The following is a 229,789-nucleotide window of genomic DNA, read 5'->3' as shown; positions in this document are numbered from 1 at the left end:
CACCAACCTTGATGACCGCAACACCACCGGCCAACTTGGCCACGCGCTCTTGCAGCTTCTCACGGTCGTAATCAGAAGACGTATCTTCGATTTGCTGACGGATCTGGGCAACACGGCCTTCGATCACGGTTGCATCACCCACGCCATCGATGATGGTGGTGTTCTCTTTGGTGATGACGATGCGCTTGGCACGACCCAGATCTTCCAGAGTCGCTTTTTCCAGCTCCATGCCCACTTCTTCAGAGATCACGGTACCACCGGTCAGTACGGCGATGTCCTGCAGCATGGCCTTGCGACGATCGCCAAAGCCCGGAGCCTTAACGGCTGCGACTTTCACGATACCGCGCATGGTGTTGACCACCAAGGTAGCCAGCGCTTCACCTTCAACATCTTCAGCAACGATCAACAGCGGCTTGCCAGCTTTGGCAACACCTTCCAGCACCGGCAGCATTTCGCGGATGTTGGATACTTTCTTGTCAACCAGCAGGATGAACGGGTCGTCCAGTTCAACGGAACCAGTCTCTTGCTTGTTGATGAAATAAGGGGACAGATAGCCGCGATCGAACTGCATGCCTTCTACCACAGCCAGTTCATCGTCCAGACCCTGGCCATCTTCAACAGTGATGACACCATCACGGCCGACTTTATCCATGGCTTCAGCAATCAACTTGCCTACTTTCTCGTCGGAGTTGGCAGAGATGGTGCCTACCTGAGCGATGGCGTTGCTGTCAGCGCAAGGCTGGGACAGCGCTTGCAGCTCGGCAACGGCAGCCACAACGGCTTTGTCGATACCGCGCTTCAGATCCATAGGGTTCATGCCAGCCGCGACGGCTTTCAGGCCTTCGTTGACGATGGCTTGAGCCAGAACGGTTGCAGTAGTAGTACCGTCACCGGCGGCATCGTTAGCCTTGGAAGCAACTTCCTTGACCATCTGGGCGCCCATGTTCTGGAACTTGTCTTCCAGCTCGATTTCGCGCGCAACGGAAACACCATCTTTAGTGATGGTCGGGGCGCCGAAGGACTTGTCCAGCACCACGTTGCGGCCTTTCGGGCCCAGGGTGACCTTGACCGCATCGGCCAGGATGTTTACGCCTTCCAGCATCTTGATGCGGGCTTCGTTACCAAACTTAACGTCTTTAGCTGCCATTTTTCTTCAATCCTTAAATCAATTCGGGGAAAAAGGAGGATGGATTACGCTTCGACAATCGCCAGGATGTCGGTTTCGGAGAGGATCAGTACATCCTGACCATCCAGCTTTTCGGTCTTTACGCCGTAGCCTTCGTTGAAGATAACCTTGTCACCCACCTTCACTGCCAGCGCTTTGACTTCGCCATTATCCAGGATGCGACCAGTCCCCACGGCAAGCACTTCACCACGGGTGGACTTCTGGGCCGCGGTACCCGTCAAAACGATACCACCGGCGGATTTGGCTTCAGCTTCGATGCGCTTGATGATGACGCGGTCGTGCAGCGGACGAATTTTCATCGATAACTCTCCCAAAATGAGTCTTATTGTTGCTTTGAGGAATGGCCGTTTCTGACCAAATTAGATATGGCACTGATGTGGGGCAAAGTAGCTAACCCTTCAAGGGCAAATACAAAAAAAATATTTTCACGTACTATGAAGCTCTTCGATTGTTCGCCCGTGTCCTCACCATGGATAAAAGCCGGATTCATCCCATCGCTGCCATGCCTGAATCCTCAAAGTCAGATACAGAGACTCGCCATTGACCCGCACTAACCCCATGCTGACAGCACCTATCCCTGTCGTACTGCGCCAGATGACGGGCCCAATGATCTTCGGCATCATCGCCATTCTGGCGTTCAACCTGGTCGATACCTTTTTTATCGGCATGCTGGGTACTCAGGCGCTGGCCGCCATCAGTTTTACCTTTCCGGTCACCTTTGTGGTCACCTCCCTCGCCATGGGATTGGGGGCCGGGCTATCTGCGGTGATCGGCCATACCCTGGGGCAAGGCAAGCACGATGAGGCCGCTCATCTTGCCACCGACAGTCTGTTTCTGGCGGTGATCATGGTGACCCTGCTCTCCGTGGGCGGCGCACTCACCATCAAACCGCTGTTTACCCTGCTGGGTGCCAGTGCCGAGCTTATCTCCCTTATCCATGACTACATGCTGATCTGGTATCTGACCGTGCCCATGCTGGTGTTGCCCATGGTGGGCAATGCCGCTATTCGCGCGACCGGGGATACCAAGACCCCTAGCGTGGTGATGGCGGTGGCCGGGTTGGTCAACGGCGTGCTGGATCCCTTGCTGATCTTCGGCATAGGCCCGTTTCCCGAATGGGGGATCCGCGGGGCGGCCATTGCTACCTCTATTTCCTGGTTGATGGCGATGCTGGTCAGCCTCTATATCTTGCGCCATCGAGAAGGTTTACTGCTGTGGCGCCTCTCTGCTCGACCCAGACTGTTTCAGCACTGGCGCTCACTGCTTCATGTCGCAGTACCGGCATCCTTTACCAATATGCTCAACCCCTTGGCCAATGCGGTGCTGATGACGTTTTTCGCCGGCCTTGGCACCGAAGTAGTGGCCGCCTACGGCGCGGCCTCGCGAGTCGAAGCGCTGCTGCTGATCGTGATGATGGCCCTTGCCTCCGTGCTTGCCCCTTTCATCTCGCAAAACTGCGGCGCAGGCAATCCAGCCCGCGCCAAGGCTGCACTACAAAGCTGTATGGGTTTTGCGTTGCTGTTCCAGCTCGCCATCTATGGCCTGACCTGGCTGCTTGCACCCTTTATTGCCAGGCTGTTTAGCGAGCAGCCACAGGTGGTGCGCTTGATCACTCTTTACCTGCATCTGGTGCCGATTGGTTACGGCTTTCAGGGGATGGTGATGCTGTTAGCTTCTGCGCTCAATGGCGTGCGGGCATCAAGTATCTCGTTCTTGTTCAACGGGCTACGACTGTTTGGTTTCCTGTTGCCAGGGGCATGGCTGGGGGCAAAACTGGGGGGAGAACAGGGGATCTATCTGGGAATATTGTTGGCCAATCTGGCGGCGGGCACCCTCGCCTGGTGGTATGCCCGACACCGCTTCGAGGCGCTGTGTCATCAGGGCCAACCCTGATCCGTTACAGCCCCGGTTCCATTCACTGATTACTCTTTGCGTTCGAATTCACCTTCAATGGTGGTGCCGCCCTGCTTGGGTTGCACCCGAGGTTCTTCAGATGAAGGCTGGCCAAACGGCGACTGCGCTCCCTGATTAAAACCCCCCATCTGCATCCGGAACGGGTTGCTGCCGATCAGCTTGTCGGCCAGCTTGTTGCGCAGCCAGGGTTGCAACAGCAACACACCCACGAAGTCAGTCACAAAGCCAGGAATGATCAGCAGCAAGCCGGCCAGCGCCAACATCATGCCACCCATCACCTCACGGCCTGGCATCTCGCCCATCTGCATCTTCTGTTGAGCGCTGAACAGGGTTTTGATCCCTTCATTACGTACCAGAGACGATCCCAGCACCGCGGTCAGGATGAGCAAGCCGACGGTCGGCAGTGCGCCAATCACGGAGCCGACCTCGATCATCACGGTGAGCTCCAATACCACCAGTCCCACCAACAACAGAAACAACTTGCCCATATCCACTCCAATACCAGTAAATTGAGAAACAGCGGGGCCCGTCAAACAGCAGTACATCGGTGACACTTCTGCAGCTTCATCCCCACTCTTTACCCTGAATAAATGGGGGCTATCCCCCTCTTTTCAAGCTCTTCAACTGACACCTACGTCATCAGCAATCTAAAAAATCAGCAGATTCTAAAAAAAGCTCTTAAAAAACATAACCATGTGCAGCTCGCAACATATGTATGCGTTCATCAAAGTAATTTGAAAATGACTCAAATTTAGTGATCTAGCTCTAATAACCGATACCTCAATTGGAGTAGTATATCGGCCAGTAATTCGGGGGCCGTGCTCCCAACTGCCCCACTCGATGTGTGGTGCTTCAGGATGAGCTGTGCGCAAGGAACTCGCGACCACTCGGTGAGGATTTTTTCCATTTTTCTGATTTCTGAGGCATTACAATGAGCGACATCAAGAACGTCCGCATTGAAGAAGACCTGCTGGGCACCAAAGAAGTTTCCAATGATTTTTACTACGGTGTGCATACCCTGCGCGCAGTCGAGAACTTCAAGATCAGCTCTCAGAAGATTTCTGACGTTCCCGAGTTTGTCCGCGGCATGGTATTGACCAAGAAAGCTGCGGCGTTGGCAAACGGCGAGCTGGGTACCATCCGTCCTGAAATTGCTGACAAGATCGTAGAAGCCTGCGACCTGATGCTCAGCACCGGCAAATGCTTCGACCAGTTCCCGGTCGACGTTTACCAGGGTGGTGCCGGCACCTCCGTCAACATGAACACCAACGAAGTACTGGCCAACATCGCCCTGGAAATCATGGGTCTGGAAAAAGGCAACTACGACGTTATCAACCCGAACGACCACGTTAACAAGTGCCAATCCACCAACGACGCCTACCCTACCGGTTTCCGCGTTGCCGTGGTGAACAGCACTGATGTGACCCTGCATGCACTGGAGCATCTGATCGCCGCATTCGATGCCAAGGCTGCTGAATTCAAAAACATCCTGAAGATGGGTCGTACCCAGCTGCAGGATGCAGTTCCGATGACCCTGGGTCAGGAATTCCATGCTTTTGCCGTTACCCTGCGTGAAGAGATCAAGTCCATCAAGCGTTGCCAGGAGCTGCTGCTGGAAGTGAACCTGGGCGCCACTGCCATTGGTACCGGTCTGAACACCCCGCCAGAGTACTCTGCCCTCGCCATCAAGCATCTGGCTGAGATCACTGGCCGTGCTTATGTACCGGCAGAAGATCTGATCGAAGCGACCTCCGACTGTGGCGCCTACGTCATGTTGCACGGCGCCATCAAGCGTCTGGCCATGAAGCTCTCCAAGATCTGTAATGACCTGCGTCTGCTCTCCTCCGGCCCGCGCACTGCACTGAAAGAGATCAACCTGCCGGAAATGCAGGCGGGTTCCTCCATCATGCCAGCCAAGGTCAACCCGGTTATTCCGGAAGTGGTCAACCAGTCCTGCTTCAAGGTGTTCGGTAACGACATCACTATCACTTTCGCCGCCGAAGCCGGTCAGCTGCAGCTGAACGTCATGGAGCCAGTGATTGGTCAGGCGATGTTCGAATCCCTGAGCCTGATGGAGAAAGCCTGTATCTCCCTGCGCGAGAAGTGCGTGGAAGGGATCACCGCTAACCCGGAAATCTGCATGAACCACGTACTGAACTCCATCGGTATCGTGACCTACCTGAACCCCTTCATCGGTCACCACGAAGGTGACATCGTCGGCAAGATCTGTGCCCAGACCGGCAAGAACGTCCGCGAAGTCGTTCTGGAGCGCGGCCTGCTGAGCGCCGAGCAACTGGACGAAATTCTCTCCATCGAGAACTTGATGAACCCGCAATACAAAGCCAAGCGTTTCACCCGCGAAGCCACCGTATAACGCGAGTATGGGCCGGGATCTTCCCGGCCCATTAAAGTCAGTTCCCGATTGGTCTTTATCCCCAGCCCGATCGGGAATTGGCTTTTTGCCAAATAAAAACCAAAAACTAAATAAATGGAGTTATCGCTATGATTTTAATCGAGTTACTTGTGGTGCTCGGCGCCATCTATCTGGGGGCGAGGATAGGCAGCATCGGCATCGGCTTTGCCGGTGGTCTGGGGGTTCTGGTACTGACCTGGGGTCTGGGCATGCCCATCCCGAGTGATCAACTGGTGAGCTACATCCCTTGGGATGTAATCATGATCATCATGTCTGTTATCTGCGCCATCGCCTGTATGCAGCTGGCTGGCGGGATGGACTATCTGGTCTCCCTGGCAGAGAAAGCACTGCGCAAAAACCCCAAATACATCACCTTCGCCGCACCGATCGTCACCTATCTGATGACCATGCTGGCTGGTACCGGCCATACTGCTTTTTCCACTCTGCCAGTTATCGCTGAAGTGGCTAAAGAGCAAGGGATCCGCCCATCCCGTCCGCTCTCCATCGCTGTTATCGCCTCCCAGATCGCCATCACAGCATCCCCGATTTCTGCTGCTGTGGTTGCCTTCTCCGGCATGCTGGAGCCGTTCGGTGTTGACTACCTGACCCTGCTGGCCATCTGCATCCCGTCCACCTTCCTGGCCTGTATCATAGGTGCCTTTGTCGCCAACATGCTGGGCAAGCCGCTGGAGCAAGACGAAGTCTACCTGGATCGCAAAGCCAGAGGCCTGATCAAGCTGCGTGGCACCACCAAGCTTGAGCTGAAGCCTTACGCCAAGGTTTCTGTGTGGATCTTTATTTCCGCCATCATTGCGGTTATGGCTTACGCCACCGCTATCTCCGGCAAAGTGGGCCTGATCGCCAACCCGCCGATCCCACGTGACGGTGCCATCATGGGCATCATGCTGGCCGCTGCCACCATCATGACTCTGGTGTGCAAACTGGACGCCACTCAAGTGACCAACATGCCGACCTTCAAGTCCGGTATGTCCGCCTGTATCTGCGTACTGGGTGTCGCCTGGCTGGGTAACGTCTTTGTGAAAGGCAACATGGATACCATCCAGCTGATCGCGGGCGACCTGCTGAACCAGTACTCCTGGCTGCTGGCCGTGGTGCTGTTCTTCGCCGCCATGCTGCTCTATTCACAAGGTGCCACCACCAAAGCCCTGATGCCTGCTGCACTGGCGCTGGGTGTCAGCCCGTTGACTGCGATTGCCTCTTTCGCAGCGGTGAGCGCCCTGTTCGTGCTGCCAACCTATCCAACCCTGCTGGCTGCGGTTGAAATGGATGACACTGGCTCCACCCGTATCGGCAAGGCGGTATTTAACCACCCCTTCTTTGTACCTGGTGTCGCTACCATTGCTTGCGCCGTCGCGCTGGGCTTCTTCTTCGGCGGCATCATGCTCTAATCGCATCGAGCCCCGAGCGCCAAACAAAAATCCCCGCCAAGTGGCGGGGATTTTTTTATCGCTGCACATAGAGCAGCTGACACTTCGGATGGCACTGCTAGATAGCTATCCAACCATCACAGTGATGATGCCTCAGTAGCCCTGTAAGCGCCTCTGGTGCATCCCATGGCTCATGCTCATCATCACATCCACCGCGCCATCAAGGTGCAGGATCCTGCGGATCAGACCGGATCCAGGGTATCCAGCGGCCAGCGTGGCACCGCCTTGACTGCCAGCGGTTCAAACACCCCCGCTTTCAATCGTTGCATACCTGCATACGCGATCATGGCGCCATTGTCGGTGCAGTATTCAGTACGCGGATAAAACACCTCGCCATGGAGGCCCTCCATCAGCTCTGCCAGCTGGGCGCGCAAGTGACGGTTGGCACTGACACCGCCGGCCACCACCAGACGTTTAAGGCCGGTCTCCTGCAAGGCACGACGACACTTGATCGACAGGGTGTCGACCACCGCATCTTCAAATGCACGGGCAATATCGGCACGGGTCTGCTCATCGTCACCGTTGGCGGCAATGGTATTCGCCGCAAAGGTCTTGAGCCCGGAGAAGCTCATATCAAGCCCGGGGCGATCCGTCATGGGCCGTGGAAACTTGAAGCTCCCGGTGGTGCCTTTTTCGGCCAGACGGGAGAGCAGCGGACCGCCCGGGTAGTCCAGCCCCATCAGCTTGGCGGTCTTGTCGAACGCTTCGCCAGCGGCATCGTCGATGGATTCCCCCAGCAACTGATAGCTGCCGATACCATCAACCCGCACCAACATGGAGTGGCCACCGGAAACCAGCAGCGCCACGAAGGGGAACGCGGGGGCCCGCTCTTCCAGCATCGGGGCCAACAGATGGCCTTCCATATGATGGACGGCGATCGCCGGCTTGTCCCACGCCATCGCCAGCGAGCGGCCAATGGTTGCCCCCACCAGAATGGCACCGACCAGGCCAGGACCCGCGGTATAGGCGATGCCGTCAATGTCATCTTTACCCAGTCCCGCCTCTTGCAATGCGGCCTGGATCAACGGGATCGTCTTGCGAACATGATCCCGGCTGGCGAGCTCGGGGACCACGCCACCGTAATCCGCATGCAGCTTGACCTGGCTGTATAACTGATGGGAAAGGATCCCTTTTTGATCATCGAAGATCGCGATCCCGGTTTCGTCACAGGATGTCTCTATGCCCAATACACGCATTGCTAAAAAATTTCACTGCTAAAATGAGACGGCTATGGTAACCTTCGCGGGTTTTTTAAACCAGAGCGATCTCTGCGGGTTTACTTTCATTCCCTGTCCAGAGTATAATTTCGCACCATTTTAAGTCATGCTGATCGATTGAAGGTCAGCTAACAATTTATCACTGAGGTGAAAGGCACATGCCAGTAATCAAAGTCCGTGAAAATGAGCCGTTTGACGTTGCTCTGCGTCGCTTCAAGCGTTCTTGCGAAAAGGCCGGTATCCTGTCCGAAGTTCGTAGCCGTGAGTTCTACGAGAAGCCGACTACCATTCGTAAGCGCGCTAAAGCGTCTGCTGTTAAGCGTCACGCCAAAAAGCTGTCTCGCGAAAACGCACGTCGTATCCGCCTGTACTAATCAGGAGTCAATGCCGTGTCTCTGAAGGATCAACTCAAGGATCAACAAAAACTCGCCATGCTTGCCAGAGATAAGGCTCGCTTGGGGACGATCCGTTTGTTGATGGCAGAAATCAAGCAACGTGAAGTTGATACCCGTATCGAGCTCAATGATGAGGATATCCTCGCTGTCGTGACCAAAATGGTCAAACAGCGCCGCGATTCCATCAGCCAGTTTGAAGCTGCCGATCGCCAGGATCTCGCCGACAAAGAGTCCGCCGAGATTGTTGTACTGCAGGAATTCCTGCCACAACAGCTGACCGCTGATCAAATTGCCGCACTGATTGAGCAAGCCATCACTGAAAGTGGTGCTGCCGTCATGGCTGATATGGGCAAAGTCATGGCTGTCTTGAAGCCGAAAATTCAGGGGCGTGCCGATGTCGGCGCCGTCAGTGCTCAGGTGAAAACCCGCTTGGCGTAACAGGCAACTCTCTTGTTTAGTAGAAGAAGCCGTGCTTCCCTTGGAATGCGCGGCTTTTTTATTTTTTCCGCAATGAATCAGGATGGTTATGGCAGGCAGGATCCCCCAATCCTTTATCGACGATCTGCTCGTTCGCACAGACATAGTCGAGCTGATCGACTCACGAGTGCGGCTGAAAAAAGCCGGTAAGAACTACCAGGCTTGCTGCCCTTTCCATAACGAAAAAAGCCCCTCATTTACCGTCAGCCAAGAGAAACAGTTCTATCACTGTTTCGGTTGTGGTGCCCACGGCAATGCCATCGGTTTTGTCATGGAGTATGACGGCCTCGAATTTCCAGATGCCATCGAAGAACTCGCCAGCACGCAAGGCATGCAGGTACCTCGCGAACAGAGCATTGGCGGCTCGGCCAATAGCCAGCCAGCCGTCAGCAAAGACCTCTTTGAGCTGATGAACCAGATCGCCCGCTTCTACGAGAGCAATCTCAAGAGCGCTCCCCATGCGGTGGAGTACCTCAAAGGTCGCGGTCTGACCGGTGAAGTGGTCAAACGATTCAACATTGGCTACGCCCCCAGTGACTGGGATCAGGTGCGCCGCCGCTTTGGCGCAAGCCGGGATCACGAACAGCTGCTCATCTCGGGCGGCATGCTGATCACCCGTGACAATGGCCCAGGTAGCTATGATCGCTTTCGCGACCGCATCATGTTCCCGATCCGCGACAAGCGCGGCCGGGTCATCGGTTTTGGTGGCAGGGTGCTGGGTGACGGCACCCCCAAGTACCTGAACTCGCCAGAAACCCCCATTTTCCATAAAGGGCGTGAGCTGTTTGGCCTCTATGAAGTGAAACAGGCACACAAGGATCCGCGCCGGATCCTGGTGGTGGAAGGCTACATGGATGTGGTGGCGCTCGGTCAGTACGACATCGACTATGCGGTGGCTGCGCTGGGCACTGCGACAACCAGCGACCATATCCACACCCTGTTTCGCACCACCGCCGAGGTGGTCTGCTGCTACGATGGCGATAAAGCCGGACGTGAAGCCGCCTGGCGAGCGCTGGATAACGCCCTCTCCCATCTGCAGGATGGCCGCGAGCTGAAATTCGTGTTCCTGCCGGATGGCGAGGATCCCGACTCGCTGGTACGCCAGATTGGCAAGGAGGGCTTTGAAGCCCTGCTCGATGAGGCCCAACCGTTCGCTGACTTCATGTTCGAACGTCTCGGACGGGATGCGGCTCTCAGCGGTGAGGCAGGCAAGTTCGAAGTGGCCAACAAGGCAGCTGAGCTTATTCGCCGGGTACCGGAAGGGTTTACCCGCGAAGGATTGATCACCCGCCTCTCCAGCATGATGCGCTGGGGCGAGAACAAGCAGCGTATCGCCGAGCTCTTTGCCCGCAACAGCCAGCCCAAAGCCGAGGTCAACAAACCCAATGCAGTCAAGCTGACGCCATTGCGTAGGGCGCTGGCGCTGATGGTGCAATATCCGGCCGTGACGGCTGAACTGCCCCCCATGCCAGAATTGGTCGGACTGCGCGTACAAGGGATCAAGTTCCTGCTGCAACTGCACCAGCAAATCCTGGCACAACCAGCCATCACCACAGGTATCTTGCTGGAACACTGGCGTGGCACCAAAGAGGGCGAGATCCTCGCTCAGCTGGCCATGCACGATCTGTTCGAAGAGGTCCGGCTTGACCAGGAACCTGATATTCTGGGCGAGTTACAGGATACCTTCGTCGGCTTCATCAACCAGTTTCTGAAACAAAGAATCGAAGAATTACAGGCCAAAGTGGCTCAGGAAGGACTAAGCTCCGATGAAACCCAAGAGTTGATGATGCTGATCAGAGAGGTACAAATTGAGAAAAGAAATGAGGGTGGGGCTTGATATTTGAGTGGTTAGCCCCAATATGGATAACGTTGCCCGAAACGACGGGATGAAAAGCAAAATTTTTATAACCGCCTGGCCCCGACAATACTGCGGGCAGGGGTTTCTCACGACCGACGCCGCAACCAGACATAGCATGTCTGGCGGTTTTCTATTAGAATTGGCTATTTGCGCAGCAGTACACCGTACGCGTAACCTAGCATCACCAACCGGATGAGTTCTATGGAGCAAACCCCGCAGTCTCAGCTTAAACTCCTCGTTGCCAAAGGTAAAGAACAGGGCTACCTGACCTATGCCGAGGTGAACGATCACCTCCCGCAAGACATTGTCGATTCAGACCAGATCGAAGACATCATCCAGATGATCAACGATATGGGCATTCAAGTGGTTGAAAACGCTCCGGATGCCGATGACCTTATCATGGCTGAAGGTGGTACCGCCGATGAGGACGCTGCCGAAGCAGCGGCCCAGGCACTGGCATCTGTTGAATCTGAGATTGGTCGTACGACCGATCCCGTCCGCATGTATATGCGGGAAATGGGTACCGTCGAACTGCTGACCCGTGAAGGCGAAATCGACATCGCCAAACGGATCGAAGACGGTATCAATCAGGTACAAAGCTCTGTGGCAGAGTACCCTGAAGCAATTACCTATCTGCTCGAACAGTACGACAAGTACGAAGCCGAGCAACTGCGTCTCTCTGACATCATCTCAGGCTTTATCGATCCTAACGAAACCGAAGATGTGGCGCCTACTGCCACCCATATCGGCTCTGAACTCAGCGAAGATGATCTGGCTGATGAGGACGAGGAAGAGGACGAAGATGAAGACGAGGATGGCGACAACTCGGATGATGAAGGTGACAGTGGCCCGGATCCGGAAGTCGCTCGCGAGAAGTTTGGCGAGCTGCGCGCCCAGTATGAGGTAACCCGCCTCTCCATTCAGAAGAATGGCCGTGCGCACGAAGATACCCAGGCTGCCATCGCTCAGCTGGCCGATGTGTTCCGTCAATTCCGCCTGATGCCCAAGCAGTTCGATCGCTTGGTCAACAACATGCGCGAAATGATGGAGCGCGTCCGCGTACAGGAACGTATCATCCTGAAACTCTGCGTTGAGCAGGCCAAGATGCCGAAGAAAACCTTCGTCGCTGCCTTCACCAACAACGAGTGTGATAGTGCCTGGTTTGAGTACCAGAAGCAGGCTGGTAAAGCCTGGTCTCCCCGTCTGGTCGAGATGGCTGAAGACGTACTGCGCGCCATCGGCAAACTGCAGCAGATCGAAGAAGAGACCGGTCTGTCGATTGCCCAGATCAAGGATATCAACCGTCGCATGAGCATCGGTGAGGCAAAAGCCCGCCGAGCGAAGAAAGAGATGGTTGAAGCCAACTTGCGTCTGGTTATCTCTATCGCCAAGAAGTACACCAACCGTGGTCTGCAGTTCCTGGATCTGATCCAGGAGGGCAACATCGGTCTGATGAAGGCGGTAGACAAGTTTGAATACCGTCGTGGCTACAAGTTCTCGACCTATGCCACCTGGTGGATCCGTCAGGCCATTACCCGCTCCATCGCGGATCAGGCTCGTACCATCCGTATCCCGGTACACATGATCGAGACCATCAACAAGCTCAACCGTATCTCCCGTCAGATGCTGCAGGAGATGGGTCGTGAACCGAACCCGGAAGAGCTGGCTATGCGCATGGGTATGCCGGAAGACAAGATCCGCAAGGTTCTGAAAATCGCCAAGGAGCCCATCTCCATGGAGACGCCGATCGGTGATGATGAAGATTCCCACTTGGGTGACTTCATCGAAGATACCACCCTTGCTCTGCCAGCGGATGCGGCGACCAGCGAAAGCCTGCGTAACGCCACTCGCGACGTGCTGGCTGGTCTTACTGCCCGTGAGGCCAAGGTACTGCGGATGCGCTTTGGTATCGACATGAACACTGACCACACCCTTGAGGAAGTGGGCAAGCAGTTCGATGTCACCCGTGAGCGTATTCGTCAGATTGAAGCCAAGGCACTGCGTAAACTGCGCCACCCGAGCCGCTCGGAAGTGCTGCGCAGCTTCCTGGACGAATAGTCCTGAGCCTGCCCTGTCAAAGCCCCGCCATGCGGGGCTTTATTTTATCCGCTATCGGCTCCTCTACCGGTTCAACACCATGTATCCAACTGCTTATTTAGTCGCCAAGTGGTTGATCTGCCTATAGACTGCCCTTTCCTCTTACCCTATAATCCTCGCCGCTAAATGCACAATTTGGCCCCTTAGCTCAGTTGGTCAGAGCAGTCGACTCATAATCGATTGGTCGTCGGTTCAAGTCCGCCAGGGGCCACCAAATTAGAAAAGGCCGCTCATCATGAGCGGCCTTTTTGCATCTGCCATCCGGGCAACTTCCATTGATGACGCCATAGAAAAGACCCGCCATTGGCGGGTCTGGGCAGGGTCCGGATCAGGCGCCTCAATCAGAGGGATCGCAAGGAGCCTAATGCTGAGCCTCAGGTTTGCTCGTTGCTGCTCTGGATGGATGAGCGACGCCCGATGGCAGGCAGCATCCGGGTGACCAGATTGCTGCGCTGACGCCAGGAGGTGAACACAATGGCCAGCAGGTGCAGGCCAATCAGCCCCTGCAACACCAATACACACCACTCATGCCACTCGTCAGCCCCCAGTTCAAAACCCATCTCGGTATTTTGAAACCAGCCGCTGCCAGCGGTGGCCAGCACCACCAGCCAGAGCGCCCACACAGCCAGCTTGCCGCTGCCGTGATGACCCGGTGCCGGAGGTTGCCGCTCACGCATCTCGCGCGCCTGCTGGCGAAAATCATCGCCACCGGGAATGAGGGCACCCAGACGGGCATGGCCCTTGGCAAACGAGATTCCCCACAGCAGCCGCAAGGTGATCAGGGCAATGGCACCGTAACCCAGCCACTCGTGCCACTGCTCCCCCGCTTCGTTAACCCAGAGGTTGCCGATGCAAACCGCAGCCACCCCCAGTGGGTCAGGCGAACCAGCGCATCCCAGCGAAAAGGCTCACCCTTTCTGCTTGGCATATTTGTGGTACTCCTTCTTCAGGTCGTTGACCTTGGCCAAATGTTCGCGCGCCTTAGCCTCATCACCCGCCTTGAGTGCGGCCAGGCTGGCGTCCAGCTCGGTCTGTACCTCGTTCATCCCTTCAAGGAACTTCTCTTTCTTGGCAGCCGGCATGTTCTTCTGTTTGGCTACGTCCAGCTGGGCCTTCATCTCGTTGATGTGCTTCTCCATGGTGGCAGCATCATCAGCCTTGACGGCCTGCTTGTAGTTGAAGCCAATCTTCTTCATCGGCTGCTCCAGATCTCCCGCCACGGCAGGCAGGGTCATCAGGCCAAACATCAGGGGCAGCAGCAGGGGGCGAACGGTTTTCAACATGGGATTTCCTTATTTATAACGACATGCTCGAATTGTTAGGGGTACTTATGAATCCAGACAGCAATTCATCAACAGCATAATGCCATGACTCATAGTGAAGAGTTTGTGAAAGATGCTGTTTTTTGTGGCAAATAGTGACAGGTATGCCGCGCTTGTTTGCACTTGGTAACTGATTGAACGCCGGTGATGCACGGCAAGATGATGGTTGATGCCGACTGACAGAGACAAAAAACCCCGCCGTAGCGGGGTCTGGATCAGCTGGCCAATGGCTTGCGTCAGTTACTCCTGTTCGCGAGCAATGGCGCGCCAGCCGATATCCTTGCGGTAGAAGACGCCATCCCACTTGATACGACCAGCGAGCTGATAGGCACGCTGCTGGGCTTCTGCAACCGTGTGGCCGAGGGCGGTAGCGCACAGCACGCGGCCACCCTGGGTCAGGCTGGTATCGCCCTCCAGTCGGGTACCGGCATGGAACACCTTCTCGCCAGCCACCTCATCCACCGGCAAGCCGCTGATGGGGTGATTGGTGCTGTAATCGCCGGGATAACCACCCGCTGCCAGTACCACGCCGATGGCGGCACGGGGATCATAGATGGCCTCTTTCTGATCCAGCTTGCCTGCGCAAGCGGCCAGGCAGAGCTCCACCAAATCAGACTGCATCCGCAGCATGATGGGCTGGGTCTCGGGATCGCCAAAGCGGCAGTTGAACTCGATCACCTTGGGGTTGCCTGCGCCGTCGATCATCAGACCGGCGTAGAGGAAGCCGGTGTAGACGTTGCCTTCGGCCGCCATGCCGCGCACGGTCGGCATGATCACCTGCTCCATCACCTTTTTATGCACGTCGGCAGTCACTACCGGTGCTGGCGAGTAAGCCCCCATGCCACCGGTGTTGAGGCCGGTATCGCCGTCGCCAACCCGCTTGTGATCCTGACTGGTCGCCATCGGCAGCACGTGCTCGCCGTCAACCATGACGATGAAGCTCGCCTCTTCGCCATCCAGAAACTCTTCTATCACCACTCGGGAGCCCGCTTCACCAAACGCATTGCCGGAGAGCATGTCGCGCACCGCGTCTTCCGCTTCCTGCAAGGTCATGGCGACAATCACCCCCTTGCCCGCCGCCAGACCATCGGCCTTGATGACGATGGGGGCGCCCTTCTCGCGCAGATAGGCAAGCGCAGGCTCCACCTCGGTGAAGTTCTGGTAGTCGGCAGTCGGAATAGCGTGACGGGCCAGGAAGTCCTTGGTGAAGGCCTTGGAGCCTTCCAGCTGGGCGGCGGCAGCAGTCGGGCCGAAGATGGGCTGACCGGCGGCGCGGAAAGCATCTACCACCCCTTTGACCAGCGGTGCTTCCGGCCCGACGATGGTGAGGCCAATGCGCTTCTCTTTGGCAAAGGCCAGCAGCCCTTCGATATCGGTCGCCTCGATGGCAACGTTCTCGACACCCGGCTCAAGCTGGGTGCCCGCATTGCCCGGTGCCACGAAGACGTGGCGTACCAGTGGGGAGTGTTTGGCCTTCCAGGCCAGGGCGTGTTCGCGGCCACCGTTACCAATGATCAGTACTTTCATCGTATCGCTCGCTTCTATTTGTGGTCACCAGGCGGCCTCTCGGGCCGTCAGCCAGTGGCAATAGTCAGTTGAAAAGAGACAACAAAAGGGCCGCCATCGGCAGCCCCTGACCCATCAATGACGGAAATGGCGCATGTTGGTGAACACCATGCACATGCCGTGCTCGTTGGCGGCGTCGATCACCTCCTGATCGCGCATCGAGCCACCCGGCTGGATCACGCAGGAGATACCGGCCTGCGCGGCAGCATCGATACCGTCGCGGAACGGGAAGAAGGCATCGGACGCCATCACGGAACCCGCCACGGTCAGCCCTTCATCCGCCGCCTTGATACCGGCGATTTTGGCGGAGTAGACGCGGCTCATCTGGCCGGCGCCGACGCCGATGGTCTGGCCATCTTTGGCGTAGACAATGGCGTTGGATTTGACGAACTTGGCCACTTTCCAGCAGAACAGCAGATCTTGCAGCTCGGCCTCGGTCGGCTGGCGCTTGCTGACCACGGTCAGGTCACCCAAGGTCACCATGCCGAGATCCCGCTCCTGTACCAGCAGGCCGCCATTGACGCGCTTGAGGTCAAACCCTTGCGCTGGAGCCGTCCACTGACCGCACTCCAGCAGACGCACGTTCTGCTTGGCAGCGACCGCGTCGCGGGCCTCCTGGCTGACGGTCGGGGCGATGATCACCTCAACAAACTGGCGGGCAACGATGGCTGCCGCAGTGGCGCCATCCAGCTCACGGTTGAAGGCGATGATGCCGCCGAAGGCCGAGGTGGGGTCGGTCTGGTAGGCGCGATCGTAGGCACTCAGCAGGTCGTCACCGATGGCCACACCGCAGGGGTTGGCATGCTTGACGATGACGCAGGCCGGTTCGCTGAACTCCTTCACACACTCCAGCGCCGCGTCGGTATCGGCGATGTTGTTGTAGGAGAGCGCCTTGCCCTGTAGCTGGGTGGCGCTGGAGACGGAACCCGGCGCGGCATGCTCTTCGGCGTAGAAGGCGGCAGCCTGATGGCTGTTTTCGCCGTAGCGCATATCCTGCTTCTTGATGAACTGGCTGTTGAAGGTGCGCGGGAAGCGGGACTCCTCGTCACCCTCCTTGTTGTCGCCATAGCTAGGCACCATGGTGCCGAAGTAATTGGCGATCATGCCGTCATAGGCGGCGGTGTGCTCGAAAGCAGCGATGGCCAGATCGAAACGGGTCGCCAGCTTCAGGCTGTTGCCGTTGGCATCCATCTCGCGAATAACCCGATCGTAGTCGGCAGCATTGACGACGATGGCGACATCTTTGTGGTTTTTAGCCGCAGAGCGCACCATGGTCGGGCCGCCGATGTCGATGTTCTCGACCGCATCAGCCAGGGTGCAGCCCACTTTGGCCACCGTTGCGGCGAAGGGGTAGAGGTTGACGACAACCATGTCGATGGGGGAGATAGCGTGCTGGGCCATGATGGCGTCATCCTGATCCCGACGGCCGAGGATGCCGCCATGAACCTTGGGATGCAGGGTCTTGACCCGGCCATCCATCATTTCAGGGAAACCCGTGTAGTCGGAGACCTCGGTCACCGGCAGACCCGCCTCGCCAAGCAGCTTGGCGGTACCACCCGTGGAGAGCAGGGCAACACCACGCTCGTTGAGTGCCTTGGCAAATTCCAGAATGCCCGTTTTGTCAGACACACTCAGCAGTGCACGGCGAATGGGTCGAGCTTGTTCCATCACACTATCGTCCTCAACATAACGGGGACCGTTCCATGGAAGGCAAGCGCACTTGGGTCGCACCAAACACAGAGAGTCCCCAAATAAATGGAAGTGGGGGATTTCGCAAACCACTCTCACCCAAATAGTCGTTCAAAGGCAAAGGTGTTTTAAGAAATGCCCGCTTGACGCAGCGCTCTGTTATGGGCGCGTATTCTACACAAAAAATGTGACCTGTGGTGGATTTTTTAAAACTGCAAAGCCTTATTTGGCGCGGCGTTAAACGTTTTCTACTTGATTTTCTCGAAACGTTTGCACTTTCAGTGTTTTATCGGAAAAAGGGCCGCAAGGAGACGTTTATCTGCCCCTTTTATGCCCTTGGCTGGCAATCCATTGGCAAAGGGGCGATAGTGGATTCCGGTTTTTATTGCGGCTATATCCAAGGGGAGAGAGAGCATGTATCGGATCGGTGAACTGGCCAAGGCGTGCGGGGTCAAAGCAGATACTCTGCGTTTTTACGAGAAGAACGGGCTTATCTCACCGGGGATCCGCAACCAATCCGGCTACCGCCTCTACAGCGAACAGGACAGGCGGCGGCTGGAGTTCATCATTCGCGCCAAGTCGGTGGGATTCTCGCTGGCCGACATCGGCGAGCTGCTCGATCTTGATACCAACAAAGCCAGGGTGACCTGTCAGGAGGTGAAAGCAGTAGCCGACACCAAGCTGGCCCAGGTGGAGCAGAAGATCATCGAGCTGACCCGCTTTCGCGACAACCTGCGCGAGCTCTCCAATATCTGCTGCGGCGGCCCCCGCTCGGCGGAACACTGCGCCATCCTCGAGACGCTGGAATCTGGCGCCCCGGCCCATCACGAGCATCACAGCCACGACCAGCATGACCAGGTTCACGGCTGACACGGTATGCCTGACCGAGCGAGCCTGACGCAGTGCGGCTGACTCTACGCGCCCGACTCATTGCTCCCGCGGCGATTTGGTGACAAAATCGCCGCGTTTTTAACCGGTGCTGACGCATCCGGTTGTCGGGCGCCCACCTGAACAGGCGCCTGCAGCGAAAACCGCCATCCTGTAACAAGAGTTAACATCCCAAGAGAAGACGAGGAGCCATCATGGCCAAAACTCGGGTCGACCAACCCGCCCTCCCCCGTGAGGAGCATGCGCAAGGGGGCAACTATGCCCATCAGCGTGGCGAGATAAAGGATAACCATCTGCACGCCTTGCTCTGTGATCCGCTGTTTCGCAGCCGGGTCGAGCGCAACAAGAAGGGCAAGGGGAGTTACCAGCGCAAGGCCAAATTTGGCAAGCGGTGGGAGCCCGGCCAACAGCAGATGATCAGCGTCTGCTGCTGAGCGGGTTTCTACCGACCACAAACAATCAGGGCGCCAATGGCGCCCTGATTGTTATCTCGAAACACGGTTCGCCAAAACTGGCTCACGACCTGTCGCGAGAAGCTGTCAGCAAGGTGAAGAGCAGCGCAGGAACCGGAGCGTATAGACATACGTGAGGATTCCGAGCAGTGCATGAACCTTGATCACGGCTTCGCAGCAAGATCGTGAACCCGTTTTCACTCATCCATAAAGAGTTCGAGCAGCACGTTGAGATAGCGATGGCCGAGGGAGGTGAGCTGCCAGCTATCCCCCAGATCTTCGATCAGCTCCTTGCTCTGGGCGATGGCGAGCACCGTCTCCACCCGCTCCAGCTCCAGACCTGTGTATGCCTCGAACTCCGCCTTGGGGGCCGGTTCGAACAGCCGGAAGCGATTCATAAAGTACTCGAGCGGCAGATCATCTGCAGTCACCTGCCACTGCTCGTCCAGATAGGGGCGACTCTTATCCAGATACCCTTTCGGATGCTTCACCTTGGCGGTGCGTAGGATCTGTTGGTTCGCGAGATCGGTCATCTTACCGTGGGCGCCGCAGCCAATCCCCAGATAGTCACCAAAGCGCCAGTAGTTAAGGTTGTGATGGCACTGGTAGCCCTCTTTGGCATAAGCCGAGATCTCGTATTGGCGATAACCGCTGGCGGTGAGTATGGCGTGGCCCTGTTCGTAGATATCCCACAGGGTGTCATCTTCCGGCAGCCGCGGCGGCTTGGAGGCAAACGCCGTGTTCGGCTCTATGGTGAGCTGATACCAGGAAAGATGCGGCGGTGCGCAGTCGATGGCCTGCTGCAGGTCATAGAGGGCATCATCCAGACTCTGATCCGGCAGACCGTGCATCAGATCGAGATTGAAGGTCGGCAGTTGGATGGCATGGGCCAGTGCAGCGGCTTTGCGCGCCTCTTCCGGGCCATGGATGCGGCCGAGACGGGTCAGCTTTTCCTGCTGGAAGCTCTGCACCCCGATGGAGATGCGGTTGATGCCAGCGCGCTTGAAACCGGCGAACTTGTCCGCTTCCACCGTGCCCGGGTTGGCCTCCATGGTGATCTCGCAATCTGCAGTGAGCGGTATGCGAGCCCGTACCCCATCCAGCAGGGTTTGCATCGCCTCTACCGTCAACAGGCTGGGGGTGCCACCGCCGATAAAGATCGAGGAGAGCGGCCGCCCCTGTGCCCACTTCAGATCCTGATCCAGATCTTCGAGCAGGGCGGCGACATATTCGAGGTGAGGCAGCTCTCCCTTCTGGGCGTGGGAGTTGAAGTCACAATAGGGGCACTTCTGGACGCACCAGGGCACATGAATATAGAGAGAGAGGGGCGGCAGTTGCAGCATGGGACTTCCAATAAAACGGGGGCTCAAGGCCCCCATTGTAGATGACAATACGCGATGGGCGAGGCTGGCAAAAACTCAGTGAGCGGCCAGCGCCGCTTTCAGTTTGGCCAGCGCCTGACCGCGGTGGCTGAGCTGGTTTTTCAGCTCGGCGGGCATCTGGGCAGCGGTGCAGTCGTGATCCGGCACGAAGAACACGGGGTCATAACCAAAGCCGTGTTGACCGTGCGGCTCATCGATGATCACCCCTTCCCAGCTTGCCTGACAGATGATGGGGGTGGGATCGTCGGCGTGACGCATATAGACCAGCACGCACCAGAAGCGGGCACTTTTGAGGTAATCCGGTGCACCCGCAAGCTCGCCCAGCAGCTTTTCAATATTATCCTTGTCGCTGGCATCCGGGCCGGCAAAACGGGCCGAGTAGACACCGGGACGACCGTGCAGCAGATCCACTTCCAGACCCGAGTCATCGGCAACGGCGGGCAGACCGGTAATGCGGGCAGCGTGGCGGGCCTTGATGATGGCATTCTCGACGAAGGTGGTGCCGGTCTCTTCGGCATCGGAGACTGCAAACTCGCTCTGCGGGATCACCTGGATCTTCATATCGGCCAGCATGGCGGCCAATTCCTTCACCTTTTTCTGGTTCCCTGTTGCCAGGACAAGCTTGTTCATCACGCACCTCCGCAAAAATAATCTGCGCATTCTATGCGGCGCAAGGGTTTAGTAAAAGCGCCAATTCGCGGCGCTAGCCTGACATGTGATGAAGGCCAAGCTCCTGTTAGCCGGTGCTGTTGAATGCATGTTTCCATAGCGGAATAACATAAGTGATAAAATACCATTTCAATTCATTACTGTGAGTCAGTAGACTCGCGCCCCAATCAAATTTCCCCCACGCCCCGAGGTGACTGATGCCATTGATTCTTTTACTTGTGCTACTGGTGCTGTTCAGTCCGCTGGCCATCGACATCTATCTGCCCGCCATTCCGCAAATGGCCGAGCAGTTGGGCGCCGAAGTGACCCTGATGCAGGGCACCATCACCTGGTTCCTGTTCAGCATGGGGCTGGGTCAGCTATTGGTCGGGCCGCTGGCCGATCGCTACGGTCGCAAGCCCATCGCCCTGGGTGGCGTGCTGCTCTATGGCCTGAGCGCACTGGCGGCCGGTTTTGCCGCCAGTCTCGGCGAGCTGATGCTGGCCCGGGTGCTGCAGGGCTTCGGCGCCTGCGCCACCTCGGTGGCCGCTTTCTCGGTGGTGCGTGACAGCTACGGCCCGAAAAAGAGCGGCCAGATGATCTCCTACCTCAATGGTGCCATCTGCTTTATTCCAGCACTGGCGCCCCTGCTCGGTGGCTGGCTCACCGCCAAGGCGGGCTGGTCAGCCAACTTCTGGTTTATGGCCGGTTATGCGGTCATCGTCGGCAGCTGGCTGATGTGGCGGATGCCGGAGACTCGCCCGAACGCAACACGCAGCGAAGGGGCACTGATCAGCTGGTCCCGCTACAGCCCGGTACTGCGCTCCCCCAGCTTTCTGTTCAACGCAGCGCTCTGCATGCTGGCGATGGCAGTGATCCTCGCCTATGTCACTGCTGCACCGGTGCAGCTGATGGTGAAACTGGGGCTGGATATGAGTGGCTTTAGCTACTGGTTTACCGCCAACGCCGCGCTCAACATTCTGGCTTGCTTCATGGCCCCCCGTTTTATCGCCAAGGTGGGGCCAAGACGCACCCTGCGCATCGGCCTGCTGGTATTGCTCCTCTCCGCCATCATACTGACCCTGGCGATGCACATCGAACATCCGCTGGCGATGATGGGGCCGGTGTTCCTCTCCAGCATCGGCTTTGCCATGATTTTGGGCTCTGCCGCCGGAATGGCGCTGGCACCGTTCGGCCACTGCGCCGGTACCGCCGCCGCCCTGCTCGGCCTGTTCCAGATGAGCGGATCCGGCGCGCTGGTTGGCCTGACCGGCTTACTAACGGCAGACCCGCTCAGCCAGCTGGCACTCCACATGTGGCTGCTGCTGCCGCCCCTGGTGATGCTGATGACCCGCCGCGGACGCAGCTTGTGTTTGCAATAAATCCTGTGCTCTGATGGGCACACTCAGGGGGCCAACGGCCCCCTTCTCTTTTGTATCGCCTATACAGCGTATGGCCATCCGGCAGCCAGCCGGTGATGGCAACCACACTCACTCGATATCAGCGGAGCACACCCGATGAGTCACTCTCTTAACGCAGCCCTGGTGGGCTATGGCTTTGCAGGCAAGACCTTCCACGCCCCCTTCCTATCCACCACGCCAGGCTTGTCCCTGAGCTGGGTGGTGAGCCGCGATGCAGCCAAGGTGCAGGCCGATCTGCCCGGCTGTCGGGTCGGGTCGCTGGAACAGGTGCTGGCCGATGACAGCGTCGATCTGGTGGTGATAGCTACCCCCAACGATACCCATGCCCCCTCGCCCGCCAGGCACTGCTGGCTGGCAAACATGTGGTGATCGACAAGCCGTTTGCACTGGACTTGGCCGAAGCGCAAGCGCTGGTCGAGCTGGCCGAAAAACAGCAGCGACTGCTCAGCATCTTCCACAACCGGCGCTGGGACGGGGATTTTCTCACCGTGCGCCGTCTGCTGGCAGAGGGCGCGCTGGGGCAGATCGCCCAGTTCGAATCCCACTTCGATCGCTATCGCCCCGAGGTGCGCCAGCGCTGGCGCGAAGCGGGTGGCCCGGGCTCCGGCCTCTGGTTCGATCTCGGCCCCCATGTGCTGGATCAAGCGTTGCAGCTGTTCGGTCAGCCGGACTGGCTGCAGGCGGATCTGGCAGAGCAGCGTTCCGGCGCGTTGGCGGACGACTACTTCCACGTGGTGCTGGGCTATGGTGCGCTGCGGGTCGTTTTACACGGCAGCTGTCTGGTCTCGGCCACCATGCCACGCTTCGTGATCCACGGTAGTGAAGGGTCGTTTATCAAGTTCGGTATGGATGTGCAGGAAGATCAGCTCAAGCAGGGCAAGCGGCCACCGGCAGCGGATTGGGGCGTGGATGGAGAGCCAGGTCAGCTCAGCCGCATTGTCGATGGTCAGTTGCAGCAGCAGAGCGTGGTCGGTGAGTCGGGAGATTATGGCGCTTACTATCGCGGCGTCTGCGCCGCCATCAAGGGCGAAGGGAGCAACCCGGTGCCAGCTGGCGAGGCACTGGCGGTAATGGCACTGCTGGATCTGGCCCGCCAGAGCCACCGTGAGGGAAAACGGCTGCCCTGTCAGAAGCTGTCTGACTAAAGCCTGTTTTCTCACAACTCAGCTGGGGGCAAAATTCAGCCAAAGTGCTAACCGGCAGCCATGAAATGGTGGTTTATTGGGCGTTTTTGCTGTCTTGACGGCATCTTATATTGATATTCGTCGTTGCAGTGGTGCTTTTCATCCACGGCACGAAAAAATGTCATTGTGATATCCGTTTTCATTGGTCACTAATGGGGCTATATTTCGCGCGCTCTCTGCCGCCCGGCCTCTTTTTTCAATACCGGGTCACAGCGGGCGCTGTGATGGTTGCACAGACCATCTCTCCATCTTTTTTTGAGGGTATGCACATGAACAAAGTACTGGTAGCCGGTATCCTGGGTCTGATGTTGACCGCTTGTGGTCAGAAAGAAGAGAAAGCTGCCGCTCCTGCTGCTGCTCCGGCCGCCGAAGTTGCTGCAACTGTAGAAAAAGCCGCTAGCGAAGCCACCTCTACCGTAGAGAAGGCCACCTCCGAAGCGACTGCAACCGTAGAAAAAGCTGCCGCTGACGTAGCTACCAAGGTTGAAGCTGCAGTGAGCGATGCCAAGGCTAAATAAGCCTGCACCTCATTCGAAGATGGGTCCGAAGGCAACTTCGGGCCCGTTTTTTTTATCTGTTGATCAGGACTCGGGATTAATGAGGGAGGTGAGGATGTGATCCTCCCAGCGGCCATTGATCATCAGATACGCTCGCGCGAACCCTTCCCGCTCGAAACCGAGCCGCTCCAGCAGCGCGCCGCTGCGCTGGTTCACAGGCATATAGCAGGCCATGATCCGGTGCAGGCCATGCTCCCGAAACAGATAGTCGATACCCGCAGATAGCACTTCCCGCATTATCCCCTGCCCCTGCTGCTGCTGGTCGATGGCGTAGCCCAGATGACACGCCTTGAAGACGCCCATCAGAATATTGCTGAAATTGCAGGTGGCAATCACCTGCTCACCTGTCGGATCCAGCGCCACCAGACTGACGCCAGTGCCGTTGAAGAACTGGCTGTAACTGTCCTGCAGCCGGGCATGCCAGTAAGAGAGGGTATAAAAGTGCTCGTCCCGCAGTGGCTCCCAAGGGGCGAGATGAGCGCGGTTACGCCGGTAGAAGTCGAGCATCATGGGGGCCTGATCCGGCGACAGTATGGTCAGGTGGGTACGGGCAGTCTTGATATGTGGCAGCACCATCATATCTCCCTCTGACTTAGCCACTCATCGCGCAACAGGCTGTAGTGAGCATGGTCCACAATCCGGTTGCCCAGCCGCTCGGCGCGCCGGGTCACCCCCTCCTGCTGCATGCAGAGCCGTTCACAGACGGCTCTGCTGGGCTCGTTATCGGTGGCGGCACTGATCTCCACCTTCTCCATCCCCATCTCCTCGAAAGCGTGATGGATCAGGGCCTGGCAGGCCCGGGTGATGATGCCGTTGCCCTGCCAGCGCTCCGCCAGCCAGTAACCGATAACCACCTTGCCAAGATCGTGATCGATGCTGTTGTAACCGATGACACCCACCACCTCCCCCTGATACTCGATGGCAGTGGTAAGCCCCTCGCCCCGGGCAAACTTCTCGATGGCACTGCGAATAAAGAGGGCGCTGTCGACGGGGCGCTGGATCAGCGGCGGCCAGGGCAGCCACTGGGAGAGGTACTCCCGGTTGTTATTGCAGAGGGCAAACAGTTCGCTCGCCATATCGGGCTGCAAGAAGAGCAGTGCAAGCTCATCGTCCAACTGCCATGAAAACATGAAATTCTCCTTTCAAATCAGTTATCCAATAGCGAACCAGCCACCCAATGTAGCCAATTGCTACTGCGGCTACCAACCCTTTTGCAGACCCATGCCAGCGGTAGATTCACTCTTCATTGCGCCAGCGTTTGGCCAGCGAACGAGCGGTGGCCAGCACAGCTTCCCGGGCCGGATTGGGCCGTTTTCCGCCGCGCCAGGCCATCATCACGTCCCAGTGATCCTGCGGCAAATTACGCACATCGAGCCTGACCAGTCGACCCACCTCCAGATCCCGCTTGATGGCCAGCTCCGGCATCAGGGTGATAAAACCGTGCTCCAGCGCCAGATCCCGCGCCGCACTAGCGGGCTGCACCGCATGCAGGGGGCTTGCCGCCCGCCGCAGTCGCCGCAACTGCTGGATAAAGGAATCACAACCGGGGCCCCACACCTGGGGTGCCAACCGCTGATCAGCGATATCCTGCAGGGTCAGACCCGGGCGCCCAGCCAGCGGATGCAGTGGCGATGCGATAGCAATGATGGGGGAACAACAGAGCAGCTCCATCTGCAGGCCTGCAACCGGCGGACACTTGAGCACAAAGCCGATATCGGTCACCCCGGTCAACAGCTCCTGCATGATGACCCCGGAGTGATCCGTGGTGCAGCGGATCTCGAACGCCTCGTCCACCAGCTCCATCAACAAGGAACCGAATACCACAGCGGTGAGGGAGGGTAGGCTGGCAAGACGGATGCAAGGCAAGGCTGGTGCCCCCTGCAGTGCCAGTCGCCCCTCATTCAGGGTGGCCAGTGCCGAACGGGCTGATGGCAGAAACTGCTCGCAAGCACGGGTCGGCGTCACCCCGCGCCGATGGCGCTGAAACAGCGGCGCCCCGAGACTGAGTTCGAGCTGGGCAATGCGTTGGCTGACCAGTGGCTGCGACCAGCTACGAATAGCCGCCGCCTGACTGAAACTGCCCAGCTCGGCGACATCTAGCAGCAGTTGCAGATCGTCCAGATCCATAGACATAAATAATCCTGATATGAAATATAGGTAGTTGTCGTCTACCACTATATCTAAACCCTCTCCAGAATGAAGGTATCTGTGAATGAGAGGGCGTTATGGTCGATAGGGCAAGGTTTTGGGGACGCTGGTTTCTGGCATTGGATACCACCCTGGTGATCCTGGGGTTCTTTGTGGTGATGCCGATGATCAGTCTGCGCTTCGTCGATCAGCTAGGCTGGGCGGCCGGTCTGGTGGGGCTGGCTCTTGGTCTGCGCCAGCTGACCCAGCAGGGGCTGGGGATCTTCGGCGGCTCGCTGGCTGACCGCTTCGGTGCCCGCCCGCTCATCGTCACCGGCATGCTGTTGCGGGCGGTGGGCTTCGCCACCCTGGCTTGGGCCGACAGCGGCGCCATGCTGATCTTCTCCTGTTTTCTCTCGGGCCTTGGCGGCTGCCTGTTCGACCCGCCACGGGCAGCGCTGGTGATCAAATTCACCCGCCCCCGTGAACGGAGCCGCTTTATCTCCCTGCTGATGATGCTCGAAAGCGCAGGAGCCGTGACCGGTGCGCTGCTTGGCAGTTGGCTGCTGCGCTTCGACTTCACCTATGTCTGCCTGCTGGGGGCCGGGCTCTTCACTTTGGCAGCCCTGTGCAACTGGACCCTGCTGCCTGCCTACCGCATCTCCGTCAAACCGACTCCGATGCGGGAAGGGCTCGGCAAGGTACTGGCGGATCGCGCCTTCTGTCGGCTGGTGCTGATCCTGAGCGGCTACTACATGCTGTGGGTGCAGGTGATGCTGATCTTCCCGATCCTGGTCAAGCAACTGGCTGGCACCACCACGGCGGTAGGCTGGATGTACAGCCTCGAAACAGCGCTGTCGCTGGCGCTGCTCTACCCCATCGCCCGTTTCAGCGAGCGGCGCTTCCGGCTGGAGAGCCGACTGATGGCCGGTATCCTGCTGATGACGGTGGGGATCGGGCTGGTCGCCTTTGTCAGCACCCTCTCCGGCATCTTCGTACTGCTGGCCTGCTTCTATCTGGGGATCATCATCTGTGAACCGGCTCGGGAGACCCTGATGACCAAACTCGCCAACCCCAATGCCCGTGGCAGCTACATGGGCTTCAGCCGCCTCGGGCTGGCGCTGGGAGGCATGACCGGCTATGTGGGCGGCGGCTCCCTCTATGACTTCTCGCTGCAACAGGGACAACCGGCCCTGCCCTGGCTGGTGCTGGGCACCATTGGCGTTGCCACCATGCTGCTGCTCGCCCGCTGCTTCTCCCGCCGCCCGGAACTGGCCATCAGAGCCGCCGCCTGACGAACCACCTTGCCTGCGGCAGCCCCTCTTGGCTGCCGTTCGCCATTTGGTGCAACCATGGCGTTAAAAAAGTTGCGCATTACAACCTTCATACTATATTAGTTGTCATGCACAACTAAAAAGGAAACCACGATATGGATCCCCGTCCCCTGCGCGCCCTGTCACGCGATCTGGTTCGTGAACTCGGCATGCTCTCCCAGCAGTGTGGCAATCTGGCCCTCACTCCCATCGAGGCTCACCTGCTGATCGAGCTGGAAAACGCCCCTGCCACCAACCAGCAGCTGGCGGAAAAACTGCACATCGACAAATCCAATGCCAGCCGCCCGCTGGCCCGCCTCGCCGAGCGGGAGCTGATCAGCTGGCACCCGCACCCCTTTGACGGGCGTAGCAAGGAGGCTCGCCTCACCGTACACGGCCAGGCCATGCTGTTGACCTTGCACCTGGAGATGGATGCAGCGATGGAGGAGATGCTGGCGCAGTTGAGCCTGCCCGAGCGGGAGCAGCTGTGGCAAGGGTTGCGGCTCTATCGCAGCGCCCTCTCTCGCGCCCGCCGCCAGCAGGGTTACCGCATCCGCCCCATCACGGCGGCGGACAATCCCCAGATCGCCATGGTGATCCGCGCCGTGTCGGCCGAATATGGCCTTACCGCCGACAAGGGCTATGGGGTCTCGGATCCCAATCTCGACACCCTTTCCCAAAGCTATCAGGGGGAGAAGAGCCGCTACTGGGTTATCGAAGGACCCGATGGCACCATTCTCGGCGGGGGCGGTATCGCACCGCTGGCGGGGGAAGAGGATCAGGTCTGCGAACTGCAGAAGATGTACTTTATGCCCGCCCTGCGCGGATTGGGCCTTGGCAAGCGCCTGGTCTTGCAGGCGATCGATGAGGCGCGGGCACTCGGCTATCAACGCTGCTATCTGGAGACCACAGAGGTGCTGCGCGAAGCCACCAGCCTCTATGAGTCACTGGGCTTTGCACACCTTCCCGGCCCCCTCGGCTGTACCGGCCACGGGGATTGCGAAATTTGCATGGTGCTGACGCTGGAGTAGCTCCCCTCATCCCCAACCCTTCTCCCGCAAGGGGAGAAGGGAGCAAAACACTTCCACTATCTTTTGGGCAGCCCTCACCCTAGCCCTCTGGGAGAGGGCTAGGGTGAGGGCTACTTGCTACTGGCAATATGCTGGACCATTGCCCACAGCGTCTCTCCTTAAACAGGCAAAACGGCACAAAAAAGAGACCCCGCCGAAGCGGGGTCTCTTATCATCAGCCAACAGGCAAACAAGCCATTATCAGTGCTCGCGAGTCTGGCGGAACTCCACGTCAGGGTGACGCTCCTGTGCCAGTCGCAGGTTAACCATGGTCGGCGCGATATAGGTGAGGTTATCACCGCCATCGAGGGCCAGGTTGACCTCGTTCTTGCGTTTGAACTCCTCGAACCTCTTGACGTCGGTCCCTTCCACCCAGCGGGCGGTGGAGACGTTGACCGCCTCGTACAGCGCTTCGACGTTGTATTCGCTCTTCAGACGCGATACCACCACGTCAAACTGCAGCACACCGACCGCGCCAACGATCAGATCGTTGCTGATCAGCGGACGGAACACCTGCACGGCGCCCTCTTCAGAGAGCTGAACCAGCCCCTTGAGCAGCTGCTTCTGCTTGAGCGGATCGCGCAGGCGGATGCGACGGAACAGCTCCGGGGCGAAGTTCGGAATACCGGTGAACTTGAGATCTTCACCCTGGGTGAAGGTGTCGCCGATCTGGATGGTGCCGTGGTTGTGCAGACCAATGATGTCACCGGCACAGGCTTCTACCGCCTGCTCGCGGTCACCGGCCATAAAGGTCACGGCGTCGGAGATGTTCACATCCTTGCCGATCCGCACGTGGCGCATCTTCATGCCCTTGCTGTAAGTACCTGACACAATACGCATAAAGGCGATACGGTCGCGGTGCTTCGGGTCCATGTTCGCCTGGATCTTGAATACGAAGCCGGAGAATTTCTCCTCGGTCGCGGCGACTTCACGGCTCTCGGCCTTGCGCGGCATCGGGGACGGTGCCCAGTCGGTCAGACCATCCAGCATGTGGTCGACACCGAAGTTGCCCAGTGCAGTACCGAAGAACACCGGGGTCATCTCGCCAGCGATAAAGGCCTCGTGATCGAACTCGGGAGAGGCGCCCTGCACCAGCTCCAGTTCGCCACGTAGCTGGGCGGCAAGGTCTTCACCGATGGCAGCGTCCAGCTCGGGGTTATGCAGCCCCTTGACTACCCGCTTCTCCTGGATGGTGTGGCCCTGACCAGTCTGATACAGATAGGTCTCGTCCTTGTAGAGGTGATAGACACCCTTGAAAGATTTACCACAGCTGATCGGCCAGGTAATGGGGGCGCACATGATCTTCAGCTCGCGCTCCACCTCGTCCATCACTTCCATCGGGTCGCGTACTTCGCGGTCCATCTTGTTCATGAAAGTGAGGATCGGGGTGTCACGCAGCCGGGTCACTTCCATCAGCTTGCGGGTCCGGTCTTCAACACCCTTGGCGGCGTCGATCACCATCAGGCAGCAATCCACGGCGGTGAGCGTACGGTAGGTATCTTCAGAGAAGTCCTCGTGACCCGGGGTGTCGAGCAGGTTGACCAGGCAGTTGGAGTAGGGGAACTGCATCACCGAGGTGGTGATGGAGATACCACGCTGCTTCTCCATCTCCATCCAGTCGGATTTGGCGTGCTGGCCCGAACCACGGCCCTTGACGGTACCGGCGCGCTGAATGGCCTGTCCGAACAGCAGGACTTTTTCGGTGATGGTGGTTTTACCCGCATCCGGGTGCGAAATGATCGCAAAAGTGCGTCTCTTGGAGACTTCACTCAGAAATTCAGCTGACATAATTCAACGTTCTTCTATTGAGCGGTAGCATCAGCCACCGTGGGAATAAATCCGGAATGCCGCTCACGGCACATGTATACGCAACGAAGCCACGCCAGCTGGCGTTTTGCCAACCTGGTGGAGAGAGGGAGGAGGGCTGCGTTACATGGGTCTTCTCGCCTGAGTCAAAGCAAAATTGCGCGACATTATACCCGCGCGAGTGAAAAATACCCAGCCCGTCAGTCGTCTGTTTCCACCCGGTTGCGCCCGGCCCCTTTCGCACGGTACAGCGCATTGTCTGCTCGCTGGATCAGGGCCGTGATGTCCCTGTCCTCTTGCCGCAGACAAGCACAGCCAATGCTGACTGTGACGGGGTGCGACAGCCCAGGCAAGGCTCGCTTGCCGACCACCTGTCTGATCCGCTCAGCTACGCCACGTGCATCCTCCAAACCGGTATCCGGCAGCAGGATCAAAAACTCCTCCCCGCCGGTACGCCCTAATACATCTCGGGGCCGTAACTGGCTCGCTGCGGCTTGCGAGAGCCATTGCAGAACCCGATCCCCCTGATGGTGACCGAGGGTATCGTTGATCCGCTTGAAGTGATCGATATCGAAGACCAGTAGGCTAAATGGTGAACCTTGCCGACGGGCAAGTTCAAACAGTGTATTCCCACGCCACAATACCCGTCGCCGGTTGTTGAGACCGGTCAGCTCATCGGTAAAGGCCAGCCGATGCATCCGACGGTTGCGATCCAGTAACCACCCCGTGGTCAGCAAGGCCAACCCGCCACACAGCAGCAGTACCGCCAGCAACCAGAAACGACGCTCTTTGGCTAGTGCCAGCTCCTGTTGCTGCAATAGCTGTTCAACCCGCAGTCGCTTGTTTTCACCCTCCTGACGGGCCAGCTCAAACTCGCCACGCACCCAGGAGGTGCTCTGGTCCTGCATTTCCTGTTCGAATACCCGCTTGAGGGCCACATAACGATGCAACTCAGCCAGCGCCTCACCGGTTTTTCCGATCCCCTCGAACGCCTGACTGCGCAACCATGTCACCTTGATCAAAAAACGCTGGTTATCCTCACGCAAGAGGGTCGGTTCAGCCATCGCGAGATGCCGAAGCGCATTGGCATATTCTCCCGCCATAATCCCCCCCTGAGCCATCAGCAAGTGCCAATAACTATGAAACAGGGGGTCAATGTCTGATTTAAACACCACACCGGCCTGCTCAAGCTGCATCATGGCCTCCTGGTATCTGGCTAGCCCCAGCAGCGCCTCAGCTCTATCCAGCTGTAATAATCCTTTTTCGACAGGAGTTAATTCATTGTGTTGCGCCGTCGCCTTATCCAGCTCATCAATGGCAGCTTGGAACTGCTCCATGCCGTTTGCCACCATCGCTTTCTGCCGATAAAGCTCGTAGAAAATATCGGGATCACTGCTTGGCTGTAACTGCATCTCCAACTCATCGAGCAAGCGATTGGCAGGCCCCAGCAGCCCCATACGACGGTAGGTCGCCGCAATTTCCAACTGCACTTTTCCATACCAACTTGAGAGGGCAAGGGCATCGTAGATATGCAACGAGCGCATCAGGTCTCTGAGTCCCTTGGCAGGAAGCCCTTGAAAGGAAAAAAGGGAACCTCTGTAGGACAAGGCAATTGCCTGTTGTTTGAGAGAACCGGCATCACGAGCCAACGTCAGTGCCAGATCATAATCCAGACGAGCCTTATCGTTCTCCCCGAGCAGTTGGTGAAACCAGCCACGGCAAAGGACAAAATCACTGCGGGCAAATAGATCACCTTGTGCAGTAGCTCGCTGAAGGTGTTCGTCAGCATAGAGCATCGCCTGACGATACTCCGCCGTCTCGTTTGCCGATTGAAGTCTGCAGGCCAAGCGAGCAATCCGCGTCTGTTGCGCCGGAGTGTAAGCGGACAAATCCTGCTTCAATCGCTGAACTCTCAAGCCCAATTCGCGATCAGAGAGATAAGTCTGCTCCAGCGTATTAAGCTCACTCTCCAACTGGATGGGTGAAACCGGTTCAGCCATAGTGTTCAATGCCAACAGCAATACACAACACGGATAAAGCTTCACATCAACCCTCCATCCACCCGCAGTAGAACCAGAATAAACCACCAAAGCAGTCACCAGGCACTATTTATATCCCAGCAGGCTGTTAATTGTGCTGAAAACGCCGCAGCAGCCGACCGCGCAGGCCGCAATCGAGCAGCCAACTGTTGTCAAAGACCCGCAACAGCACCTGTTTGGCGTGGCGGGACATGGCGACGGCGTGAAAACGGGTCTGGCGCTGACGATAGCGGTTCATCTGATCGAGCAGGGGATGGGGCAGGCTCTGGGCGATAAAGTCGAAGATGACCAGCACATCCGCCTTGGCAAAAGCGGGATCATCGAGCTTGGCCAGCGCCTTCTCAAGGCAGGGCACCAGGTCGGTACCGCCGTGAAAACTCATGGAGAGGAAGCGCTCCGCCTTGTCCAGACCGGTATCGGCGGTGATCTCGAGGGTCGCCACCTCGGTGGAGAAGAGCATCAGGTAGCAACCGCGCTTCTCGTCCATCGCCACCTTGAGCAGGGCCAGAAACAGCGCCTTGGCACACTCCTCGGGATATCCCCCCATGGAGCCGGAGGTATCGACACAGACGATAAAGGGGCCCCGTTGCTGCAACTGCTGGCCACCCTGTTCCGGGGTTCGCAGCATGATGCGCTGGCGCGGCAACGTCCCGCGCGAGTGAAAAATACCCAGCCCGCGTTCTAACGGCATGATGCCATGACGGCCTGACCGGATCGCCGTGTCGCCAGACGACCCGCCCCATGCAAGCGGGCAGACTTGTCGGCGCATCGACAGGGCGGGAATGAGTCGCCGTAAACGACTAGCTTGCCAATTCGACCCGGTCCCGCCCCTTCTCCTTGGCACGGTACATCGCCATATCCGCCCGGTGTACCAACCTGGATAACTCGCTATCCCGCAGGTCATATTGCGCACACCCAATGCTGACCCGGATCGGCATAGCGTCGGGCACACCATCAACTCGCAAGTTAGCCACCTGCAGCCTGATCCGCTCGGCCACTTCACCCGCTGCAGCAAGAGGCGCCCCCGGCAAGAGCACCATAAACTCCTCTCCCCCGTTGCGGCCCACCCGATCCTGGCCTCGCAATGAAGCTGATATGGTGCGTGCAACGTCTGTGAGCACCTTGTCACCCATCAGATGACCCAGTCGGTCGTTTACCCGTTTGAAGTGATCTATATCGACGATAAGCACGGAGAGATGATTGAGATGACCGCTCTTGGCACGCAAAAACAGCGCTTCGGCTTGCAACTGAACCTGACGGCGATTCTGGATACCGGTCAACTCATCCGTCAGAGTCAACTGACGCAAGGTGCGGCCACGCTGCAACTGATAGAGCAATACCAGCATCAGCATCCCGCCCCCGAACACAACCGCCATCATCCGCCATCGGCGTGCAGCCTCAAGCGCTGCCAACTCTTGCTGCTGCATTTTGCGCCGCACCTGCAGTCGCTCGTTTTCCTGCTTCTGTTGATCAAGGTCTTGCTCAAGGAGCATCTGCAACCGCCGATGCCCCTGCAGCTCCAGCTCAACTTGCTGATAGGTTTCGATATAACGCTCCAGCTTTTGCAAGCTGGCCTGGTAACGGCCCAACGACTTCAGCGCTGACGATTCAATGCGATAGGCTTTTGCCAGCATCTCCTGATGGGCCTCGGACGTCAGGGTCGGAATAGCCAATTCAATATAATCAACGGCCTGCTGATAACGCCCTTTTCGCTCCATGACCGCCCCCCGCAACAAGTTGCGCATGGCAAGCAGGATCGGTTCAACTTCATGGTCTGGCTGTGGCAGGTCTAGCCAATCCCCCTTGGCAAAGGCTTCGTCCACCCGTCCCAAGGCGAGCAGCGCATTGGCCCACCATAATCGCACTTCGCTTACCTCCATCCACAGCTGTTGTGCCATGAAATAGGACTCGGCAAGGGTCAGTAGCGCAATGGCCTTTTCATCGCGACCCGTTTTGGAATAGAGAATCCCCTGATAGACCCGCAGATCATTGAGCACCCCCTCATCGCCGCTATCACGATAGCTCTGCAACAACTCATCGAAGAGCACTTCAGCCTGAACGTAGCTCCCCATCCGCCGATAGGTGTTGGCAATCAGGGTCTGCTGACGCAGGCTCATGCGGGTCAAGCCCAGACCATCATAAAGCGCCTTGGCCTGCTTGAGATTATGCAGCGCTTCCAACATGTCTCCTTGTGAAGCGAGCATGGTACCGAGATAACTGCGGGCCTTGGCCTGTAACCGGAGATCACCCAGCTGGCTGGCCATCGACAAAGTGGCATCATAATCATCTTTGGCCTTGGCGATGTCACCAAGGCGCTGCCTGAACCAGCCACGACACAGCCGGAGCCCTGCTTCACTGTAAAGATTCTTGCGTCCCTTGATTATCCCCAGCTCACGCTCGGCAAACTGGATCCCCTGCAGATAGTCGCTGACATGATTGGCAGACCATGAGTCACACTGCAGTTGGGCGATCCTGCTCTGGATTGCGCTCGAATGCTGATCTTTTTGGCTGACCAGCTGAGCCACCCGCTGCCGATAATTTTCGCTATAGGAGAAATCCTCCTCCAGCGCCTGCAGCTCTTGCAAGAGCGCCGAGGGGGCAAGGGTATCCGCTCGCCCAATGGATGGAACCGTGATCAGCAGTAAACAGATGAAACAATGGAGAATACCCATCTTGGCGGTGTCTTTCTCAGTAAATCGCGGGGGCGCGATTATAGCCTCCCTAACTGGACTGTGACTGAATAACGTGACTCAGGTCACTGTGAGCAGTAGCTGTTCGTTGGGTGCCTGGCGGTGGTCACTGAGCAGAGACGATTGATATCGCGGGGGAATGGCATGCCCCCGACAATGGGGATTCAGTGCTGCTGCCAGCGCCGCAGCAGCCGGCCGCGCAGGCCGCAATCGAGCAGCCAGCTGTTGTCAAAAACCCGCAATAGCGCCTGCTTGGCGTGGCGGGACATGGCGACGGCGTGAAAACGGGTCTGACGCTGGCGATAGCGGTTCATCTGATCGAGCAGGGGATGAGGCAGGCTCTGGGCGATAAAGTCGGAGATGACCAGCACATCCGCCTTGGCAAAGGCGGGATCATCGAGCTTGGCCAGCGCTTTTTCCAGGCAGGGCACCAGGTCGGTACCGCCGTGAAAACTCATGGAGAGGAAGCGCTCCGCCTTGTCCAGCCCGGTATCCGCGGTGATCTCGAGGGTCGCCACCTCGGTGGAGAAGAGCATCAGGTAGCAGCCGCGCTTCTCATCCATCGCCACCTTGAGCAACGCCAGAAACAGCGCCTTGGCACACTCCTCGGGATAACCACCCATGGAACCGGAGGTATCGACGCAGACGATAAAGGGGCCCCGTTGCTGCAACTGCTGGCCACCCTGCTCCGGGGTGCGCAGCATGATGCGCTGACGCGGCAAGGTGCCACGTGACTGGTAGCTGAGCAGACGCCGCTCCAGATAGCGGCGATAGAACTCCAGCTCCAGCTCCGGCAGCCCCAGCATCACCGCCTCGCTTGGCAGTAACCTCATCAGATCGTTCGCCTGATGGATGCCCACCAGATCGTCCGGCACATCGTCGCTGGGGGCTGGCTCCAGCTCCAGCACCTGAACCGGCGGCACAGGTTGCTCCTGCGCCCGCCGCTCCCGCTCGCTGCGCCCGAGCAGACCGGCAATCTCCGCCAGCAAGGGCTCGCGCTGCAACATGCGGGCATACTGCTTGACCAGTACCAGACTGCGCTTGTGCCAGTGCCCCTGCGCCAGATCCCACAAACCACCGGCGGAGATCTGGTTGGGGTCAAGGGCATCGGCCAGGGTGCGGCTCGCCAGCAGCTGATCTTCAATCTCCTGACGCTGCTTCTCCCGCTCCGCCTCGGCGATCTGCTGCTGCAGTTGCAACAGGCTCCCCACCAGACTGGCGCGCCACTTGTCGATAAAGAGCTGGCGCAGCCCCTCGGTGGGGTGGGCCGTCAGCTGACGCACCAAGGATCGTGCCTCACCGGCGAAGGGGCTGTACTGCTCCAGCGACTCCAGCAGGCCGGGCAGGCGACCAATCAGCTCGGTCATCGGCAGTTGCCGGTGTGCCTGATAGAGCAGGTACTCCTGCTCCAGCGCCACCGGCACCGGCTTGTGACGGATCTCCTCACCAAGCTGCTCGCCCCAACTCTGCAGGCGCTTTTTCAGCAGCTTGCCCTGTAGCGGGGAGCGTTTGATAAATTCGGAAATCTTGGGTGAGGCCGCCAGCAGCGCCACCACCTCTCCCGCCAGCTCACCCTCTCCCATGAGAAGGCCCAGATCCAGCATGCCGATCTCAAGCATGAGCGCTCCTTACTCGTCCAGCCTTGGCAACCGCTCGCGCCACTGGGTCAGCTCGTTGCGCAGCAGTTCGAGATCCCGGTTCAGCACAAAGAAGCTGTCTTCCACCTGCTGCAGCCAGCGCAGGGCGATAAATAGGTGTTGCTGGTGACGTTCGAACAGGCTGCGCTGCTGTTTGAGCTCCTGCATCACCTTGCCGACCTGAACCAGCTGCTCGTCGAGCGACTGCAACCAGGGCGCCAGCACCACCTCGGGGATGGCGTTGCGCTCCATCAAAACCAGCGGGATCTGCTGGCGCTGGATATCGAGCACCTGCAGCCGCAGCTCATCGTCCAGCACCAGCTCGTAATGGCCCTCTTTCGGGTTGCCGAACTCATAACCCACCAGCGCCTCACCGGTGGGGCGCCAGTGGGAGAGCAGGGTACGATCGAACACCAGCGTGCTGGTGAGCCGCTCGGGATCGCTGCCATCCAGCGGTGCCGGAGTAAGCAAGTGAAAGTGCACCTGTTTACCAAAGGGTCTGGCATTGGCGAGCGGGATCTCGATGCCCCGAGCCCGGCGACCAAACCACTGCTTGCGCTGACGCGCTTTCGCGCAGAGCCGTTGAGCCACGCTCTGTTTCAGCTGTTTGAACTGATCCCTAAGGGCCAGCAGCTGGCGGGTCAGCGCCAGTTGCTGATAACCATAGAGACGGGAGAACTCGGTCATCATCTCCAGCAGGGCGGTGCGAGACTCCTCGTCATGCCAGAGGCAATCCTTGAACAGCAGCAGGTCGAGGGGGGCCACTTCGTCGCGGCCATTGAAGAAGGCGCTCGCCTTGATGAGTCGCACTGCCTTCTTCCAGCGACGATCCGACACATAGCAGCGGTGGGCCAGCTGGCTGTCGAGCTGCTGGCGCAATTGGTAGATGAGCTCGAAGCAGGCATCCGGCAGGCGAACCTGCTCGATCTGGCTCTGCCACTGCTCGTACTCACCCCCCCGGATCTGCAAGGATTCCGGCAGGTTCTGGTGGGCATGGCCATCACTGGCCAGCATGGCCTGAAAGTTGGCCTTCTCCTGCACCCGATCCATCCAGATCCGCACCAGCATCCGGTCGTAGAGCGCTTCCAGCCCGCTGTCCGGCGCTGGCAGCTCGTTGGAAGCAGTCACCAGCAAGCGCATCGGGATGGGGTGCTGGCTGTCGCCATTGCGAAACTGCCGCTCGTTGATAGCGGTGAGCAGGGTGTTGAGAATGGCGGGACCCGCCTTCCAGATCTCGTCGAGGAACACCACCTCAGCCTCCGGCAGATAGCCGGTGGTGAGGCGCAGGTATTTGCCATCCTCTTTCAGCGCCTGAATAGAGAGGGGGCCGAACACCTCCTCCGGCGTACTGAAACGGGTCATCAGGTATTCAAAGTGGCGGGCGTCGTGAAAGGCCAGCTTGAGGCGGCGGGCAATCAGGCTCTTGGCGATACCGGGTGGCCCCAGCAAGAAGACACTCTCACCACTGAGGGCAGCCAGCAGACCGAGGCGCAGGGCATCCTGCCGTTCGTAGAGTCCCTCACCGAGGGCGGCCAGCAGCCGGGGCAAGCGCTCCTGGATGGGAATAAGACGCGCAGGATTCTGGGCTTGAGCTAAAGACGACATAGAGACTGTTCCGAAGCTGGGCTGATGATGACCCCAAGGCGCGATATCCATTTGCTCGGCCTTGGGTTTTGTCTTGTTATGATGTTTATTCTGGTATCTCTTGCCGCAGAATACCCGACTCTGGCAGGAAAAAACGCAAGATCCCCACGATCCGCTGCCAGCGCTGTTTTGCTGACAACGCTTTGCAAAGGGGTGCAGCAAAAGCGGTTCGAGTGTACCCTTCGCAGCACTATTTTCTCCAACGCAGATCAAGAGTGAGTCGCCCCCGATGCAAGATCCCGTACGTCAGAGCATGTTGACCCGCATGGGTATTCAAAGCTGGCAGCTGCGTCGTCCGGCATTGCTGGGCGCAGCCACCGCGCCCGAGCTTGAGCAACATGTCGCTCAGCCCGGCCAGACGGCCCCGGCCATCAACGCCCCGCTGCCCACCGGTAAACTCTGGCTGCTAGCGCCCCGGCTGCCTGTCAACACGCTGTTGGCGGATATTTGCCAACTGCTCGGCATGACGCCCGACGAGGTCTCGCTACTGAGCGAGCTGCCGCCCGCCGAACTGCAAGCAGCGGACGCGTCTCCCCTGCTCTGGCTGACGGAGGCCAACCCCGAGCGGCCGGATGCGCTGATCTGCCCGCTCGCCCCCAGCGCCGCGCAAAAGCGCGCCCTGTGGCAACAGCTGCGCCAGCACCTTGCGGCCAGCGCGGCGTGATCTCGCATCATGCCGCCAAGTTCCACTGTGATGCCGCTCTTTTTACCTGATTTTACAAACGCCGCCCCTGCCAACCCTTGTGCCCACAATCCAGCCATCCGGAGCCCCCATGCCTGAGTTTCGTCCCCTGCTCGAGAGCGATTTCGACCTTGTCTATCCCATCGAGCAAGCCGCTCACAAGGAGCCATGGAGTCAGGCTAACCTGCTCTCCTGCTTCGGGCCTCGCTATCTCAACGGCTTGATGCTGGTCGACGGTCGCCCGGCGGGCTTCTATATCTCGGATCTGGTGGCCGGTGACAGCTCGCTGATGAACATCTGCGTGCATCCGGAGTTTCAGGGCAAGGGATTGGGACGGGCGCTGTTGCAGGCCTATCTGACTCGCAGCAAGCAAGCAGGGGCCGAGGCCTGGTTTCTCGAGGTGCGGGCGGGCAATAAAACCGCGATCTCCCTCTACGAGAACGCCGGCTTTGCCGAATATTGCCGCCGCGCTGACTACTACGGCACCGGCAATGATCGGGAAGATGCGGTACTGATGTCGCGACTGTTCGATTTCGGCTGATCCAGTCCCCCTCACCACACTAAACCGCCTTGCCCCGTTTCACTCCAGGGGCGCGTTATCCAGTGCGGGATCCTGCAACGCCAGGGTGGTGTGGAGTACCGCCTCGAACCCTGCGGCAGAGAGCGGCATATAGAAGCCCCGCTGCCAGGTTTTTCCCGGCATCCAGATCTGGTCGATATCCACCACTATCTTGATGGGTCTGAGGGGCTGGCCCGGCTGTTGAATATAGATGCCGGGCGGCGTGGCCACCTTGGGGAAGCGGCGCAAAATCTGCTCGCTGCCATCCCCCTTGCCCGGATTGAGCCGCACCTTCACCAGCTTGGCCAGCGGGCCAGCCATCTCCTCGCTCTGCCAGAATTTCTTCTCCAAATCGCCACAACGGCGGCACTTGGGAGCCTCCAGCACATAGAGCAGCGGATAGCCCAACGCCAACGCTTGTTGCTGTGCCTGATGATACCCCTCAGCCCCCTGATACCAGGGATTGGCAGGGGCCTTCGGCGCTTGGCCCACAAAAAACCAGGCCGCACCGCCCCCCACCACCATGAGCCCAACCGCAGCCAACGCCCCTTTCACCCACAGATTCATATCGTTACCCCTCCAGCACTCATCTGCAGTATCGGCCAGCCTGCGCAAAGGCATAGCTATTTGCATGCTTTGTGATCCAAGACAAACAGCGAACACTTGTAAGCTGTAATGTTGGAGTTTAAACTCTACCCCGATTTTTAGTGCCCTAACCGGCGTACAACTGTAATTAAAGGATGCTTGACTGATGCCGAAGCTTCATCTGGTTCGACTGATGCGTGAACGTATTACCCAGCTTGGTAACAAGGCGGCCCTGCGGGTTCAGCAAGATGGTCAATGGCGTGCCATCGGCTGGCGCACCCTGGGTCAGGCCATGGATTACTGCGCCCAGGCGCTGATCCGCTGTGGTCACCAGCCCACCGAAATGGTCGGTATCTACGCACGCAACATGCCAGAGTGGACCCAGGCTGATCTCGGCATCCTTGCCGCCCGTGGCATCAGCGTCCCCATCTATCCCACCAGTACCCTGGATCAGGTGCGCTATATCGTGCGTGACGCCAAGATTGGCATCCTGTTCGTCGGTGAACAGCCCCAGTTCGATCAGGCACTAACCCTGCTGCAGAACGGCGAAATCCGCCAGATCGTCGCCCTCGATGGCAACGTCAATCTGCGTGGCTGCCCGCAAGCGAGCTACTTTCAGGAATTTCTGGTCTCCGGCAACCACCAGCCCAGTGAACAACAACTGCGCGAGCGCGAGCAGCAGTACCGGATGGACGATCTGCTGACCCTGATCTACACCTCCGGCACCACCGGCGAGCCCAAAGGGGTCATGCTCGATTTCGCCAACATCGCCGCCTGTTTCGAGATGCACAACAGCCGCCTCGATTTGAACGAGCAGGATGTGTCGCTCTGCATGCTGCCACTGAGCCATGTATTTGAGCGAGTCTGGAGCTTCTACGTGCTTTACTGCGGCGGCGAGAACGTCTATATCCGCGATCCGCAGAAGGTGATGGAGGTGATTGACGAAGTGAAGCCGACCGTGATGTGCGCCGTCCCGCGCCTCTACGAGAAGGCCTACGCCATGATCCAGGCCAAGGTTGCCCAAGCGCCCGCACCCCGTCGCGCCCTGTTTGGCTGGGCTACCCGGGTCGGCAAACAGATGGTCGCCACTCGCCAGGCTGGCAAGTCAGCCTCTCCCCAGCTCTATGCCCAACTCTGGCTGGCGGAGCGACTGGTGTTTCGCAAGCTGCGCGCCCGTTTTGGCGGCCGCACCCGCTTCCTGCCGGTGGCAGGCGCCCGCTTGGCCGATGACGTGAACCTCTTCTTCCAGGCGATGGGGCTCAACCTCAAGTACGGCTACGGCATGACCGAGACTACAGCCACCGTCTGCTGCTACGAAGATCAGCAGTTCAAGCTCGGCTCCATCGGTACGGCACTGAACGGCATTGAAGTGAAACTGGGTGAGAACAACGAGCTGCTGGTGCGCTCGCCCACCGTGATGCGCGGCTACTACAACAAGCCGGACGCCACTGCCGAAGTGATGACCGAGGATGGCTTCCTGCGGACCGGCGATGCCGGTGAGCTCGACAGCCAGGGCAATATCTACTTCACCGAGCGCCTGAAAGAGCTGATGAAGACCTCCAACGGCAAGTACGTGGCGCCACAAGTGGTCGAGGGAGCTATCGGCAAGGATCGCTTTATCGAGCAGATCGCCATCATCGCCGATGCCCGCCACTTCGTCTCGGCACTGATCGTCCCCTGCTTCGAGTCGCTGGAAGAGTATGCCCGCTCCATCAACCTGCAGTACCAGTGCAAAAGTGACCTGCTGCGCAACTCCCGGGTGATGGAGTTCTTCGAAGCCCGTATCGCGGACCTGCAAAAAGAGCTGGCCAAGTTCGAGCAGGTGAAGAAGTTCACCCTGCTACCTAGCGCCTTCTCCATGGAGTTAGGGGAAATAACCCCCACCATGAAGCTGCGCCGCAAGATCATCGAGGCCAAATACCAGCGCGAAATCGAGGCCATGTATAACCACGCCTGATCACGCTCAGATTCCAAGCAATAAAAAAGCCGCTCATTCGAGCGGCTTTTTGCTTTTACAAGCCGGTGATCAGGCAGTTGTCTTGCTGGTCCCGAAGTAGTCAGCCAGGAAGTCGTCAAACGACAGGCTGTCGCTGCGCTCGCGTTCCCGTTGCTTGGCCAGCGAATCCTTCGCCTCACCGGCAAAGTAGGCCTCATCCCAGTACTGCAATTCAGCAGCCAGCAGCTCCTCGCGATAGCGGGTCGCCAGCTTGTCGCCATAGCAGCCGTTGTCTTTACCACTCTCCAGCAGCTCCTTGAGCATGCGGGCGGAGTAGGTGAGCTCGGGGTTGAGCAGCTTCTCGCGGTGCATCGCCAGCGTCTCGCGGTAGCGGTTGCGGCCGCAGCAGCGATCCAGCAGCTCGGCGACCTGAGCCAGCTCCTCGAACAGCTTGAGACCGTACTCTTTGAGGCCAATGGCATTGCCCTGCTCATCTTCAAGCGTTAGGCCGGGGCGACGTCCCTCCAGCACCACCTTGTTCTGGTTACGGCGGTTGCGAGCGATCTCCTCATCATTCTGCAGCGCGGACGGGCGCAGCAGGCACCAGACCAGGAACAGATCGAAGAAGCGGATTTGATCCGCATCGATGCCGAGCGGGGTGAAGGGGTTGACGTCCACGGTGCGCAGTTCGATGTATTCGATGCCGCGCTGATCGAGCGCATCGGACGGCTTCTCGCCGCTGCGCGGGGTGCGCTTGGGGCGGATCGGCGCGTACAGCTCGTTCTCCAGCTGCAGCACGTTGTCGTTGAGCTGGCGGTACTCGCCATCCACTTTGACCCCGATCTTGGCAAAGTCAGGGTTATGGGTGTTGATGGCGCGGCGCAGGCTGCTGACATAGGCCGGCAGATTGTCGTGGCTGATCTTGAGCCCCGCCTGAGCGCTGTTGGTGTAGCCGAGATCGGAGAGACGCAGTGCGGTGGCATAAGGCAGATAGAGGGTGCCCTTGCCGGTCTTCTCGAACGGCAGGTCGCTCTTGCGCCCTTTGAGGAAGGATTCGCAGATGGCTGGCGATGCACCAAACAGATAGGGCACCAGCCAGCCGAAGCGATAGACGTTGCGAATAAGCCCCATGTACTTGTCGGAGATAAAACGCTGGCTGCAGCAGCCGACACACTCCAGCTCCTGCCACTCGCTCCAGAAGCTGTCCGGCATCGAGAAGTTGAAGTGCACTCCGGCGATCACCTGCATCAGACTGCCGTAGCGGTTCTTCAAACCCTGACGGTAGAGGGTCTTCATTTTGCCGATGTTGGAGCTGCCGTATTGGGCCAGCCGGATGCTCTCCTCGCCACCGACGAAGCAGGGCATGGAGAGCGGCCAAATTCGCTCGTCCCCCAAGTGCTGCATCACATGGTGATGGATATCACCGAGCTGCTCCATCAGGCTATCGATGGAGTCGGTGGCCGGCGTAATGAACTCCAGCAGGCTCTCGGAGTAGTCGGTGGTGATATTGGGGTGAGTCAGGGCCGAGCCCAGCGCCCGGGGATGGTTATTCTGGGCGAGTTTGCCATCCGGGGTGATGCGCAGACATTCACGCTCGATCCCGCGCCGGATCCCCTTGAGTGCAGTCAAGCGCTCCGGTGACCCCAGAACGTTCAGCAACTCGGTGAGTGACAAGCTTGTAGTAGTCATATTCACGGCTCATGTGAGGCCGCCCCATCCGGGGCGGCTCTTGATTTTTATAAGGTGCCCGTTACGGCATCTGCAGCGGATAGATGGGAAGATGAAGCTCCTTCAGGGGTTTTTCAAGCTTTTGCTTGTCTCCCACCACCACGATCACCATGTCGGCCGGATTGAGCCAACGGGCGGCACTGGCCTTCAGCGCCTCGGGCGACACCGTCTTGATCAGGTTGTTCTGGGCCTGCACATAGTCCGGTTTCAGGTCATACATCACCATCTGCAGCAAGAAACCCGCCTTCTGGCCGAGGGTCTCGTAAGAGAGGGCATCCTGCTGGGAGACGGCGCTGCGCATATAGGCCAGCTCCACCGGGGTCGGGCCGGTCGCACGATAGCTATCCATCTCTTTGAGGAACTGGCGAATGGCATCGACGGTCGCATCGGATCGCACATTGGCGCCGGTGGCGAAGGTGCCCACCTCGCGGTTAGCGGAGAAGCCGGAGCTGGCGCCGTAGGTGTAGCCCTTGTCTTCCCGCAGGTTGAGGTTGATGCGGCTATTGAAGTTGCCACCCAGGTTGAAGTTCATCAGCCCGGCGGTGAAGTAATCCCCCGTGGTATCAAACGGCATGGCGCGACGGCCGATGCGGATCACCGACTGGGGCGCCCCCGGCTTGTCTACCAGATAGATGCCCGGCTTGGCCTGCTCGCCCTTGAGCTTGAGATCACCCAGCGCTGGCGTGGCACCTTTCCACTCGGTCAGGAAGCCAAGTTGCTCCTCAATCTGCTTCTGGCTCACATCACCGGTCACCACCACTTTGGCGTTGGTCGGGTTGTAGTAGGCCTGATAGAAGTGCTTCACATCCGCCAGGGTCAGCTTGGCCACATCAGCCAGTACCCCGTCAGCGGGTTGACCGAGGCGGTTCTGCTTGCCGTAGACCAGCTCGCGGAACGCCTGTCCGGCCAGCCACTCGGGCTGCTGTTGGGCCTGTTGCATTCCTTGCAGCAGTTGCGCCTTGACCCGCTCGAAGTCCGCCTCCCGCATACCCGGGCGCTCGAACACTTCGCGTGCCAGCGCCAGGGTCTGGGGCAACTTGTCCACCAGCGAGCTGATGGTGACGAGGTTGTTGTACTGGGCGCTGGAAACATTGATGGAAGATCCCAGCTTTTGCAGCTCGTCGCTGAGCTGGGCTTCGGTCAGACGTATCGACCCCTGTCCCAGCATGGCGGCGGTCAGATTGGCCAGCCCCAGTTGCCCCTTGTCCTCGGCACGAATGCCGCCCGGCAGAGCGATCATGATGGAGACCGCAGGGATCTCGTCACTTCGGGTGCCGATAATCTCGATGTTCTTGTCGAGCTTGCCGTGCCAGATGGCGGGCACCTTGACGCTCACCGCCTCACCGACCTTGGGCTGCACGCTGCGATCGAAATTGTCTTTTACCGGTCGTTCGGCCAGCGCTTCGTCATGCTTGCTGTAATCCGGCAGCTCGCGCTGGGCGGGGGTAAAGTTCGGGGTGGCGACCTGCCAATCCGTCTTGCCCTTGGGCACCACGCTCAGCACCACCGCAGGCTTGCCGGCGATAAACTTGTCGTAGGCGGCTTTCACCTGCTCCGGGGTCACCTTGCCGATGGCATCGAGGGTCTTGAACACATAGTTGGGATCCTGGGTAAACACCTGCCCCATGGCGAGCTGGCTCACCTTGCCGGAGACGCTGTCCAGACCCCAGATGGCGGAGGCGCGGTATTTGGCGATCGCCTTCTCCAGATCTTCCGGCTTGAGGCCGCGCTGGGCGAACTCGCCGATCACCTTGTCCACCTCCCCCTTGAGGGTCTTGAGGCTGCCATCCTGCGACGGATTGGGGTAGGCGTAGACGGTCAGGGTACAGGCCAGCTCTTCGCAGTAGTGGGACGCCCCCACATCAATCGCCTTGCCGGTTTTCACCAGCGACTGGTAGAGCATGGAGCTGGCGGAGCCGCCGAGCACATCGGCAAACATGTCGAGCGCCGGCTCCTGCGGGTCACCGAGGGATACGGTGGGGTAGCTGATATAGAGCAGCGGCAGGTGCACCTTGTCCTGCAGCGTCACATAGCGGGTCTCGGGCAGGATGACCGGCTTGGGAGCAGGCTCAGCCACATCCGGGCCGCGCGGGATGGCGCCAAAATACTGCTCAATCCAGCCGAGGGCCTGCTTGCTGTCAAAGTCGCCGCCCAGGGTCAGGGTGGCGTTGTTCGGGCCATACCAGCGCAGGAAGAACTGCTTGAGGTCGTTAACATCGACCCGGTCGAGATCTTCCACGTAGCCGATAGGCTGCCAGGAGTAGGGATGGGTGCGCGGATAGAGCGCCTCCCCCACCTTCTCGCTCACCAGCCCGTACGGCTGGTTATCGACCCGCTGGGCCCGCTCGTTCTTGACGGTAGCACGCTGGATCTCGAACTTCTTCTGGCTCACCGCATCGAGCAGGAAGCCCATCCGGTCCGCCTCCAGCCAGAGCACCTTCTCCAGCTGGTTGGCAGGCACGGTCTCGTAATAGTTGGTACGGTCCTTGTTGGTAGTGCCGTTCATGTCACCACCGGCCTCGTTGATGATCCGCATATGCTCCTGATCACCGACGTGTTTCGAGCCCTGGAACATCATGTGCTCGAAGAAGTGGGCAAAGCCGGACTTGCCGACCGTCTCGCGGGATGAGCCGACGTGATAGGTCACATCGAGGTGCACCAGTGGATCGGAACGATCGGGGGCCAGGATCACGGTCAGGCCGTTGTCCAGCTTGTACATCTGATAGGGGATGGCGAGCTTGCCCTCCTCCTTGCCCTGTTCGGAGATCAGGGTCGGTGCCGCCAGCACCGGCAGGGTAAAGCCCAGCAGAATCGTTAAAGGTATGACTTTGTTCACGGTAACCTCGTGAGTGACAAAAACAGGCTAGAAAATGTGACTGGCCAGCAGAAAAACCAGGGCATAACGGAACAATTTGCCGAGCCCGATCAGGATGAGAGAGCGCCAGAAGGAGAGGCGCAGCCAACCGGCCAGCAGACAGAGACCATCACCGACCACTGGCGTCCAGGCAAGCAGCAGACACCAGTGACCATGTTGTTTGAGCCAGCCTAAGGCTTTTTGTTCCCCACGGCCTTGAAAATCTTCCGGTTTCTTTTTGAAGGTGGCAAGCCAGCCGAACCACCAGGTGGTCATGGAGCCGAGGGTATTACCGAGTGTGGCCCACAGCAACAGGCTCGTCATGCTCCACTCCCCTTTGGCCGCCATGGCCCCCAGCAGCACTTCGGAGCTGCCGGGCAGCAGGGTGGCGGAGGTGAAGGCGCTCAGAAACAGCCACCCCAGCCCCATTTCCATCAACTCATTCATGATGCGCGTCCCCACCACACAGGCAAGAAAACGAGGCGCTCAGCAACAACCACACCATGCCCCATCTCCATCATCTCGCTCATCCGGGATAGCCGTCGGCCGCAGCCATCCGCAGCAGCAGCTTGCCGCGCACATGGCCCCCTTCGATGGCCTGATGGGCCAGCGCCCCCTCAGCCAGAGCGAACTCACCGGCGAGGGTGACCTTCACCTCCCCCTGACGCAGCAGCATCAACATCTGGCCCAACTGCTGCTGGTCTGGATGCACCAGCATGCCGACCACCTCGATACCCGCCGCGGCACCCGCATCCTGGATCAGCTGGGCGGTGATGGTGGGCACCGTCACCAGACGGCCACCCGACTTGACGCAGGCCAGCGCCGCCTTGCCGCTCTCGCCGCCCACCAGATCCAGCACCAGATCGACCTGACCGGCCTCTGCCACCACCTCTACTGGCCAGTTCGCGTCGTGGTAATCCACCATCCAGCGCGCCCCCAGCCCATGCAGGAAGCCATGGTTATCCTGGCTGGCGGTGACCACCACTTCGGCGCCATAGGCACTGGCAAACTGCACCGCCAGATGGCCGACGCCACCGGCACCGGCGAGGATCAATACCCGCTGACCACTCTGGAGGGCGCCATGCTCAAGCAATCCCTGCCAGGCGGTGAGACCGGCCAGCGGCAGCGCCGCCCCCTGCTGGAGGCTCACCCCGTCGAGCTTGACCAGCTCGCTTTCGCTTGCCACCACAGACTCCCCGTAGCCACCGGCGCTCAGGGGAAAACCGACCATACCGCACACCCGATCCCCTTCGACCAGCGAGGTCACACCGGGGCCCAGCTTCTCCACCACGCCGGAGACGTCATAGCCCGGCGTCCAGGGCAGCTTGTCCTTGTTCTGGGCCGCCGCCCAGCCGAGGCCGGCACGGGTCTTGGCATCAATGGGATTGACCCCCGCAAAGCAGATGCGCACCCGCACTTCGCCATCGGCAGGCACCTTATCGAGGGAAGGGTTGAGCTTGAGTACCGAGGGGTCACCGAATGCGGTAATCTGTAGTTGCGTCATTGCACAATCCATCCTGTTGATTGATCAAGGGTCAACAGAATAACAGTGAGGACACCATGGCTCGAATGTTTCTTATTCCTCTGTTGCTGGCGCTGGGGTGGTTGGCATTTTTGCTCTACTTCCGCATTCCCCTCAAAAAGGGGGCCAAGGGGTTTTACTGGATCATCGGCATCGGTGGCGGACTGGCCGCTTTCCTCAGCCTGATGATGGTGCTGACTCACTGAGTGCCACAGCCACTCGATAAAGCAAAAGGCCACCGCATTCCGGTGGCCTTCTCATTATCCGGGTTGCTGCTCCAGCGCCGGATTGAGGTAGTAGTGGCGATTGCCCCCCTGCCCCAGCACCCCTTGCGACAACAGATGGTGGAACACCCGATCCACCTCCTCCAGCGAGAGTGACAGCGCCTGCGCCACCGAGCGCTTGCTGCACTTGAGCTCACCACTCTCCAGCGCACCGCGCACCTGCGCCAGCATCTCGGGTGCTGGCTCGGGGGACATCATCGGCTCGGGCTGAGCCGCCAGCGCTTCCTGCGCCTCAAGACGGGCTTGATCCTGCTGCCAGCGCCACATCCGGCGAAAGCGATTCTCCTCGCCGATCAGGCTGACGAAGAAGGCACCGAACACATCGAGCAGCACCGAGAGGAAGCAGACCAGCAGGAACTGCACCTGACTGATGCTCATCCCCACCCCGTCCGCCAGGCTGCTCATCAGCCCCAACATGGAGGATTGTTCGTTGACCGGTTTGGCATCGCGCTGCTGGCGCAGCTCATCCTGCTGCAAGCGCAGCTTGGTGTTGGCGTGCTGCAGGGAGGAGACGCCGCTGGAGATACGCTCCAGCTCGATGTATTTGCGGGCTGCCTCCTCGTTGAGCTGGATCTGCCGCTCGATGCTGGCGATCTGCTCATCGAAACGGGCAAGCTCCCGCTCGTGGCGCGCCTGCTGGCTCAGTACCGTGTTGGTGGCACTGTTGATGCCACCGATACTGCCGCCGATGGAGATGGCCGCCAGCACGCTGTAGAACAGCAGCGACCAGAAAGCACCGCCCAGATCCCGCCGCGCCTTGCGCTCACCGTACTCGTACCAGACGTAAAATTTGCCCAGTTCGAAGATGATGGCCAGCCCGCCAAACAGCCACTTCATCAGCGGGTTGTCATCGATGGAGAGGAACAGCAGCAGGGAGAAGATGATGGAGGCCAGAATGGCCAGCCCGGTGAAACTGTATACCGTCGTCAGAGCAAACCACCCCTTGGGGTAGCGCAGTGCGGAGGAGTCCTGTGTGGTCATGATGAAGGGGTGTGCTGTGCAGGAAAAGTTGGCTGCCGATTATAGTCGCCAGACTCGCACAGAGAAGGGCAAATGACTGAATTCCTTCAGATTGACAACCAGCTGCCCAGAGTGCGACCAAAACGGACAAATCGGCAGCAGAAAACCGGTACAATCACCGACAGACCTAATCATATGGTGAGGTTATGTACGGTTCCGCTCGGGTTCAGCCCGACCGGCGTACACTGACCCGCAGTTGCAATTATTCGAGGCCATCATGAACAGAACAACCACTATGATACTGTCCCTGCTGCTCGCAAGCAGCGCGACCATCGCGGCGCCACAATCCCAGGAATCCCAAGGTTCTGAACTCTCGATCGACCAGATCAAATTTAATCTGGACTGGGATGACAAGCAGTTCGGCTGGTCACAGAGTGACTGCCTCGATTTGGGTGTGGGCGACAGCGTCCCCTCTGATTGCAAAACAACACGATTCAATCTGGAAGATGAAGAGAACCGCAACCAGCCACCCAGTACCAATCAGGCCCCAGCCAGCCAGCAGGGTGGCCAGTAATTCACAGGAGAACTCTTTCATGAAACTACTCACACCCCGCCCCACCATCAACCGCAGCTTGCTGTTGATCTCGCTGTTTATCGTGCACGGAGCCGCCGTTGCTGCCCCCCCAGCCAAAAACGGTGATGGTATCCGTATCTCCGGCGATGACATCAAGGTCAACCTCAACTGGGATGACAAAGAGTACGACTGGTGGCAAAACAACTGCCTGGATCTCGGCATCGGTGACAGCCGGCTCAAACTCAACTGCGACAAGATGGATGGCAAGTACCGGGATCACTACAACCGCAGTATCCACAGCGGCAATAACCCGGGGCAAGGTCACGACAAACACAAGGATAAGAACAAGAACAACGGCAAGAAGAACTGATGCTCCCCTTCTCCTCATCCTCATTCTGCAGGGGCCAGCAGCCCCTGCGCTCCTGTTGTTACCAGCTGTTGTTACCAGTAATTCTCCGCACTGATATTGCCCGGCGCCCGGCGTAGGTTTTTGGCTAACCCCAGCGCCAGCAAGGTCTGCTGGGTCTCTTTCACCATCTCCGGGTTGCCGCAGATCAGCACCTGACTCAGCTCGGGTGAAAAATCCAGCCCCACCCGCTCCTGCAGCTGACCGTTGGCGATGGCCGCCGGGATCCGCCCTGCCATCGCGTCCTGCCACGGCTCGCGACTGACGAAAGGCACGTAGCGAAAGCGCTCGCCATATTGCTCGGCAAAGCTGGCGATAAGTGGCTGATAACTAAGTTCTTCGCCTTTGCGCACCCCGTGTACCAGCACCAGATTCTCGAAACGCTCAAACGCCTCACCATCAGCCAACATAGAGAGAAAGGGGCCAATGGCGGTACCGGTCGAGAGCAGCCAGAGATCGCGCCCGGCTGGCACCTCATCCAGCGTCAGAAAGCCAGTCGCCAGCGACTGCACCAGCAGGGTATCGCCCGCTTGCAGCGAACCGAGAGAAGGGGTCAGCTCGCCGCTCGGGATCTCGACCAGATAGAACTCGTGGTATGGCGCAGAGGGGGGATTGACGAAGGAGTAGGCGCGCTGAATGCGCCGCTCGCCCTGCTCAAGGGCCAGCTTGGTAAATTGACCTGCTTGGTAGGGGGCAAGCTCTGCCGCTACACGCAGGGAAAACAGGGTAGGCGTCCACTCGATACGCTCAATGACCCGACCTTCAACCCAGGCAGCCATAAGGATCTCCTCCAACGGAACAGACCTTCACTCTACCCCCGGGCCCCAAAATAAAAAACCCGCGCAAGTGCGCGGGTTTTATCTGCAGCAGCGAATCGCTATTACAGAGCAACAACCTGGATCTGTACGGTTGCTTTAACGTCAGCGTGCAGCTGAACAACAACTTCGTACTCGCCGGTGTTACGCAGAACGTTGCCCATGCGGACCTCGCTCTTGGCAACAGCAACGCCGGCAGCAGTGATGGCATCAGCCACGTCACGGGTACCGATGGAACCGAACAGCTTGCCTTCGTCGCCAGATTTGGAGGCGATAACAACAGCAGCCAGTTCACCCAGCTTGGCAGCGCGCTCTTCAGCGGCAGCTTTACCGGCAGCCAGCTTGGCTTCCAGTTCAGCACGGCGAGCATCGAAAGTCTCGATGTTGGCCTTGGTAGCCATAACGGCTTTGCCTTGCGGGATCAGATAGTTACGGGCGTAGCCAGCTTTAACAGCGACTTGATCACCCAGACCGCCCAGTTTGGCGATTTTGTCGAGCAGGATAACTTGCATTACCTTTCCTCTAGAGAAGTTGAGTTAGGCTTAAGTGCCGGACCGATTCTTACTTGTTGTGCAGATCGGTGTACGGCAGCAGAGCCAGGTAACGAGCACGCTTGATGGCGCGTGCCAGCTGACGCTGATACTTGGCGCGAGTACCGGTGATACGGCTCGGTACGATCTTGCCAGATTCAGTGACGTAGTTTTTCAGAGTAACGATATCTTTGTAGTCGATCTCGGTAACGTTCTCGGCAGTGAAGCGGCAGAACTTACGACGACGGAAATAACGTGCCATGGCCTTTATCCTCTATTCAGTGATCCAGAATTACTCTTCGGAAGCAGCTTCAGTAGCTTCTTCACGGCGCTCGTCGTCACGACGGACGAAACGCTCTTCCTTGGCCTTGGCCATCGGAGAGACTTCAGTCACAGCGTGCTTGGTGCGCATGATCATGTTGCGGATAACGGCATCGTTGAAGCGGAAGTTGGTTTCCAGCTCATCGATAACGGCTTGCTCTGCTTCTACGTTCATCAGAACGTAGTGGGCTTTGTGCAGTTTGTCGATCGGGTAAGCCAACTGACGACGGCCCCAATCTTCCATGCGATGAATGGTGCCACCGGAGGTGGTGATAGCGCCGGTGTAACGCTCGATCATGCCTGGTACTTGCTCGCTCTGGTCCGGATGAACCATGAAGACGATTTCGTAATGACGCATTTTAGCTCCTTACGGATTAATTCAGCCTCCGCCCAGGTGCAGCCAGACCTCGGAGGCAAGGAACATAGTGGTGTTTAGTCGCTGCTTTTCTAGGGCGGCATATTGTACGAAATCACATCCCTCACTGCAACTGGCCGCAACAGATGTTTTTCCCTATGGGTGCAATACAAAACATCAATTGATAATTATTATCATTTAGATCTATTCTGACTCCATATCCTTATGGAGGGTGATGCCATGCAACCCGCACTGACCACGGCCATTCCGGCTCGAAAATTCAAACTGACTCTACTTGGGCCTGCCTTTATCGCCGCCATCGGTTATATCGATCCGGGCAACTTTGCCACCAATATTCAGGCGGGATCCACCTTCGGTTATCAGCTGCTATGGGTGGTGGTGTGGGCCAACCTGATGGCCATGGTGGTGCAGACCCTGTCAGCCAAGCTCGGCATCGTCACCGGCAAAAATCTGGCGGAGCATATCCGCGACCGGCTGCCGAAACCGGCGGTCTGGGCCTACTGGGTGCAGGCAGAGATCATCGCCATGGCCACCGATCTCGCAGAATTTATCGGCGCCGCAGTCGGCTTCAAGCTGCTGCTTGGCGTCACCCTGCTGGAGGGAGCCTGTATCACCGCCGTAGTGACCTGGGGGATCCTGATGCTGCAATCCCGCGGCCAGAAACCACTGGAGTTCGTGGTCGGCGGCCTGCTGCTGTTTGTCGCGGCGGCCTACATCGTCGAGCTGATCTTCTCTCGCCCCCATCTGCCGAGCCTGCTGGAGGGCGCCCTCTTCCCCGGTCTGCCCAACCGCGATGCCGTCTATCTGGCCGCCGGTGTGCTCGGCGCCACCGTGATGCCCCACGTCATCTACCTGCACTCGGCGCTGACCCAGCACACTCAGGATCAGGGCTCGGTCAGCCAACGGCTGCACTCCACCCGGATCGATGTGGCGATTGCCATGACCATCGCCGGCTTCGTCAATCTGGCGATGATGGCGATGGCAGCGGCCGCCTTCCATAGCTCGGGCCACCAGCAGGTCGCGGAGCTGGAGTCCGCCTACCAGACCCTGACACCTTTGCTGGGCCAGGCAGCAGCCACTCTGTTTGGCCTCTCGCTGGTCGCCTCCGGCATCAGTTCCACCGTGGTGGGAACGCTCGCTGGCCAGGTCATCATGCAAGGGTTCGTGCGTTTTACCATCCCGCTCTGGCTGCGCCGCGCCATTACCATGGCCCCCGCCTTTGTGGTGATCGCCATGGGTTTTAATACCACCGAGATCCTGGTACTGAGTCAGGTGATCCTGAGCTTTGGCATCGCGCTGGCCCTCATCCCGCTGTTGATGCTGACCGGCGATCGGGTACTGATGGGAGCACATCGCAACCATCCGATCACCCAGGCCATAGGTCGCCTGATCGTGGCGCTGGTGATTGGCCTCAACGCCTACCTGCTGGTCGGTATGCTCTAGCACCCGGCTATGACAAAGCCAGCTATGACAAAGAGAGGGGCTTATTAACTCTGGTTAATGAGCCCCTTGCCACTTTGGCGTATGCTGCCACCTTTCCCTTCTCTTCATATCGTTGCGGGAGCCTCGCCATGGAACATACCCGAGCCAGCTTCGTGCTGGGCCATCATCAGGAGCAAGCCAGCGTGGTCTGCTGCCAGCGCGGTGAGACCACGCTGCTGGTCACCGACCTCACCCCTTTTCATCCGCAGAGTCATCTCTGGCCCGATCAGCCGGGGGATGTGGGCTACGCTCGCTGGGAGGGTAGCGAAGCAGCCGTTGGCCCCTGCCGGATGGGGGCCATCAGCCCGGATGGCGAACTGTTCGTGGGCACCGAGATCCCGGTCAAACGAGGGGCCGACGGATGGAGCTTCGTGGTGGTGCATCCGCTGACCGGTGACCACCCACTGGCCGTCGGCAGCTTTGTCACGTTGCAGGTAGATAGGGATGCCCGCCACGCCCTGAGCCTGGGTCACACTGGCTGCCATCTGGCGGCGCTGGCGCTCAATCGGGTACTCATCCCCTACTGGCGCAAGGAAGTGGGTGAGCGTGATGCACTGGGCCAGCCCGACTTCGACCGCCTTGCCATCCAGAGTTCACGGGTCGAGCCCATGGGCTCCCAAGAGCAGTATCGCATCGGCAAAAGCCTGCGCAAGAAGGGGGTCAACAGCGAGGCGCTGCTGGCAGAGCTGACGCTGATTGAAGAGAAGATCAATCAGCAGCTGGCCGACTGGATCGCAGCCGGGGGCGAGATCCGCCGCAGCCGCACTGGCGAGGCGATCATCGACTCGCGCTACTGGCACTGCATGCTGGAAGGGAAAGAGGTGACCATCCCCTGTGGTGGCACCCATGTCGCCACCCTGGCCGAGCTCGGCCAAGTCAGGGTTCAGCTCAATCTGGTGGAAGAGGGCTTTGCCATGCTGACCCGGGTCACGCCAACCGGCGCCTGATCGCAGAGTTAACAGCTCAGAGCTGGCAACCAAGAGAAGTGCCGCAGAGAGGGAGTACCACCATGATGGCTCCTCCACTCATGCTCTGACCGGCCAGGGTGCTTCTCTTTTAACCACTCCCTGATTAGAATGCGCCTCCCACAGGAGGCATATCACATGAGTAGTACCCAACTGCGCACCACCCCGGATCGACTTCGCTATCTGGTTCTCTACGAAGGCATTGGGCTGGCCATGGTTGCCCCACTTATCAGCCAGCTGTTTGGTCAGGGCGTCGCCGAGGTCGGTTCACTGGCCATCTTCTTCTCCATCGTCGCCACCGCCTGGACCTACGGCTGGAACCTGTTGTTCGACAAGGGGTTGCTCAAACTGTGCGGGCGCACTAACAAGCGACCACTCGATCGTTTTCTCCATGCCTTGGGTTATGAAGCGAGCTTTATGATGCTCTCTCTCCCCTGCGTCATGTTCTGGCTCGAACTGGGGTTGTGGGATGCTCTGATGCTGGATCTCGGCTTCGTCGCCTTCTACCTGGTCTACATCATCGCCTTTACCTGGGCCTATGAGCGGATCTGGCCGCAGCCAACCATCCCACAGACGGCATGAGGTCACAGCCACAGCAAGGCTGACAGAAGGAACCGGAACAGTGAGAAATATCAGGAAGCACTAACCGGAAAGATGGGAAAACCCCATAAAAACAATGCCAGTCAGCAAGCTGACTGGCATTGGAACAAAACAGACTTTCGGGCTTACTTGACGGCGTCTTTCAGCGCCTTGCCAGCCACGAATGAAGGCACGTTGGCCGCAGCAATCTGGATCTCTTGACCAGTTTGCGGGTTACGACCGGTGCGGCCTGCGCGGTGGGAGACCTTGAAGGTGCCAAAACCGACCAGTTGCACAGCATCACCTTCTTTCAAGCTCTGGGTAATACCATTGATAATCTCTTCCAGAGCCACTTTAGCCTGAGCTTTGCTCAGGTCTGCTTTGGCGGCAATCGCATCTACAAGTTGAGCTTTGTTCATAACATTTCCTTTATGATCGGGCATTTAGCGCTGGCTCACTCTATGCAAAAAAAAACACTCAGGCAAAGGCTTTATCGAGTGGTGCACGCCAAACGCTGGGGTTTTCATCAAGATCTGCGAAAATAGTCACATTCCACACGCGAAAAACCCTCATCATGCCTGAAACCTGCAAGCACGATTAAACAATCTGCCGCCTATTTCTTCGTCACTTAACAATATCCCGGCCAGCCTATTGACGCTTGCCCAGATTTTCCCTAGTTATAGACAGTGTCACCGTTCGAACGGCTCGGAAGCCACATCAGTCGCCCGGCCTTTGTCCCATGGAGGGATTATGTTGACAAAACTGGAACAGACCAAGCAAGCGCTGGCAGGTAAACACAAAGCAATCGATGATTGGCTGGATGCAAGGCAAGCCTTGCTGGTCGATTACATGCGCCTGGCAGGGCTCACCCCGGCCCGCACCAAGCAGCGCAGCCTGCCCAAGACCGAACAGCTGCAGCAATTTTGCGACAGACTCGTCGACTATGTCAGCGCGGGTCATTTCGAAATCTACCACCATGTTGTCACTGCGTTCGAGCAAGCCAATGGCGAAACCCTTGAACTGGCAAAACGTATTTACCCCCATATCCGTACCAGCACCGAATTCGCCCTCGAGTTTAATGACAAGTACAGTGATGCCGATGAGGCTCAATTGCTGCTACTTGACGATGATCTCAACGAGTTGGGCCCAGTACTGGAAGATCGCTTTAAACAGGAAGATCGGCTGGTAAAGACGCTACATGTGGTGGAATCCTTGAGTGCCCAGCAAGCCTGAATCCCATTTTCGGATCAAGTTCAAGATACGGGCAACCAAGGTGGATTACACTCAGAGTAATGACCTCAACGTCTTTACTTATATTGCATACAGGAGATGAGCATGTCTGAGCGCCGCCGTTTTGCACGGATCCTCTACTTGACCATGTCAGAACTCACCCAAGGGGAAAAAAAGTGGCAAACTCAACTTGTCGATGTCTCTTTGCAGGGAGCCTTGTTGGTCCGCCCCGATGACTGGGAGAGCCGTGACAACAAGGAGTACCAGCTGAGTTTTGTCCTGAGCGGTAGCGATATCGAGATCAAGATGCAGGTTCAGCTTAACCATGAAGCCAGCAAGAAGCTGGGCTTCTACTGCCACCATATCGATATCGACAGCGCCACCCACCTCAAACGGATGATCGAACTCAACGTCGGCGATGAAACGCTGCTGCACCGCGAGTTGGAGCAACTGTTGAGCGAGCACCTGGAACAGAGCCAACCCTGATGGCTGCTACGTTTTGGTAAAAAGAGCGCCGCGGCGCTCTTTTTGTTGCAATGCTATTTGACCAACTTGATCAACGCTCAATACTCGCACCTGCCGTTACAGCGCTTCAAGCGCATCAGACAACTTCTTGACCGGCACCACTTCCATCCCCTCGATCGGATGCTTGGGGGCATTGGCGTGTGGCACTATGGCGCGACGGAAACCGTGCTTGGCCGCCTCCTGCAACCGCTCCTGGCCGGATGGCACCGGGCGAATTTCACCGGAAAGCCCCACCTCGCCGAACACCACCAGATCCTTGGGTAGCGCCTGATCCCGGAAGCTGGAAACCATCGCCAGCAGCAGCGCCAGATCCGCACTGGTCTCCTCGACCTTGACCCCGCCGACCACGTTGATGAACACATCCTGATCCGCCATCTGCAGACCGCCATGGCGGTGCAGCACCGCCAACAGCATGGCCAGCCGGTTGTGATCCATTCCCACTGCCACCCGACGCGGGTTGGATAGCTGGGAGTAGTCCACCAGCGCCTGCAACTCCACCAGCAGTGGCCGGGTTCCCTCCCAGATCACCATGACGATGGAACCGGGCGCCTGCTCCTGACCCCGGCTGAGGAAGATGGCGGAGGGGTTACTCACCTCCCGCATTCCCTGCTCGGTCATGGCAAACACCCCCAGCTCGTTGACCGCGCCGAAGCGGTTCTTGTGGGAACGCAGGGTCCGAAAACGGGAGTCATGGCCACCATCGAGCAGCACCGAGCAGTCGATACAATGTTCGAGCACCTTGGGGCCCGCCAGACTGCCATCCTTGGTCACATGGCCCACCATGAAGATGGCCACATGGTTCTGCTTGGCGTAGCGGGTCAGCAGCGCCGCCGCTTCACGCACCTGGGAGACAGAACCCGGTGAGGACTGCACATCCGCCACATGCATCACCTGGATGGAGTCGATCACCATGATCTGCGGTTGCTCCTGCTGGGCAATCAGGCAGATCTGCTCGACGCTGGTCTCGGAGAGCATCCGCAGCTTGTCGGTCGGCAGACCGAGGCGACTGGCTCGCATCGCAACCTGCTGGAGGGATTCCTCACCGGTGACATAGAGGGTTTTCATCCGCTCCGCCAGACCGCACATGGTCTGCAACAACAAGGTCGACTTGCCCGCCCCCGGGTTGCCGCCGATCAGAATGGCCGAGCCGGGCACCACACCGCCGCCGAGCACCCGGTCCAGCTCCTTGAAACCGGAGGAAAAGCGGGGGATCTCGGTGGTGGCGATCTCTGCCAATGTTTGAACCTTACTCCCAATCGCCCCGGCATAGCCGGTGTAGCGGGCACTCTTGCCTGCCGGGGTCACCGAGCCAAGCCGCACCTCGGTAATGGTGTTCCACTCCTTGCACTCGCTACACTGACCCTGCCAGCGTGTGAAGTCGGCACCACATTCAGAACAAACATAAGCAGTTTTATTTTTGGCCATTGATAACTCGGGGACAGGATGAATTCCTGCTTGATATACTTGTTTGCGACCGACATATCAAACCCAGAATCGGAAAAATGACTTTCCGTGGCAGGAACACATGGATTCAGAACACCAGCAACATCTGATTGAACAGCTCGTCCCCTTGTTGCGGGAGAAGGACTTCGAGGAGCTCTTCCACCGCATCACCCATGAAGAGAACAGCAATAGCCGTTTTCTGATCAAGATGGAGCTCAAACGCAAGTGCTCGCCCTGCCGCAGGGTCATTGATATGCGTGACGAACTGGAAGATGAGAGCCAGGTGCATGAGTTCGATGGCATCACCCACTTCATGCCCGCCGACGCGATCGGCCTGTTCCAGTCCCAATGCTATCTCTACCGCGATATCTATACCCTCGGTGTCTATGAGGCGCTGCAACAGTGGCAAAAACAGCGCCATCATACCCGCGCAGACGGTCAACTCTCGCCACCAGCCAGCCCTTTCCGGCAATATGATGTCAATACCATCGCCTTTGCCAGCTACTACGGCCGCCGTCAGGAGCGGATGCACTTTAGCTCGCCACTGCTGATCAAGATGCAGGATGGCGAGAAGCTGTTTGCCAAAAGTTCCGATCTCTCACTGGGGGGGATGAGAGTCTCTGTCCCCTACCTGCCCAATTACCATACCGGTGCTCAAGTGGAGGTCTTCTTCACCGGGCTGGAGCGAGACACCCCCAATCCGGTGCTGCACCAGTCGGTCGGCTACCAGATCCTGGGCGAAGAGAGTAAAGACGGAAAGTTCTGGCTACGGTTGGTACGCGCAGGCGAGCACGCAGCCTTTGATGCCTTTCTCGGCGAATTCATAGAAGCCAACAAGGCCCGTTATCGGGTCAGTGTCGATTACCTGCTCTCTGCCGCCATCATCAAGGGATACGAGCAGTTCTACCTGCCACGGATGACCGGCATGCCGCTGTTCTTCGGTACTGGTGACAGCCCTCACCTGGAGATCGCCCTGCGTACCGAGAACAACCAGCACCTGCTGGAGTACTGGCGGGACGAGAAGAACCGTGACGCTCTGGCCGGTTTGTTCAATGCTGATCGGATGAAGCGACTGTGCCCGGCGCCGGGCACCACCACCGAGACGATCATCTACTGCTTTACCCACACGGTACGCAGCCATATCTACTTCTTCTCGGCCACCGCTGAGGAGCTTCGCCAGAGTGGCCTCACTGCGCTCTTTTTCCAGGTGGGCTCCCGCCGTCCCAGCTGGCGCGTCTACAAATTCTCGCTAGAGGCGTGCGATCTGGTCGAGGCGGATGTCAGCCAGTTACAGGGGCAAGATAACCCGCAGCTGCAAGATATTCTGCTGCTCGAGCGACTCAAGCAGATCGGCTATTGCGGCTTGATACAAGATATCAGCCAGGAGTCCCAACGTGAGGAGTTCCATCAGGAGGCGGTCAATAACAATGCCAACGAGCTGCAGCGTTTTGGTCATGAACAGGGGGCTGTGCCGTTTGAAATCGAGACCCTGCACTATGTCCAGCTACGCAAGGAGTCCCGCTACATCCACAAGACCGCAGTCGCCATCCACCATAATGGCAAATCTTGGCTCGGCTGGACTCGGGACATCTCGACCCATGGCCTGCAGATCGAGCTGGAAGAGGCCTTCGTCGGTGAAAAAAACGATGTGGTGACCATAGCTCTGCCCCGCTTGCAGGAGCTATCCAAGAGCATGGATCTGCAGCACCTCTCCTACCGGTTGGTCAGCATCAACATGACCCGCACCGTATTGCACCTCTGTATTGAGGGGGATTCAGACCGCCACACCGGCCGCCAGTTCTTCAGCCTGCTGATCGAGAGCAACCAGAACAAGCTCAAGGCCGCGCAGGAGCAGCGGCGCTATCGCGGGCTGGCGCGGGCGCTGCGTAACATCTATACCCACCACCTGTTCAACTCGCCGGTCTACGTCAACAAGCTGAAAGGTGCGCCCAAACCAGCCTCCATCGGCAAATCGCTGCAACCACGCAGTCTGCAGCGGTTGCTACAGGCCTGTGCCGAGCTGCCGGAGCAGGAGAACCTCTACCCGCTGTTTCAGGGGGAGCTGCTCAAAGAGTTGCTGATGAACCCGCTGCGCGCCATCGAACGGGAGGACAAGCCGAGAGAGGATGAGGTCTATATTGCCAGCATCCAGACCAAGGCAGGGCTCCCCGTCTTCAACAGTCGGCTGGCCAGCAGCCTGGTCAGCGCGAAAGAGAAGCGTCAGTTTATCGAACTGGCACAGCGACAGGGGGAGTTCTACTCGGTATTGGTCGGCATCTCCCGTACCGGGCGGCCCGATACCAACTTCATCGCCAACGAGCTGGACTACATCGCCAAGTTTGCCATCCACAAAGCTAAAAAGCTGGAGGAGGAGCTATGGAGTGTAGTGGGGGTTGGCGAGCTGACCGACACCACTCAGGCCACCCTGTTCCGGCTCGGGATCACTGAGCCGTAAAACTGGCCTTGTTCTGCACAAAATAGGGCGCATGATGCGCCCTGTTTTTTGTCATGCGGCCTGTGGATCCAACAGCCACTCGAGGATTTGGGGGAAGTGATCCTCCTGCGCCTGCGGAGCAGTCAGCATATTGATGTGGTCATAATCGAGCCGGTTGCCGTTATCTCGCCCCAAACGGGTGTGGCGCGTGGCCGAGCCCATCTCGTCGCTGAAACGGCGCACATCGGTCGGATGACCCAATACCTTGTCGGCTCTGGCCGAGATCATCCAGAGCGGCGGCCAGTTGACCCGCGCTGCCGCCTCGTCATAGGCAAAGCCGTCGTGAGGATCCTGCCAGGGGCCGCACTTGACCCAGGGGATGGTCTCCTGCAGATAGCGCAGCGACTCGTCATCGGCACCGATCTTCAGATTGCGAGCCGCCAAAAAACCGCGGCGGCGAGCCAGCCAAGGGGCCAGCCGGTTCCAGATCAGATCCACCTTCAGCCAGCGCTCTGGATTGTGCACCGACACCCCGCGCTTGGTGCCAAAGAACAGCAAGCTGGCCACCTGCTCCGCCAGCTCGGGGAAGCGCACCAGGGTCGACGCCATGATAACGCCGCCCCAGGAGTGGGCTACCCAGTGCACCTTGAAGCCGCCATGACGCTCGGCAATCCAGCGGTGCAGAGCGGGCAGATCCTCAGTGATCAGCTCGTGCTGACCATGCTCCGCCTGCTCGGCGATGGCCGGAGTGCTGAGCCCTCGCCCCCGCAAATCAGCCACATAGACCTGATAGCCGTGGCGGGCCAAAAAGCAGGCCAGCCCCTTGCCCGACTCTGTGTAGAAGATCCGGCCATTTTCGATGGCACCGTGCACCATCAGGATCGGCTCGCCATGGACGGCGACCCGGGGTTTGATGTGGCGCACATGCAGTTGATGGCCGCCACAAGGGATAAACAGAGACTGCTGCAACAATTCCATTGTTATTGGTTTCCTCCTTGAAACACTGTCAGCGCTGGTCCCAGCGCAGCTCGCTGCAGGCCCGCGCCGCCAGCAGGCAGATCACCCCTTCCAGATCGTGATGATTGAGGGTGGCCGCCGCCTGTGCCCGCACCAGCGGTTTGGCGTGAATGGCGATGCCAAGGCCCGCCACCCCCATCATTTTGAGATCGTTGGCGCCATCGCCGATGGCCACGGTTTGGGCGGCAGCAATGCCATACTCCTGCGCCAGCTGCTGCAACACCTCGGCCTTGACGCTGGCATCGACGATGCGCCCGCTCACCTTGCCGGTCAGCTGCCCCCCTTCCACCGCCAGCTCGTTGGCGAAGATGGCATCAAGCCCCAGCGCCTGCTGTAGCTCGCCAGCAAAACGGGTAAAACCGCCGGAGGCGATGGCCACCTTCCAGCCCGCCCCTTTGAGGGTATCGACCATCAACTGCAAACCGGGCATCCACGGCATGTTGGCGGCCACCTCGTCGAGAATGGTGACCGGCGCCCCTGCCAGCAGGGCCACCCGGTTACGCAGGCTGTCGGAGAACTCCAGTTTGCCCTGCATGGCGGCCGCAGTTACCGCCGCTACCTGCTCCCCCACCCCGGCAAGGCGGGCAATTTCGTCGATGCACTCGATGCGGATCGCGGTGGAGTCCATGTCCATCACCAGCAGGCCGGGTTCACTCAGGGTCGGCAGCGCGGGCAGATGACAGAGATCGATCTCCCACTCACCACTCTTGAGCACGGCCACCAGATCGGGGGAGAAACGATCGCAGCCAAGCAGCAGCAGCAGCGGCACACCCGCCACCTCGGTGGGAGGATAAAGGCTGGCGGCCAGCCCCTGCTCTGCCAACAGTGGCGCCAGACGTGCCAGATGGGAGGTGCCCAGCCCCTTGCCAAACAGCACCAGCCAGCCGCCTGCCAGCGGGGTCTCTGTCGGTTGCAACGCATCTGCGTTGAGCTGCCAACAGGGGGAGCCGGACAACAACGCGGGCCAATCGGATAACAGCGGGGGGAGCCGGGACAACAACATAAGGGATACGCCTTCCTTGGTGATCAGGGAGTTAACAATGCTGGCCCAGAGTAGCGTATTGCTTTTTGTACAGGCAAGCGCCAAGATCCCGCCACTCCTTGTCACCATGAGGTTTCACGCTTGCAGCGTCATCTTCCCATCAAACGCGCTCTCAGCCTGGGTGCCGGTATCCTGCTCGGATGCTGGGTGCTCGGCGTGCTTATCCATATGCAGGGTGAAAGCCAGGCGTCGCTGCACAACGAAGCCCGCAGCCGGGCGCAGGCACTGGTCGCTTACGCCGCCCGCGACATGAAACGCTGGATCAAAGAAGATAAGAGCAGCGAGCTGGAGCGGCTGGCACGGGATCTGGCGGCGGAGCCGGAGATCCTTGATGCCACCCTCTATGACGGACGCGGCATTCCCCTCGCCCAGTCGGAGCAGGCGGTGCCACTGGAGAGCCTGCTGCCCATCGGCAGCGATAACAAGTCACTGCCGGAGCAGGGCAAGGGACGGATCCAGTTCGTGCAGGAAATTCGAGATGGTGAGCTGACCATCGGCTTCCTGCGCATCACCCTGGAAGAGCAGCAGATGCTGGCAAACAAGGACACCCGGCTCAAGGTGGTGCAGGAGAAACAGCGCCTGATGCTACTGGTCGCCCTGCTGGCTGGCCTGCTTATCTCCTACGGCATTCGCCGTAACTACATGCGGGTACGCAAGCACAAAAAAAAGCACAAACCGGCCGATCAGCCATAGACCGGGGGCAATCCCCCAGCCACCTCGTATATACCCATGAGGGTAGAACCAGCAGGAGCTCAGTATGATTGCCCCACCAATCCCTGTTGACGAAGAGAGTCGGCTGGCGCGGCTGCGGATCCTCGGGCTGCTCGATCGCGAGCCGATCGATCACCTGGATCGCCTGACCCGCCTCATCAGCCGCCATTTTGATCTGCCCGTGGTGCTGGTCTCCCTCACCGATGTGGATCGTCAGTGGTTTCTGGCCCGCACCGGCATCGCCCTGTGCGAGATTGGCCGGAATATCTCCTTCTGCGGCCACGCCATTTTGCAGCCCGACATCATGCAGGTGCCGGATGCCCGTCTCGACCCCCGCTTTGCCGACAACCCGCTGGTGATCGGGCCGCCCCACGTGGTCTTCTACGCTGGCCGCCCCCTGCGAGCGCTGGATGGGGTGGTGCTCGGCACCCTCTGTCTGGTGGATAGCAAGCCACGCCAGCTGGACGAAACCCAGTGTCAGGATCTCGATGATTTCGGTCTGTTGGTGGAGAACACCCTGCACGACCTTGAGCGGCGCCATCAGGTGCGCAGCCTCAGCAACGTACTGGAAGATCAGGAGCATCTCTTTACCCAGACTTTCAACCAGTCGGCAGTGGGCATGGCGCTCTCCTCACTGGAGGGGGTATGGCTCAAAGCCAATCCGGGTCTGCAACAGCTGCTCGGTTATCGCGAATCCGAGATGCTGGGCCGCACCTGGCAGACCATGACCCACCCCGAGGATCTGCCACGGGAACTGCCGCTGTTTCAGGCACTGCTCGATGGCCAGCGCCAGCACTACCGGCTGGAGAAACGGATGCTGCGCGCCGATGGCACCCTCTGCTGGGTACAGCTGAGCGTGACACTCTGTAAAAGCCGCACTGCCGCACCGCACCTGATCGCGGTGTTTGCCGATCTCACCGAGCGCAAGCTGGCCGAAGATAAGTTGATGCAACTGCAGCTGGGGCTAGCGATGCAGGTGCGGGATCGCACCCGCGAGCTATCGGCCACCGTCGAGCAGTTGCATATGGCGATGGCCGAGATAGAGCGCAACCGCGCCCGGCTGCGCTCTATCAGCGATGGCTTGCCGGTCACCATCAGTATGCTCTCGCCAGAGGGACGCTATCTGTTTGCCAACCAGGCTTACTGCCGCTATTTTGGGCTCAATCCCGAACGCATGCTGGAGATGAGCGCGCGGGAGGTGATCGGTGAAGCTGCCTACCTCAATGCCATGAACTATCTGGCTCGCGCACAGGCGGGGGAACAGGTGAGCTTCGAATACCGCTTCGAGCTGCCCATAGGCCCGCGTGACCTCAAGATCACCATGATCCCGAGTGTGGGCGACGAGCCGGGAGTCTATATCCTGGGTAGCGATATCACTCAGTTCAAGGCGCTGCAGAGCCAGCTTGAACATGACGCCAGCCACGACCCCCTCACCGCCCTGCCCAATCGGCGCGCCTTCATCCTGCGCCTGAGCCGTGAGCTGGAGCGGGCACACCATGACGGGGAGGCGCTCGGCCTGCTGTTTCTCGATCTGGATGGCTTCAAGGAGATCAACGACCAGCTGGGGCACCATGTAGGGGATGCCCTGCTGCACCGCTTCGCCAGCGTGCTCTGTGCCGAAGTGCGCCCCGGCGACATGGTGGCCCGCATCGCGGGCGACGAGTTCACCATCATACTGCCCGCCTTGCGCCACCCCGAGCAGGAGCTGCCAGCCCTCTGCCAACGGCTGCTGGACGCCATGGCTAAACCGTAGGATGTGGCTGGCCACCAGCTGCCGCTCGCTGGCAGCATCGGCGGGGCGCTCTGCCACTCAGGCCAGCACTGCCATATCGATGAGCTGCTGCACCGGGCCGATGCCGCCATGTATCGAGCCAAGATGGCGGGCAAGGGGCGCTTTGCCCTCGACCTCTGACCCTCTACTTCCTGGCTCAGAAATGCAAAACGGCGGCCCGAAGGCCGCCGTTTTCATTCAACTACCGGGGGATTACTTGTCGCCCAGCAGCACTGAGTCCAGTGCGATTTCGATCATGTCGTTGAAGGTCAGCTGACGCTCTTCGGAGGTGGTCTGCTCACCGGTACGGATATGGTCGGAAACGGTACAGATGGTCAGTGCCTTGGCACCGTACTCTGCAGCCACACCGTAGATACCGGCGGCCTCCATCTCGACACCCAGAATGCCGTATTTTTCCATCACGTCGAACATGGAAGGATCCGGGGTGTAGAACAGGTCTGCGGAGAAGAGGTTACCCACCCGCACCGGAGTACCCTTGTTCTTGGCAGCCTGTACCGCATTGGCGACCAGATCAAAGTCAGCGATAGCGGCGAAGTCATGGTCCTTGAAACGCAGACGGTTTACTTTGGAATCGGTGCAGGCACCCATGCCGATCACTACGTCACGCAGTTTTACGTCTTCACGCACAGCACCGCAGGAGCCTACGCGGATCAGGGTCTTCACACCGTAATCGGTGATCAGCTCTTTGGTGTAGATGGAGCAGGAAGGGATACCCATGCCGTGGCCCATGACGGAGATACGACGACCTTTGTAGGTGCCGGTAAAGCCGAGCATGCTGCGCACATCGCACACCTGCTCAACGTTCTCCAGGAAAGTTTCAGCGATGTACTTGGCGCGCAGGGGGTCGCCCGGCATCAGTACGGTATCAGCAAAGGCGCCATCTTTCGCATTGATATGAGGAGTTGCCATTCTCTTGATTCCTTCACACAGGTTGAGTTTTATTGTTTTATAAATTGCCCGCCGCCGAAGTGGCGGGCGGGTAAATTACAGGAAGCTGGTACCGTACTGCAACTTGGGCAGACCGTGGTACGCCGCGATGCTCTGACCGATATCGGCAAAGGTTTCGCGACGACCGACAGAGCCAGCCTTGACCGGCTTGCCAAAGAACAGCACCGGAATGTATTCACGGGTGTGGTCAGTACCACCCCAGGTCGGGTCACAGCCGTGGTCGGCAGTCAGCACCACCACGTCACCATCTTGCAGCAGATCGAACAGCTCCGGCAGGCGGGCGTCGAAATACTCCAGTGCATCAGCGTAACCCTTCACGTCGCGACGGTGACCATAGGAGGAGTCGAAGTCGACGAAGTTGGTGAAGACGATGGTGTTGTCACCGGCAGCGTTCACCTCTTCCAGAGTACGATCCCACAGCTCAACCAGACCTGTACCCTTCACCTGCTTGGTAATACCTTGATTGGCGTAGATGTCGGCGATCTTGCCGATGGAGACCACCTGACCACCCGCCTCTTTCATATAGTCGAGCACAGTCGGTGCTGGCGGCAGCACGGAGTAGTCGTGACGATTGCCGGTACGCTTGAAGTTGCCCTTGCCGCTGCCGACGAACGGACGCGCGATGACGCGGCCAATGTTGTAGGGCTCCAGCAGCTCGCGCACTATGTGGCACAACTCATAGAGCTTCTCGAGACCATAGGTCTCTTCGTGGCAGGCAATCTGGAACACCGAGTCAGCAGAGGTGTAGAGGATTGGCTTGCCGGTGCGCATGTGCTCTTCGCCCAAATCGTCCAGCACCTGGGTGCCGGAGGCGTGGCAGTTGCCCAGATAACCGGACAGACCCGCCTTCTCGACAATGGCGTCCAGCAGCTCCTGCGGGAAGCTGTTGGTGTGATCCTTGAAATAGCCCCACTCGAACAGCACGGGCACTCCGGCGATCTCCCAGTGGCCGGACGGGGTGTCCTTGCCGGAGGAGAGCTCCTGAGCAAAACCGTAGGCACCGACCACCTCGATATCTTTGTCCAGACCTGCCGGGAAGTAGCCGGAAGCCTGCTCCCCTGCGTGGCCGAGACCCAGCTTGTTGAGGTTGGGCAGCTTGAGGGCACCACGGCCTTCAAGCTCACCGGCTGCACACGCCTTGGCGATATGACCAAGGGTGTTAGCGCCCACATCTCCGAACTGTTCGGCATCGGCAGCAGCGCCAATACCGAAAGAGTCCATCATCAGAATAAAGGTACGTTTCATGGGTCTTCCCCTTGTTACAAATCAGCCAGAGTGATGCGGCGGTACACTTCAGGCAGTGCCTGTGGTCGCTCGCCACCAATTCGGACAGCCGCCTGCACCATGCTGGCAGCCTGAGCATATTGCTCTTCAGTCTGAGCGTGGATCAGCGCGATCGGCTTGTCAGCATCGACGCTTTGACCCAGGCGGATAAAGTCGGTCAGACCGACCGCATAATCCAGTTTGTCACCGGCAGCGCGGCGACCACCGCCCATCGCCACCACGGCCAGACCCAGTTCGCGGGTATCCATGGCGGTCACGAAACCGCTGTTGGCCGCGAAGACCGGGCGCACGATGGCAGCTTTGGGCAGGTAAGCATCATAGCGCTCCATGAAATCGGCCGGGCCACCGAGGCCAGTGACCATGCGACCGAAGATCTCGGCAGCCTTGCCGTTATCCAGCGCCGCCTGCAGCTTGCGACGGGCATCGCCGTCATCGCTGGCCAGACCGGCGGAGATCAGCATCTCGGCACTCAGGCTCATGGTCACTTCATGGATCCGCGGGTTGCGGTATTCACCGGTCAGGTAACGCACCGCTTCGCGTACTTCGACCCCGTTACCGGCGCTGGAGGCCAGCACCTGATTCATGTCGGTCAGCAGCGCAGAGGTGCGGCAACCGGCACCGTTGGCCACAGCGACAATGCTCTTGGCCAGCTCTTCGGAGGCTTCGAAGGTCGGCATAAAGGCGCCGGAGCCCACTTTCACATCCATCACCAGCGCTTCGAGCCCGGAGGCGAGCTTCTTGGAGAGGATGGAGCCGGTGATCATCGCGATGGATTCGACGGTGGCGGTGATGTCCCGTACTGCATAGATACGCTTATCAGCCGGGGCGAGATCGCCGGTCTGGCCGATGATGGCGACACCCGCCTCTTTCACCACTTTCAGGAAACGATCGTTGTCGACCGAGGTCTGGTAGCCGGGGATGGCATCGAGCTTGTCCAGGGTACCGCCGGTGTGGCCCAGACCACGACCGGAGATCATCGGCACGAAACCGCCGCAGGCGGCGACCATAGGGCCAAGCATCAGGGAAACCACATCACCGACGCCGCCGGTGGAGTGTTTGTCGACAATCGGGCCACCCAGATTGAGGTGGTCCCAATTCAGTACCATACCGGAGTCACGCATGGCGCAGGTCAGGGCAACCCGCTCATCCATGGTCATGTCTTTGAAGTAGACCGCCATCGCCAGCGCCGCGATCTGCCCCTCGCCGATGGTGTTGTTGGTAATGCCCTGAATGAAGAATTGAATTTCTTGGGTACTGAGCGCTTCACCGTTGCGCTTCTTGCGAATAATTTCTTGAGGCAAAAACATCTTTCATTCCCTCCGCCATTGCTGGCGTCAAACAAGCCTGAATCCTTGCCCGCGCACCTCATGGTGGGGGCTTAACAGGGCGGGAGTCCCCCGCCCTGTCATCAACTTATTAGTAACCGCTGGTGTTGGCCGGCTTGTCGCCGTGCCCCAGTGTTGCCAGCAAGCTGGCGAGCAGGCTGGATGCGCCGAAGCGGAAGGTGCGGGCGGATACCCAGTCGTTGCCGAGGATCTCTTCGGCCATGGCCAGGTACTGACCGGCAACGGCTGCGTCTTTCACGCCACCAGCAGGCTTGAAGCCGACTTTCGGATTCTTGGCCTTGATCACTTCCATCATGATACGCGCCGCTTCCGGGGTCGCATTGACCGGCACCTTGCCGGTGGAGGTCTTGATGAAGTCGGCACCGGCATCGATACAGATTTCGGAAGCGCGACGGATCAGCGCCTCTTCTTTCAGTTCGCCGGTCTCGATGATCACTTTCAGCAGCACCTTGGCGCCACAGGCTTCCTTACACGCTTTGACCAGATCAAAACCGATCTGTTCATTGCCCGCCATGAAGGCCCGGTATGGGAATACCACGTCCACTTCGTCGGCACCGTAGGCGACAGCGGCACGGGTTTCGGCCACGGCGATCTCGATGTCGTCGTTGCCGTGGGGGAAGTTGGTCACGGTCGCAATGCGCACGTCGGCAGCGCCGATGTCACGCAGGGTCTTGCGAGCGATAGGAATAAAACGGGGGTAGATGCAGACGGCAGCAGTCAGGCCAGCCGGTGACTTGGCCTTGCGGCACAGGTCGATCACTTTCTGATCGGTGTCGTCATCGTTCAGGGTGGTCAGGTCCATCAGGTTCAGGGCGCGCTGAGCGGCCACATTCAGATCAGTCATTCTATTCTCCAAAGTCTCGATTTAATCCAGATAACCGGCCACCGCCAAGCCATCCAGTGATGGATGCACAGGCAGTAATCCCCAGCTATACGGGAATGGAATTACAGTGCGAAGGCACCGGCACTATCGGATGCTATTCAAAGCATCCCGCAGGCACTGCGACTGTAAATAAGGCAAGAGCCCTGTCACTTTCTTACAAAAGTGCGGACTTGGTTCCATGAAGACTTGAGAAAGGCCGACAACATCTGACCCGAGTTCCCAATCAATTCCATTTGACCGCCAACACCCGATTGCATCGAGTATTAGTCATTGCCAGCACCCTGCTGGCAACGCCTATTTCAGCCGAGATACCCCCTGTTTGCAAGCCGGATTTACCAATTTCAGAGGTACCTCACATCTGGCAAATCAGGGACTAAAAAACCTTACGAAAAGAAGCGGGTCAGGATCCAGGAGTACGCAAGCCCCCCAGATAGACACCGATGATCCCCATCACTCCCGATAACACGGGTGGTGCCGGGATCGGTAATTTGAGGAAAGAAAACAACAAACCGACAATAAAGCCAGCCACAATCGCCAGTAATACTTCATTCATATAACCTCCGACCCGACTCATTTTATTATCAGTTTAGATAGGAAAACGGTTGTCACCGCCCCATACACCAACGCCACGGCAAATGCCGTGGCGTTGGTGTTTATAGTCTGTCAGGTCAGACAGCTATTACATGGCAGACAGTGCCAGGAAGAAGCCTGCGATAGTGGCAGACATCAGGTTGGACAAAGAGCCAGCCAATACGGCTTTCAGACCGAAACGGGCGATGGTGCCGCGGCGGTTCGGTGCCATGGACCCCAGACCACCCAGCAGGATGGCAACAGAGGAGAGGTTGGCAAAACCACACAGGGCAAAGGAGATGATCGCTTTGGTGTGGTCAGACATGGCCGCGCCATTGATCAGCAATTCATCTTTCAGGTATGGAGCAAAGTTCAGGTAAGCCACGAACTCGTTCACCACCACTTTCTGGCCGATGAAGGAACCAGCCACGACCGCTTCGTGCCAAGGCACACCGATCAGGAAGGCCAGCGGGGCGAAGAACCAGCCCAGCAGCAGTTCCAGAGAGAGCTCTGGCATACCAAACCAGCCACCGACACCGGAGAAAATACCGTTGACCATGGCGATCAGGCCGATGAAGGCCAGCAGCATTGCGCCAACGTTCAGGGCCAGTTGCATACCGGCAGAAGCACCCGCAGCAGCTGCGTCGATCACGTTGGCAGGCTTGTCATCCAGCTCGGCGTTGACAGAGTCGTCGTCATAGTTCGGGGTCTCTGTCTCGGGAACCAGCAACTTGGCGAACAGCAGACCACCCGGAGCGGCCATGAAGGAGGCTGCAATCAGGTATTCCATCTTGACGCCCATTGCGGCGTAACCAACCAGTACCGCACCGGCTACAGAAGCCAGACCACCACACATGACAGCGAACAGCTCGGAGTCAGTCATCTTGGCGATATAAGGACGAACCACCAGCGGGGCTTCAGTCTGACCGACGAAGATGTTGGCAGTTGCAGAGAGCGATTCGGTACGGGAGGTGCCCAGTACCTTCTGCAGTGAACCACCCAGCAACTTAATGACCACTTGCATGATGCCCAGGTAATAGAGCACAGCGATCAGCGAAGAGAAGAAGATGATGACGGGCAGGACACGGAAGGCAAAGATGAAACCACCGCCACCGAACACTTCAAACATCTTGTCGCTGACCAGACCACCAAACAGGAAGTCGATACCGAATTTACTGAAAGTCAGCACGCTGGAGACGCCATTAGAGACGGTAACCAGAATATCGCGGCCAACTGGAACATACAGTACAAACGCACCGAGACCGGCTTGCAGCGCAAAGGCGCCTGCCACTGTGCGCAGGTTGATTGCTTTGCGATTGCTGGAGAACAGTACCGCGATAAGGATGAGGGTGACCATCCCCACCAGACCCATGATTATACTCATTATTATCTTATCCTCTTATGTAGCACCTAGCTTGTTAGTGAAATGTGAACAACAGCCACTAACCAAGGGGTGCGCATTATACTAATTAATGCCCGATAAAATAGAATGCTGGTCACATTTTATCGTTATCAAAATGTCCAAGTGTCACAAAATTAGACAGCAAACGATTTTTACGCTCATTTTTTTTCCTGACAACTTAATCATGTGTTGCGAATTTGTTTCATGACAATTGATCGTGATGGAAAATATGTTGGGCAGTTTCAAATAACACCTTTGCAACATCCGTGGTGGATTCCGTCCGCAACGTCATCAATATTTCCGCTATTTTTGGTAAGGCTTCCGGAGTATTCCGCTCCTCCCGATCACCTTGCAACGGCATATCTGGCGAGTCGGTTTCCAGCACCAATGCCTCAAGCGGCATAGCCCGAAATACCTCGCGGGTTTTGTTCGCGCGCTCAAAGCTGATCACCCCGCCCACCCCGAGTCGAAAGCCCAGCTGCCAGAAGGCTTCCGCCTGCTGCAACGAACCGCTGAAGGCGTGGATCACCCCACCACGTGGCGGCTTGAAGCGGCGCAACAGCTTGGCCACAGTGTCATTGGCGCGCACCGAGTGGATCATCAAGGGCAACCCGGCATCGGCGGCCAGCCGGATCTGAGCCTCAAACAGTGCAAGCTGCCCCTCCTGCGGCACATGAGATCGCAGGTCCAGCCCACACTCGCCGATGGCTACCAGCCCGGCAGGTTGGCTCATCACCAGCGTTCGCAACCGTTCCATCACCCCCTCCCGCTGCTCGCCGGCATACCAGGGGTGAATGCCCAAGCCATAAAAGAGGCCATCATGCTGATCTGCCAGAGCCATCACACGAGTCCAGTTATCCTCTGCGATGGCAGGAATGATATACTCCGTCACCCCTAATGCCCGACAACGGGCCAGCAGTGCCTCCCTGTCCTGGTCGAACACCGGAAAGTCGAGATGGCAATGGGTATCTATCAGCTGCATATCACTCACACCTGTTTGCGGTATTTAATGGGTCATTGAACATGATGAACAACAGAAACAACGGCTTTACCCTGATTGAACTGGTGCTGGTGATCATAGTGCTGGGGATCCTGGCAGTCACCGCCCTGCCCCGCTTTATCAATATCAAGGATGATGCCCTGAAAAGCACGGTCTCGGCGACCGCAGGCAGCTTTGCCAGTGCAGTTCAGCTGGCTCATGCTGGGTGGGCGGTGAAAGTGAAGGGGGAGTCTATCGGGCTCTACAACTTGAGTAGCTTTGGCAAAGGCGATCTTGATATTAATCGCTATGGTTGGCCTGTAGGCACGAAAGAGGACTATAACCAAGCGCCAGATACAACATTTCCACCCGGCTCTAACGAAAACCAGATCTCTGTTAACAACGAAGATGACTGCAAGCTACTCTTCACTGGATTACTTGATACAGAGCAGACTGTTCCTGACTTAGACAATAACAACACTGAAACTGACTATAGTTCCGAACGTATTATTGCAGATGACCAAACTGAGATCGGAGGGTTAGAGCATCACAACTGCCGCTATATCCTGCGTGATTCTATCGGCCGCTTCCCAGAGCACCCCAACGGCCTTGGCTTCGAGTACAACAGTGTTACCGGTGCCGTGACCCGCAATTTTGATTGAGCTCAGCCTCTTCTGCGCAAGCTCGCTTTTTGGTTGAATCATCATCATAACGAACCGGCGTGCAGCAGCGCCGGTTCTCCTGGGTGAGCCCCCACTCCTCGCACCACGCGTCGTAACGGGCCAGCCAACGCAGCAATATCCCTTTCATCGTCACACCTCCGCCAACGGATTCGGTTCAAAAACCATCCTAATCAGAGTCGGCAAGGTGAGCAAGCCATCCCCATTATTCCGATCGGGCGAGATAAAAAGAGCCAGTCAGCATAGCTGACCGGCTCTTTAACATTCCCCGAAGAGATTACCCGATGAGCGACAGCTCATCCGCCTCACAGGCTCTTCAGCTTCTCTTCCGGCAGGGCCAACTCGTCATTGTGGTTGACGCCAACGCCGCGCTCCAGCACATGGCGGGCAATGGCGTGCGCCTCTTCCAGCGAGTGCATGCTGTAGGTGCCGCACTGATACTCGTTCAGCTCGGGGATTTTGGCCTGATCCTGCACGGTCAGCACGTCGCTCATGGCAGCCTGCCAGGCGGCGCCGACACGGGCTTCGTCCGGCGCGCCTATCAGGCTCATGTAGAAGCCGGTACGGCAGCCCATGGGGGAGATGTCGATGATCTCCACGCCGTTGCCGTTCAGGTGATCACGCATAAAACCAGCGAACAGGTGCTCCAGCGTATGGATACCGCGCTCGGAGAGGATCTCCTGGTTCGGTACGCAGAAACGCAGGTCAAACACGGTAATAGTGTCCTTGTTCGGGGTCTGCATGGTCTTGGCCACACGCACCGCTGGCGCTTCCATACGGGTGTGGTCAACGGTAAAACTGTCCAATAACGGCATTTCTGACTCCTGATTTGGTTACCAGAACCAGCCCCCACGGGAGAGCTGATCCTTGCATTGACGGTACTGGGCGCCGTAGCGCTGGGCGCGAGCCTCTACCTTGCGAGAGGTCTTCATCAACCACCCCTTGCTGCGATAGCTGCCACGCCGGTAGCCACCCCACCCTTCGTGATAGTTGAGGTACTGGCCATAGGCATCCCACTTGGAGGTACCATTGAGCCGCTGGGCTTTGTTAGTGTACCAACCCATAAAATCGATGGCGTCGGCAAAGTCATCGCGATCACTCCAGCTGTTGCCGGTTTCCCGCTGGTAATCAGCCCAGGTTTCATCTTTGACCTGAGCATAACCATAAGCCGAACTGGCCCGCCCGGTCGGGATGAAGAGGAAATACTGCATCGGCGGCTGGGCATCATGCACGTACGAGGACTCCTGATACATCATGGCCATCACCACATGGATCGGCGTCCCCCACTTCTCGTTCATCTTGAGCGCGGCCTTATGCCACTCCGGCTTCTCGCGAAAGATCTGGCACAGATTCTCCGGCTGAGCCGGTGGACGAGTACTACAGGCGGTCAGGCTAGCCAACATGCTGGCACCCACCAGAACGCGCATCCACCCCATCAAGTGAGGTCGCGCTTCGCGCCTCTGGTCAGGTAAGGAGATAGCCAAGGTCAGATCGCGTCTTCGTTCTCTTCGCCGGTACGGATACGAATGACACGCTCCACCTCGCAGACGAAGATCTTGCCATCACCAATCTTGCCGGTGCGAGCGGTATTCTGGATCGCTTCCAGACAGGCATCGAGATCCTCGTCCTGCACTACCAGCTCTACCTTCACTTTCGGCAAGAAGTCGACCATATATTCGGCGCCGCGATAGAGCTCGGTATGGCCCTTCTGGCGGCCGAAGCCTTTGACTTCGGATACGGTCATGCCGTTGATGCCGATCTCGGCCAGGGCCTCGCGCACATCGTCCAGCTTGAACGGTTTGATGATGGCTTCAATCTTCTTCATGGTGACTCCTTACCAGTTCTGTTTGCCGAACCCGGATGTAATGGGGTAACGGCGATCCTTACCAAAGTTGCGAGCCGTAATACGGGGCCCGACCGCCGCCTGACGGCGCTTGTATTCGTTGAGATCCACCAAGCGGATCACCTTGCGCACCACCGCTTCCTCGAAGCCTTCTGCCACCATGTCGGCGACCGAGGCATCCTCTTCCACATAGCGCTTGAGGATCGCATCGAGGATGTCGTAAGGGGGCAGACTGTCTTGATCCACCTGATCCGGCGCCAGCTCCGCTGAAGGAGGACGGTCGATGACCCGCTGCGGGATCACGTAGTCGACCGAGTTGCGATATTCGCACAATTTGAAGACCAGCGTCTTGGGCACATCTTTCAGCACGTCGAAACCACCCGCCATGTCACCGTACAGCGTGGCATAACCGACCGCCATTTCGCTCTTGTTGCCAGTGGTCAGCACGATGCGACGACGCTTGTTGGAGAGCGCCATCAACAGTACACCGCGGCAGCGCGCCTGCAGGTTCTCTTCGGTAGTATCGCGGGCGGTGCCTTCAAACAGCGGCGCCAGCTGGGTCATAAACCCTTCGAACATCGGCTCGATGGAGATGATGTTGAACTCCACCCCCATTCGCTCGGCCTGCTCTTTGGCATCTTCCACGCTCATCTGGGCGGTATAGCGGAACGGCATCATCACCGCCTGCACCTTGTCGGCACCGATGGCATCGGCCGCGATGGCGAGCGTCAGCGCCGAGTCGATCCCACCGGAGAGACCCAGCACCGCGCCGTGAAAGCCGTTCTTGGTGACATAGTCGCGCACTGCCAGCACCAGCGCCTGATAGGTCTCGGCCAATGGCTCCAGCGGCGCCGCAGGTTCCCGCTTTTTCACCGGCTGACCATCGGCAAAACGCACCAGCGCCAGCTCTTCGGCAAACGGTGCCAGTTTGTGGGTCAACTCGCCCTGGCTGTTGAACACCTTGGAGCAGCCGTCGAAAATCAGCTCATCCTGACCGCATACCTGATTGAGGTAGACCAGCGGCAGACCGGTCTGATCGCAGCGCTCAGCCATCAGCTCGCGGCGGATCCAGGGTTTCTCCTGATCGTAGGGCGACGCATTGAGGGTGAGCAGCAACTCTGCCCCAGCCGCCTTGGCGGCCAGCGCCGGACCAGGTTGCCACAGATCTTCACAGATGAGCAGCCCTAGCTGATAACCACGGAACGGCACCACGCAGGTCTCGGTGGCAGCGGTGAAGTAGCGCTTCTCGTCAAACACGCCGTAGTTGGGCAAGTCCTGCTTGAAGTAACGGGCAATCAGCTTGCCCTGCTCATAGAGGGAGGCCGCATTGTAAAGCGCCTCCCCTTCACGCCAAGGATGCCCCACCAAAATGGCACAGTTGCCCTGCCATGCGGCAATGCGAGCCAACGCGGCATCAACCCGGATCATCAGATCGGCACGCAGCAACAGATCTTCCGGTGGATAGCCGGTCAGGGCCAGCTCGGAGCAAACGAGCAGGTCTGCGCCTTGCTGCTCGGCCTGAGCCGCCGCAGCGAGCACTTTGTCAGTGTTATCTTCGATGGCGCCTACCGTCAGATTCAACTGGGCAAGCATCAGAGAGAGGGCTTTTGCCATGGCGATGCATCTTAAAATCAAAAATGATGGGGAATAATAAAGAAAAGGGGGGCAATCTGCCAGTTCAAGACAGGCGTAACCATGTGACAGCAATCAACGGGAGGGATAAGCTGTAAACAGTCACGGAACGACAGGCCTCAGCAGATATGAAAAACGCCGGATTTACCCTTATGGAGTTGATGATCGCCATTGCGCTGGGCGTCATTCTGTTGGGGATTGGTATTCCTTCCCTCTCTAACCTGCTTGGCAGCAATGATTTGGCGACCCAAGAAAAGGGCCTCCTCAACCACTTGAACTACGCCAGACAACAAGCCATCTCCAACCAGCAAACGGTTACTCTCTGCCTGACCACTATCAATAATTCGGTCGAGGAGTGCGTTACTGCCAATCAAAATGGAGCGACCCGGCTGATCGCCTTTATCGATAGTAACAGCGACCAAAAGCTCAATAGCGGCGAAACAACGATTGCGGCAAGTCCCGAGTTTCCTGCTGCACTGGCCATTTCTGCAGATGCACAGGCGCTGCGCTTCACCCCCGATGGCACCATTACATCTGACAACGAGGTCGTTTTTTCACTCTGTGTAAGCGGTGAAAAAGGTATTGAGATTGAAGTTATGCCTGCCGGACGTGCCCATAACCAGGCAAGTGGTACTGTCTGTCCATGAGAAGTTTGAGCTACCGCTAAAACACACAAGAGCCAAAGGATCCATCTCAATCCAATAGCTATGCTTAGAGTCTCTTTTGAACAAGGACTCACCCGGCATGAAAAAATATGGCTTTACCTTACTGGAGTTTTTGATTTCAGTAAGCCTGACCATTATCTTGCTGACCATGGGTCTACCATCATTGGCAAGCCTGATCACCACCAGTGACAGCAACATCTACAGCCGAAACCTTTTGGATCATTTGATCTTTGGTCAACGGCAAGCCATCACGCAGCAACAAACCGTCACCGCATGCCTTGCCACTCCTGTCAGTAACGCCACAACCGAGAGTTGCATAACCGCAAATCAAACCGGCGCCCAACGCATGCTGGTATTTATCGACACCAATCAGGATCGCCAACTCAATATTGCAAGTGGCGATATCTTGCTATCAGCAACAGAACCCTTTCTTGAGAAACATACCGTCACGGCCAATCGACAATTTGTACGCTTTAGCCCGGATGGCACAGCCATAGGCACCAACATGACATTGCAGTTTTGCATCAACCAAGCATCACGAGTCGATATCATCGTTTCGCCATCAGGGCGAAGCCGAAGCGAAAAAAAGGGGCTGAGTTGTTCTTAGCCCCTTTGCCCGACTCCATCACCAAATCTATCTGGGTTGAATGTCGTCTTGTTTTTTTGCAGCAGCCAGCGAAAAGGTTACCGCCAGGGGGACGCACTCGATCACCTCTATCACCGGGCGCACCACACCATCAATCTCATAACCCTTTAATTTAAAAACCCGGTCCAGATTCACCTTGCTGGTATCAGCAACCGGCTGCTGCAACACCATCTGCACGCCACCTTCCAGAGTGACATAACATTTTATGTCTTCAGTTTGAGCCTGTACCAACAAGGGTAAGCTCACCAGCCAGAGCAGCATGCGTTTCATCCCTGCTCTCCTTCATAAAGATAGATTTTCTTGGGAGACATATCCATTTTGGCCTCCTCGGCCCCTTGTGAACATTCACCTTCTCCGGTGCAGCGTTCAGGCTCTCCTTCCCCCTCATCTTTAAGGATGACCTCCTTACCCGGAGCACCACCGATGATCCTAATCCGGCCATCATCACCACCATGAATAACCAGGTCATCAGCGACCTTATTTTGCACCTCTACGTAACGCTGAATAACTTCCTGATTGTTACTATCCAACACATATTTGAACGATGTACCGTAGTGCATATCAATCATATATTGACGCATGGCGCCGATAGATTGAATGGTACATTGCTGGAAGTCCTGCACCTGAGGCAGGAAAGAGGTGAAGTAGAGCTTGCCTTGTAACACCAAGCCAGCTCCCATGGATTTTTCACCGCTTTCATTGAGCCAGAATTTCCACCCTTGTTTGCTGGTAAGAGCCTTGGTTGTATTAACGATCTGCTCTTCATTCAAACCGGTAAATGGATCGCTGGTCACATCGTAGAGGTCGTTCAACGTGATACTTGATGGCACTGATGGCTCAGACGTACCGCCAAACAAGCTCGGACTGACATTGTAGTCACGGAGCATCACATAAACATTATTGGTGATGGCTTCTGAGGAGGGACGATTACGATCACCACTACCAATCAGCACGGCGTCAAACGGGCGCTCACTGTAGAGATAATTTGTCCCATCATATTTCCAGCCTTTATTGATGGTGCGCACCAATACTGGTTGAGTAAAGAAACGGCGATCATCTTCCAGTTTTTTTGCAGTCCCTGTCAGATGAGCATTACCCAAGCTGGCAAACTTGATCGCCGTCCACTTGGATTTATCTGTTCCTTTCATATCGATACGCCAGATCTGGCCACCAGTATCGCCCGCATAAATTCGGTCTGAAATACCATCCCCATCACTATCCAACACTGAGACAGAGCCCGGCATACTGTATGTCAAACCTGATATTTGTTTGTTCGTTGCACTATTGGCATCCGGGGTAAAACTGAATAACAGGGACCCTGTTTCAGCATCAACAATATAAACCCCTAACCCCTCGCTATCCTCAGCCCCCTGCCCTAAGTAGCTTTTTGCCTGATCGTAACCACCCGAGAAAATCAAAACTGGCTTATAGATATTTTTACCATTGACTACTGTCGAATAGCCGGGAATAAATGCGACCTCGGGGATCGACCAGGTTTCACCGAGCTTGCCAAATCCAGCGCTATTTTTATCCAGCCGCCACATTAGCGAGGGGGAATCTGGATTGGATATATTCAAAGCATAATACGCCTGGCCACCACCCCGTAGCCCGGTAAATAACCACACCTTGTCACCTTGTGACGACTTGATATGACCATCTTTGACTTGTTCATTGACCAGTACTGTAGGTGATGAATCCACACCATAGAGATGTACCGATGAATCCAGGTTCTCCCGTAACGCCTTCTGATTGGCAATAAATTGGTAGGGCATGATCGCCCAACTCTCATCAACTGTGGCACCGCTGTCTTTGAACATATGCAAGAAGCCAGCATTGCTCCCCATCACGATTCGCAGGTCAGGTGTGCATGATGCCTGTCCTGTTAACTTTGTACAGCCATAATTGATCACTAATGGCCGAGAATGTAACGGGTCACCCAGAATATGTTCCCGAATCTCCGTTTTTTCACCATCCTGATTTTCATCAAATGCATCGATTCCATTGGCCCAATTAAGCAGGTCATCCATGCTATCAGTACTATTTAAATTCATTACGGTGCGTAACTGAATAGCCCCACCCGCCATACTTTCAAGGTTAGACTTGCTAAATGCGCTTAATGTATTGGTGAAAGGAGGGATAACATAAAGGGTTCGGTTGGTTTTGGCTGCCAACATCTCTTGTACTCCACCCTCGGCAACCTTGTTACCGTCACTGGTGGAAGACCAATGTGTTTTAGCTGACTCCAGGATCGTACCATCGCCAGAGATGGCAGGTAAGCCACTCTGATCGACTACATAACCCTTATCTGGATTCAGAACCAGTTTTTTCAGATTTCCCTTCCATCGCGGGCCAGCCCCCGGTTCAAACATGGCATAGTAAATATTATTCAGGCTGCGAGTGCGGTCAAAGTTGTTGGTGGCGATCGCAGGCGAAACCAGTGAGGTATTCATTTTTAAAATCGCTAGCAATGAAGACTTTAACGCCTCGTTCAACTGAGTCGCATCGGTGGCCGGATAATAGTTACCACCGCCACGACGGGCAGTTTCTGCCAACAAAGCACCCGCCCCCTTGATAGCTTCATCACCAAAACCAACAGTAAAGGTAGTGACCGTCTGTTTTCCCGCTGCGGATGTATTAACATCATTATTTTTCATATATCCGGCAAGCGCGGCAAGATAGCTTCTCGCACCTGAAGTTCCGTAACCTACGGTACTACCATATGCGGCTCGGTCTGCGGCAGGTAAAGTATTCATCATACTCAACACAAGAGCATCAGCAGCAGAATCGTTGGTGGGTTCACCATCTGTCATATAAATGATATAGCCATTATTTGAACATTTGTCATAAGGCGATTTGTAAGTGCCAGCAGGCGACTCCGCGTTAGCGTCGCGCTTAGGATTACGGTTAGCATCATCATCACCAAAGTGGACAGCAATACCGCCGAAATAACGGTATGACTCATATAATGTCTCGCACAAGGGAGTCCACGTGTCGGAGCTTAAGCTATTAACCTTATCGATTAAATCCTGTGCACCCGTTTTTCCTGATGTAAGAACGGCATCATTACCAACAATACTTCTAATTATTCTACCACCATTCCTACTTCCAGGTTCATCCCCATCATTATAGTTAAAAACAGCCAAGCCAAAATCGACTGCGGGGGTAGCCAACACTAATTCCTTGACTGCATCCTGAGCGACCTTTAATCGAGTTTGTTCTGATACACCTGTAGCTCCATAATACCAGCGCACATAATTTGCAGTAAACATAGATATCTGTGTAGCACTACCATTAGATAAGGCTTTAGTAACGTCATTGGTGTAATACCAACTCCCTCGCCGAGAATCAGTTTTATTTATTGGTAAGCCTGTGGTAAAACCTTGTGTATTAACAAGGTTTTTTTCATCGATATCCTGTTGGCAGTCAGCAACGGATATATTGGCAACAGTAAAATCATTCAGTGAACGCCAACGACCAGTCCCATTACCCGGTGGGCTTCCCGATGTTATCTCGTACCCCCACACCCTTGACTGAAACCGACCAATGCTATTTAAAGCATTCTTAGATGTCGCACAAGCATTTAATACTTCGCGGAATCTTTTTGTACTGTTGATAGCAGGCACTTTTCCATCAGTAGAGAAGTAGATGAATCGATTGCTATTATTAACATCAGGATCGCTAGACAATGATGGATAATTTCTCGATGGGTCATAAGGCTCTTTAGCAACTTCGGTTGTATTTCTCATACTTCCCGAGTTATCAAATATAAACAGAACCTTTGGCCTAAAATCCCCTGCCTTGGCAAAATCATAAACAAATAATTCGGTATCGTCTGAATAGCCAGTCCCTACCGCCATGGATGTGCTGGAGATACTGCTACATAACACCAGCAAGCTTGTTAGCAAACAGATCCTTATGTTCATAACTTGCTCCCTAATTGGCACTTAGCAGAGGCTGTTCCACCCCGGCAGTAAAGTTCATTTGGCTATTCACCTTGCCATAAGCACTGGATGTGGTGGCCTCAGCATAACGACAGGCTGGTGTCACATTCTGGCTACTGGCTTCAAATTTCCGCTTGCAGACACTTTCGGTGTTGATTGTGAGGGTCGTGGTTGGGGTTATTGTGCCAATTGCCGCTGAAACACCTATCGCCTGCGTTGCAATTTGTGCTGACAGACCCGCCTCTCCCAATGCTGATTCCAAGGTGCCTTCAACCTCGTGTTCCGCTCGCTGCAGAGTGGCACCGGAACCGGCCATTTTCAGGCTCATACCACTGGACTGCATGACCACCACTGCAATCAAAGTCAAGGGAACCAGAATGACCAGCGCGACTATCAACGCAATACCCTGCTGTTGTTGAAACGATCTCATGTTCCACTCCGGGTAACAATTTGCTGGTTACGCAATGCAATACTGCTTTCCAACAGCAGGCGGCGATAGCCATCGCCATTGCCTGTGATTGGTGGCAGATTACCAAGTTGATAGGTATTGTTATTTTTGTAACGTGCTGATTCTTTCGCTGCTCTGATTAATATAAAAAGTCGAACACCTAATACACGCCCTTCATTCCAGCGCTGGGCGGTCATCTGGTCTGCTGACATATATCTATCAATACGCCCATCGGGGATCACTGAATCATCGACGCCGAACATCAACACCATATGTTCCACCCCTTCAGCCATTGCGCCACCGATCAGGGAAGATCCACCATCGGCGGTCAGGTAGCGCTTACGCAGCACCGGAACGCCATTATCTTGTGACAAATAATAGATATAGTGCTGATATTCCCAAGTCTGGCTTTCATTATTGGCCCCAAAGAGTGGTCTGGTTTCACTCCCCTTGATGACTCTCGCCTCTTGACTATTGGTCGCCATATAAAAACGATTTGCATCCAAATTTTCTGTCGCAGGAATAGGTCGACCGACCAACCGTTTGATACTGATTACATCCGTATTTGCCACCCGGTCAGCCACCAGAATACAAGCGAACCCGGCAAGCCCTTTAGATGCTGACACCCGACTCACCCACACTCCTCTGGCGGGGCCAGCATTTGATGGCAAACTACCTATAGAGCGCTCATCCAGACAATCACTGGTTGATAAAATGGTACTGCCAGCACTGAGCGAAAGTGATGGACCAACTTGGGTGGACTGACCTGTATAGGCACCAAAGAAACCCGCCCATTTGATATCCTGGCTAATCAGTCGAATAGCCAGTCGACCATTTTCCTGTAATTCACTCTGATCAAATGCATCTTCAGAGCTTGAGCGAGATATTACAAAGACCGAAAAAACTCCCGCCAATAAGAACAAGCCCATTGTCATGGCGATAAGCCATTCAACCAGAGTAAATCCGCGAGATATCATAACGTCGTCGTCAGAATAAACTGGCGCCTCGCTGCATCGATTGTTGTAGATAACTGACACTCATTGATCAGCGTCGCAGCCGTACCGACTCCCCCACCATCGGATAGAGCTTGCTTGCCAGCCCAGAATATCCCGACAGCCAATACATTATTGGCTCGCCGCACTACACACCCTACCGGAGAGTTCAACGAGGATGCCGCCCCCGAAACACTGACCCCAAACAAGGCTTGCTGCCAATAGTGAAGGTCGGCAGCACGTAAATCGGCAGCACTACAGCCACTGATAGTGCCATCAGCCAAAGCACAAGTAGGGCGTGGCAGATTGGCCGCAAGATTGACGGTTACGGCACCGGATGCGCTCCAGCTATCACGATTTATCCGTACCCGCTCAACCATATCGTTAGCCAGCCAGCTGGCGATAGTACGCTGGCGAGCCTCATAACTGGCAAATTTGGAGTGGGTCTGCAAGGCAACCAGGCCGAGCAGCCCGAGGGACAGGATGACCGCAGTGATCATCACCTCCAGCAGGCTGAATCCTTTGTTATGTAATGGGCGATGAATGGCCATAAGTTAGTCCCAGCAGCTACTGCTAGCCGCACCGGAGGCACTCTTGACACCAAGCTGATTGATGGAGAAAACCGTGCAGTCGGTATCCTTGGCCTGAGCTGTCGTAGCTTTCGCGGTAGCTGACAAGGTGTAGGAATTGCCTGACACTGTGATGGCGAGTTGGTAGAGCCCCGTATCAGATGCAGCACTCATACCCAACGCAGTAGCAGAGGAAGCGTACTGATTGAAATCCATAAAGTAGGTTTCTTGTCGATTAGCTGCATTGAGCAGCATGGCTTTCGCTTCGACACGATTAGTGTTCAGCACATATTGCTGATAAGAGGGGTAAGCAATGGTGCCGAGAATCGCCACAATAGCGACGACAATCATCAGCTCAATAAGAGAAAAACCACGAGAGTATCCAATCATATCCCATCCTTGGTGACTGACTGCGAGATAAGTTTAACGCCGAGCCTGTCACTAGAACAAACCCGGCGTCATCATCATTGCACTTTATTCTTAAGCCTTCCTGGCTGCACTCAAATTATTCTAAGTTCGGGAGGAACCTCAAATACCACATTCTCTTCACGACCTGGATGCTCGGCCACCGCTTTGCCACCCAGCTCACGCAAACGGGCGATAACCTGCTGTACCAACACATCTGGTGCAGAGGCACCGGCCGTCACGCCGATGGCGTTAATGCCGGTGAGCCAAGCAGCCTCAATCATGGTGGCATCATCGATCAAATAGGCTGTGGTGCCCACCTTCTCGGCCAGCTCGCGCAGCCGGTTGGAGTTGGATGAGTTGCGAGAACCAACTACCAACATTAAATCCACCAGCCCCGCCATCTCCCGCACCGCATCCTGACGGTTCTGGGTGGCGTAGCAGATGTCGTCCTTGCGCGGCCCCTGGATCTTGGGGAAGTGCTGGCGCAGCGCGTCAATGACGTCCGAGGTCTCATCCACACTCAGGGTGGTCTGGGTGACAAAGCAGAGGTCATCCGGATTCTTCACCGTGAGCTTGGCCACATCTTCCGGTGTCTCCACCAGATACATGCCGCCTTCGCGATTCTCGTACTGCCCCATGGTGCCGATCACTTCAGGGTGACCGGCGTGACCGATAAGCACAGCCTCGGAGCCCTTGCGGCTGGCGCGATGGACCTCCATATGTACCTTGGTCACCAGCGGACAGGTGGCATCGAATACCTTGAGGGCACGGGACTTGGCCATCTCGCGCACCGACTTGGCCACGCCGTGAGCGGAGAAGATGACGATACTGTCGTCCGGCACCTCATCGAGCTCCTCGACGAAGACCGCCCCCGCATCCTTCAACTTGTTCACCACATAGCGGTTATGCACCACTTCGTGACGGACATAGATGGGGGCACCGAACTTCTCCAGCGCGCTCTCGACAATGCTGATGGCACGGTCAACTCCAGCGCAGAAACCACGAGGGTTAGCGAGCAGAATATCCATTAGTGCACCTTCTCCTCGTCATCAACGCTCAGGATCTCCACCTCGAAGGTGACAGTATGCCCGGCCAGTGGGTGGTTGAAATCGACCGTCACCGACATCCCAGCTACCGCTCGGATGATGCCCGGCAGCTCGCTGCCGTTGGGCTGATCGAACAGGATGATGGTACCGACTTTTGGCTCCACATCGGCGCCAAATTTGGCACGGTCGAGATGGTAGATGTTGTCGGGATTGGAGAGGCCGAACGCCTGCTCGGGCGCCAGCGTAAAGCTCTTGCTCTCCCCTTCGCAGAGGCCCAGCAGACACTGCTCGAAGGTGGGCGTCAGGCTACCATCCCCCATCCGCAAACGGGCCGGTTTGCCCTGCAGCGCTGTACTGTCGGCCACCGAACCATCTTCCAGCTTGATGGAGAAGTGGAACAGCACGCTGCTGTTGGCTGTAATCTCAGCGGCGATAGGCTGACTCATGCCACCTCCTTCTTCTCGGAGCGGAAGCCTTCCAGCACTATCATGGCAGCCCCGATAAAGATGAAGCTGTCAGCCAGATTGAACGCTGGCCAGTGGGAACGCTGCCAGTAAAAGTCGAGGAAATCAACCACATGGCCCAGCACCAACCGATCAAAGACGTTGCCAAGGGCTCCACCGATGATCAGGGAATAGGCGATGCCGCTCCAACGCTGGGTCACCGACTGCTTGCGCAGCCAGTGGATCAGCAGACCACAGATGGCAAACGCCAGCACCGCGAAGAACCAGCGCTGCCAGCCCCCCTGATCAGCCAGAAAGCTGAATGCAGCGCCCTTGTTGTAGACATGGACCAGATTGAAAAAGGGGGTGATCTCCACCCCCGGGTAACCAAATGGCAGCAACTTGACCACGGCGAGCTTGCTCGCCTGGTCCAGTACAAAGGCCAGCACCGCCAGCCACAGCCAACGCAGGCCGGTTTTGTTATGCATCGCGTTGTGAGTCATGTTCATCAGGCAAATTGACGAGTTTCGCCGTCACCCTCAACGTTGGTCACACAGCGACCGCAGATCTCTTCGTGACCGGCGATGGTGCCCACGTCTTCCACATGGTGCCAGCAGCGGTCGCACTTGGCGGCAGCAGACTGGGCGACGCAGAGCCACAGGTCATCACGCTCGGTCGCCACAGAGCCCTCAGGCGCAGAGTCAGCCACCACCACCTTGGCCTTGGAGGTGAGCAGCACGAAGCGCAGCTCATCGGCCAAGGCGTTCAGGCGCGCAGCCAGCTCCGGTTTGGCGAACAAGGTCAACTCGGCCTGCAGGGAGCCACCGATACGCTTCTCGCCACGGGCTACTTCCAGCGCCTTGTTCACTTCACCGCGTACAGTGAGGATCTCGGCCCAGAAATCGTCGTTGAGAGTTTCACCAGCAGCCAGCCCGAACAGGCCGTCATACCACTCTTCGGTGAAGACGAACTCGCCGCGCTCACCCGGCAGCAGTGCCCAGATCTCGTCAGCGGTGAAGCTCATGATCGGTGCCATCCAGCGCACCATGGCCTCAACGATGTGATAAAGGGCAGTCTGGCAGGAGCGACGGGCCAGGCTGTCAGCCTTGGCGGTGTACTGACGATCCTTGATCACATCCAGATAGAAGGAGCCCATCTCGATGGAGCAGAACTGCATCAGCTTCTGGGTCACACCGTGGAAGTTGTACTCGTCGAATGCCGCCATGATCTCGGCCTGCACCGCTTTGGCACGACCCACAGCCCAGCGATCCACCACTACCATGTCGGCAGGCGCCACCATGTCGGTCGCCGGATTGAAGCCGTTCAGGTTAGCCAGCAGGAAGCGGGCAGTGTTGCGGATGCGACGATAGGCATCGGCAGAGCGTTTGAGGATCTCGTCAGAGACGGTCATCTCGCCGGTGTAGTCAGTGCTCGCTACCCACAGACGCAGGATATCGGCACCCAGCTTGTTCATCACGTCCTGCGGGCTGACCACGTTACCGATGGACTTGGACATCTTGCGACCCTGACCATCCACGGTGAAGCCGTGGGTCAGCACCTGGTTGTAAGGCGCCTTGTTTTTCATCGCCACGCCGATCATCAGGGAGGACATGAACCAGCCACGGTGCTGGTCAGAACCTTCCAGATAGAGATCTGCTGACTTGCCGTTGAATTCGGGACGAGCATCCACCACGGAGGAGTGAGTGGAACCTGAGTCGAACCAGACGTCCAGGGTGTCAGGCACCTTGTCGTACATGTCGGCATCGCTGCCCAGCAGCTCGGCCTTGTCCAGATCCCACCATGCCTGGATCCCTGACTGCTCGACTCGCTTGGCCACTTCGTGCATCAGGCGCACGGATTCGGGGTGCAACGCCTGAGTATCTTTGTGGACAAACAGCGAAATAGGCACGCCCCAGGTACGCTGACGGGAAATACACCAATCCGGGCGGTTCTCGACCATCGCCTGAATACGGTTTTTACCCCAAGCCGGAACCCAACCACTTTGCTTGAGCTCGCTGTTGAGGCCATCGGTCTCAATACGCTCGATCTCTTCCAGCGCGCGCTGGCGCAGGCCTTTCTGCTCCATGCTGATGAACCACTGCGGAGTGGCACGGAAGATGATCGGGGTCTTGTGGCGCCAGCAGTGCGGGTAGGAGTGGTTGAATACCTTGTGATGCAGCAGAGCACCGCGCTCGGTCAGCACTTCGACCACAGAGGCGTTGGCCTTGAATACATGCTGGCCGGCAAACAGTTCGGTATCCGGCAGATAAACGCCGTTGCTGCCAACCGGGTTAGCCACTTCCAGACCGTACTTCTGGCCAACCACGAAGTCTTCCTGACCATGGCCAGGGGCGGTGTGCACGGCGCCGGTACCGGCATCCAGGGTAACGTGGTCACCCAGCACCACCGGCACATCGAAGCTGTAGAAGGGGTGGTTGAAGCGCAGCAGCTCAAGCGCCGCACCCTTGACATAACCCAGGTTATGGAAGCGCTCGATACCGGCACGATCCATCACATCCTTGACCAGTTCAGCGGCCAGGATCAGACGCTCCGGGTGCTCCCCTTCGACCTGCACCAGCGCATAGTCGAGATCGGCGTGCATGGCAATGGCACGGTTGGCTGGCAGGGTCCACGGGGTAGTGGTCCAGATCACTGCAGAGATCTGGCCCTTGCCGTTGTGGCCTTCGGCGCAATCAAATTTGGCGGCCACGGTCGCCTCGTCAACGGCTTTGAAGCGCACATCGATGGAGGGGGAGTTCTTGTCGTAGTACTCCACTTCGGCTTCAGCCAGCGCAGAGCCACAGTCGGTACACCAGTGCACCGGCTTGGAGCCTTTGTGCAGGTGGCCATTTTCAACGATCTTGGCCATGGAGCGGATGATGTTGGCTTCGGTGCCAAAATCCATGGTCAGGTAGGGGTTGTCCCAGTCACCCAGCACGCCCAGACGGATGAAGTCGGTCTTCTGTGCGTCGATCTGGGTCTTGGCATACTTGCGGCACTCGGCGCGAAATTCGGCAGCGGAGACTTTCACACCTGGCTTGCCGACCATGCCTTCTACTTTCAGCTCGATGGGCAGACCGTGGCAATCCCAACCCGGTACATAGGGGGAGTCGAAACCGGAGAGGCCCTTGGACTTGATGATGATGTCTTTGAGGATCTTGTTGACCGAGTGACCGATGTGAATATTGCCGTTCGCATAGGGGGGGCCGTCATGCAAAATGAAAGAAGGCTTGCCCGCTTTGGCGCGGCGAATAGCGCCGTAGAGATCCTGATCGTACCAACGTTTCAGCATGTTGGGTTCGCGCTTGGCCAGATCGCCACGCATCGGAAACTCAGTTTCCGGCAGATTCAGGGTGTGTTTATAGTCGCTCATCAGTCCTGGGTTCCCTTCTTTTCTAAAAGAGTGCTGGGTAAATTGAATTGTGGCAGCCCGAACCAGGCTCGGGCTGCCAGGGCATCTCGTTCGATCTGCTCTTTCAAGGCAGTGAAAGAGGCAAACTTCTGCTCTTCGCGCAGCTTGTGGCGAAGCAGCACCTTGACCTGTTGACCATATAGATCACCAGAAAAATCAAATAGATGTACTTCCAATCTGGCTTGTGTACCGCTCAAGGTCGGCCGTACACCCACATTGGCTACACCGGGGAAGGTCTTGCCGGAACATATCACTTCCACCGCAAACACGCCACCGACCGGGATCACCTGGCGCTTGAGGGCCAGATTGGCGGTGGGAAAACCTATGGTGCGCCCCAGCTTGTCGCCGTGGGCCACCCGGCCGCTGATGGTATAGGGGCGGCCGAGCATCAGCTCCACTTCCGCCATCCGGCCCGCCTTGAGCGCCTCGCGTACGAGTGTGCTGCTGACCCGTTGCCGTTCGAGCTGGAAGCTCTGGGTACTGATCACCTCGAACCCGAAGCGATGACCCGCCTCCTCCAGCAGGTGGAAGTCCCCTTGCCGTCCCTTGCCGAAACGAAAATCGTCGCCGACCACCAGATAGCGCACCCCGAGCTTCTCCACCAACAACTGCTCGATGAAGGTCGAAGCAGCCTGCTCGGCAAAGCGCTGGCTAAAGCGCACGCAGAGCAGCCGGTCAATATCCAGCCCTTGCAGTGCCTCGTACTTCTCTCGCAACCGGCTAAGGCGAGCTGGCGCATCACTACCGGCGAACAGCTCCAGCGGCTGCGGTTCGAACAACATGACACAGGCAGGCAATCCCAGTCGGGCCGCTTTCGCCTTGAGACGTGCCAATACCGCATGGTGACCCTGATGAACCCCATCAAAGTTACCAATGGTCAATACACATCCCCGGTGGCGGGGTTTGAGATTGTGAATGCCGCGAATAAGCTCCATCAGTGCCTTGTGCGTTGCTGCCATGGAAATCGGCGGATTATATAACAGGCAGCAGGCAGGGTCAGCCCTCATGGTCCTATTTCAGCTATCTGGAGCAAATCGCGCGCACCAGTGACACATTCCCGCATCGCCCCTAGGGCTAACGCTACTGCTGACCAGATTTAAGATGTCGTGGTCTAACACCCAGCACCAGCAGCACAGCGGCATAGAGCCCAGCCCCCAGCACCAGCAGCATGGTCAGCTGCAAACTGGCCTTGCCCATGCTCCACGCCCCCCACTGGGCGAGATCCGGCGACAGATAGGCAAGCAGCCCCCCCATCAATACCGTCGCTACCAGCAACTTGAGACAGAACACCCCGGTATTGCGGGAAGGACGGTAAACGTCCTGCTGATACAACCCCTTGAATAGCAGTGCCGCATTCAGGGTACCGGAGCAGGCGGTCGAGAGCGCCAGCCCCACATAACCGAGCGGAAAGATGAATGCGATGTTGCACACCATGTTGGCGATCATCGACATCACCCCGATCCGCACCGGCGTTCGGGTATCCTGACGGGCGTAATAGCCCGGTGCCAGCACCTTGATCAGCATCAGGGAGAGCAGACCGGTGGTGGAGGCCAGCAAGCTGGCGCTGGACATGGCCACTTCATGCATGCCGAACTCACCGCGCATGAACAGCACCCGCAGAATGGGCTCGCGCAGCACCGCGATGCCGACCATGGCAGGCAATCCAAGCAACATCACCATCCGCACGCCCCAATCCATGGTGCGGGAGAAGTCGGCCGGGTCAGCATCCACATGCTTCTTGGCCAGCGCAGGCAGGATCACGGTACTGATCGCCACCGCAAACAGGCCGAGGGGAAACTCCAGCAGGCGATCCGAGTAATAGAGATAGCTGATGGCGCCGGTGGCGAGGAAGGAAGCCAGCATAGTGTTGATCAGCAAGTTGATCTGACTGACCGAGACGCCAAACAGCGCCGGGATCATCAGAGTGCGAATTTTCACCACCCCGGGGTGATGCCAACCCCACTTGGGCCATACCAGCATGTTGATCTGGCGCAGGAAGGGATACTGGAACAGGAACTGCACCAGACCACCCAGAAAGACACCGATGGCGAGGGCTATCTCTGGCCTATCCATCAGGGGCGCGATCCACCAGGCTGCCGCAATCATGGTGAGATTGAGAAACACCGGCGTGAACGAGGAGACCCCAAAGCGGCCGAAAGTGTTGAGGATGGCCCCCGCCATGGCGGTAAAGGTGATGAACCAGAGATAGGGGAAAGTAATTTTGAGCATCAGGCTGGCCAGCTCGAACTTCTCAGCCGCTGGCCCGCCATGCAGCCAGTCCCAGAACCAGCCCCAGCCAAACAGTGCGGTCAGCACACCCGAACCCAGCACCCCGAGCAGGGTGACCACAGTCACTATGCCCCCCAGCGTACCCGCCACCGCGGCCAGCAATTCACGCACTTCGCGCTCGTCGCCATTTTTCTTGTACTCCGTCATCACGGGGACAAACGCCTGGTTGAAAGCACCTTCAGCGAACAATCGGCGCAAAAAGTTGGGGATGCGATTGGCAAAGAAGAAGACATCGGCGGCCACACCTGCACCGAGCAGATTGGCGATGACAACATCACGAACCAAGCCCATTACACGGGACACCAGGGTCATTCCGGACACTATCATGCCGGATTTGATCAATTTCTTACTCAAGACGAGGCCTCTGGAACTGTCAGAATGAAAAGAATGCTGCTAGAATCGGCCGACAGTTTAACCGCCTCCCAACTGACACACCACCGGGAGGCGGTGTTTATTTGCACAAATCATTTGACATTATGTGGTTGAGAAGGCATATTTCCGGGCCTTTTCAATACACTCGCTAAGACAGTTTTAGGAGTTTTACCTTGGCTAACATCAAATCTGCTAAGAAGCGCGCGATTCAGTCAGAGAAACGTCGTCAACACAACGCCAGCCGTCGTTCAATGACCCGTACCTATCTGAAGAAAGTAATTGCTGCAATCGCTTCTGGCGACAAAGCTGCCGCCGTAGCTGCTTTTGCTACCGCTCAGCCGATCATGGATCGCATGGCTACTAAAGGCCTGATCCACAAGAACAAAGCTGCTCGTCACAAGAGCCGCCTGTCTGCCCAGATCAAAGCTATGGCTTAATCAGCCTCGGCTGACTTACGCTAAAAAAACCGGCCTTCGTGCCGGTTTTTTATTTATCTGCGCTGCAATAAAGTCGATGCAGCAAACTGATCACCTCACGCACCTCATGGCTGCGCAGCGAATAGTAGACCGTCTGGGCCTCTTTGCGCGTCGTCACCAGCTCATCCCGCCGCAACAGCGCCAGATGCTGTGACAAGGCAGACTGACTCAATCCCAACCGCTCGTTAAGCTCCCCCACCGATAGCTCCCGCTCCAGCAATTGGCACAAGATAAACAGCCGCCGTTCATTGGCCAGCGCCTTGAGCAAGGCCACCGCTTGACTCGCATTGGCCTCCATCTCTTCAAGTTGCATCACATCTCTCCTCTGCCGCTTATCGTCAATGATACGTGCTGACACATCGTTTTAAAACGACAGGGTCGTTGGCTGAATGGTCGAGAAGTTCTCCTGCCCGGCAAACAGGAAGGTAAAGTCACTCTCGCAGACCCGTTTAACCGCCGGGTGCTGGATCATCCGCTCAGCGAAGATAACGTAGTACTCTTCCATCAAATCCAGGGTTTCACCGATTAACATGACACCTTCCCCTTCCAGGATCTCCTCCCGATAGATGGTGGGAGCCATAAAAATCCCTTGATTGAAGAAGCCAAAGGCCTTCATCAAAGCCGCATCGTCAAACTCACCGAGGATGCTGGGTGACACCCCCTGCTGCTCGAACCACTGAGTCAACTGGCGCCCCATGGCGGTACGGCGGCCGGGGATCAGCAGCTTGCGCTCCTCCAGACAGGCAGGAAAGGGCTTCTCGGGCAATGGTGCCTTACAGAAGAAGCTGACGCCACAGCCCCCCAAGCGCTTGGAGAGCAGCCCCGCATGCTGGCTGGAGTCCACCGGACAGTCGGAGAGGATCATGTCGAGCTTGTGCTCGCTCAGCTGTTCCAGCAGCAGCTCGTGAGTCGATTCGAAGCAGCGCAGGTGGATGGAGCCATCGTTGGGGATAACGGAGAGCAGCACGCGGCTGGCAAGGCGCTTGGAGAGGGCATCGGCGATGCCGACATCGAACAGGATCTGGCTCTCCTTGCGGTAGTTGACGATATCGAGCATCTCGTAGGAGAGGCTGAACATCTTGTCGGCATAGCGAAACACCAGCTGACCGAGCTCGGTCGCCTCTAGTGATCGCCCCTTGCGCTTGAGCAACTTGCCACCGAGCCGCTGCTCCAGCAGCTTGATCTGACCGGTGACGGTTTGCGGGGTCAAAAAAAGGGCTTCCGCTGCCTGGGTAACGGAGCCCTTCTTCTGAGTCATCCAAAAATAGTAGAGATGGTTGTAGTTAAGGTGTGACATCCGATGGGGTTCCCGCTGTTCGCGGACTCCGGTAGCAGCTGAGTTCAACCGCCAGAATGTCATACATGTCGCTGACCGAGTCAACCTTGTTCGCGCCAAACTGCTCCATCAGGCTGGCCTTTAGGCGTACTTTGTCCGGCATTCGCTCGGCGCAATAGCGTTTGTTGGAATGTTTGACCATCTCGCCAGCCCGACTGCTCAGTGCCCGCTCGGAAAAGGTCTCGCCAAAGCGCGCCTTGGCCTGCTTGTCCCCCAGCAGCAGGGCACTGTCTACCACTCCGTTCAGATAGGCAGAGCAGTTCGCCGAAGCGGCGTCCTGCTTGCAATCCTCCAGCCCGCCGGCCCAGGCCGCGGGGCTCAACAACAGCATCAACAACCCTGTATGCAGCTTCATAGTCCCTCCGTACTCTGTTCCCCTTCACCCTTGGGAAGGGCCATGCGCAAGGCCAGATAGCCGACTACCGCCGCCATGGTGGAGCCCACCAGGATCCCGAGGCGAGAGTAGCTGCCGTAATCCAGCCCACCGTGCTCGAAGGCAAGCGACGCGATAAACATCGACATGGTGAACCCGATGCCACAGAGGATGCTGACCGCAAAAATCTGCTTGAAGTTGACCCCGGGCGGCAACTGGGCGATGCCCAGCTTGACCGACAGCCAGCTGATGGTGAACACCCCGAGCGGCTTGCCGATAAACAGCCCCAGCATGATCCCCATCGGAACCGGACTCATCAGCGCTGACAGACCAATCCCCTCCAGCGATACCCCGGCGTTGGCAAAAGCAAACAGCGGCAGGATCAGATAGGCACTCCAGGGGTGCAGCTGATGCTCCAGATACTTGAGCGGCGAAGCGTAACGCTTGCCATTCAGCGGGACCATAAAACCGACTACCACACCTGCCAGGGTCGCATGGACGCCAGACTTGAGCACCGCCACCCAGAGCACCAGACCGACCAGCATGTAAAGGCTGATCCGATCCTCACCGCGGCGATTCATCCAAAACAGGGTGAGGGTTGCCAGAATACCGATGGCCAGCGCCTCCAGCGACAGCTGCTGGGTATAGAAGAGCGCGATGATGATGATTACACCGAGGTCATCCATGATGGCCAGCGCCAGCAGGAACACCTTGAGGCTCACCGGCACCCGCTTGCCGAGCAGCGCCATCACCCCGAGGGCAAAGGCGATATCGGTCGCAGCCGGAATCGCCCAGCCAGCGCGTGCCACTTCATCCGAGTAGTTGAAAAAGGCGTAGATCAGGGCCGGAGCCAGCATGCCGCCCACCGCCGCAATCGCCGGGAAGGTCGCCTGCACCCGGGTGGAGAGCGCCCCTTCCAGCATTTCACGCTTCACTTCCAGACCAACCAGCAGGAAGAAGATCGCCATGAAGCCATCGTTGATCCACAGCAGCAGCGGCTTGTTGATGTCGAGGGCTGCGATGCGCACCTGCACCGGCGTGTCGAGAAACGCCTGATACCCGCCAGCCAGCGCGGTATTGGCTAAAATCATTGCCAGCATGGCCGCCATGATCAGAATAATTCCGGAGGCAGCCTCCAGCTTCAGGAACTTTTTGATTACGTCACTCATGGTTAAATTTTCCACCGTATTGCTTTGATTTGAGTCTATATCCTGCAACAACCAATGGAAAATCGTTTCTTGCTGCCCAACACAACGAAAAAACCGAAGGCAAAACAGAACATACCTGCTATAGGCGGGTTTTCGCCTCGTCTCTGACTACCGTCTTATTAATCAATAAAGTGAATTTTCAATTATTCAGCTGCATAAAAAAGGCGCCCTGAGGCGCCTTTCGATCAGATGGCGACGGGCGCCCTGATCCCGGGGTGAGGGTCATAACCCTCGATCTCGAAATCCTCGAACTTGTAGTCGAAGATGGAGTCCGGTTTGTGCTTGATCACCAACTGCGGCAGCGGACGCGGCTCGCGCGCGAGCTGCAGCGCAGTCTGCTCCATGTGGTTGGAGTAGAGATGCACATCACCGCCGGTCCAGACGAAGTCACCCACTTCCAGGTTGCACTGCTGGGCCATCATATGGGTCAGCAGGGCGTAGCTGGCGATGTTGAACGGCAGGCCGAGGAACACGTCACAACTGCGCTGGTAGAGCTGGCAGGAGAGCTTGCCGTCCGCCACATAGAACTGGAAGAAGGCGTGGCAGGGGGCCAGCGCCATTTTGTCCAGCTCGCCCACGTTCCAGGCGGAGACGATGATGCGACGCGAATCCGGGTTGTGCTTGATGTCATCCACCGCTTTCTGGATCTGGTCGATGACAGACCCGTCGGCCGCAGGCCAGGAGCGCCACTGAGCGCCGTAAACCGGCCCCAGCTCGCCATTCTCGTCTGCCCACTCATCCCAGATACTGACGCCGTTTTCCTTCAGATAGGCGGTATTGGTATCGCCATTGAGGAACCAGAGCAGCTCGTGAATGATCGAGCGCAGGTGGCACTTCTTGGTGGTCACCAGCGGGAAACCTTCCGCCAGATTGAAGCGCATCTGATGGCCGAACAGGGAGACGGTACCGGTGCCGGTACGGTCTGACTTGACGGTGCCCTCATCGAGGATTTTCTGCATCAGGTCGAGATAAGCTCGCATTATTTCGCCTCCTTCACGGCATTACCAAACAACTGCGGGCGCTTATAGGCAACCCAAATCATCAGGGCACCAACCACTATCATCGGGGTGGAGAGGATCTGACCCATGCTGATCTCCTGGAAGTAGAGACCAAGCTGACTGTCCGGCTGGCGCACAAACTCCACCAGGAAGCGGAACAGGCCGTAGAACAGCAGGAACATGCCAGAGATGGCGCCGCGCGGCGGGTTCTTGCGCCAGAACAGGTTGAGGATGATGAACAGCACCACCCCTTCCAGTGCGAACTGGTAGAGCTGGGAAGGGTGACGCGGCTCGGAGCCCGCCTCCGGGAAGATGATGGCCCAAGGCACATCGGTGATCCGCCCCCACAACTCGCCGTTGAGGAAGTTGCCGATCCGGCCAACGCCGAGACCAAACGGAATGAGCGGCGCCACAAAGTCAGCCACGGTGAAGAAGTGGCGCTTGGTCTTGTGGGCAAACCAGATCATCGCTGTGATAACCCCGATCAGACCACCGTGGAACGACATACCGCCGGTCCAGATCTTGAACAGGTAAGTGGGATCCGCGAGGAAGAGATCGAAGTTGTAGAACAGCACGTAACCGACACGGCCACCGAGGATCACCCCGAGGAAGCCGTAGAACAGCAGGTCCGACACCTCGTTACGGGTCCAGCCGCTGTTCGGTGCATCGGCGCGACGGCCGGCAAGCCACATGGCAAAAGCGAAACCAAACAGGTACATGAGACCATACCAGCGTACCGATAGTGGTCCCAAACTGAATGCTACGGGATCAATCTGCGAGAAAACCCAATATCCATCGTGCTGCATAAGCGGCCCCAGTCATAAGAAAAGCCGCATTTTCCGATCATTCGTCAGCAGGGACAAGGCATGATTATCAATCACTCTGTTTCGTTTTGTGACCGGCCCGCAGCAAGCCACCCAAACCGTGCTCCTCCAGATAGCGGGCAAACAGGCCGCGCAGCACGTGGGGATTGTCATGTTTGAGACCATCGGCCATCAGTTCGGTCAACTCGCTCAGGGTGGATTGACGCAGCACGTACTTGATACGGGCGATGTTGTGGGTGTTCATACTGAAGCGGCGATAGCCCATGGCGAGCAGCAGCAGCACACCGACCGGATCACCGGCCAGCTCGCCACAGACCGACACCGGCTTCTGGTAGCGGTGGGAGGCATCAACCAGCTGTTGCAGGGCGCGGATCACCGCAGGATGGAACGCATCGTAGATGTTGGCAACCCGGGAGTTGTTGCGATCCACCGCCAGCAGGTACTGGGTCAGATCATTGCTGCCCACCGACCAGAAGTCGATGAGCGGCGCCATCTCCGGCAAGATAAAGAGGGCTGAGGGCACCTCGATCATCACCCCGAGGCTGGGGTAGCGGATCACCGCATCGCGGCTCGCCGCCTCTTCCGATACTTCCCGCCACGCCTGATCCAGCAGACGACGGGAGGCTTTGATTTCGCTAACGCTGCTGATCATCGGCAGCATGATGGCCAGATTGTCCAGTCCTTCGCTGGCCCGCAGCATCGCCTTGAGCTGCACCAGAAACAGTTCGGGGTGATCCAGGGTGATCCGGATCCCCCGCCAGCCAAGGAAGGGATTTTCCTCGACGATGGGGAAATAGGGTAACGGCTTGTCGCCCCCCACATCCAGCGTCCGCATGCAGACCGGCCGGTTACGATAGGTCTCAAGAATGCCGCGATAGCGGGCAGTCTGCTCCCACTCGGAGGGGAAGCTCTCCTGCAGCATGAAGGGGATCTCGGTGCGATAGAGACCGACCCCGTCCGCCAGCTGGTTGAGGGAGATCTCGGTATCGGCACTGAGCCCGGCGTTGAGCAGCAGAGAGACCTTGGTGCCATCGGCGGTCTCGGATGGCAGGTTATCGACGCTGCGCACCAGGGTATCGAGCGCCCGCTCCTCGTTCAGCAGTTGGCGATACTCGGTCAGGATCACCTGATTGGGTTCGATGAAGAGATCGCCGCTGTAGCCATCGACCACCAACATACGACCGCCGATGTCGCCAAGGGGCAGATCGACCCCCATGATGGCGGCCACCCCCATGGCACGGGCCAGAATGGCCGCGTGGGAGTTGGTGCCCCCTTTGAGCGATACCACCCCGGTCAAATACTCGCGAGGTACTTCTGCCAGAATCGTGGCGGTCACCTCATCGGCAACCAGCACCACCGGCTCGCCGATGGCGATATGTTCCGGTTCATTTTGCACCAGTCGGCTGATCAGCCGCTGGGCGATATCCTTCACGTCGGTGGAGCGCTCCTGCAGGTAAGGGTCCTTCATCCCCTTGAACTGCTCGATCAGACGATCACTGATCAGCTTGACCGCCGACACGGCCGTCCAGTGCTCCTTGCTCACCTTGTTGCGAATGGGCTTGATGTAGCCGGGATCGTTCAGCAGATGGAGGTAGATGTCGAAGATCGCCACCGAATCCTGGCTGTAACTCTCGCGAAAACGCAGCGCTAGGCTCTCCAGATCGTGACGAACCTCCTCCACAGCCAGCTCCAGCCGCGCCAGCTGGTTCCCATGCTCTTCATCCTTGCGCGGGGTGATGGACGAGAGCGCCTTGCGCGGCCGCCACACCCAAGCCTTGGCAATGGCGATGCCGCTGGCCCCGGCAATGCCACGCAGCGGCTTGCTCCAGTCGGTCTTCTGCAGCCACCCCTTGGCTTGCGCCTGAGCGATACGCGCTGCCAGCTGGGCCGCCAGGGTGACCATGAAGGACTCCTCCCCCTCATCGAAGCGGCGACTCTCCTTCTGCTGCACCACCAGAATGCCGACTACCTGACGCTGGTGCATGATGGGGGCGCCGAGGAAGGAGCGAAACGCCTCTTCGGCAACATCGGGCAGGAATTTGAAACTGGGGTGAGCGGGGGCATCGGCCAGGTTGATCAGCTCTTCTCGCTGGCCCACTAATCCGACGATGCCCTGCTCGTATGGCAGGGTCACCTTATCGACCGCAGAGGATGCCAAACCGTCGGTGGCAGCCAAGCGATAGCGACGCATCTCGGGTTCCGAGACGTACACAGAGCAGCAGTCTACGGCCATGGCCTGCCGGGTCTGGCTTACCAGGGCCTGCAGGGCCTGCTCGAGGGTGTTAGCCTCGGCCATGCTCTCGACGATACGTCTCAGCTCCGTTAACAACTAATAGTGCTCCTTAACGAGGACGGTTACGCCGTCCATCCTTCTTGTTGACCTGTACTGCCGGCACCGGCATCGCCAGCGGGACAAACTCTGTCATGACCCGGCGGTAAACCTCCCGCTTGAACGAGACGACCTGGCGTACCGGGTACCAGAAGCTGACCCAACGCCAATCGTCAAATTCAGGATGGCCATGACAGCCGAACTGGATCCGCGACTCCCTGCCCTGACCCAGTTGTAACAGGAACCATTTTTGCTTTTGGCCAATACAGACCGGTGAACTGTCCCAGCGGACAAGACGTTTGGGTAAACGATACTTTAGCCAGTTACGACTGGTGGCCAAAATGGTCACATCTTCGGGCTTGAGGCCAATCTCCTCATACAGCTCTCGATACATGGCCTGCTCTGGCGTTTCACCATCATCAACTCCCCCCTGCGGAAACTGCCAGGAGTGCTGCCCATAGCGTTTAGCCCACAACACTTGTCCTTCACGGTTACAGATCACGATACCGACATTGGGACGAAATCCGTCGCCATCAATCACGTGATCACCTTATAAAGGCTGAATCTATAAGGAGATTGTTCCACATTCACTCCGTGGCAGCAAACAGGGAGTGAATCCCCTGTTTCATGAATAACTTTCCATTTCAAACATAGTTATAAACAAATTCAACGATCCTCCCGCCCAAGTTGCCCACCCAGACTGTGCATAAAGCTGTTAGCAAACGGGTATATACAGTACTTTTTGACGATAACAAAAAAACGCCAGCCTGTTCCACCACGCCATAGGAATACAAAAAAACAATTAATATACATAGACTTAAACTATAAAAACCGGCGTTTTATCCCTCGCATCATCCATGCAGGATCCACGATCCTGATTGTGAACAAGTTCAACTGTTCAAAGATCCACCGCGACCAAATTATCCACAGGAGTGGCACAGTATCTACTCGGTTAGCAGGGTAAAAATGGGGTTGCATTCACAATTTTTTGTAACATCTCAGAGACTCATCCCACTTTCATCCACTTATCCAAGATTTCTGTGGATAACTGTGTGTAACATCATGAACAAACCCTTGGACAACTATTTAGAGCTCAAGCAGTGCCAGGATCGCCACTCGATAAAATATATAAAACCCTTTAAAATCATTGTGATGAGCCAATAACCCCCAGATTCTCGGTATTTGATCTTATCCACTCTGGATCGGTTATAAAAACAGCGATCCATCTCAGGATCCTCCCCTGTTAGACTATGGCGAGCAAGATGGAGCCAAACATGCCAAGCAATCCTCAATCCGAACAGGAGTTATTGAGCCGGGCCTACGCCATGGCTGGCTTCACGCTGGCACAACTGGCCGCAGAAGCTGGCGTCGCCGTGCCCAGAGATCTGCGTCGTGACAAGGGGTGGGTCGGTCAGTTGATCGAGCTGCAACTAGGCGCCAGCGCAGGGAGCAGGCCGGAGCAGGACTTCCCGGACCTCGGCATCGAGCTCAAGACGATCCCCATCGATCCTCAGGGCAAACCGCTGGAGACCACCTTCGTCTGCGTTGCCCCACTGATCGGTGTCAGCGGTCAACACTGGGAGGAGTCCAACGTGCGCAACAAGCTCTCCCGGGTACTGTGGATCCCGGTGGAAGGCAGCAGGGAGATCCCGGTTGGCGAGCGGCGGGTCGGCATGCCGCTGATGTGGAGCCCGAATGAAGAGGAAGATCGGCTTCTGCGCCAAGACTGGGAAGAGCTGATGGACATGATAGTGCTGGGGGAAGTGGAGCAGATCAGCGCTCGCCACGGCCAGGTGATGCAGCTGCGCCCCAAGGCTGCCAACAATAAGGCACTGACTCGCGCCATCGGCCGCGATGGTCAACCCATCATGACCCTGCCTCGGGGCTTCTATCTCAAGATCGACTTCACCCACAGCCTGCTGCAACGCTATTTTGCCTTGCCGACTTGATCTGCCTTATCAACATCTTTGTCATATGGTGGTATAAAAATAGTCAGGAGCCATTTTTAACTCACAGACAAGGAGGCGTCATGCCACTGATCAAACAGTTTTTGAAGTCCAAGCCCGAGGTCAAGGTGACCTTTGCCGTAGAGAAAGAGGCTGCCGCAGGCGCGGAGCAGGTGATGCTGATTGGCGAGTTCACCCAGTGGCAACCGGTCGAGTTGAAACGCATGAAGAGCGGCGAGTTCAAAGCCACTCTCAATCTGCCAACCGACGGCCCGGGTTACTTCGAATATTGCTACCAGCTCATCACGCCGGCAGGGGAAACTCTCTACGAAAATGACTGGGAAGCGGATGACTATGTGCCTGGCCCCTTCGGGCGCGACAACTCGGTGGTACGCGTCATCCAATAGAGACTCAACCCAAGAACCGGATACAAAAAAGGCTCGCCATTGGCGAGCCTTTTCACTACCTGTCGAGCTATTTGCCGACATATCGACACTAATTCGAATCGAATTAGTTGAGCTTCTCTTTGATACGAGCAGCTTTACCGGACAGGTTGCGCAGGTAGTACAGTTTGGCGCGGCGAACATCACCACGACGCTTCAGTTCTACACTGTGGATCAGCGGAGAGTGAGTCTGGAATACACGCTCAACACCTTCGCCGTTGGAGATCTTGCGAACGGTGAAAGCAGAGTGCAGACCGCGGTTACGCTTGGCAATAACGATGCCTTCGAAAGCCTGCAGACGCTCTTTGCCACCTTCTTTAACACGCACTTGAACACGTACGGTGTCGCCCTGGGCAAAAGCCGGGATGTCGGTACGCAGTTGCTCTTGTTCAAGCTGCTGAATAATCTTGCTCATTGTCTTTCCTTACCTAGGATAAACTGAAAACTCTACTTAACGCTGTCACGCACTTCGCGGACATACTCGGCAAGAAGTGATTCTTGCTCGTCAGTCAGAGCTAGGTTGTTAATAAGTTCCGGCCTTCTTTGCCAGGTTCGTCCGAGCGATTGCTTGAGACGCCAGCGTCGAATCACTTCGTGATTGCCGCTTGTCAGCGCCTCGGGCACTGCCAATCCATCCAACACCTCTGGCCGAGTGTAGTGGGGATGATCCAGCAAGCCATCCGTGAAGGAGTCCTGCTCGGCACTGGCCTGATCACCCAAGACCCCGGGGACCAGACGCGAAACCGCATCGATCAGGGTCATGGCAGGCAACTCGCCACCACTTAACACGTAATCCCCGATAGACCACTCTTCGTCGACTTCGGTTTGTATCACGCGTTCATCGATACCTTCGTATCGACCGGCTACCAGAATCAGTTTCTGATTCGTCGCCAGCTCGGTTACGCCCGCTTGAGTCAGCTTGCGTCCCTGAGGGGAGAGATAGATGACTTTCGCCCCGTCTCCCGCCGCTTGCTTGGCTGCATGAATCGCGTCACGCAGCGGCTGAACCATCATTAACATGCCGGGCCCACCACCATAAGGACGATCATCGACCGTACGGTGTTTGTCGTAGGTAAACTCCCGGGGGTTCCAGCACTCAATCTGCAGCAGGCCACTCTTGACGGCCCGACCCGTTACCCCGTGCTCGGTAATGGCTCGGAACATTTCAGGGAAGAGGCTAATCACCCCAATCCACATAAGAAACCTCCGGCACCCGTGTTAGCGCGGGAAACTAGAAACCAGGATCCCAATCAACTTCGATTGTTCGAGCAGTCAGATCAATACTCTTGATCACCTGCTCTTCCAGGAACGGAATCAACCGCTCCTTTGCACCAAAGGCATCTTTTACATTGGCCTCAACCACCAACACATCGTTGGAGCCGGTTTCCATCAATTCGGTCACCTTGCCCAGGTCGTATCCCTTGGTGGTCATCACGGAGCAACCAATCAGGTCACGCCAGTAGAACTCACCTTCAGGCAACGCAGGCAATAGATCGGCGGGTACGCCAATCTCGACATTGGTCAATGCCAGGGCATCTTCGCGCACATCGATACCATCGAGTTTGCAGATCAGACCCTTGTTGTGACGCTTCCAGGCCGAGACCTTGAGTTCACGCCACACCCCGTTCTGACTAATCAGCCAGGGGTTGTAATCGAAAATCGCTTCGGCAACATCGGTGAAGGAGTTCACTTTAAGCCAACCCTTGATGCCATAAACGGTACCCAGGGTGCCCAGAACTATAGGTTTTTCCACCTTAACTCCTTACCGTTTGGCTGATTAAGCAGCTTTAGCAGCGTCTTTGATCAGCTTGGCAACGCGGTCAGAAACAGCGGCACCAGTAGCAACCCAATGCTCGATACGAGCCAGGTCCAGGTTCAGCTTTTCGGCAGAACCAGAAGCAACCGGGTTGAAGAAACCAACGCGCTCGATGAAGCGGCCGTCACGGGCGCAACGGCTGTCAGAAACTACTACCTGGTAAAACGGACGCTTTTTCGCGCCACCACGTTGTAAACGAATGGTTACCATATCGTCCTCATTAACATCTAATGAACAAGGCCCGCAAACACGCGGACCCTAGCTTAAAATAAGCCGCGTAATTCTACTTGGATTCGTAATAATTGCAACCAAGCCAGCCATTTTTTGCGCAGAACAGCAATGAAAAAGGGCCTGCCACCGCAGACCCCCATAAACCCACAGGCCGGATCAGAACGGACCGCGACCGCCACCGAAACCTGGGGGCATCATGTTCTTCATCTGACTCATCATCTTGCGCATGCCGCCCTTGCCGGACATCTTCTTCATCATGCGCTGCATCTCGGTGAACTGCTTGAGCAGCTTGTTCACGTCCTGCACCTGCATGCCGGAGCCTGCGGCGATACGGCGTTTGCGGGATCCCTTGATAAGGTCAGGGTGAGCACGCTCCTTGGGCGTCATGGAGCTGATGATGGCTTCCATCCGCACGGTAAGCTTGTCATCCATCTGATCTTTCACATTATCCGGCAAGCCGGACATGCCGGGCAGCTTGTCGAGCATCCCCATCATGCCGCCCATGTTGCGCATCTGGGCCAGCTGCTCGCGGAAGTCTTCCAGATCAAAGCCCTTGCCACTCTTGACCTTGTCGGCCAGCTTGGCGGCTTTCTCTTTATCAACGTTGCGCTCTACTTCCTCGATAAGCGACAGCACATCGCCCATGCCGAGAATGCGGGAGGCGAGACGATCCGGGTGGAATGGTTCCAGCGCATCGGTCTTCTCGCCCATACCGATAAATTTGACCGGCTTGCCGGTGATGTGGCGCACCGACAACGCGGCACCACCACGGGCATCACCGTCCGCTTTGGTGAGGATCACGCCGGTGAGCGGCAATGCCTCGTTGAACGCCTTGGCGGTGTTGGCGGCATCCTGACCGGTCATGGCATCAACCACGAACAGGGTTTCGACCGGCTTGATGGTGGCGTGCAGATGCTGGATCTCGGCCATCATCACACTGTCGACGTGCAGACGACCGGCGGTATCGACGATCACCACGTCATAGAACTTCTTGCGCGCCTGATCGATGGCGGCAGTGGCAATGTCGACCGGCTTCTGGCTGGCATCGCTCGGGAAGAAATCAACGCCGATGTCGCTGGCCAGGGTCTCCAGCTGTTTGATCGCCGCAGGGCGATAAACGTCGGCACTGACCACCAGCACCTTCTTCTTGCTGCGCTCTTTGAGCAGCTTGGCCAGTTTGCCGACCGTGGTGGTCTTACCGGCACCCTGCAGACCGGCCATGAGGATGATGGCGGGCGGCTGGGCAGCCAGGTTGAGCTGCTCGTTGGCCTCCCCCATCACGGTGACCAGCTCACCGTGCACAATCTTGATGAATGCCTGGCCCGGGCTCAGGGATTTGGCCACTTCCTGCCCGACGGCGCGCTCTTTGACGCGCGCCACGAAATCACGCACTACCGGCAGGGCGACATCCGCCTCGAGCAGCGCCATGCGGACTTCGCGCAGGGTTTCCTTGATGTTGTCTTCGGTCAGGCGACCACGGCCACTGACATTGCGCAAGGTGCGCGAGAGTCGTTCAGTCAAATTCTCAAACATGACGGATTCCGGTTCTTGGCGTAATAAATTGGGGGCATTATAACCCAGAGCGGGCGCGAGGACGATTATTCACCGCACGGCAGCAATAGGGATCTTCTCCCTATATATGGGCAGATCGGCCGTTGCACAACTGGCGAGCACTTCATGTGCAAGGTATACTGCCCCTCTTACCCTCAAAAGCTTGTGTAACAACGACCTGGTTATGATCGTAATCTCTGTTCTGGCCCTGGCGTTCTATCTGCTGGCCATCATCGCCTCCCTGCATCTGTTACTGAGCGCCAAGCCGGTGGGACAGCGCTCCCTGTTTGCCTGTATCGGATTGGCCCTGATCGCCCATGCCAGCTCCCTGGGTTCAGAAATCCTGCAAGGGACTGGCCAAAACCTGAGCATGCTTAACGTTGCCTCGCTGGTGAGTCTGATCATCAGTTGTTTCATGAGCTGTATCACGCGCCGCTTCAACGGCTGGATACTGCTGCCGGTGGTATACAGTTTCTCGGCCCTGCTGCTGGCCGCCAGCGCCCTGATCCCGGGGCGTTACATCACCCATCTTGAGGCCCATCCCCAGCTGTTGCTGCATATCGGCCTCGCGTTGATGGCCTACTCGGTATTGATGATCGCCTGTCTGTTTGCACTGCAGCTTGCCTGCCTGAATAAACAGCTTAAATCGAGAAAAATCAGCAATCTGCCAGCCATGCCGCCGCTAATGACAGTGGAGAAACGGCTGTTCCAGCTGATCTCTGCCGGGGTACTGCTGCTGACCCTCTCCATCGCCTCCGGACTCTTCTTTCTTGAAGACATGTTCGCCCAGGGCAAATCTCACAAGACGGTGCTCTCGATCCTGGCCTGGTGCGTCTACGTGCTACTGCTGTGGGGCCATCACACCTATGGCTGGCGCGGCCGCAAAGTAATCACCCTGAGCCTCATTGGCAGCTTCATCCTTACCCTCGCCTACTTTGGCAGCCGCTTCGTCAAAGAAGTGCTACTGAGCTGACCCTCTCTTTATTTTCGTCACACCATCCAACAGGAGCCCTTTTTGGACAGCATCTCAACGAGCACATTACTGATTGTTCTCGTTATTTTGATCCTCTTATCCGCCTTCTTCTCCAGTTCCGAAACTGGCCTGATGTCCATCAACCGCTACAAACTCCGGCATTTAGCCCAAACCAAACATAAAGGCGCACGCCGCGTCGAGAAAATGCTGGCCCGCCCCGATCGTCTGCTGGGGTTGATCCTGATCGGCAACAATCTGGTCAACATTCTCGCCTCCGCCATCGCCACCATCGTCTGTATTCGGCTGTTTGGTGATCTCGGGGTCGCCATCGCCACCTTCGGCCTGACCCTAGTGGTACTGGTGTTTGGTGAAGTGACCCCCAAGACGCTGGCAGCCATGTATCCGGAAAAAATTGCCTATCCGGCCTCCTGGATCCTCAAAGGTCTGATGGTGCCACTGTCGCCGCTGGTCTGGCTGATCAATGGCATCACCAGCGGTCTGCTCAAGATGCTGAAGATCACCCCCAACAAGAATGACTCCCTCAACACCGAAGAGCTGCGCACCATAGTCAACGAGGCGGGCAGCCTGATACCGCAACGTCATCAGGAGATGCTGATCAGCATCCTGGATCTCGACAAGATGCTGGTCGAAGACATCATGGTGCCGCGCAGCGATATCTACGCCATCGACATCAACGATGACTGGAAAACCATACTGCGCCAGCTGGCTCACTGTGCCCACACCAAGATCCTGCTCTATCGCGACAATATCGACGATGTTGTCGGCTTTTTGCACGCTCGCGATGCCCTGCGGCTGATGGCGAGGGATCAGTTCAACAAGTCGAGTCTATTACGGGAAGTGGATGAAATTTATTTCATTCCGGAAGGGACGCCCCTCAACGTGCAACTGGCCAAGTTCCAGCGCAACAAGGAGCGGATTGGCCTGATTGTCGATGAGTATGGCGATATTCAGGGCTTAATCACTCTGGATGACATCTTGGAAGAGATTGTGGGTGACTTCACCACCTCCATGACACCGGCACCCAGCGACGAGATCCACCCCCAGCCGGACGGCACGTTTCTGGTGGAAGGCTCTGCCAGCATCCGCGAGCTGAACAAGGAGATGAACTGGCATCTGCCCATCGACGGGCCACGAACCCTCAACGGTCTGATCCTCGAATATCTGGAGGAGATCCCCCAACCCAACATCGGGCTCCGGCTGGCAGGTTATCCTATCGAGATCCTCGAAGTGGAGAACAACATGGTCAAGATGGCGCGGATCATGCCGGCTTCTTACCTGGCCAAGCCAGACTCACAACATTAAAAAAGGGCTGCCGATGGCAGCCCTTTCCCATCACTCGTCCTCTTCATCCGGCTCCAGCACCAGGGTCGGGATCAACTCGCCGAACACCTTCTGCAACTCGTCACGGTTGGCCAGCAAGTCTTGCAGGGTGTAGCTGTCCATCACCGCCAGAAAAGCATCCATCGCCTCTCGCAGCGCACTCTTGAGCAAACAGACCGAGACGATGTGACAAACGGGCGAGCCGCAGTCGATCCCGTCCAGATTGCCTTCCAGCGCCCGGATCACCTGCCCGACATTGATGGTGGCCGGATCGCAAGCCATGCGAATACCGCCATTCTTGCCCCGCTGGGATTGCAGATAGCCCAGCTTCACCAGCTGATTGACTACCTTCACCATGTGGTTGCGAGAAACGCCATACAAGGCCGATACCTTGGCAACGCTCGACAACTCCCCTTCCGGCAGGGTGGCCAGATAGAGCAGGGCTCTCAATCCGAAATCTGTATAACTGGTTAGTCTCATAAAACCTGATTAGCGCGATGCGAAAAGTGGAGTATTGATTCAAATCAAATAAACATCTAGGATGCCACTTATTAAATGACATTTTATATGTTCAATTAGAACGAGGCCCCTATGCTAGATCAAACCACAGTTGCCGTCATCAAAAGCACCATTCCGCTGCTCGAATCGGCAGGTCCTGCCCTCACCCAGCACTTCTACCAACGGATGTTCAGCCATAACCCTGAGCTGAAAGATATCTTCAACCTGGCCCATCAACGCAGTGGCGGCCAGCCGCTGGCGCTGTTCAATACGGTCGCCGCGTATGCCAAGAATATCGACAATCTGGGGGCGCTCGCCGGTGCGGTCGAGCGGATTGCGCACAAACATACCGGATTCCTGATCCAGCCGGAACAATATCACATTGTAGGTAGTCATCTCTTGGCCACGCTCAAAGAATTGGGCGGAAGTGCGGTCACCGACGAGGTGCTGGAGGCATGGGGCAAGGCCTATGGCGTGCTGGCCGACATCTTCATCGGCCGCGAGCGGGAGATCTATCAGGAGAAGGCCAATCAGGATGGCGGCTGGCAAGGTACACGCAGTTTCATCATCAAGGAGAAGCGGGCCGAGAGCGCGCTCATCACCTCCTTCCTGCTGGCGCCGGAAGATGGCAAGCCGGTACTGGCCTTCAAAGCGGGCCAATACCTCAGCGTCAAGCTGGTTCACCCCGAGCTCGAATATCAGGAGATCCGCCAATACTCCCTCTCCGATGCACCCAACGGGCAGGATTACCGCATCAGCGTCAAGCGCGAGCCACAGGGTCAGGTCTCCAACCTGCTGCACGATCACCTGCAGGCGGGCGACAAGATCGAGGTGATGCCCCCCACTGGCGACTTCTACCTGAAAGCCGACAGCCATACCCCGGTGGTACTGCTCTCCGCCGGTGTCGGTGTGACGCCGATGATGAGCATGCTCAACCAATTGCTGACAAGCAGCCATCAGGCCGACCTCACCTGGCTGCACGCCTGCGAACAGGGCGCTGTGCACGCCTTCAGGGAGGATATTCAGCACAAGTCACTCCAGCATCCCAACTTGCTGAGCCGGGTCTGGTATCGGGAGCCGGAGGCCAGTGACTTACTGGGCGAAGATTACGACCTTGCTGGCACCATGGAGCTGACCGCAGTGAAGGAGCGCATCACACCGCAGGCCCACTACTACTTCTGCGGCCCGCTCGGTTTCATGCAGGAGGTGAAGCGACAGCTGATTGAGGCCGGGATCCCCGCAAGCCAGCTTCATTACGAAGTTTTTGGCCCCCATCAAGATCTCTAAGGCGCGGGCAGCCATATAACAGAGGGAGGTTGCGGCCTGTCATGGCACGGCGGCTGGAACCGGACCCACAGATGCAGATCTGTGGGTCATTTTTTTGGATCAGTGCATCGCCTTGGCGCGGGCCACCACGTTGGCAGGCATCCGGTTACCAAGACGGCTGAGCAGACTCGCCGCCTTCTGGTGCAGCGCCTGGTCACCGATGACGGAGCCATGGAGCCAGCGGTAGGCATCCTCATAATCGAGCGGACTGCCCATCCCCTGCAGCAGCATCTCGACCCACTCGATGCGGGCCCGCAGAAAACCGAGGCTGGCCGCCTCGCGCATCAGAGTCTCGGCACGCACCAGGTCCTTCTGCACCATGGTCCCCTTCCAGTAATAGCGGCCCAGCTGCTCCAGCGCAGGCGCCAACCCGTGATTGGCGGCCTCCCACAGGTATTGCACCCCGAGCTCGGCATTAGGTTTGGTACAGACGCCCCACGCCAGCATATCCCCCCACAGGAATTGATAGGCCGGGATCTTCATCACCGAGGCGCGCGCTTCGATATCCTGAGTCAGCTGACAGCGATCCTGCTTCACCTGAGTAAGATGGCGCCCCTGCTCAATCCAGTTGAGCAGTTCGTCCTGACGATAGAGCGGCACCGCCTGCAACTCGCCAGCAGCCAGAGGCGCGGGAGGCGCAACCGCAGCGGCAGGCTCCGCCGGTTGTGGCAGCGGCGCCGTCCCTTCGCCACTGCTGGCTACCGGCGTGACCGGCTCGGCCGGGAGCAAAACGGGGGCTGCCTCAGGGGGTGTGGCCGTGGCCGCAGACACGGGCGCCGTTGCCACCGCAGCACTGCTTTCGGTCGGCATCGATGCACTTACCGCTGGCGCATCGCTCGATACGGCAGCCGATACCGCCTCGGCGCCATAGAGGGGCGCAGTGAATGCACCGACAAGAACGAGAAGGGTAAGGGGTTTCATCATAAGGATCTCCTGCTGCACTCTGTTATCGGCACCAACCCCCATCCCCTTAGCCTGCGGGCAGATCTCATCAATACAAAAGGGAGCCGAAGCTCCCTTGTTGGCACGGTGGACCCGCTTATTTGACGAAATCGACACCCAGCTGGATATCGGCTTTCAGGGTAGCCAGCATGCCTTCCATCGCTTCCTGCTCGAAGGCGCTCAGCTTGCCGTAATCCAGTACGGTTTCGACGCCGTTCTTGCCCAGCAGCACCGGCTGCGCGAAGAAGGTGGCGTGCTCGCCGTTGCCTTCCACATAAGCGCACTCAACGACGCTGGCTTCGCCCTGCAGACCCTTGATAAGGGAGAGGCCGAAACGACAGGCCGCCTGACCCATGGAGAGGGTCGCAGAACCGCCACCGGCTTTGGCTTCCACCACTTCGGTACCGGCGTTCTGGATACGCTTGGTCATGGCAGCCACTTCTTCAGCAGTGAAGGAAGCGCCTTCAATCTGGGAGAGCAGCGGCAGGATAGTAACGCCACTGTGACCACCGATCACGTTGACGCGAACCTTGTCCACATTCAGCCCTTTGGCGGCAGCCACGAAGGTCTCGGCACGGATCACGTCCAGAGTGGTAATACCAAACAGGCGGCGCTTGTCATAGACACCGGCTTTCTTCAGCACTTCGGCGGCGATGGCCACAGTGGTGTTGACCGGGTTGGTGATGATGCCGATCAGTGCTTTCGGGCAAGTGACCGCGCACTTCTCGACCAGATTTTTGACGATACCGGCGTTGATGTTGAACAGGTCGGAGCGATCCATCCCCGGCTTGCGTGCCACACCGGCGGAGATCAGCACCACATCAGCGCCCACCAGAGCAGGAGTCGGATCTTCACCGCAGAAGCCCTTGATGGCGACGTCGGTAGGAATATGACTGAGGTCAACGGCTACACCCGGGGTGACCGGGGCGATGTCATACAGGCTCAGTTCGGAACCAGCCGGCAGACGATTTTTCAACAGCAGAGCGAGGGCTTGACCGATGCCACCAGCGGCACCCAGAACGGCAACTTTCATGATCAACTCCATGTTTAAGCGTAGGTTTAAGGTTGTTTATTGTTGTGGGCCCAACCTTAATTGATCCCCCTATAAAAAACAATCTGATAACAGTTGCAGTCGCGGGTTCTGTGAGCAACGAAACAAGCGGGAATAAAAAATAGGGTTAAATACAGAAAGTTGGAGGGGAAGCACAGTTTTTTTGTGCTTCCCCTTACCAATAAAGAGGTATTAAAGCAGCACTCAGGATTGAAACGCCAACGCCCGTTTTTCACACCAGCGAAAACCAATTGTTAACAATCCGTTCATCGCCAGATAAAGCCCGCCAGCTACCCCGAACACCGCCAGGGTATCGTAGGTCTGGGCATTCAACCCTTGAGCCAGCCCCATGATATCCATGATGGTGATAGTACTGGCGAGGGAACTCCCCTTGAGCACCAGGATCACCTCGTTGGAGTAGGCGGGCACCAGATGACGGGCGGCGTGGCGCACCTTCATCCAGAGGGTCTGGCCAGCCGAGAACCCCAGCGCCCGACATGCTTCTACCTCACCGGCCGGGATGGCATCGAGCGCCCCCTTGAACAGTCGGGTGGAGTAAGCCGCCGTGTTGAGACCCAGCGCCAGCACGGCGCAAAACCAGGGCTGCTTGAGCAGCGGCCAGAGCGGGCTGGCTTTCAGCCACTCGAACTGACCCGGCCCGTAGTAAATCAGGAAGATCTGAATAAGCAGCGGCGTACCAGTAAAGATCAGCACCCACAGCTGCACCAGCTGGGTCGCCACCGGCAGACGCAACTCCAGCACCCAGGTCATCAGGGCCGCCAATGCGATTCCCAGCAGCAGGCTGAACAGGGTCAGCTCCAGCGTAGTGACCAGACCGCCCAGCAAAGTGACGAGATACTCTTGCATCAGTTAGCCTCCGTAGCGGCGGGTGTAGCGGGCAGCCAGCCCGAGGCCGAACTCACTTACCAGACTGATGGCCAGATAGATAAGGGCGGCGGCGGCATACCAGGTGAATGGCTCATAAGTACTGGCCGAGGCCATCTGCGCTTGGCGCATCATCTCGTTAACCCCGATCAGCGACACCAGCGCGGTATCTTTCAGCAGCACCAGCCACTGGTTGCCAAGGCCCGGCAAGGCGTGACGCCACGCCTGCGGCAATACGATACGGAAAAAGATGTGACTCTTGCCAAGACCGAGCGCCAGCGCCGCCAGCCGTTGACCTGAAGGCACCGCATTGAGCGCCGCCCGCAGGGTCTGGGTCGCATAGCTGGCGAACAGCAGGGAGAGCGCCAACACGCCACAGGCGAACGGGCTGAACTCCACATACTCGCCGGTGATGAGGAACAGCACCTGGGTCGAGCCGAAGTAGATGAACAGCACCACCAGCAACTCGGGCAGGCCACGGATCAGCGTGGTCAGAGTGGCCACCGGCCACAACAGCGCACGCTGTTTGCTGAGCTCGGCGGCACTGAACGCCAGTGCCAATACCATGCCCCCGACCAGTGATGCCAAGGCCAGCCCGAGGGTCATCCAGGCTGCATCCAACAACAGGCTCAACATGGCTTACTGCGCGAAGTATTTGTCGAAGATTTTCTGATAGGTGCCGTTGGCCTTGATCTCGGCCAGCCCCTTGTTCAGCTGAGTCAGCAGCTCCTGGTTGCCCTTGGCGACCGCGATGCCAAAGCCGGTACCGAAGTACTTGGCATCGGTCACCGGCGTACCCACCACCGCATACTCCTTGTGCTGCTTCAGCCAGTCAGCAGCAACCGCGGTATCGGCAAACACGCCGTCGGTACGGCCATTCATCATGTCGAGGAAGGCGCTCTGGTAGCTGGCGTACGGCACGGTCAGCAGACCCTTGCTCACCCAGTTATCCACCAGATAGGACTGGTGAGAGGTACCGTTCTGCACACCGACGGTCTTGTCGACCATCTCTTCCGGCCCCTTGAAGGCATCTTTCTTGGCCACAAATACCGCCGAGTTCTCGTAGTAGATGTCGGAGAAATCGACCTGAGCGGAGCGCTCCGGGGTCACGTCCATGGCGGCGATGGCGGCATCGTAGCGACGGAATTTCAGGCTGGGGATCAGGCTGTCAAAGGCCTGGTTGTGGAAGCTGCACTCCAGCTTGGCCTGCTCGCAGATAGCACGAGCCAGATCGATGTCAAAACCCTGAAACTCGTTCTTGTCATCCAGGTATTCGAACGGCGCGTAGGTGGCCTCGGTGGCGAACTTGATCTCTTTGGCCATGACGGTGGTACTCAACAGACCCATGGCAGCAACCAACAACAGACTCTTTTTCATGACAGCTTCCTTATCGATTCAATATCAATGCATCAAGAATTCGGCAAACCGGCTGGTTTGCGGGGATTGGAAAATGGCGGCGGTGCCGGATTCGATGATCCGCCCCTTCTCCAGATAAATCACCTGACTGGCCACCTTGCGGGCAAAATCGACCTCGTGGGTCACCACCACCTGGGTAATGCCGGTCTGGCTCAGGTTGCGGATGATCTCGGCCACCTCTTTGGTGATCTCGGGATCCAGCGCCGCAGTCGGTTCGTCAAACAGCAGCACTTCCGGGTCCATCATCAGGGTACGGGCAATGGCTACCCGCTGTTGCTGGCCGCCGGATAAACGGGCAGGCCAGGCATCGCGCTTGTCCGCCAGTTGCAGCTGGGCCAGCAGATAGGCCCCCTTCTCGATGGCGGCCTCCTTGCTCATGCCGAGCACCTTGACCGGCGCTTCAATCAGATTCTCCATCACAGTGAGATGTGGCCAGAGATTGTACTGCTGGAACACCATGCCCACCTTGCGACGCAGCAGTTGGGACTGGCGGTTGAATTCGGCAGCAGAGAGGGAGTTCGGGAAAGAAAATTCACTTTCGCCAATCCGCAGAACACCCGCATCCGGGGTGTCCAGCAGGTTCATCATCCGTAGCAGGGAACTCTTGCCAGCACCGCTTGGGCCCAGCAACACCAAGGTTTCACCGGGAGATGTCCGAAAGCTGACCTGTTGCAGAACCGGCACCTTGTGCCAGGATTTCTCGATACCTATTAATTCAATACCCATACAGCCCAATTGAATAAGTTTTCAAAATTTCATCCCGATTCTATCCCTAATGAAGGTCGATGCAAGCCATTTTTGAATCAATATGCAGAACAAGCGCCGCTTCCTTGCAAAAAACGGCATATGAATGCAAAATGGCCTCGCTGTTCGTATCTGCCGCCTGTGTCGCACAGGCCGCCACACCTCCTCATTCGTGAGACCAAGATGAAACACAACGACAAGCAAGAAAAACTGGCCAAGGCCTTTAAAGCCTTGCTGAAAGAAGAGCGCTTTGGCTCCCAGGCAGAAATCGTCACCGCTCTGCAAGAGCTGGGCTTCGAGAACATCAATCAGTCCAAGGTATCGCGCATGCTGAGCCGCTTCGGCGCCGTTCGCACCCGCAACGCCAAGATGGAGATGGTCTACTGCCTGCCGGTGGAACTGGGCGTGCCCACCACCTCCAGCCCGCTCAAGAATCTGGTGCTGGATGTCGACCACAACGGCGCGCTGGTAGTAATCCACACCAGCCCGGGCGCGGCCCAGCTGATCGCCCGCCTGCTCGACTCTCTCGGTAAGGCAGAAGGGATCCTCGGCACCATCGCTGGTGATGACACCATCTTCATCACCCCGACCAGCGACACCGATATCGAAGAGCTCTACCTCTCAGCTCTCGAGCTGTTCGAACAGACTCCGTAATGGCCGCCACCGCGTCATAGCGGTCACGCCAGAACGAAAAATCCCGGCCAAGGCCGGGATTTTTGTTTTGTGCATTTTCGTCAGGCGAGCTTATTTACCCTGCGCCATCAAAAAACCTTCCGATGGGGCGAAGAAAGCCGCGCCGGTCACTGCCTTAGTGAAGCGCAGCAGGTGGTCGAAGTGGCTGCCCTCCCCCTTGTACATGCTGGCCAGCATGGCGTTGAAGTGCTGCTGAGTGCGGCAGCAAGAGATGAAGTAGAGCCCCTGCTCGCTCAGGGTGCCCCAAGGCATGCTCTGGCGCAGGATCTCCATGGACTCCCCTTTCGGCGTCTTGAGGTTGACCCGCTTGATGTGGGCGGTCAGCGGCTTGGCAGCAGACTCATACTCGATGTTGTCGGGCTTGGTGCGACCGATAATGTCTTCCTGCTCTTTTTGCGCCAGCTTCTCCCAGTCGCGCATGGCATGGACCCAGCGCTGGACGTGGATGTAAGAGCCACCGGCAAACTCGCCTTCCGCCAGCAGCGCCACTTCGGCGCGGTGCTCATCCTGCGGGTTCTCGGTGCCATCGACGAAACCGGTCAGGTCACGGCAATCCAGGTTGCGGAAACCGCGCACCTCTTCGGCCAGCTCCACCAGTCCGGCCAGCAGCGCCATCACGCGGTGACCGGCGTGGTGCAGCACGTCCACCCGATCGGCACGCAGCTGCACGAAGAGATCAAACGGGGTGTTGGGGGCTTCCTGACCGTTGGCGGATTGCGCCATAAAGCCACGGAACTGGGGCGGACGGGCAGCAGGATAGAGACCATCCCAGGTGTCGGCGCCAACGGCGACCAGGCCGCTGAACCCGGCATCGGGGAAATCGGCGGCCACCGCCTGCCACAGGGCGGGCAACTTGGCCAGACGGCCGACCAGTTCGGCGGCATCGCCAGTGCGATTGAACATCAGATAGAGGGCGTGCAGATTTGGCTCTGCGCAGATCCCGGCTTGGGCTTTCATATATCTCTCCCCTGAGTAGGCGTTAGCGTTACGGGCTATTTGCGTTGCGCGATTATAAACCAGAGTTGTTCCAGTTCTTTGATTTCACGACGATATCACGCGTTCAGGGCAAAGGGCCAAACAACACTAGTCCATGGGGGGCGACCTTGATGCGGGCCCGCATCCCTGCAAGGGGCTCGCCAATGCTCGCCTCAAACCGCAGCTCGCCACACTCGAACAGCACCCGGCAGTGATGGCCGAGGAACTGCTGCTCCACCACCTTGAGCTCGCCATCTGCGGCGCTCTCCAGCAACAGCTGCTGGGGTCTGAGCATCAGTTGCAACTGCTCGCCCACCACGCGACCATGAGGCTCGCTGCCACAGATGACCCCGAGCGCCGTCTGCACACAGTGGCTGTCCACCACCTCGGCGGCCAGATAGTTGACCCCGCCGAGAAACTCCGCCACGAAGCGGTTTTGCGGGCGGCGATAGAGCTGCTCCGGCTGACCCACCTGCTCGATATGACCAGAGCGAAACAGGGCCAGCCGATCGGCGAAGGCGAAGGCCTCCTCCTTGCTGTGGCTGACGAAGATGGCGCCGATCCCCTGCTGCTTGAGCAGGGCGCGGATCTCGAGGATCAACTTCATCCGCACCTGGGTATCGATGTTGGAGAAGGGCTCATCCAGCAGCATCAGATGCGGCTTGCACACCAATGCCCGGGCGATGGCCACCCGCTGCTGCTGACCGCCAGAAAGCTGGTGCGGATAGCGATCCCCCAGCCCCTGCAGATTGACCAGCGCCAGCGCCTCGTCCACCTGCTGCTGGCGAGCCCGGCGATCGAGCCGGGTCAGACCGAAGCCGACGTTGTCGGCCACCGTCAGGTGGGGGAAGAGGGCGTAATCCTGAAAAATCATGCCGATATTGCGCGCCTCGGGCGGCACGCTGGCACCCGGCCCATCGAGCAGGGTCTCGCCGAGGCGAATCGTGCCCTCGGCCAGCGGCAGCAAGCCGGCGATAGCCTTGAGCAGCGTGGTTTTGCCGCAGCCACTGGCCCCCAGCAGGCAGACGATCTCGTTGTCTGCCACCGTCAGGGAGAGCTGTTCCAGCACATTGCGGCCGTTGTAACGGCAACTGACATTTTCAACCTGCAAACAAGACAAGGCTGACTTCCTCTCGTTTCTGGCGGTGCGCTGCCTTTCGATCAGCGCACCGCATGCAATTTCATTGGCCGACGTGGCGACTCAGTGGCCCGGACTGTCCAGACTGCGGTTGACCCAGATCAGCGGCAACAGCCCCACCAGCACGATAACGATAGCCCCGAGCGCACCGCGCTCCAGCATCTCGTCCGAGACGAACTGGTAGACGTGGGTCGCCAGGGTATCGAAGTTGAACGGCCGCAGCAGCAGGGCGGCGGGCAGCTCCTTCATGGATTCGATGAATACCAGCATGGCGCCGGCAAACAGACCACGGCGCACCAGCGGCAGATGGACCCGACGCAGCATGGCGCCATCCCCTTGCCCCAGGGAGCGGGCCGCCATGTCGAGACTGGGGGAGATCTTGCCCATGCTGCTCTCCACCGAGCCGATGGCGATGGCCACAAAGCGCACCAGATAACCGAACACGATGGCGGTAATGGTGCCGGTCAGCAGCAGGCCCGGTCCCTGCCGCCCCAGCCACTCGGCCAGATCGTTGATGGCAAAATCGAGAGCGGTGAGTGGCACCAGCACCCCGATGGCCAGCACGGTGCCCGGCATGGCATAACCCATGGCGGCGATGCGCAGGGGCAGCAGGCTCTTGATCCCGCCATCGAGGCGGCGGAAGAAGCCGAGCAGCAGGGCGATGCCCATCGCCAGCAGGGCGGTCAGCGCCGAGATGAGCAGGCTGTTACCCGCAAAGCGGACAAACTCCGGCGTCCATGACAACTCGAAGTAACGCACCCCGTAATCGAGCAGGATGATGAACGGCAGAGCGAAACCGGCCAGCACCAGCCCCCAGCACCAGAGACCGGCCAGCCAGCGGCTAATCCCCCTGAGCGGATAGCGCAGCGGCTGCTCATGGCCCATGGACTTCTGGAACACCTGCTGCCGACTGCGCGAGCGGCGCTCCAGCGCGATCAGCAGCACCACCGCCAGCAGCATCAGGCAGGAGAGCTTGGCTGCGGTGGCCAGACTGCCGTAGCCGAGCCAGGTGTCGTAGACCGCCGTGGTCAGGGTGTTGATGGCAAAGAAGTGAACGGTGGCGAAGTCGGCCAACGTCTCCATGGCCACCAGCGATACCGCCACCATGATGGCGGGGCGTGCCAGCGGCAAACTGAGGCGGCGAAAGCTCTGCCACGGGGTACAGCCGAGCAGGCGGCTGGAGTGAATGAGGCTGACCGACTGCTCCAGAAAGGAGGCGCGGGCCAGCAGATAAACATAGGGGAACAACACCAGCGCCAGCACCCAGGCGGCGCCGCCAAGGGAGCGAATGGCCGGAAACCAGTAATCGGCCGGACTGTTCCAGCCAAAGAGCGCTCGCAACCCGGCCTGTAGCGGGCCCGAGTAGTCGAGCAGATCGGTATAGACGTAGGCAACGATATAGGAGGGCATCGCCATCGGCAGCATCAAGGCCCACTGCAGGGCCCGCCGCCCCGGCACCTGACACATGGCCACCAGCCAGGCGGTAGGCACACCAAACAGCAGGCTGAGCAATACCACGCCGACCACCAGCCCCAGGGTATTGGCCAGATAGTCGAGCAGCACGGTATCGGCAAGGTGGCGAAAGAGATCTCCCTCAGCCGAGAAGGCAGAGAAAACAAGGGCAATCACCGGTAAACCCAGCAGCAGGGCGGTGGCCCAGCTGCCGGTAATCCATCCAAAATTTTTCATGAGACCACAGAGGTTGATGGGGCCGTTGGCCCCATCTGATTACAAGTCGAACTTCACTTCATCCAGCAACTGCAAGGCGTCCTTGCGGTGCTTGGCGTAATCGCTGACCGGTAGTGCGTCAGACTTGAAACTGCCCCAGGACTTGACCATGGCGGAAGGCTCGACTCCGGCCTTGACCGGATATTCGGCGTTCACGTCCGCATACATGTGCTGGGCGGTATCGCCAGACAGAAACTCCATCAGTTTCTGGGCGGCGTCTTTGTTCTTGGCATACTTGGTCATGGCCACGCCGCTCACGTTGACGTGGGCACCGCGGTCAGCCTGGTTCGGGAAGTTGATATAGACCGCATCGGCCCAGGACTTCTGCGCCGGATCTTTCAACATGGCGCCCAGATAGTAGCTGTTGCCGAGCGATACATCACAGATGCCATCCTTGATCGCCTTGACCTGATCCCGGTCGTTGCCCTGCGGCTTGCGCGCCAAGTTGGCCTTGACCCCTTCCAGCCAGGTTTTGGTCTCGGCCATGCCGTGATGGACAATCATCGAGGAGACCAGCGCCACATTGTACTCATGCTTGCCGCTGCGAGTGCAGATTTTCCCTTTGAATTCCGGCTTGGCCAGATCTTCGTAGCTGATAGTCTCCAGCTTGCCGAGACGATCCTTGCTCGAATAGATGGCGCGCACCCGGGTGGTCAGGGCGAACCAGCGGTTCTCCGGATCACGATAGATAGCAGGGATGTTCTCCTGCAGGATCTTGCTGTCTACCGGCTGCACCAGCCCCTTGTCCACCAGATCGGTCAGGCGGCTGATATCGACGGTCAGCATCAGGTCGGCCGGAGAGAGCTTGCCTTCCCGCTCCAGACGCTCGTTCAACCCCTCTTTGGCAAACACCACGTTCACCTTGATGCCAGATTCCTTCTCGAACTGCTGGATGATGGGCTTGATCAGCTCATCCTGCCGGTTGGAGTAGACATTCACTTCCCCGGCCGCCAATGCCGATTGAGCCGCCAACGCAGAGAAAGCCAGTGCCAACATCTTCATTTTCATCATCCATTCCTTGATTTGCCATACAGAGTGATAACGATTTCCGTTTGCATTCTGCATACATCTTATTAGCGGATCAAGAACGCTCGCCATCGCCACATCACATATTTAATCTCCCCTAAATGAAAAGGGCCGGATGGAATCCCATCTGGCCGCTTCTAACCAAAACATTATGTAAATCAGGCTTCAATAAGCTCTCACCCCATCGAATTCCCTAAGGTCGAGAGGTCAGCAGATCTGTACGTCACGGCTGCGGTTCATCACAGCGCCTCGTCGTCACTCTCGCCGGTGCGGATGCGCACCGCTTGCAGCAAGTCGTAGACAAAAATCTTGCCGTCGCCGATCTTGCCGGTATAGGCCGCCTTGCAGATCGCCTCAATCACCCCTTCCACGTTATCATCAGCGGTGGCAATCTCCAGCTTCACCTTGGGCAGGAAGTCGACCTGATACTCGGCTCCCCGGTATAATTCGGTGTGTCCCTTCTGGCGGCCAAATCCCTTAACCTCGGACACGGTCAGCCCTTCCACCCCCAGGTTGGCAATAGCCTCGCGGACATCGTCCAACTTGAACGGTTTGATAATCGCACTAATCAGCTTCATCTGGTTGCTCCCAATCCATGGTGTGTCATGAATCGGGTTTCAATTCTTATGCCAAGTATTTTTATTGTTTTATTTCATATAGATAGAGTTTAATACCGGCGCCATTCGCCAGGCACATCCCCATAACCGGCCAGCACGCCCCATAATGAGGCACCATGCTGCAGCGGTCAGCGGGTATGCACCAAACAAGAGCAAAACAGCATGTTAGTTATCTCCAACAGCATCACCCTGCCCTGGCATGAGTTGCAATTCCAGACCATGCGGGCACAGGGCAACGGCGGACAGCACGTCAACAAGACCGACTCCGCCGTCTGGTTGCGCTTCGATTACCGCAACTCTCCCAGCCTGACGCCCCTCTACAAGGAGGGTCTCGACAAGCTGAGCGACAGCCGGGTACACGATGGCTTTATCATGATCCGGGTCGAAAGCCATCGCAGCCAGGACATGAACCGCAAGGAGGCGATGAGCCGTCTGGTGGAGTTGCTGAAGAAAGCAGCCTGGCGCCCCAAAGCCCGCCATGCCACCAAGCCGACCCGCAGCTCCAAGCGCAAACGGGTCGATGCCAAAAAGCGCAAGGGGGATATCAAATCCGCCCGCGGCAAACCGGTTCTGGACTGAGCCGCCCCAGCCCACAAAGGATGTCAGCCGATGAGATACAGTTTTTGCGACAACGCCCGCGGCCCGCTGCTGGTCGCCATCGATCAGGATGGCCTGCGCCACGTGGAGTTCATGCACGGGGAGCGGCCCGTCATGCCGCACGCTGACTGGCAACTGGATGACAAGGCGCTGGCCCCCTATCTCGCCCAATTTAACGCCTATTTCGCCGGAAAGTTGCAGCAGTTCGACCTGCCCATGGCAGCGAAGGGCACCCCGTTCCAACAAACGGTGTGGCGCGCCCTGTGTGATATCCCCTATGGCGAGACCGTCAGCTATCTCGAGATTGCCCAGGCTATCGGCAATCCCAAAGCGGTGCGGGCGGTGGGCGCTGCCAATGGCCGCAATCCGCTCAGCATCATTGTGCCCTGCCATCGGGTGATCGGACGCAGCGGCGATCTGACCGGCTATGCAGGCGGTATTCCCATCAAGCGCTGGTTGCTGGCACTGGAACAGGCGGGCACAGCATTCAGGCTGACCCCGTGACACAGGTAGTCTTCCGGCGGAAGTGATGGCCAATGTCGCCACAAAACTGAAGGGTTTTCAGCTAGAGGACACGCCTTGCTGACAAGATGAACAGAAAATGAAGAATTGCCTCAGAACTACTTCAGATTGCAACGGGCATAGTGACCCTATGCTTGAATGTGACAGCTTATCCGCTTATTCAAGTAGCACCCATGTGACGCTTCCAATCTGTCTTTTTCCCCGCGCCTCCTCTGAGGCGCTTTTTTTGTGCCAACACAACAGGCCAACCCTCTGACTGAGTGACCTGAGCACCACACGCTCCGCACCAACGCAAAAACAAAGAGGCAAAGGATCATCCTTCGCCTCTGTTGTTATCAGGAGTAGCTACTCACTCTGGGGCAAAAACTGCAGTTCTGGCGTAGAGGAGGTCAGCACATCTGCGCAGTAATCCCAGGTGGATATCCGGTAGTGCTGCAGATCTTCATCCAGATGCAGGCCGTCAGACTCCTGATGGAACCAGCTGGCAAAGCGGGAGGGGGTGATAAGCTGGATCTGCTCTTCAATAGAGTGACTCTCCTTTCCCTCGGTCAAGTCGCAATCCTCGACCACCCGCAAAGCGTAGATATGACGAAAATGCACCCGACAAAGAATTTGGGGAGGCAGATCTATGCTGCGCGCCCGGCCCAGCATGATGGTCAGGGAGTCGCTCCAGAGATCCTGATGCAGCTCAGCAACGACCAGTCCGGGGGGGAGCTGGCGGGACGGAGCCCAAGGTACGGCAACCTGCCGAATGGCATTTTTCTGTTCCATAACTCACCTCACAACAACTCACTCCCTGTCTTGAGTCTATCTGAAACACATTGTCCCGGCGAAGACAATCAATGAGCAGTAAAAGCGGGCAATAAAAAAGCCGACGTATCAAACGTCGGCGAATAAAAAGTGCTTACAACAGAGGATTCATATATTCAGACCCGCGAGTCGGAAGATTGGTTCCCTCTTTTTGTAATTAATTTTCGGCGCGTTTAAACATCAGGGTATTGGCGTCCGACTCTTCCGGCACGAAGTAGTAACCCTCCGCGTTGAAAGTGGTCAACTGCTCCACTTCAGTCAGCCGCTGCTTGATGATGTGGCGGGCCATCATGCCGCGCGCCTTCTTGGCGTAGAAGCTGATGATCTTGAACTGGCCGTTCTTCTCATCCTTGAACACCGGCGTGACAATCCGCCCTTTCAGGCTCTTGGGCCGTACCGACTTGAAATACTCGTCGGATGCCAGATTGATCACTACCTCATCCCCCTGGGCGGCCAGCGCGTCGTTGAGGTGGTGAGTGATCACCCCCCCCCAGAACTGGTAGAGATCCTTGCCGCGGCGATTGTCGAGCCGGGTCCCCATTTCCAACCGGTAGGGCATCATCAGATCGAGGGGGCGCAGCACGCCGTAGAGACCGGAGAGCATCCGCAGGTGTGACTGGGCGAAGTCAAAATCGGCCGCGCTGAAATCCTCTACCGCCAATCCGGTGTAGACATCCCCCTTGAAGGCCAGTAGCGCCTGACGGGCGTTGGCCGGCGTGAAGTCTGGCTGCCACTGCGCAAACCGGGCAGCATTAAGACCTGCCAGCTTGTCGCTGATCTTCATCAGACTGGCGATCTGATCCGGGCTCAGTTGGCGGGCCCGGCTAATCAGCTCGGCGGAGTGATCAAGCAATTCAGGTTGGGTGAAACGGGGGGTCACCAGCGGTGACTCGTAATCCAGCGTCTTGGCCGGGGAAACCACAATCAGCATAACGTTCCTTTATGGCGAGGGGCCGAACTACAGCACGGCCCCATGATTCATTCATCCAGCGTTACATTATCCAGCATGCCGGTACCGAGAGTATCCTGACCGGAGAGTTTGATTTGCAAGCGCAAATCATTGGCCGAATCGGCATGGGCGAGGGCCTCACTGTAGCCAATCTGGCCAGCACAGAACAGCTTGAACAACGCCTGATCGAAAGTCTGCATGCCCAACTCAGAGGATTTGGTCATCACCTCCTTGAGCCTGTGTATCTCACCCTTGCGGATGATATCGGTGATCAGCGGGGTATTGAGCAGCACCTCGAAGGCCGCAAAACGCCGCTTGCCATCCATGCTGGGCACCAGCTGCTGGGCAACGATGGCCTTGAGATTGAAGGAGAGATCGAACAGGAACTGACGGTGTTTGTCTTGCGGCACCAGATGGAGAATGCGATCCAGCGCCTGATTGGCGTTGTTGGCATGCAAGGTGGCGAGACAGAGGTGGCCCGTCTCGGCAAACTGCAGGGCAAACTCCATGGTCTCCTGACTTCGGATCTCGCCGATCAGGATCACGTCCGGTGCCTGACGCAGCGAGCTTTTCAGCGCCACATCGAATGACTCGGTATCGATCCCCACCTCTCGCTGGGTCACCAAACAACGGCCATGCTGATGGACGAACTCCACCGGATCTTCCACCGTCAGAATGTGGCCATCGGCATGCTTGTTGCGATAGCCAATCATTGCCGCCTGGGTGGTGGATTTACCTGCCCCGGTAGCCCCGACAAACAGCACCAATCCCCGCTTGGCCATCGCGACCTCTTGCAAGATATTGGGCAGTTGCAGGTCTTCAAAGGTGGGGATGCGGGTTTCGATGCGGCGCACCACCATGCCGGGCTGCTCCTGCTGCCAGAAGGCGCTGACCCGAAAGCGGCCAAGGGCCTCGCGATAAATCGCGTAGTTGGCCTCCTTGGTACGGATATAGCGCTCGAAGTGATCGCTGCTCAAGGTATCCCTGACCAGCGTCAGTGCCCCCTTCTTGTCTAGCGCCTCCCCCCCCAGCGATACAAGATGACCGTTCACCTTGAGGGTGGGCGGTGAACCCACCGTCACAAACAGATCCGATCCCTTTCGCTCGACCAGCTGGCTCAGCAGATCATCCAGATTCATTATTTCTCCCTCCCTGGGTTTGGCATCCTTAAATACTGTTGGGATCAACCGCCTTGACCTTGGCATCGAGGGATGCCACCACACCGCGGCTAACCAGCTGTTTCAGGCTTTGATCCATGGTCTGCATGCCGTGGGTCATCCCGGTCTGGATCACCGAGTAGAGCTGGGCGATCTTGTCTTCCCGAATGAGGTTACGCACCGCGGGAATGCCCATCATGATCTCGTGGGCCGCCACCCGACCACCGCCAATGCGCTTGAGCAGGGTCTGGGAGATAACCGCCCGCAGGGATTCGGAGAGCATGGAACGCACCATGTCTTTCTCCGCACCGGGGAAGACGTCGATGATACGGTCGATGGTCTTAGCCGCCGACGAGGTGTGCAGGGTGCCAAACACCAGATGGCCGGTTTCGGCGGCAGTCATGGCGAGGCGAATGGTCTCGAGGTCACGCATCTCGCCCACCAGAATGATGTCCGGGTCTTCCCGCAGAGCCGAGCGCAGGGCGTTGCTGAAGCTCTTGGTATCCCGGTGCACTTCCCGCTGGTTCACCAGACAGCGCTTGTTCTCGTGAACGAATTCGATGGGGTCTTCGATGGTGAGAATGTGGTGGTGGAAGTTCTCATTGATGTAGTTGACCATGGCCGCCAAGGTGGTCGACTTACCAGAACCGGTCGGGCCGGTCACCAGCACCAGACCTCGGGGAAATTCCGAAATTTTGCGAAAGATCTCCGGCGCATCGAGATCTTCGAGGCTCAGTACCGTGCTGGGGATGGTCCGAAATACTGCGCCTGATCCGCGGGATTGCTGAAAGGCGTTAACCCGGAAACGGGCCAAATTCGGCACCTCAAACGAGAAATCGACTTCGAAGTTCTCTTCCAGCTCCTTGCGCTGGTGATCGTTCATGATGTCATAAATGAGGCTATGTACTTCTCGATGTTCGAGGGCGGGCAAATTGATCTTGCGCACCTCACCATCAACCCTGATCATCGGGGGAACACCGGCCGAGAGGTGTAGATCCGAGGCTTTATGCTTTACACTGAAAGCCAATAACTCTGTGATATCCATAGACTTGTCATTCTCCCATCACAAGATCACTAACGAAATATGAACCAGATTGCCCAGCACCTGTTTCAGGTAAAGGAACGTATTGCCCAAGCCGCTGCGCGGGCAAACCGCAACCTGCAGCAGATCAGCCTGCTTGCCGTCAGCAAGACCAAGCCTGCCGAGGCGGTCATGGCTGCCCATGCCGCAGGTCAGCGCTGTTTTGGCGAATCCTACGCCCAGGAAGCGGCGACCAAGATCGATGCCTTGCGCCAGCAGCCGGAATATTGCGACATAGAGTGGCACTTTATCGGCCCTTTGCAATCGAACAAGTCCAAACTGGTCGCCGAACGGTTTGACTGGGTGCAGAGCGTGGATCGGGACAAGCTGATCGACCGCCTCAACAACCAGCGCCCGGCCAGCATGGCACCGCTAAATATCTGTCTGCAAATCAATATTAGCGGAGAGAGCAGTAAATCCGGAACGTCGGAGCAAGAGATTTTCCGTCTCGCCGAACTGGTTTCTCACAGCGAGCGGCTGGTATTGCGAGGCGTGATGGCTATTCCCGAGCACACCAGCGATGAAAATGTATTGGCCACCCAAATGGCCCGTATGCAGACTCTGTTCACCGAGCTTGCGCGACAATACCCCACGGTTGATACCCTCTCGATGGGCATGACCGAAGATCTTGAGCTGGCCATCGCCCATGGCAGCACCATGGTGCGGGTCGGCACCGCCATCTTCGGCGCCCGTGACTACTCATAAGCAGGGCTGGCGGATAACAAATACATCCGCCCCTTGCAGCGACTTCATCAACAGGAGCGTTTGATGGAACACCGAATTCTGGCGTCAGGTTGTGCAGGCAGCACCAACCCCGTCGCGACCGCATGTGCAACAGGAGCATCTGATGCAGCATAGAACTCTGGCCTTTATCGGCGCGGGCAACATGAGCCGCAGCATCATTGCCGGACTGGTCAAAGCGGGCTACCCCGCCGGGCAGATCACCGCCGCCAACCCAAGCATGCCCAAGCTGCAGGCGCTCGCCAGCGACTACGGCATTCGCATCACCCAGTCCAATATCGAGGCGGCCCGCAATGCCGAGGTGATCGTGCTGGCGGTCAAACCGCAGCTGATGGCCGGCATGCTGGCAGCGCTGGTTGCCGAGCTGGGTTCCCTTGAAGGCAAGCTGCTGATCTCCATCGCAGCCGGTATCAAGGTGGCGCGCCTTGGCGAGATGGCCGGCGGCCACCACCGCATCATCCGCACCATGCCCAATACCCCGGCCCTGCTGGGTCTGGGAATGACCGGCCTCTATGCGCCCGAGCATATTGCCGCCAGCGATCGCGACTTTGCCGAGCAGATGATGCAGGCGGTCGGCAAAACCCTCTGGGTGGAGCAGGAGTCTGGTATCAACGGCGTCATCGCCGCTGCGGGCAGTGCCCCAGCCTACTTATTCCTCTTTATGCAGGCCATCGCCGAAGAGGCAGAGGCGATGGGCTTCTCACCCGAGCAGGCACGCCTGCTGGTGCAACAAACCGCGCTGGGTGCCGCCGCCATGGTGGAGCAAAACCCAAATATATCGCTGCAGACCCTGCGTGAGCAGGTCACCAGCAAGGGTGGCACCACCTTTGAGGCGATCAACACCTTCCAGCAGCAGGGGCTGATGCCGCTGACTGCCCACGCCATGCAGGCTGCCGTTGCTCGCGCCGCCGAAATGGAAACACTCTTCTAACAGGAGCCCAGATGAACACTGCTTACTTTCTGATTAACACCGTTTTTGATCTCTACCTGATGGTGGTGCTGTTGCGCGCCTGGTTGCAGTGGGCTCGCGCCGACTTCTACAACCCGATGAGCCAGATGGTGGTCAAGTTGACTAATCCGCTGGTGATCCCGCTGCGCCGTGTTATCCCGGGCTTTGGCGGCATCGATCTCGCCTCCGTGGTGCTGGCGCTGCTGATCGCATTTGCCAAGCTGGCGCTGCTCAAAAGCATGAACGTACTGCTGGCCGACTGGCTCAACATCAGCCTGTTCGCCGCCCTCACCGTGCTGAAGAAAGCGGGCTCGATGATCTTCTGGGTACTGCTGATCCGCGCCATCCTGAGCTGGGTCAGCCAGGGTCGCAACCCCATCGAATACGTGATGCATCAGCTGACCGAGCCATTCCTTGCCCCTATCCGCCGCATCCTGCCGGCACTGGGCGGGTTGGATCTCTCGGTGCTGGTCGCCTTTATCGGCCTGCAAGCCATCAACTACCTGCTGGGCGACCTGTTCGGCCAGCTGTGGTGGATGATTTGATGCCAGCCGTCCTGCAACAAGGGGATGAACTGGTACTGCATCTGGTGATCCAGCCCAAAGCGAGTCGGGATCAGATCATCGGATTGCATGGCGAAGAGCTGAAAGTGGCCATCACGGCGCCGCCCGTCGATGGCCAGGCCAACAGCCATCTGATCAAGTTTCTGGCCAAGCAGTTCAAGGTGGCCAAGGGGCAGGTCACCATAGTGCGGGGCGAACTGGGGCGGCACAAAACCGTCGCCATCGACAGCCCCAAACAGTGGCCGCCAGAAGTGAGTGCACTGCTGAATGACCCGCAAGGCTGAATGAGTCGGCCTGTGCCAACCGTAGATATGAGAGGGATGACAGATGAAAACAGTCTGGATGAGTGGCTTACTGGCACTGCTGATGACCCTGCCACTCAAGGCAGAACAGATGAAGGCGCTGGGGCCCTGGCAAGTCCACTACAACGCCTTCAACTCCAGCTTCCTCACCCCCGAGGTTGCCAAGGCGTATGGACTGGAGCGCAGCCGCTACAACGCCATCATCAATATCGCGGTACAGGACAAGCAGAAAGTGGCGCAAGCCGTGGGGATCACCGGTGAGGCCAAGAACCTGACCGGCACCATCCGTACCCTGAGCTTTCAGGAGGTAAAAGAGGGCGATGCCATCTACTATCTGGCAACCCTCCCCTACCGCAACGAAGATACCTATCAGTTCACCCTGAAGATCATGGGCGGCGGGCAGCAACAGAACCTCACCTTCCAGCAGACCTTCTACGTCGACTGAGTTCAATCAGCAACAAACAACAAGGGCGCCATCAGGGCGCCCTTGTTGCATTCAGTCCGTGCCGCAGTCCGTTACAGGGCGAGGAACAGACCGGCCAGACAGGCGCTCATCAGGTTCGCCAGCACGCCGGAGAGAATGGCGCGCATGCCGTAACGGGCGATGAAGGATTTGCGCTCCGGCACCATGGAACCCAGACCGCCGATCAGGATCGCCATGGAGGAGATGTTGGCAAAGCCGCACAGGGCAAAGGTCACGATGGCCTTGCTCGACTCGCTCAGGGTCTGATCCTGCACCAGACCAATGAAGGCGACGAACTCGTTGACCACGATCTTGGTACCGATCAGCGCGCCAGCGGCCTGCGCCTGATCCCAGGGCACACCGATCAGCCAGGAGACGGGGGCAAACAGCCAACCAAGAATGATCTGGAAGCTCAGATCCAGCCCCACCAGACCGCCAGCCCAGCCAAGCAGGCCGTTGAGCATGGCGATCACGCCGACGAAGGCCAGCAGGGTCGCACCGACCGCCACCGCGATATTGAGGCCGGACATGGCACCATCGGCCGCCGCTTCGATCACGTTGGTGGCACGGGGGATCACCACATCCTGATGGTGATCGACCTCGCCTGCGCTCGGCGGCACCAGGATCTTGGCCATCGCCAGACCGGCAGGGGCCGACATGAAGGCGGCGGCGATCAGGTATTTCAGTTCAACCCCGAGGCTGGCGTAGCCCACCAGAGTACCACCGGCGACAGAGGCGAGGCCGCAGCTCATCACCGCAAAGAACTGCGAGTCAGACATTTTGGAGAGGTAGGGTTTGACCACCAGCGGCGCTTCCACCATGCCGACGAAGATGTTGGCGGTGGCGGAGAGACTCTCTGCTCGGCCGGTACCCAGCAGCTTCTGCAAGCCACCACCCAGCAGGGCGATCACCCGCGGCATGATGCCGATGTGGTAGAGGATGGCGATCACCGCAGAGAAGAAGATGATGACCGGCAATACGTTGAAGGCAAAGATGAAGCCCAGTTTGAACTTGGCCAGATCACCGAACAGGAAGGCGATCCCCTCCTGACCATAACCGATCACGCTGCTGACGCTTTCGCTGACCCCGTTCAGCACGTGCTGACCGGCAGGCAACCAGAGCACCAGACCGGCAAAGATGACTTGCAGGCAGAGGGCGAGGCCAACTGTTCGCAGCGGGATACGACGACGATTATCAGAACAGATCACGGCAAGCGCCAGGATACTCAGGATGCCGAGCAGGGCAATCATAGGGACTCCATCAGGTGGGGCAAAAGATGGGCGCGGATTCTGCGCCTCTCACCCCATCACTGCAAGTCCGCTTGGTTACAGGCTTGTTGGAAAAAACGTTTGCACGATATCGGTTGCGCCAACTGGCTGATTTGGCTCAATTTTAGTTTCATGCGAAAGCCAGAGTTTTTATATGGAAACGATTATTCCTCCGTGCCGGACAATTTACCCCCGAGCCAGGGTGCCAACCGCTGTTCCCAATAGGGTTCAACGCCAAAGCGGGCCTTGAGGAAATCGATGAAGAGACGGATCTTGGGATCCAGGTGTTCGCGGCGGGCATAAACGGCATGCAGCGCCATCTGCTGGTTCGGCCGCCACCCGGGCAGCAACGGGATCAGCTTGCCGCTCTGCAGCTCCTTGTCCAGCAGGTAGTTGGCGATATAGGCGATGCCGAGCCCGGCCAGCGCCGCATCGCGCACCGCTTCCGCCATATCCACCCGATAGTTGCCCGCCACCTGCACCGTCTGGCGCTCCTTGCCCTGGCGAAACGACCACTGGTGATAGCGGCGTTCGCGGCTCTGGTAGGTGATGCAGTTGTGCTGGGCCAGATCCTTGGGATGGAGCGGGGTGCCATGACTCAGCAGGTAATCCGGCGAGGCCGCCACCACGAAGCCGATGTCGGCCAGCCGTTGGCCTACCAGCCCTTCGGGCTTGTCCTCATAGGTGGTGAGCCAGAGATCCAGCCCCTCATCCACCAGATTGGTTCTGTGGTCGAACAGCGAGACCTCCAGCTCCAGCTCGGGATAGCAGTCCTGAAACCCCTTGAGGTGAGGCAGAACGTGGAGGCGGCCGAATGATTGACCCACCCCAAGATGGAGCACGCCGCTCACCTTGCCGCGCCGCTCGGCGATCATGGAGTCCGCCTCGTGCGCCACCGCCACCAATGCATGACAGTGACGGGCATACTCCTGACCCAGCTCGGTCAGGACGAAGCGGCGAGTGGTGCGCTGCACCAGCTGAGCACCGAGGGTGGTCTCCAGCAGTGCCAGCTGCTTGCTGATATGGGATTTGGAGACCCCGAGACGACGGGCGGCGGCAGAGATCCCCTGCTCGCGCACCAGCGCATCGAAGATCACCATTTGAGGGAGACGTTGCAGCACAAGATAACCAGATTGAGTGGCGGGAGCCCATTATTCCAGAGCCGCCCGCCAAGGGGTAGGGGTAGGGTCAGAGCCCCAGCGCCCGGGTGATCTGCAGTTTGAGGGGATCGTCAGCCGGATTCTGGTTGGCGCCGTAACTGGCGATCAGCTTGCCATCGCGCCCCACCAGATACTTGTGGAAGTTCCAGTTCGGCTCATCCCCGTCTGCGGCCGCAGCCAGCCCCTTGAACAGCGGCACCGCATCGGAGCCACTCACCGCCACCCGATTGAACATCGGGAAAGTGACCCCGTAGTCGCGACGGCACACCTCGGCGGTCTTGGTCTCGTTGCCCGCCTCCTGCCAGAAGTCGTTGGAGGGGAAGCCCAGAATAATCAGCCCTTTATCCTTGTAGCTCTGGTAGAGCTTCTCCAGATCGCGGAACTGACCGCTGTAGCCGCAATAGGAGGCGGTATTGACCACCAGTACCACCTTGCCCTCGGTCAGCTGACAGAGGTTGTGGCGCTGGGCATTGTTGAGCTCCCGCATCTCCACATTGAAGTAATCGGGGCACGCCGCAGAGGCCGCACCAGCCCCCAATAACAGCAACAGAGTGAACCATTTCATCGCCAAGACTCCTTTTGTTTTGTCCATCATACGCGGTTACCAGAGCCGCAGTTCACTCTCAATGCAGGGGAATGCCGGTCAGCCAGCCGTGGCCCCAGAAAACCAGTAATGCGGTAGCCACCAAGCCAGCCCCGACGCTGATGCCGGTGCCGGTCCAGTTAGCCGCCGGACGGGGATATCGCTGCCAGTCCCGCACCGAAATCCAGACGATGCTCACCAGCGCCCACAAGCCGATGCCGCCAAACAGCACCAGAGAGCGCGCCTCGCTATTGACCAGCAGATGGGCCACCGCCCACAGCAGGGTGCCAAGCAGTTGGGGATGCACCAACCAACGGCGCAGATAGTTGGGCCCCTGACCGGAGAAGAAGAGGATCAGCGCAAAGGGCATCATCACCGTCATGGTCATCGGCCCCCACTGGGGCAAGAAGTAGAGCGGCAACGAACTGGCACTGCGCCAGCCGGCGATGATGCAGGCGATGGCGACAAACACCAGCAGGGAGAAGAGCCCCTTGTAGCGATTCTCACCCAGCCGCTCGCGCACCCGCGCCCGATGGGCCACGGCAAAACAGGGGTAGAGATGGATCAGGGTAAACAGCGCAACCCCCAGAGTCAGCAGGAACATGAGTCTCTCCTTGTACTTGGTACGACCACTATGCCGCAAAGGGAGAGGTGCGCCTATAGAAAGCAGTGGCACGACGGCAAGCCAGCAGAGGGAGGAAGATAAAAAAGCCGACCTCGATGGGTCGGCGAAAAGTGCTAAGGGCAACCGGATTTCTCATCAAATGAGAATGGCCCCTCACGGGCCAAGGGATGGCCGCCGCCCGAATATCGGGCGGCAACCAAATCAGATCAACGGGGCAGCCGATAGAGCGCGGCCACGTTGCGCGCGGTCAGCTCGATATTGGTGCTGGCGGTGGCCAGTGCTTCCGGCAGGGACATGGCGCGGTTGACCACAGCGAATACCGCATCCAGCCCATGCTCGTGTACCACACCGCAGTCGTCGGTTAGACAACCGGAGATACCGATCACCGGCTTACCGAACTGCTTGGCGCAACGTGCGACACCGATTGGCGTCTTGCCGTGAATGGTCTGGCTGTCGATACGACCTTCACCGGTGATGACCAGATCCGCATCGGCCACTTCATCGGCCAACTTCAAGGCTTCAATCACGATCTGGATGCCGGGCTTGAGCTCGGCGCCAAGCAGGCCAACCAGCGCGGCCCCCATGCCACCAGCAGCGCCCGCCCCCGGAATATCCTCCACCTGCTTGCCGAGCGCCCGCTCGATGCAGTCGGCATAACGGGAAAGGTAGCCATCGAGCTGCGCCACCATCTCGGGGGTCGCGCCCTTCTGCGGGCCAAACACCGCGGAGGCCCCTTTCGGGCCGCACAGCGGGTTGTTCACATCGCACGCCACCTCGATAACCAGATCGCTCAGACGCGGATCCAGACCGCTCAGATCGATGGTCGCCAGCTCGGCCAGACCGGCACCGCCCAACGCGATGGCAGAGCCATCGGCTTTGAGCAACTTGCCGCCCAGCGCCTGGATCATGCCGGCACCGCCGTCATTGGTGGCGCTGCCGCCGATACCGAGGATCAGATGCTTCACCCCCATCTCCAGCGCAGCCAGGATCAGCTCGCCAGTGCCGAAGCTGGAGGTGAGCAGCGGATTGCGCTGCTCCGGCGCGACCAGATGAATGCCGGAGGCGGCCGCCATCTCGATGACGGCGCGCTCGCCATCTCCCAGCAGGCCGACGAAGCCCTGTACCTTGTTGCCAAGGGGCGCAGTCACTTCAACTGGCAGAATGTGACCACCAGTGGCATCCACCAAGGATTGCACCGTGCCTTCGCCGCCATCGGCCATCGGCAATTTTACGTAGGTGGCGTTTGGCAACACCTGCTTGAAACCGGCCTCGATGGCATCAGCCACCGCCATGGCGCTCAGACTCTCCTTGAATGAATCGGGGGCAATAACAATTTTCATATCAATTCCTTAGGCGAGGCCAAACACGCCAAACATCAGGGTGGAGACAGTTGCAATGGTCAGACCGACCGCAGTTTCGTAAGGGATGAGCTTGAGGCGCTCACCCACGCCCATGTGGACACTGCCACCGGTAGCGTGGAAGAAAGAGCCGTGGGGCATGTGGTCAAACACGGTGGCACCGGCATGGATCATCGCCGCCCCCGCCAGACTGCTGATCCCCAGTTCAATCAGGGTGGAGCTGAATACGTTGGAGGCCACCACGGTACCGGCTGTGGTCGAGGCGGTCGCCAGTGACATCATGGCACCGGAGATGGGCGCCAGCAGGTAGGAGGGCAGACCGGAGGCGGTCAGACCGCTGATCAGTACATCTTTCAAGCCGGAGTTGGCGATGATGCCAGCCAGGGTGCCGGTACCCAGCAGCATGATGGCGACCGGCGCCATGCGAGCAAGACCCGCGACCGCAAACTGGTTCACCTTGCTGAACTTGCCCATCATCAGGGCACCGACCAGACCGCCGAGGGGCAGTGCAATCAGCGGGTCCACCACGATACCGGCGACCGGACGCAGGGCCAGCAGCAGGATGGCGACCAGCGGCGCACTGATGGCAGCGGCAAAGCCCGGCAACTTGGCACCGTCAAAGCTCACCACCTCGTCGGCGGCAACCTTGCTGCCCTTGTTGTTAAGACGCTTGGCCAGCCAGTAGGCCATCACCAGACCGAATAGACCCGGGATGATGCCCGCCGCCATCACCGAGGTGAGGGGCAGATGGAAGGCGTCAGCCGCCGCGATGGCGTTGGGATTGGGGGACATGACGTTGCCCGCCTTGCCGCCGCCGATCATCGCCAGCAGGATGGCCGCCTTGGAGAGGTCGGCACGGCGGGCGATGGCCAGCGCAATGGGGGCGACCGTGATGACGGCCACGTCCACGAACACGCCGACTGCAGTCAGGATCAGGGTCGCCAGCGCCAGCGCCAACAGGGCACGGGTTTCACCCAGCTTCTTGACGATGGTCTCGGCGATGGTGGTGGCGGCACCCGATTCGATCAGTACGCCAGCCAACACACCGGCCGCCAGGATCCGCATCACCGCCGTGGTGATCCCTTGGGCGCCACCGATCATCAGGGCGACGGTCTGGGTCAGATCGGCGCCGCCAATCAGGCCACCGGCCAGGGCACCCACGATCATGCCGTAAGCCGGCGGAACCTTCTTCAGAATAAGGAAGATGGCGATGGAGAGCGCAGCGATGGCGCCAAGCGCGGTAACTGGGATCATGACGGGCACCTTGGATAGATAGAGTGCTCGCCATTATGAGGATGCCAAGAGATAAATCTTTAGACGAAACGACAAATAAAAGGCAGTGAAAAGCAGATTAGTTGTAAAAACTCACAATCACATGCTCAGATTAAGCCCCAGATAAAGCTGAAATTTGTCGTCTAACTTGTTGAAATTCAACCCGGTTATCTGCTCGATCCGGCCCAGCCGATAACGCAGGGTATTGGGGTGGATAAACAGCGCCTCGGCACAGCGATGCAGATCACAATCCTGCAAGAAATAGTGGCGCAGGGTCTTCTGCAAAGCGCCTTTGGAGTCCTCCCTGGCAAGCCTCAGCAAGGGGGTACGCAACTGATCCGCCTGCCAGGAGTCCATCAGACTCCCCAGCAGCACCGGCAAGCGGTAATCCTCGAAGAAGTAGACCTGCTTGCGCGGCGCCTGCCGCATGCCACGGCGCAAGGTATCCCGCGCCGTCTGGTAAGAGCGCGTCAACCCGTCGATACCGGCGAAGTAATCGCCCACCGCGATATGCACCTTGAAGTGGGGAATCCGCGCCAACAGCTGTTTGATCCGGTTACGTTCCTGATCCGATTGCCAGACGCCATCGCTCAATTGCGCCGGTTTGAGCACCACTATCTCGTCGAGACCATGGATAGCCACTAAATTGTCCCGCTCCGGGTTTTCCAGCTGATGAACCAGCTCTCTTAACCGGGCGGGATCCGCCTCCTCCAGCGCCAGCACGGCCACCACCCGAGGCTGGGCCAGATCCAGCCCGAGAAAACGGGCCGCCTGTTGCAGCTGATCGACTCGCCCCTCGCCACGGATAAGCTGCAGCACCAGCTCCTCCTTGTGGCGCTTGTCCCACTGCAGCTGTTCGGTGAGTGCCGCCTGCTCCAGGATCAGTTCTGCCGTCATTCGCACCAACTCGGCGTAAGCGCGAACTTCCTCCGGATCGCCGGAGATGCCGATCACCCCGAGCAGTTCCCCCTGATAGGAGATGGGCAGATTGATACCGGGTCGCACTCCCTTGAGCTGCAGGGCGGTCGCTTCGCTGATCTCCACCACCCGGTTCTCGGTCAATGCCAGTACGGCCCCTTCGTGGCGCTGATGGATCCGCTCCAGATTACCAGAAGCGATAATGAGGCCACTCTCGTCCATCACGTTGACCGAGAACGACAGGATCTTCATCGCCCGACTGACTATCTGATGGGCAAGGCTCTCATTTAGCTGCATAACATCTCCGGACAATAGGCGGTTTGGACGGTGCTGCCTGGCACCAACCCGCAGCAGATGGGCGCAAAGATGCCACATCATCAAGACAAGCGAGAGGGGGATCGCTAGAATAGGCCACTTTACCCGATGTGTGCCCCGCCATGGAGCAGGAATTGCGTGCTTGCACCCGCCTGTCCGTGATGGCCCATCCCTCCGATATGGACTGCGCTATGGATTATGAGTTTCGCCGCGACCCGTTTGGTGGCTATCGCGCCCGGTTCTCCATGGGCCATGAAGCCATCGGTCAGTGGCTGATCGACGAAGTTGGCAAGGATGAAGAGAAGCTCGACGAGCTATTCTCCATCATTGACCAGCTATCCAACCGCACCCGGGTCGAATACCGGCTCAATGGTGGTGATTACTCCCTGCTACTGACCCATGAAGAGGCGGAGGTGAAAGCCAACGCCCTCAATATCGAGCTGGATGAGGATCTTGACGATCTCGCCTACTACGATGATGAACAGCTGGCCATGTGCGGGCTGGAAGATTTTGCCCAGGTGCTCGGCTCCTGGCGCGCCTTTATCCGTAACGAGGATATGGGCTGATTAACCCAATGTCGGGCAAACTTGCCCTTTTGCCTAACCCAACAGGATTGACTATGTCTATTTACGATTTTGATGACGAACTGCCAGAAGACGAAGAACAGGAATCTACCCAGAAAGCGGCCGTGCCTGCCAAGAAGAAAGGCAAGCAAGTGATGAACACTCAGGTTAACTTGAGCCCGCGCGATGCCAGCCGTTTGAATGGTATCCATATTGAAGCGATCGCCACGCTGGACGACGTCAGCCTGCCGAAGAACGTCATCTTCAAAGCAGGCCTGATCGCCCTGGGCGAGCTGAAAGCCGACAAACGTGCCGATATCATCGCCCGCGTGATCGCTGAATCCGGTCGCTAATCCCCCGGGAAAACGGACTGGCCAGCGTATCGCCCATTGCGGCGATACGAAACGCCGAAAAAATCAAAGCCGGAGCCACTGCTCCGGCTTTGTTGTATCTGTCATCCCCTTCAGTACTTACTGTTGCTCACAGCGAAGCAAGCGGGGCTGCGCCCTGGGCACCAGCTTGTCGTAATAACCGCTGGCACGAGCCGCTGCCAGTGCTTCGTTGAACCGCTCGATCAGCTCGATCCCGCCCGGTACCTGACGCGAAACCAGCAAATAGAAGGTATCACTCTGGCGAAAATAGGGTAACGACTGCAGATGATGGGGATCGCCGAAGACCGCCATGCTGGCGTCTGCCGTGACGGCATCGTTCATCGGCATCAGGTCAACCCGCTTGAGTTCGAGCATGCGCAAGCACTGCGCCAGCGTTTTGGGGCGAATTAGCTGCAAAGAGAAACTGGCGATCACCTCATCCGCGTGGCTGGTACTCCAGCCGGCGGGAATACAAACCCGCAGCCCCTGCCACTTGCCATCAAGCACAGCCTCGCTGCCTCGATAGGTAAACCAGGAGAGGTGATCAATATGGATGGGGGCACTGTAGTAGAAGAGTTTTGCCCGTGCCCGCGTCCAGGCGTAGGGGTAGGTGGCGGATGCCAGGCCATTGCGAGTCAGCTCATAGCCCCGGTTCCAGGGCAGGTAGTCCACCTTCAGATCCTGATAACCCGCCTCACGCAGCAGGGTCGTCACCAGCCGGGTACTCTGACCGCCATCCGCCAGCGCAGCACCGGTATAGGGTGAAAAATCCCCGGTCACCAGCGACAACGGAGCACCGGACACCCATCCACACCAACAACAGAACAACCACCCATAGCGCTTCATCACCACCCCCTTCTTACTCTGTTACTGAGTATAGGAGAGCGGCTTGGAAAACCCGGTCGAGTTGCCTTGCGGACGATGCCCCTGCTAAGGTGCAGCCCTTTCACTACAGAGGTGTTTCGATGTTACCCCTACCCGATACCCTGATCTGGGGCGCACTGGCGCTGGCCACCCTGCTCTGTCTGGCACGACAACGCCTGCCCGGTTTCCTGCTGCTGGCGGTAGCCCTGCTACTGGCGCTCTGGCTGGATCGCATCACCACTGCGGCCCTGTCGGTGTCGCTGGCAGCCTTGTTGCTGGCATGGCGTCTGCCGTCACTGTCAGGCCATCGCCGTACCCTGGCATGGAGCGTGTTGTTGGCATGGGCAGTGGCACTGACCCTGCACCTGGTTCCCGGTTTCAGCAATCTCAAGGTGCTGGATCAGGCGCTGGCGGGCCCCGCCAGCGTGCCGTTCAACATGTACCTGAACCTCGACAAACCGCTGCTCTTCTTCGGCTTGCTGCTGGCCTGCCCGACCCTGCTCGGCAAGGGAGGTGCCATCCGTTGGCGGCCGCTGGCCCTGTTGCTGCTGCCGCTGGGAGCCCTGCTGGTGATCGCCTGGCAGTTGGGGGCATTGCGACCGGAAGTGGGACTGCCCCACTGGTGGTGGCTGTTCGCCCTGAACAACCTGCTGTTCACCTGTGTGGCGGAAGAGGCGCTGTTTCGTGGCGCGATCCAGCAGGCGCTGGCGGAACGCTACCGCCCCTGGATGGCCATAGTCGTGGCCGCCATGCTGTTCGGCGCCATCCACCTGCCCGGCGGCCCACTGCTGGCGCTGTTTGCGACCCTGGCAGGCTGCTGCTATGGCCTGGCATTCCAGCTCAGCGGGCGGCTCTCGGTGGCAATCCTTATCCACTTCGCCTTCAACTTCGCCCATCTGGCGCTCTTTACCTACCCGCTGGCACGTACCTGACCCTCAGCCGCGTGGCGTCTTGCCTTTGAACGCCTTGACGCTGCGCTTGGCCTGAGTACGACGATTGGCCTGCTTGTCACGGGCCGGGCGCTTTCCCTCGCCGCTGGCGGGCTGGTCGGTCACCGGGAATCCGGCCAGATCGCCCAGCGGCAGCTCACGGCCGGTCAAGGTCCGAATAGCCGTCAGAATCTCGCTCTCGCCATGGCAAACCAGCGAGATAGCCAGCCCTTCGCGGCCAGCCCGGGCGGTACGGCCAATACGGTGCACATAGACGGGGGCGCTGGCGGGCAAGTCCAGATTGATCACCACCGGCAGCGCCTCCACATGGATGCCGCGCGCCATCAAGTCGGTAGCCACCAGCACCCGCACCCGACCCTCCTTGAAATCGGCGAGCGCCTGCTCGCGCACTGCCTGTTCTTTCTCGCCATGAAGGGACGCTACCGCAATGCCGGCTTTAGCCAGCTTCTTAGCCACCCCATCGGCGTCATCCCGCGCACTGATAAAAACCAGCACCTGCGGCCACTCTTGCTCCTTGAGCAAACTGATCAGCGCCGGTACCTTGCTGCTCTTGTTGACCAAAAAGAGCAGCTCTTCAATCTCGTTCACCACGCTGTTGAGCGGATTGGCCTCGATGCGGATGGGCTCGCGCAACAGGCCGTTGGCCAGCGTCTCCAGTTCGACAGGCAAAGTGGCCGAGAAGAGCAGGGTCTGGCGATCCGCCGGAATAAAGCCGAGCAGCGCCTTGATATCGGGTGCAAAGCCCATCTCCAGCAGGCGATCCGCCTCATCCAGCACCAGCAGTTGCAGACCATCCAAGCCCAGCAGTTGCTGAGTCAGCAGATCCCGCAGCCGCCCCGGCGTTGCCACCAGCAGCTGTGGCCCGTGCGCCAGCTCGGCCTGTTGCCGCTCCTGCGCAACGCCCCCACACAGCGTCACTATGCGCAGCCCAAGCGCCTCGGCCCCCTCTTTTAGCGCGGCAGTGACCTGAATCGCCAACTCGCGGGTCGGCACCAGAATCAACCCCTGAACCTGGCTGGAGGCAGGATCCAGCCGTTGCAGCAGCGGTAAACCAAACGCCAGGGTCTTGCCGCTGCCGGTCTGGGCCAGTGCCAGCAGATCCTGCCCCGCCAGTGCCGCCGGAATGGCCAACTGCTGGATGCGGGTCGGGCTGTGCAAGGTGGCTGGCAAAGAGGCCAGCAGAGCGGGATGGAGGGCAAGTTCACTAAAGGTCATGGCGCTACGTCAACAAAGAAGTGGGAGGCGAAGTCTAGCCAGCCAGCCTCCATAAGTAAAAGGGCGTGGCCCGGCATTCGCTAAAAGAGGCACCGGCGAAGTAACGGAAAAATGGCATCAGAAATGAAAACGGCCAGCACCTGTCATCAGACAGGGCTGGCCGCCGGCAATCACAGCAGGAAAAAATTACAGCGCAGCGAGAGCCGCGGCGTAGTCCGGCTCGTCGGCCACTTCGGCGACCAGCTCGCTGTGCAGTACCTTGTTATCACCATCCAGCACCACGATGGCGCGAGCGGTCAGCCCCACCAGCGGGCCGGAAGAGAAAGCAACACCGTAATCTTCCATGAAGACAGCGCCACGCAGGGTGGAGAGGGTCACCACCTTGTCCAGACCTTCAGCGCCGCAGAAGCGGGACTGGGCGAACGGCAGATCGGCGGAGATGCACAGCACTACTGTGTTCTCCAGCGCGCTGGCCTGCTCGTTGAACTTGCGAACAGAGGTGGCGCAAGTCGGGGTATCGACGCTCGGGAAGATGTTCAGGATTTTACGCTGACCGGCAAAGCTTGCCAGGGTCAGGTCGGAGAGATCCTTGGCTACCAGCGAGAAGGGCTTGGCTTGCTCACCGGCTACCGGGAAGTGACCAGCGACGGAGACCGGGTTGCCTTGCAGAGTGACTGAGTTGCTCATGTTTTATGTCCTTTTTTATTGGTGTAGTAAAAATCAGGCCTCCAGTATAAGCGTGCCCAGCGCTTACAAACACCCGCCAACCTCAGGGATATACGTGGTAAACGCCCGCTCTCCAGTCGAAACGTCAACACCATAAAAGGGTGTTGACCTTGGATATAACACCAAGGTTTAGACTCCCTCTCAGTAATCAAGGATCTCGCAGGGGCGGGATCCATCAAGAGGGACTCATCATGAGCAAATCCTGCTGCTCCACCCAGCATGCCGCCGCCCCCATCAAGGCCGTCAGCAAGGCGGTAACCGGCCAGAGTGAACATCACCACGATAGCCACTGCTGCGACAACGCAGCCCCCGTCAGTGGCTGCTCAGCCACGACGTCTCATGAGCACTCATCCCGTGACGTCAATGAATCTCCCGGGGATGAAGAGCCACCCCGAGGGAATTGTCACGATCAGCCGTGCTGCAGTGCGTCCATATCGCCAGCCCATGAACATGAACATGAACATCAGCACGATATGCCACCTGCCGATCCGCTGGTTACGCCTGCGCAAGGCAACAGCCGCCATAGCTGGCAGGTGATGGGAATGGATTGCCCCAGCTGTGCCCGCAAGATCGAGACCGCCGTCAGCCGGGTAAGCGGTGTGCAGCAGGCGCGCGTGCTGTTTGCCACCGAGAAGCTGGTGGTAGATCTGGCCCCCGGCCTCTCCCCCGATCCCGTCACCGCCGCCGTGCTGGCCGCCGGTTTCCAGCTCAAAGGGGAAAGCGCTGGCAAGCAGGCCGCTGGCCGCGAGCAAGCTTCACAGCCGACCCTGTTGGGCAATCTGTTTGGTAAGGTGCTCGGCAACTTTTTCGGCAAATACTGGCAACCCCTGTCACTGGCGGGTCTGATGCTGGTCGCCGCCCTGCTGCCGAGCGAGTTTGGCCAGCCGCTGTTTACCCTGGCGACCCTGTGGGGGCTGTGGCCCATCTCCCGCAAAGCGTGGGCGCTGACCAAAAGCGGCTCCCCTTTCGCCATCGAAACCCTGATGACGGTGGCAGCGCTTGGCGCCCTGTTCCTCGGTGAAACCGCCGAAGCGGCCATGGTGCTGCTGCTGTTTATGCTGGGTGAACATCTGGAGGCCTACGCCGCCGGACGCGCTCGAGCCGGAGTGACCGCCCTGATGGCGCTGGTGCCTGACAAGGCGCTGCGGATCCGTACCACTGCTGAAGGCGAGGTGCGGGAAGAGGTCGCCGCCGATCAGCTGCGTCCCGGCGATATTATCGAAATCGCCCCGGGTGCCCGCTTGCCTGCCGACGCCCGCCTGCTCGATGCACTTGGCGCGTTTGACGAGAGCGCCCTGACCGGTGAATCCATTCCGGTGGAGCATCGTCAGGGTGACAAGGTGCCGGCCGGTAGTCTGGCGGCCGATCGGGTGCTGCGTCTTGAGGTGGTCTCCGAGCCCGGCAACAACGCCATCGACCGCATCCTGCACCTCATCGAGGAAGCTGAGAGCCAGCGCGCCCCCATCGAGCGCTTTATCGACCGCTTCAGCCGCTGGTACACCCCGGCCATGATGCTGATCGCCCTGCTGGTCGTCATCATCCCGCCGCTCGCCTTCGGCCAGAGCTGGGACGAGTGGATCTATCGCGGACTGGCGCTGCTGCTGATCGGCTGCCCCTGCGCGCTGGTTATCTCCACCCCGGCAGCGGTTACCTCGGCGCTGGCCGCGGCAACCCGTCAGGGGGCGCTGATCAAGGGCGGTGCCGCGCTGGAGCGACTGGCCCATATCGATACCGTCGCCTTTGACAAGACCGGCACCCTGACTTTGGGCAAGCCGCAGCTGACCGAGCTGGTCAGCCTCAATGGCCAGCCGGAGGCCGAGCTGCTGGCACTGGCGGCTGCCATTGAGCAGGGTTCACACCACCCGCTGGCCCGCGCCGTGGTGGCCGCAGCAAACGAACAGAGACTGACACTGGTAGAAGCCCGCGACCTGCGCGCCCTGCCGGGCATGGGAGTTGAGGGGCGCATCAACGGCGAGCTGTTGCAACTGCTGGCACCGAGCCGGGTGGCGACCCTGAATGCGGAACAGCTGACCCGGGTTGGTACGCTGGAGCAGCAGGGCAAGACCGTCGTGGTGCTCTGCCAGAGCAGCGGCGACAAGGCGCTGCCGGTCGCCCTGCTGGCGCTGCGGGATCAGATCCGGCCGGAGGCGGCGGCTGCGCTGCAAGAACTCAACCGGCTCGGGCTCCAGAGCATCATGCTGACCGGGGACAACCCCCGCGCCGCCGAGGCGATCGCCACCGAGCTGGGCATGGGCTGGCGCGCCAGTCTGCTGCCGGAGAACAAGGTAGAAGAGATCGCCAAGCTGGCCAGCACCCGGAAAGTCGCGATGATTGGGGATGGTATCAACGATGCCCCGGCCATGAAGCGGGCCAGTATCGGCATCGCCATGGGGGGCGGCACCGACGTAGCGCTGGAGACCGCCGATGCGGCGCTGACCCACAACCAGCTCGGCGGCATCGCCGCGATGATCCGGTTGTCGCGGGCGGCACTGGCCAATATTCACCAGAATATTGCGCTGGCGCTGGGGCTGAAGGCCATCTTTCTGGTCACCAGTCTGCTCGGCATCACCGGCCTGTGGATTGCGGTGCTGGCCGATACCGGCGCCACCGCGCTGGTCACCGCCAACGCCCTGCGACTGCTGCGCAAGCGCTGATCCCGCACAACCAGAAACAGTGAAACGACCACTGCCGCCCCCAACCGGGGCGGCTTTTTTGCATCCTGTGGCGGAAAAGAAAAAGCGCGTCTGCCGGTCGGCAGTCGCGCTTTGCTTACTCTCTCGGAGTTATCCCACCCTTGGCAAGGTGGAATTCAACCCGGGGACGCCGAGCCATCCCCGGACTCAATGGGTTTGCCTATGGCGTTGCATCAGCCACGCTGACGCTCAGGGTCGGCTTCTCCTTGTTCATGGCGGTAAAGACAAACTTGTAGTTGCCCGCCTTGCTCAAGGTCATGCCGACATCACTCCCCCCTTTACACAGGGTAAGAGGGACTGAAACGGTCAACAGGTCGCCCGGCGCACACTTGCCGTAGTTGGCGATATTCCAGCTGGCATCAGCGATCTTCAGCGTCGTCTCGCCCAGCTGCCCCTCGGCAACCGGAGTGGTCTGCTCGTACATATAGTTGCCGCTGAACGCCATCTGATTGACTGGATCCCACTGGCCAAGGAAACCGCGAATAAAGATCCCGGTCGTGCCAAACGGTGGCAGCGTACTCAGGTCGGTCTTCTTGCTGACCGGCAGGCCCGCACCCTGTGCGCCAGACTGCGGCTTGACGAACACGGCGGCAGACCAGGCACCCAGCGTCAGCTGGCCGTTGTTATAGGCGGCGCCGCTGGCGATGCTGTCGACTGCGCGATGCTTGCTGCTAAGCACCATACCGCTCAGGTCGATCGGCTGATCGTTGCCGTCACGGAAGTCGCCGATGCTCTGGCTCTGGTTGGTGGCGTTGATCATCACCACCAGACCGTCGATGGCCGGATCCAGATCCGCCCCGGCACTGACGCCATCATCCACCGTCATGACGATGAGGCCCGGTACCTGATCCGGCCCGGTATTGCGAAAATCAACCCGCTTGATCACCTCGGTCCCGTTGCCCAGACGCAGCAGACGGGAAGCGTTGCGCAGCTCCGCCAGCTCCTGATAGAAGCTCACCATCTGCGCCATCTCGGCACCGCTCGGCTTGCTATGCTGGCCCAGCACCTGCTCGAGCAGCGGATAGTTGTCGCCATCCTTGTCCTTGCGCGGCAGCCCCTTGTCGAAGTTGTTGTCAGTCAGGGTGTAATCGACCTTGTTGTACCAGTCGCCTGAGTCATAGCTGTCCCGCTCCATGGATTTGGAACGTAGCAGCTCGACACCGGCGTGGGTGAAGGGAATGCCCTGCCCTAACATAGCCGTCGCCAGCGATACCCCCTGCATCCGCACCAGATCGGCTCCGGCAGGCGCCTTGTAGATCAGGTTGTCGAACAGGGTCTGGTTGTCGTGTTTATCGACATAGTTCTGCACTTCCACCGGATCCTGGGCATAACCGGCAGGCTGACCGTTGTAGTCGATCTCGGAACCCTTCTTCGGCATGCCATCCTTGTCGGTCAGCACGAACTCCTTGAGGTTACCCGCCATGCCTAGGCGCACCAAGTCGGACTGGTGCAAGGCCGTTGCCAGCTCCACCTTGCTCATTTCGTTAGGATCAACAAGGGCGCCGTTGCCAAAACCCTGGGTTTCACGAATTGCATCTTTACTATCAAACGGACTGCCGCCACGCACTGCATCGCGCAAGCGGTCGGAGAAGGAGCCGATGCCGGTACCGGCCAGGTGCTTCTGGGTCGCCTGTACGAAGCGCTTGTCATCCTGCACCTCGCCGAAGTTCCACCCCTCGCCATAGAAGTACATATCCGGATTGACCTTCTTCACTGCGGCCAGCGCCTGCACCATCTGATCTTTCGGGTGGTGGCCCATCAGGTCGAAGCGGAAAGCGTCGATCTTGTAGTCGCGGGCCCAGGTCACCAGCGAGTCATCCATCAGCTTGGCGAACATGGCGTGTTCCGGCGCCGTGTTGGAGCAGCAGGTGGAGTTCTCCACCGAGCCGGTCTCCGGATTGAGGCGCTGATAGTACCAGGGCACTATCTTGTCGAGCACCGACTTGGGCCCCAATCCGGATTCATTAGTGTGGTTGTAGACCACGTCCATCACCACGTTCATGCCGATGTTCTGCTTGATGGCCTTGACCATCTCGCGGAACTCCAGAATACGTTTGGTGCCCTCGGCGTTGGTGGCGTAGGAGCCTTCCGGCGTGGTGTAGTGGTAGGGGTCATAACCCCAGTTGAAGGAGTCAACGCCACGCAGATAGCCGGAGAGCTCCTGCACCTGCGGGTTATCCTTGCTATCCCCGCCCTTGAGAGAATCCAGCACCTGCCCGACGGTCTGACCGCTACCACAGTAAGTGCCAAATTTGGATGTTTTCACATCCGGATTGACCTGACAGAGTTTGCTGAAGTCATCGCCTAGATTGGCCACTTTGGCCGGATCCTCGTTGACGGTGGCGATATCGAACACCGGCAGCAGGTGCAGGTGACTGACGCCGCTTTTTGCCAGAGCTTTCAGATGGTTGACCGGCATAGAGTCGGGCTGAGTCAGGCCGACAAATTTGCCGCGCTTCTCTTCATCGGTGGAGGCGTCGTTACCGGTCAGGTCACGGACATGGGCCTCATAGATGACGATATCTGCGGGGTTCTGCGGGCTGTGGGGCGCCTTGAGGCTATCCCACCCTTCCGGTTTCAGGGAAGGATCGTCGAGATCCACCACCTGACTGAACTCGGAGTTCATCGCCAGACTGAGGGAGTAGGGATCGGTCACCTCGTAGCGCTCAACCTTGCGGCTCAGCGGGTGGTAGACCTCCATGTCGTAGCGGTAGAACTGGCCGACCAGCTCGCTGCCCCCTTCGTAACTCCAGCTGCCGCTGGCGCTGTCGAAGGTCATGGCCACCTCGCCACTCTTCTGATGGCTGGCGTTGTAGAGGGCCAGCTTGACCGACTTGGCGGTCGGCGCCCAGAGGCGGAAGGTCACCCGGTTACCCTCCACCACGGCGCCATAGCCGAGCTTGGTCGCCTCGGGTGCATAGAGCGCATCGAGGGCGCCGGCGCTCTGCACCAGAGTTGCTCCTTGCAGGATACCCTCTGCATCGGTGCCGATAGCCACCAGCTCACCCTTGAGCAGGGGCTTGAGATCTTTACCGGCGGGCAGGGCGAAGGCGGCCGTATCCTTGAGGTGCGGATATTTGGCCTGCTGCTCGGCCGTCAGGCTGGTCGCCGTCACAGTGATATAGGGGAAATCGAACACCCCGTCAGCATTGGCCTGAATATGCCCAGATGCCGAGTAATAGAGACGAACGTGGGGCTTGTCCTTGCCCCCTTGCCAGATCAGCGTATTGCCATCGACCAAGTGGGCACTGGCTCCCGCGACCCCGAAGGCGGCAGTAGCGGTAAAGGCCTCGGCACGGCTGCCAAACAGCTCTTTTTTGCCAGCCACGATAGCAACGGTGCGATCCGGATGATCCTTGAAGATCACCTCCATATTGTCAGTCAGCTTTCCGCCCTCTCCATCCCGGGCAATAAAGTTGATGCACCCTTCCAGCTTAGCCAGAGGAACCACCCAGGCCGGACCAAAGCTGTCGACCGTCGCGGGAGTCTTGCTCTTGTCATCCCAGTTGGCGTTCAAACCGCTTATAGCGGTGGCATCGCATGCACCTTCCACGTTCCAGAGATGGAGACTGTGGCTGTCAAAAGGTGCCTTGGCCGCTTTGGCTACCGACTGGGTATCCACCAATGCGATGACCACCTGATTGTCGCCAGCGACCAGCAACTCTTTGGGGGGATCCATCTTGGGCAGACGGGCAACAGGCCCATCAGTGACTTCAGGGGTAGGCGGTGTAGGGGGGACGGGTTTCACACCGGAGGCATCAGAGCTGTTGTCATTACAGCCAGACAAAAGCGCGAGCAGTGAGGCTGTTACCAGCGCCACTTTGGTCTTTTTCATATCCATGATTTTTATAATTCCCGCTGTAGTTAGTCTCGATAATCGAGCACCCGGTCATTGCCAGGCTGTGCCATATTAATCAGCGAAAATCGATTCAAACGTGAGCAACACGGCAAAAAAAAGCAACCAGATTCAACAAGATAACGTTTTCAGGTTGAAACTTCGATCCGGCTCACAGACCTCACGACCATTTGGCCTCATATCTGGAAAACGGCAGTCACGGGGTCAGAAACGCAATGTCTGATCAAGTGGATAGACAAGGAGCAAACAATGAAACGGATTGAAGAACAAGCCAGGCGGCTGGATGAGGAGTATCAGGCGATCGGGCAGCTGTTCGATCAGTTTTGCCAACAAGCCGGGGCGCTGGCCGAGCAGTATCACTTCTTCAACTGGCCCGATTATGAAGACTCGCCCCCGCTGAGCCGCGCCTTCACCCTGCTGGGGGAACCCCGCGAGCTGCGGCTGCGCTGCCAGCCCGGTGAGCGTTCCGCCCTCAATGGCCTGATCCAGGTGATAGCGGCAGATGGCACCATAGATGCCAGCCTCGGGTTTCGCGCCGATGGTCAGCTGCTGCTGGAGTCCGGCAAGCTGCTGGACAACCCGCCCGGACTGCTGCTCAAGCTGCTGCTCGGTGCAGTGTGGCAACACAAGCCCCAGGATGAGAGCACCGGGCAACCGCACTGACATCAGGGCCAACGGCACTGAAACCAAGGGGACCAACGGTCCCCTCTGTTTATCCTATTCGCTGGCGATCTCGATGGTCACATGCACCAGCTCTTCATGGATCGCCAGCCGCTCGCGGATCTGCTGCGCCGGTAGCGGATTAACCATCAGCAAAGAGAGCACGCAGGCATACTGCTGCTGCCCTACCCGCCAGACGTGCAGATCGCGGATATCAGTGCCCGGCAGCTCGGCAATGACCTCGCGGATCTCTGCCACCAGTGGGGTATCCATCTCGGCATCCAGCAGCACCCGACCAGAGTCGCGCAGCAGCCCCCAGGCCCATACCGCGACCAGTCCGGCACCCACTATGCCCATCAGCGGATCCAGCCAGTCAGCGCCCCACAGCATGCCCCCCACCAGCGCCAGAATCGCCAGCACGGAAGTGGCCGCATCCGCCAGCACGTGGATATAGGCGGCGCGCAGGTTGAGATCCTGATGGCCGTGGTGATCGCCATGGTCATGATGATGAGCGTGGTCGTGATGCTCATGATGGTGGTCATGCCCATGGCCGTGGTGATGGTGGCCGTGATCATCCTTGAGCAGCCAGGCACAGGCGAGGTTCACCAGCAGCCCCATCAGCGCGATAGCGATCGCCTGTTGATAGTGGATCGGGCTGGGATCGAGCAGCCGGAACACCGACTCAAACAGCATCAACCCGGCCACTCCCACCAGCAACAGGGCGCTGGTGAAGCCACCCAGCACCTCGATCTTCCAGGTGCCGAAGCTGAATCTGTGGTCGCGGGCGAAGTGGCGAGCGGCGCGATAGGCCAGCACCGAGAGGCCGAGCGCCAGCGCGTGGGAGCTCATGTGCCAGCCATCGGCCAGCAGCGCCATGGAGTTGTAGAACCAGCCGCCGCCGATCTCCGCCACCATCATGATGACGGTCAGCAATACGGCCCAGCGGGTCTTCTGTTCGGCCAGCGGATTGCCCTCGTGGATGACGGGTTGATGACAGTGGGATTGAGCGAGGGATGACATGGATTTCTCCTGAGAGCGATGATGCAATATACTATACCCCAGTATAGTTTTATTGATCGAAAGGATCCGTCATGTCCCACACCATTCACGACAAAAAGAAGCTGCTGGCACGGGTGCGCCGCATCAAGGGACAGACCGGTGCGCTGGAGAGCGCGCTGGAGCAGGAGAGCGACTGCGCCGCCATTTTGCAGCAGATCGCCGCCATCCGCGGCGCCGTCAACGGCCTGATGCTGGAGGTGCTGGAGGGGCATATGCGCGAGCACCTCGGCGCCGCCGATGCCACCCCTGCCGAGCGGCTGGAGGATCTGGATCAGGTGGTCAGCGTCCTGCGATCCTATTTGAAGTAGCGCAATGCAAAGACGCCCGGCAGCAAGCCGGGCGTCTCGTCAATCAAACTCCCCGTAGGGGGTCAGGGGCAGCGGTGGCATATCGAGATCCCCCCGCCACGGCTTGAAGGTGTAGCGCAAAAACAGGGTGGCATGACTGGGGGCATAGTCATCCGCCTGCTGGATATCGATCCGACCGCCGATGCGCCAGTGATCCGTCAGCCGGTGCTCGACCAGCGCGTTGACGGTATAGCCCATGCCACGGCTGCTGCCACCGGCCACGGTGGCATCCTGATCCGGCAAGCCATCCGGCAACAGACCGGGCAGAGGATAGCGGCGACTTGCGTTGCTGTGAGAGCGAGACCAGGCGAGCGTCCCGCCCAGATCCCATGACCAGTCGCCACTGCGTTGACTGAATCGCACTGGCACACCGAACGAGAGATAGCGCTCCGGACTGTAATATCCGCCGCGACCCAGGGTGTAACCGCTCAAATCCTGTTCATGGTGCCAGGCCATGACCCGTCCCCCGATGGTTACGTTGGCCTCGTTGATCAGCTTGTAGTAGCTGCCCCCCATCAGGCGGGTACGCCAGTTATCTGGCACATTCTCGCCCGTCAGCAGGTGTTGTTGCAGGCTGCCCCAGTGACCCAGCGCGCCACCCTGATCGTGACTCAGGTTGAGGCGCACACCGTTGGCCCGGATCCCCCCCCAGCGGATGCCGGTCGCAGGATCCACCGCCCCGCCATAGGAGAGCAGCGAGCTGTTCAGCGGTCGCCGCGACAGGGTGGCGCGCCAGCCAATCTCATGCCACTTGCCGCGCACCGTGGCGCCGCCGACCCAATCCACCACCTCGAATCCCAGCGGTGTGGTGCCGAGATCCGCCTGCCACTGATCCCCCTTCCAACCAACCGCCAGGGTGTGACCCGTCGCCTGCTGTGACTGGTTGCCCCAACACTCGCGTGCACTACAAGTGCCAAAACTGGCGCGGTAAGGAGAGTCAGGGAAAGATCCGGCATCCATCGCCACCCGTTCGATACGGCCAAACAGAGCACCACCGGCCAAAGGAGTATCCAGCTGCAACATCTGGGTCAGGGCCTGCAGATCCGAGGTTCCCTCCGATCCCTTGCTCCCCCAATAGTCACTGTCAAACGACACAGTGGTTTGGCTCTGTCGATAGTGGCGGTCAAGATCACGGCGCACGCTGCCGACCAGCCAGTCATCCTGATCCCGACTGAGCGCCCGGGCAGTCAGTGCCGCATCATCCAGCGGCTCAGCGGATGTCAGCCCTGCGGCGGTGAGCGCCTTGCGATCCAGCGCCAGCGCGCCCTGCGTATCACCAGTGGCAAAACGCTGGCGAGCCGCATCACGCCAGAACAGCGCATTCCCCTGGGAAGGGGCGCCAGCGGCCACCGTGGGGGCATAGGCGGTGAAGATTTCGCGGGCAACCCCGGGCTCACCCAACTGCTGATAGACATTGGCGACCCGGCGGTAATGGTTGAAATCATCGCCTACCACTGCGCTTGGCGACCAGACAGGCAGCCAGTGACGGCACCCGGCCTTGTCTCCCTGCGCCAGGGCCAGTTCCGCCATGCCAAGACGGGCCCCCTGATGATCCTCGTCGTTGCTCAGGATCCCCCGATAGTAATGCTCGGCCTGCGACCAGTCACCGCGAGCGACAGCCCAGCCAGCCAGTGTCAGCGCCACCGAATCATCCGGCAGCAGAGGGATCAGCAGACGCTCGGCCACCGCCACCTCCCCCTTGTCATGGCGTGCTCCGGCCTCTGCCATCAGCTCCCGCCTTGCCAAGCGGCTATCGAGTTGTGCCATCTGGCTGCTCCTGCGCTGGGGGGGCACCTCGGCCAGGATCCTGCGGGCGCGGGATAGCGCACCCTGCCCGGAGAGATAGAGCGCAGTGGCATAGCGCAAATCACTATCTTGTGGATTGGCTGCCAGCGCACTCTGCAACAACACGCTGGCAGCCGTGGTATCGTTGGCCGCCGCCATGGCGACAGCGGTGCGATAACGCCGCCACGGATCCTCCGGTGTCAATCCCAGTGCGAGATGGCGTTTATTCAATGCCTGCGCCCGATAGCCTGATTGCTCCAGCGCCGCAGCATCCCGCTCCAGCAGATCGGCCCTGAGGCGATCCCCCTGTTTTTGCAATGCCGCTGACTTCCCCGGGGAGAGCAGCGCCAGTGCCCGCTCAGGATCCTGCTCCCGATAGAACTCAAACAGCCGTAGCCGTGCCCGTTCATTCTTGGGGGCGATATTCAGAGCCCGCAGATAAGCCTGCTCGGCGGCACCATGCTGGTGACGTGCCAATTCGCAATCCCCCAGCCCCAACCAGGCTTCCGGCCTGCTGCCATTCAGCCCGATCACTTGCCGATAGAGCGTGGCGGCCTGCTCCCACTGCTGGCTGGCCTGCGCCTGTTTTGCCCGATCGAGGATCAGCCAGTAACGATTGTTCTCCCACTGCCGCTCCCAGCGACCTCGCTGGGGGAGATCGGGATGGCGTAACAACCGCTCAAACAGGCGGTTGGCCTGCTCACGCTGATGCTGGCGGGCATAGGCCACCCCGAGTACCCCCATCACTTCGGGATCATCCGGGTAGCTTGTTTGCAGCCGCTGCAACTCGGCCAGGGTGGCGCGCTTATCTGCCGCCCGCGCCAGAATGGCCTGACGCTGGCGAAATGCAGGAGAGGCCCAGAGTTCCTCCTGCTGCGCCAGCAAGGTCTGTGCCTCGTCACTGTGGCTGTCCGCCGCAAAGGTGACGATAAACTGCTGCAAGGATGCCAGACTGGCGGAGCCAACCGGCATGCGGCGAATATCCGCCAGCCAGATCCTGGCCGCGCTGTCTCGCGTTGGATGACTGGCCGCCATCTTGTGCAGCAGGGCCATCCCCTCGTCACGATGGCCGGATGAGAGCAGGCGATGAGCCAGCGTGGCACGCAATCTGGCATGCCCCGGGTAACGCAATTCCAACTCCCGCATCATGGCCAGCGCCTCGGCACGGTGTGCCGGGATCCGGTCATTAAGCACCGCATATTCAACTGCCAGCTCCAGGTTGGGCGCCTCATCCCCGCCAAACAGGGCGCGATAGCACGCCCGGGCCCCCTCCAGATCCCCTTCGTTGGCCAATTGGCGAGCCTGCTGTAGCCGGGCTCTCGACGCCGGCTCATTGATCCGCAGGTTGAGCATGCCCAGCCGGTAGAGGGAGGAGTCGGGGGCCAGCTTGCCAAGTCGTTTCAGCAACGCCTCCGCCTCCTCCAGCTTGCCGCTGGCAAGGGCAAACCTGGCCTGGGCAGCCAGCAACTCGGGATGTTGCGGCGCAATCAGGGAGAGCGAATAGAGTGAGTTGCCGAGCAGATCTTCGTTATGGGTCACTTCCCCCAACCGGATCTGGGACAACAGCCACTCAACCGGCTCGACCACCGCCATCGCCGGCACGCTTCCCAGCAGGCTGGCCAGCAGCCAGATCAGGGTCAACGGACGCGTTGGCATTCATCACTCCAGCGCGGCAACAGGGTGCCATCGGCTGCGAAACGGAAGCGCCCCTGTGCCCAGCCATGACCAAACAGAGTCAGCACACTGGCGTAATAGCCATCGCCCTGAATAAGGGGCTGCTGCGGCAGTTGCGCCGCCAGCGGCAACCCGCTGGCCAGTGGCAGCAGTGCGGCAGCAAAGCCATGATCGCCCCGGCTCAGCACCTCGCCGGTCAGGGTATCCACCCGTTCCGGTACACCCTGCCCAGTCAGCGTCGTCGGCATGGGCTTGACGTGACTCACCTGCGCCGCTATGGCCGGGTCATCCTCGCGTGACGCCTCGCCGGTCGGGGTATCCATCTGTTCCGCTACGCCCGGCTCAGTCAGCGCAGCCGGCATGGGCTTGACGTGACTCACCCGCGAGTCTCTGGCTGGGTCATCCTCATGCAACGCCTCACCGGTCTGGGGATCTACCGGTTCCGCTACGCCCGGCTCAGTAAGCGCCGCCAGCATGGGGTGGAAGTGACGCACCAGCGCCTCTCTGGCCGGGTCATCCTCGCTCAGCATGCCGAGCCAGAGGTAGACCCGGATCCCGTCATAACTGCCCACGCTGCCTTTCGCTTCAGTCACCTGCCAGCCAGACTCCTGCCGCCAGTCGATCCAGTCAGGGGCAAAACCACGGGGTGCGGTGGCGCTCAGCAGCGCAGGCAACAGGGTGCGCATCTCCTGCCACGGCCCCTGCATGGCAGCAAAACGGGCCAGCAACTGGGGCGGCAGGTAGCTCGGGTTGAGGGTCCAGCGCCCCTCCCCGCTAAAGCCGCGGGGAGCAGGCAACAGCACGGGGCCAAGGCCCGGCAGCCGGGCCACCTCTTCACGGGCGATGCGACGCAGCAGCATGGTGCCGATGGATTGATAGCTGTGGTTTTGCCACAGTCGCCCTGCCTCCAGCAGGCTGTAGGCAATCCAGAGATCCGAATCGGCGGCACTGTTGTCATCGAGCACGCCGAGGCTGCCATCACTGCGCGTCCCCCACTGCCAGGCTGGCAGAAAACCGGTCAGATCCCCTCTGGCGAGCTGCACTTCGGTCCACTGCAACAGGCGTTCGAAGGTCTCCCGATCGTCGTTGACCAGCGCAAAGAACAGGCCGTAGCTCTGCCCCTCCGACGTGGTGATGCGGCGGCCATCGGCAGGATCAATGACCCGCCCCTCCTCGCTGATGTAGTGATCCTTGAACTGCTCCCATTCGGGCCAGTCACAGCCCGCCCGGGCAGGCTGCAGCGAACAGGCCCACAACAGCAGGCAACCCCAGATACGCAACGCGCTTCTCATCTCTTACTTTTCCTTCAAACGACGACGGCTGATCCCGGCCAGCAGGACCCGCAGTCCCCAGCCCAGCAACAGCATGCAAGTCACGGTCAGGCCAACCAGCCGCAATGGATGGTGGGCAAACTGCTGCCAGATGTGCTCCCACCAGGGCAGGTAGCCCACTGTGTAGCGCTCTCCTACCGCCAGACTGCTCACCCCGGATGCCCGGATGATGGCCACCGACCCCGCCACCTGTGACCGCAGCTCGTTCTGCTGCAACGTCTCATTGAGCAGCCTGGCGCCAGCGGGGCCATCGGCCAGCATGGCCACCAGACTGCGCTGGGGATGGACCGGGGATTGCAGCCCCACAATGGCGGCAATGGCCCGGTTGCCCGTCATGGCGACCCGACTCTCGGGCTGGCGATCGCTGGGGGAACCCGCCAGCTCCGGCCGGTTCTCGCGTCTTGGCCGGTTGACCCAGCTGCGAGTCGATGCCAACAGCGCATCCGGTTCGGCATCGTGACGAAATTCGGCGGGCAGCTCGCCGATCAGCAAGGTGTCGAGGTCGGCCTCCCGCGCCAGCTGCCAATCACTGGTCAGGGTCACCGCCAGCGCCGGATAACCGGTCTCGGCACCGATAGCCCCCAGGGTATCGAGCAGGGTCGTTATCTGCTCTGACGATGGACTTTGCGGCATCACTATCTGGGTTTGTGAGAGATCAGCCAGCCGACTAAAAGGGAAACCGGCGCCGAAGAAGGCCCGCAGATCCGGCATCTCGATAAAATGGCGATAGCCGGTGAAGTCGATGGTCGACTCGTCATCGATACGCACCAGATGGGGGGGCGGCAGGGTCAGATCGCAGCGCCCCTCCTCATCCCCGCCCATCATCTGGCGCGCATATTCAAACTTGAATCCCAGACTGTTGGCCTGGCTGGTCTTGAGCCCGGGCATGGTCAGCGCCCGGGAGCCGTCATCCCCCGCCAGCCAGAGCGGCAGGGTGAGCCACTGCTGGCCACGGGTTGCATCCGGTTCGAGGGGGTATGACTTCATGAACTGGCCATTGACCATCATGTCCAGTCGGGAGCCGTTGCGCAGGGTCGGCGTGCTGTAGTGATAGTCGAGATTGAGTTTTACCCCTTGCGAGCCCGCCATGTAGAGATCGGGGGGCAACCGCAGGGTCAGATTCATCGGCCAGGGGGCATAGCCAGAGGCTTGCAGCTGGGTCGGGTAGTCGAGCAGCTCGGCAAAACGCATAGGGCGATCCAGCCGTACCCAATTGGGCGCGTCATAGGGGACTCTCGGCGCCAGCGGCGTCACGGCATCCACCTGCACGCTCTGGCCACGCAGCAGCACATTGCCCTGGGCAATCCCCTTGCTGGCGGTGACCAGATCCTGATCATCCCGCCCCAGGATCAGCAGCAATTTCACATAGGGGTTATCGGGGGCACTGATCATGTCGATGGTCGGCCCGCTGACCTCGGGGTAGTCGCGAAGGAACGCGGGGCGCTGCCCGTTGGTCGCGAAGATGATGCCATTGCGCTCCGGCACCTTGTCCATCAGCACCGGAAAGTGCTGCCCGCGCCATTTGGCCTGGACCCCGAACCAGGAGGCGAGGATCGCCGCCGCCTGCTGCTGGACAGAAGATACGTCACCGGCAAACACCATGGGCAGTACCAGCTTGCCCTCATCCCGGGTATCGAGGAAGGGCATGGGAAAGAAGGAGAGCTCGTTGCGCACCGGCAGAGTCTGCAACTGCAGCGTCAATCGGGAGTCACGATTGATGTTGAGCCACAGCGTATCGCTGGCCGGGTTCTCGCACACCCGCTGATAGTGACCGATGAAGTTGAACTTCAGGTTGTTGAAATCCTTGGCGTAACGGGGCTCCAGCTCGAAACGGGCCTGACTGCGCTGCCCCATCTGCTCCTTGGCAAATGCCGAGACCCCCATCAGCTCGTTATTGAGGTAGAGCTTGAGCTGGGAGATCAGCGGCAACAGGGACGGAGATGGCGTGAAGTCGACATCGACCAAAGCCCTGGTCACCACCTCATCGCGCCGCACTGTAAAGTCGGCCAACCCATCCGGCAGATTGCCACGCAGGGAGAGGGTGCCCGGTGCGGCAGCCAGCTGCTCGAGGGTCAGCGACAAGGTGCGCACCGGCGCAGGCACCGGCGGCTGCGGCTGCGGCCCCATTGCTGACGAGCTCGCAAGCGGCCCGGTCGCGAGCGCCACCGGGGCGGCCAGCAACAGCGGCAGTATTAGGTGTTGTAGTTTCATCATCCTTTCACCGTCTGGATCATCGATGTCGGCAACCGGCCAGCAGGCGCAACGCGACGTGGAATATAAGAGCGCAGCCAGCGGGCCAGGCGTTCGAACTGATTACATAGCGGGAGCAACGGCGTGCCCCGGGAAAAACGCCAATAGGCCCCCCATCCAACCCGGGCAATATCGAGCAGGCTGTGCAGCGGGCGATCCTTGCCAAACCCCTGCTGCCAGAGCGACCAGTTATCGGCGCGGGCAAAAGTGCACTGGATAAAGGCGATGTGTTGCCCTTTATCCATCTCTTCCAGCTCCAGCCCCACGCGATGTGCCATCACACGCCGCACCCGGGCGGCAAAGGCCGACTCCCGCAGGCCATTGCGCAGCAGCAACCAGACCCGGTCGTTCTCCTGCAGGGGCTGCGCCGACGCCAGTGCCAGACCGACGCCGCCGTTGGAGTAATCCGTCAGGTTGCAGGGGTAGATAAAGCCGTTGCCCAGCTTGATGGCGGCGCTCATGTTCATCTCCACTCTGGGGTTGCTGCGCACCTGCCTCGCCTCGAATGCCACCGCCAGCGCCCCACCCAGAATGGTCAGGTTGTAGAGGGTCCATACCATGCTGAGCAGCACCGCGGGCACTTCGTCCGCTTGTCCGGCCAGCAGGCGCCAGAGCCCGAATCCCAGCCCGCAGAAGTTGAGCAGAACCAGCACCAGATAGGGGCGTGACAGCGCCAGATCGAGATAGCCCTGTTCGTTCAATCCCCCCTTGGCGGTGACGTTGAACTTGCCCCGGTGGGGAGCAAACAGGGCAACCGTGGTGGGCCAGGCGATATACCAGGCCAGCACTGTCTCGTAGACCTCCCCCCAGAAGGAGTGGCGCACCTTGCCCTGCAGCCGCGAGTTGGTGATGGCGCTATGGAAGATATGGGGCAGCATGTAGAGGGCGATGGTCATGGCCGGGGCATAGATGATGTAGGCATGCAGGATCAGGAAGGCGAGCGGCGCCGTCAGGAAGATCAGGCGTGGGATCCCGGAGAGAAAGTGCAGCATGGCGTTGAAGTAGCAGAGCCGCTGCCCCAGGCTTATCCCTTTGCCAAACAAGGGGTTATCCAGCCGTAGGATCTGCACCATGCCGCGCGCCCAGCGGATGCGCTGGCCGATATGGGCCGACAGACTCTCGGTCGCCAGCCCGGCAGCCTGGGGAATGTTGATATAGGCGGAGTGATAGCCCTTGCGATGCAGGCGCAACGAGGTGTGGGCATCCTCGGTCACCGTCTCCACGGCGATGCCACCAATCTCATCGAGGGCGCTGCGCTTGATCACCGCACAGGAGCCGCAGAAGAAGCTGGCATCCCAGATGTCATTGCCGTTTTGCACCAGACCGTAGAAGAGGGCCCCTTCGTTGGGCATCTTGCGAAAACGGTGCAAATTGCGCTCGAAGGGATCCGCCGAGAAGAAGTGATGGGGAGTCTGTACCAGCCCGAGGGCAGGATCTTTGAAAAACCACCCCACCGTCATCTGCAAGAAGGATCGGGTCGGCAAGTGGTCGCAGTCGAAGATGGCCACCAGCTCGCCGCTCGCCATCTGGAGGGCGTGATTGATATTGCCTGCCTTGGCATGCTCATGGGTGGGGCGCGCCACATAGCGGATCCCGGCCTCTTCGGCAAACTGCCGGAACGCCTCTCTATCCCCGTCATCGAGCAGCCAGACGGTCAGCTTCTCTTGCGGCCAGTCGAGCGCCAGCGCCGCATAGACGGATCCTTTGACGATGGAGAGATCCTCGTTGTAGGTCGGGATCATCAGATCCACCGTCGGCCAGCACGAACGATCCCTGGGCAGGGGCGCCGGTTTGCGATGCAGCGGCCAGGCGGTCTGCCAGTAGCTCAACAACAGCACCAGCCAGGCGTAGGTCTCCGCCAGCAACAGCAGCAAGCCGCAAAACAGGCTCACGGGATCGAACCAGTCGAGGGTCGAGGTGTAGCGCCACCAGATATAGCGGCAGGAGACGGTCACCGACAGCACGATCAGCATCAGCGCCGGATAGCGCCCCGGCACCACCCGCAGCAGCAGGGCGATGAGAGCCAGCAACAGCACAAAAAAGAGCTGGGCCTGCGGATCAAAGGGCTGGGTGATGCAGAGCAGCGAAAGCAAGCCTGCCACAGTACCGAGCACCTTGCCCTGCCAGGTCAGGGTGCGGGCCGTCAGCGGCGCCTCATAGCGCGCCACCAGATGCCCCGTCGCCCGTTGCACTCGCTGCGAGATCGCCGTGCCAACCCCGGCAAACCTGACCCGCCAGCGGGAACGGTCAGCGGCCCGACTCCCCGCTTCAGCTCGCCAGCAGAGCAGCCAGAGCCCCTGCAGCAACAGCCGCAACGGATCACCGGCGCCAGGGCGGGTTCTCGCCGACGCAAACCGCGCTCGCTGGGCCAGCAACCACTGCCAGTTGGCATTCTCAAGGGGGAAGATCGCCCAGGCCAGCAACCCGCAAGCGGTCAGGGTGAAGGCGGCCCAACGAGAGGCGTGGCGCTGGCGCAGCTGCCGGTAGCGGGTACGGATCCGCGTGCTGGCCTCGGGGGTCACCAACCAGAACAGACTCACTGTGCCAGCTCGCCCCGTAGGCACCAGCTGGCAATTTCCGTCAGTTCATGGGCAATCATGCTCTCTGGTGCATAGGCCCCTGCCGGTTGCTTGGCCGCCAGCGCACAGGCCATGACCTCGTCCCGATGCAACCTGACGCTGAGAATGGGCAGTCCGGCTTGCAGCCAGAGCTCCAGCAGATCCTGCTGCAGGGCACGGCGACTGCTGAACTGGGTCAACAACAGCCGTTCGTTGGGGGCCAGCTGATGACGATAGAGCCGCACATGGCAATTGGCATCGGCATGGATCACCGTCAGTTGCAGACTCAGCCACGGGAGTGCAAGTCCGGGTGGCATATCCAGCAAGATCAGGTCATATCCTGACAACTGTTGCAGCCAGTCGAGGGCGTCCGACACCTCCGCGCCACCGTGGGCCAGCAGGTCGATATCGACAGCGCAGTTCAGCACCTTGTCGCGCCACTGTTGCGCGGGAGCCGTCAGCTGGCTCCAGCCAGACTGCTCATCATGGGGGCGGCCAAAATGGAGCCCGAGCAGATTATCCTGACAGAGATCGACCACCAGCACCCGGCCCCCCTGCCGGGCAGCAGCCCAGGCGAGACCGGCCACGATAGAGGTCGCCCCCACGCCACCGCGCAATCCCCGCACGCCGATCACCCTCATTGGCCGCGGCGCCTCATGTCACACTCGACCAGCAGGGGATACTGCTGGCGGATGGCGGCCAACTGCTCCTCCAGCAGGATATTCTGATAGTTCAGATGCAGGGCAAACTCCTGCTGCAAACGGCCCACATCGCTCTGGCTCTCCTGCTTGCCTGCGCTGGCAGCAAGCGGCGGGTTGACCGTCAACATCCCCTGATTCATCGCTGATACGCTCCGTTAACGGGGATAGGGAACCCAGTCCCCTTTCCCCTGCTTGATGTAGTACTGCCCCTGATACTGGATAACGCTGGCACCCTGGTTTTCAGAGACAGCCGGGGTCTGGGGCAAGTTATTGAACAGTCCGCCCCAGTCGATGGTGTCGCTACCGAAGTAGTTGCCCGCCACCACTCTGGCGACCAGTCCCGAGACCACCAGCAAACTGCTGGGCTGATCGATGACACGGGTGGGGGCATGCTCTGCACGGGCCCCCACCAGCCGGATACCGACCGGCACCCGGGTGATGGCGGGACTGGGAATATCGCGCAAGCCGGACATCTGCAGACGATCACCGGAAAGGGCCGCGCCATGCTCCGGCACCATCACCACCATCACCTTGCGACCGGACTGCTCCAGCCGGGTGATGAAGCCATCGAGCTGATCCATCAAGGCACGCAGCCGCGCCTTGAACGGGGCGATCTGCCGGGAACTGGCCCAGCGATTGCCATCGTGCAGGGTGGTGATGTTGAAATAGGCGATGTTGCGGCTGGATGGACTCTCGACACGTCGCTGCAACCAGCGCGCCAGCAAGGCGTCGCTGTTGGGGATCTCCTCCCCGATAAAGGAGGTCACCTCATAGGGCAGACCCTGTTTGTCCATGGGCTCGCTACTGACCCCGGCGTAAGCCTTCAATGACTTGAGGTCGTTGCCATAGGTGCCCGAGTGATCCATCACTATCTCTTTTGCAAACCCGAGCCGGGCCAGGTTATCCATCAGCAGACACTCTGCCTGGGGCGCCTGATAGAGATCGTGATGGCTGACCTGACCACAGCTGGATCGCAACAATCTGATGGCGGCAGGCCCGCTGTAAGAGGTCGACGAGTTGAAGCTCTTGAACAGGGCGTCGAAGCGGCTCAGCAGGGGATGATCGGTCAGGCCGCTCGCCTCGATATCGCTCCAGGAGAGAGAACAGATTTGCAGCAACAGCACATCAAAGGGTTCAGCGTCAGCTGGCAGGGACGATGCGAAGCTGACCCGCCGATCCCGCTCCGACTGGTAGAAGCGATCCAGATAGCCATTGAGATTGTCGTTGGTGGGCGCAGCCCCCTGATCCAGCGCCTGACTGGCGGTAACCGGCATGGAGGCCACCGCCGCCCCACCCGGCACATTGGCTTGTGCTTGCGCCTCACGGAAGGGAGATTGCAATCCCAGCGAGGCAAGGTGGGGTGAGAGCGTCAGCCACAACAGGGAGATCAGCATCCAGGGGGTAAAGCGCAGCCATCTGGCCAGAAACAGGTACCCTGTCAGCATGACAAAGGCGACCCCCACCATGTTCCAGTTGATGAAACGGCCCAGCAGCTCGAGGAAGTAATCGAAGGTGAACGAGAACACCATCTTGCCCTGCCCCATGATGCTCTCGATTCCCGGCAGCCAGGTGTCGTGATAGAAGAGCCCGACACCTGCCGGCAAGGCGATCAACAACCTTGCCCGCCGCATCAGCGTCGAGGAAAGTGGGAAGAGCAGAAATGCGGCAAAGACCAGATTGGCCAGCGGGTGGAAATTAAGATATCCCCCCCACAACAGCGCCAGTTTGCCCAGAAAATAGAGGTTCCAGCCGCCCAGCCCGCGCCAGTTAGCACCGGGGGCGGCGAGAGAATCAGAAGGTGTATGTTGTGTCATAGAATCCGGTCTACCCATCGCCACCGAACCGGACAGTGACCGCTCTGGTATAACGTCTGTAACTAGATGAAATAATTGATGACTCACCATATTAATCGATGAACCATGTACTGGAGCTTAAGCGAGATCAAGGTCAGCACGGGTTTAGCGATAAATCTGGCTATCCCTGTGGAGCGACCGCCAGCCACCACAACTTGAAACCAGGGGGAGATCGGGGATGGATGCGAACTGCTTGAGGCAACATGGGGATTACGCCATGATGTCCAGCCCGGCTGACCGCCGGTTTTACTGGACAGTCAATTTCAAGGATCCCCCATGTTTGAACACGTCGATGCCTATGCTGGCGACCCCATCCTGACCCTGGTCGAGACCTTCCACAAAGACACCCGCGAGCAGAAGGTGAACCTGGGGATCGGCCTCTATTACGACGAGCAAGGCCGTATTCCGCTGCTGCCGTCGGTGCAGCAGGCCGAAGCGCAGCGCGCCGCCGCCCCGGCACCGCGCCCCTACCAACCGATGGAGGGTGCCGCCAACTACCGCACCGCAGTGCAGCACCTGCTGTTTGGTGCCGAGCATGAGGCGGTCAAGGCCGGCCGCATCGCCACCATCCAGACCATAGGCGGCTCGGGCGCGCTCAAGATTGGCGCAGACCTGCTCAAGCGCTACTTCCCGACCTCGGAGGTATGGGTCAGCAATCCGACCTGGGATAACCACAAGGCGATGTTCGAGGGGGCTGGCATCAAGGTGCACGACTACCCCTACTACGATGGCGCTACCGGCGGCGTGCAGTTCGATGGGATGATCGACTGCCTGAGCGCCCTGCCAGCGAAAAGCATCGTGCTACTGCACCCTTGCTGCCACAACCCGACCGGGGTGGATCTCTCCCGCGCCCAGTGGGATCGGGTGATCGCACTGGTGGTCGAGAAGAACCTGATCCCCTTTATGGATATCGCCTATCAGGGCTTCGGTGACGGACTGGAAGAGGATGCCTACGCCATTCGCGCCATGGTGGCCGCGGGTGTCAGCTTCTTCGTCAGCAACTCGTTTTCCAAGAACCTCTCCTTTTACGGCGAGCGCTGCGGCGGCCTGTCGGTGATCTGCCAAGATGCCGAAGAGGCAAGCCGGGTACTGGGCCAGATGAAGGCCACTGTGCGCCGCAACTACTCCAGCCCCCCCACCCACGGCGGCCAGATCACTGCGGCGGTGATGAGCCAGCCCGAGCTGCACGCCCTGTGGGTCGAGGAGGTGACCGAGATGCGCACCCGCATCAAGGGGATGCGCCAGAAGCTGTTCGAGGTGCTGAGCGCCAAAGTGCCGGGCCGCGATTTCAGCTACTTCATCAACCAGCGCGGCATGTTCAGCTACACCGGCTTCACGCCAGAGCAGGTGGATCGCCTGCGCGAGGAGTTCGCCGTCTATCTGGTGCGCTCCGGTCGCATGTGCGTGGCGGGCCTTAACAGCCGCAACGTCGACTACGTGGCCGACGCCATGGCCGCGGTGCTCAAGGGCTAACCCGTACCAGCCCCGCTTTGGCGGGGCTTTTTTTGTCTGTTGCGTTCACAGTCACCTCTTGATGGATCTGCTCACCCTCCCCCGGCTGTGAGAGAATGCCAGCGGGTCACCCTCAATCCCCCGTATTGTTGACTCTGTCTATCTTCATCCGCTTATCTTCATCTACTTCAGGAGCCACTATGGATCTGATCGCTCTCTCTCGGCTGGGAGGTCGCCATCTGGTCACCCTGCACCTGCTGCTCGATAACCAGAGCGTCACCCGCACCGCCGAGCGGCTCTGCACCACCCCCTCCACCGTCAGCAAGACCCTCAACCAGCTGCGGGATCTGCTGGGGGATCAACTGCTCTATCGTCAGGGCAACCAGCTGCTGCTCACCCCCATGGCCGATCGACTGGCCCCCACCCTGCACCGGCTACTGGGGGAGCTGGACGGTCTCACCCGCCAGAACGCCTTCAATCCGCAGCAGTGGCAGGGCAGCTTGCGGCTGGGATTGCGCGAGAGCGTGATGACCTGGCCGGTTGGCCCCATTCTGGGGCAGCTGATGAAGGAGGTGCCGGGCATGGTGCCAGAGATCTGGAACAAGGATGAGAAGGGGCTGGAGGCGCTGGCAGCGGGCAAACTCGACTTCGTGATCCTGCCCCATGACCAGAGCCAACCCTTGCCCCGCCAACCGGGTCTGGTATGGGAGACCCTGCGGGAAGAAAAGCTGGTCTGCCTGCTGCGTAAAGATCACCCGGCACTGACCCAACCCTGGGATCTCGATGCCTACCTGAGCTGGCACCATATCGCCATCCGCGATCAGGAGCTGGCCAACCCCTTCTTCGAGCAGAGCCTGGCCCAGCAACAGGTACGTCGCCAGATTGGCGCCACCCTGCCCGATTTTGCCAGCGCAGCGGCCCTGCTGCCCCAAACTGACCTGATCCTCACCGCCATCGGTGGCTGGGCGGCCTGCATGGCCAGTCAGCCGGATCTGGTAATGCGTCCGGCACCGTTTGATTACGGCAAAGTGAGTCACAGTCTGGTCTGGTATGGCCCGGCCGGTGACGGTTCGGCCCGCCACTGGTTTCGCCAGCGGATCCTGCAACTGGGTCGCGAGTTGATACAACCCTGAGCCGGGTGACAGACATGACACCTTGATGTTTCGCCACGGCGAAACATCAACGGCAATGAGGGATCAGGGACGTTTGGTGTAGATGGGGCTGGGGAAAGAGGCGACATTGTTGCCCAGATCCGTGATGCGGGCCGCCCCCTGCTTTCTGACCTGATCGATGCGCAGCACCTGATGCATGGGGATCAGGGTGTGGCATACATCGGCAAATTCGCTCTTGAGCTTCTCGTGACTGGGATCGACGATGAGCGCCGTGTGATTGTCCCAGACAAAGTCGGCAATCTCGATAAAACCGAACAGCTGGCCCTGATTGACTTCGCGCACATAGACTTCGTAGCGCTCGCTGTGGCAAATAAACTGAACCCGATATAACGCCTTGCTTTCACTCATGATTATCTGTCATTGAGGGGGAGGAAGATGGCCATTATTCTAGCCGCCGTTGCGCTCCCCTCCAATAGACAGAAATCACAGTTGCATCCTTTCTATGTAACTCCCCATACCAAGCCGGTCACGAAGTGGCGCAGTCGCTCACAGCATCAAGGCAGGCAGTGATACCGGCCCCAATTGCGCCGCGCGCAAGCGGTTGGCCAGCAGCTCCAGCTCGGTTTGGCTAGCCTGCGGCCATTGCGCCGCCTCCCCGCGCACCCCGTGGTGGCGAAAGCCGTTGATGCGAATGGGCACTGGCCCAAGCCGTTGCAAGAAAGCGGCGAGATCCGCTTCCAGCTCACCACTCCCATCCAGAAAATCGCTCTTGCCCGGCACATGGAGCAGCCGCAGTTCGGTCAGCTTGCCGTGGCTTGCCAGCAGTTGCAGCGATGCCAACACCCGCTCGCGGCCATAGCCGGTCAGGGTGTGATGTACCGAGTCGCGCCACCCCTTGAGATCGAGCATGGCGCCGTCAAGCACTGGCAGCAGCCGCTGCCAGCCGGTCTCGGCCAGCGAGCCGTTGCTGTCGAGCAGGCAACTGAGATGGGCCAGATCCGGCGCGGCCTTGATGGCGGCAAACAGCGCAACCACGAAGGGAAGCTGGGTGGTCGCCTCACCGCCGGAGACGGTAATCCCGCTCAGCAGCGGACCGTAGCGGCGCAGCAGGGCGAGCACTTCGGCCACCGTCATGGTGGCGGTCTTGGGATTGGCACTGCGCGGGCAGGCATCGAGACAAGCGTCGCAGTCGGTACAGAGCGCCGCCTGCCAGCGCACTCGGCGCTCGCCATGGCGCCCCTCAGCAAGGGTGAGCGCGCCGCTCGGGCAGACCGCGAGGCAGTCGCCGCAATCGTCGCACAGCCCGATGGTGTGCGGGTTGTGGCAGCCAGGGCAGTTGAAGTTGCACCCCTGCAGAAACAGCACCAGCCGGTTGCCCGGCCCATCGACACAGGAGAACGGCAGCACCCTGCTCACCAGGGCGCTGCGTGTTGGCAAGGCATCAGCCATCAGAAGCGAACTCAATACTCGCAGATGGTCGATTCGTGGGCGACCACTCGCGGTGCCCGCTGACGGATGGCGGTCACTTCACTCGCCTCGGCACCGAGGCAGGTGGTCTGCAACCGCGAGCCCTCCTCTGCGAAGCGGGCCACGTCGCTCTTGCGGATCATGTAGCCGGTCACCCGCACCAGATCGCTGTCGGCCACGTTGGCGGTGAACTCGCGCATGCCGATGGCGAGTGCCCCCTTGCAGAGCTGCAACAGCGCCTGCGGGTTCTGGCGGATGGTGGGATCCAGCGTGAGGATCTCGCTGATCCCCGAGTGGTAATAGCTGTGGTGCGGCGCCAGCGCCAGCACATGGCTGGCCGGATCCGGCTCATGACCGTAGGGGATGCGCACCCCGGGGGTGACGGCCACATCGACGCTGAGGCCACCTTGCGAGTGCAGTAGCGCACGGCCACCCCAGGCATGGGTCTGCGGGGTCGTGGTCACATAGGCGGAGAGCTGGGCCGAGATGCGATAGCCAAGCTGGTTCGCCTCCTCGTCGTGGCCGTAACGATCCGGCAGATTCTCTTTATCCATCAGGACATTGACCGCTTCCGCCATGCCGTAGATGCCGAACATGGGGACGAAGCGATCCTCATCCAGCAGCCCCTCTTTCACCAGGAAGCTGTCGAAGAAGCCGGACTCATCATGGAGGAAAGCGGCACGCGCCTCGATCAATTGGGAGGCCAGACGGCAGTAGTGGGGCAGCAGGCAGCCGAGGAAATCATCGATCCCCTGACACTGCTCGGCGACCCGCTTGAGGGAGATCCGCACTAGGGTATTGGCGCCACCGGCCTGCGGCAGGGCGTTGTAGCAGCTGACGATGCCAAAACCGCGGGCGTCGAAGGTATCGCGGTGGATCGGGTAGTTGGCGATGTGCGGCTTGCTGCACTCGGCGATGTTCTTCACCGCCTGCAGCAGCAGGCTGTCAGGGGTCTGCTCGGGATCGTGGAAGAAGGTGAGGTTCGGCGCTACCTGCTTGAGTTCGTTGTCGATGCGCAGGATCAGGCGGCAGATACGGTTGTCATCCGGCCCGATGTTGACGTGCATGAAGGCGTCCGGCAGCACCCTGTCCAGATAAACCCAGAACCCCTTCAGCTTGCGATAGAGGGTCTCGTCATCGAGCTCGCCGACAAACGGCAGCAGCAGATGGTCGAGCCGACCCAGCCAGACCGGCATGCCGGTGACGGAGGGGACATGGTGATAGACGATACGCAGGGCGTTGAGCGCCTCGTCGAAATCCTGCGGCGCCGCCAGCTCCAGCCAGGGGGAGCCCTGAGTCAGGAATTTTTCATAGTCCGGCAGCACGTAGCGCGGCTTGTAGGGGGCATGCCCTTCGAACATGTCACAGAGAAATCCCTGATCCATCGCCTCGGCGACTGCGGCAGGCAGATCGGGGTAAGGCAAGGCATTCTCGGCGGTCAGCGCCAGGGCATGACTCTTCTGGGCGGCTGAGAGATGGGGATCGCGCACGATGCGCTGACAGGTTTCGATCAAAGACATGGGACACTCCTTCACGGACAGAGCCCATATCCTCACCTTTTGCAGGCTTTTTTTGAAGTGACATTCACAACAATACGAATGTCTCAAAAAGACATCCGCAAGAAAGGATCACACCCGAAACAGAACGGGGGCCTTGTCTGCCGACAAGGCCCCCGTTACGCGGATCAGGGCTCGATGACGATGGGCGTGCCCGGTTCGATGGCACTCCACACCTCATCAAGGTCATGGTTGAGCATGGCGATGCAGCCGTTGGTCCAGTTGGATGGCTGCAAGCGGCGGTTGCCAATGCTGTTGCGCTGACCGTGGATCATGATCATGCCGCCCGGACGAACTCCCAGCTCATTGGCTCGCTTGATGTCATCAAGGTTCGGGTAGTTGATATGGATGGCTTTGTAGTAGCCGGAATTGGTCTTCTTGTAGTCGAGGGTGTAGCGCCCTTCCGGCGTACGCTGATCCCCTTCCTGCTGCTTGTGCCCCTTGGGCGCCGGGCCCAGAGCAATCCAGTAGCGCTTCAGTTCTTTGCCATCCTTCATCAGGGTCAGGCTATAGGTCGACTTCTTGACCACCACCAAATCGGCTTTTTCGGTAAAGGCAAAACTCAATGCGGGCCAAAGCCCCAACAAACACAGTAATACGGCTCTCATTCCATCCCTCGACAAGCCTCTGGTGCGGGCTTTTCTTGTTACCAGATCATCTGAACTATGCCCGCCGAGCGGCGAGCGAGCGCCATGATATTGGATCGCCATCAATACTCAATATGCCCGGCAAAACATATCTTGCCGCTGCAAGGCCATCAGCCTTGAACGCCGTCATTTTGCGTTGGCAATTAACAGTTAAAACAACAAGATACCAAAAATTATCGCGCTGGCACCCGGGGCAATGATCGGCGAAGATAACACTCCACTCCCCGACAGGATCATGCCATGGGCTCTTCGTGCCGCCTCGCCACCCTGCTGTTCTCGCCGCTGCTGCTCTGGCTGCCCGCTACCTTCGCGGCCGATGCACTCTGGCTGCGCGAGCCAGCCCTCTCCCCCGATGGCAAGCAGCTTGCTTTCACCTGGCAGGGGCGCATTTTTGTGACCAGTGCTGAGGGTGGCCCCGCCACGGCGCTCACCGGCAACGACTACCTGAGCCAGCGGCCGGTCTGGTCGCCGGATGGCAAACAACTCGCCTTTGCCGCCAACCTCTATGGCAACGAGGATGTGTTCGTGATGCCTGCCAGCGGCGGCGAGATGGTGCGCCTCACCCGCGATTCGCGCGCTGACCTGCCACAGGCCTTCAGCGCCGATGGCAAACGGCTGTTGCTGAGCAGCCAGCGCCCCTGGTCAGCGGATGCCGACCACTTCGTGGCCGAAGGGATTCAGGGGAGCGCCCTCTACTGGACACCCATTGACGGGGGGGCGCTACAGGCGGATCTGCCGCTGCCCGCGACCCTGGCTCGCCCCTACGGACAGCAGCTCGCCTACCAGATGCCAGCGATGGATCAGCCCTTTCGCAAGCACCAGCAATCGTTCGCGGTGCCCCGCCTCTGGCTGTTTGATGGCCAGCAGCATCGCCAGCTGACCGAAGATCGGGTCGCCGCCACCGATCCGGTCTGGAGCGACAAGGGGGATAGCCTCTTTTACCTGAGTGAGCGCAGCGGCGATTTCAACGTCTGGCGCCGGGATCTTGCCAGCGGTCAGGAGCAACAGCTGACCCACTATCAGGGCCATCCGGTGCGGGGGCTCAGCGCCTCCCGAGCCGGGGATCTGGTCTGGTCATGGCTGGGCGAACTCTATCGCCTCGATGCCGGCAGCAGCGATCCACGCAAGCTGGCGATCACACCGCAGGTGGCCAGCGAACCGGATGAGGAGAGCCAACAGCTCACACTGGCGGACGAAGCGCTGGTCAATGAAGAGGGCAATGAGTTGATCCTGGTGAGCGAGGGAAACCTGTTTGCCGTCGATCCCGAACGGGAGCGAGTGCGCCAGCTCACCCGCTCCCCGAGCGAGCAATCCAGCCCCCTCTATGCCGAGCAGGGGCACTCTCTCATCTACCTCTCCGAGCAGCAGGGGCCTGCCGCCCTCTATCGGCTGAACAAGACGCAACCGGATCGGCTATTCAGCGATCCCGGTGCCCTGACCGAGAGCCTGCTGCTGGCCATTCCCGGCAAGGGGATCAGCCGACCGCTGCTCTCCCCCGATGGCAAGCAGCTCGCCTTCGTGGTGGATGGGCAAGCCATCCATCTGTTGGATCTGGCGAGCAACCAGCAGCGGGAGCTGGTGCCTGCCAGCTTCAACCCCTCGCGCCATGAGGCGCATTTCGCCTTTGCCCCCGACTCCCGCCATCTGGCTATCACCTTTCGCCCCGACTCTGCCCAGCAGGAGATCGCTGTCATCGACACCCGTGCCCCCAAGGCCAAGCCGGTCAATGTCAGCCTCAACGGCTATCAGGATGGGGCTCCGGCCTGGAGTCAGGATGGCAGTGTGCTCTATTGGCAATCGACCAAGTACGGGGTGCTGGCCGCCGATGGCGAACCCCTTGGCAACAACCTGCTCGGCATCTATAGCAGTCGTGCCGCCAAGGCTGACTTTCTGGCAGAACAAGCGCCCCCCAAGGAGGGCTATGGCTTTGAAACTGATCGTCTTGCCCATCGAGAGGCACTGCAACTGTTCCCTACCGGCAATCTGCTGGCCAGCCGGATCGTCGATGATCAGCTGATCTACCTGGTGGAAGAGATTGGCGCCAACGAGGAGAGCGAGATCAAGGGGTACGCCAGGGATCTGCGCAAGGGTGATACCAAGCTGCTGTTTGCCGAGCAACCGGGCCCGGCATTGGCCAGCCTCAATCAGCAGGCCACCCTCGCGACCCTGGTACGGGATGGGGAGATCAGCCAGATCACCCTGGAGTCTGGCGAAGCTATCACGGCCCCGTTCATTTTGCAGTCCGATGTCCGCTGGCAAGGACGGATGGAAGCCGCCTTCGATCAAATAGCCCGGCTCACCCGGGATGAGTTCTATCGGGATGATATGAACGGCGTGGAGTGGGATAGCTATGTCGCGTCTTACCGCCGCCTGCTGCCGGGTATCGGCAACCCGCGGGATTTTGGCAAATTGCTGGCAGAGCTGGCCGGTGAGCTGAATGTCTCCCACACCTGGGGGGATGGCCCGGCCCCCTTCCCGCGCATGGCGGACGACACCGCCAGCCTTGGCGGCTACTGGCAAGAGAGTGAGCACGGGGTAGTACTCAGCGCCCTGCTGGCGGGCGGCCCGCTGGATCAGGAGAGCGACATTGCCGCAGGTGCTCGCCTGCTCGCCATTAACGGCGCCCCGATTGCCAATCTGGCCGAGCTGGATCAGGCCCTCAACCATCAGGCCGGTGCCCGGCTTGCCCTCACCTTCCAGCAAACCGGCAGCAAAGATCCTGACGAGATCGAGGTCTCCGCCATCGACCTGCAACAGGAATATCGCCTGCAACTCGATAGCTGGATTGCCAAGCGGCGAGAGCTGGTCGCACAACTGAGCGATGGCAAGGTGGGCTATGTCTATCTACCGGAGATGAACAGTGCCGTCTATGAAGAGCTGGTGGCGGAGGCACTCGGGCGACTGCGCAGCAGTGAGGCGCTGATCGTCGATGTTCGCTTCAACAAGGGGGGGTATCTGGCCAATACCCTGGTGGAGTTCCTGACCGGCAACGGCAGCACCAAAGGGATGGCCAGCAGCTGGCCACGGCTTGGTAAGGGAGAGACAGACGCAGCCACCCGCCAGTGGACCAAGCCCTCGGTGGTGCTGGTCAATGCTGGCAGCTACTCGGAAGGGTCGGCCTTTCCCGAATACTACCGCGCCCTGAAGATTGGTCCCATTGTCGGAGAGCCAGTGCCGGGCACCGGCACCATGGTGTATAGCCACGAATCGCGGCTGATCCCGGGGCTGGCCTACGGCATTCCGACCCTGGGGCTGCGCAAGCCGGACGGCACCTTCTATGAGAATCAGGAGCTGATCCCGGACGTGCTGGTACCGCTCACCCCCGCCGACATGGTGGCTGGGCGCGACCCGCAACTGGCGGCGGCGGTACAAGCCGCGCTCAAGCAGTTGCCAGCCAGCCCCCAGTAACGGTCAGAGCTCAACGAAAGCGAAACAGCTCGCGATGCAGACGCCCATCCGGCAACAGCTGGGTCAGGGCGTCTGCCATCCCCTCGGGCCCGCAAAACCAGACCGACCCAGAGGCACGCTGTGCGACACGAGCCAGATCCAGTCGCCCCTCGACTTTATCCAGATGCAGCTGATAACTCACCCCAGTGCGATGACAGAGCTCGGCCAACCGCTGGTGGTAGACAGCGCCCGCCATATCTGGCGCGCACTGGATCAGGGTGATCCCCTCGCCACGGCCACCGTGTGCCGCCAACGACTCCAACCAGGCGACAAAGGGGGTGATACCGATCCCGGCCCCCAACCAGAGGGCTCGCCCTCCTCTCTGGGGCGCGACAAAGGCGCCATAGGGCCCAGTCACTACCACCTCATCCCCGGCGCGAGCCTGTGCCACCAGCTGACGGGTGTGATCCCCGAGCGCCCGCACCGCGATCACCAGCTGCCGCCGATCCGGAGACACCCGCACCAGGGTAAAGGGGTGTGGCCCCTCCTTGGCATCAAACTCGAAAAAGGCAAACTGGCCTGGGCGATAGTGGGTCAGCGGCCTCTCCAGTTGCATGGTCAGCTCGCAGGTCTGATCCGCCAGCGCCCGTACCGCAATGACCCGGCCCGGATGGCGATCCCGCGCGCCCACTTGCCCCAGCAGAGAGTAGAGGGCGCCGATAGCCCCCAGCCCACCGACCAACCAGATCGATACCCCCACAGGGGTCATGGCACCCACCTGAGGCAGCAAGCAGAGACCGTGACCCCAACCCGCCAGATAGATGATCGGTGCCAACCGGTGGATCAGTCGAAAACGGCCATAACTCACCAGCGCCAGCAAGCTCACCACCACCAGCGCGATCAGCAGATAAAAACTCCACTCCCCCAGGGTATTGCCAAGGGCATGGAGCGAGATGCCATTGCCTGCTCCGGCACCCACTTCGGCAGCGCTGGCCCCACGGCGGGCGGGACGACTTAGCCAGCCTGCCGAGACCGCCCACTTGGGGGCCTCCACCAGCAGCCAGTGAGCGGTCAGCGCCAATGCGCCCCCGATGGCCGTCTGACGGTGCAATCGCAACATCCGATCCAGACCGCCACACCAGACCTCCAGCTGCGGCAGGCGCAATGCCAGCAACAGCGAAATCGCCATATAGGTCATCCCTAGCAGGCCAGTGAGCAGCAACATCTCATGGCGCCAGGGCCACACCCCGTTGGCATCCCCCACATAGCCCAGCCACCAGACCCCGACCGCCAGCAGTGGCAACAGCCACCACATCCGTTTGCCCGTCATAACATGCTCCTTGGTTCCCTCGATGCAGGGCCTCATCTCCCTGCTCATGACGCCATTAAAAACCCTACTAGTCACAAGACTTTGCCAGAGGGGGAAGGTTGTGTGGCAATGTGTGACAAACGGAAACAACAGAAGAGCCAAAGAGCACCTCTCATCGCGCTTGCTGGATTGCCCTCTCTTCATGGGGAATAGCGCAACTGTTGTCTCTGGGTTGGTTGACACCCAGCCAACAAAAGGAATCAAATGGGGACTGTTCATATCTGCGGTGGGAGAACCCATTACCCGCCCACGGACAAGGAGAACCCCTTGCTTGCATCCACCGAAAAACGCTTCTGCCCAAGCTGTCAGCGCGAGACCAACCATGTCGTGGTGCTGGTCGACAAATCCTTTGGCCAGCAGCTGACACCGGAGCAAAAGCGCAAAGCGTTTATCAAGGACTTCATTACCGGCTGGGCAGCAGGCCCCTTTCTGGCCAACATGGATCGCTTTGAACGCCATGTCATCTGTGAAAAATGCGGAAATAAAGTCATTGATGAATGACCAATCATGACCAAAAAAGACACGTTACCGGGTACTGTCCGCCTCGCTGTAGGTGACAGGTTATAAAACAGAAAGGGGCCAACCGGCCCCTTATGATGACTTTGTCGCGGTGGCTCGCTTTCGCATCAAGCGATACAGCAGCTTGTTGTATTTCGCCCAGGAGTGGATCAGCAGGAAGATGCCGAACAGCAGGGCCAGAAACAGTTGCCCCACCTCGACGGCATCCAGCGAGCCGATAAAGCTCTGATTCTCTTCCGTTTCCAGATAGTTGAGCCAGGGTTGCAGCGCCAGAAACAACCAGCCACTCCAGGTCACCAGCAAAAGCAACAGATCCCGCAGCCGGTACTTCCAACTGCGCCGGGTGCCGTTGCTGATGATCATCTCGTTTGCCAGCTTATGTTTTGTCACGGAACGACTCTCCTCGGTCAGGACTCTCCCACACGGCCAACTGGCCACGGCGACGCAGGATCGCCTTGGGCACTGCCACCACCACGGTCACCAGATTGAGCAGCCAGTAGATGAGCGGATACCAGACGCACCAGATAAAGCTGCGGGCCATGCTCTTGTCGTAGTGGTGGTCGATAAAGATGCTGACCCCGAACTGCAGCAGGCAGATGGCGGTCATCATCACCCCGGTCCACTGGAACAAGTGCCCCACCGCCAGCCCGCTCAGGTTCGGCTCCATCAGCCAGATCAGCGCCAGCAGCAACATGCTGTAGCACCAGGCCACGCTGGAGAGATACTCCAGCAGCAACAGCCAGAAGCGGCGATTGCGCCAACGCATCGCCTGCAACCCGTAGCGCAGAAACACCTCGGCGCCCCCCTGCGCCCAGCGCAAACGCTGTTTGTAGAGGCCGCGCACCGTCTCGGGCATCAACACCCAGCAGAGCGCCTGCGGCTGATAGTGGATGAGCCACCCTGCCAACTGCAGCTTCCAGCTGATGTCGATATCCTCGGTCACCATGTCATTGCTCCAGCCACCGACCGCCTCGACCGCCTGCTTGCGAAAGGCCACCACCACCCCGGAGACGGTGAAGACGGTGCCGTAGATCCGCTGGGCCCGCTTGATGAGGCCGATGATGGAGCTGAACTCGCCGGTCTGGATCTTGCCGATGATGGTGGAGCGGGTGCGTACCCGTGGATTGCCGGTGACCGCCCCGACCCTCGGGCTCTCGATGAAGTGCTTCACCATCCAGCGCACCGCGTCATAGTCGAGCACCGCATCCCCGTCGATGCCGACCAGGATCTCCCCACTGGCCACGGCCAGCCCGTTGTTGAGCGCCATCGCCTTGCCCTGATTGTGCTGATGGAGCACGGTCAGGCGCGGATCCTGCTGCGCTAGCCGATCCAGCCGCGCGCCGGTGTCATCCTTGCTGCCATCGTTGATGGCCAGTACCTCGAAATCGGGATAACGCTGGCGCAGCAGATGCCCGATGGTCTCCTCGACGTTGGCTCCCTCGTTGTAGCAGGGCACCATTAACGTCACTTTGGGGTAATAGGGGAGCTCCAGCCCCTGCTTGGCCAGAGCGATATCCCGCCGCTCCCACTGAAAGTAGTAATAGAGACCGCCACAAACCCACACCATTGCCATCAGACTGGGATAGGCCAACGTAAAGATGGCTATCCCTTCCAGAAGATCCTTCACCGCATCGCCTCCCCTTGGGTGGCTTTAGCGGCACTGACTGCGACCGGCGTCGCCGGCAGCTGGGTCGGCTGAGGCTGGGTCTGCACCGAGAAGACCGGCTTGAGCACCGCCGGATCCGGCTGGTTGTTGTGAAAATCATCCGGGTAGTAGCCAAAGTTGGTCACTCCCTTGCGCTGGATGATCTCCATCCAGCGCGCCAGCTCTGCATCGGGGATGGGCTGGTCGGTGCGCCAGTTGCGGCTCTGCAGCTCGAACACCAGCCGATTGGCCGGCACCTGTGCCAGTGAATCCTCCGCCAGCCTGGCCAGCCACTCATCGGGGTTTTCTGCCTGCTCCATATAGGGCATGGCCATTACGGCGGTGTAGTCATAGGCCTTGGCAAACGCCGCCATGCTCTGGGCAAACCACTGCTGGGATTGCGGCTCGGTCACCAGCGCCGCATAGATGTTGCGGGCGGTCTTGAGCTCATCCGCGCCCCCCTGCCGATAGCGGGCGGCGGCATCGCGCAGCGCCATGGTGAAGTCGATCAACAGATCGGTCTTCTGCTCCCCTTGCGCCTGCAGCGCATCCGGAGTGCGCGCCAGCGGCATCGGCCCCTCGTAGTCGCTGAGGAAGGCGTCATCGTGGAACAGCAGGCCGTCAAACTTGGTGTAGAAGCCGAGATCCTCATAGATATCCAGCAACAGCTGACGGCTGGCAGGATCCCAGGGCGAGAGGCGCAGATACTGTCCCTTGGCGGGGGCGCCGGTACGGCTGTCGGTGACATAGGCGTGGTGCGGTCCCATGTCGTAGGCCATCACCGGCATCCAGGCGAACACCTTGACCCCGGCCCGGGTCTTGAGCTGCCAGGCGACCCGGTTGAAGAGATCCGCCTTGACCGGCATATGACGGTTGGGGAAATAGAGCGCCTCCGCCACCCCGTCGCCATTGTCATCGGCATAGGCCTGCAAATAGACGGTGGTGATGCCGTAGCCCTTGATCCGATCCAGCAGCATGTCGATGTTCTTGTTCATCTGCTGCGGATCCTTGTCGTAGACATAGTCCAGATCCACGTGCACCAACCGCTCCACCTGCCGCTCCCAGGTATTGCCCCCCATGATCTCGTCAAGAGTTTCGAGGCTGGTGTCCTCCTCCAGCAGATAGCGGCGCACCGTGCTGCCCGAGTCACTCAGCTTGTTGAGCCCTTCGGCCAGCGTGAAGGTGTAGGGCATCCCGGCCGCACTGGCCAGCTCCAGCGCCGTCTGGTTGAAGGCGCCGTAGGGCCAGACCAGGATCCGTGGTGCCCGGCCGGTCTGATCCCTGAGCTGACTGGCCGATGCGTCGAAGTCGGCTTTTATCCGGGCCCGGTAGTCGGCCATGCTCTCGTAGCCACTCTGGCTCCAACCTGCGGTGGTGACCGCCGGCTGCACGTTGCCCTGCGGGTTGGCGAGCAGTCCGTAGTGGGAGGTGAAAGTGTGGGAGGCCAGCTCCACCAGCCCGGAATCCTGCATCTCGCGGATCTGCGGCCAGCCGACGAAGTAGCTGCGTAGCAGCTTGTCATTGCCGTACGGGACCATCTTGTCATCTGCCACATCCAGCCAGCTGCCCACCAACGCAAAGACCGCCGGATAGTTGTAGAGCTTGAGCAGCGGATAGACCAGCCGGTAGAAGCTCTCGTAGCCGTCATCGAAGCTGAGCAGGATCGCCTTCTCCGGCAGCGGTGCCTTGCCCGCTTTGGCATCCAGGATCTGCTGGAAGCTGACCGGGTGATAGCCCTGCTGCTTGATCCAGTTGAAGTGGCGGATCAGGGTGTCGCGCCGGATGGTCTGGGGATAGAGCTTGAGGTTGGGGGTCAATTTCAGATCGACGATATCGTGGTAGCAGAGCACCACATAGTCATCGGGTTGCCGGGCCGCCTGCGTCAGAGAAGGCAGCAGTACAAGCAGTAAAACGAAAGGGGCAAGCCAGCGTCTCATCACATGAAACTCCATTGCAGATTGGCGAAGATGAAATTTCCGAACTCGGGGTTGCCGTCATAGATGGCCTGACGGCGGCCCAGGCCATAGCCCAGGCTGAGGGCGGGAGAGAGGATCCAGTCGTGGCGATAGCTGAGCTGCCACCCCTGATCGCTGCCATAGCCCTGCTGCCAGTAGTGGTTGCCACTCATGGTCAGGCTCTGCAGCAAAGAGCGACGCCCATCCAGCGGCAGTCGATAGCGCCCCGCCAGCTCCAGCTCCAGATTGCGATCCTGCAAGGGGTTGAAGTAGTCGACCTCCACCGCCTCGTTGCGGGAGGTGGCGCCGCGCAAGGTGGTATCGAACCACCAGCGATCCCGGCGCCAGAGATCCTGACGCAGCCAGCCAGAGGCGGTCAGCCGCCGGTTGCCGTCGCTGATATCCATCCGCTCCAGCCGCAACGCCCCCTCGCGGGTCTCATCCTGACGCCAGCCCAGATCGAGCTGGTATTGATCGGCGTAGTTGCCACGCGCCAGGGCCCGCAGCGGGGTATCGGCACTGTTGAGGTTGATGGCAAAGCCCAGCGTCCAGCGATCATCCAGCCGCCAGTCGAGGCGACTCCACAGATAGCCTTTGTGGTTGAGCTCGCTCCCCGTGCCCCCCTCCAGCGTCAGCTGCAGCGGGTAGAAAGAAAGCTCAGCCCCCAGCCCGGTATAGGCGGCGCGTTCGGGCTGCTGGTCGAACTCGCCAAAGCTGCCCTGACGACGGACAAACAGTCGATCGCCACCATCACTGCGAGCGCTATAAAGGCGGCTGTCGTAGCTCCAGTCACGGCTGGCCTGCACCGACCCCCCTTCGTTGCGACCATGGGTCAGGTCGGTGACAAATTGCGATGCCTGCTCCAGGGTCAGCCGCTGCTGTAACTCCTGACGATCCCGGGTCAGGTTGCCCAGGGTGCGCACGGCCTGCGGCGTGCCCTGCCACTCGCCCTTGTCGAGCCGGGCGTTGAGGCGACCGGGTTCGGCCAGCACGGTGCGTCCGGCAGGCAGCCAGCGCACCGCCTGCTGATAGGCCTGCTCGGCTTCATCGGGATGACCACGCCAGCGGCGAATATCCCCCAGTTGCAGCCAGAGCCAGGGGTTGGCTGGCGCGGTTTGCAGCCACCCTTCCAACTGTTTCTCTGCCGCGCCCGCCTCACCACGCCAGGCTTGCAGCAAAGTTTTCAGCTGCAATACCTTCTCGTAGTCGTCGTTGGCCATTCGCATGTTGCCGGTGAAATCCCAGCGCGTCGGTGGCTCCTGCCAACCGGCCAGCAGCCCCTGCGCCGCACCATAGTGCTCGCCATCCGCATAGGCGTAGAAGCGCTTCTCCAGCAGCCGCTTGTCTTTGGCCCGGGCCGGGGTCGCCAGTTGCTGGTAAATCACGGAGGCCTCATCCACCCGCCCCAGTCCGGCCAATGCATCGGCGCGCGCTTCCAGCACATACTCGGGCAACGGCCCCTCGGCCTGCAGTGCTGCGGACTCCCGTTCGGCCCGGGCAACATCGCCGAGGGCCACCAGCGTCACCACCACATCGCGACGGGCACTGATGTAGAGCACATGATCGTGAGGCGCGCGGGCCAGTATCCTGTCTTGCAGTGCCAGCGTGCGGGTAAGAGAGCGACGGGCCAGCACCGGATCTTCGGTCTGGGCCGAGATCCGCAGCAGATTGACCGCCTGGTAGTAGTCGAGCCAGAGCCGGTCGACCGGCTTGAACAGCTTGGGGTAACGGCCCATCAGCTCTGCTGCCGCAGGCCCCGCACCCAGGCTCACCGCCACCCGATAGAGCGCCAGCACCTGCTCGGGGTTGTCCGGCTCCAGCTCCAGCACCTGCTGGCGGGCCAGCAGCTCACCCATGGGATCGTCACCCTGACGGGCGGCATAGATGCGGGCTTCGAGGATCGCCTGATCGCGGCCGAAACGGACTTCATATTCATCCGCTGCGCTGCGGGCCAGCTCGCGGTTGCCCTGATCGCTGGCGGTGAGAAACAGCCCGAGCCAGCCATTGCGGTTGGCGGGATCGCGCCCCTGCAGGATGCGGTAATAGCTGATCGCCTCGGCGTAGCGCTTCTCATCGCGGGCGGCACGGGCCACCCCTTCCAACGTACTGTTGCTGATGGAGCTGAACTCGCACGGCTCACAGGCGGCCAGCGCCCCCTTGCGATCCCCCCGCCACAGTTGCACAGCGATCAGGTCATCGAGCACCTTGCCATCACCACTTTGTCGATAGAGGGCATCCAGCCCGTATGCAGCCGCATCCAACTCTCCTGCCCGGGCCTTGATCACCCAGGCTTCGCGCACTCTGTCCACCTCACTGGCGCACACCAGCAGGGGCAGCAGCGCCAACATCAAAAAGATGCGATTCATTCGCAACATACCACCCATAACAAACGCTGGTCGTATCGTCCCTGCACGGCCATACGGATATACACACCCGTCCGCTCCTGCCTGATGAGCAAGAGGGCTTCCTGACTTGTGTGCTGATTTAGAGGGTGAAAGGCGGGCTGTGGGCCAGCACCTTTCCTATGTGCGGCCCAGCCATCTCCGGGCGGAGATCTGAGGCTTTCCGAACCCGATTCACATCGGGAGTGGCAAGGAGGGCGATTCTGCAGCTGTGGACAATTTAGTCAACCTGATGAGATGCGAATGGTTATCAAATCAATTGAGCTGCCCAATATTTATGCACAAAGATAGTTACAAAAAACACTATTGATAAATTAGGCAAAACCGTGTGAATTGTGGGCTCCATGACCGTGCCACCCACTATTCGTATTCATGTTCATACGAATACATATCTGATGAAAAGATTGCAGGCCCAATCTACAAAGCGACAGGTCACGTCGCAGCCTACCCGCAAAATGGCAACACCTGACACTGTTGCGACAATAGATAGCCCCGCAAAGCCGTGCTCCCGGCCTGATCTCCGGGAGCACGGTGGATTACGCGGCTGACACTGGTCGGTAATGGTTAACGATCCACGCCTCGAAGTCGGCCAGCATGCGGGTTTCCGACTCGCTGTTGTCGGTGATGAGCTCTGCGCCGTGTACCACCCGGATATGGGCGTCAAGCGGGGTGCCCTCACCGGCGGCGGGACGTTGCTGCGCGGCGGCCATACAGGCCTGAGCCTGTTGCCACGCCTCGGCGGCGCTCAGGTTGCACGCCTCGGCCAGCGGCACCGCGCTGAATCCCTCGCCGGTCAGGCTGCGCAGGGTCTCATCGTGGCTCATGCCGTTGCCCGGCCCCCAGTAGTGGGCGGCCAGATCCGGCCCGATACGGGGGTTGTCGGTGAGGTAGCCATCACGTTTGAGGAAATAGGCGCGGGTCTGCTCCACCGCCATCAGCGCCAGCAGGTAGCCGTGATAGGCGCAGGCCGACTCCTGATTAAGCAGGTGCGGAATGGCCAGCAGCGGGCGCGGGCTCTCGACCCCGACTATCTTGCGCTCCCACTGGCGGGCCAGTGCCAGCACTGCCTCGGGGGTGCGCTCGGCCTCATCCATGGCGTAGAGATCCCGCTCGAAGTAGGCCACCAGCGCAATCTGGCGCTCGTTGAAAGCCCGAAATGGCTGGCGCGCGGCGATCATCTCCTTGATGAGGGCATCGGGAACTGCCTCTCCCGCCGCATTTCTGGCGTAGCGTTTGAGCCAGTCGGCATCGTCCAGCAGGCTGTCGCAGAACATCGACTGGGTCTCGGCATAGGCCATGGAGGTGGGTGGAAACTCCTGTGAGAAGCAGGGGGCGTTGCCGGTGACATTGGCAAAGTGGGCGGCGTGGCCCCCCTCGTGGAACAGGGTATTGAGGCCGTTCCAGCCGCTGCCTACCTGCGCCGGATCGGCCAGACTGGTGAAATTGACCACCGCCGGCACCCACTCCCCCTGCGGGAAGAAGCTCGGCACCGGGCCGTGGCAGAAGCCGTTCTCGTATTTCCCCTCCCGGGTCAGCAAGTCGAGCGTCAGGGTCGCGCCGCGATACTGGATACCGAGACGGCGGAAGCTCTCGACCCAATCCTTCAGCGCCCGCGAGAAGGGCACATAGGGGTCGAGCTGGCGAGTCACGTCGCCGCTCACGCTGTAACGCAGGTTGTGGGGCAGCAGTGCAGCCTCCCCCTTGGCTGCTTTCAGCTCGGCCAGACTCTGCTGCAGGCGTGTGGCGGTGCGGGCAATGAAGTCGTCGAGGATGGTGAACAGCTGCTCCGGGCTCATCTGCTCGTTCTTGCGCACCTTGTAGTCGAAGTAGTCGCGATAGCCCATGGCGCGGGCAAAGCGGTTGCGGATTGCCACCACCTCGAGAAAACCGTTGCCGACCACCCACTGCTCCAGGGTGTGGAACATGGCGAGCGCGCTCTGGCGCACCGCCTCGTTCGGGCTGGCGGCCAGCGAAGTGCTGGCGGCGGGCAGGCTACCGGCCACCTGCTGGCCCTGTTCATCCAGCAGGGTCAGTTGCAACCCCTTGCGGCGGGCGAACAACTCCGCCTCGGCGGCCACCAGCTCGCCCATCAGGGCGGTGGCGGCCGGATCCTCGATGACATTGCATTCGAAGAAGGCGATCCAGCCTTGCAGACCGTGCTTGAGATCATCCTGTTCGGCCTGCGCCAGCATCTCCCGCAACGCGGGCAGACGGGCCGGATTGGAACAGAACGCCTTGTAGGCCTGCTCGGCCGCAGTGAAACCGGCCTGATCGTCGCTGGTGCCCATATAGGTGGACCAGAAGAGATCCTCCTTGCACCTGTGTACCTGCAGGTAGTCGACGTTGAGCTGGTTGAAGTAATTCCTGGCAATGGAACTCATAAATTCCCTCTTGTTGTGGGGGCTACCGCAGCGGGGCCCACTCCTTATTTTTTGCTGAAATGCCAAACCATTCACACTCTTTGGCAAAAATGACGCAGGGATGCGCATGAACACGCTACCAAAAAGTGAGTATCGCTGTCTGCTGGCTATACTGTTGTCAAAACACTCATTTGAAAAAGGCCGACGAACGGCTGCAACAATGAGTCGTTAATTTATGAAACTAGGCTACCGCGGTAACGAGCCACGTCACATCAATAGGGATAATGAGGGTTTCGTCATGTTCAAGCTCGGTGATATCACTGTGAGCCGCAAATTGATCTTGCTGCTCACGGTCGCATTTGTCGGTTTTATCTCGCTGCTGTTTATCTCGGCCAATGCACTCCAGCGCAATCTGATGAGCGAGCGAGAGGCGCGGCTCAATGCGGTGCTGGGGCAAACCATGAGCCAGATCCAGTTTCTGGCCAGCACCTTGCCAGCAGAGCAGGCGCAGCAGGAAGCGCGCAAGCTGCTGACCAACACCCGCTTTGATGGCAACAACTACCTGTTTGTCATCGACGAGAACCGCACCATGCTGGTGCACCCTATCCGCCCCGAGCTGGTCGGTCAGAAGATGGGGGAAGGGGGGGCCGCCACCGCTGGGCAGTTCTGGTTCCAGATGGTGGATATCGCCAAAGGGGGTAAACAGGGCACCCTGCAATATGTCTGGACCGGTCCGTCAGGCGAAACGGCTGACAAGCTCTCCATGGTCTCCGGCTATCAACCCTGGGGCTGGATCCTCGGTTCCGGCATGCTGCTGCAGGATATCCAGCAGACCATCTGGGCCCAATACATGAAGATGGGTACAGCCACTGCCATCGCGGTCTTGCTGATGGGGCTGCTGGGCTGGCGCATCACTCACTCCATTGTCTCCCCCCTCAATCAGATCAACCACGCCATGCAACGGGTTGCCAAGGGCGATCTGGTGGTGAGCATCCCGGTGCACGGCAAGGATGAGTTGGGTATGGTCGCCCGCTGCACCAACCAGAGTCTGGATGCCATCCGGCACGCCCTGCTGGAAGCAAGTCTGGGGGCCCGCAACGTGGCGGATGCCGCCCTGCGCATCGCCGCCTCTGCCGAGCAGACCAATCAGGCGGTCACCAGCCAGCGGGATCAACTGGCCCAGCTCGCCACCGCCATGAACGAGATGAGTGCCACCATCACCGATGTGGCGGGTCATGCTGAAAATACCGCCCGCGATACCCAGGATGCCACCAGTGAAGCAGGCTTGGGCAACCAGGATGTCCATGCCAGCGTTCACGGTATTCAGGCGCTGGCTACCGAGGTGGAACAGGCAACAGTACAAGTCAATCAGCTCAAGGAGGGGGTAATGCAGATAAGCGAAGTGACGGCTGTTATCAGCGCCATTTCGGAACAGACCAACCTGTTGGCCCTCAATGCCGCCATCGAGGCAGCACGGGCTGGCGAGCAGGGCCGTGGCTTTGCTGTGGTAGCCGACGAGGTGCGCCAGCTGGCAAGCCGCACCCGCCAGTCCACCGAAGAGATCCAGAGCACCATTGCCCAACTGCAACAGCGAGCCGTTAGTGCAGCCAGCGCCATGGATGCCAGCCGCAAACTGGCGGAGAGCAGCGTCAATCAGTCACGCCAGGCAGGTCAGGATCTCACCCAAATCGTCAACCGCATCCAGCATGTGAGCGATATGGCGACCCAGATTGCCACCGCCGCCGAACAGCAGAGCATGGTAGCCGAGGATATGAACCGCAACGTCAGCGGCATCAACGACTCGGCGCTGGAGATGTCTCAGTCCGCCTCACAACTGGCCCAAGAAAGTGAGCTGCTGGCTGGCCTCTCCCGCAGTCTGGATGAGCGGCTTGCGGTGTTTAAACTGGGCAAGGAGTCGACTATCACCCCGATGCAAATCCCCCATGCAAGCCCCCGAACCGTCACAGAACAGAGCGCCCGCCACTGATCCACGACACAATCATCGCCAGCAACAAGGCTGGCGATGATTGACCACAGCTAAAACCACCAAAGCCACATTGCGCGCACAACTTAAGGCACAAAAAAGCGACACGACCACTTGGTGCGATAACAAAGGGAAAAGAAAAACAGACACTTAAGCAGACAAGAGGTCAGCCTGAAATCTCAGTTAAACGTTTATTCTTAACACATTAATCATTGATTGATATAGTCTCGCCGATTATCTGGCTCCGGCCACCTTACATAGTCAATTGGCAAACTGATTGTAAAATCAGGACGCAAAGCCTCCGGTCCTTCGACACTGCAGGATAGCGGGGTTACCACTCCATCCATGGGGTGCTGACACCCGCCAGCTATCGCCCATTGACTGCCCAGTTCTAGTTCCCAGAGGAATATATGGCAGCAAACACCCACCTTAGTCATGCCGCAGCGGCACTGGCACTACTGGTCAGCGGCAGCGCCCTGGCTCACGGTTATATCAGCCAACCCGAAAGTCGCAACTACCTGTGCAAGACCGGCGGCAATAGCCAGTGTGGCGGCGTGCAGTGGGAGCCACAAAGCGTGGAAGGCCCCTCCGGCTTCCCGCAGTCTGGCCCGCAAGATGGTCAGATCGCCTCGGCGGGCAGCCCACGCTGGAGCGAACTGAACGTTCAGACCAGCGATCGCTGGACCAAACGTGATGTACAAGCTGGCCCCTTTGCCATCAGCTGGACCTTCACCGCCAACCACGTGACCCGCAACTGGCGTTACTACCTGACCAAGCAGGATTGGAACCCCAACCAGCCGCTGACTCGCGCCTCGTTTGACCTTAATCCCTTCTGCGTCATTGAAGGCAACATGGTGCAGCCACCCAAGCAGGTCACTCATCAGTGCAACCTGCCAGAGCGCACCGGTTACCAGGTCATCCTGGGTGTGTGGGAAGTGGGTGATACCGCCAACAGCTTCTACAACATGATTGATGCCCAGTTCAAGGATGGCAATCAGCCACCGCTGGAGTGGAGCCAGGCTGGCACCATCTATCCCTCCATCGATCTGACCATCGGCGACAAGGCAGTAACCCGGGTATTCGATGCCATCGGCGAGCGCCACGAGCTGCAGACCGTGCTGACCATTACCAGCAATGAGCAAGGCCTGAAAAATAACTGGACTCATGCGCTGGCAACCAAGATCAACGCCGAGCAGAGCCAGATCCGCGCCGGCCAACAGAGCGCCAATGGCGAGTTCAACCCGATCTACGGCATGAACCCTGTCTATCTGAAGCGCGGCAGCAATCTGGAGCGAGTCGAGATTGACCTGCTGCAACTGAAACCACCGGTCGTAGACACCGTCAGCGTCAGCGGTTTGGCCAGCGACTATGTGCTTGAAGATGGCAAAATCACTCTCGATTTTACCGTTACTGCACAGGGGGATCTGGCCGTCACCAATACCCTGTATGACCACGGCGGTGTCGCCAAAGGCCAGAGCAGTGCCGATATCAAGGACAGCAGCCACACCTTCAGCATGGCACTGGAAGGGCTCAAAGCAGGCCATCATCAACTGGTGATCAAAGGCATGCCAAAAGCAGGCGGCGAAGCCATCCAGCAGACCATGGACCTGATGTTTAAAGAGGCGAGCAGTGGCGGCGACTACCAGTTCATCTTCCCGAACGACATCAAGTCCTACACCGCCGGTACCAAGGTACTGCAGCCGAAAAATGGCAAGGTCTATCAGTGCAAGCCGTTCCCCTACAACGGCTACTGCGTGCAGTGGGCAACCACCGCCACTCATTATGAACCGGGTGTCGGTTCCAACTGGCAAGATGCCTGGATTGAACTGAACTAATCCCACCCAAACACAACCATAAAAAAAGGCGTCACCCCGAACGGGGGACGCCTTGAAAGGCCAAACCTTTCGGTTTGCATGCCAACGGAACCAAGACCTCACTCTTCACTCACTGCACACACTCTTCAAAACAGGGCTTGTCCATTAACCCTGCCATTTTCCTCCTTCGACGATCACATCATTGGGATCTGTATCTGCACTCAACTTGTCACGCACATACTGGTCATAGAGCTTGAGCAGGTACTTCTCCTCACCCAGCTTGGCGAGACGGTCGTTGACCCAGTCACGCAGCTCGATATTGCCCTTCTTCACCGCAGGGGCGATGGGGTCTTCCGAGCCCAGCTTTTCGGGCAATACCCGGTAGCCCGGATTCTCCTTGGCCCAACTGAACAGCACCAGATTGTCCTGGGCGTAGGCATCGCCACGCCCCTGAGAGAGTGCTTGCAAGGATTCGCTATTCTTCTCGAACTTGAGCACCTTCCACTCCGGATGATTGCGGGTCAGCCAGATGTCGGCCGTGGTGCCCGTGGTAACGATCAGGGTTTTGCTGGCCAGATCATCGAGCTTTTTGGCCGAGCTCCCTTCCGGCACCAGTACCTGTACCGCCACTCGCAGGTTCGGGTTGGTAAAATCCACCACCTCGCGCCGCTCCGGGGTCACTGTCATATTGGCGAGGATCAGATCCACCTTGTCGCTCTGCAGGAAGGGGATTCGGCTGGCGGGCTCCACCGCCACGAACTCGATCTTGTTCTCGTCCCCTAGCAGATCCTTGGCGAAGCGGCGGCCAAGGTCGGTGTCAAAACCGACGTAGTTCCCCTTCTCATCCACATAACCAAACGGCGGCTTGTCGGTGAAGACGCCGACGATGAGCTTGTCGCGGGCCTTGATCTTGTCGAGGGAACCGTCCGCCGCATGGGCAACGCCGCTGGCAAGACCCAGTCCCAGCAAAGCACTAAACAGAACCGAGGTGATTTTTTTCATGCTGACTCCTTTCGTTTGTTGATATCGGTATAAGAAAACTTGGCGAGGAACTGGCGCGCACGCTGGCTCCTGGGGTTGTCGAAAAATTGATGGGGTGCGGCCTGCTCCAGAATGTGGCCGCCATCCATAAAGACGATGCGATCCGCCACCGCCCGGGCGAAGGCCAGCTCATGGGTGACGATGAGCAGGGTCATGCCGCTGCCGGCGAGATCGCGGATCACCTCCAGCACCTCCTGCACCATCTCCGGATCGAGGGCGGCAGTCACCTCGTCAAACAGCATCACCTGCGGGTTCATGCACAGCGCCCGCACGATGGCAATGCGCTGCTGCTGGCCACCGGAGAGCTGACGCGGATAGTCGTAACGCCGATCCCACAGACCAATGCGGGTCAACAGCTGCTCGGCTTGCAGCAGCGCCTCTGCCCGCTCCCGTTTTTGCACCTGCAAGGGGCCAAGCAGCACGTTTTCCAGCACCGTCAGGTTGGGGAACAGGTGATAGCTCTGGAACACCATGCCGATACGCTGGCGCACCCGCTGCCAGTCGGTGGCACCATCCAGCAAGACGCTATCGAAGTGGATCTCGCCACCCTGAATGGGTTCAAGCCCGTTGAGGGTACGCAACAAGGTGCTTTTGCCGCAGCCGCTCGGCCCCAGGATGACGATCACCTCCCCGGCGCGCACGCTGAGGTTGACCCGATCCAGTACCAGATTGGTGCCGAATTGTTTGCTGACGAGCTTAAGTTCAAGCAGAGGTGTCATACCGCATTACCCCATTTTTGCTCCAGCCGGCGCGAGGCAAGCGAGAGCGGATAGCAGACCAGAAAAAAGAACAGAAACAGCAGACCGTAAATAAGCAGCGAGCCATAGGTGCGCTCGATGATCTGCTGGCCCACCTTGATCACCTCCACCACCCCGATCAGCACCGCCAGCGAGCTGGTCTTGATGATGCGGGTGTAGATGTTGATGGTCGGCGGCGTCAGCCGCTGCAACGCCTGAGGCAGCAATACATGGCGATAGAGCTGCCAGGTCGAGAGCCCGAGCGCCAGCCCGGCCTCCTGCTGACCACGTGCCAGCGACCCCAGACCACCGCGCACTACTTCCCCCACCTCGCTGGCGCCCCAGAGGGCGAGCACCAGCACGGCACACCAGAAGGCCGGAATATCGAGGCCGAAAAAGATCGGCAACCCGAAGAAAAAGAGATAGAGCCACACCAGCACCGGCACCACCCGAAACAGCTCGAGATAGCAGCGCAGCAGCCCCCGCACCACTCTGCCCCCCTGTTGCGCCAGCACGCCGTAAGCGACTCCGCCGAGGGTGGCAAACAGGATGGCCAGCAGCGAGATGGCGAGGGTCTGGCCTGCGCCCACCGCCAGCAGTGGCAGCGCCTGCGTTAGTTGCTCAGTGACCGAACTGGCCATATTGAACCCTCCTTTCCGAGGCTCGCAGGGCCTGTGATGACGATGACAGGGTGCTCGGCGCTCTCATCAGGATCCGCGCTAGTTCAAGCAACTCAGTGACCGAACTGACCATGTTGCAGCCTCCTTTCAACGACTCGCAAAGCGAGCGACAGCGGCAGAAAGATCAGCACGCACATCAATGTCAGCACCGCCAGCATCTCGTAAGTCTTGTAGTAGAGGGCGATGTAATTCTTGGTGGTGTAGAGCAGCTCTGGCACCGCCACTGCCGAAGCCACGGTCGTCTCCTTGAGCAGGAAGATGAAGTTGGCAAACAGCGCGGGCAGACTGGCGAGCCAGGCTTGAGGCAGTTGCACGTGGCGCAGCAGTTGCCAACGGGAGAGGCCGATGGCTCTACCAGCCTCCAGCTGACTGGCGGGCACCGCCTGAATGCCTGCACGCAGCGCCTCGGTCAGATAGCCACCGCCGAGGAAGGTCATGGCGATCACCGCGGTGGTAAACCCGGAGAGCGACAAGCCCAGCGCTGGCAGCCCGAAATAGAGAAAGAACAGCTGGATCAGCAGCGGCGTGTTGCGGGCCAGCTCGACATAAGCACGGATCAGCGCGCTGAGCGGCGGCTTGTGCAAGCTCAGCAGAACCACATTGAGTAGAGCGACCCCCAGCGAAGTGAGGATCACTATGGTTCCCAGCTGCAAGGTGACCCAGACCGCCTTGCCGAAAGCAGGCAGCGTCGTAAGGATAAAGGGCAGATCCAGATTCATGCCGGGATCCTCCCGTCACGCTGCAAGCGCTGGGGCAGCACAGTGATCGCATCCGGGTACTTGATACCGGCACCGGTATTAAGCACCACCACCTGCTCTCCCCCACGGATCCAGCCAGCCTCGCGCAGTTGACGAGCAGCAGCAAACGCAGCGGCACCCTCAGGGCAGACAAAGCAGCCTTCGCGAGAAGCAAGTTGACGGATCTCGCTCTGGATGGCCTTGTCATCCACCGCGATGGCGCAACCATCGGTGTGATAGAGGGCGTCCAGCACCAGAAAATCCCCCAGCGCCTTGGGCACATTGATGCCGAACGCCAGCGTTTGGGAGTCGGGCCAGAAGCTCGATTCGGTGGCTCTCTGTTGCCACGCCTGCACAATGGGCGCGCAGCCACTCGCCTGCACGGCCACCAGCCGGGGCAGCGCCCCCTTGACCCAACCCAACTCCTGCAGCTCGCGCAGCCCCTTGTAGATACCAATAAGGCCGACCCCGCCGCCTGTGGGATAGATGATCACATCCGGTAACGTCCAGCCCAGTTGTTCGGCAATCTCCAGCCCCATGGTCTTCTTGCCCTCAATCCGGTAGGGCTCCTTCAGGGTTGAGGCGTCAAACAGGGATTGCTCTGCCACCGCCTGCGCCACCTGGCGACCGGCATCGCTGATCAGGCCATCCACCAGATAGAGGCGGGAACCGGCGAGAGAGGTCTCCAGACGGGTAATGGCGGGGGCTGCCTGCGGCATGACGATAGTGCTGCGCAGTCCGGCGCGGGCACCGTAGAGCGCCCATGCGGCGCCTGCGTTGCCGTTAGTCGGCATGGCGAAGTGAGTGACCCCGAGTTCACGAGCGCGGGAGATGCCCACCGCAGCCCCACGGGCCTTGAAAGATCCGGTGGGAATGACGCTCTCGTCTTTCATCCAGAGATCCGGAATACCGATCTGCTTGCCCAGCGTGGGCAGCCGTAGCAGTGGGGTGAACCCCTCCCCCAGCGTGACCACGTGGGCAGGATCCCGTACCGGCAGCAACTCGTGATAACGCCACAGGCTGGCTGGGCGACCCAGTAACGCCGCAGGGTGCCAGGCTTTCTTCAGCGCATCGAGATCGTAGCTGGCCAGTAGTGGCGCACCTGCCCGGCTCAGTTGCCAGGGCTGGTCGGTATCATGGATCTCGCCACTCTTGCTGCAACGCAGATGTGATAGGTAGCTATACGGCATGCTTTATCCTGAATAGGTCGACGTTGGTCAGTCACTTATTCCATCCTGCAACCCAAACACCTGATAACAAACAAAATTAACTGGCAAACCTAAGTGAAAAAAATCATATGAAACCGTCTTTTTTCGCTAGCAATATCATCTGCCAGCAATGAAGAAGGGGAGCCATTGGCTCCCCTTCTTGTCTTCTCTTCCGACCTCAAATCTGGAAGTCGATGGCGGGCTCGCTGCCCATGGCGCGGGCCTGAATATCCGCCAGCGCCAGCTCGGGGTTGCAGAGCTGGATAAACTGCCAGGCGAAGTTGTGGTGGAACTGCCCCTGCTTGAGGCCGATCCAGGCGGTGTGGGGGGCAAACAGATGGCTGCCATCGAGCTGCACCAGCCCCTGATCCCGCTGGGCATCGAACGCCATATCGGCCAGAATGCCGACCCCCATCTCCAGCTCGACATAGGTTTTGATGACATCGGAGTCCTGCGCGGTCAGCAGGATCTGCGGCTCGATGCCAGCCTCGGCAAAGGCCTCGTCCACTCGTGCCCGCCCGGTCAAACCGGCTTGATAGGTGACGATGGGCCAGTTGGCCAGCGCCGCCAGAGTCAGAGCCCGCTCGCCAGCCAGCGGATGTTGCTCGGGCACCACAATATTGTGGTGCCAGCGGTAGTAGGGAAATGCCACAACCCCTTCGCTCTTGTCGAGCTGCTCGCTGCTGATGCCGATATCCACCTCGCCGGTCTGCACCAGCCGCACTATCTCCTCCGGACCGCCCTGACGCAGCTCCAGCTGCACCAGTGGGAACTGTTCGCGAAACGCCTTCACCACCCGCGGCAGCGCATAGCGGGCCTGGGTATGGGTGGTCGCCACCAGCAAGCGGCCCGAGTCGCGGTTGGCAAAGGTGCTGGCCAGTTTGCGGATATTGTTGGCGTCACCCAGGATACGCTCGGCAATCACCAGCAGCTCCTTGCCCGGCTCGGTCATGCCGAGCAGCCGCTTGCCGTAGCGGATAAAGAGCTCTAGCCCAAGCTCCTCCTCCAGCTCGCGGATATGGCGACTCACCCCGGATTGGGAAGTAAAGAGCGCGTTGGCCACCTCGGTCAGGTTGTAATCCCGCCGCGCCGCCTCCCGGATAATTCGTAACTGCTGAAAATTCACTTTGTCGCCTCCTGCGAAGGATGGCGACACGGCTCGGCCACCCCCTTGTTTTTGTTATATGGCCGGGATCACGCCCGGCTGACAGCCTGAACCGGGTGGTTCCACCGCCCGTAACACAGCATCAAATCTGGTAGTCGGGATAGAACTGCGCCTGTCTGGCCACCAGCCTCACCCCCTGCCCCGGCGCAAATAGTTTGGCCGCCTCTTTGGTCAGCTCCGCCTCATAGTGGGCACCTTTGGTCTCGCCATCGCCACGCAGCTCCACCCGAATGCGTGGCCCCATGGGCAGCAAGCGGGTGATGGTGGCGCGGATCCCGCCCGGCGCATCGGCTGGCAAGATCTCCAGCTCATGGGGACGGACATAGGCGATGGCGGCACTGCCGTGGGCCAGATGGGAGGCCGACGGCCCGCCGAGCAGCTGCTCGCCGATGCCGAATCCCTGCTCGGCCACCCGACCGCGGAACTGGTTGACGCTGCCGAGGAAGCTGTGGACGAAGGAGCTGGCGGGCTGGTCGTAGACCTCGGCCGGGGTGCCGATCTGCTCGACTCGTCCGGCGTTCATCAGCACCACCCGATCCGCCACCTCCAGCGCCTCCTCCTGATCGTGAGTCACGAACAGGCTGGTGACGTGCAGCTCGTCGTGCAGCTCGCGCAGCCAGCGGCGCAGCTCCTTGCGCACCTGGGCATCAAGGGCGCCGAAGGGCTCGTCCAGCAGCAGCACCTTGGGCTGAACCGCCAAGGCTCGGGCCAGCGCGACCCGCTGACGCTGACCGCCGGAGAGCTGGGTCGGGTAGCGCTCGGCCACATGGCTAAGCTGCACCAGATCCAGCAGATCCTTGACCCGGGCACGAATGGCAGCCTCCGCCGGGCGCTCGCTGCGCGGCTTGACCCGCAGACCGAACGCCACGTTCTCGAACACCGTCATATGGCGAAACAGGGCGTAGTGCTGGAACACGAAGCCGACGTTGCGCTCGCGCACGTGCAGGTCGGAGGCATCCTCGCCACGGATGATGACGCTGCCACTGTCGGCCTGCTCCAGCCCGGCGATGATCCGCAGCAGGGTGGTCTTGCCACAACCGGAGGGACCAAGCAGCGCCACCAGCTCGCCGTCGTGAAAGTCGAGGTTGATGTCTGCCAGCGCCGCGTACTGATTGAAATGCTTGTTAAGTTGTTGAACCTGAATGCTCATGGATGCCTCTTCTCAATAATCGTCAAATCAGTGGGACTTGGTAGGCTGACCACGCAACCGGGCCAACAGGGTTTCCCCCAGCAGGGTGAAGATCCCGAACAGAGCCAGCAGGCTGGCCACCGCGAAGGCGGCACCGGTCTGGTACTCGTTGTAGAGGATCTCGATATGCAGCGGCAGGGTATTGGTCTGGCCGCGAATATGGCCGGAGACCACCGACACGGCACCAAACTCCCCCACCGCCCGGGCGGTACAGAGCAGCAGGCCATACATCAGGCTCCAGCGGATGCCGGGCAGGGTGACGCGCCAGAACATCTGCAGGCCGCTCGCCCCCAACATGATGGCGGCCTCCTCCTCTTCCGGGCCGCGCGCCTCCATCTGGGGCAGCAGCTCGCGCACCACGAACGGCACTGTGATAAAGGTGGTGGCCAGAATGATCCCCGGCGTCGCGAAGATGATCTTGATGTCGTGCTCGCTCAGCCAGTCGCCAAACCAGCCACGACTGCCAAATAGCAGCACCAGCATCAGCCCCGCTATCACCGGCGACACCGAAAATGGCAGATCGATGATGGTGATCAGCAGCTGACGACCGGGGAAACGGAAACGGGCGATGGCCCAGGCCGCCGCGATCCCGAACAGCAGGTTGAGGGGAACCGCGCAGAGCGTCACCAGTGCGGTGAGGCCAAGGGCGCTCAGGGCATCCGGCTCGCTGATGGCGTGCCAGAAGAAGGCCAGCCCCGGCGTCAGCGCCTGAATAAAGACGGTTGCCAGCGGCAGCAGCAACAGGGCGGCAAACCAGCCCAGACCAACAGTGATCAGCAACCACTTGACCCACTGGGGCTCGCGGATCACGACCGGAGCCTTACGGCCGGGGGCCGCCTCCACAGGGGCCACCTCAATGGCGATGGCAGATGAACTCATATCCGGCTCCCTCCGATGCGAGACCAACTCCAGGCCTGCAACTTGTTGATTAGAAGTAACAAAATGAATGAAATCAGCAGCATCACCACGGCGATGGCGGAGGCACCGGCATAGTCGTACTCCTCCAGATGGCTCATGATCATCAGCGGCGCGATTTCGGAGACCATCGGCAGGTTGCCAGCGATAAAGATGACGGAGCCGTACTCCCCCACCCCACGGGCAAACGCCAGGGCAAAGCCGGTGAGCAGGGCCGGGATCAGGGTCGGCCACAGCACCCGCAGAAAGGTCTGCCAGCGATCGGCGCCGAGGCTGGCGGCCGCCTCCTCCTGCTCGATCTCGGCTTCCCGCAGCACCGGCTGCAGGGTGCGTACCACAAACGGCAATCCGATAAAGGTCAGCGCAATCACTACACCAATGGGGTTGTAGGCAAGTTCGATACCAAAGGGCGCGACCCACTGACCAATCCAGCCGTTGGGGGCAAAGATGGCGCACAGGGCGATGCCGGAGACGGCGGTCGGCATGGCAAATGGCAGGTCGATCAGCGCATCCACCAGTCGGCGACCGGGGAAGGTGTAGCGCACCAGGATCCAGGCCAGGATCAGCCCGAACAGACTGTTAAGCAGTGCCGCAATAAATGCCGCCCCGAAACTCAGGCGAAAAGAGGCGAGCACTCGCGGCGAACCGATCACCTGCCAGAACTCGGCGGCGGTCAGGTTGTTGACCGCAAACAGCACCAGCGCCGAGAGCGGCAACAGCACCAGCAGACCCAGATAGAGCAGAGTGAAGCCAAAGGTAGGGCCGAAACCCGGCAAGACAGAATAAGAACCAAATCGCATAACACATCCGTCTGTTATGAATAATTTAAGATGTGGTGATTCTGCGCACTCTTCCTGTCAGCAACAAACACCGTTTGCGACTTTGCTAATTACTTTTTTGTCTAACAACGGTGGGACAAGGCTTTTAGAGCGATCCAAATAAAAAAAGGTCTTTTATATAAATAAAAGACCTAAGAAATGGAGCAATACGGAGCGGAACATTCAAAGAACGGGGCATGGCGCAACCAGCGAACCGCGCGATCGCCAGCCCTCCAACCACTTCACAGCTAACTAGCGAAAACCGAGCACCACGGGCCGGGGCGAGGCGGCCTTGACCGGTGCCACCACCAGCTCGCCGCGACGATATAGATCACCCAGCAAATGCAGCCCCTGATGCCAGTCCCCATGACCGGACTGGGCATTGATATGGCCCGCCTCACCGGCATCGAACAGCGGCACCTGCCACTGACGGCTCCAGTATTCGGCCCGCTCAAAGCTCATCCAGGGATCGTTGCGGCTGGCCACCAGCTGGGCCGACACCTGCAGCGGCTCGGCCAATGCCTCATCCGCAATGCCAAAACGGGCGGGATCGGCGGGGGCCACCAGAAAAATCGAGGCGACCTTCTCCGGCTGCAAGCGGGCCGCCGCGATGGCGGTCAGCGCGCCGAAGGAGTGGGCCACCAGATGGACCCTACTGCGACGACTTTTCAGCTTGCTCGCCAGCTTGGCACTCCAGACCCTGAGGTCTGGCTTGTCCCACGGCAGCCCCGTCATGCGCTGCCATTGGGGAAAGTGATCGTGCCAGCGGCTCTGCCAGTGATCCGGCCCGCTGTTGTGCAGACCGGGAACCAGGAGGATCTTGTTCATCTTGGTGCTCCTATCGGCTGGCACAGGGGCCAGTTCAGTGATGGATATGGCGGCTATCAACGACCCGGCTGATAGATCTGGTCAAACAGACCACCCTGGGCGAAGTGCTTCTTCTGGGCCTTCTCCCAATCCCCTTCCAGATCCTTGACGGTAAAGAGGGCAAGCTGCGGGAACTGGGCCGCAGTCTCTTTCAAGATCGCCGGGTTGCTGGGGCGGTAGTGATGCTTGGCGACGATATGCTGCCCCTCGTCGGAGTAGAGATATTCGAGGTACGCTTTCGATACCGCTTCGGTGCCGTGCTTCTTGGCGACCTTGTCCACCACAGCAACCGGCGGCTCCGCCAGAATGGAGACTGATGGTGCCACCAGCTCGAACTTGTCGCTGGCTCCCGCCTGACCGAGCACCAGCAGGGCTTCGTTCTCCCACGCCAGCAGCACGTCGCCGAGACCGCGCTCGGTAAAGCTGGTGGTGGCACCGCGGGCGCCGGAATCCAGCACCTTCACGTTCTTGAACAGATCTCCGACAAACTGCTTGGCCCCCTCTTCATTGCCACTCTTTTTCAGGGCATAGCCCCAGGCGGCCAGATAGTTCCAGCGCGCCCCGCCGGAGGTCTTGGGGTTGGGGGTGACGATGGCCACATCCTTGCGCACCAGATCATCCCAATCCTTGATCTGCTTGGGATTGCCCTTGCGCACCAGGAAAACGATGGTGGAGGTATAGGGTGCGGCATTGTTGCCGAGGCGGCTCTGCCAGTCGGCGGCGATTAATCCCTCCTTGGCGATGGCATTGACGTCATAGGCCAGCGCCAGCGACACCACGTCGGCCTCCAGACCATCCACCACGGCGCGGGCCTGCTTGCCGGAGCCACCGTGGGACTGGCTCACCACCACGTCATCGCCGGTCTTCGCCTTCCACTCCTTGGCAAAGGCGGCGTTGTACTCCTGAAACAACTCGCGGGTCGGATCGTAGGAGACGTTAAGCAGGCGGATCTCGGCGGCATTGGCCTGGCCAAATGCCAGCAGGGAGAGCAGGGTCAGGGCGGTCATTCGCAGTTTCATGGTGATACTCCATATCTCGTTGGGTTGAGAGCAGCATGCCGTGGAGTTGTTATGCCGAGAAGAAAGAAATAGCTCTTTGCTTATCTCTTTTGTTCATATCGAGCCGCTATGCCCATTGACACAAAGCCCCGGACGCAGACTCTGTGAGCCATGCCCCTCTGCCACCTTGAACCCTGTGCCATCATGGGAACAAGGCAGACAGATGACGAAAAGGAAGTCGTTATGTGGATCAATGCAGAACCCGTCAATGGCGCCCTGGTCTCGCTGGCCATCGGCCTTATCATCGGGCTGGAGCGGGGCTGGCAGGTGCGCCAGCTGGGGGATAACCAGCGCATCGCCGGGATGCGTACCTACGGCCTCATTGGCCTGCTCGGCGGGGTCTGTGCGCTGTTGCTGCCCACTCTGGGCCCCTGGCTGCCGCTGCTCGGCCTGCTGGCGGTGGTGATCGGCTGCGGCCTCTCGGTCTGGCTGGCCCAGCGCTGGCAGGGGGAGTTTGGCCTCACCAGCTCGGTGGCCATGCTGCTCACCTACCTGCTCGGGCTGATGTCGGTGCTGCTCAGCCCGAGCGAGGCGGTGGCCTGCGCCGTGCTGGCCGCCCTGCTGATGGGGCTCAAGGGCAAGATCCAGCAGGGGATGCTGTTTCTGAGCGAAACCGAGTTTCACGCCACCCTGCGCTTTCTGCTCATCTCGCTGGTGCTGCTGCCGGTGCTGCCCAACGAAGAGATGGGGCCGCTTGATGCCTTCAACCCCTTCAAGATCTGGCTGATGGTGGTGGTGATCGCCGGCATCTCGTTTTGCGGCCACTTTGCAGTACGGCTGCTCGGCACCCGTGCCGGACTGGTGCTCACCAGCATACTGGCAGGACTGGCCTCCTCCACCGCCCTCACCCTGCAGTTCGCCCGCCTCAACAAGGAACAAGGGGGGCTGGAGCGGCTGCTGGCTACCGGCATCCTGCTGGCGGGGGCCACCATGTGGTTGCGACTGCTGGTGCTGGTGTTGCTCATCCACAACGAGTTGGCGATGCGCCTCGCCGCCCCTCTGCTACTGCTGGCGGCCACCGTCTACGGCTTTGCCTTCTGGTTCTGGCGCCAGCGCGAAGAGCTGACCGACGGCCCGGTAAAACCGGAAACCAGCAACCCCCTCGACCTGCCAACCGCCATCAAGTTTGGCCTGCTGCTGGCGCTGATCGGCTTTATGGCCACCCTGCTGCAAGACAAGGTGGGCAACTCCGGGGTCTATCTGCTGGCGCTGGTGTCAGGCATCACCGATGTGGACGCTATCACCCTCTCCCTCTCTCAGCTCTCCCACAAGGAGCTGGCACTGGAGGTGGCCGCTCGCGGCATTCTGCTGGCCGGGCTGGTCAACTCGCTGGTGAAGGGGTTGCTGGCACTTGGCATCGGCGGTCGCAGTCTCGGGCTGCGGGTGCTGCTCCCCTACTTCGTCTCGGCCCTGCTGATCCTGCCCCTTATCTGGCCTGCAGGTTGACGGGGGTCATCTGCAACAAGTGACAGACTGACGCCCCCCCTGACTGTCACGTATACTGCCCGCTCTTGCAGCATGAGGAGGTAGCAATGGCGAGCGACTGGGACAAGGTACTGGCAGGCGGGGCACTGGATAGCCAGAGCGAGGAGATAGCCAACGACCGTATTCGCGGGCAGGCGCTGCTGGCCCGACTCAATGGGTCATCCGCGGGCGATGGCCCCCTGCGCCAGCAGATCTGCCGCGAACTCTTTGGCCACTGCCCCGACTCCTGCTGGATCAGCACGCCGTTTACCTGCGAGTTTGGCCGCAACATCCATATCGGCGAGAAGACCTTCTTCAACTTCAACGTCACCATTCTCGACGTGGGCGAAGTGCACATCGGCAGCCATGTGCTGCTGGCCCCCAACGTGCAGATCTACACCGCCACCCACACCATGAACTATCTGGAGCGACGCAACTGGACCGCCTACAACAAGCCGGTGCGGATCGGTGACGACTGCTGGATTGGCGGCGGCGCCATCATCTGCCCCGGCGTCACCATAGGGCCGCGATCCATCATTGGCGCGGGCGCCGTGGTCACCCGCGACATCCCGGCCGACTCGGTGGCGGTGGGCAATCCGGCCAAGGTGATCCGCACCCTCAAGCAGGATGAGGAGCGCTGCTGGGAGCTGGCCCAGTGATGGCGCGGGCACTGCTGCCACTGGGCGCCGCCCTCTGGCTCGGCCTCAACGGCCAGCAGTGGTGGCCGCTGGGGATACTGCTGACCATGAGTCTGCTCACGGTGGCCGCTTACGCCTGGGACAAGCGGCAAGCGGTGCGCGGCGAATGGCGCATTCCCGAATCCCGCCTGCATCTGCTGGAGCTGTGCGGCGGCTGGCCAGGGGCACTGGTGGCCCGCCAGTGGCTGCGCCACAAGACCCAGAAACGCAGCTACCGGCTGGTGTTCTGGTTTATCGTGCTGCTGCACCTCACCCTGTGGGCGCTCTGGCTTGGCCGCCCGCTCTGGCAGCAATAGCCCCCCGGGTAACAAGGTGGTGGCTTGGCCGCCCCCTCTGGCAGCAATAGCCAACTGCATCACAAAGGCGAAACGGGCCCCATTGCGGCCAATTGGCGACTATGAGAAAACAGAGCTGATCCATCAGCGTTGTCGCCGTTTATGACGACCATATTGATAACGACAAGGAGTCGTGACATGACCATGTGGACAGGCATAGTCCTGATCGTTTTTATCAGCGTATTGTTCGGATATCTCGGCAAACGGGCTCGCTACCAGCTGGGGGATGCCCGCATCACCGACCGCCTCGGCAAGCAGGATCTGGTGATCAGGGAGCTGCAGGAGCGGGTCGCCAATCTGGAGGCGATCGTCATCGAGGAAGAGAAACGGCGCCCGTTCCGGGAGCTGTGATGTTCCACCGCCAGATTTCATATACAGAGAGGGCTGCATAATGCAGCCCTCTCTTGTTTGAACTGATTCAGATTACCAGCGGCAGCAACTCGGCATAGTCGCGGATCGCCGGGAAAGCGGTGATGCTCTGCTCGGGCTTGCAGCTATCCGGATTCTGGATCGCCAGCTGATAGCCGATGCCATAGTCGGCGGCGGCTCGCAGGATCCGCTCGCTGTCATCCACAAACAGGGTGCGGGCCGGATCGAACGCCAGTCGCTCCGCCAGTGCCTGCCAGCAGAGCTGGCTCTCTTTCGACCAGCCCAGCTCGTGGGTGCTCACCATCAGATCCAGATGGTCGGCAAGGCCAAGCTGCGCATCCTTCACCGACAGGCTGGCGGGGTGGGCATTGGTAAAGAGCACCAGTTGCTTGCCCGCGGCGCGCAGCTCGGCAAGAAAGGGGATGGCGTGGGGGCGCCACTGGATCTTCGCAAGCAGCTCCTGCTTGAGGGCGCGAATATCGAGCCCCAGGGTCTCGCTCCAGTAATCCACGCAGTACCAGTTGAGGGTGCCGTTGACCGCCTGATAGTGCACCTCGATCTGCGTTTTGGCCTCATCCAGCGGCAAGCCGAGCCGCTCGGCGTAACGCTCCGGCACCAGCTGCTGCCAGAGGTGGTTGTCAAAATGCAGATCGATCAGGGTGCCATCCATATCGAGCAAGACGGTATCTATCTGGTGCCAGGGCAAGGTAGTGGAGCGGGAGTGTGGCATCGGGTCTCTTGATCTCGGTGTCGCGGAAGAAATGGAGCGGCAGTATAGCGGATTTTTCCTCCCCCTTTGCCCTCCCTGGCCCGTGGTGTTCGGTGTGAGAGTCGTTTACTCTTGAAGCACTATTTTTTAACGAGCAGCCAGCGTCCGATGAGCGACCCCCACAAGAGCAAACCCGAGCAAATCTCTGCCGACCAACTGGATCACCCCAAGTGCAAACCGGAGATCCTCAAGGCCGAAATAGTAGCCGAGAGCCGACTGTTCAAGGTGGAGTCCCTGCACCTCAAATTCTCCAACGGCGAAGAGCGGGTTTACGAGCGGATGCGCGGCGGCAACCGGGGCGCCGTCATGGTGGTGCCGCTGTTCGATGCCCACACCCTGCTACTGGTGCGCGAATATGCCGCGGGCACCCACTCCTACGAGCTGGGCTTTCCCAAGGGGCTGATCGACCCGGGCGAAGATGCCTTCGAGGCGGGCAACCGGGAGCTGATGGAGGAGGCAGGCTTTGGCACCAACCGCCTGACCCTGCTCAAGCAGGTGTCGCTGGCGCCCGGTTACTTCTCCAGCCGGATGGATATCCTGCTGGCGCGGGACCTCTTCCCCGAGCAGCGGATCGGCGACGAGCCGGAGCCTCTCGAGGTGATCCCCTGGCCCCTCAACCGGATCGACGAATTGCTGGCACGACCCGACTTCACCGAGTCGCGCAGCATCAGTGCCCTGCTCTTGGCCCAGAAGTGGCTGGCAGAGCAGGCAGAGTAGCCCGCAGACGGGCAGTTAACAGACAGAGGATAACGAGATGCAGGAGTTGTTGGCCTGGGTGCCGGGGGTCAAGGAGATTGCCCGCGAAGCCGGAAGGATCCTTCACGACATCTATCACGGCGGTCAGTTCGAGCGTCAGCTGAAGGAGGATGCGACCCCGGTCACCAGTGCCGATCTTGCTGCCGATGCCTACCTCAAACAGGCGCTGTCGGCGCTCCCCCCCCATGTGCCGGTGCTGACCGAAGAGGCGGCAGATGTGCCCTTCAGTCAGCGCGCCAACTGGCGGCAGTACTGGCTGGTGGATCCCCTTGATGGCACCGGCGAATTTATCGCGGGCAGCGGCGACTTCGCCACCCTGATCGCCCTGGTGCGGGACAACGTGCCGGTGCTCGGGGTTATCTACGCCCCCGAGTCAAACGTGCTCTACTGGGCGGTGCGCGGCTACGGCGCCTTCAAGGAGGTGAATGGCGAGGTGTTGCCCATCAGCGCCATGCACCATGAGCATGACCAGCCCGACTCGCTGGTGGTGGCCATCAGCCGCCGCCAGAAGCTGGAGAACCTCACCCGCCGCCTCAACCCGGCCATCAACTACGAGCTGATCCCGCTCGGCTCCAGCTCCCTCAAATCCTGTCTGGTGGCGGAAGGGGCTGCCGATTGCTACGTGCGGCTCGGCCCCACCGGCGAGTGGGACACCGCCGCCGCCCAATGCATCGTCGAGGCGGCCGGTGGCCGCATCCTCAGCCTGGCGTTGCAGCCACTTAGCTACAACGAGACCGAGTCGCTGGAGAACCCGGACTTTATCGTGATGGGGGATCCGGATCTCGCCTGGGGCAGCATTCTGGCCCACTAGGTAGAGGACGACGTCACCACACCAGACAATCAGGCGGCCCGATGGCCGCCTGATTTTTCAGGGGAGTAGCCCAGGGTGATGGTCGGTGTGATCCGCTGGCTAAGGCCGCCTTGAACAGCGTGATACGCTGGCAAAACAGCGAAATGACAGTGAAACATCACAATCAGGCGGTGAGAAATGGTGCGATTTTTCATGTAATCCTGAAAATACGCCATTGGCCAAAATAAAAAAATGAGTAGGAATGAAATTTTGGTTTTATATTTCACAAAATAGAACGATGTCAGTTTTGTTGCATTCCGGGATCCAGATTCCATTCCCAATCTCACTGGCTAAAGCCAGTAATGGCAGTGATATGTTTCAGCCCAGCTTTTTGAGAATTAAATCCCGATAAACCACAATAAACTCAGATTAAAACACTAACAAAAAGTGAATTAGTAATGAGTTTATCTGTAGAGGCTACCAAGGAGCTATCCGGTTCCTGCTCCACCACTGCCAGCATCACCCGCTGGCGCCGTCACGACACCCACTGGGTCATCAGTCTGTTTGGCACCGCGGTTGGCGCGGGCATCCTGTTCCTGCCCATCAATCTGGGTCTGGGCGGGATCTGGCCCCTCGCGATCGTCGCGGTACTGGCGGGCCCCATGACCTTCCTCGCCCACCGCGGGCTGGCGCGCTTCGTGCTCTCCTCTTCGCGCCCCCACGCCGACTTCACCGAAGTGGCGGAAGAGCATTTCGGCAAGATGGCCGGTCGCCTCATCTCGGCGCTCTACTTCCTCTCCATCTTCCCGATCCTGCTCATCTACGGGGTCGGGCTGACCAACACGGTGGAGAGCTTCATGGTCAACCAGCTCGGCATGGCAACCCCGGATCGGGTGATGCTCTCCGGTGTGCTGGTGTTCGCCATGATCGCCGTGATGCTGGCGGGGGAGAAAGCGATGCTGCGCGCCTTCGCCTTTATGGTCTATCCGCTGGCGGCCATTCTGGCGGCGCTCTCCTGCTACCTCATTCCCCAGTGGCAGTGGCCGGAAATGACCGCGTTTGAAGGTGTCAGCTTCCTCAACACCGTCTGGCTGGCGCTGCCGGTGACCGTGTTCGCCTTCAGCCACGCCGCCGCCATCTCCGGCTTTGCCAACGTGCAGCGCCGTGAATATGGCGAGCAGGCCGAAGCCAAGAGCGGCCAGATCCTGCGCAACACTACAGTGATGCTGGTAGGCTTCGTGCTGTTCTTCGTCTTCTCCTGCGTGCTGAGCCTCTCGCCAGCCCAGCTGGCCGAAGCCAAGGCCCAGAACGTCTCTGTGCTCTCCTATCTCGCCAACATCACCGACAACCCAGTGATCGTGACCCTGGGGCCGCTTATCGCCTTTATCGCCATTAGCTCCTCCTTCCTCGGCCACTTCCTCGGTGCCCGCGAAAGCCTGAAGAGTCTGATCGCCAAGCCCACCGGCCTGCCGCTGGCCAAGGCGGACAAGCTGGGCATCGCCCTGATGTTCTTCGCCATCTGGGGCGCCGCCGTGATCAACCCGGGCATTCTGGGGCTGATGGAGACCCTCTCCGGCCCGGTCATCGCCATGATCCTGTTCATCATGCCGGTGATAGCGATCTACAAGGTGGAGGCGCTGGCCCGCTTCCGTCACGGCTGGACTAACGGCTTTATCCTGCTGACCGGTTCGCTGGCAGTATCGGCGCTGATCTTCAGCCTGCTGAAATAACCACAGCCCCGTAAACGGGGCCGTAGAAACGACAAGAGGCGACCCGGGGGTCGCCTCTTGTGCATTGCAAATCGCTTACTCTTGATCGAAATCTTCGATCTCTTTGCCCAGCGCTTCCATGATGGCGCGCGCTTCGGCGGGGACACTGTCCGGATGATCCTTGCGCAAGTCTTCGTCGCAAGGGAGCGGCTGGCCGGTGAAAGCGTGCAGGAAGGCTTCACAGAGCAGCTCGCTGTTGGTCGCATGACGCAGGTTGTTCACCTGACGACGGGTGCGCTCATCGGTCAGCACTTTCAACACCTTGAGCGGGATCGAGACGGTAATCTTCTTGACCTGTTCGCTCTTCTTACCGTGTTCCGCATAAGGGCTGACGTAGTCGCCGTTCCACTCTGTTCCCATGACTCACCTGTTCTCATTTAGCCGTGAGCGCGGATTTTAACCCTTAAGGAAATTAATGGCAATCCAACAGCAAAGCCATTTAGACGTCTGGAAGTGTTGACGGCTTTTTTGTGCTGGCGTAAGGTGGTTCACCATAGGCCAGCAATGGCAGGATCGCCGTGGCGCAGGCAAAGCAGCCATCGCCCAGAGACAGTTCAAGGAGAGAGTGACATGACTCACAAGGCCACCCTGACGCTAGGCTGCATCGGAAATCGAGCCGGATCAATCGCCAAGTCACAACGCCAAGGAGAGCGACATGAGTCATAAGGCCACCCTGGCGGTTCGCACCGGGATTGAGACTGACACGCAACACGGTGCCGTGGTGCCCCCCATCTACCTCTCCAGCAACTACACCTTTGCCGACTTTGGCGAGCCCCGTCAATACGATTATGCCCGATCCGGCAATCCGACCCGCAGCAATCTGGCGGACGCGCTGGCGGCGCTGGAAGGGGGTGCCGGTGCCGTGGTCACCGGCACCGGCATGGGCGCCATCCATCTGGTCACTACCGCCCTGCTCAAGGCGGGAGACCTGCTGATCGCCCCCCACGACTGCTACGGCGGCACCTGGCGCCTGTTCGAGTATCTGGCGGCCAAGGGCCACTACCGGGTGCAGTTTGTCGATCAGGGGGATGAGGCCGCACTGGCCGCCGCACTGGCGCAAAAGCCTGCACTGGTATGGGTCGAGACCCCTTCCAACCCGTTGCTGCGGGTGGTGGATATCCGCGCCATCGCCAGTGCCGCCCACGAGGTGGGTGCCCAGGTGGTGGTGGACAACACCTTCCTCTCCCCCCTGCTGCAACAACCCCTGGCACTCGGTGCCGATGTGGTGGTGCACTCCACCACCAAATACATCAACGGCCACTCCGACGTAGTGGGCGGGGTCGCGATTGCCAAAGAGGCGGCACTGGCCGAGTCGCTGGTATGGTGGGCCAACTGTCTGGGGCTCACCTCCGGGGCGTTCGACTCCTACCTCACCCTGCGCGGTCTGCGCACCCTGGCCCCCAGATTGCGCAGCCATCAGGAGAACACCGATCGCATCCTCGCCTTCCTGCAACAGCAGCCGCTGGTGAAACGCATCTATCACCCCAGCCTGCCGAGCCATCCCGGCCACGATATTGCGCGCCGTCAACAGTCCGGCTTCGGCGCCATGTTAAGTTTTGAACTCGATTGCAGCGAGGCGGGCATTCGCGCCTTCCTCGCGGCCCTCACCCTCTTCTCGGTGGCCGAATCTCTCGGCGGGGTGGAGAGTCTGGTGGCCCATCCGGCCAGCATGACCCACAGGGCCATGACCCCGGCGGCACAGCAGGCAGCTGGCATCAGCGCCCAGCTGCTGCGCTTGTCGGTCGGTATTGAACACGGTGAAGACCTGGTGGCCGATCTGGCTCAGGCTTTTGAACAGGCGCAGCAGGCAGAACAGGTAGCGAAGTAATGGAACAGCAGCAACAAGGAGAGATCGCGGTGGCAGCAGAAGCAGGATTGAAGCGACGTCACGTCCACAAATTTGGTGGCAGCAGTCTGGCGGACCCGGTCTGCTATCGTCGGGTTGCCAGCATCATTGAACAACAGACCGGAGGTGACGAGCTGATCGTGGTCTCCGCCGCGGGCAAGACCACCAACCGGCTGATCCAGCTGGGGGAGCTGGCTGATACCGGTGACGAAGCCGCCGGTGAATCCATCTCGGCCCTGCAAGCCTATCAACAGAGTCTGATCGATGGCCTGCTGGAAGGGGAGTTGCAGTGCGACCTCAGCGCTCAGCTCGCCAGCGACGTGCAACAGATCGCCAAAACCCTGGAGGGGCAGTTTGATCGCTTCGCCCGCAACGGTCTGCTCGCCTTTGGCGAGGTGTGGTCGGCGCGCCTGCTGGCGGCCCTGCTCACCAGTCGCGGTGACAAAGCTGCCTGGCTCGATGCCCGCAGCTTCCTGCGCGCCGAGGATGGCGCCTTGGTCAAGGTGGATACCGCCCTCTCCAGCGAACTGCTCAAGGCGCGACTGGCGGAACATGCCGGTCGCATCGTGGTGACCGGCTTTATCGCTGCCGACATGGAGGGGCGCTCCCTGCTACTCGGCCGCAACGGCTCCGACTACAGCGCCAGCCTGCTGGCGCTGCTGGCGGACGGTGAATCGACCACCATCTGGAGCGACGTGGCTGGCGTCTACAGCGCCGACCCGCGCCGGGTCAAAGAGGCACGCCTGCTGGAACGCCTCAGCCTGGCCGAGGCCAACGAGCTGGCCCGCCTTGGATCCTCAGTACTGCACTCTCGCACCCTGCAGCCGGTCGCCGACAGCCGCCAGCGCCTCACCCTGCGTTGCAGCTACAACCCGGATGAGGGCTGTACCCATATTCTGCGCCGCGCGCCGCGCTCCGGTGGTGCCCGCATCGTCTCCTCGGTGGATCAGATCGCCCTGATTGAGCTCAAAGTGCTGCCGCAGGCCAACTTTGAGCAGACAGTCGCCACCATCGAGGCCCATCTTGCCCGCCACCGCCTCAACCCGCTCACCCTGCAGCGCCAGCCGGATCGGCGGGTACTGCGTCTGGCCTACACCCTTGAGGTCGCACAGGGTGCCTTCGAGATCCTGCGGGACTTCCAGCTGCAGGGCAGCTTCACTGGCCTGATCCAGAAAGAGGGATTCAGTCTGGTGGCGCTGGTAGGGGCCGGAGTCACCGACAACGCCGAGCAGTGCCATCGCTTCTATCAGCTGCTGGCGGATCAGCCGCTGGAGTTCGTCCAGGTGGCCAGAGATGGCCTGAGCCTGGTGGCCGTGCTGCGTCAGGTGGTACTGGAGCCGCTGCTGATCGCCCTGCACAGTGCCCTGTTCAGCCGCCCGACCCGGGTCGGTCTGGTGGTGTTCGGCAAAGGCAATATCGGCGGCCACTGGCTCACCCTCTATAGCCGCGAAAAAGCCCGGCTCGAACATGAACTCAATCTGGCGCTCACCCTCTACGGGGTATTCAGCTCGGAAGGTGGCCTGCTGGATGAAGAGGGGCTGGATCCCCGCAAGGTACAAAACAGTGTCGATGGCAAACCCCTGATCTGGCCGGAGTTGCTCTCCCAACTGGAGCAGCACAGCTTCGATACGCTGATCGCGCTGGACATGACTGCCAGCGAAACCGTGAGTCGCTACTACCCGGATTTTGCCCAACTCGGTATCCACATCATCGCAGCCAACAAGTTTGCCGGTGCCGCCGACAGCGAGTTCTACCAGCGCATCAAACAGACCTGCAGTGACCATCAGGTGCAGTGGCGCTATAACGCCACCGTGGGAGCCGGGCTGCCGATCCAGTCCAGCATCCAGATGCTGCGTCAAAGCGGCGACCGTATTCAGGGGGTCTCCGGCATCTTCTCCGGCACCCTCTCCTGGCTGTTCCAGCAGTATGACGGCACTCGTCCCTTCTCCGAGCTGGTGGACGAAGCGTGGCAGCACGGTTTGACCGAGCCGGATCCCCGCGAAGATCTCTCCGGCCAGGATGTGCGACGCAAGTTGTTGATCCTGGCGCGGGAGGCTGGCTTTGAGCTCGATTCTGCCGATATCACACTGGAAAATCTGGTGCCCGTCACCCTGCGCAAAGTCAGTGCGGATCAATTCATGGATCGGCTCAAGGAGCTGGACGGTCCGATTCAGACTGCCTTTGAGGGAGCCAAGCGCCTTGGCAAGGCGCTGCGTTACGTAGCCCGCTTCGAGCGTAACGGCAAGGCACGGGTTGGACTGGAGACGCTGGAACCGCACCACCCGTTTGCCAACCTGCTGCCGTGCGACAACATCTTTGCCATCGAGAGCGACAGCTACCGCAGCAACCCGCTGGTGATTCAAGGGCCGGGGGCGGGTCGGGAAGTGACCGCCGCGGCAATCCAGTACGATCTCTGGCAGATCTGCGCCAGCCTCTAAGGCAGATAATGCAAAGGGAGCAGCTCAGCTCCCGCGCACAATAAAAAAGCCCGAGTCGATGACTCGGGCTTTTTGCTGAATGCCGCTTCGATTATGAGAAGCAGGCCTGCAGCACGTAGAAGATAGCAATGGCCAGAATGGCACCGGCAGGCAGGGTGATGATCCAGGAGACAACGATATTGCGCAGCACCCCCAGATTCAACGCCGCAATCCCGCGCGCCAGACCGACACCCATCACAGCACCGACCAGGGTCTGGGTGGTGGAGATGGGCAGACCGGTACCAGAAGCAATCACCACAGTCGCGGCGGTCGCCAGCTGGGCGGCAAAGCCACGGCTCGGGGTCAGGTGGGTGATGCCGGTACCGACCGTCGCCATCACCTTCTCGCCCATGGTCGCCAGACCGATCACGATACCGATACCGCCAAGCGGCAGGATCCACCAGGCGATAGACGCCTGACTGGAAATTTCACCGCCGGAGGCCACGATAGAAGCCACTGCAGAGAGCGGGCCAATGGCGTTGGCCACATCGTTGGAGCCGTGGGCAAACGCCATGGCACAAGCGGTGATCACCATCAGGATACCGAATACCTTCTCCACGTTGGCGAAGTGCATCTTGCTGTCATCCTGCGGGTTGTACTTCTGACCGCGGATATAGAAGAAACCGGCAATCGCCAACGCAATAGAGATAGCCACAGAGAGCAGAATGCCCTCGCCATCACTCAAGTGCAGACCAACGTGGGTCAGCCCTTTCTTGATGGTCACCAGACAGATCACCAGCGCCGTCAGGAACATGTAAAACGGCACATAGCGCTTGGCGTTAGCCAGCGGATCATCGGTGTTGAAGATAAGCTTCTGCACGCTGATAAACATGAAGTAGGCGATCACACCGGAGATAGCCGGAGTGATGATCCAGGAGCCGACGATGCCGCCAAACTTGCTCCACTGCACCGCTTCCGGACCAATGCTCACCACCGCAAAACCGACGATGGCACCGATGATGGAGTGAGTGGTAGAGACCGGCCAGCCGAAGTAGGAGGCCAGGATCAACCAGGCGCCGGCAGCCAGCAGCGAGGCGATCATGCCGAGTACCAGCAGGTCCGGTGTATCGGCAAATGCATTGGTATCAATGATGCCATTACGGATGGTTGCGGTCACTTCACCGCCCGCCAGATAAGCACCGGCAAACTCGAAGATCATGGCAATGATGATGGCCTGACGGATAGTCAGGGATTTGGTGCCGACCGATGTGCCCATGGCATTGGCAACGTCGTTTGCACCAATGCCCCAGGCCATCAAAAAGCCGAACAAGGCCGCCACGAGCACCAGAGTGGTGCCGTAATTCGCGATAATGTCCATTAATAGTGTTTACCCAGTCAGTCGATTACGAACGAGCCAGCATCAGTTCCAGACGGGCGCCTACACGCTCGGCCTGATCTGCCAGGTCACCTACCCATTCGAGGATCTTGTAGAGGAACATCACATCAATCGGATTGTAATTGTGCTCAACCGCTTGCAGCTGTTGGCGCAGTCCGATCTGCATGGTGTCTGTATCGTCCTCGATCAGATCCAGTTGGTGGATCATCTCGGCAACCATTTCCACTTCCCGTCCCTTGAAGCCGGTCTCGAGCAGCTCGTCGAGCTCCCCGATCGCTTTCTCGGCCTGAGCGGTCGCATCAATACAACGTTTGAGATAGGCCATGAAATCAACCCGCATTTCAGCAGGGAACTCCATGCGACGACCAAGCATGCGGCCGGAGATATCCTTGGCACGGTTGGCAATCTTGTCTTGCTGGGTCAACAGCTCCAGCAGGTCGGTACGCGCGACCGGCAGGAACAGGCCGCGAGGCAGTTTCAGACGGATTTCACGCTTGAGGATATCCGCCTCTTTTTCCAACTGGGCAATCTGCTGCCGGATCTTCTCGGCATCATCCCAACGGTCTTCCGCAACGGCGTCAAAGAAAGGGACCAACTGCTGGGAGCACTGGTGAACCTTGACGATATGCTTCTGCAACGGCTTGATGGGGGACTTGGCAAAAAGCCCCAAAATAGTATTTACTGGCATGGTCAAACCTGTGTCGGTGAAAAAACACTCGATACGATTTTATGAGGCGCGCATGGTAACCGAACTGCGCACTCAATTAAACCGCGAATTAATCTAGTCGCCTCGCGGCATTATATCCTCGCGACCCGAATCCCGCCCCTCAAAGTTACCTGCCAGCCCGGAATGACTATGCAAATCGAGATCGAGATTAAGTTTTTTGTCGCCTGCGACATTCAAGCAGGGTTATCCAACCTGCTGAATTCTCTTGAAATTAAGGAATCCTCCCAACAACAGCTCGGCAACGTCTATTTCGATACGCCAACCCTCGCCTTGCGCCAGCTGGATATGGGGTTGCGGATCCGCCGCTGCGATAGCTTTGCCGAACAGACCATCAAGTGTCGCGGTCAGATAGTGGGTGGCCTGCACGCCAGACCCGAATACAACGCCCCCGTCAGCGGCGATCTGCCGACCCTCTCGGCCTTTCCCGATGAGATCTGGCCGACCCTGCCCGAGCGCGACAGCATCCAGCAACAGCTGGTCGCCCAGTTTCGCACCGACTTCCTGCGCAGCCACTGGCTGATCGCCTTCGAGGGGGCCGAGATAGAGCTGGCCTGGGATCAGGGAGAGATAGTCGGTAGCCAGGGCAGCACCACCATCAACGAGCTGGAACTGGAGCTCAAATCCGGCGACACCGCAGCACTGTTTGCGCTGGCGCAGCATCTTGCCAAGCTGGGCGGGCTGCGTCTCGGCGCCCAATCCAAGGCCCAGCGCGGCTATCGACTGGCAGGCCTTGGCAAACCGCTGGCCCTGCAGGTGCTGGTCGAGCATGAAGATATAGATGGCATAACGGGGGTAAGCGAAGGGCTGCGCCACTGGCAACATCACGAGCAGCTCTGGCTGGAGCATCCACAGAATGAAGGCGTTCAACAGCAGGCGTTCGATGCCTTGTGTCAAGGAGTTGATCTGGTCGCCCGCAGTGCGGCCAAACTGCCACAACCAGCGCCCTGGCTGCCAGCACTGACCAGCCTGCACGCACATCTGCAAACCAGGCCGAACGAGCATGACGAGTGGCCTGCCGAACTGGCCGATCTCTTCCTCTATCCGGCGTATGTCGAGTTGCAGCTGGCCATCGCCGCCTGGCTGCATAGCGCCGCCTAACCGGCACGAGCGACCTTAGTGAGACAACGCCAGAAACAAAACGGGTGAGCCTTGGCTCACCCGTTTTGCATTACAGCAGGTTGAGCTGCTGCATGGCACTGCGAATGCGCTCGCGGGTCGCGTCCGACAGCGGCATCACCGGCAGGCGGCACTCCTCGCTGCAAAAACCGAGCAGGGAAGCGGCATATTTGGCACCGGCTGGGCTCGGCTCGGCAAACATCGCCTGATGGAGCGGAATGAGCTGGTCTTGCAGTTCACGTGCTTCTTGCCACTTGCCAGCCAGCGTGAGGTTCTGCACCTCAGCCACCAGCTTGGGGGCCACGTTGGCGGTCACCGAGATACAACCCTGACCGCCACCGATGTTGTAGGCGACGGCAGTGGCATCTTCCCCGGAGAGCCAGGCGAAGGGCTTGTTGATCAGCTGGCGCTCGGTCCAGGGACGGGCCAGATCGCCGGTAGCATCCTTGACCCCGGCAATGCGCGGCAGTTCGGCCAAACGGGCCAGGGTCGCGGGTTGCACGTCGACGATGGCGCGCGGCGGAATGTTGTAGACGATGATCGGCTTGGCGGTGGCGTCGTGGACGGCCTTGAAGTGGTGGTAGAGCCCCTCCTGATTGGGGCGGTTGTAGTATCCAGCCACATGCAGGGTGGCATCGGCGCCGACCCGTTCGGCATGGAGGGTGTACTCGATGGCTTCGACCGGGTTGTTGGAACCGGCCCCGGCAATGACCGGAACGCGCCCTGCCACCTGTTTGACCACCAGTTCGACCACTTTACAGTGTTCGTCATGGGTCAGGGTCGGGCTCTCCCCCGTGGTACCCACCGGCACTATGCCGTGGGTACCCTGCTCGATATGCCACTCCACCAGACGCAACAGCGCCTCTTCATCCAGCTTGCCCTGTCGAAACGGGGTGATCAACGCAACAATAGAACCTTGAAACATGGAATTTCCTTCTCCTGAATGACCCGAATATGGCAATAAAAAACCCCGGTACGATGTGCGCAACCGGGGTTTGAAGCTTCTCAGAAATGAGAGGTTACGCGCGAACGTCGGCAGGCCCGAATGGCAGGCTTTTTTTGTGCTTTCGTTTCAACCCGTTGAACCGCATTTCGTCATCTCTGGTCAAAAAATGGTGTCTGGGCATATTTCGGGAACACAGCATAAATGTCAAGGCGAAAGGGGCTATGTATAATGGCCGCCCAAAATTGAGTGGAGAGACCCGATGAGCAGCCCTATCAGTGCCGTCAGCCAGATGCTGGAACGAAACCAAGCCCTCTTTGTCGGCAAGCGGCTACTTGTCTGCGGCGCGCTGGAGGATGACTACCCGCGCCAGCTGGCCACTCTAGCCGAGACCCTGACCGTCTTTACCACGGATTACTGCTATTACCGCAGCCAGCAGGCCGCCCTGGGTGACGCCATCCTGTTCGACCACCAGCTCGGTGGCGCCCCCCGCTTCGATGCGCTGCTGCTGCTGATGCCCAAGGCCAAGGCCGAGGCGCAATATCTGCTGGCCATGATGACCCCCTTGCTGGAAGCGGGTGCCGACCTGTTGCTGGCCGGTGACAACCGTGGCGGCATCAATGGCGCCGACAAGCTGCTGGCACCTTATGGCGAGAAGCCGATCAAACGTGACTCGGCCCGCCGCTGCTCCCTCTATCACGGCGAGCTCTGCAAGCCGGTTGCCCCGTTCGAGCTGGATAGCTGGTTTGGCCGCTACCAGTGCAAGGCCGGTGATACCGAGCTGACCGTGCTGGCACTGCCCGGCGTCTTCAGCGCAGCCGAACTGGATCTCGGCACCCAGATGCTGCTGGCAGCTGTGCCGCCGATGAAGGGCGATCTGCTCGATTTCGGCTGTGGCGCCGGGGTGATTGGGTCTGTGCTGGCCAAGCGCAATCCGGAGCTGCTGGTCAACATGGTGGATATCAGCGCGCTGGCGCTGGAGTCGAGCCGCCGCACCCTGGCGATCAACGGTCTGCAGGGCAAGGTCACCCCTTCCGATGTCTATTCGGATGTCTCCACCCGTTTCCAGCACATCGTCTCCAACCCGCCATTCCATGCGGGCCTCAAGACCTTCTATGCAGCGACCGAAACCTTCCTCGCCAAGGCGCCGGAATTTTTGCTGCCAAATGGCTCGCTGACCATTGTTGCCAACGCCTTCTTGCGCTACCTGCCTATACTGGAAACACATTTCAAACGGACGGAAGTGATCAGCAGCGATACCAAGTTCAAGGTCTATATGAGCAAAGTGTAAATAAGTGCAAGCAGTACAAGAAAACCGCTAGAGAGCGCCATCCGGTATCTGGTAAGGTACTAAAAGGACAATAAAACCACCCCTTAAGGGGTGTTTTTATACCGAACATTGAAAACCTTTTCATAGTGTTCATGCAGGGAGATTAATACGATGGCAGGTATCTTGACCATGATCCTGGCTGGCGGCGAAGGTACTCGTCTGCAGCCTCTCACCACCACCCGCAGCAAGCCTTCCGTCCCCTTCGGCGGCAGTTACCGGCTGATTGATTTCGTCCTCAACAACTTCGTCAACGCAGACTTTCTGCGCATCTATGTCCTGACCCAATTCAAATCCCAGTCCCTCTATCTTCACATGAAGAAGGGCTGGAATATCGTCGGCATCACCGACCGCTTTATCGACCCCATTCCGGCCCAGATGCGGATGGGTAAACGCTGGTATGACGGCACCGCCGATGCCATCTACCAGAACCTCGGCTTTATCGAGAGGGCCGAACCGGATCATGTCTGCATCTTCGGCTCCGACCACATCTACAAGATGGATGTGAGCCAGATGGTCACCTTCCATAAACAAAAGAGCGCCGCCATGACAGTGGCCGCCCTGCGCATGCCCATCGAAGAGGCGAGTTCATTCGGAGTAATCGAGGTGGATACCGAAGGGCGGATGATCGGTTTTCAGGAAAAACCCAAGCAGCCCAAGCATATCCCCGGCGATCCGACCCAGGCGCTGGTCTCCATGGGTAACTACATCTTCGAGACTGACGCCCTTTGCCGGGAATTGAAACGGGATGCTGCCGAAGATAGCTCCAGCCACGACTTTGGCAAGGATGTGATCCCGAGCCTCTACCCGCGCGCGCCCATCTATGTTTACGACTACAGCACCAACGTCATCCCTGGTGAAAAGCCGAGTGTGTACTGGCGGGATGTGGGCACTCTGGACTCCTACTGGCTGGCTCACATGGACTTGGTGGCTGACAACCCCCCCTTCTCCCTCTATAACCGCAAGTGGCCACTGCACACCCACTATCCGGCACTGCCACCAGCGACCTTTATCGACAGCGACGTGTGCAAGGTCAATATTGCCAACTCCCTGATCTCCGCCGGTTGCTTCATTCAGGGCAGCCAAATCCAGCGATCCATTCTCGGTTTTCGCTGCAATATCGGCGCGTGCAGCCACATCAGTGAATCCGTGCTGCTGGGGGATGTGAAGATTGGTGAAGGGTGCTCCATCCGGCGGACGATCATCGACAAAAACGTTGAAATTGCGCCCGGCACCGTTATCGGTGAAAATCTCGACCATGATAGAGAGCGATTTACCGTATCAGAAGGCGGTATCGTGGTGGTACCTAAGGGAGCAAGAGTTGGCTATTAACCCACTGAAAATCCTGTTTGTTGCCTCGGAAGTTGAGGGGCTGGTCAAGACCGGGGGCCTGGCAGATGTTGCCAAAGCCTTGCCTATGTACCTGGTCCAGAAGGGGCATGATGTCAGGATCATGCTGCCCTTCTACAAGACGATTAAGCGACGGGATGAGGCCAAACTGGTAGCGTCACGCTGGTTACCCACCCATCCGGGCCTGCCGGATATCGGCTATCGCATCTACCAGATGGAGCTGGATGGCGTCTGCGTCTATCTACTCGACTGCCCGCAATATTTCGATCGTCCCCAGCTCTATGCCGAGAACAATCAAGCCTATCCGGATAACGGCGAACGTTTTGCCTTCTTCTCGGCGGCGGCCCTCCATGCCTGCGAGCAGCTCGGCTTCGCCCCGGATATCGCCCACTGCAACGACTGGCACACCGGGCTGCTACCCTTGCTGCTGAAAACCCGCCATGCCAACAACCCTTTCTTCCAGCAAACTCGCAGCGTGATCAGCATTCACAACGCGGCGTTTCAAGGGGTGTTCGGCCGCGAACAGTTCTGGGCCATGCCCGAAATTGCCGATTACGAACGCCGCATCAACTATGACTACGGCCACGTCAACCTGCTCAAATGCGGGGTGCTCTACGCCGACAAGATCAATGCGGTCAGCCCCAACTATGCCCAAGAGCTGCTGACTCACCTTGGCGCCCACGGTATGGCGAGCATTTTTCAGCAACGTAGGGATGACCTGTGCGGCATCCTCAACGGCTGCGACTACAAAGATTGGGATCCGGAGTTTGACGCGTTCCTGCCCGCCACTTACAGCATCGACAACATGGCAGGCAAACAGATCTGCAAACAGCATCTGCAACAGGAAGCGGGCTTGCCCGTTGCTGACCTGCCTATCTACGGCATGGTGTGCCGCCTGACCGAGCAGAAGGGTGTCCCCCTGCTGCTGCCTGCGCTGGAGAAATTTCTCCACCATCAGGTGCAAGTGGTGATCGTAGGCTCTGGCGATCCTGCGCTCGCCACACAACTGCAAACCATGGCCCAGCAGTACCCAGGCAAGCTCGCCTTCATCAATACCTATGATGATCGTCTGGCCCATCTGGTGGAAGCCGGTGCCGACTTCTTCCTGATGCCCTCGCTGTTCGAGCCTTGCGGCCTCAACCAGATGTACAGCCTGGCCTATGGCACACTGCCACTGGTGCGTGCCGTGGGTGGTCTGAAAGATACCGTGGTGGATTGGGATGCGGACCCGGAACATGCCACCGGCTTTTGCTTCAATGATCCGACCGCCGCTATCCTGCTCGATACCATGCGCCGCAGTCTGCTCTATTTCCTGCAAGACAAGACACAATTTGCCAAGGTGCTGCACAACGCCATGAACACCCGCTTCAACTGGCCTGACTCCATCACCCAGTACGAGCAGATGTATCATGGCGCAATGGGACACAACTAATCTGCGAGTCACCAACCCAGGCTAATTGCTGAAGTTTTGTACCCTTGGCTCCACTTTGAGCGTCAACAGCGAAAAAAGTACCTTTTGCTTGTTGACGCTCCCCCAAAACTCTATAGAATCCCCCTCCGCAGTGATGCGAAGGTGGCGGAATTGGTAGACGCGCTAGCTTCAGGTGTTAGTGTCCCACGGATGTGAGGGTTCGAGTCCCTCTCTTCGCACCAATACTGCCATGCTGATTCAGCAGCATGTAAATCCAACTAGAAAACCCGAATGTGCGAAGGTGGCGGAATTGGTAGACGCGCTAGCTTCAGGTGTTAGTGCCCCCCGGGTGTGAGGGTTCGAGTCCCTCTCTTCGCACCATGCTTCTCCAGATAGCATGTAAATCTAAACTGGTAACACAATGTGCGAAGGTGGCGGAATTGGTAGACGCGCTAGCTTCAGGTGTTAGTGTCCCACGGATGTGAGGGTTCGAGTCCCTCTCTTCGCACCATGCTTCTCCAGACAGCATGTAAATCTAAACTGGTAACACAATGTGCGAAGGTGGCGGAATTGGTAGACGCGCTAGCTTCAGGTGTTAGTGCCCCCCGGGTGTGAGGGTTCGAGTCCCTCTCTTCGCACCATGATTCTGACATGTAAAAACAGAGCAATGCGTTCCAACCGCATTTAAAAATCAGATGGAGAAAATCAGTGTGCGAAGGTGGCGGAATTGGTAGACGCGCTAGCTTCAGGTGTTAGTGTCCCACGGATGTGAGGGTTCGAGTCCCTCTCTTCGCACCATTCATTTTTGCAAAAGGCCCTTCACGAAAGTGACGGGCCTTTTGTTTTTACTCCTTGTTATGACTATGCTTTTGACAACTCCCACCGATCGTCATACCAAGGAATGCATATGATACTGGATACCGATATTCACAACTTTTACGAACATCTGGTACTCAAGGAAATTGAAAAACAAAACCTGCAACAGACCCTCACCAGCGATCAGATGGCCGACCTCTGCTGCCTGACCCTCAATCAACTCCCCTCCCACTATATTCGCCACAATGTCGACATGATCTACTTCCTGACCGATGCCAAACGCACCGAAATGGAGAGACTGGTTCTCGACGCACTCACGCTGGCACTGCAGAAAATCATGCAGGCTCCCGTCAAGACCTCATAACCTGGGCTGCTGCCAGAGCAGAGTGACGATACCGGTCAACCCGGCCACTGGCAGCAAGATCAAGGCAGGCTGCAATCCGCGGCTCCAGCATCACCCATGCCGCCAGCAGACAAGCGGCACTCCAGGAGTCGAGCTCTTTATCCTGACCCCATGCAAGTACGCCCCACCAGCAACATCATCCCCCGCAATAGCCAGCGCATTGTTTTCTCCCCCACCAACCATTGATAAAAATCATCATCTATTCGGGACCCAAGTCGCGTGGTAAGCCAGTGTCGTATGTGGCCACCCCTGTCAACAGGGCGCTCAAAAACGGGTTATGAGATCAACTAATTTGTGATTTTTTCAATCAAATGTGTATTTTTACCAATTTGATGGGGCTTTAACCCACCAGGTTTGTGGTAGATTGCGGCCTCTTTTTGGGTTGGCCCCTCGGGATACATGTATCCACAGGACGAGAGGGACCGACCTTGGCGAGCAAGAGTTTAGGAAGTATCTATGCAAAACCAACAAAACCACATCCGACTACCGGGCATGGCACAGGTGTCTGCCTGTCTGGCCATTTTCCTGGCCCTGGCATTCTCATTCACCAGCGTGCTCGATCTGCCGATCCAGCTGGCGCTGTTCATCGCCTGGTTTGTCATCATGGGGCTCGGCATCAAACTCGGCCACGATTACAAATCCCTGGAGCAGGCTGCCGTTGACGGCGTCGCCAAGGGGATGGGGGCCATCCTGATCCTGGTCTCTGTCGGTGCCCTGGTCGGCACCTGGATTGCTGGCGGCATCGTGCCCAGCATCATCTACTTCGGCCTCAAGGTGATCCACCCGTCCATCTTCCTGCTGGCGACCCTGATCATCTGCTCCCTGACCTCGCTGGCCACCGGCACCTCCTGGGGCTCTGCCGCCACCGCCGGTATCGCCATGATGGGGATCGGCCACAGCCTCGGCGTGCCTGCGCCGCTGGTAGCAGGTGCCGTGCTCTCCGGCGTCTACTTCGGTGACAAGCTCTCTCCGCTCTCCGACTCCGTGGTGCTGGCCTCGACCATGTCCAACGTCGACGTGGTGGAGCACATCAAGGGGATGCTGCCCATCAGCCTGCTCTCCTATATCATCACCGCCGTGCTGTTCACCGTGGTGGGCATGCAGTATTCGGGCAATGTCAGCCTGGAGCAGGTCAATCTGGTGATGGAGGCCCTCGACAACCAGTTCAACATCACCCCGCTGGCCATAGTGCCGGTGGTACTGGTACTGGGCCTGTTGGCCAATCGCAAACCCGCCTTCCCGGTGATCAGCTTCGGCGCCCTGCTGGGCCTGATCTGGGCCATCGCCTTCCAGGGCATGGATCCGGTCAAGGCAATGCACTCGGCTTATAGCCCGTTTGCCATCACCTCCGGCATCGACTTTATCGACAACATTCTCGGTCGCGGCGGCATGGAGTCCATGCTGGGCTCGGTCGCGGTCATCATCTTCGGGCTGGGTTTCGGCGGCCTGCTGGAGAAGGTCGGTATTCTGGAAGTGATCGCCAGTGCCTTCGAGAAGCGCATCAACAGCGTTGGCAGCCTGACCAGCCACACCATAGGCACCGCGTTTCTGGCCAACGTGTTTGGCTCGGCCATGTATGTGTCGCTGATCCTGACCCCCAAGATCATGGCCAAGAACTACGATCGACTGGGACTGGCGCGCAAGAACCTCTCTCGCAACGCCGAGTTCGGTGGCACCCTCACCTGTGGCATGGTGCCCTGGAGCGACAACGGCATCTTCATGGCCGGGGTGCTGGGGGTGGCGACCCTCGACTACCTGCCCTACATGTGGCTCAGCTTCACCTGCATCATAGTGACCGTGTCCCTCGCCTATATGGGCAAAGGGGTAAACCGGATCCCGCTGGTCGCGGCCGCAAGCTCCCGCTAAGTCATCCTGCAAACAACAAAGGCGCCATCAAGGCGCCTTTGTTGTTTCAGGGGTATGCTGTTTGACCGTCATCGCCGAGCCCACAAACAAAAACAGCCCTCGTCGCCGAGAGCCGTTTCATCAGACTGATAACGCCGATCAGATGGAGAAGCTGGAGCCACAGCCACAGGTCGTGGTGGCGTTGGGGTTGGTCACGGTGAAGCGTGAACCTTCCAGACCCTCGATGTAATCCACACTACCGCCTACCAGATATTGCAGGCTCATGGGATCGATCACCATGGTGACGCCGTTCTTCTCGACCACGGTATCCCCGTCGTTGATCTTCTCATCAAAGGTAAAGCCATACTGGAAACCGGAGCAGCCCCCACCCGTGATGTACACCCGCAGCTTCAGCTCGGGATTCTCTTCTTCGGTGACCAGGGTCTTCACCTTGTTGGCCGCCGCATCCGTCATCTGGATGGGCAACGGGGCTTCTGCTACTGCACTCATTACTGACCTCACAACCATTAGATCCACAAACATGGAAACCGCGAAATTATCTAATACCCGACCATTCAGTTCAAGTATTCACCACGTTTAACCGGCAGCGGGAACCGGAGCAGGCGGTGCGGCGACCAGCGGCTTGATCACCTCCCCCCACTCAACCAGCAGCTCTTGTGCTGGTTGCCTGCCGTCCTTGTTGATGGTGACACGGATCCGATCCGGCACAAAGCCTTCCGGCAACTGCCAATTCCCTTCCAGCAGCTGGAAATAACGCAGGGCATAGCGCCACTCGCTCACTTTCATCCCGAGATCCCGTCCCGTCAGCGTCTTCGGCTTATCGGCCAGACTCCCCTCGACCCGGATCTGCACCTGACCACGAAACAGCTCCCGCTTCTTGGCGGGCTGGGTCAGGGCGAGACGGTAGTGGTAACGCCCGGGAATGCTGGTCTCCTGCAGAGTCAGGTTGTCGATCACCACCCCCACCTGTTCACCGGTGGGGCGCATGATCCGCTCGAAAAAGGCCAGCTGGCGCTTGAGCTCCTGTACCTGCGCCTCCTGACTCTTCAAGGTGGTCTGCAACTGCTCGAAAGCCGCTTTCTGGGTCGCCAGCCGGGTATCCTTCACCCCCAGCTCGGTCTTGAGCTGGCCGATGGCCTTGCCCTGACGATCCAGCGTCTCCTGCTGCACCACCAACAGACTGCTCTGGGCCAGCTCCTGCCGGTTACCGGCAAAGTAACCGATGAGCCCGCCAACGGCTAACACGACCAATAACTTCAATAGATTGGACATAGCCCCTCATCCCGTTATCACGCCATTTACGGCAGCGCCTCTCCCTTCACTATACCGCCCGGACCGGGGTCAAACGCGATAAAGGGAAAAATTAACTGGCCGTGGCGCTGCCATCACCCCGCTTTTGACGCGCGGCAAGCCGTAAAGTTCGCTCCAGGATCTGGGAATAGATGGGTCGGCCACCCAGCCACTGGGCAACCAGGGTCGCCCCGACCGTGGTGATCATCATCGGCAGGATCAGCTGATAGTTGTCGGTCATCTCGGTGACCAGCACGATACCGGTGATGGGGGCACGCACAGTGGCAGCAAACAGCGCCCCCATCCCTGCGATGGCAAAGGCGCCGGGCTCGATGCCCAGCTCGGGAAACGCCGCATGAAACAGATGGCCGAACACCACGCCAAACAGGGTGCCCAGCGCCAGGGTCGGAGCAAACACCCCGCCCGGGGCGCCGGAGCAGAAGCAGATGAGGGTTGCGACCAGCCGCACCGAGAAGATGAGGAACAGGGTTGCCATCGCATACTCATCCCCCATCAGATGAGGGATCAGCTCGGTGCCGCCGCCCGTCACCGAGGGGGCAAACAGCGACAGCACGCCGAAAGTACCGGCAACCAGCATACCGATGGCGACGAAACGGTGGCGCTTGTTCTGGTGCAGCGCCAGATAGCCATCCTGACAGGCCAGCACCAGCTTGTTGAAGACAAAGCCCAATACGCCGAAGGTGGCCCCCATAAAGAGGAACAGCCAGAGCGCCTTGAGGGCTGGCGCATCGTAGTGCGGCAGAGTGATCACCGCCCCCTGCCCTTTCATGTTCTGCAACATCAAGGTCGCCATGATGGCGGAGATCCCCACCGCCTTGATAGCCAGGAAGGAGTAGCGAAACTGCGGCCGCATCTCCTCCATCACAAACAGAATGCCCGCCAGCGGCGCATTGAAGGCTGCCGCCAGACCGCCCGCCGCACCGGCGGCCAGCAGGGCGTGGCCATGCTCCTTGGGCAGCCGGAAGATATCCGCCACCATCTTGCCTAGGTTGCCGCCGATCTGTACCGAAGGCCCCTCCCGCCCCAGCACCATACCGGAACTCAGGGTGCAGATGCCGCCGAAGAACTTGACCGGCAACACTCGCCACCACCGTACCGGGCGCAGATCGTCCATCGCACCCTCGATCTCGGGAATGCCAGAGCCCCCCGCTTCCGGGGCAAAGGTATGAGTGAGGAAGTAACCGACAAATCCCAGCAAGGCGCTGAAGCCAAAGCCAAGCAGACCGAGCTGCCACCAGGGACGGTCGGCCAGCAAGGCGATACGTTGTTCTGCCAGCCAGTGGACACCAGATTCGAACAGACCGCACACCAGTCCGGCCAGGGTGCCGACCAGCGCCGCCAGCAGTAGAACCAGCAAGGGCATCTTGTCTTGCCGGATAATGCGGGAAAGTGGCCCCCGCGAAGAGCTATCGGGTTCAGAGGAGAGAGCTTGTTGCGCCATCTTGTTACACCAACTTGGAAAAACCACATCGTCAGCTAGCTGAGATCAGGATCACCCGGCGCGTGCTCGGCTGCCCAGGGCTGGGGCTTTCTGCTATAGTCGGCCCGTTAAATTTTTGTCACGGGAGCAGACCGAGAGTCCGGGTGGCGAGAGCGCAAAGCATACTCCTGATGCCCCGGCCTGCCGAGTCTCAATCGGCTGCAATCCCTTGTGTGACGCCCAAAATCCCATTAAGGATGATCCATGTCAAAATCAGATCAGCTGTTTGAACAGGCCCGCCAGACCATTCCGGGTGGCGTCAACTCACCGGTCCGCGCCTTCAATGGAGTCGGCGGCACGCCCCGCTTCATCGATCACGCCGATGGCGCCTATCTCTATGATGTGGATGGTCAGGCCTACGTGGATTACATCGGCTCCTGGGGCCCCATGCTGCTGGGTCACAACCACCCGGCCATCAAGGCCGCCGTCATCAAGGCCGTTGAGAAGGGGCTGAGCTACGGTGCGCCGACCGAGATCGAAGTGCTGATGGCCGAGAAAGTCCGCCAGATCGTCCCCTCCATGGAGCAGGTGCGGATGGTCAACTCCGGCACCGAAGCGACCATGAGCGCCATCCGTCTGGCCCGCGGCTATACCGGTCGCGACAAGATCGTCAAATTCGAGGGCTGCTACCACGGCCACGCCGACTCCCTGCTGGTCAAAGCAGGTTCCGGCGCCCTGACCCTGGGCCAACCCAACAGCCCGGGCGTACCGGCCGATTTCGCCAAACACACCCTGACCTGCGTGTTCAACGATCTGGAGTCGGTACGCGAAGCCTTCACCCAGTACGGCAACGAGATCGCCTGTATCATCGTCGAGCCAGTCGCTGGCAACATGAACTGCATCCCGCCGGTGCCCGGCTTCCTGGAAGGTCTGCGCGCCATCTGTGACGAGTTCGGCGCTCTGCTGATCCTGGACGAGGTGATGACCGGTTTCCGCGTCTCCCTGCGCGGCGCTCAGGGCCACTACAACATCGACCCGGATCTCACCACCCTTGGCAAGATCATCGGTGCCGGCATGCCGGTGGGCGCCTTCGGCGGCAAGAAGAAGGTGATGCAATACATTGCCCCGACCGGCCCGGTCTATCAGGCAGGCACCCTCTCCGGCAACCCGGTGGCCATGGCAGCCGGTTTGACCATGCTGGATCTGCTACTGGAGCCGGGCCTCTATGAGCAGCTGAGCGCCAAGACCGCTCGTGTCGCCGAGGGGCTGAAAGCGGCCGCAGCCAAACACGGCATCCCGCTCGCCATCAACTATGTGGGTGGCATGTTCGGCTTCTTCTTCACTGACGAGCCCGAAATCACCCGCTACGAGCAGGTCACTCGCTGCGATATGGAACGCTTCAAGCGCTTCTACCATCTCATGCTGGAAGAGGGCGTCTATCTGGCGCCAAGCGCCTACGAGGCGGGCTTCCTGTCACTGGCTCACGGCGATAAAGAGATTGAGCACACTCTGGCCGCCGCCGAGCGCAGCTTCTCCAAGCTGGCTGGCTAAATCGCCGCCGGTTGTCGCAAAAGGGCCCGTCACGGGCCCTTTTCTATTGCAGTGCATCCATCACCACACAGGGCATCACGCCCATTTCTGGTGCATTTCCCCCTCGTCATCCGTCGTTTTGTCATCCTCTGGTGCAACTTGCCCCGCCATCCCTGTCATAAAGCAGGCCCACTATTTGCACATCCGCTACAGGAGCCCACGTCACCGAGGTCCATATGGCAGAGATGAGCCCCATCGATGTGCTGCGGCGCTATCAGGAGTATCAGGAGGAGCTGACCCCGCTACTACAGGGGCTGCTCAGCGCTCCCCTAGCCTCGCTCAAGAGGTATCCCTTTGTTGTCAGCATTGACCGCTATCAGGGGCCGCTGTGTATCCAGCCTGCGGTACCGGCGGCCCATAACCGGCTGCACCTTATCGTGCAGGGGCAAGGGCGTGAGATCACCGTCTGTCTGAATCAGCTGATTGGCTGGTTGATGGGGGACAGGGAGCGCCGCCGCGCCATGCCCTGGTTCAAGGCGGTCTATGTGGTGCTCAGCATGGCACTGTTTCTCATCGTCGCCACCCTGATCTGGCACGGGCTGGAGCAGCTCTATCAGTTGTTGTGCGGTGAGCAGCAGAACCAGCTCGGCGCCTTTAGCGCCATTATCTTCCTGACGCTGGCACTGGCGGTGTTCGATCTGGGCAAGACCATTCTGGAAGAGGAGGTACTGCTGCATAAGGATATCTTCCGCCACAGCGCCATTCGCCGCACCATCACCCGCTTTATCGCCGCCATTCTGATCGCGGTCTCCATCGAGGGGCTGTTGCTGCTGTTCAAAGGCTCGCTCGGCCAGAGCGAGCTGCTCTGGCCTGCGGTCGGGGTGATGGGGTGTGCGGTGGGTTTGCTGCTGGCGCTTGGCCTCTATGTCTTTCTGGGGGCCAAGGCCGAGGCGGCACTGGTACAGGCTAGCCTGCGCTCTCCACCGCCAGTTGCACAGGGGAGCGACGCGCTGCCCGCCAGGAAGCGTACATGGTCCAGGAGGTATAGATGACGATAAAGGCAACCAGCCACTTCAGCATCTCCATATCCATGGATTTGACCAGCATGGCGGCCAGCACCACACCGATGGGACCGAAGATGGCTACCGCCAGCACGGCCTTGGCATCGAACGCCCCTTTGCGGATAAAAGTGCCTGCGGAGAAGACGCTGAGCACGGCGGTGGAGCCCATCATGATGGGAAACGCCGCCAGCGGATTCATCCCCAGCAGATAGACCAGTGTCATGCAAGGGGCAAACAGGCCGATACCGACATTCATCAGCACCCCGAAGATGAAATTGCCGAGCAGGGCGATCGCCAACTTGTAACCGCTGAGCCCCATCGCATCCCCGCCTACAGGGAAAAGCCCCAGCAGACCGGCAAAGATAAGCCCTGCGACGACCAGCAAGGAGATTGCCATCACCAGCCGGATGGTTTGCCGATCAAACGAGGCCACATGACGAGCGCCCCAGGCAGCGCCCGCTGCGGCGGCTATCATCATGCTGATCAGCGTCAGCGGATCCACCGCCACTGCGCCGACGAAGATCAGCGACTGAGTCACGGTCGGCAACACACACTGGCCATTGAGGGTACCCGGCAGCACCCGATCATCGATCAGCTTGAACTGCTTGTAGCAGGCGGTCTTTACCGCAAAGCTGCCCACCCCCAGGGTATCGAGGAAGTTGGCAACCCCGCCGATCAACGCCACCGGCCAGAAAGGCGTGGCCTCGAGCGTGCCGTTACACTTCTTCTGCCAGCAGGCCTGCACCAGCATAAAGACAAATGCCAGGCCGCCGGCTATAAAAATAATCCGCAAAATATCAACTAACATATGGGTTTCTCCTGCACCGGGCGGCGATTCTAAGGCAGGGCACAGAAAAAGTCTTGGCTGTAATTAAGCAGGCTTCACGACCCGTCAGAAGGTGTTGAAATCTTTCCAGATAGAAGTCGAACGACTCTGCTAATACTTGTTACTGAGGCCAACAGGCCGAGTCCTGAGCACGTTGTTATGGTCTTTTCGCGACGACCACCTGTGCCAAAGGACATAATAAAAAAGAGGGCCGGTAGCGATACCGACCCTCTTTCTGTATCTGGTTTGGGGCGCGTAGACCCCTTGCCATGGCAAGCGCTTATTGAATGCTCTTGCCAGCACGCACGTCCTTGATAAACCCCTTCAGGCTGGCCAGATCACGGGGCGCACCGCGCAGGATCTGATCCCCGATGATGAAGGCCGGGGTACCGGAAATACCGAGCGCTTCAGCCAACGCACGGTTGGTGCCAAGGTTCTGGTCAATGCTGCCATCCTTGATCTTGGCTTCCACCTTGCTCCAGTCAACACCGGCCGCCAGCGCCAGCTGCTTGACCTGCGCTTCATCAGAGAGCGGGCCCTGATGGGTATAGAGCTTTTCGTGGAACGCCTGGTACTTGTCAGGCTGACCCAGCTGAACTGCCAGCGCAGCGCGGGCGGCGAAGTAGGAGGACTCGCTCAGAATGGGGAACTGCTTGTAGATGTAACGGATGTCTTTATCTTCCGCCATCAGCTGCTTGACCAGCGGATGAGCTCGCTTGCAGTAACCGCAGTTGTAATCAAAAAACTCCACCACCGTAAGCGACGCCTTCGGATTCCCCATCTCGGGATCACTGTTGGCATAAAGCTGCTTGGAGTGAGCCTTGAGCAGCGCCTTATCGCTTTCGGCCTGCTGGCTCTCCTGCTTGGCACGCAGGGCATTGGACATCTCGACCAGGATCTCAGGATTCTTGACCAGATAGTTACGCACGATTTGCTCGACATCGCTTTTGGTCAGCTCGCTTGCATGTACCGGCGCAGCCAGCAGGGTCACACCTGCCAGCGCGCAAAACAGGGCATTTTTAATAGTCATAACGTTATCTTGCAGAGGATATGATAGAGGCCACTATAGTGGTTGAGTCTGTTTTCAAGTCAAGTTATCTGGCCTAAAAAGCGCTGGCGGTACCCGCTTTGCCACTTTTTTATGTCATTTCGCGCAATTTACCAGCAATCAAACCAAGTGGGGATTTACAAGCCGGATCAGCATGGTAATATTCGCCGCACTGCTGCGGAGGGGTGGCAGAGCGGCTGAATGCACCGGTCTTGAAAACCGGCGATGGGTGACCATCCGTGGGTTCAAATCCCACCTCCTCCGCCATCTATATAGCCCAACTGATTAATTCGGTTGGGCTTTTTTGTATCTGCTATTTTTGGCTGAATCACTCATCCTCCACCTCATTGGTCAGCGCCAGGCAAGGTGCGCCACTGAATTCGATCGTACCCATCACTTATCTGAATTCAGTAGTGATCCGAAGCTGTGTCTTGGGCTGCCCCCCCCATTTCTTATTTAATGACCTCCCTGAGCATGTATCTTGTGGTAATCCCCATTGTCGGGCTGATGCTGCTAGCCCCTTGAGGCTGGATCGCAACAGCTGCAAAGAGTGTCAGCTCACCAGCACCACTCTTATAACCTGACGGCCTAAGACACAATGCTGGGAAGCCCTCATTGAAGGTGCGCACCTCAGCCAGGCTCTAACCATTACGGGGTCAGCAAAAACACGACCTTCCACTGATATCGCCACTTTCTGAGCGAGATTGAAGCACATCAAGCCACATGGACAAAAGGCATCATTGAGGTGGCTGGAACCCTCCCCCTTATCGAATCGCTCAAGGAGCTACATGGATTATCCAGCTAGGCACGCCGACGTGGCGGTAAAGGACAAATATCCAAGATGGGATACGGGTTCTCTGAGCATGGTGCAGTCCATTGGTTGACCATGCAGTAATTAGATCAAACCCCGGGATCGGCGCCGGGAGGGGTGTCATCAGCCTGAGGTCTTCCCAACGGGAAGGTCTCTTGGTTTGTGCAGCCGACCCAAGCCCCGTTCAAATGGTTGTGAATCGAGCAGATAAGGTCGCGGTATAGATACAAAAAGGAGGGGATTGCAGGCTGTTGGGCACTCTTCCGGCAGGTAAACGCCAAGTATTGACTATTTAACACACTAAAAATGACAAAGCCCGGTCGAGAGACCGGGCTTTGGTGTTCGCGCTGGTGTGCAAACAAGGGGTTCTATGGGCAAAATCTGCCCATAGCAAAAAGGCCTTCCCATTCGGGAAGGCCTTTAAAATTAGTGGCGGAGCGGACGGGACTCGAACCCGCGACCCCCGGCGTGACAGGCCGGTATTCTAACCAACTGAACTACCGCTCCGCTATTTGGTTAGCTTTTCGCTAAATCTTTTGCCGCTTATCAGAGGTGTCATCCTCTCGGCCAATGATGTGATTCTTCACATCACTGTTTAATTGGGTGCCTGGCAGTGTCCTACTCTCGCATGGCGAATGCCACACTACCATCGGCGCTACCGCGTTTCACTTCTGAGTTCGGCATGGGATCAGGTGGTTCCACGGCGCTATGGCCGCCAGGCAAATTAATTCAATCTGAGAAAGCTGACGTGAGTAATGATGTCGCTCGTGGCTTCATCACTATCACTGAATTTTTAAGTAGTTCATGCACTTGCTACAAGGCCAGAAACACTTCTTGGGTGTTGTATGGTTAAGCCTCACGGGTAATTAGTATGGGTTAGCTCAACACGTCGCCGCGCTTACACACCCCACCTATCAACGTTGTGGTCTCCAACGGCCCTTTAGGACCCTCAAGGGGTCAGGGATGACTCATCTCAGGGCTCGCTTCCCGCTTAGATGCTTTCAGCGGTTATCGATTCCGAACTTAGCTACCGGGCAGTGCCACTGGCGTGACAACCCGAACACCAGAGGTTCGTTCACTCCGGTCCTCTCGTACTAGGAGCAACTCCCTTCAATCATCCAACGCCCACGGCAGATAGGGACCGAACTGTCTCACGACGTTCTGAACCCAGCTCGCGTACCACTTTAAATGGCGAACAGCCATACCCTTGGGACCGACTTCAGCCCCAGGATGTGATGAGCCGACATCGAGGTGCCAAACACCGCCGTCGATATGAACTCTTGGGCGGTATCAGCCTGTTATCCCCGGAGTACCTTTTATCCGTTGAGCGATGGCCCTTCCATTCAGAACCACCGGATCACTATGACCTACTTTCGTACCTGCTCGACCTGTCCGTCTCGCAGTTAAGCTGGCTTATGCCATTGCACTAACCTCCTGATGTCCGACCAGGATTAGCCAACCTTCGTGCTCCTCCGTTACTCTTTGGGAGGAGACCGCCCCAGTCAAACTACCCACCAGGCACTGTCCGCGAGCCCGATTCAGGGCCCTGCGTTAGAACATCAAACATACAAGGGTGGTATTTCAAGGACGGCTCCACGACAACTAGCGTTATCGCTTCAAAGCCTCCCACCTATCCTACACATGTAGGTTCAATGTTCAGTGCCAAGCTGTAGTAAAGGTTCACGGGGTCTTTCCGTCTAGCCGCGGGTACACCGCATCTTCACGGCGAATTCGATTTCACTGAGTCTCGGGTGGAGACAGCATGGCCATGGTTACACCATTCGTGCAGGTCGGAACTTACCCGACAAGGAATTTCGCTACCTTAGGACCGTTATAGTTACGGCCGCCGTTTACCGGGGCTTCGATCAAGAGCTTCGCTTGCGCTAACCCCATCAATTAACCTTCCGGCACCGGGCAGGTGTCACACCCTATACGTCCACTTTCGTGTTTGCAGAGTGCTGTGTTTTTGATAAACAGTCCCAGCCATCTGGTCACTGCGACTCCCAACTGCTCCATCCGCAAGGGACTTCACTGTCAAGAGCGAACCTTCTCCCGAAGTTACGGTTCTATTTTGCCTAGTTCCTTCACCCGAGTTCTCTCAAGCGCCTTGGTATTCTCTACCCGACCACCTGTGTCGGTTTGGGGTACGATGACTTGTAATCTGAAGCTTAGAGGCTTTTCCTGGAAGCATGGCATCAATGGCTTCCGCACCGTAGTGCGTTCGTCTCGTGTCTCAGCGTTGTATCTCCGGATTTGCCTAGAAATACCGCCTACGCACTTTCACCAGGACAACCGTCGCCTGGCCCACCTAGCCTTCTCCGTCCCCCCATCGCAATTACAAGTCGTGCAGGAATATTAACCTGCTTCCCATCGATTACGCCTTTCGGCCTCACCTTAGGGGTCGACTCACCCTGCCCCGATTAACGTTGGACAGGAACCCTTGGTCTTCCGGCGAGGAGGTTTTTCACCCCCTTTATCGTTACTTACGTCAGCATTCGCACTTCTGATATCTCCAGCATACCTCTCGATACACCTTCGCAGACTTACAGAACGCTCCCCTACCACTC

Annotated in this window: 207 protein-coding genes, 8 tRNA genes, 2 rRNA genes, 6 pseudogenes and 1 riboswitch (2 of these 224 only partly in view); of the genes and pseudogenes, 82 read left to right on the top strand and 141 right to left on the bottom strand. The window is 59.0% G+C overall.

Annotated elements, in window-relative coordinates:
* Both groL and CK911_RS20375 read right to left on the bottom strand, forming a co-directional pair.
* Positions 1–1,147, bottom strand: partial view of a chaperonin GroEL gene (gene groL, locus CK911_RS20380; RefSeq protein WP_042024445.1) — the 5' portion only. The gene continues 488 nt to the left of window position 1, outside the view; 1,147 of the gene's 1,635 nt are visible here — the first part of the coding sequence; the start codon lies at positions 1,145–1,147; the stop codon falls past the left edge of the window.
* Between the two features lie 44 nt (positions 1,148–1,191).
* Positions 1,192–1,485, bottom strand: a complete 294-nt coding sequence (locus CK911_RS20375) for a co-chaperone GroES (protein ID WP_033136012.1) — start codon at positions 1,483–1,485, stop codon at positions 1,192–1,194.
* A 259-nt stretch (positions 1,486–1,744) separates the two neighbouring features.
* Here CK911_RS20375 and CK911_RS20370 point away from each other — a divergent pair, with 259 nt between their 5' ends.
* Positions 1,745–3,079, top strand: a complete 1,335-nt coding sequence (locus CK911_RS20370) for an MATE family efflux transporter (RefSeq protein ID WP_253860353.1) — start codon at positions 1,745–1,747, stop codon at positions 3,077–3,079.
* Between the two features lie 29 nt (positions 3,080–3,108).
* Here the strand turns inward: CK911_RS20370 and CK911_RS20365 are convergent, their stop codons facing one another.
* Complete coding sequence (locus tag CK911_RS20365; RefSeq protein WP_068977441.1) at positions 3,109–3,588, bottom strand: FxsA family protein; 480 nt, start codon at positions 3,586–3,588, stop codon at positions 3,109–3,111.
* Positions 3,589–4,031: 443 nt separating this feature from the next.
* Here CK911_RS20365 and aspA point away from each other — a divergent pair, with 443 nt between their 5' ends.
* Both aspA and CK911_RS20355 read left to right on the top strand, forming a co-directional pair.
* Positions 4,032–5,474 carry an aspartate ammonia-lyase gene (gene aspA, locus CK911_RS20360; protein ID WP_098972234.1) on the top strand — a complete coding sequence of 481 codons (1,443 nt, stop codon included), beginning with the start codon at positions 4,032–4,034 and terminating at the stop codon, positions 5,472–5,474.
* A 128-nt stretch (positions 5,475–5,602) separates the two neighbouring features.
* The gene (locus CK911_RS20355) at positions 5,603–6,922 is read left to right on the top strand and encodes an anaerobic C4-dicarboxylate transporter (protein ID WP_042024432.1); all 1,320 of its coding nucleotides are present in this window, start codon (positions 5,603–5,605) and stop codon (positions 6,920–6,922) included.
* A gap of 221 nt (positions 6,923–7,143) precedes the next feature.
* Here the strand turns inward: CK911_RS20355 and tsaD are convergent, their stop codons facing one another.
* On the bottom strand, positions 7,144–8,157 hold the full coding sequence (tsaD, locus tag CK911_RS20350; RefSeq protein ID WP_098972233.1) for a tRNA (adenosine(37)-N6)-threonylcarbamoyltransferase complex transferase subunit TsaD: 1,014 nt from the start codon (positions 8,155–8,157) through the stop codon (positions 7,144–7,146).
* A gap of 179 nt (positions 8,158–8,336) precedes the next feature.
* Here tsaD and rpsU point away from each other — a divergent pair, with 179 nt between their 5' ends.
* The 5 genes from rpsU (at position 8,337) to CK911_RS20325 (ending at position 13,219) form a co-directional block, all read left to right on the top strand.
* Complete coding sequence (gene rpsU / locus CK911_RS20345; RefSeq protein ID WP_005309452.1) at positions 8,337–8,552, top strand: 30S ribosomal protein S21; 216 nt, start codon at positions 8,337–8,339, stop codon at positions 8,550–8,552.
* Positions 8,553–8,567: 15 nt separating this feature from the next.
* The gene (locus CK911_RS20340) at positions 8,568–9,011 is read left to right on the top strand and encodes a GatB/YqeY domain-containing protein (protein ID WP_098972232.1); all 444 of its coding nucleotides are present in this window, start codon (positions 8,568–8,570) and stop codon (positions 9,009–9,011) included.
* An 88-nt stretch (positions 9,012–9,099) separates the two neighbouring features.
* Entirely contained in the window at positions 9,100–10,887 is a 1,788-nt protein-coding gene (gene dnaG, locus CK911_RS20335; protein WP_098972837.1) for a DNA primase, read from the top strand.
* 222 nt (positions 10,888–11,109) lie between these two features.
* A complete protein-coding gene (gene rpoD, locus CK911_RS20330; RefSeq protein WP_042024428.1) occupies positions 11,110–12,966 on the top strand; it encodes an RNA polymerase sigma factor RpoD in 1,857 nt (618 codons plus the stop codon).
* A gap of 176 nt (positions 12,967–13,142) precedes the next feature.
* Positions 13,143–13,219 (top strand) — tRNA-Ile (locus tag CK911_RS20325).
* Between the two features lie 160 nt (positions 13,220–13,379).
* Here the strand turns inward: CK911_RS20325 and CK911_RS20320 are convergent.
* The 4 genes and pseudogenes from CK911_RS20320 to purH form a co-directional block, all read right to left on the bottom strand.
* Positions 13,380–13,933 (bottom strand): annotated as a pseudogene (locus CK911_RS20320) (cytochrome b/b6 domain-containing protein).
* Positions 13,914–14,288, bottom strand: coding sequence for a cytochrome b562 (locus tag CK911_RS20315; RefSeq protein ID WP_005349056.1), 375 nt, complete (start codon positions 14,286–14,288; stop codon positions 13,914–13,916). Before CK911_RS20315 ends, CK911_RS20320 begins: the two are co-directional and overlap by 20 nt.
* 279 nt (positions 14,289–14,567) lie before the next feature.
* A complete protein-coding gene (purD, locus tag CK911_RS20310) occupies positions 14,568–15,854 on the bottom strand; it encodes a phosphoribosylamine--glycine ligase (protein WP_098972231.1) in 1,287 nt (428 codons plus the stop codon).
* A 114-nt stretch (positions 15,855–15,968) separates the two neighbouring features.
* Positions 15,969–17,561, bottom strand: coding sequence for a bifunctional phosphoribosylaminoimidazolecarboxamide formyltransferase/IMP cyclohydrolase (gene purH, locus CK911_RS20305; RefSeq protein WP_098972230.1), 1,593 nt, complete (start codon positions 17,559–17,561; stop codon positions 15,969–15,971).
* Between the two features lie 218 nt (positions 17,562–17,779).
* On the opposite strand from purH, the gene CK911_RS21270 reads away from it, so the two are divergent.
* The 3 genes from CK911_RS21270 (at position 17,780) to CK911_RS20295 (ending at position 18,904) form a co-directional block, all read left to right on the top strand.
* Positions 17,780–18,013, top strand: coding sequence for a hypothetical protein (locus CK911_RS21270; protein ID WP_157774572.1), 234 nt, complete (start codon positions 17,780–17,782; stop codon positions 18,011–18,013).
* Positions 17,997–18,452: a Zn(2+)-responsive transcriptional regulator gene (gene zntR, locus CK911_RS20300; protein WP_098972229.1), complete on the top strand. Its 456-nt coding sequence runs from the start codon at positions 17,997–17,999 to the stop codon at positions 18,450–18,452. Before CK911_RS21270 ends, zntR begins: the two co-directional genes overlap by 17 nt.
* A 212-nt stretch (positions 18,453–18,664) precedes the next feature.
* A complete protein-coding gene (locus CK911_RS20295) occupies positions 18,665–18,904 on the top strand; it encodes an alternative ribosome-rescue factor A (protein ID WP_033135444.1) in 240 nt (79 codons plus the stop codon).
* Between the two features lie 215 nt (positions 18,905–19,119).
* On the opposite strand, the gene hemW is transcribed toward CK911_RS20295, so the two are convergent.
* Together hemW and rdgB are read right to left on the bottom strand one after the other, a co-directional pair.
* Positions 19,120–20,265 (bottom strand): radical SAM family heme chaperone HemW, encoded by a 1,146-nt coding sequence (hemW, locus tag CK911_RS20290; RefSeq protein WP_042024422.1) that lies wholly within the window; start codon positions 20,263–20,265, stop codon positions 19,120–19,122.
* A gap of 75 nt (positions 20,266–20,340) precedes the next feature.
* Positions 20,341–20,934, bottom strand: a complete 594-nt coding sequence (gene rdgB / locus CK911_RS20285) for an RdgB/HAM1 family non-canonical purine NTP pyrophosphatase (RefSeq protein ID WP_042024421.1) — start codon at positions 20,932–20,934, stop codon at positions 20,341–20,343.
* 236 nt (positions 20,935–21,170) lie between these two features.
* Here rdgB and CK911_RS20280 point away from each other — a divergent pair, with 236 nt between their 5' ends.
* The 3 genes and pseudogenes from CK911_RS20280 to CK911_RS20270 all read left to right on the top strand — a co-directional run bounded on the left by CK911_RS20280 (position 21,171) and on the right by CK911_RS20270 (position 24,075).
* Positions 21,171–22,334 carry a multidrug effflux MFS transporter gene (locus tag CK911_RS20280; protein ID WP_172954075.1) on the top strand — a complete coding sequence of 388 codons (1,164 nt, stop codon included), beginning with the start codon at positions 21,171–21,173 and terminating at the stop codon, positions 22,332–22,334.
* A gap of 135 nt (positions 22,335–22,469) precedes the next feature.
* Positions 22,470–23,518 (top strand): annotated as a pseudogene (locus CK911_RS20275) (oxidoreductase).
* 308 nt (positions 23,519–23,826) lie between these two features.
* Positions 23,827–24,075 carry a hypothetical protein gene (locus tag CK911_RS20270; RefSeq protein ID WP_042024461.1) on the top strand — a complete coding sequence of 83 codons (249 nt, stop codon included), beginning with the start codon at positions 23,827–23,829 and terminating at the stop codon, positions 24,073–24,075.
* A 63-nt stretch (positions 24,076–24,138) separates the two neighbouring features.
* Here CK911_RS20270 and rimJ read toward each other — a convergent pair whose 3' ends face one another.
* From rimJ to CK911_RS20255, 3 genes are all read right to left on the bottom strand, one after another.
* The gene (gene rimJ / locus CK911_RS20265; protein ID WP_068977432.1) at positions 24,139–24,690 is read right to left on the bottom strand and encodes a ribosomal protein S5-alanine N-acetyltransferase; all 552 of its coding nucleotides are present in this window, start codon (positions 24,688–24,690) and stop codon (positions 24,139–24,141) included.
* Positions 24,690–25,244, bottom strand: coding sequence for a GNAT family N-acetyltransferase (locus tag CK911_RS20260; protein ID WP_098972228.1), 555 nt, complete (start codon positions 25,242–25,244; stop codon positions 24,690–24,692). Before CK911_RS20260 ends, rimJ begins: the two co-directional genes overlap by 1 nt.
* A 106-nt stretch (positions 25,245–25,350) precedes the next feature.
* Positions 25,351–26,247: a LysR family transcriptional regulator gene (locus tag CK911_RS20255; protein WP_172954074.1), complete on the bottom strand. Its 897-nt coding sequence runs from the start codon at positions 26,245–26,247 to the stop codon at positions 25,351–25,353.
* Between the two features lie 92 nt (positions 26,248–26,339).
* Here CK911_RS20255 and mdtH point away from each other — a divergent pair, with 92 nt between their 5' ends.
* Entirely contained in the window at positions 26,340–27,536 is a 1,197-nt protein-coding gene (gene mdtH / locus CK911_RS20250; protein WP_098972227.1) for a multidrug efflux MFS transporter MdtH, read from the top strand.
* A gap of 134 nt (positions 27,537–27,670) precedes the next feature.
* Positions 27,671–28,585: a helix-turn-helix domain-containing GNAT family N-acetyltransferase gene (locus CK911_RS20245; protein WP_098972226.1), complete on the top strand. Its 915-nt coding sequence runs from the start codon at positions 27,671–27,673 to the stop codon at positions 28,583–28,585.
* 240 nt (positions 28,586–28,825) lie between these two features.
* Here the strand turns inward: CK911_RS20245 and prfC are convergent, their stop codons facing one another.
* From prfC to CK911_RS20215, 6 genes and pseudogenes are all read right to left on the bottom strand, one after another.
* A complete protein-coding gene (prfC, locus tag CK911_RS20240) occupies positions 28,826–30,415 on the bottom strand; it encodes a peptide chain release factor 3 (RefSeq protein ID WP_098972225.1) in 1,590 nt (529 codons plus the stop codon).
* A gap of 215 nt (positions 30,416–30,630) precedes the next feature.
* Positions 30,631–32,529: a diguanylate cyclase gene (locus tag CK911_RS20235; RefSeq protein ID WP_253860352.1), complete on the bottom strand. Its 1,899-nt coding sequence runs from the start codon at positions 32,527–32,529 to the stop codon at positions 30,631–30,633.
* A gap of 28 nt (positions 32,530–32,557) precedes the next feature.
* Positions 32,558–33,127 (bottom strand): annotated as a pseudogene (locus CK911_RS20230) (VWA domain-containing protein); the annotation flags it as partial.
* Positions 33,128–33,269: 142 nt separating this feature from the next.
* On the bottom strand, positions 33,270–35,141 hold the full coding sequence (locus tag CK911_RS20225; protein WP_098972223.1) for a diguanylate cyclase: 1,872 nt from the start codon (positions 35,139–35,141) through the stop codon (positions 33,270–33,272).
* A 182-nt stretch (positions 35,142–35,323) separates the two neighbouring features.
* A complete protein-coding gene (viaA, locus tag CK911_RS20220; protein ID WP_098972222.1) occupies positions 35,324–36,778 on the bottom strand; it encodes an ATPase RavA stimulator ViaA in 1,455 nt (484 codons plus the stop codon).
* A gap of 9 nt (positions 36,779–36,787) precedes the next feature.
* The gene (locus CK911_RS20215) at positions 36,788–38,401 is read right to left on the bottom strand and encodes an ATPase RavA domain-containing protein (protein WP_172954073.1); all 1,614 of its coding nucleotides are present in this window, start codon (positions 38,399–38,401) and stop codon (positions 36,788–36,790) included.
* Positions 38,402–38,669: 268 nt separating this feature from the next.
* Here CK911_RS20215 and CK911_RS20210 point away from each other — a divergent pair, with 268 nt between their 5' ends.
* Both CK911_RS20210 and rimI read left to right on the top strand, forming a co-directional pair.
* Entirely contained in the window at positions 38,670–39,104 is a 435-nt protein-coding gene (locus CK911_RS20210; RefSeq protein ID WP_098972220.1) for a DNA polymerase III subunit psi, read from the top strand.
* Between the two features lie 109 nt (positions 39,105–39,213).
* On the top strand, positions 39,214–39,663 hold the full coding sequence (gene rimI, locus CK911_RS20205) for a ribosomal protein S18-alanine N-acetyltransferase (RefSeq protein WP_098972219.1): 450 nt from the start codon (positions 39,214–39,216) through the stop codon (positions 39,661–39,663).
* Positions 39,664–39,702: 39 nt separating this feature from the next.
* Here rimI and CK911_RS20200 read toward each other — a convergent pair whose 3' ends face one another.
* The gene (locus CK911_RS20200; RefSeq protein ID WP_098972218.1) at positions 39,703–40,248 is read right to left on the bottom strand and encodes a hypothetical protein; all 546 of its coding nucleotides are present in this window, start codon (positions 40,246–40,248) and stop codon (positions 39,703–39,705) included.
* A 184-nt stretch (positions 40,249–40,432) separates the two neighbouring features.
* Between CK911_RS20200 and CK911_RS20195 the strand changes: the two genes are divergently transcribed.
* Positions 40,433–42,223 carry a long-chain fatty acid--CoA ligase gene (locus CK911_RS20195; protein ID WP_098972217.1) on the top strand — a complete coding sequence of 597 codons (1,791 nt, stop codon included), beginning with the start codon at positions 40,433–40,435 and terminating at the stop codon, positions 42,221–42,223.
* Positions 42,224–42,292: 69 nt separating this feature from the next.
* Here CK911_RS20195 and gshA read toward each other — a convergent pair whose 3' ends face one another.
* The 4 genes from gshA to CK911_RS20175 all read right to left on the bottom strand — a co-directional run bounded on the left by gshA (position 42,293) and on the right by CK911_RS20175 (position 48,288).
* On the bottom strand, positions 42,293–43,891 hold the full coding sequence (gshA, locus tag CK911_RS20190) for a glutamate--cysteine ligase (protein ID WP_098972216.1): 1,599 nt from the start codon (positions 43,889–43,891) through the stop codon (positions 42,293–42,295).
* Positions 43,892–43,952: 61 nt separating this feature from the next.
* A complete protein-coding gene (locus CK911_RS20185; protein WP_098972215.1) occupies positions 43,953–46,766 on the bottom strand; it encodes a pitrilysin family protein in 2,814 nt (937 codons plus the stop codon).
* Between the two features lie 27 nt (positions 46,767–46,793).
* Positions 46,794–47,231: a YqaA family protein gene (locus CK911_RS20180; RefSeq protein WP_098972214.1), complete on the bottom strand. Its 438-nt coding sequence runs from the start codon at positions 47,229–47,231 to the stop codon at positions 46,794–46,796.
* A 79-nt stretch (positions 47,232–47,310) separates the two neighbouring features.
* On the bottom strand, positions 47,311–48,288 hold the full coding sequence (locus tag CK911_RS20175) for an NADP-dependent oxidoreductase (protein WP_172954072.1): 978 nt from the start codon (positions 48,286–48,288) through the stop codon (positions 47,311–47,313).
* A 56-nt stretch (positions 48,289–48,344) separates the two neighbouring features.
* Here CK911_RS20175 and CK911_RS20170 point away from each other — a divergent pair, with 56 nt between their 5' ends.
* On the top strand, positions 48,345–48,512 hold the full coding sequence (locus CK911_RS20170) for a hypothetical protein (RefSeq protein WP_162511886.1): 168 nt from the start codon (positions 48,345–48,347) through the stop codon (positions 48,510–48,512).
* 54 nt (positions 48,513–48,566) lie between these two features.
* On the opposite strand, the gene CK911_RS20165 is transcribed toward CK911_RS20170, so the two are convergent.
* Positions 48,567–49,571: a Preprotein translocase subunit SecY gene (locus CK911_RS20165; protein ID WP_098972211.1), complete on the bottom strand. Its 1,005-nt coding sequence runs from the start codon at positions 49,569–49,571 to the stop codon at positions 48,567–48,569.
* 274 nt (positions 49,572–49,845) lie between these two features.
* Between CK911_RS20165 and CK911_RS20160 the strand changes: the two genes are divergently transcribed.
* Together CK911_RS20160 and CK911_RS20155 are read left to right on the top strand one after the other, a co-directional pair.
* The gene (locus CK911_RS20160; protein ID WP_098972210.1) at positions 49,846–50,124 is read left to right on the top strand and encodes a hypothetical protein; all 279 of its coding nucleotides are present in this window, start codon (positions 49,846–49,848) and stop codon (positions 50,122–50,124) included.
* Positions 50,125–50,143: 19 nt separating this feature from the next.
* On the top strand, positions 50,144–50,494 hold the full coding sequence (locus tag CK911_RS20155; RefSeq protein ID WP_042024361.1) for a hypothetical protein: 351 nt from the start codon (positions 50,144–50,146) through the stop codon (positions 50,492–50,494).
* 71 nt (positions 50,495–50,565) lie between these two features.
* Here the strand turns inward: CK911_RS20155 and CK911_RS20150 are convergent, their stop codons facing one another.
* The 4 genes from CK911_RS20150 to rpsF form a co-directional block, all read right to left on the bottom strand.
* Positions 50,566–51,309, bottom strand: coding sequence for a ferredoxin--NADP reductase (locus CK911_RS20150; RefSeq protein WP_098972209.1), 744 nt, complete (start codon positions 51,307–51,309; stop codon positions 50,566–50,568).
* 101 nt (positions 51,310–51,410) lie between these two features.
* The gene (rplI, locus tag CK911_RS20145; RefSeq protein ID WP_042011812.1) at positions 51,411–51,857 is read right to left on the bottom strand and encodes a 50S ribosomal protein L9; all 447 of its coding nucleotides are present in this window, start codon (positions 51,855–51,857) and stop codon (positions 51,411–51,413) included.
* 49 nt (positions 51,858–51,906) lie between these two features.
* Positions 51,907–52,137: a 30S ribosomal protein S18 gene (gene rpsR / locus CK911_RS20140; protein WP_005313392.1), complete on the bottom strand. Its 231-nt coding sequence runs from the start codon at positions 52,135–52,137 to the stop codon at positions 51,907–51,909.
* 30 nt (positions 52,138–52,167) lie between these two features.
* A complete protein-coding gene (gene rpsF / locus CK911_RS20135) occupies positions 52,168–52,554 on the bottom strand; it encodes a 30S ribosomal protein S6 (protein ID WP_042024358.1) in 387 nt (128 codons plus the stop codon).
* 237 nt (positions 52,555–52,791) lie between these two features.
* Between rpsF and CK911_RS20130 the strand changes: the two genes are divergently transcribed.
* From CK911_RS20130 to CK911_RS20120, 3 genes are all read left to right on the top strand, one after another.
* Positions 52,792–54,015, top strand: a complete 1,224-nt coding sequence (locus CK911_RS20130; RefSeq protein WP_172954070.1) for an Nramp family divalent metal transporter — start codon at positions 52,792–52,794, stop codon at positions 54,013–54,015.
* A 128-nt stretch (positions 54,016–54,143) separates the two neighbouring features.
* A complete protein-coding gene (locus CK911_RS20125; RefSeq protein ID WP_098972206.1) occupies positions 54,144–55,001 on the top strand; it encodes a hypothetical protein in 858 nt (285 codons plus the stop codon).
* Between the two features lie 156 nt (positions 55,002–55,157).
* Positions 55,158–55,601, top strand: a complete 444-nt coding sequence (locus tag CK911_RS20120) for a PACE efflux transporter (RefSeq protein WP_098972204.1) — start codon at positions 55,158–55,160, stop codon at positions 55,599–55,601.
* 143 nt (positions 55,602–55,744) lie between these two features.
* Here CK911_RS20120 and hupA read toward each other — a convergent pair whose 3' ends face one another.
* The gene (gene hupA, locus CK911_RS20115) at positions 55,745–56,017 is read right to left on the bottom strand and encodes a nucleoid-associated protein HU-alpha (RefSeq protein ID WP_042024350.1); all 273 of its coding nucleotides are present in this window, start codon (positions 56,015–56,017) and stop codon (positions 55,745–55,747) included.
* Between the two features lie 331 nt (positions 56,018–56,348).
* On the opposite strand from hupA, the gene CK911_RS20110 reads away from it, so the two are divergent.
* Together CK911_RS20110 and CK911_RS20105 are read left to right on the top strand one after the other, a co-directional pair.
* Positions 56,349–56,831 carry an Rsd/AlgQ family anti-sigma factor gene (locus tag CK911_RS20110; RefSeq protein ID WP_042024348.1) on the top strand — a complete coding sequence of 161 codons (483 nt, stop codon included), beginning with the start codon at positions 56,349–56,351 and terminating at the stop codon, positions 56,829–56,831.
* Positions 56,832–56,933: 102 nt separating this feature from the next.
* Positions 56,934–57,314, top strand: a complete 381-nt coding sequence (locus CK911_RS20105) for a PilZ domain-containing protein (protein ID WP_042024345.1) — start codon at positions 56,934–56,936, stop codon at positions 57,312–57,314.
* Positions 57,315–57,410: 96 nt separating this feature from the next.
* On the opposite strand, the gene radA is transcribed toward CK911_RS20105, so the two are convergent.
* On the bottom strand, positions 57,411–58,778 hold the full coding sequence (gene radA / locus CK911_RS20100) for a DNA repair protein RadA (protein ID WP_068977410.1): 1,368 nt from the start codon (positions 58,776–58,778) through the stop codon (positions 57,411–57,413).
* 100 nt (positions 58,779–58,878) lie between these two features.
* Between radA and CK911_RS20095 the strand changes: the two genes are divergently transcribed.
* A complete protein-coding gene (locus CK911_RS20095; RefSeq protein ID WP_098972201.1) occupies positions 58,879–61,251 on the top strand; it encodes a PilZ domain-containing protein in 2,373 nt (790 codons plus the stop codon).
* A 51-nt stretch (positions 61,252–61,302) separates the two neighbouring features.
* Here the strand turns inward: CK911_RS20095 and CK911_RS20090 are convergent, their stop codons facing one another.
* Both CK911_RS20090 and serB read right to left on the bottom strand, forming a co-directional pair.
* Positions 61,303–62,208 (bottom strand): alpha/beta fold hydrolase, encoded by a 906-nt coding sequence (locus CK911_RS20090; RefSeq protein WP_098972199.1) that lies wholly within the window; start codon positions 62,206–62,208, stop codon positions 61,303–61,305.
* A gap of 28 nt (positions 62,209–62,236) precedes the next feature.
* Positions 62,237–63,250 (bottom strand): phosphoserine phosphatase SerB, encoded by a 1,014-nt coding sequence (gene serB, locus CK911_RS20085; RefSeq protein ID WP_098972828.1) that lies wholly within the window; start codon positions 63,248–63,250, stop codon positions 62,237–62,239.
* Positions 63,251–63,370: 120 nt separating this feature from the next.
* On the opposite strand from serB, the gene CK911_RS20080 reads away from it, so the two are divergent.
* Positions 63,371–63,982: an AhpA/YtjB family protein gene (locus CK911_RS20080; protein WP_098972197.1), complete on the top strand. Its 612-nt coding sequence runs from the start codon at positions 63,371–63,373 to the stop codon at positions 63,980–63,982.
* A gap of 64 nt (positions 63,983–64,046) precedes the next feature.
* A pseudogene (locus CK911_RS20075) lies at positions 64,047–65,912 on the top strand (diguanylate cyclase).
* 72 nt (positions 65,913–65,984) lie between these two features.
* Here CK911_RS20075 and deoD read toward each other — a convergent pair.
* The 7 genes and pseudogenes from deoD to CK911_RS20040 form a co-directional block, all read right to left on the bottom strand.
* Positions 65,985–66,701, bottom strand: a complete 717-nt coding sequence (gene deoD / locus CK911_RS20070; protein ID WP_042024331.1) for a purine-nucleoside phosphorylase — start codon at positions 66,699–66,701, stop codon at positions 65,985–65,987.
* Between the two features lie 75 nt (positions 66,702–66,776).
* Entirely contained in the window at positions 66,777–67,985 is a 1,209-nt protein-coding gene (locus CK911_RS20065; protein WP_042024330.1) for a phosphopentomutase, read from the bottom strand.
* 14 nt (positions 67,986–67,999) lie between these two features.
* Positions 68,000–69,331, bottom strand: coding sequence for a thymidine phosphorylase (gene deoA, locus CK911_RS20060; protein ID WP_098972195.1), 1,332 nt, complete (start codon positions 69,329–69,331; stop codon positions 68,000–68,002).
* A 109-nt stretch (positions 69,332–69,440) separates the two neighbouring features.
* A complete protein-coding gene (gene deoC, locus CK911_RS20055; RefSeq protein ID WP_042024326.1) occupies positions 69,441–70,214 on the bottom strand; it encodes a deoxyribose-phosphate aldolase in 774 nt (257 codons plus the stop codon).
* Between the two features lie 422 nt (positions 70,215–70,636).
* A pseudogene (locus CK911_RS20050) lies at positions 70,637–70,806 on the bottom strand (XapX domain-containing protein).
* A gap of 126 nt (positions 70,807–70,932) precedes the next feature.
* Positions 70,933–72,207: a NupC/NupG family nucleoside CNT transporter gene (locus CK911_RS20045; protein ID WP_042024324.1), complete on the bottom strand. Its 1,275-nt coding sequence runs from the start codon at positions 72,205–72,207 to the stop codon at positions 70,933–70,935.
* A 220-nt stretch (positions 72,208–72,427) separates the two neighbouring features.
* Positions 72,428–73,207, bottom strand: coding sequence for a TatD family hydrolase (locus tag CK911_RS20040; RefSeq protein ID WP_098972193.1), 780 nt, complete (start codon positions 73,205–73,207; stop codon positions 72,428–72,430).
* Between the two features lie 41 nt (positions 73,208–73,248).
* Between CK911_RS20040 and tppF the strand changes: the two genes are divergently transcribed.
* On the top strand, positions 73,249–73,866 hold the full coding sequence (gene tppF, locus CK911_RS20035) for a type IVa pilus pseudopilin TppF (protein WP_098972191.1): 618 nt from the start codon (positions 73,249–73,251) through the stop codon (positions 73,864–73,866).
* Here tppF and CK911_RS21675 read toward each other — a convergent pair.
* From CK911_RS21675 to CK911_RS20010, 5 genes are all read right to left on the bottom strand, one after another.
* On the bottom strand, positions 73,835–74,014 hold the full coding sequence (locus tag CK911_RS21675) for a DUF5363 family protein (RefSeq protein ID WP_098972189.1): 180 nt from the start codon (positions 74,012–74,014) through the stop codon (positions 73,835–73,837). The genes tppF and CK911_RS21675 overlap by 32 nt on opposite strands.
* 175 nt (positions 74,015–74,189) lie before the next feature.
* On the bottom strand, positions 74,190–74,699 hold the full coding sequence (gene luxS / locus CK911_RS20025) for an S-ribosylhomocysteine lyase (RefSeq protein WP_042038845.1): 510 nt from the start codon (positions 74,697–74,699) through the stop codon (positions 74,190–74,192).
* Positions 74,700–74,717: 18 nt separating this feature from the next.
* A complete protein-coding gene (locus tag CK911_RS20020) occupies positions 74,718–75,311 on the bottom strand; it encodes a hypothetical protein (protein WP_301337399.1) in 594 nt (197 codons plus the stop codon).
* Positions 75,312–75,370: 59 nt separating this feature from the next.
* Positions 75,371–75,709, bottom strand: a complete 339-nt coding sequence (gene glnB, locus CK911_RS20015; protein ID WP_005308848.1) for a nitrogen regulatory protein P-II — start codon at positions 75,707–75,709, stop codon at positions 75,371–75,373.
* Positions 75,710–75,718: 9 nt separating this feature from the next.
* Positions 75,719–77,341 carry an NAD+ synthase gene (locus tag CK911_RS20010; protein WP_098972185.1) on the bottom strand — a complete coding sequence of 541 codons (1,623 nt, stop codon included), beginning with the start codon at positions 77,339–77,341 and terminating at the stop codon, positions 75,719–75,721.
* A 170-nt stretch (positions 77,342–77,511) separates the two neighbouring features.
* Here CK911_RS20010 and CK911_RS20005 point away from each other — a divergent pair, with 170 nt between their 5' ends.
* Positions 77,512–78,006: a GspH/FimT family protein gene (locus CK911_RS20005; protein WP_253860351.1), complete on the top strand. Its 495-nt coding sequence runs from the start codon at positions 77,512–77,514 to the stop codon at positions 78,004–78,006.
* A gap of 97 nt (positions 78,007–78,103) precedes the next feature.
* Complete coding sequence (locus CK911_RS20000; RefSeq protein ID WP_098972180.1) at positions 78,104–78,631, top strand: GspH/FimT family pseudopilin; 528 nt, start codon at positions 78,104–78,106, stop codon at positions 78,629–78,631.
* A gap of 27 nt (positions 78,632–78,658) precedes the next feature.
* On the opposite strand, the gene tapY2 is transcribed toward CK911_RS20000, so the two are convergent.
* The 12 genes from tapY2 to murJ form a co-directional block, all read right to left on the bottom strand.
* Entirely contained in the window at positions 78,659–78,940 is a 282-nt protein-coding gene (tapY2, locus tag CK911_RS19995) for a type IVa secretion system protein TapY2 (RefSeq protein WP_098972178.1), read from the bottom strand.
* Positions 78,937–82,593, bottom strand: a complete 3,657-nt coding sequence (locus CK911_RS19990; RefSeq protein WP_098972176.1) for a pilus assembly protein — start codon at positions 82,591–82,593, stop codon at positions 78,937–78,939. Before CK911_RS19990 ends, tapY2 begins: the two co-directional genes overlap by 4 nt.
* Before the next feature lie 10 nt (positions 82,594–82,603).
* The gene (tppD, locus tag CK911_RS19985) at positions 82,604–83,041 is read right to left on the bottom strand and encodes a type IVa pilus pseudopilin TppD (protein WP_042024298.1); all 438 of its coding nucleotides are present in this window, start codon (positions 83,039–83,041) and stop codon (positions 82,604–82,606) included.
* Complete coding sequence (locus tag CK911_RS19980) at positions 83,038–84,036, bottom strand: PilW family protein (protein ID WP_098972174.1); 999 nt, start codon at positions 84,034–84,036, stop codon at positions 83,038–83,040. Before CK911_RS19980 ends, tppD begins: the two co-directional genes overlap by 4 nt.
* Positions 84,033–84,602 carry a type IV pilus modification protein PilV gene (pilV, locus tag CK911_RS19975; protein WP_098972172.1) on the bottom strand — a complete coding sequence of 190 codons (570 nt, stop codon included), beginning with the start codon at positions 84,600–84,602 and terminating at the stop codon, positions 84,033–84,035. The genes CK911_RS19980 and pilV overlap by 4 nt, the downstream gene beginning before the upstream one ends.
* Before the next feature lie 3 nt (positions 84,603–84,605).
* Positions 84,606–85,010, bottom strand: a complete 405-nt coding sequence (locus CK911_RS19970) for a type IV pilin protein (RefSeq protein WP_098972170.1) — start codon at positions 85,008–85,010, stop codon at positions 84,606–84,608.
* Positions 85,011–85,120: 110 nt separating this feature from the next.
* Positions 85,121–86,056 (bottom strand): 4-hydroxy-3-methylbut-2-enyl diphosphate reductase, encoded by a 936-nt coding sequence (gene ispH / locus CK911_RS19965; RefSeq protein ID WP_098972167.1) that lies wholly within the window; start codon positions 86,054–86,056, stop codon positions 85,121–85,123.
* On the bottom strand, positions 86,056–86,508 hold the full coding sequence (gene fkpB, locus CK911_RS19960) for an FKBP-type peptidyl-prolyl cis-trans isomerase (RefSeq protein ID WP_172954116.1): 453 nt from the start codon (positions 86,506–86,508) through the stop codon (positions 86,056–86,058). The genes ispH and fkpB overlap by 1 nt, the downstream gene beginning before the upstream one ends.
* A gap of 8 nt (positions 86,509–86,516) precedes the next feature.
* Positions 86,517–87,026 (bottom strand): signal peptidase II, encoded by a 510-nt coding sequence (lspA, locus tag CK911_RS19955; RefSeq protein ID WP_042024290.1) that lies wholly within the window; start codon positions 87,024–87,026, stop codon positions 86,517–86,519.
* The gene (gene ileS, locus CK911_RS19950; RefSeq protein WP_098972165.1) at positions 87,026–89,890 is read right to left on the bottom strand and encodes an isoleucine--tRNA ligase; all 2,865 of its coding nucleotides are present in this window, start codon (positions 89,888–89,890) and stop codon (positions 87,026–87,028) included. Before ileS ends, lspA begins: the two co-directional genes overlap by 1 nt.
* Complete coding sequence (ribF, locus tag CK911_RS19945; RefSeq protein ID WP_042024287.1) at positions 89,890–90,864, bottom strand: bifunctional riboflavin kinase/FAD synthetase; 975 nt, start codon at positions 90,862–90,864, stop codon at positions 89,890–89,892. The genes ileS and ribF overlap by 1 nt, the downstream gene beginning before the upstream one ends.
* 145 nt (positions 90,865–91,009) lie before the next feature.
* Positions 91,010–92,572, bottom strand: coding sequence for a murein biosynthesis integral membrane protein MurJ (murJ, locus tag CK911_RS19940; protein WP_098972163.1), 1,563 nt, complete (start codon positions 92,570–92,572; stop codon positions 91,010–91,012).
* Positions 92,573–92,763: 191 nt separating this feature from the next.
* On the opposite strand from murJ, the gene rpsT reads away from it, so the two are divergent.
* Complete coding sequence (gene rpsT, locus CK911_RS19935) at positions 92,764–93,027, top strand: 30S ribosomal protein S20 (RefSeq protein WP_005892298.1); 264 nt, start codon at positions 92,764–92,766, stop codon at positions 93,025–93,027.
* A gap of 49 nt (positions 93,028–93,076) precedes the next feature.
* On the opposite strand, the gene CK911_RS19930 is transcribed toward rpsT, so the two are convergent.
* The 8 genes from CK911_RS19930 to rppH all read right to left on the bottom strand — a co-directional run bounded on the left by CK911_RS19930 (position 93,077) and on the right by rppH (position 100,675).
* Positions 93,077–93,379, bottom strand: coding sequence for a metalloregulator ArsR/SmtB family transcription factor (locus tag CK911_RS19930; RefSeq protein ID WP_068977384.1), 303 nt, complete (start codon positions 93,377–93,379; stop codon positions 93,077–93,079).
* Positions 93,380–93,430: 51 nt separating this feature from the next.
* The gene (nhaR, locus tag CK911_RS19925) at positions 93,431–94,363 is read right to left on the bottom strand and encodes a transcriptional activator NhaR (RefSeq protein WP_042024276.1); all 933 of its coding nucleotides are present in this window, start codon (positions 94,361–94,363) and stop codon (positions 93,431–93,433) included.
* Positions 94,350–94,757 (bottom strand): hypothetical protein, encoded by a 408-nt coding sequence (locus CK911_RS19920; RefSeq protein WP_098972161.1) that lies wholly within the window; start codon positions 94,755–94,757, stop codon positions 94,350–94,352. The genes nhaR and CK911_RS19920 overlap by 14 nt, the downstream gene beginning before the upstream one ends.
* Complete coding sequence (gene nhaA / locus CK911_RS19915; RefSeq protein WP_098972159.1) at positions 94,754–95,944, bottom strand: Na+/H+ antiporter NhaA; 1,191 nt, start codon at positions 95,942–95,944, stop codon at positions 94,754–94,756. The genes CK911_RS19920 and nhaA overlap by 4 nt, the downstream gene beginning before the upstream one ends.
* A 224-nt stretch (positions 95,945–96,168) precedes the next feature.
* Positions 96,169–96,963 carry a thymidylate synthase gene (gene thyA, locus CK911_RS19910; protein ID WP_098972157.1) on the bottom strand — a complete coding sequence of 265 codons (795 nt, stop codon included), beginning with the start codon at positions 96,961–96,963 and terminating at the stop codon, positions 96,169–96,171.
* Entirely contained in the window at positions 96,963–97,787 is an 825-nt protein-coding gene (lgt, locus tag CK911_RS19905; protein WP_098972155.1) for a prolipoprotein diacylglyceryl transferase, read from the bottom strand. Before lgt ends, thyA begins: the two co-directional genes overlap by 1 nt.
* Positions 97,788–97,854: 67 nt before the next feature.
* Positions 97,855–100,134, bottom strand: coding sequence for a phosphoenolpyruvate--protein phosphotransferase (ptsP, locus tag CK911_RS19900; RefSeq protein ID WP_098972153.1), 2,280 nt, complete (start codon positions 100,132–100,134; stop codon positions 97,855–97,857).
* A 13-nt stretch (positions 100,135–100,147) separates the two neighbouring features.
* A complete protein-coding gene (rppH, locus tag CK911_RS19895; RefSeq protein ID WP_042024265.1) occupies positions 100,148–100,675 on the bottom strand; it encodes an RNA pyrophosphohydrolase in 528 nt (175 codons plus the stop codon).
* A 733-nt stretch (positions 100,676–101,408) separates the two neighbouring features.
* Between rppH and mutH the strand changes: the two genes are divergently transcribed.
* Complete coding sequence (gene mutH, locus CK911_RS19890) at positions 101,409–102,083, top strand: DNA mismatch repair endonuclease MutH (RefSeq protein WP_098972150.1); 675 nt, start codon at positions 101,409–101,411, stop codon at positions 102,081–102,083.
* 80 nt (positions 102,084–102,163) lie between these two features.
* The gene (locus tag CK911_RS19885; protein WP_033135513.1) at positions 102,164–102,487 is read left to right on the top strand and encodes an isoamylase early set domain-containing protein; all 324 of its coding nucleotides are present in this window, start codon (positions 102,164–102,166) and stop codon (positions 102,485–102,487) included.
* Positions 102,488–102,590: 103 nt separating this feature from the next.
* On the opposite strand, the gene rplS is transcribed toward CK911_RS19885, so the two are convergent.
* The 5 genes from rplS to ffh all read right to left on the bottom strand — a co-directional run bounded on the left by rplS (position 102,591) and on the right by ffh (position 106,103).
* On the bottom strand, positions 102,591–102,938 hold the full coding sequence (rplS, locus tag CK911_RS19880; protein ID WP_005313505.1) for a 50S ribosomal protein L19: 348 nt from the start codon (positions 102,936–102,938) through the stop codon (positions 102,591–102,593).
* 32 nt (positions 102,939–102,970) lie between these two features.
* Entirely contained in the window at positions 102,971–103,720 is a 750-nt protein-coding gene (gene trmD, locus CK911_RS19875) for a tRNA (guanosine(37)-N1)-methyltransferase TrmD (RefSeq protein WP_098972147.1), read from the bottom strand.
* A gap of 34 nt (positions 103,721–103,754) precedes the next feature.
* Entirely contained in the window at positions 103,755–104,276 is a 522-nt protein-coding gene (gene rimM, locus CK911_RS19870; protein WP_098972145.1) for a ribosome maturation factor RimM, read from the bottom strand.
* A gap of 24 nt (positions 104,277–104,300) precedes the next feature.
* On the bottom strand, positions 104,301–104,549 hold the full coding sequence (gene rpsP / locus CK911_RS19865) for a 30S ribosomal protein S16 (protein WP_021141082.1): 249 nt from the start codon (positions 104,547–104,549) through the stop codon (positions 104,301–104,303).
* 177 nt (positions 104,550–104,726) lie between these two features.
* On the bottom strand, positions 104,727–106,103 hold the full coding sequence (gene ffh / locus CK911_RS19860) for a signal recognition particle protein (RefSeq protein ID WP_098972143.1): 1,377 nt from the start codon (positions 106,101–106,103) through the stop codon (positions 104,727–104,729).
* Between the two features lie 202 nt (positions 106,104–106,305).
* On the opposite strand from ffh, the gene CK911_RS19855 reads away from it, so the two are divergent.
* Positions 106,306–107,094 (top strand): inner membrane protein YpjD, encoded by a 789-nt coding sequence (locus CK911_RS19855; RefSeq protein WP_042024259.1) that lies wholly within the window; start codon positions 106,306–106,308, stop codon positions 107,092–107,094.
* A gap of 42 nt (positions 107,095–107,136) precedes the next feature.
* Complete coding sequence (locus tag CK911_RS19850; RefSeq protein ID WP_098972141.1) at positions 107,137–108,417, top strand: HlyC/CorC family transporter; 1,281 nt, start codon at positions 107,137–107,139, stop codon at positions 108,415–108,417.
* Between the two features lie 30 nt (positions 108,418–108,447).
* On the opposite strand, the gene CK911_RS19845 is transcribed toward CK911_RS19850, so the two are convergent.
* Positions 108,448–108,915: an Rrf2 family transcriptional regulator gene (locus CK911_RS19845; RefSeq protein WP_042024256.1), complete on the bottom strand. Its 468-nt coding sequence runs from the start codon at positions 108,913–108,915 to the stop codon at positions 108,448–108,450.
* Positions 108,916–109,026: 111 nt separating this feature from the next.
* Between CK911_RS19845 and hmpA the strand changes: the two genes are divergently transcribed.
* Positions 109,027–110,220: an NO-inducible flavohemoprotein gene (gene hmpA, locus CK911_RS19840; protein ID WP_098972139.1), complete on the top strand. Its 1,194-nt coding sequence runs from the start codon at positions 109,027–109,029 to the stop codon at positions 110,218–110,220.
* 99 nt (positions 110,221–110,319) lie between these two features.
* On the opposite strand, the gene CK911_RS19835 is transcribed toward hmpA, so the two are convergent.
* The 6 genes from CK911_RS19835 to CK911_RS19810 form a co-directional block, all read right to left on the bottom strand.
* The gene (locus CK911_RS19835) at positions 110,320–110,931 is read right to left on the bottom strand and encodes a tetratricopeptide repeat protein (RefSeq protein ID WP_098972826.1); all 612 of its coding nucleotides are present in this window, start codon (positions 110,929–110,931) and stop codon (positions 110,320–110,322) included.
* Between the two features lie 367 nt (positions 110,932–111,298).
* Positions 111,299–112,234 carry a malate dehydrogenase gene (gene mdh / locus CK911_RS19830; RefSeq protein ID WP_098972137.1) on the bottom strand — a complete coding sequence of 312 codons (936 nt, stop codon included), beginning with the start codon at positions 112,232–112,234 and terminating at the stop codon, positions 111,299–111,301.
* Positions 112,235–112,456: 222 nt separating this feature from the next.
* On the bottom strand, positions 112,457–113,119 hold the full coding sequence (gene artM, locus CK911_RS19825; protein WP_068977372.1) for an arginine ABC transporter permease ArtM: 663 nt from the start codon (positions 113,117–113,119) through the stop codon (positions 112,457–112,459).
* Positions 113,120–113,122: 3 nt separating this feature from the next.
* A complete protein-coding gene (gene artQ / locus CK911_RS19820; RefSeq protein ID WP_098972135.1) occupies positions 113,123–113,773 on the bottom strand; it encodes an arginine ABC transporter permease ArtQ in 651 nt (216 codons plus the stop codon).
* Between the two features lie 3 nt (positions 113,774–113,776).
* Positions 113,777–114,514 carry a transporter substrate-binding domain-containing protein gene (locus CK911_RS19815; protein WP_098972133.1) on the bottom strand — a complete coding sequence of 246 codons (738 nt, stop codon included), beginning with the start codon at positions 114,512–114,514 and terminating at the stop codon, positions 113,777–113,779.
* Between the two features lie 24 nt (positions 114,515–114,538).
* A complete protein-coding gene (locus CK911_RS19810; RefSeq protein ID WP_005357971.1) occupies positions 114,539–115,279 on the bottom strand; it encodes an ATP-binding cassette domain-containing protein in 741 nt (246 codons plus the stop codon).
* Positions 115,280–115,480: 201 nt separating this feature from the next.
* Between CK911_RS19810 and argR the strand changes: the two genes are divergently transcribed.
* Positions 115,481–115,951 carry a transcriptional regulator ArgR gene (gene argR / locus CK911_RS19805; protein ID WP_005340378.1) on the top strand — a complete coding sequence of 157 codons (471 nt, stop codon included), beginning with the start codon at positions 115,481–115,483 and terminating at the stop codon, positions 115,949–115,951.
* A 90-nt stretch (positions 115,952–116,041) separates the two neighbouring features.
* Here the strand turns inward: argR and CK911_RS19800 are convergent, their stop codons facing one another.
* The 5 genes from CK911_RS19800 to glnK all read right to left on the bottom strand — a co-directional run bounded on the left by CK911_RS19800 (position 116,042) and on the right by glnK (position 121,435).
* Positions 116,042–116,947 (bottom strand): Dyp-type peroxidase, encoded by a 906-nt coding sequence (locus CK911_RS19800; protein WP_098972131.1) that lies wholly within the window; start codon positions 116,945–116,947, stop codon positions 116,042–116,044.
* A gap of 103 nt (positions 116,948–117,050) precedes the next feature.
* Positions 117,051–118,085 (bottom strand): ABC transporter ATP-binding protein, encoded by a 1,035-nt coding sequence (locus tag CK911_RS19795; RefSeq protein ID WP_098972128.1) that lies wholly within the window; start codon positions 118,083–118,085, stop codon positions 117,051–117,053.
* A gap of 81 nt (positions 118,086–118,166) precedes the next feature.
* Entirely contained in the window at positions 118,167–119,792 is a 1,626-nt protein-coding gene (locus CK911_RS19790) for an iron ABC transporter permease (protein WP_098972126.1), read from the bottom strand.
* 39 nt (positions 119,793–119,831) lie between these two features.
* A complete protein-coding gene (locus CK911_RS19785) occupies positions 119,832–120,839 on the bottom strand; it encodes a Fe(3+) ABC transporter substrate-binding protein (protein ID WP_098972124.1) in 1,008 nt (335 codons plus the stop codon).
* 257 nt (positions 120,840–121,096) lie between these two features.
* The gene (gene glnK / locus CK911_RS19780; protein ID WP_005341406.1) at positions 121,097–121,435 is read right to left on the bottom strand and encodes a P-II family nitrogen regulator; all 339 of its coding nucleotides are present in this window, start codon (positions 121,433–121,435) and stop codon (positions 121,097–121,099) included.
* A 201-nt stretch (positions 121,436–121,636) separates the two neighbouring features.
* Here glnK and arfB point away from each other — a divergent pair, with 201 nt between their 5' ends.
* Positions 121,637–122,053 (top strand): alternative ribosome rescue aminoacyl-tRNA hydrolase ArfB, encoded by a 417-nt coding sequence (gene arfB, locus CK911_RS19775; protein WP_098972122.1) that lies wholly within the window; start codon positions 121,637–121,639, stop codon positions 122,051–122,053.
* A gap of 30 nt (positions 122,054–122,083) precedes the next feature.
* On the top strand, positions 122,084–122,575 hold the full coding sequence (locus tag CK911_RS19770; protein ID WP_098972120.1) for a methylated-DNA--[protein]-cysteine S-methyltransferase: 492 nt from the start codon (positions 122,084–122,086) through the stop codon (positions 122,573–122,575).
* 363 nt (positions 122,576–122,938) lie between these two features.
* On the opposite strand, the gene CK911_RS19765 is transcribed toward CK911_RS19770, so the two are convergent.
* The 4 genes from CK911_RS19765 to tapT form a co-directional block, all read right to left on the bottom strand.
* Positions 122,939–123,364, bottom strand: a complete 426-nt coding sequence (locus CK911_RS19765; protein WP_042024223.1) for a hypothetical protein — start codon at positions 123,362–123,364, stop codon at positions 122,939–122,941.
* A 196-nt stretch (positions 123,365–123,560) separates the two neighbouring features.
* The gene (yaaA, locus tag CK911_RS19760) at positions 123,561–124,334 is read right to left on the bottom strand and encodes a peroxide stress protein YaaA (RefSeq protein WP_098972118.1); all 774 of its coding nucleotides are present in this window, start codon (positions 124,332–124,334) and stop codon (positions 123,561–123,563) included.
* A gap of 47 nt (positions 124,335–124,381) precedes the next feature.
* Positions 124,382–125,491 carry a type IVa pilus ATPase TapU gene (gene tapU / locus CK911_RS19755; RefSeq protein ID WP_098972116.1) on the bottom strand — a complete coding sequence of 370 codons (1,110 nt, stop codon included), beginning with the start codon at positions 125,489–125,491 and terminating at the stop codon, positions 124,382–124,384.
* A 28-nt stretch (positions 125,492–125,519) separates the two neighbouring features.
* On the bottom strand, positions 125,520–126,554 hold the full coding sequence (gene tapT, locus CK911_RS19750; RefSeq protein WP_042024218.1) for a type IVa pilus ATPase TapT: 1,035 nt from the start codon (positions 126,552–126,554) through the stop codon (positions 125,520–125,522).
* Between the two features lie 39 nt (positions 126,555–126,593).
* Between tapT and CK911_RS19745 the strand changes: the two genes are divergently transcribed.
* The 5 genes from CK911_RS19745 (at position 126,594) to CK911_RS19725 (ending at position 129,590) form a co-directional block, all read left to right on the top strand.
* Positions 126,594–127,295, top strand: a complete 702-nt coding sequence (locus CK911_RS19745; protein ID WP_098972113.1) for a YggS family pyridoxal phosphate-dependent enzyme — start codon at positions 126,594–126,596, stop codon at positions 127,293–127,295.
* 142 nt (positions 127,296–127,437) lie between these two features.
* Positions 127,438–128,262, top strand: a complete 825-nt coding sequence (gene proC / locus CK911_RS19740) for a pyrroline-5-carboxylate reductase (RefSeq protein ID WP_098972111.1) — start codon at positions 127,438–127,440, stop codon at positions 128,260–128,262.
* Positions 128,263–128,273: 11 nt separating this feature from the next.
* Positions 128,274–128,825: a YggT family protein gene (locus tag CK911_RS19735; protein WP_068977360.1), complete on the top strand. Its 552-nt coding sequence runs from the start codon at positions 128,274–128,276 to the stop codon at positions 128,823–128,825.
* Positions 128,825–129,127, top strand: coding sequence for a DUF167 family protein YggU (yggU, locus tag CK911_RS19730; RefSeq protein WP_098972109.1), 303 nt, complete (start codon positions 128,825–128,827; stop codon positions 129,125–129,127). Before CK911_RS19735 ends, yggU begins: the two co-directional genes overlap by 1 nt.
* A gap of 43 nt (positions 129,128–129,170) precedes the next feature.
* Entirely contained in the window at positions 129,171–129,590 is a 420-nt protein-coding gene (locus CK911_RS19725; RefSeq protein ID WP_098972107.1) for a DUF4426 domain-containing protein, read from the top strand.
* Positions 129,591–129,661: 71 nt separating this feature from the next.
* Here the strand turns inward: CK911_RS19725 and CK911_RS19720 are convergent, their stop codons facing one another.
* From CK911_RS19720 to CK911_RS19690, 7 genes are all read right to left on the bottom strand, one after another.
* Positions 129,662–130,858: a NupC/NupG family nucleoside CNT transporter gene (locus CK911_RS19720; protein ID WP_098972105.1), complete on the bottom strand. Its 1,197-nt coding sequence runs from the start codon at positions 130,856–130,858 to the stop codon at positions 129,662–129,664.
* 182 nt (positions 130,859–131,040) lie between these two features.
* A complete protein-coding gene (locus tag CK911_RS19715; RefSeq protein WP_172954115.1) occupies positions 131,041–131,976 on the bottom strand; it encodes a LysR family transcriptional regulator in 936 nt (311 codons plus the stop codon).
* Positions 131,977–132,064: 88 nt separating this feature from the next.
* Positions 132,065–132,601 (bottom strand): glutathione peroxidase, encoded by a 537-nt coding sequence (locus tag CK911_RS19710; RefSeq protein WP_042024200.1) that lies wholly within the window; start codon positions 132,599–132,601, stop codon positions 132,065–132,067.
* 58 nt (positions 132,602–132,659) lie between these two features.
* Positions 132,660–133,223 (bottom strand): NnrU family protein, encoded by a 564-nt coding sequence (locus CK911_RS19705; RefSeq protein ID WP_098972101.1) that lies wholly within the window; start codon positions 133,221–133,223, stop codon positions 132,660–132,662.
* Between the two features lie 227 nt (positions 133,224–133,450).
* Complete coding sequence (locus CK911_RS19700) at positions 133,451–134,584, bottom strand: glycerate kinase (RefSeq protein WP_098972099.1); 1,134 nt, start codon at positions 134,582–134,584, stop codon at positions 133,451–133,453.
* Positions 134,585–134,593: 9 nt separating this feature from the next.
* Positions 134,594–135,856: a GntP family permease gene (locus tag CK911_RS19695; RefSeq protein WP_042024193.1), complete on the bottom strand. Its 1,263-nt coding sequence runs from the start codon at positions 135,854–135,856 to the stop codon at positions 134,594–134,596.
* Between the two features lie 117 nt (positions 135,857–135,973).
* The gene (locus tag CK911_RS19690) at positions 135,974–137,089 is read right to left on the bottom strand and encodes a sugar diacid recognition domain-containing protein (RefSeq protein ID WP_098972097.1); all 1,116 of its coding nucleotides are present in this window, start codon (positions 137,087–137,089) and stop codon (positions 135,974–135,976) included.
* Positions 137,090–137,298: 209 nt separating this feature from the next.
* Between CK911_RS19690 and CK911_RS19685 the strand changes: the two genes are divergently transcribed.
* Positions 137,299–137,673, top strand: a complete 375-nt coding sequence (locus CK911_RS19685; RefSeq protein WP_042024453.1) for a YacL family protein — start codon at positions 137,299–137,301, stop codon at positions 137,671–137,673.
* A 53-nt stretch (positions 137,674–137,726) separates the two neighbouring features.
* Positions 137,727–138,023, top strand: coding sequence for a hypothetical protein (locus CK911_RS19680; protein ID WP_042024188.1), 297 nt, complete (start codon positions 137,727–137,729; stop codon positions 138,021–138,023).
* Positions 138,024–138,140: 117 nt separating this feature from the next.
* Here CK911_RS19680 and CK911_RS19675 read toward each other — a convergent pair whose 3' ends face one another.
* Entirely contained in the window at positions 138,141–138,845 is a 705-nt protein-coding gene (locus CK911_RS19675) for an ABC transporter substrate-binding protein (protein ID WP_253860350.1), read from the bottom strand.
* A 161-nt stretch (positions 138,846–139,006) separates the two neighbouring features.
* On the opposite strand from CK911_RS19675, the gene CK911_RS19670 reads away from it, so the two are divergent.
* Positions 139,007–139,837, top strand: a complete 831-nt coding sequence (locus tag CK911_RS19670) for a CPBP family intramembrane glutamic endopeptidase (RefSeq protein ID WP_098972093.1) — start codon at positions 139,007–139,009, stop codon at positions 139,835–139,837.
* Between the two features lie 3 nt (positions 139,838–139,840).
* Here CK911_RS19670 and CK911_RS19665 read toward each other — a convergent pair whose 3' ends face one another.
* Positions 139,841–141,070: a DEAD/DEAH box helicase gene (locus CK911_RS19665; protein ID WP_098972090.1), complete on the bottom strand. Its 1,230-nt coding sequence runs from the start codon at positions 141,068–141,070 to the stop codon at positions 139,841–139,843.
* Positions 141,071–141,256: 186 nt separating this feature from the next.
* Positions 141,257–141,757, bottom strand: a complete 501-nt coding sequence (tpx, locus tag CK911_RS19660) for a thiol peroxidase (protein ID WP_098972088.1) — start codon at positions 141,755–141,757, stop codon at positions 141,257–141,259.
* A 230-nt stretch (positions 141,758–141,987) separates the two neighbouring features.
* Here tpx and CK911_RS19655 point away from each other — a divergent pair, with 230 nt between their 5' ends.
* Positions 141,988–144,450, top strand: coding sequence for a zinc/cadmium/mercury/lead-transporting ATPase (locus CK911_RS19655; RefSeq protein WP_098972086.1), 2,463 nt, complete (start codon positions 141,988–141,990; stop codon positions 144,448–144,450).
* 199 nt (positions 144,451–144,649) lie between these two features.
* On the opposite strand, the gene pulA is transcribed toward CK911_RS19655, so the two are convergent.
* On the bottom strand, positions 144,650–148,330 hold the full coding sequence (pulA, locus tag CK911_RS19650; protein ID WP_253860349.1) for a pullulanase-type alpha-1,6-glucosidase: 3,681 nt from the start codon (positions 148,328–148,330) through the stop codon (positions 144,650–144,652).
* A gap of 264 nt (positions 148,331–148,594) precedes the next feature.
* Here pulA and CK911_RS19645 point away from each other — a divergent pair, with 264 nt between their 5' ends.
* Positions 148,595–149,008, top strand: a complete 414-nt coding sequence (locus tag CK911_RS19645; protein WP_068977348.1) for a hypothetical protein — start codon at positions 148,595–148,597, stop codon at positions 149,006–149,008.
* Positions 149,009–149,062: 54 nt separating this feature from the next.
* Here the strand turns inward: CK911_RS19645 and dmeF are convergent, their stop codons facing one another.
* Entirely contained in the window at positions 149,063–150,025 is a 963-nt protein-coding gene (gene dmeF / locus CK911_RS19640) for a CDF family Co(II)/Ni(II) efflux transporter DmeF (protein WP_098972084.1), read from the bottom strand.
* Positions 150,026–150,096: 71 nt separating this feature from the next.
* On the opposite strand from dmeF, the gene CK911_RS19635 reads away from it, so the two are divergent.
* The gene (locus CK911_RS19635) at positions 150,097–150,372 is read left to right on the top strand and encodes a metal/formaldehyde-sensitive transcriptional repressor (protein WP_075113883.1); all 276 of its coding nucleotides are present in this window, start codon (positions 150,097–150,099) and stop codon (positions 150,370–150,372) included.
* Positions 150,373–150,411: 39 nt separating this feature from the next.
* Here CK911_RS19635 and bcsC read toward each other — a convergent pair whose 3' ends face one another.
* The 7 genes from bcsC to bcsG are packed head-to-tail and all read right to left on the bottom strand — an operon-like array spanning position 150,412 to position 162,524.
* Positions 150,412–153,852: a cellulose synthase complex outer membrane protein BcsC gene (gene bcsC / locus CK911_RS19630; protein WP_098972082.1), complete on the bottom strand. Its 3,441-nt coding sequence runs from the start codon at positions 153,850–153,852 to the stop codon at positions 150,412–150,414.
* Positions 153,834–155,162: a cellulose synthase complex periplasmic endoglucanase BcsZ gene (gene bcsZ / locus CK911_RS19625; protein ID WP_253860348.1), complete on the bottom strand. Its 1,329-nt coding sequence runs from the start codon at positions 155,160–155,162 to the stop codon at positions 153,834–153,836. The genes bcsC and bcsZ overlap by 19 nt, the downstream gene beginning before the upstream one ends.
* A gap of 3 nt (positions 155,163–155,165) precedes the next feature.
* Positions 155,166–157,415: a cellulose biosynthesis cyclic di-GMP-binding regulatory protein BcsB gene (gene bcsB, locus CK911_RS19620; RefSeq protein WP_098972080.1), complete on the bottom strand. Its 2,250-nt coding sequence runs from the start codon at positions 157,413–157,415 to the stop codon at positions 155,166–155,168.
* Entirely contained in the window at positions 157,412–159,991 is a 2,580-nt protein-coding gene (gene bcsA, locus CK911_RS19615; RefSeq protein WP_172954068.1) for a UDP-forming cellulose synthase catalytic subunit, read from the bottom strand. The genes bcsB and bcsA overlap by 4 nt, the downstream gene beginning before the upstream one ends.
* Positions 159,988–160,650, bottom strand: coding sequence for a cellulose biosynthesis protein BcsQ (gene bcsQ, locus CK911_RS19610; protein ID WP_068977327.1), 663 nt, complete (start codon positions 160,648–160,650; stop codon positions 159,988–159,990). Before bcsQ ends, bcsA begins: the two co-directional genes overlap by 4 nt.
* On the bottom strand, positions 160,647–160,850 hold the full coding sequence (locus tag CK911_RS19605) for a BcsR/BcsP family cellulose biosynthesis protein (RefSeq protein WP_098972078.1): 204 nt from the start codon (positions 160,848–160,850) through the stop codon (positions 160,647–160,649). The genes bcsQ and CK911_RS19605 overlap by 4 nt, the downstream gene beginning before the upstream one ends.
* Before the next feature lie 15 nt (positions 160,851–160,865).
* Entirely contained in the window at positions 160,866–162,524 is a 1,659-nt protein-coding gene (bcsG, locus tag CK911_RS19600) for a cellulose biosynthesis protein BcsG (RefSeq protein ID WP_098972076.1), read from the bottom strand.
* A 315-nt stretch (positions 162,525–162,839) separates the two neighbouring features.
* Here bcsG and CK911_RS19595 point away from each other — a divergent pair, with 315 nt between their 5' ends.
* Positions 162,840–164,036, top strand: a complete 1,197-nt coding sequence (locus tag CK911_RS19595; protein ID WP_098972074.1) for an amino acid aminotransferase — start codon at positions 162,840–162,842, stop codon at positions 164,034–164,036.
* Between the two features lie 179 nt (positions 164,037–164,215).
* Positions 164,216–165,148 carry a LysR family transcriptional regulator gene (locus CK911_RS19590; RefSeq protein ID WP_098972072.1) on the top strand — a complete coding sequence of 311 codons (933 nt, stop codon included), beginning with the start codon at positions 164,216–164,218 and terminating at the stop codon, positions 165,146–165,148.
* A gap of 63 nt (positions 165,149–165,211) precedes the next feature.
* On the opposite strand, the gene CK911_RS19585 is transcribed toward CK911_RS19590, so the two are convergent.
* The 4 genes from CK911_RS19585 to CK911_RS19570 all read right to left on the bottom strand — a co-directional run bounded on the left by CK911_RS19585 (position 165,212) and on the right by CK911_RS19570 (position 168,758).
* Positions 165,212–165,535 (bottom strand): DUF1820 family protein, encoded by a 324-nt coding sequence (locus CK911_RS19585; RefSeq protein ID WP_068977323.1) that lies wholly within the window; start codon positions 165,533–165,535, stop codon positions 165,212–165,214.
* Positions 165,536–165,673: 138 nt separating this feature from the next.
* On the bottom strand, positions 165,674–166,576 hold the full coding sequence (locus CK911_RS19580; protein WP_172954067.1) for a YjjW family glycine radical enzyme activase: 903 nt from the start codon (positions 166,574–166,576) through the stop codon (positions 165,674–165,676).
* A gap of 11 nt (positions 166,577–166,587) precedes the next feature.
* Positions 166,588–168,114 carry a YjjI family glycine radical enzyme gene (locus CK911_RS19575; protein WP_098972070.1) on the bottom strand — a complete coding sequence of 509 codons (1,527 nt, stop codon included), beginning with the start codon at positions 168,112–168,114 and terminating at the stop codon, positions 166,588–166,590.
* A gap of 164 nt (positions 168,115–168,278) precedes the next feature.
* Positions 168,279–168,758 (bottom strand): murein L,D-transpeptidase family protein, encoded by a 480-nt coding sequence (locus tag CK911_RS19570; protein WP_042024159.1) that lies wholly within the window; start codon positions 168,756–168,758, stop codon positions 168,279–168,281.
* Positions 168,759–169,037: 279 nt separating this feature from the next.
* Between CK911_RS19570 and CK911_RS19565 the strand changes: the two genes are divergently transcribed.
* Complete coding sequence (locus CK911_RS19565; RefSeq protein WP_098972068.1) at positions 169,038–172,205, top strand: S41 family peptidase; 3,168 nt, start codon at positions 169,038–169,040, stop codon at positions 172,203–172,205.
* 10 nt (positions 172,206–172,215) lie between these two features.
* Here the strand turns inward: CK911_RS19565 and CK911_RS19560 are convergent, their stop codons facing one another.
* A complete protein-coding gene (locus tag CK911_RS19560; protein WP_098972066.1) occupies positions 172,216–173,514 on the bottom strand; it encodes a ferric reductase-like transmembrane domain-containing protein in 1,299 nt (432 codons plus the stop codon).
* Positions 173,515–173,757: 243 nt separating this feature from the next.
* Between CK911_RS19560 and CK911_RS19555 the strand changes: the two genes are divergently transcribed.
* Positions 173,758–174,054, top strand: coding sequence for a hypothetical protein (locus CK911_RS19555; protein WP_253860347.1), 297 nt, complete (start codon positions 173,758–173,760; stop codon positions 174,052–174,054).
* Between the two features lie 90 nt (positions 174,055–174,144).
* On the opposite strand, the gene CK911_RS19550 is transcribed toward CK911_RS19555, so the two are convergent.
* The 5 genes from CK911_RS19550 to CK911_RS19530 form a co-directional block, all read right to left on the bottom strand.
* Positions 174,145–174,462, bottom strand: coding sequence for a hypothetical protein (locus tag CK911_RS19550; protein ID WP_098972060.1), 318 nt, complete (start codon positions 174,460–174,462; stop codon positions 174,145–174,147).
* On the bottom strand, positions 174,449–175,699 hold the full coding sequence (pgaC, locus tag CK911_RS19545) for a poly-beta-1,6-N-acetyl-D-glucosamine synthase (RefSeq protein WP_098972058.1): 1,251 nt from the start codon (positions 175,697–175,699) through the stop codon (positions 174,449–174,451). Before pgaC ends, CK911_RS19550 begins: the two co-directional genes overlap by 14 nt.
* A complete protein-coding gene (gene pgaB, locus CK911_RS19540; RefSeq protein WP_098972056.1) occupies positions 175,696–177,654 on the bottom strand; it encodes a poly-beta-1,6-N-acetyl-D-glucosamine N-deacetylase PgaB in 1,959 nt (652 codons plus the stop codon). The genes pgaC and pgaB overlap by 4 nt, the downstream gene beginning before the upstream one ends.
* Positions 177,654–180,038, bottom strand: a complete 2,385-nt coding sequence (gene pgaA / locus CK911_RS19535; protein ID WP_253860346.1) for a poly-beta-1,6 N-acetyl-D-glucosamine export porin PgaA — start codon at positions 180,036–180,038, stop codon at positions 177,654–177,656. Before pgaA ends, pgaB begins: the two co-directional genes overlap by 1 nt.
* A 572-nt stretch (positions 180,039–180,610) precedes the next feature.
* A complete protein-coding gene (locus tag CK911_RS19530) occupies positions 180,611–182,455 on the bottom strand; it encodes a M3 family metallopeptidase (RefSeq protein ID WP_098972054.1) in 1,845 nt (614 codons plus the stop codon).
* Positions 182,456–182,732: 277 nt separating this feature from the next.
* Here CK911_RS19530 and CK911_RS19525 point away from each other — a divergent pair, with 277 nt between their 5' ends.
* Both CK911_RS19525 and gbpA read left to right on the top strand, forming a co-directional pair.
* Entirely contained in the window at positions 182,733–184,421 is a 1,689-nt protein-coding gene (locus CK911_RS19525; RefSeq protein ID WP_098972052.1) for a methyl-accepting chemotaxis protein, read from the top strand.
* Between the two features lie 254 nt (positions 184,422–184,675).
* A riboswitch (cyclic di-GMP riboswitch) is annotated at positions 184,676–184,757 on the top strand.
* Positions 184,758–184,828: 71 nt separating this feature from the next.
* The gene (gene gbpA / locus CK911_RS19520) at positions 184,829–186,253 is read left to right on the top strand and encodes an N-acetylglucosamine-binding protein GbpA (RefSeq protein WP_098972050.1); all 1,425 of its coding nucleotides are present in this window, start codon (positions 184,829–184,831) and stop codon (positions 186,251–186,253) included.
* Positions 186,254–186,397: 144 nt separating this feature from the next.
* On the opposite strand, the gene CK911_RS19515 is transcribed toward gbpA, so the two are convergent.
* From CK911_RS19515 to CK911_RS19465, 11 genes are all read right to left on the bottom strand, one after another.
* Positions 186,398–187,234 carry a transporter substrate-binding domain-containing protein gene (locus CK911_RS19515; protein WP_098972048.1) on the bottom strand — a complete coding sequence of 279 codons (837 nt, stop codon included), beginning with the start codon at positions 187,232–187,234 and terminating at the stop codon, positions 186,398–186,400.
* Positions 187,231–187,992 (bottom strand): amino acid ABC transporter ATP-binding protein, encoded by a 762-nt coding sequence (locus CK911_RS19510; RefSeq protein ID WP_098972046.1) that lies wholly within the window; start codon positions 187,990–187,992, stop codon positions 187,231–187,233. Before CK911_RS19510 ends, CK911_RS19515 begins: the two co-directional genes overlap by 4 nt.
* Positions 187,989–188,651: an amino acid ABC transporter permease gene (locus CK911_RS19505; RefSeq protein WP_098972044.1), complete on the bottom strand. Its 663-nt coding sequence runs from the start codon at positions 188,649–188,651 to the stop codon at positions 187,989–187,991. The genes CK911_RS19510 and CK911_RS19505 overlap by 4 nt, the downstream gene beginning before the upstream one ends.
* Before the next feature lie 92 nt (positions 188,652–188,743).
* Positions 188,744–189,409 (bottom strand): amino acid ABC transporter permease, encoded by a 666-nt coding sequence (locus tag CK911_RS19500; RefSeq protein ID WP_098972041.1) that lies wholly within the window; start codon positions 189,407–189,409, stop codon positions 188,744–188,746.
* Positions 189,406–190,617 carry a threonine synthase gene (locus CK911_RS19495; RefSeq protein ID WP_098972038.1) on the bottom strand — a complete coding sequence of 404 codons (1,212 nt, stop codon included), beginning with the start codon at positions 190,615–190,617 and terminating at the stop codon, positions 189,406–189,408. Before CK911_RS19495 ends, CK911_RS19500 begins: the two co-directional genes overlap by 4 nt.
* 196 nt (positions 190,618–190,813) lie before the next feature.
* On the bottom strand, positions 190,814–191,761 hold the full coding sequence (cbl, locus tag CK911_RS19490) for an HTH-type transcriptional regulator Cbl (RefSeq protein WP_098972036.1): 948 nt from the start codon (positions 191,759–191,761) through the stop codon (positions 190,814–190,816).
* A 121-nt stretch (positions 191,762–191,882) separates the two neighbouring features.
* Complete coding sequence (locus tag CK911_RS19485) at positions 191,883–192,950, bottom strand: sulfate/molybdate ABC transporter ATP-binding protein (protein ID WP_075113859.1); 1,068 nt, start codon at positions 192,948–192,950, stop codon at positions 191,883–191,885.
* A 27-nt stretch (positions 192,951–192,977) separates the two neighbouring features.
* Positions 192,978–193,868 (bottom strand): sulfate ABC transporter permease subunit CysW, encoded by an 891-nt coding sequence (gene cysW, locus CK911_RS19480; RefSeq protein WP_042024143.1) that lies wholly within the window; start codon positions 193,866–193,868, stop codon positions 192,978–192,980.
* A complete protein-coding gene (cysT, locus tag CK911_RS19475; protein ID WP_098972033.1) occupies positions 193,865–194,704 on the bottom strand; it encodes a sulfate ABC transporter permease subunit CysT in 840 nt (279 codons plus the stop codon). Before cysT ends, cysW begins: the two co-directional genes overlap by 4 nt.
* 270 nt (positions 194,705–194,974) lie before the next feature.
* Entirely contained in the window at positions 194,975–195,550 is a 576-nt protein-coding gene (locus tag CK911_RS19470) for an alpha/beta hydrolase (protein WP_098972031.1), read from the bottom strand.
* Between the two features lie 56 nt (positions 195,551–195,606).
* Positions 195,607–196,608, bottom strand: a complete 1,002-nt coding sequence (locus CK911_RS19465; RefSeq protein WP_098972029.1) for a sulfate ABC transporter substrate-binding protein — start codon at positions 196,606–196,608, stop codon at positions 195,607–195,609.
* Between the two features lie 222 nt (positions 196,609–196,830).
* Here CK911_RS19465 and CK911_RS19460 point away from each other — a divergent pair, with 222 nt between their 5' ends.
* From CK911_RS19460 to CK911_RS19445, 4 genes are all read left to right on the top strand, one after another.
* Positions 196,831–198,093 (top strand): MgtC/SapB family protein, encoded by a 1,263-nt coding sequence (locus CK911_RS19460; protein ID WP_068977310.1) that lies wholly within the window; start codon positions 196,831–196,833, stop codon positions 198,091–198,093.
* An 86-nt stretch (positions 198,094–198,179) separates the two neighbouring features.
* Positions 198,180–198,770: a sugar O-acetyltransferase gene (locus CK911_RS19455; protein ID WP_058058571.1), complete on the top strand. Its 591-nt coding sequence runs from the start codon at positions 198,180–198,182 to the stop codon at positions 198,768–198,770.
* A complete protein-coding gene (locus CK911_RS19450) occupies positions 198,767–199,105 on the top strand; it encodes a DUF1294 domain-containing protein (protein ID WP_098972027.1) in 339 nt (112 codons plus the stop codon). The genes CK911_RS19455 and CK911_RS19450 overlap by 4 nt, the downstream gene beginning before the upstream one ends.
* 177 nt (positions 199,106–199,282) lie before the next feature.
* Complete coding sequence (locus CK911_RS19445; RefSeq protein WP_098972025.1) at positions 199,283–199,495, top strand: hypothetical protein; 213 nt, start codon at positions 199,283–199,285, stop codon at positions 199,493–199,495.
* Between the two features lie 67 nt (positions 199,496–199,562).
* Here the strand turns inward: CK911_RS19445 and yrfG are convergent, their stop codons facing one another.
* Positions 199,563–200,243, bottom strand: a complete 681-nt coding sequence (yrfG, locus tag CK911_RS19440) for a GMP/IMP nucleotidase (RefSeq protein ID WP_098972023.1) — start codon at positions 200,241–200,243, stop codon at positions 199,563–199,565.
* 147 nt (positions 200,244–200,390) lie between these two features.
* Here yrfG and nudE point away from each other — a divergent pair, with 147 nt between their 5' ends.
* Together nudE and cysQ are read left to right on the top strand one after the other, a co-directional pair.
* Positions 200,391–200,999, top strand: a complete 609-nt coding sequence (gene nudE, locus CK911_RS19435; protein ID WP_172954065.1) for an ADP compounds hydrolase NudE — start codon at positions 200,391–200,393, stop codon at positions 200,997–200,999.
* A 37-nt stretch (positions 201,000–201,036) separates the two neighbouring features.
* Complete coding sequence (gene cysQ, locus CK911_RS19430) at positions 201,037–201,849, top strand: 3'(2'),5'-bisphosphate nucleotidase CysQ (RefSeq protein WP_098972021.1); 813 nt, start codon at positions 201,037–201,039, stop codon at positions 201,847–201,849.
* A 29-nt stretch (positions 201,850–201,878) separates the two neighbouring features.
* Here the strand turns inward: cysQ and CK911_RS19425 are convergent, their stop codons facing one another.
* Positions 201,879–202,163 (bottom strand): hypothetical protein, encoded by a 285-nt coding sequence (locus CK911_RS19425; protein WP_098972019.1) that lies wholly within the window; start codon positions 202,161–202,163, stop codon positions 201,879–201,881.
* A 123-nt stretch (positions 202,164–202,286) separates the two neighbouring features.
* Here CK911_RS19425 and CK911_RS19420 point away from each other — a divergent pair, with 123 nt between their 5' ends.
* Positions 202,287–203,558, top strand: a complete 1,272-nt coding sequence (locus tag CK911_RS19420) for an aromatic amino acid transport family protein (protein WP_098972017.1) — start codon at positions 202,287–202,289, stop codon at positions 203,556–203,558.
* A 75-nt stretch (positions 203,559–203,633) separates the two neighbouring features.
* On the opposite strand, the gene metJ is transcribed toward CK911_RS19420, so the two are convergent.
* Positions 203,634–203,957 (bottom strand): met regulon transcriptional regulator MetJ, encoded by a 324-nt coding sequence (gene metJ, locus CK911_RS19415; protein WP_042024118.1) that lies wholly within the window; start codon positions 203,955–203,957, stop codon positions 203,634–203,636.
* 295 nt (positions 203,958–204,252) lie between these two features.
* Here metJ and metB point away from each other — a divergent pair, with 295 nt between their 5' ends.
* Positions 204,253–205,425, top strand: a complete 1,173-nt coding sequence (gene metB, locus CK911_RS19410; protein WP_098972015.1) for a cystathionine gamma-synthase — start codon at positions 204,253–204,255, stop codon at positions 205,423–205,425.
* The gene (locus tag CK911_RS19405; RefSeq protein WP_098972013.1) at positions 205,425–207,881 is read left to right on the top strand and encodes a bifunctional aspartate kinase/homoserine dehydrogenase II; all 2,457 of its coding nucleotides are present in this window, start codon (positions 205,425–205,427) and stop codon (positions 207,879–207,881) included. Before metB ends, CK911_RS19405 begins: the two co-directional genes overlap by 1 nt.
* Positions 207,882–207,972: 91 nt before the next feature.
* Here CK911_RS19405 and CK911_RS19400 read toward each other — a convergent pair whose 3' ends face one another.
* Together CK911_RS19400 and CK911_RS19395 are read right to left on the bottom strand one after the other, a co-directional pair.
* Complete coding sequence (locus tag CK911_RS19400; RefSeq protein WP_042024113.1) at positions 207,973–209,238, bottom strand: inorganic phosphate transporter; 1,266 nt, start codon at positions 209,236–209,238, stop codon at positions 207,973–207,975.
* Positions 209,239–209,263: 25 nt separating this feature from the next.
* Entirely contained in the window at positions 209,264–209,944 is a 681-nt protein-coding gene (locus CK911_RS19395) for a TIGR00153 family protein (protein ID WP_042024112.1), read from the bottom strand.
* Between the two features lie 168 nt (positions 209,945–210,112).
* Between CK911_RS19395 and CK911_RS19390 the strand changes: the two genes are divergently transcribed.
* Positions 210,113–211,081 (top strand): inorganic triphosphatase, encoded by a 969-nt coding sequence (locus CK911_RS19390; protein WP_098972011.1) that lies wholly within the window; start codon positions 210,113–210,115, stop codon positions 211,079–211,081.
* A 70-nt stretch (positions 211,082–211,151) separates the two neighbouring features.
* Here the strand turns inward: CK911_RS19390 and dapA are convergent, their stop codons facing one another.
* On the bottom strand, positions 211,152–212,024 hold the full coding sequence (gene dapA / locus CK911_RS19385; protein ID WP_068977299.1) for a 4-hydroxy-tetrahydrodipicolinate synthase: 873 nt from the start codon (positions 212,022–212,024) through the stop codon (positions 211,152–211,154).
* A gap of 280 nt (positions 212,025–212,304) precedes the next feature.
* On the opposite strand from dapA, the gene rsmC reads away from it, so the two are divergent.
* The 9 genes from rsmC to CK911_RS19340 all read left to right on the top strand — a co-directional run bounded on the left by rsmC (position 212,305) and on the right by CK911_RS19340 (position 217,310).
* On the top strand, positions 212,305–213,333 hold the full coding sequence (gene rsmC / locus CK911_RS19380) for a 16S rRNA (guanine(1207)-N(2))-methyltransferase RsmC (RefSeq protein ID WP_098972009.1): 1,029 nt from the start codon (positions 212,305–212,307) through the stop codon (positions 213,331–213,333).
* 150 nt (positions 213,334–213,483) lie between these two features.
* A complete protein-coding gene (gene glgC / locus CK911_RS19375) occupies positions 213,484–214,701 on the top strand; it encodes a glucose-1-phosphate adenylyltransferase (protein WP_098972007.1) in 1,218 nt (405 codons plus the stop codon).
* A complete protein-coding gene (glgA, locus tag CK911_RS19370) occupies positions 214,691–216,151 on the top strand; it encodes a glycogen synthase GlgA (RefSeq protein ID WP_098972004.1) in 1,461 nt (486 codons plus the stop codon). The genes glgC and glgA overlap by 11 nt, the downstream gene beginning before the upstream one ends.
* Before the next feature lie 135 nt (positions 216,152–216,286).
* Positions 216,287–216,372, top strand: a tRNA-Leu gene (locus tag CK911_RS19365).
* A 53-nt stretch (positions 216,373–216,425) separates the two neighbouring features.
* Positions 216,426–216,511: transfer RNA gene (locus tag CK911_RS19360), tRNA-Leu, on the top strand.
* Positions 216,512–216,555: 44 nt separating this feature from the next.
* Positions 216,556–216,641: transfer RNA gene (locus CK911_RS19355), tRNA-Leu, on the top strand.
* 44 nt (positions 216,642–216,685) lie between these two features.
* Positions 216,686–216,771 (top strand) — tRNA-Leu (locus tag CK911_RS19350).
* 71 nt (positions 216,772–216,842) lie between these two features.
* Positions 216,843–216,928: transfer RNA gene (locus CK911_RS19345), tRNA-Leu, on the top strand.
* Positions 216,929–217,037: 109 nt separating this feature from the next.
* A complete protein-coding gene (locus CK911_RS19340) occupies positions 217,038–217,310 on the top strand; it encodes a late competence development ComFB family protein (protein ID WP_068977297.1) in 273 nt (90 codons plus the stop codon).
* On the opposite strand, the pseudogene CK911_RS21565 reads toward CK911_RS19340, so the two are convergent.
* Positions 217,305–217,510, bottom strand: a pseudogene (locus tag CK911_RS21565) (hypothetical protein). The gene CK911_RS19340 and the pseudogene CK911_RS21565 sit on opposite strands and share 6 nt — an antisense overlap.
* Positions 217,511–217,805: 295 nt before the next feature.
* On the opposite strand from CK911_RS21565, the gene nhaC reads away from it, so the two are divergent.
* The gene (nhaC, locus tag CK911_RS19330; RefSeq protein ID WP_098972001.1) at positions 217,806–219,215 is read left to right on the top strand and encodes a Na+/H+ antiporter NhaC; all 1,410 of its coding nucleotides are present in this window, start codon (positions 217,806–217,808) and stop codon (positions 219,213–219,215) included.
* A gap of 138 nt (positions 219,216–219,353) precedes the next feature.
* Here the strand turns inward: nhaC and erpA are convergent, their stop codons facing one another.
* From erpA to clcA, 3 genes are all read right to left on the bottom strand, one after another.
* Positions 219,354–219,704: an iron-sulfur cluster insertion protein ErpA gene (gene erpA, locus CK911_RS19325; RefSeq protein ID WP_042020983.1), complete on the bottom strand. Its 351-nt coding sequence runs from the start codon at positions 219,702–219,704 to the stop codon at positions 219,354–219,356.
* Positions 219,705–219,791: 87 nt separating this feature from the next.
* Positions 219,792–220,487: a DUF6776 family protein gene (locus tag CK911_RS19320; RefSeq protein ID WP_098971999.1), complete on the bottom strand. Its 696-nt coding sequence runs from the start codon at positions 220,485–220,487 to the stop codon at positions 219,792–219,794.
* A 91-nt stretch (positions 220,488–220,578) separates the two neighbouring features.
* Positions 220,579–221,967: a H(+)/Cl(-) exchange transporter ClcA gene (gene clcA / locus CK911_RS19315; RefSeq protein ID WP_098971996.1), complete on the bottom strand. Its 1,389-nt coding sequence runs from the start codon at positions 221,965–221,967 to the stop codon at positions 220,579–220,581.
* Positions 221,968–222,210: 243 nt separating this feature from the next.
* Here clcA and hemL point away from each other — a divergent pair, with 243 nt between their 5' ends.
* The gene (gene hemL / locus CK911_RS19310; RefSeq protein ID WP_098971994.1) at positions 222,211–223,497 is read left to right on the top strand and encodes a glutamate-1-semialdehyde 2,1-aminomutase; all 1,287 of its coding nucleotides are present in this window, start codon (positions 222,211–222,213) and stop codon (positions 223,495–223,497) included.
* Positions 223,498–223,712: 215 nt separating this feature from the next.
* Complete coding sequence (locus tag CK911_RS19305) at positions 223,713–224,528, top strand: hypothetical protein (RefSeq protein ID WP_098971992.1); 816 nt, start codon at positions 223,713–223,715, stop codon at positions 224,526–224,528.
* On the opposite strand, the gene CK911_RS19300 is transcribed toward CK911_RS19305, so the two are convergent.
* Both CK911_RS19300 and CK911_RS19295 read right to left on the bottom strand, forming a co-directional pair.
* Entirely contained in the window at positions 224,443–225,345 is a 903-nt protein-coding gene (locus tag CK911_RS19300) for a sulfite exporter TauE/SafE family protein (protein ID WP_098971990.1), read from the bottom strand. The two genes, CK911_RS19305 and CK911_RS19300, sit on opposite strands and share 86 nt — an antisense overlap.
* A gap of 298 nt (positions 225,346–225,643) precedes the next feature.
* Positions 225,644–226,393: a DsbA family protein gene (locus tag CK911_RS19295; RefSeq protein ID WP_098971988.1), complete on the bottom strand. Its 750-nt coding sequence runs from the start codon at positions 226,391–226,393 to the stop codon at positions 225,644–225,646.
* 197 nt (positions 226,394–226,590) lie between these two features.
* Here CK911_RS19295 and CK911_RS19290 point away from each other — a divergent pair.
* Positions 226,591–226,678 (top strand) — tRNA-Ser (locus CK911_RS19290).
* 974 nt (positions 226,679–227,652) lie between these two features.
* On the opposite strand, the gene CK911_RS19285 is transcribed toward CK911_RS19290, so the two are convergent.
* From CK911_RS19285 to CK911_RS19275, 3 genes are all read right to left on the bottom strand, one after another.
* Positions 227,653–227,729 (bottom strand) — tRNA-Asp (locus CK911_RS19285).
* Positions 227,730–227,827: 98 nt separating this feature from the next.
* A 5S ribosomal RNA gene (gene rrf / locus CK911_RS19280) occupies positions 227,828–227,942 on the bottom strand.
* A gap of 125 nt (positions 227,943–228,067) precedes the next feature.
* A 23S ribosomal RNA gene (locus CK911_RS19275) occupies positions 228,068–229,789 on the bottom strand; it runs 1,168 nt beyond the window's last position.

The sequence above is a fragment of the Aeromonas sp. CU5 genome, from assembly GCF_002586745.1.
GTDB classification, from domain to species: Bacteria; Pseudomonadota; Gammaproteobacteria; order Enterobacterales; family Aeromonadaceae; genus Aeromonas; species Aeromonas sobria.
Note: the sequence above shows the minus strand (reverse complement) of the source record. Positions and strands in the feature narration are given on the sequence as shown.

Bases quoted from the DNA above. Each gene is read 5' to 3' on its own strand.
- CK911_RS20375 (WP_033136012.1), bottom strand. From the start codon at position 1,485: ATGAAAATTCGTCCGCTGCACGACCGCGTCATCATCAAGCGCATCGAA.
- CK911_RS20370 (WP_253860353.1), top strand. From the start codon at position 1,745: ATGCTGACAGCACCTATCCCTGTCGTACTGCGCCAGATGACGGGCCCA.
- CK911_RS20365 (WP_068977441.1), bottom strand. From the start codon at position 3,588: ATGGGCAAGTTGTTTCTGTTGTTGGTGGGACTGGTGGTATTGGAGCTC.
- aspA (WP_098972234.1), top strand. From the start codon at position 4,032: ATGAGCGACATCAAGAACGTCCGCATTGAAGAAGACCTGCTGGGCACC.
- CK911_RS20355 (WP_042024432.1), top strand. From the start codon at position 5,603: ATGATTTTAATCGAGTTACTTGTGGTGCTCGGCGCCATCTATCTGGGG.
- tsaD (WP_098972233.1), bottom strand. From the start codon at position 8,157: ATGCGTGTATTGGGCATAGAGACATCCTGTGACGAAACCGGGATCGCG.
- rpsU (WP_005309452.1), top strand. From the start codon at position 8,337: ATGCCAGTAATCAAAGTCCGTGAAAATGAGCCGTTTGACGTTGCTCTG.
- dnaG (WP_098972837.1), top strand. From the start codon at position 9,100: ATGGCAGGCAGGATCCCCCAATCCTTTATCGACGATCTGCTCGTTCGC.
- rpoD (WP_042024428.1), top strand. From the start codon at position 11,110: ATGGAGCAAACCCCGCAGTCTCAGCTTAAACTCCTCGTTGCCAAAGGT.
- CK911_RS20315 (WP_005349056.1), bottom strand. From the start codon at position 14,288: ATGTTGAAAACCGTTCGCCCCCTGCTGCTGCCCCTGATGTTTGGCCTG.
- purD (WP_098972231.1), bottom strand. From the start codon at position 15,854: ATGAAAGTACTGATCATTGGTAACGGTGGCCGCGAACACGCCCTGGCC.
- purH (WP_098972230.1), bottom strand. From the start codon at position 17,561: ATGGAACAAGCTCGACCCATTCGCCGTGCACTGCTGAGTGTGTCTGAC.
- zntR (WP_098972229.1), top strand. From the start codon at position 17,997: ATGTATCGGATCGGTGAACTGGCCAAGGCGTGCGGGGTCAAAGCAGAT.
- CK911_RS20295 (WP_033135444.1), top strand. From the start codon at position 18,665: ATGGCCAAAACTCGGGTCGACCAACCCGCCCTCCCCCGTGAGGAGCAT.
- hemW (WP_042024422.1), bottom strand. From the start codon at position 20,265: ATGCTGCAACTGCCGCCCCTCTCTCTCTATATTCATGTGCCCTGGTGC.
- rdgB (WP_042024421.1), bottom strand. From the start codon at position 20,934: ATGAACAAGCTTGTCCTGGCAACAGGGAACCAGAAAAAGGTGAAGGAA.
- CK911_RS20280 (WP_172954075.1), top strand. From the start codon at position 21,171: ATGCCATTGATTCTTTTACTTGTGCTACTGGTGCTGTTCAGTCCGCTG.
- CK911_RS20270 (WP_042024461.1), top strand. From the start codon at position 23,827: ATGAACAAAGTACTGGTAGCCGGTATCCTGGGTCTGATGTTGACCGCT.
- rimJ (WP_068977432.1), bottom strand. From the start codon at position 24,690: ATGGTGCTGCCACATATCAAGACTGCCCGTACCCACCTGACCATACTG.
- CK911_RS20260 (WP_098972228.1), bottom strand. From the start codon at position 25,244: ATGTTTTCATGGCAGTTGGACGATGAGCTTGCACTGCTCTTCTTGCAG.
- CK911_RS20255 (WP_172954074.1), bottom strand. From the start codon at position 26,247: ATGTCTATGGATCTGGACGATCTGCAACTGCTGCTAGATGTCGCCGAG.
- mdtH (WP_098972227.1), top strand. From the start codon at position 26,340: ATGGTCGATAGGGCAAGGTTTTGGGGACGCTGGTTTCTGGCATTGGAT.
- CK911_RS20245 (WP_098972226.1), top strand. From the start codon at position 27,671: ATGGATCCCCGTCCCCTGCGCGCCCTGTCACGCGATCTGGTTCGTGAA.
- CK911_RS20225 (WP_098972223.1), bottom strand. From the start codon at position 35,141: ATGGGTATTCTCCATTGTTTCATCTGTTTACTGCTGATCACGGTTCCA.
- viaA (WP_098972222.1), bottom strand. From the start codon at position 36,778: ATGCTTGAGATCGGCATGCTGGATCTGGGCCTTCTCATGGGAGAGGGT.
- CK911_RS20215 (WP_172954073.1), bottom strand. From the start codon at position 38,401: ATGTCGTCTTTAGCTCAAGCCCAGAATCCTGCGCGTCTTATTCCCATC.
- CK911_RS20210 (WP_098972220.1), top strand. From the start codon at position 38,670: ATGCAAGATCCCGTACGTCAGAGCATGTTGACCCGCATGGGTATTCAA.
- rimI (WP_098972219.1), top strand. From the start codon at position 39,214: ATGCCTGAGTTTCGTCCCCTGCTCGAGAGCGATTTCGACCTTGTCTAT.
- CK911_RS20200 (WP_098972218.1), bottom strand. From the start codon at position 40,248: ATGAATCTGTGGGTGAAAGGGGCGTTGGCTGCGGTTGGGCTCATGGTG.
- CK911_RS20195 (WP_098972217.1), top strand. From the start codon at position 40,433: ATGCCGAAGCTTCATCTGGTTCGACTGATGCGTGAACGTATTACCCAG.
- gshA (WP_098972216.1), bottom strand. From the start codon at position 43,891: ATGACTACTACAAGCTTGTCACTCACCGAGTTGCTGAACGTTCTGGGG.
- CK911_RS20180 (WP_098972214.1), bottom strand. From the start codon at position 47,231: ATGAATGAGTTGATGGAAATGGGGCTGGGGTGGCTGTTTCTGAGCGCC.
- CK911_RS20175 (WP_172954072.1), bottom strand. From the start codon at position 48,288: ATGACGCAACTACAGATTACCGCATTCGGTGACCCCTCGGTACTCAAG.
- CK911_RS20170 (WP_162511886.1), top strand. From the start codon at position 48,345: ATGGCTCGAATGTTTCTTATTCCTCTGTTGCTGGCGCTGGGGTGGTTG.
- CK911_RS20165 (WP_098972211.1), bottom strand. From the start codon at position 49,571: ATGACCACACAGGACTCCTCCGCACTGCGCTACCCCAAGGGGTGGTTT.
- CK911_RS20160 (WP_098972210.1), top strand. From the start codon at position 49,846: ATGATACTGTCCCTGCTGCTCGCAAGCAGCGCGACCATCGCGGCGCCA.
- CK911_RS20155 (WP_042024361.1), top strand. From the start codon at position 50,144: ATGAAACTACTCACACCCCGCCCCACCATCAACCGCAGCTTGCTGTTG.
- CK911_RS20150 (WP_098972209.1), bottom strand. From the start codon at position 51,309: ATGGCTGCCTGGGTTGAAGGTCGGGTCATTGAGCGTATCGAGTGGACG.
- rplI (WP_042011812.1), bottom strand. From the start codon at position 51,857: ATGCAAGTTATCCTGCTCGACAAAATCGCCAAACTGGGCGGTCTGGGT.
- rpsR (WP_005313392.1), bottom strand. From the start codon at position 52,137: ATGGCACGTTATTTCCGTCGTCGTAAGTTCTGCCGCTTCACTGCCGAG.
- rpsF (WP_042024358.1), bottom strand. From the start codon at position 52,554: ATGCGTCATTACGAAATCGTCTTCATGGTTCATCCGGACCAGAGCGAG.
- CK911_RS20130 (WP_172954070.1), top strand. From the start codon at position 52,792: ATGCAACCCGCACTGACCACGGCCATTCCGGCTCGAAAATTCAAACTG.
- CK911_RS20125 (WP_098972206.1), top strand. From the start codon at position 54,144: ATGGAACATACCCGAGCCAGCTTCGTGCTGGGCCATCATCAGGAGCAA.
- CK911_RS20120 (WP_098972204.1), top strand. From the start codon at position 55,158: ATGAGTAGTACCCAACTGCGCACCACCCCGGATCGACTTCGCTATCTG.
- hupA (WP_042024350.1), bottom strand. From the start codon at position 56,017: ATGAACAAAGCTCAACTTGTAGATGCGATTGCCGCCAAAGCAGACCTG.
- CK911_RS20110 (WP_042024348.1), top strand. From the start codon at position 56,349: ATGTTGACAAAACTGGAACAGACCAAGCAAGCGCTGGCAGGTAAACAC.
- CK911_RS20105 (WP_042024345.1), top strand. From the start codon at position 56,934: ATGTCTGAGCGCCGCCGTTTTGCACGGATCCTCTACTTGACCATGTCA.
- radA (WP_068977410.1), bottom strand. From the start codon at position 58,778: ATGGCCAAAAATAAAACTGCTTATGTTTGTTCTGAATGTGGTGCCGAC.
- CK911_RS20095 (WP_098972201.1), top strand. From the start codon at position 58,879: ATGGATTCAGAACACCAGCAACATCTGATTGAACAGCTCGTCCCCTTG.
- CK911_RS20090 (WP_098972199.1), bottom strand. From the start codon at position 62,208: ATGGAATTGTTGCAGCAGTCTCTGTTTATCCCTTGTGGCGGCCATCAA.
- serB (WP_098972828.1), bottom strand. From the start codon at position 63,250: ATGTTGTTGTCCCGGCTCCCCCCGCTGTTATCCGATTGGCCCGCGTTG.
- deoD (WP_042024331.1), bottom strand. From the start codon at position 66,701: ATGGCAACTCCTCATATCAATGCGAAAGATGGCGCCTTTGCTGATACC.
- CK911_RS20065 (WP_042024330.1), bottom strand. From the start codon at position 67,985: ATGAAACGTACCTTTATTCTGATGATGGACTCTTTCGGTATTGGCGCT.
- deoA (WP_098972195.1), bottom strand. From the start codon at position 69,331: ATGTTTTTGCCTCAAGAAATTATTCGCAAGAAGCGCAACGGTGAAGCG.
- deoC (WP_042024326.1), bottom strand. From the start codon at position 70,214: ATGACTGATCTGAATGTGGCCGCTCAGCGCGCCCTGAACCTGATGGAC.
- CK911_RS20045 (WP_042024324.1), bottom strand. From the start codon at position 72,207: ATGAGTATAATCATGGGTCTGGTGGGGATGGTCACCCTCATCCTTATC.
- CK911_RS20040 (WP_098972193.1), bottom strand. From the start codon at position 73,207: ATGCAGCTGATAGATACCCATTGCCATCTCGACTTTCCGGTGTTCGAC.
- tppF (WP_098972191.1), top strand. From the start codon at position 73,249: ATGATGAACAACAGAAACAACGGCTTTACCCTGATTGAACTGGTGCTG.
- CK911_RS21675 (WP_098972189.1), bottom strand. From the start codon at position 74,014: ATGAAAGGGATATTGCTGCGTTGGCTGGCCCGTTACGACGCGTGGTGC.
- luxS (WP_042038845.1), bottom strand. From the start codon at position 74,699: ATGCCGTTATTGGACAGTTTTACCGTTGACCACACCCGTATGGAAGCG.
- CK911_RS20020 (WP_301337399.1), bottom strand. From the start codon at position 75,311: ATGCGCGTTCTGGTGGGTGCCAGCATGTTGGCTAGCCTGACCGCCTGT.
- glnB (WP_005308848.1), bottom strand. From the start codon at position 75,709: ATGAAGAAGATTGAAGCCATCATCAAACCGTTCAAGCTGGACGATGTG.
- CK911_RS20010 (WP_098972185.1), bottom strand. From the start codon at position 77,341: ATGGCAAAAGCCCTCTCTCTGATGCTTGCCCAGTTGAATCTGACGGTA.
- CK911_RS20005 (WP_253860351.1), top strand. From the start codon at position 77,512: ATGGAGTTGATGATCGCCATTGCGCTGGGCGTCATTCTGTTGGGGATT.
- CK911_RS20000 (WP_098972180.1), top strand. From the start codon at position 78,104: ATGAAAAAATATGGCTTTACCTTACTGGAGTTTTTGATTTCAGTAAGC.
- tapY2 (WP_098972178.1), bottom strand. From the start codon at position 78,940: ATGAAACGCATGCTGCTCTGGCTGGTGAGCTTACCCTTGTTGGTACAG.
- CK911_RS19990 (WP_098972176.1), bottom strand. From the start codon at position 82,593: ATGAACATAAGGATCTGTTTGCTAACAAGCTTGCTGGTGTTATGTAGC.
- tppD (WP_042024298.1), bottom strand. From the start codon at position 83,041: ATGAGATCGTTTCAACAACAGCAGGGTATTGCGTTGATAGTCGCGCTG.
- CK911_RS19980 (WP_098972174.1), bottom strand. From the start codon at position 84,036: ATGATATCTCGCGGATTTACTCTGGTTGAATGGCTTATCGCCATGACA.
- pilV (WP_098972172.1), bottom strand. From the start codon at position 84,602: ATGGCCATTCATCGCCCATTACATAACAAAGGATTCAGCCTGCTGGAG.
- CK911_RS19970 (WP_098972170.1), bottom strand. From the start codon at position 85,010: ATGATTGGATACTCTCGTGGTTTTTCTCTTATTGAGCTGATGATTGTC.
- ispH (WP_098972167.1), bottom strand. From the start codon at position 86,056: ATGGATATTCTGCTCGCTAACCCTCGTGGTTTCTGCGCTGGAGTTGAC.
- lspA (WP_042024290.1), bottom strand. From the start codon at position 87,026: ATGAACATGACTCACAACGCGATGCATAACAAAACCGGCCTGCGTTGG.
- ileS (WP_098972165.1), bottom strand. From the start codon at position 89,890: ATGAGCGACTATAAACACACCCTGAATCTGCCGGAAACTGAGTTTCCG.
- ribF (WP_042024287.1), bottom strand. From the start codon at position 90,864: ATGGAGCTTATTCGCGGCATTCACAATCTCAAACCCCGCCACCGGGGA.
- CK911_RS19930 (WP_068977384.1), bottom strand. From the start codon at position 93,379: ATGCAACTTGAAGAGATGGAGGCCAATGCGAGTCAAGCGGTGGCCTTG.
- nhaR (WP_042024276.1), bottom strand. From the start codon at position 94,363: ATGTCACACCTTAACTACAACCATCTCTACTATTTTTGGATGACTCAG.
- CK911_RS19920 (WP_098972161.1), bottom strand. From the start codon at position 94,757: ATGAAGCTGCATACAGGGTTGTTGATGCTGTTGTTGAGCCCCGCGGCC.
- nhaA (WP_098972159.1), bottom strand. From the start codon at position 95,944: ATGAGTGACGTAATCAAAAAGTTCCTGAAGCTGGAGGCTGCCTCCGGA.
- thyA (WP_098972157.1), bottom strand. From the start codon at position 96,963: ATGCGAGCTTATCTCGACCTGATGCAGAAAATCCTCGATGAGGGCACC.
- lgt (WP_098972155.1), bottom strand. From the start codon at position 97,787: ATGCAGCACGATGGATATTGGGTTTTCTCGCAGATTGATCCCGTAGCA.
- mutH (WP_098972150.1), top strand. From the start codon at position 101,409: ATGCCAAGCAATCCTCAATCCGAACAGGAGTTATTGAGCCGGGCCTAC.
- CK911_RS19885 (WP_033135513.1), top strand. From the start codon at position 102,164: ATGCCACTGATCAAACAGTTTTTGAAGTCCAAGCCCGAGGTCAAGGTG.
- rplS (WP_005313505.1), bottom strand. From the start codon at position 102,938: ATGAGCAAGATTATTCAGCAGCTTGAACAAGAGCAACTGCGTACCGAC.
- trmD (WP_098972147.1), bottom strand. From the start codon at position 103,720: ATGTGGATTGGGGTGATTAGCCTCTTCCCTGAAATGTTCCGAGCCATT.
- rpsP (WP_021141082.1), bottom strand. From the start codon at position 104,549: ATGGTAACCATTCGTTTACAACGTGGTGGCGCGAAAAAGCGTCCGTTT.
- ffh (WP_098972143.1), bottom strand. From the start codon at position 106,103: ATGTTTGAGAATTTGACTGAACGACTCTCGCGCACCTTGCGCAATGTC.
- CK911_RS19855 (WP_042024259.1), top strand. From the start codon at position 106,306: ATGATCGTAATCTCTGTTCTGGCCCTGGCGTTCTATCTGCTGGCCATC.
- CK911_RS19845 (WP_042024256.1), bottom strand. From the start codon at position 108,915: ATGAGACTAACCAGTTATACAGATTTCGGATTGAGAGCCCTGCTCTAT.
- hmpA (WP_098972139.1), top strand. From the start codon at position 109,027: ATGCTAGATCAAACCACAGTTGCCGTCATCAAAAGCACCATTCCGCTG.
- mdh (WP_098972137.1), bottom strand. From the start codon at position 112,234: ATGAAAGTTGCCGTTCTGGGTGCCGCTGGTGGCATCGGTCAAGCCCTC.
- artM (WP_068977372.1), bottom strand. From the start codon at position 113,119: ATGCAAGAGTATCTCGTCACTTTGCTGGGCGGTCTGGTCACTACGCTG.
- artQ (WP_098972135.1), bottom strand. From the start codon at position 113,773: ATGTTGAGCCTGTTGTTGGATGCAGCCTGGATGACCCTCGGGCTGGCC.
- CK911_RS19815 (WP_098972133.1), bottom strand. From the start codon at position 114,514: ATGAAAAAGAGTCTGTTGTTGGTTGCTGCCATGGGTCTGTTGAGTACC.
- CK911_RS19810 (WP_005357971.1), bottom strand. From the start codon at position 115,279: ATGGGTATTGAATTAATAGGTATCGAGAAATCCTGGCACAAGGTGCCG.
- argR (WP_005340378.1), top strand. From the start codon at position 115,481: ATGAAACACAACGACAAGCAAGAAAAACTGGCCAAGGCCTTTAAAGCC.
- CK911_RS19800 (WP_098972131.1), bottom strand. From the start codon at position 116,947: ATGAAAGCCCAAGCCGGGATCTGCGCAGAGCCAAATCTGCACGCCCTC.
- CK911_RS19790 (WP_098972126.1), bottom strand. From the start codon at position 119,792: ATGAAAAATTTTGGATGGATTACCGGCAGCTGGGCCACCGCCCTGCTG.
- CK911_RS19785 (WP_098972124.1), bottom strand. From the start codon at position 120,839: ATGAAAATGAAGATGTTGGCACTGGCTTTCTCTGCGTTGGCGGCTCAA.
- glnK (WP_005341406.1), bottom strand. From the start codon at position 121,435: ATGAAGCTGATTAGTGCGATTATCAAACCGTTCAAGTTGGACGATGTC.
- arfB (WP_098972122.1), top strand. From the start codon at position 121,637: ATGTTAGTTATCTCCAACAGCATCACCCTGCCCTGGCATGAGTTGCAA.
- CK911_RS19770 (WP_098972120.1), top strand. From the start codon at position 122,084: ATGAGATACAGTTTTTGCGACAACGCCCGCGGCCCGCTGCTGGTCGCC.
- CK911_RS19765 (WP_042024223.1), bottom strand. From the start codon at position 123,364: ATGGAACAGAAAAATGCCATTCGGCAGGTTGCCGTACCTTGGGCTCCG.
- yaaA (WP_098972118.1), bottom strand. From the start codon at position 124,334: ATGCTGATTGTGGTTTCCCCGGCCAAGACGCTGGATTACGAGTCACCG.
- tapU (WP_098972116.1), bottom strand. From the start codon at position 125,491: ATGAATCTGGATGATCTGCTGAGCCAGCTGGTCGAGCGAAAGGGATCG.
- tapT (WP_042024218.1), bottom strand. From the start codon at position 126,554: ATGGATATCACAGAGTTATTGGCTTTCAGTGTAAAGCATAAAGCCTCG.
- CK911_RS19745 (WP_098972113.1), top strand. From the start codon at position 126,594: ATGAACCAGATTGCCCAGCACCTGTTTCAGGTAAAGGAACGTATTGCC.
- proC (WP_098972111.1), top strand. From the start codon at position 127,438: ATGCAGCATAGAACTCTGGCCTTTATCGGCGCGGGCAACATGAGCCGC.
- CK911_RS19735 (WP_068977360.1), top strand. From the start codon at position 128,274: ATGAACACTGCTTACTTTCTGATTAACACCGTTTTTGATCTCTACCTG.
- yggU (WP_098972109.1), top strand. From the start codon at position 128,825: ATGCCAGCCGTCCTGCAACAAGGGGATGAACTGGTACTGCATCTGGTG.
- CK911_RS19725 (WP_098972107.1), top strand. From the start codon at position 129,171: ATGAAAACAGTCTGGATGAGTGGCTTACTGGCACTGCTGATGACCCTG.
- CK911_RS19720 (WP_098972105.1), bottom strand. From the start codon at position 130,858: ATGATTGCCCTGCTCGGCATCCTGAGTATCCTGGCGCTTGCCGTGATC.
- CK911_RS19715 (WP_172954115.1), bottom strand. From the start codon at position 131,976: ATGGTGATCTTCGATGCGCTGGTGCGCGAGCAGGGGATCTCTGCCGCC.
- CK911_RS19710 (WP_042024200.1), bottom strand. From the start codon at position 132,601: ATGAAATGGTTCACTCTGTTGCTGTTATTGGGGGCTGGTGCGGCCTCT.
- CK911_RS19705 (WP_098972101.1), bottom strand. From the start codon at position 133,223: ATGTTCCTGCTGACTCTGGGGGTTGCGCTGTTTACCCTGATCCATCTC.
- CK911_RS19700 (WP_098972099.1), bottom strand. From the start codon at position 134,584: ATGAAAATTGTTATTGCCCCCGATTCATTCAAGGAGAGTCTGAGCGCC.
- CK911_RS19695 (WP_042024193.1), bottom strand. From the start codon at position 135,856: ATGATCCCAGTTACCGCGCTTGGCGCCATCGCTGCGCTCTCCATCGCC.
- CK911_RS19690 (WP_098972097.1), bottom strand. From the start codon at position 137,089: ATGCAGCTAAATGAGAGCCTTGCCCATCAGATAGTCAGTCGGGCGATG.
- CK911_RS19685 (WP_042024453.1), top strand. From the start codon at position 137,299: ATGGATTATGAGTTTCGCCGCGACCCGTTTGGTGGCTATCGCGCCCGG.
- CK911_RS19680 (WP_042024188.1), top strand. From the start codon at position 137,727: ATGTCTATTTACGATTTTGATGACGAACTGCCAGAAGACGAAGAACAG.
- CK911_RS19670 (WP_098972093.1), top strand. From the start codon at position 139,007: ATGTTACCCCTACCCGATACCCTGATCTGGGGCGCACTGGCGCTGGCC.
- CK911_RS19665 (WP_098972090.1), bottom strand. From the start codon at position 141,070: ATGACCTTTAGTGAACTTGCCCTCCATCCCGCTCTGCTGGCCTCTTTG.
- tpx (WP_098972088.1), bottom strand. From the start codon at position 141,757: ATGAGCAACTCAGTCACTCTGCAAGGCAACCCGGTCTCCGTCGCTGGT.
- CK911_RS19655 (WP_098972086.1), top strand. From the start codon at position 141,988: ATGAGCAAATCCTGCTGCTCCACCCAGCATGCCGCCGCCCCCATCAAG.
- pulA (WP_253860349.1), bottom strand. From the start codon at position 148,330: ATGGATATGAAAAAGACCAAAGTGGCGCTGGTAACAGCCTCACTGCTC.
- CK911_RS19645 (WP_068977348.1), top strand. From the start codon at position 148,595: ATGAAACGGATTGAAGAACAAGCCAGGCGGCTGGATGAGGAGTATCAG.
- dmeF (WP_098972084.1), bottom strand. From the start codon at position 150,025: ATGTCATCCCTCGCTCAATCCCACTGTCATCAACCCGTCATCCACGAG.
- CK911_RS19635 (WP_075113883.1), top strand. From the start codon at position 150,097: ATGTCCCACACCATTCACGACAAAAAGAAGCTGCTGGCACGGGTGCGC.
- bcsC (WP_098972082.1), bottom strand. From the start codon at position 153,852: ATGCCAACGCGTCCGTTGACCCTGATCTGGCTGCTGGCCAGCCTGCTG.
- bcsZ (WP_253860348.1), bottom strand. From the start codon at position 155,162: ATGAGAAGCGCGTTGCGTATCTGGGGTTGCCTGCTGTTGTGGGCCTGT.
- bcsB (WP_098972080.1), bottom strand. From the start codon at position 157,415: ATGATGAAACTACAACACCTAATACTGCCGCTGTTGCTGGCCGCCCCG.
- bcsQ (WP_068977327.1), bottom strand. From the start codon at position 160,650: ATGAGGGTGATCGGCGTGCGGGGATTGCGCGGTGGCGTGGGGGCGACC.
- CK911_RS19605 (WP_098972078.1), bottom strand. From the start codon at position 160,850: ATGAATCAGGGGATGTTGACGGTCAACCCGCCGCTTGCTGCCAGCGCA.
- bcsG (WP_098972076.1), bottom strand. From the start codon at position 162,524: ATGACACAACATACACCTTCTGATTCTCTCGCCGCCCCCGGTGCTAAC.
- CK911_RS19595 (WP_098972074.1), top strand. From the start codon at position 162,840: ATGTTTGAACACGTCGATGCCTATGCTGGCGACCCCATCCTGACCCTG.
- CK911_RS19590 (WP_098972072.1), top strand. From the start codon at position 164,216: ATGGATCTGATCGCTCTCTCTCGGCTGGGAGGTCGCCATCTGGTCACC.
- CK911_RS19585 (WP_068977323.1), bottom strand. From the start codon at position 165,535: ATGAGTGAAAGCAAGGCGTTATATCGGGTTCAGTTTATTTGCCACAGC.
- CK911_RS19580 (WP_172954067.1), bottom strand. From the start codon at position 166,576: ATGGCTGATGCCTTGCCAACACGCAGCGCCCTGGTGAGCAGGGTGCTG.
- CK911_RS19575 (WP_098972070.1), bottom strand. From the start codon at position 168,114: ATGTCTTTGATCGAAACCTGTCAGCGCATCGTGCGCGATCCCCATCTC.
- CK911_RS19570 (WP_042024159.1), bottom strand. From the start codon at position 168,758: ATGAGAGCCGTATTACTGTGTTTGTTGGGGCTTTGGCCCGCATTGAGT.
- CK911_RS19565 (WP_098972068.1), top strand. From the start codon at position 169,038: ATGGGCTCTTCGTGCCGCCTCGCCACCCTGCTGTTCTCGCCGCTGCTG.
- CK911_RS19560 (WP_098972066.1), bottom strand. From the start codon at position 173,514: ATGACGGGCAAACGGATGTGGTGGCTGTTGCCACTGCTGGCGGTCGGG.
- CK911_RS19555 (WP_253860347.1), top strand. From the start codon at position 173,758: ATGGGGACTGTTCATATCTGCGGTGGGAGAACCCATTACCCGCCCACG.
- pgaB (WP_098972056.1), bottom strand. From the start codon at position 177,654: ATGAGACGCTGGCTTGCCCCTTTCGTTTTACTGCTTGTACTGCTGCCT.
- pgaA (WP_253860346.1), bottom strand. From the start codon at position 180,038: ATGAATCGCATCTTTTTGATGTTGGCGCTGCTGCCCCTGCTGGTGTGC.
- CK911_RS19530 (WP_098972054.1), bottom strand. From the start codon at position 182,455: ATGAGTTCCATTGCCAGGAATTACTTCAACCAGCTCAACGTCGACTAC.
- CK911_RS19525 (WP_098972052.1), top strand. From the start codon at position 182,733: ATGTTCAAGCTCGGTGATATCACTGTGAGCCGCAAATTGATCTTGCTG.
- gbpA (WP_098972050.1), top strand. From the start codon at position 184,829: ATGGCAGCAAACACCCACCTTAGTCATGCCGCAGCGGCACTGGCACTA.
- CK911_RS19515 (WP_098972048.1), bottom strand. From the start codon at position 187,234: ATGAAAAAAATCACCTCGGTTCTGTTTAGTGCTTTGCTGGGACTGGGT.
- CK911_RS19510 (WP_098972046.1), bottom strand. From the start codon at position 187,992: ATGACACCTCTGCTTGAACTTAAGCTCGTCAGCAAACAATTCGGCACC.
- CK911_RS19505 (WP_098972044.1), bottom strand. From the start codon at position 188,651: ATGGCCAGTTCGGTCACTGAGCAACTAACGCAGGCGCTGCCACTGCTG.
- CK911_RS19500 (WP_098972041.1), bottom strand. From the start codon at position 189,409: ATGAATCTGGATCTGCCCTTTATCCTTACGACGCTGCCTGCTTTCGGC.
- CK911_RS19495 (WP_098972038.1), bottom strand. From the start codon at position 190,617: ATGCCGTATAGCTACCTATCACATCTGCGTTGCAGCAAGAGTGGCGAG.
- CK911_RS19485 (WP_075113859.1), bottom strand. From the start codon at position 192,950: ATGAGCATTCAGGTTCAACAACTTAACAAGCATTTCAATCAGTACGCG.
- cysW (WP_042024143.1), bottom strand. From the start codon at position 193,868: ATGAGTTCATCTGCCATCGCCATTGAGGTGGCCCCTGTGGAGGCGGCC.
- cysT (WP_098972033.1), bottom strand. From the start codon at position 194,704: ATGCGATTTGGTTCTTATTCTGTCTTGCCGGGTTTCGGCCCTACCTTT.
- CK911_RS19470 (WP_098972031.1), bottom strand. From the start codon at position 195,550: ATGAACAAGATCCTCCTGGTTCCCGGTCTGCACAACAGCGGGCCGGAT.
- CK911_RS19465 (WP_098972029.1), bottom strand. From the start codon at position 196,608: ATGAAACTGCGAATGACCGCCCTGACCCTGCTCTCCCTGCTGGCATTT.
- CK911_RS19460 (WP_068977310.1), top strand. From the start codon at position 196,831: ATGTGGATCAATGCAGAACCCGTCAATGGCGCCCTGGTCTCGCTGGCC.
- CK911_RS19455 (WP_058058571.1), top strand. From the start codon at position 198,180: ATGGCGAGCGACTGGGACAAGGTACTGGCAGGCGGGGCACTGGATAGC.
- CK911_RS19445 (WP_098972025.1), top strand. From the start codon at position 199,283: ATGACCATGTGGACAGGCATAGTCCTGATCGTTTTTATCAGCGTATTG.
- yrfG (WP_098972023.1), bottom strand. From the start codon at position 200,243: ATGCCACACTCCCGCTCCACTACCTTGCCCTGGCACCAGATAGATACC.
- nudE (WP_172954065.1), top strand. From the start codon at position 200,391: ATGAGCGACCCCCACAAGAGCAAACCCGAGCAAATCTCTGCCGACCAA.
- cysQ (WP_098972021.1), top strand. From the start codon at position 201,037: ATGCAGGAGTTGTTGGCCTGGGTGCCGGGGGTCAAGGAGATTGCCCGC.
- CK911_RS19425 (WP_098972019.1), bottom strand. From the start codon at position 202,163: ATGGAATCTGGATCCCGGAATGCAACAAAACTGACATCGTTCTATTTT.
- CK911_RS19420 (WP_098972017.1), top strand. From the start codon at position 202,287: ATGAGTTTATCTGTAGAGGCTACCAAGGAGCTATCCGGTTCCTGCTCC.
- metJ (WP_042024118.1), bottom strand. From the start codon at position 203,957: ATGGGAACAGAGTGGAACGGCGACTACGTCAGCCCTTATGCGGAACAC.
- metB (WP_098972015.1), top strand. From the start codon at position 204,253: ATGAGTCATAAGGCCACCCTGGCGGTTCGCACCGGGATTGAGACTGAC.
- CK911_RS19405 (WP_098972013.1), top strand. From the start codon at position 205,425: ATGGAACAGCAGCAACAAGGAGAGATCGCGGTGGCAGCAGAAGCAGGA.
- CK911_RS19400 (WP_042024113.1), bottom strand. From the start codon at position 209,238: ATGGACATTATCGCGAATTACGGCACCACTCTGGTGCTCGTGGCGGCC.
- CK911_RS19395 (WP_042024112.1), bottom strand. From the start codon at position 209,944: ATGCCAGTAAATACTATTTTGGGGCTTTTTGCCAAGTCCCCCATCAAG.
- CK911_RS19390 (WP_098972011.1), top strand. From the start codon at position 210,113: ATGCAAATCGAGATCGAGATTAAGTTTTTTGTCGCCTGCGACATTCAA.
- dapA (WP_068977299.1), bottom strand. From the start codon at position 212,024: ATGTTTCAAGGTTCTATTGTTGCGTTGATCACCCCGTTTCGACAGGGC.
- rsmC (WP_098972009.1), top strand. From the start codon at position 212,305: ATGAGCAGCCCTATCAGTGCCGTCAGCCAGATGCTGGAACGAAACCAA.
- glgC (WP_098972007.1), top strand. From the start codon at position 213,484: ATGGCAGGTATCTTGACCATGATCCTGGCTGGCGGCGAAGGTACTCGT.
- CK911_RS19340 (WP_068977297.1), top strand. From the start codon at position 217,038: ATGATACTGGATACCGATATTCACAACTTTTACGAACATCTGGTACTC.
- nhaC (WP_098972001.1), top strand. From the start codon at position 217,806: ATGCAAAACCAACAAAACCACATCCGACTACCGGGCATGGCACAGGTG.
- erpA (WP_042020983.1), bottom strand. From the start codon at position 219,704: ATGAGTGCAGTAGCAGAAGCCCCGTTGCCCATCCAGATGACGGATGCG.
- CK911_RS19320 (WP_098971999.1), bottom strand. From the start codon at position 220,487: ATGTCCAATCTATTGAAGTTATTGGTCGTGTTAGCCGTTGGCGGGCTC.
- clcA (WP_098971996.1), bottom strand. From the start codon at position 221,967: ATGGCGCAACAAGCTCTCTCCTCTGAACCCGATAGCTCTTCGCGGGGG.
- hemL (WP_098971994.1), top strand. From the start codon at position 222,211: ATGTCAAAATCAGATCAGCTGTTTGAACAGGCCCGCCAGACCATTCCG.
- CK911_RS19305 (WP_098971992.1), top strand. From the start codon at position 223,713: ATGGCAGAGATGAGCCCCATCGATGTGCTGCGGCGCTATCAGGAGTAT.
- CK911_RS19300 (WP_098971990.1), bottom strand. From the start codon at position 225,345: ATGTTAGTTGATATTTTGCGGATTATTTTTATAGCCGGCGGCCTGGCA.
- CK911_RS19295 (WP_098971988.1), bottom strand. From the start codon at position 226,393: ATGACTATTAAAAATGCCCTGTTTTGCGCGCTGGCAGGTGTGACCCTG.